The sequence below is a fragment of the Pseudomonas fluorescens genome (genome assembly GCF_041354075.1).
GTDB classification, from domain to species: Bacteria; Pseudomonadota; Gammaproteobacteria; order Pseudomonadales; family Pseudomonadaceae; genus Aquipseudomonas; species Aquipseudomonas fluorescens_CE.
The window spans coordinates 170568-334745 of record NZ_JARZGC010000005.1; the positions used below are offsets into that span (position 1 = coordinate 170568).

Sequence of the window (164178 nt, forward strand, 5' to 3'; positions counted from 1 at the left end):
CCTTCGTGCAGCTGGTGACCTGGCTGGTGCTGGCCAGCGGAATTGCCTTGATCGGGCGGTATCTGAGCACTTGACCGCAGCGTTTCAGGGATTAAGCTGCCGGCCGCCTTCCCACTGTAGGAGCGAGCATGCTCGCGATGGACGCGCGGACACCGCTGTGTGTCAGGCTGCCAGCGTCATCATTGAGCATTTTCGCGAGCATGCTCGCTCCTACACCGGGGAAAATTTTCAGTATTTGCAGCAGGGCTTGCCCCCATGAACTCCCAAAGCATCATCGTCCCGAAAATTTCCACATTGCCGGTGCACGAACCCCGGGCTCGGGCAATCGTGCGCTGGCTGGTGCGCAAGAACATCATCCACGAAGAATTGACCACCTGCGGGCGCACCGGCAACCGCATGGGCCACGCCATCGCCGAGGGCGCCCGTGCCGTGGTGCTGCACCCTGAAGCGCTGCCGTTCGGCGAGCCGGTCAACGGGCTCGAAATCGTCACCAAGCGCTGCATCTATACACCGGCCAAGGGATTCCTGGAGGAGGCGGGCTGCGCCGGGTGCCGCCAGGAAATCGGCGAAGCGCTGTTCGAAAGCCTGGAAGACTGGATGCCGGGGCGCACCGACAACTTCATCTGCCCCGAATGCGGGCATGAAGATGACATCAATGGCTTTCTGTTCCTCCAGGAATGCGGCTTCTCCAACCTCGGTTTCATCTTCAACAACTGGGCCGAGGCCGGCTTCAAGCAGAGCTTTCTCGATGAATTTGCCGACTGGCTGGATCAGCCCGTCAGTTGGGTCAAGGTCGAGCTCTGAACCCGTACATCCGTAATGCTGATAATAGACAGAGTTTTACATTGAACCCGAGGGGGTGTCTGACTATAATGGCGCGCTTCCATTTTCCCGCTCGGGAGCCCCCGCGATGCTGCGTATCAGCCAAGAAGCTCTGACATTCGACGACATTCTCCTCGTGCCCGGTTATTCCGAGGTGCTTCCTAACGAAGTCAGTCTGAAGACCCGCCTTACCCGTGGCATCGAGCTGAACATTCCTCTGGTTTCTGCCGCCATGGACACCGTCACTGAAGCCCGTCTGGCAATCGCCATGGCTCAGGAAGGTGGCATCGGCATCATCCACAAGAACATGACCATCGAGCAGCAAGCTGCCGAAGTGCGCAAGGTCAAGAAGTTCGAAGCCGGCGTGGTCAAGGACCCGATCACCATCGAGGCTGACGCCACGGTGCGCGATCTGTTCGAACTGACCCGTCTGCACAACATTTCCGGCGTCCCGGTCCTGCACGACGGCGACCTGGTCGGCATCGTCACTTCCCGTGACGTGCGTTTCGAAAGCCGCCTGGACGCCAGCGTCCGCGACGTGATGACGCCCAAAGAGCGTCTGGTCACCGTCAAGGAAGGCGCCGACAAGAACGACGTTCGCGAACTGCTGCACAAGCACCGCATCGAACGCGTGCTGATCGTCGACGACAAGTTCGCCCTCAAGGGCATGATGACCGTCAACGACATCGAAAAAGCCAAGGCTTACCCGCTGGCCAGCAAGGACGATCAAGGTCGTCTGCGCGTTGGCGCTGCCGTCGGTACCGGCAAAGACACCGGTGAGCGCGTGGCCGCCCTGGTCAATGCCGGGGTTGACGTGGTGGTGGTCGACACCGCCCACGGTCACTCCAAGGGCGTGATCGACCGCGTTCGCTGGGTCAAGCAGAACTTCCCTGAAGTGCAGGTCATCGGCGGCAACATCGCCACCGGCGCTGCCGCCAAGGCCCTGGCCGAAGCGGGCGCCGACGCCGTCAAGGTCGGTATCGGCCCAGGCTCGATCTGCACCACCCGTATCGTCGCCGGTGTCGGCGTCCCGCAAATCAGTGCCATCGCCAACGTCGCCGCTGCCCTTGAAGGCACCGGCGTTCCGTTGATCGCCGACGGCGGCATCCGTTTCTCCGGTGACCTGTCCAAGGCCATCGTTGCCGGTGCTTCCTGCGTGATGATGGGCTCGATGTTCGCCGGTACCGAAGAGGCGCCGGGCGAGATCGAACTGTTCCAGGGCCGTTCTTACAAGGCTTACCGTGGCATGGGCTCGCTGGGCGCCATGTCCCAGGCTCAAGGCTCTTCCGACCGTTACTTCCAGGATTCCTCGGCCGGCGCCGAGAAACTGGTTCCGGAAGGCATCGAAGGGCGTGTCCCGTACAAGGGCAGCCTGAGCGCGATCATCCACCAGTTGATGGGTGGCCTGCGTTCCTCGATGGGCTACACCGGCAGCGCCGACATCGAACAGATGCGCACCATCCCCGAGTTCGTGCGGATCACCGGCGCAGGCATGGCCGAGTCCCACGTACACGACGTACAGATCACCAAGGAAGCGCCAAACTACCGCGTAGGTTGAGCCTTCAAGCAAAAAGTTTACGACCGGGGCTGTTTTATTCAGCCCCGAGTTGTTTCTGAATCACGACTGTTTCTGAATGACTTAGACGAGACTGAATCATGGCCCTCGATATTCACGCTCACCGCATCCTGATCCTCGATTTCGGTTCCCAGTACACCCAGCTGATCGCCCGCCGCGTGCGTGAAATTGGTGTGTACTGCGAACTGCATCCGTTCGACATGGACGACGAAGCGATTCGCGAATTCGCGCCAAAGGGGATCATCCTCGCGGGTGGCCCGGAGTCGGTACACGTGGCGGACAGCCCGCGCGCGCCACAGGCAGTCTGGGACCTGGGCGTACCGGTGTTCGGCATCTGCTACGGCATGCAGACCATGGCCGAGCAGTTGGGCGGCAAGGTGGAAGGCTCCGAGCTGCGTGAGTTCGGTTACGCCCGTGTCGATGTGGTCGGCAAGAGCCGCCTGCTGGACGGTATCGAAGACCACGTCGACGCCGACGGCCTGTTCGGCCTCGACGTGTGGATGAGCCACGGTGACAAGGTCACCAAGATGCCGGGCGACTTCCACGTCCTGGCCAGCACCCCGAGCTGCCCGATCGCCGGCATGTTCAGCGACGAGCGCGCCTACTACGGCGTGCAGTTCCACCCGGAAGTGACCCACACCAAACAGGGCGGTCGCATCCTGTCGCGCTTCGTCCTCGACATCTGTGGCTGCGAAGCGCTGTGGACCCCGTCGAAGATCGCCGAAGACGCCATCGCCCAGGTGCGCGCCCAGGTCGGCACCGACAACGTGCTGCTGGGCCTGTCCGGCGGTGTCGACTCCTCGGTGGTTGCCGCGCTGCTGCACAAGGCAATCGGCGACCAACTGACCTGCGTCTTCGTCGACAACGGCCTGCTGCGCCTGCACGAAGGCGAGCAAGTGATGGCCATGTTCGCCGAGAACATGGGCGTCAAGGTGATCCGCGCCAACGCCGAAGAGCAGTTCCTCAACAACCTGGCCGGCGAAGCCGACCCGGAGAAGAAGCGCAAGATCATCGGCCGTACCTTCATCGACGTGTTCGATGCCGAATCCTGCAAGCTGGACAACATCAAGTACCTGGCCCAGGGCACCATCTACCCGGACGTGATCGAGTCGGCTGGCGCGAAAAGCGGCAAGGCCCACGTGATCAAGTCGCACCACAACGTGGGCGGCCTGCCGGAAGAGATGAACCTGAAGCTGGTCGAGCCACTGCGCGAACTGTTCAAGGACGAAGTCCGCCGTCTGGGCCTGGAACTGGGTCTGCCGTACGACATGGTCTACCGCCACCCGTTCCCGGGCCCGGGCCTGGGCGTGCGGATCCTCGGTGAAGTGAAGAAGGAATACGCCGACCTGCTGCGTCGCGCCGACCACATCTTCATCGAAGAACTGCGCAAGGCCGACTGGTACCACAAGGTCAGCCAGGCCTTCGTGGTGTTCCAGCCGGTGAAATCGGTAGGTGTGGTGGGCGATGGCCGTCGTTACGCCTGGGTCGTGGCCCTGCGTGCCGTGGAAACCATCGACTTCATGACCGCCCGTTGGGCGCACCTGCCGTACGAACTGCTGGAAACCGTCAGCGGCCGTATCATCAATGAAATCGAAGGCATCTCCCGCGTCACCTACGACGTGTCGAGCAAGCCGCCTGCGACGATTGAGTGGGAATAAGCTGAAACCAACAAGGGCGCCAAAAGGCGCCCTTGTCGTATCTGGATCACTCGCAATTCTCAGCGCACAACCGCCGCTACAGCCGAGCCTTGATGACTCTGCCCCTTCACCGCCAACACCACCACCAACATCCCCAACCCACACACCGCCGCCGAGATGATGAAGGCCACGTTGTAGCCGCCGCCGTATTGAACGACCAGCCCGGTCAGCGTGGGCGCGATGATCCCGGCGATGTTGGCCAGCAGGTGAACGAAGCCACCGGTGCCGCCGACGCGGTTTTTCGGCACGATGTCCTGGATCAGCGCCCAGCAGATCTGTGGGGTGACGAACAGGAACACGCTGGAGACGGTGATGCAGGCCACCGCCATGCCCAGCGAGGTCACCTGGGTGGTGATCAGCACGCAGGTCGCCGCAACGCCCAGGCCCAGGGTGAGCATGATTTTGCGGGCAAGGATGACGTTACCGAGCCGTTTGGTCAGGGCATCGGTCAGGAAGCCGCCACCGAGGAATCCCACTGCCGCGCCGAGCCAGGGGATGACGCCGATGATGCTCATGCTCTTGATGTCCAGGTGCTGGTAGTCCATCAGGTAGCTGGGGAGCCAGGTGAGGAAGAAGTACAGCACGTAGTTGAAGCAGAAGAACGCGGTCGCGACCGCCAGCACCGGGATGGAGAAGATGTAGCTGAACAGGCTGCGGCCTTCTTCAACGTTTTCCACCAGCACTTCCTCGCGGCCCGCGCGAATGAAGTCGCGCTCGGCCTGGGAAACGCTCGCATGCTGATCCGGGGTGTCCTTGAAGATCATCAGCCAGGCCAGCAACCACAGGGCGCCCAGCACGGCGATGACGACGAAGGAAATGCGCCAGCCGAAGTTGAACGCCACCAGTCCGACCACCGGGCCGGCCAGGGCCGCGCCCAAGGGTTGCCCGCAGTTGGTGAAGCCCAGCGCCCGTCCCGCTTCCTGGCGCGGAAACCAGTTGGTGATCGACTTGTTGGTGGTGGTGCCCATCGGCCCCTCACCCATGCCGAACAACACCCGGAAGATCAGCAGTTGCAGGTAACCGGTGATGACCGCAGTCAGGCCGCAGAACACCGACCAGCTGCCGGCGGCCCAGGCGAACACCTTTTTCGGCCCGTATTTGTCCGCCGCCCAGCCGCCGATGAAGCACAGGGCGCAGTAGCCGAAGAAAAACGAGCTGAAGATGAAACCCATTTGCGCATCGTCGATGTGCAGTTCGGTCTTGAGCAGTGGCGCGACCACCGAGAGCGCCGCGCGGTCCAGGTAATTGAGCATGCCGGCGAAGAACAGCAGCCCGGCAATGTTCCAACGGTAATAGCCTTTCATTCTTTTATGGCCTTTATTATTGACAGAAAACAGCGGGGGCTCAATCGATCAAAGTCCGTTCCAGGCAGTAGTCTTCGATCACTTGCAGATCCGGTTTGAAACCCAGGCCGGCGTCAGTCGGCAGTTCCATGCGGGGCTTGAAGGCCAGGGCGGGGTAGAGCAGGCGTTCGAATTCAATGAACGGCACCTCCACCGCCACTTCCTGGGGCAGCAACGTGCACAGGTGCGCCACGGCCAACAGGCCAGGGCCGAAATAGAAGCAGTGCGGTACGACTTTCACGCCGTGTTGGCGCGCCAGGGCAAACACCTGGAGCATGGCGCCGATGCCGCCGATTTTCGCCACGCTGGGTTGCACGACGTCAATCGCCTGCTGTTCCAGCAGGGTCTTGATGCCTTGCACGCCGGCAGCGTTCTCCCCGGCGGACAGCGGCACGCCGTTGCGACGTACCAGCGCCAGCCCGGCGGCATCGTCAGGTGGCCAGACCGGTTCCTCCAGCCAGGTCAGTTCCAGCGCGCGCAAGCGCTCGGCGACTTCGCTGGCTTCAGCCACCGACCATGGGCAATTCACATCCACCATCAACTCGCCGGCCGCTACAGGCAGTGCCCGGCGGGCAGCGGCTATCGCGTCGACGTGGGTTTCGTGCAGTTTGATCTTGCGAAAGCCCAGGTCGCGGGCACGGCTGACTTGTCGATAGACTTCGTCAGGATCGTTGCCATAGCTGACCAGGCTCGCATACAGCTCGAGCGTACGCGCGGTGCCACCCAGCAGTTGGTACAGGGGAACGCCAGCGACCTGGGCCGCGAGGTCCCACAGGGCGATGTCGATGCCCGAAAGGGCGTAGACCATCGCGCCGGTCGAGCCAAAGCCATGCAAGGCGCGACGCGCCTTTTCCAGGGTCTTCTCGCGATCTGCCAGCGACGTGCCGATGAACATCGGGCCGACGACCGCCGACAACGCCTGGTACGTCACCGGATTGGAGCCGTGCCCGAAGGCTTCACCCCAGCCCACCAATCCGGTGTCCGTGGTGATTTTCAGCATCAGGCTCTGCATGCGCTGATGGCTCGGCGAGGCGGCATTGAAAGCGTCGTCGTCCTTGGCCTGGCCGTGATTCTGCCGTTGGCTGGCGCCGGTACTGAACGGGATGCTGATGCGAATAACTTCGATGCTGCTGATGATCACAGGTCGATCTTCCCCATTTTTTATGAATTGTGGGTCTGCCCTGTACAGGTACGTCATCGTACAACATCAAAAGTGGCTGGGAAACATTTTGTCACATGGAGGGGCGCAGGCGTCGGTTTGCACCCGGTCTCGCCCCGGATCGGGGCATTCGGGACGAGACAGGGTGGTATCATTCGATCAGCTGGCCAGGGTCATGCCTCGCTCATCCAGTGCCTTGAACAGGGCCTGCATGCTGTCGAAGCGTTTCTGGTGCAACGTCGGCCAGGCCGGACGCTCGATGAAATAGCGACCGGATTCAAAGCGAACGGGTGTCCTGGCAATGGCACCGTCTCGCCCCCGATGAATCAGCGAAGTGCTTTCGAGCTCCTTTTGCAGGCTGTACATCCCCGGACGGGGCAATAACTGTTCGATCTCCTGTGCCGACTGTGCGTGGAACGGGGTGGGGAATTGCAGACGCAGATCGCTCCTGACGTGAGCGGCGGGCCTGCCTTCATTGTCGACGAAGGTTTGTCCGGGATCCGGCTCGTAGCCGCGCGACGGCCCTTTGGTCACATCCTCGATGCGCAGCCCGATAGCCTTGTCCAGTTCACTGACTCCGGCGACACCTTCATAGGTGTTCGCATGTGAATTGCCCATCAGCGCCACCCATTTGTGTGACCCGCGCACGGCCTGATCGGCGTCGATCACGGTATGGGCGTAGTAATTCATCATCTGTTGCCGGGTCGTCTTGCCCAGGCCCGACAGGCCTTCAAGGCGATAACTGGTCATGCAGTCGATGGCCTGGATCCGTATGCCGTGGCGGTTGGCTTCTTTCACCAGCTCGAGGAAGTTGAAACGTTGCAGGGGGTCCGTCCCATGGCCCTGATCAAGGCTTTGCAGGTACAACTCCAGATCCCTGGGCATGACCGAGGTCTTGGCGAAGTTGTCCAACGCGGCCTGATGGAAGTCGGTGAGCAGATGCTCCATGTACAGGGTTTTCACGCCCTTGCGAGAGAGCATCGGCATCTGTTCGATCAACCATTGCTTGCTGCCGATTTCGGCATGACTTTCACCGATGACCAGCCCGTCGAAATGTTCGATCCACCAGTCGATGAATGACTCGGCGCTGGAAGCCGGGTCGAGGGGCGGCATCGCCGGACGCGGTGCAAGGTTCAATTCGGCATAGAAGCGCGTGGCCGCGTCGCGCAGGTTTTTGCGTAGGGCCTTGAACACTTCCAGGGGGGAGTCGCCACTGATGCTCACGATGTGATCCCCCAGTGATCGGCCGCCCGGTGCAGAGGCGGCCTGTTTCAGTCTTGCGCGATACGGGTGGGGAATTTCATAGGGCGAACGGAACAGCGCGGTGTCGGGCAGCGTCGATTGCGCTGTGGTCTGGTCGCGAGTGACGGACGTGGAGGGCGACGGCTCGCGCACTGGCGATTCGCCCGCCAGAGGGTCAATGCGCACACGCGTCAGCGACAAGCCTTCATCCTCAATCCCCAGGGCCAGTTCATGGACGCTGTCGAAGTGCCGTCCACTGACCATGCCCCATCGCGGGCGCACGACAAAAAAGCCGCCGGCATCGTGCTGGATCGGTGTCTGCACCAGTGAACCGTCGCTGCTGCGATGGATGAGCGTGTCGTTGTCCTGGATCATGAACATGCCGCCCCTGGGCAAGGCATTTTCGACGCTGTTGGCGGTGATCGTCGGCGGCGGGCCGTCCAGTTGCAGGCGCAGATCGCTCTTGAGCAAATCAATGGGGTTGCCCAGCAGGTCCCGCACCTTTTTCCCTGGATCGGCCCCCAGGCCATTCGCCCTGCCGACGGGCAATTCTTCCACGCGAAGGGAGACGGCACCTTGCAGTTCGCTGACGCCGGCGACGCGTTTGAAGGTGCTGGCACGCACTTCGTCCACCAATGCCACCCAGCGGTTGGCCCCGTGAGCGGCCTGGTCTGCGCGGATCGCGGTGTCGGAAAAGTAATTCATCATCTTGCGGCTGCTGGCCTCCGTGGTCCGCTCCATGTGCGGGAAGCGGCGGCTGGCCATGCAGTCGATGGCTTGTACGCGAAGATGGTTTTTCTGCGCCGCCTTGACCAGCGCCGTGTAGCTGTGGGGGCCGGTCGGGTCGCTGCCGAAGCGGACATCCAGCGCCTGCAGCGATTCCTCGAGCGCGGACGGCATCTTCCCGGTGCGATGGAACAGGTCGAGATCCGCCTGGTGGAAATCGGTCAGCAGATGATCCAGGTACAGGGTTCTGACCTTCTGCTTGTTCAGCACTTTGAAGTTGTCGATCAGCACTTGCCGGGGGCCCGTGGCGGCGGTGTCCTGACCGATCACCAGGCCGGGCGCCTCCTTGAACAGGCGCTTGCTCATGTCGGCAAACGGGGTCGAGGGTTTGAAGGCCGGCACCGTCGGGCGCGGCGGCACGCTCGGGGCGCTGTAGAAGTCGATGGCGTCGTCATACAGGCTGCGGCGCAGGCTCTTGAAGTCCTGATAGAGGCTGTCGCTGCCGTGCACCGGGTCCAGCGGGAAATCCTCGACTCGGCTTTGCGCCAATGCCCGCAGCGCCGGTGTCGACGTGGGCGGAACGTCATACGGCATCGGGGGCGTCGCCGTCTCTGGCAGCGCGCTGGCGGTGTGGCCCCAGGGCCATTCGCCGAAAATCTTCATGCCGCCCCGCAGGCCGGGACGCGCGACCGGTTGCCATTTCAGCGCCTCGTTCAGGCGCACTGGCACATTGCGATAAAACGAATGCGGATGAAGCGGATCGACGATGACCCAGCCGCGGATCTGCTCGACGTAACGCACCGCATAGAACCCATCGCTGCCAGCGCGACGCATGTAGATGTAATGCTTGCCGGACGCAGTGGTGATGATCTCCTGGAATTTCGGGCTATCGGTCTGGACCATCGTGGCTTCGCCGACCGTGGTCTTGAAGGCCGCGAGAAAGTCTTCCGGCGCGGCGGGGAGCACCTGTTTCGGGGCGATCTCCTGCAGTGTCGGCAGTGGCGTCCGGGCCTGCTCGGCAAACAGCAGATGCTCTTCTTCCTCGATCAGCATCGAGGTTTCGGCGATTTCCGGAAGCTCCGGGCCCTTGAGGAACGTGGCGTTGAACAGCGTGTCGATGGCGGTGAAAATCGCTGCGGTCACCGCCGATTTGCGCGCGCCCGGGGTTTTGCCGTTGACCGCCTGGTCGATCTGCAGGCCAACGTTGGCGATACCCGCGCCGACGACCGCCAGAGCGACCGGCCAGCCCACGGCGGCCATGGGACCGAACATTTTGTTGAAGGCGTTGAGGTAGCCGATCCACAGTTTTTTACGCAGCTCGCCATTGGAGTGCAGCATGAACTCGGCGTCGCTGATCATGCGCGCATGGGTGGCGCTCGCCAGAAAGGTGAAGGCATCGCCGTCCAGGGCTTCGGCGCTGTGTTCCACCAGTTGGTGATCGTTGCTGTCCCAGGTGCTGACCAGCAGGTCCAGCACGTGATTGAGCCCGACGTTCTCGATGTGCGGCTCACGGAACAACAGGGCGACGAGGTTCACGCCTGGATTCTCCAGAGAGAGCCAACTGCGCTTGGCACTCTGGCGCGAGGACGTGTCTTGCATGATGTCGTGGTCGGCGACCTGGAAGTGCGCCATTAAACGTTTGCGGTCCGATGGCTTGCCGATTTTCGACAGGACCCACCAGTGCACATGACGATCGGACTGCAAGGCGTGCACGCCCCAGATTTCGCCAGGGGTGTAGATCATTTTCCGGCCCTGGGCATCGACGATGCACAGGATGTCGGTGGCCACGAACCCGCCGATCTTCAGCAGGCTGACACGCACGCCCTTGGCTGGCGGTGCTTCGTCTTCGAGCATCTGTCGCGTCACCGGCCAACGGATGTTTCCCGCGACGGCGCTGACCACCGTCTTGAAGTTTTGATCGGATAGCCGGCCGCTTTCACGGTCTTCCATGGCCTTGGCGAGGAAGGTGCACTTGGCCAGCGCGCGGAAGGTTTTGCTGTGCTTGTTCCAGAACGACTTGATCTTTTGCCGGTAGTGATCGGCGAAGTCGATCTCCCAGAAAGCCTTCAACACGACCTTGGCGTGCAGCCGGACTTCATTGCTTTCGTCATAGTTTTGCGCGTCCGGCCCGGCGGTGTAGAAACCGGCGTCGGCGTCCAGCAGGTCGGCGTTGTCCTGGTCATGCACGTTGAAGCGCTGGATCACCAGTTGCGGCAGGGTCATCGATTCGCGCGGGGTTTCGAGCCGGTGTTCCCAGCCGGTAAAGGTGCGCGGGCTGCTTTGGGCGGCGCGAAAGCGGTGGAAATAAACCTGTTCGGGCTCCAGGTGGGCAAGGTCATGTCTGACAAGAATGTCCCGGGCGATGGCGCAGGCCATTTCATACAGGTCGGGGCAGGCTTCGACCATGGTCGGAACCAGCGCCTTGAGTGCCTCTCTGTCAGCGGCGTTGGGCAGTGCGGGGTCTTTTTGAGTGTCCACAGGCTTTCCTTGATCGTGGGTGGGTGAAAACAGCCGCGATCATTTCAGGCCGGAGGGCGATGGGTCTGTCAGACGTCAGGGCACCGTGATGTCGGATCAAGGATGGGGTGCATAGGAAAACGTCGCGCCAGACGAGCGAATCCTGAACCCGCACAGGCCGAACACGGCCCGGCGGGTCATTGAACATCGAGCAGGCTGATCAACTCGGGATACGGTTCTGCAGCACCAGCCCCATGCCATTGAGTGCGTGCGACAGCTGATCGATGCTGGCGAACGGCTTGCCGCTGACCTGGGTCCACGCCGGGCGATTGATGCAGACGTTGCCATCGGCCATGGGCTCCACGGCGGTTCGCATAAGGGAGCCACTGGTACCGCGATGGACGAGGGTGTACGCATCCCCGGCCTTCTCGAACAGGTACATCCCCTTGCGATACAGCAAGCGCTGGAGATACTCGTCGGTGCGTGTCAGCTGAGGCACTTCCACTTGCAGGCGCAAGTCCGCCTGCAGCGTATCGGCGGTTCCGCGCGTGTTGTCGTCGGTGAAAAAGGGCCCGCGATCGACGTCGATACCAGGATCGATCTCCAGGCGCTGCCCTTGCCCCGGGTTGACGTCTTCGATCCGCACACCGATGCCACCTTCCAGCTCAGCGAGCCCTGCCAGGCCTCTGAAGGTGTTGGTGCTCTCGGCACCGGTCAGTATCAGCCACTTGCCTTGACCGTTCAGTAACTTGTCGGTGAACATGATTTCGTTGGTCAGGTGATTGGCCATCATCTGTTCGTCCACGGCGGTTTGCGGGACCGGTCTGCGATAGTTCGCCGCGCAATCCAGGGCCTGGACGCGCACCCCATTGGCCTGCGCGCTCTTGACCAGTTCCAGCTGGTTGAATCGGCCGGTGGGGTCGGTGCCCAGACGTCGCAGATAGCTCAGCAGGTCCTCGGACATGACACCGCTGGTGAAGTAGTCGTTGAGATCTGCCTGGGCAAAGTCGGCCAGCAATCGACGCATGTAAATGGTTTTCAGCCCTTGGGCCGCCATAGAGGGCATGTTCTCGATCACCAGACGCATGCTGGTGAGCCGGTCAAGGGTTTCACCGATGACCAGGCCGGGCGCTTCGATGAACACACGTTCCACCAACGCACTGAACGATGTCGAAGGCTCCAGGGTGGGGATTGTCGGGCGCACAGGCAGGCTTTGCCACTGCAGGTTTGCATAGAAGCGCCTGCTCGACAGCAGCAGTGCCCGCGCTTTCTCGGCAAAGTTCGGGGCATAGCGGTCGGGCACGACCAGTGCGCCGCCGGGGCCGATCTGCACTCGAACGTGGGTTTCGGGAATGCCCAGTGCCCAGCGTTTCAGACGGGGCAAGGCGTGCCTGTCGACATCGTAGGCGGTCGTCACCATCCGCGGGGCCGAAGCGTCGGATAACTCTGTTTCTTCAGTGCGGGACGGCAGGGTTTCCAGCGAGTTTTCCGTCTGCGAACCTTCCAGCGATGAGTCCAGTTCGAGCACACAGCCTTTGCCAAAGCATTGCCCGCCCGCCGGCAAACGCAGCCTGGGCATCCGTTCCCATTGGCCTTCGGCGTTCAGGTGCACGGGCAGTGAGTGGATGAACTGGTTGGGCCTGGCGGGATCGACGATGGCCCAGTACCCGCCGCCCCGGGCGTCGGGAAAGTAGCGCACGTAGTAGGCGCTGTCGTCGATCAGGATGGCGTGAGGCGGATCGCCGTCGAGCGTGTAGATGCCCTGGAATTTTCCGGGCTCGCTGATCGGGGTTTTGCCATCCAGCAGTTCGTTGGTTTGAAATTTTTGCGGTATGTCGCGGGGGCGAACCGGTTCTGCGGGCGCGCGGGGGATTTCCCCCGGAGTCGGCAAAGCCCCCTCGGTCTGTACCTCAGGCTTGCTGGGAGGCGCGGGTTCTTCCGGGGGGCGCAGCGCTTCGGAATACTCATCCCATTCCGCCGCTTCGGCCGCGTCGACCTCGACGCCGACCTCGGCCATTGGCCCGACACCTTTGAGAAACGGCAAGTTGAACAGCACGTCGATGGCATTGAAGATCGCCCCGATCACGCCGTCCTTGCGCTCGGCGGCCGTCTTGCCATTCACCGCCTGATCGATGTTCAGGCCCATGCTCGCCACCCCGGCGCCAATCACCGGCAGCGCCACCGGCCAGCCGACGGCGGCCATCGGGCCGAACACCTTCAGGCCGGCACTCAGGTAGCCGATCCAGAGCTTTTTGCGCAGATCGCCATTGGAGGTCAGTGCCAGATCGGCTTCATGGGCCATCGTGCGGCGAGTCGAATCGCGCAACCAAGCGAAGGCGTCCCCGCTGATGGACTGGTCTTTCTGATTGATCAGATGGTGATCGGCCTGACCCCAGGTGCTCACCAGGCGATTCATCAGGTCGGCCAGGTGATCGTCGATGGCCTGGCGTTCGGACAGCGGGAAGTGGTTCATGAAGGCGCGGCGAAGCGCTTCATCGTTCATTTGCGTGAGGATCCAGCCGTGCAGGTCCGAGGGCGTTTCGAACACATGGAATGCCTGGCGTTCACCTGGCAGGTAGAGGATCTGCCGGCCCTTGGCATCGAGGATGCGCAGGATATTGCTGGCACCATGCCCGGCGATATCCAGTGCCGCGACGCGCAGGTTCGGGCCGGGTGCGAACTCGGTTCGCAACAGCCTCAAGGTGACGGGCCAGGTGAGTGAGCCGATCACGGCATCGAGTGCGGTTTGCCAATCATCGTCGCTCAACTGCCCATTGTCGCGGGCTTCGACGGCGCGGCCGAGGAAGGTGCATTTGGCCAGCGTGCGGAAATCGCCGGACCAGGCGTCCCAGAACGTGTGCAGTTGCTGGCGGTACAACCGGCTGAAGTCGATGTCCCAGAAGGCCTTCAGCACCTCGTTGCCGTGCAGAGGCACTTCATTGCTGGCATCGAAATTTTGCGCCTCGGGGCCTGCGGTGTAGAACCCGCCGTACAGGTCCAGCAGGTCGGCGTTGTCCTGGTCGGTGGCGCGGAAACGGTGGATCACCAGTTGCGTCAGGGTCAGGGATTCATAAGGCTTTTCGCCGTAATGCTGCCAACCGGTGAACGACGTTTCCAGGCTTTGCGCGGACTTGAAACGATGGAAATACACCTGGTCGGGGTCCAGATGGCTGAGACCATGCTGGACCAGCAGGTGGGCGGCCACTTCGTGGGCCGCATCGTGCAGGCTTGGACAGGCCCTGACGACGTGGGCGGCGAGAATCTTCAGGGCCGCCTTGTCGGCGGCATTGGGCAAGGGACGCGGTTGTTTCGGGTTCATTGGCTCGATTCCTTGAGAACGGGGACGGCGAGGGTGAACCATTCGATCCGGGGCGGTGCGCTACATATGTACCGCACCCGCGCCTGCGTCCATCCGCCGCGCCGCCCTTACTGTTTCGCAACCGCAGGTGTATCGTATTCGCCTTTTGCAGGCCTGCGGGTTTGCGCTGGAAACGTAAGGTGGTTGAGTTCATGTCCTTTACCCGTCGCCAAATCCTCGGTGGCCTGGCCGGTCTTGTTGTCGTTGGCGTCGGTGCGGGCGGCGCGTCGCGCTACTGGCTGGGCAAGCGGGCCGATGCCGAGGCGGGCCACGACTACGAGCTGATCGCCGCGCCGCTGGACGTCGAACTGGTGGCCGGGCACAAGACTCAAGCCTGGGCATTCGGGCCGTCGGCGCCGGGCACCGAGTTGCGCGTGCGTCAGGGCGAATGGCTGCGGGTGCGGTTCATCAACCATTTGCCGGTGGCGACCACCATTCACTGGCACGGCATCCGCCTGCCGCTGGAAATGGACGGCGTGCCCTACGTCTCGCAGCTTCCGGTGTTGCCGGGGGAATATTTCGATTACAAATTCCGCGTACCGGACGCCGGCAGCTACTGGTATCACCCCCACGTGAACAGCAGCGAGGAACTGGGGCGCGGGCTGGTCGGGCCGTTGATAGTCGAGGAACGCGAACCCACCGGTTTCAAATACGAACAGACCCTCAGCCTGAAAAACTGGCACGTCGATGAGCAAGGCAACTTCGTCGAGTTCAGCATCCCCCGGGACGCCGCCAGGGGCGGTACCGCCGGGCGCCTGTCGACGATCAACGGGGTCCCCACGCCGGTCATCGACCTGCCTGCCGGGCAGATTACCCGGGTGCGCCTGCTCAACCTCGACAACACCCTGACGTACCGCATCAACATCCCCGGTGTCGAAGCGCAGATCTATGCACTGGACGGCAACCCCGTCGAACCTCGGCCGCTGGGCAAGGAATACTGGCTGGGTCCGGGCATGCGCATTTGTCTGGCGATCAAGGCGCCGCCGGCCGGCGAGGAGTTGTCCTTGCGCAACGGTCCCGTGCGCCTGGGCACCTTGCGCTCGGTGCCCAACAACGATGCGCCGACCACCTGGCCAGCGGCGCTGCCGGCCAACCCGGTGGCCGAGCCGGACCTGGCCAATGCCGAGAAACTCAACTTCAATTTCGAATGGGTCGGCTCGGTGTCGGTCAACGTCGAAAATGGCAAGCCGCCGAGCCTGTGGCAGATCAACGGCAAGGCCTGGGACATCACCGACAAGACCTGCGCCGACCGGCCGATTGCCACGCTGAAAAAGGGTCAGAGCTACATTTTCGAATTGAAGAACCTGACCCAGTACCAGCACCCGATCCACCTGCACGGCATGAGCTTCAAGGTGATCGCCTCGAACCGGCACAAGGTGATTCCGTATTTCACCGACACCTACCTGCTGGGCAAGAACGAGCGCGCGCAGGTGGCGCTGGTGGCGGATAACCCCGGCGTGTGGATGTTCCATTGCCATGTGATCGACCACATGGAAACCGGCCTGATGGCCGCCATCGAGGTGGCGTGATGCGCCAGATTCGACCCGCTGCGATCATCGACCGCAGCCGTGATCGCGATTTCATGCGCGAGGCGCTGGCACTGGCGGCGCAAGGCGCGGCGCTGGGTGAAGTGCCGGTGGGCGCGGTGCTGGTGCAGGACGGCGAGATCATCGGCCGCGGTTTCAATTGCCCGATCAGCGGCAATGACCCCAGCGCCCACGCCGAGATGGTGGCGATCCGCGCCGCCGCGTTGGCCGCGAGCAATTATCGTCTGCCCGGCAGTACCCTCTACGTGACGCTTGAGCCGTGCAGCATGTGCGCCGGGCTGATCGTGCATTCGCGGATCGCCCGGGTGGTGTATGGCGCGCTGGAGCCCAAGGCCGGGATCGTGCAGAGCCAGGGGCAGTTTTTTACCCAGGGCTTTTTGAATCACCGGGTACTGTTTGAAGGCGGGGTGCTGGCCGAGGAGTGTGGGGCGGTGTTGAGCGAGTTCTTCAGGGCGCGCAGGGCGAAGCCCACAGACTGAACATCGATCAAAGTGTGGGAGCGGGCTTGCTCGCGAATGCGGTGTATCAGCAACCTTCTTGTGGGCTGACACACCGCATTCGCGAGCAAGCCCGCTCCCACAGTTGATCTCCATGGGCGGGAAGATTGATTTACTTCTTCGCCACAACCACCGCCCGCATCGGCGCCGGCAACCCTTCGATCGTCTTGCTGTGATCCTCGGGGTCGAGGAAGTCGCTGAGCGACTGGTACTTCATCCACTCGGTGCCGCGTTGTTCCTCGACCGTGGTCACGCTCACGTCTACGCACTTCACGTCGCTGAACCCGGCACGCCGCAGCCACAATTCCAGCGCCGGCACGGACGGCAGGAACCACACGTTGCGCATCTGTGCGTAGCGATCTTCCGGCACCAGCACCTGTTGCTGATCGCCTTCGATCACCAGCGTCTCCAGCACCAGTTCGCCGCCCTTGACCAGCGTGTCCTTGAGCGCCAGCAAATGCTCGATCGGCGAACGGCGGTGGTAGAACACGCCCATGGAAAACACCGTGTCGAAACCTTCCAGGTTAGGCGGCAGGTCTTCGAACGGAAACGGCAGGTGCCAGGCATTCGGTTCGGACAGATAGCGCTGCACCGCCTGGAACTGGCAGAAGAACAGCCAGTTCGGATCGACGCCGATCACGCTGTCGGCGCCGGCACCGAGCATGCGCCACATGTAGTAGCCGTTGCCGCAGCCGACGTCGAGGATGCGTTTGCCCTTGAGGTCCAGGTGTGGCGCCACCCGCGACCATTTCCAGTCCGAACGCCACTCGGTGTCGACATGCACGCCAAACAGGTCGAACGGTCCCTTGCGCCACGGCGACAGGCCCATCAGTGCGGTGCGCATCTGCGCGCGGGTGGCCTCGTCGCAATCGGTGTCCAGGGTCAGGCCATCGAGCAGATCGACCTGGCTCGGTTGCAGCTTCGGCAGGGCATCGAGCGCACTCTGCCAGCGCTCGAGGTCGCCGTGACCCTTTTCCATTTTCTTGTCGAGCTGGGCTTGCAGGGTATTGGCCCAATCGGCCAGCGGTGTGCCGGCCAGGCGGCGGGCGAGGGGGGACAGATCAATCATGGCAAGGCAATCAAGGAAGCAAAGTTAAGGCACTGGAACCACGGCACGACCTTGGAGAACCCGGCGGCCAGCAGGCGCTCGCGGTGTTCTTCGAGGCTGTCGGGCTTCATGACGTTTTCGATGGCGCTGCGCTTCTGGGCGATTTCCAGTTCGCTGTAGCCGTTGGCGCGTTTGAACGCGACGTGCAGGTCGGTGAGCAGCGCGTGTTCCTGCGGGTCTTCGAAGCGCAGTTTTTCCGAGAGGATCAAGGCGCCACCGGGCAGCAACGACTGGCGAATGCGCGAGAGCAGTGCGGTACGCTGCGCCGGAGCGATGAATTGCAGGGTGAAGTTCAGCGCCACCACCGAGGCCGGCTGGAATTCCAGGGCGAGGATATCGCCCTCGATCACTTCGACCGGCAGCAATTCCTGAAACATCGAATTCTGGCCGTTGAGGTATTCGCGGCAACGCTCGACCATCGCCGCCGAGTTATCCACAGCGATGACACGGCAGCCATCGGTGCGCACATGTCGACGCAACGCCTGGGTCACGGCGCCAAGGGACGAGCCGAGGTCGTAGAGCACGCTATTGGGCTGGGCGAACTGCGCCGCGAGCACACCGAGGTTTTCCACGATGGTCGGATAACCTGGCACCGAGCGCTTGATCATGTCCGGGAACACCCGCACCACGTCTTCGTTGAAGGCGAAGTCAGGCACCTGGGCCAAAGGCTGGGCGAAAAGGCGATCGGGTTCTTTGCTCACGGCAGTTCCGGCGGTGTCGATGAAAAGGCCGGCATTTTAGCCAAGTTGGCGCGCGGATGCGCGGGTTGTCTGATAAACCGGCGGGCTGACCTCAGCGGTCTATTTTCTCAGTGAGACCGCTTTCGCGAGCAAGCCCGCTCCCACGGTGGTTCTGAGCTGGCTACAAGAACTGTGTTCTGCCGGGATCAACTGTGGGAGCGGGCTTGCTCGCGATGGATTCAGCGCGATTTCCGACCGAACGCCGACGCCGCAATCCCCCATTGCCCCAGCCAGTAGCTGAGGATGATCACATAAGGCGCGGCATGAAACGGCGCGACGAAGCGGTTGATGCCGATCACGCTGTCGGAAAACACGAACGCCAGGGCACCGGCCGCCGCCAGCCAGGCCGAGCGCTGGGGCACGTCGGAGACCAGGCGGGCCAGCGCCCGCCAGAGCATGGCGCTGATGGCCAGGCCATAGACAATCACCGGCACCAGCAGCGGGCCCAGGCCATGGGCGATCAGAATCCCCAGCAGGACCGCGCCCACCGCCAGCGCGATCAGCAATGGCAGCGGCGCCAGTCGCCGACAATCACTCAGATAAGCCTTCAGGTACGCCAGATGAGCGAGCAGGAACGCCCCAAGGCCGAACACGAACAAGTCTCCCGGCCAGGCCAGGAGCACATCCCCGATCAGGGAAAAAATCAGGCCCAGGCTGATCCAGCGCCTGTAGTCGCTGGGGGGCGCGTCGTGCAGCCAGCCGAGCAGGGCCAGCACCGGTAGCGGCTTGACCAGCAGGCACAGCAGCGCTGCGTGCACGGTGAGCCCGTAGAGGAAGGTCGCTGCGCCCATCAGCGCCAGGATCAGCCAACCCATGGTCAGTTGACCGAGATCGCGCAGTCGAAGCTGTCCACCGGCAGCACTTCAGGTGCCCAGGGTTGTTGCGAGGTCAGGCGCAGACGCCCGCTGCCGGTGGCGAAGGCCTGGAAGCGCCAGGTCGAGACCCCAGCCGCGCCGACGACGCCGGCGTCCTCAGGGTTGCGATACACCTCCGGTCCCAGCGCGCGCAGCACGCCACCGGCCGAATCCTGGATCGCCCAGCGGTAGCCCGTGGTCGGGTTGCTCGGCAGGGTGAGGATCAGGTTTTGCCCGCTGCTCATCTTCACCGGGCATTCGCTTTGTTTTTCCACCGTCACGTTGTGCGCAGGTTGCGAGGCGCACGCGGCCAGCAAGGAAAGGACGAGGGGAATCAACAGGCGGGTGGGGGACATGGGGACAGGGGCTCCGGCATTTACGACGAACGGCGAGCATAACCGAGATGAGACAAGATGTGACAGCCAAGGAATCAGGTTGTCGGGGCTGACGCCTTCGCGAGCAGGCTCGCTCCCACAAGGGACTGGGTTGGCACAAAATGTCTGTGTCTCCTCAGATCCCTGTGGGAGCGAGCCTGCTCGCGATGCCGGTGGTGCGGACCTACAGAATCACTTGAACAACACCTTAGCCACATCCGCAAACCGCTTGGCGAAGTGCACGGTGATGCCTTCCTTCAGATAATCCGGCAATTCATCGAAGCTCCCGCGATTGGCCTCCGGCAGGATCAGTTCGAAGATTTTCTGCCGTCGCGCCGCGATCACCTTTTCGCGCACACCGCCGATCGGCAGCACATGCCCGGTCAGGGTCAGTTCGCCGGTCATGGCCACGCCTTTTTTCGGCGGCTGGTTGCGGGCGAGCGAGAGCAGGGCGCTGGCCATGGTCACGCCTGCGCTCGGGCCGTCTTTCGGGGTGGCGCCTTCCGGTACGTGCAGGTGGACGAACGCCTCGTCGAAGAACTTCGGATCGCCGCCAAACGACTTCAGGTTCGAGCTGACGTAGCTGTAGGCAATTTCTGCGGACTCTTTCATCACGTCACCCAGTTGCCCGGTGAGCTTGAAGCCACGGTTCAGCGTATGGATGCGCGTGGCCTCGATGGGCAAGGTGGCGCCGCCCATGCTGGTCCAGGCCAGGCCGGTGATCACCCCGGTGCCGGACAGTACCTGTTCATTACGGAACACCGGATGGCCAAGTGAGGCTTCGAGGTCTTTCGGGCCGAGCTTGATCACCGCTTTCGGCTCGTCGATCAACTTCACCACGGCTTTGCGCACCAGTTTGCCCAGTTGTTTTTCCAGCTGACGCACACCCGCTTCACGGGCGTAGCCGTCGATCAGGGCCTTCAAGGCGCTGTCGCTGATGGACAGGCTGCCCTTGGACACGCCGGCCTTCTCCAGCAACTTGGGCCACAGGTGGCGCTTGGCGATGGCGACTTTTTCCTCGGTGATGTAACCCGACAGGCGGATCACTTCCATGCGGTCCAGCAACGGGCCGGGAATCGAATCCAGAGTGTTGGCGGTGCAGACGAACAGCACCTTAGACAGGTCCATTCGCAGGTCGAGGTAGTGGTCGAGGAATTCGACGTTCTGTTCCGGGTCCAGCGTTTCCAGCAACGCCGAGGCCGGGTCGCCCTGGTAGCTTTGGCCCATCTTGTCGATTTCGTCGAGCATGATCACCGGGTTCATCACTTCGACGTCTTTCAGGGCCTGGACCAGCTTGCCCGGTTGCGCGCCGATGTAAGTGCGGCGATGCCCCTTGATCTCGGCTTCGTCGCGCATGCCGCCGAGGCTGAAGCGGTAGAACGGCCGGCCCAGGGTTTCGGCGATGGATTTGCCGACGCTGGTCTTGCCCACGCCTGGCGGGCCGACCAACAGGACGATGGAGCCGCTGATCTCGCCCTTGTAGGCGCCGACTGCGAGGAATTCGAGGATGCGGTCCTTGATGTCATCGAGCCCGGCGTGGTGTTGGTCCAGCACTTTGCGCGCGTGCTTGAGGTCGAGTTTGTCTTCGCCATACACGCCCCACGGCACCGATGTGGCCCAATCGAGGTAGTTGCGGGTGACCGCATACTCCGGCGAGCCGGTCTCGAGGATCGACAGCTTGTTCATTTCCTCTTCGATGCGTTTTTGCACCTGGGTCGACAGGGTCTTACCTTGCAGGCGCTGCTCGAACTGCTCGATGTCGGCGCTGCGGTCGTCCTTGGTCAGCCCCAGTTCCTGCTGGATGACCTTGAGTTGTTCCTTGAGGAAGAACTCGCGCTGATGCTCGCCGATCTTGCGGTTCACTTCAGCGGAAATTTCCTTTTGCAGGCGCGCGACCTCGACTTCCTTGCGCAGCATCGGCAGGACTTTTTCCATGCGCTTGAGCATCGGTACGCAGTCGAGCACTTCCTGCAACTCGCTGCCGGTGGCCGAGGTGAGGGCGGCGGCGAAGTCGGTCAGGGGCGACGGGTCGTTAGGGCTGAAGCGGTTGAGGTAGTTCTTCAGCTCCTCGCTGTACAGCGGGTTGAGCGGCAGCAGTTCCTTGATCGCGTTGATCAGCGCCATGCCGTAGGCCTTGACCTCGTCGGTCGGCTCGCTCGGCTGGTGCGGGTATTCGACCTCCACCAGGTACGGCGGACGGTGGTGCTTGAGCCAGGTCTTGAGGCGTACACGGGTCAGACCCTGGGCGACGAACTGCAGCTTGCCGTTTTCGCGGCTGGCGTGATGCACCTTGACCAGCGTGCCGTACAGCGGCAGCGCCGAGGTGTCGAAATGACGCGGGTCTTCCTGGGGCGTGTCCATGTAGAACAGGGCCAGGGAGTGATGATCGGATTTGCTCACCAGATCCAGGGTTTCGGCCCAGGGCTCTTCGTTGACGATGACCGGCAGCACCTGGGCCGGGAAGAACGGGCGATTGTGGATCGGGATGATGTAGACCTTGTCCGGCAGGTTCTGGCCGGGCAACGCCAGGCCTTTGCCGGCAGAACGGCTCGGGGCGTTTTCCGGATCGGCGTAGTCGCTCAGGTCTTCGGGAAAATTTTGCTGGTCGCTCATTGGGACACCTGCGCAATGGGTATGGGTCTTAGATGGGGCAGGTTGGCGGTGGTTTCAATGATACTTGAGTGTTAATTCAGGCCCCTGTAGGAGCGAGCATGCTCGCGAAGATCTTGAGTGCGCTGCGGGGTGTCAGGCTTCCAGTGTTATCGTTGACGACCATCGCGAGCATGCTCGCTCCTACAGGGAGCGGGGTGACAATAAAAAGGCGACACCCTCACAGGTGTCGCCTTCATTTACTTGGCGCTAAGACTTACTCTGCCAATTTGTAGGCAATCACATAGTCACCCTGCTTGGTGCCCAGCGAGCCGTGACCGCCGGCCACGACCAGCACGTATTGCTTGCCGTCCTTGCCGGTGTAGGTCATCGGTGTGGTCTGCGCGCCGGCTGGCAGGCGGCCTTCCCAGAGTTGCTTGCCGTTTTTCACGTCATAGGCGCGCAGGTACTGGTCGAGGGTGCCACTCAGGAAGCCCACGCCACCGGCGGTGGTGAAGGTGCCGCCCAGGCTTGGCACGCCCATGGTCAACGGGATCGGTACCGGCGAGCTGTCGCGCACGGTGCCGTTCTTGTGTTTCCACAGGACCTTGGCCGTGGTCAGGTCGATGGCCGCCACATACCCCCAGGCCGGTGCCTGGCACGGCAGGCCCATCGGCGACAGCAGCGCTTCGAGCACCACGCCGTAGGGCGCGCCCTTGTTCGGCTGCACGCCTTCGGTTTCGCTTTTGCGCGGGCCCTGGGCGGCAATTTCGGCGGCCGGGATCATCTTCGATTTGAACGCCATGTAGCTCGGGTTCACGAAGGCAATCTGGCGTACCGGGTCGACCGAGATACCGCCCCAGTCGAACACCCCGAAGTTGCCGGGATAAACGATCGAACCCTGCAGCGACGGCGGCGTGAACGGACCGTCGTAGCGCATGGATTTGAACTCGATCCGGCAGATCAGCTGGTCGAACGGCGTCACGCCCCACATGTCACGCTCCTGCAGCGGCGGTGGCATGAGGTTGAGGTCGGATTTCGGCTGGGTTGGCGAGGTATGGTCGCCTTCGACCGCGCCTTGTGGCACCGGCACTTCGTTGATCGGCACGATGGCCTGGCCGGTGCTGCGGTCCAGTACGTAGATGCTGCCTTGCTTGGTGGAGGCCAGGACGGCCGGCTTCACGCCGTCGGCGGTCTTGAGGTCCATCAGGGTCGGCTGGCCGCCAACGTCCATGTCCCACAGGTCATGGTGAGTGAACTGGAAGTGCCAGCGCACTTGACCGGTGGCGATGTCGAGGGCGGTCAGGCCGGCGGCATGCAGCTCCGATTCCGGGGTGCGGGCGCCACCGAACTGGTCCGGGGTCTGGTTGCCCATCGGCAGGTAGAGCATGCCGAGTTTTTCATCGACGGCGAACATCGACCACATGTTCGGCGAGTTGCGGGTGTAGGTCTTGCCCTCGGCAATCGGCGTCGTATCGTCCGGGTTGCCGCTGTCCCAGTTCCACACCAGTTTGCCGGTGTGCACGTCGAACGCGCGGATCACGCCGCTCGGCTCGTCGGTGGAAACGTTGTCGGTGACGTGGCCGCCAATCACCACCAGGTCCTTGGTCACTGCCGGTGGCGAGGTGGAGTAGTAACCGCCGGCGTTGAAGCCGCCGATGTTGGCGCTCAGGTCGACCTGGCCCTTGTCGCCGAAGTCTTCGCACATCTTGCCGGTGTCGGCGTTGAGGGCGATCAGGCGGGTGTCGGCGGTCGGCAGGAAGATCCGGCGTGGGCAGGCATTGCTGGCCGGTGCAGGGCTGGCGGCGCCGGTCGGGCTTTGCTCGGAGGCATAGACGGCGTCATCGTGATAGGTCACGCCACGGCAGGTCATGTGCGCCCAACCCTTGAAGTTCGCCGCGTTCTGCGTCGACAGCTTCGGATCGAAACGCCAGATTTCCTTGCCGGTGTCCGGGTCCAGGGCGATCACCTGGCTGTGCGGCGTGCACACGTAGAGCATGCCGTTGACTTTCAGCGGGGTGTTTTCGGCCGTGGTCTCGCCCGGGTCGTTCGGGCCAGGAATGTCACCGGTGCGATAGGTCCAGGCCGGGACCAGCTTGCTGACATTCTGTGGGGTCATCTGCGCCAGCGGCGAGTAACGGTCTCCGTGGGCGCTGCGGCCGTAGGAATTCCAGTCACCGTCGGGCATCGCCGGGGCGGTGTTGGTCATGCCGGGGACGCTGTCGCGGTCCAGTTGGCCCTTGATTTCACCAGGGTTGGTGAATTGGCTGGCCAGGGCGGCAACGCCCGCCAGCACCACGGCCACGCTCAACGCGCCGGTGCCCATCGGCGCCGCGCCTTCGCGCAGCAGCGGACGACGCAACCACGGCAACAGCATGACGATGCCCAGGGCAAACAGCAGTGCCAGGCGCGGCACCAGTTGCCACCAGTCCAGGCCGACTTCCCACAAGGCCCACAGGGTGCTGGCGAACAGCACCACGGCGTACAGGCCCAACGCTGCGCGACGGGCCATGATCAGCAGCACCCCGGTCAGGGCCAGGCCGAGACCGGCCAGCAGGTAATACAGCGAGCCGCCGAGCATGCTCAACTTGATTCCCCCGGCCAGCATGGCCAGGCCCATTAGCAGAAGCAGCAGGCCGAGCAGTGTCGGCAACACTCGGCTTCGACTCAAAGCACCTTCAGTGCTCATAGTGTGGTTCTCCGTGACGTTTCAAATTGTTTCGCGCAAGTTCACTGTAGATGACGATCCGGCGCGGGCATGGTTCAGTTAAAGGTCAGGGGCTGCGACCGCAGCCCCTTGTGGGAGCTGGCTTGCCAGCGATTGCGGTGTGTCAGGCGAGATCAGTGCTTGCTGATGAACCATTATCGCCGGCAAGCCAGCTCCTACAGGTTTTTCTGCTGCGGGTTAGAAAGAAGACTGGATCTTGATCCCGCCGATCAGCGCGTCATCGACCTTGTCCACGCCACCGGGGTGGCGGATGTATTGCAGGTTCGGGCGCACGGTCAGCCAGTTCGTGACGTGCACGCCGTAATAGAGTTCGGCGCTGTATTCGGTGTCCTGGGGCGGCAGGAAGGTCGGGTCGTCGAAGTCGTAAACCGCGCGGGCCTGGTTCTGTGCCTCGGCGTTCTTGCGATAGGCCGGGTTGACGTGAACCCGGGCCATGGCGAAGCCGATGTCGTCCTTGGCGCGTGCATCGAACAGGCCTTTGTAGACCACGCCCGCCTGGACGTAGTTGTCGATGGCGTTGGTCTTCTTGTCGTGCATCGTGCCGTTGGCGAATACGCTCAGGCCGCGTGACTGATCGCTGGCGCGGCTGGTGAGTTGCTGCTGCACGCCCACCCATACGCCGTGCTTGCTCGACGCGCTGCGGTACGCCTCGCCACTCAGGGCGGCCGGCTGGCCATTGCGATCCTTGTAGGCGTCGCTGGCGTTGGCGTTGCTGTAGTAGTAACCGGCGCGATATTCGCCCGGCAGGCCGTTGAGTCTGGGCGTCCACACCAGTTCCACCGGCAGGACCGCACCCTGGGTCCCGCTGCCACTGAGCTTGAAGCCATTGCCGCGATCGAGGTTCGAAGGGTTCTGCTCGTACGCGCCGACTTGTGCGTAAAGCTCGGGCGTCAGGTGATATTTGACCCGCATCGCCCACTGGCTGACCGGCCAGTTGTACCAGATGCCACCGACCCAGTTGCCGACCTGGGAGCCGCAGAACGCCAGGTTCTGGAAGTCGCAGGGGAAGCTGTTGAAGTCCTCGCCTTCACCGAAGCGGCCGACCTTGATGTCGAGCTTGCGGTCGAAGAATTTCTGCTGGTACCACATCTGCGTCAGCCGCCAGGTCTGGCCACGGCCCCAGACTTCCTGGGCCGAAGTGAAACCGCCGACCCGTGGATCATTGATCCGGTCGTTGCTGATGTTGTTGCCGCTGCGTTCGGTGACGGTCAGTTGGAATTCGGCAGCGTCCCAGCCGAGGATTTTCTGCAGATCCAGGTGCGCGCCCAGGCCGAACTGATCGCTATAGCGTGCGGTGCGATCGTGATCGTAGCCGCCATGCAGATTGCTGCCCATTTCACCGGTGTAATCGATTTTGAAGTCGTAGCCTTGTTCCGACAGTTCGCTGCGGGTGCCATTCCAGTCGCCCAGCATCCAGGGCGATTCGCTGTCGAACGCCGGTGCGGCTTGAGCACAGGTCACCAAACCCAGCACGCAGAGTCCGCCGATGAGGCGCCAGGGGTTTCGCGGATTGACAGGTGTAGAGACAGCGCTGTCTCGCAATGATCGAAAATGAGGCATGGGGAAAATTCGGTTTCTTTTTCTGGGGAATGAGCTGCACGACAGCAGGGGTAACGCAGAGGGGCGAAGCGTTTCAGCGTGTTCGGGCGCAAGGATAATGTTCTGTTACAAATAGAGAAAGACCTTTTCCCGACATGAATTCTTTCGAAAACGGTAACAGTGTCGCGCGGCGATATGTCGCGCTTCGCCTACATTTAACGGATGGCGCCACTGCAGCCCTTCCACCCGACCAGTCCCTCGGCTAAGGTGCGCGCCTTCTCTTTCACCCATCGCTCGAAGGCCCGGCATGACCGAACAGAACAACAACCCGCTGCATGGCGTGACGCTGGAGCAGATCCTCAACGTGCTGGTTGAACATTACGAGTGGCCGGGGTTGGCTGAGCGCATCGACATCCGTTGTTTCAAGAGCGATCCGAGCATCAAGTCGAGCCTGACGTTCCTGCGCAAGACCCCGTGGGCCCGGGAGAAGGTCGAACGCCTGTACGTGAAGTTGATGCGTACCAAGCGACCGCTCTGAACATGTTCAGCCGGCCGGGTTTCGTGAGGATCGCCGCCGTTCTCGGGTGGGCTGGTTTGAGCATCCAGATGTATCTGATTTTTCACTCGCGCTGGACCCTGGGGGCCAGTCTGCTCGGTGGGCTGCTGAGCTTTTTCAGCTACTTCACCGTGATCACCAACACGCTGGTGGCGACGGTGTTGACCTGCCAGCTGACGTCTCGCGAATCAGCCGCCCGGCGCTGGTTCCTGCAACCCTGGGTGAGCAGCGGGATTGCCGTGAGCATCGCCCTGGTCAGCCTGGCGTACAACTTGTTGTTGCGTCACCTGTGGGACCCCGAAGGCTGGCAATGGCTGGCCGATGAGCTGATGCACGACGTCATGCCGCTGCTGTTCCTGGCCTGGTGGTGGATGTACGTGCCCAAGGGCACTTTGCGCCCGCGCCATATGGCGCTGTGGTTGCTGTATCCGCTGCTGTATTTCGCCTACGCACTGTTGCGTGGGCATGTGCTGGCGGCTTATCCGTATCCCTTCATCGATGTGGATAAGTTGGGTTATCCACAGGTGTTGCTGAATGCCGGGGGATTGCTGGTGGGGTTCGTGACGATTGCACTGGTGGTGATGGGGTTGGATCGGTGGCGGGGGAGAACATAAGCGTTGGGGTGAGGCTCAAACAACAATCGCGAGCAGGCTCGCTCCCACAGAAAAAGGGTGACCCCATGTGGGAGCGAGCCTGCTCGCGATGAGGTCCTGAAGGCCTCACTCGTCGTCGCTGTCGTCCTGTTTCCAGTAACCCACCGCTTTCACGAACTGCTCGTTCAAACCGTGCTCATCCAGCAGCACCCGGCGGATCTGCCGCGACACTTTGCTTTCGGTGGCGACCCACGCATACAGGCTCCCGCCCGGCAACTGCAGTTGTTTAACGGTGGTCAGCAGGTTGTTTTTGCCACCCTCGCGCAACACCCAGATCACGTTGACCTGCGCCGGGCTTTCAAGCTTCTGCTGTTCCGCGCCGTTTTCCACTTCGATCACCACCAATGCCCGGCGATTGGCCGCCAGACCTTCCAGGCGGCGGGCAATGGCAGGGATCGCAGTCTCGTCGCCGATCAGCAGGTAGCTATCGAACATGTCCGGCACGATCATCGAGCCCCGTGGCCCGCCGATGTGCAGAAACTGACCCGGTTGAGCCTGTTCCGCCCAGGTCGAGGCAGGGCCATCGCCGTGCAGCACGAAGTCGATGTCCAGTTCCAGGGCGTCGAGGTCGTAGCGACGCGGGGTGTAATCGCGCATGGCCGGCATCGGGCCGTCATTCTTGCCGGCACCCAGCACCAGAGTGTCCAGCGCGGCCTGTTCAGCGGCGTTCTGAGGGAACAACAATTTGACGTGGTCGTCGCTGCCCAGGCTGACAAAACCTGCCAGCTCGGGGCCGCCCAGGGTGATGCGGCGCATGCGTGGCGTCAGGTCGACCACGCGCAGGACTTGCAGGCGCCGACGTTTGATTTCATGCATGACGCGGTGAATGGATTGCTCGATCACTTCAGTCATTCGGTTTCTCCTGTGCGGTCGAAACGGCGGGGCCGTCGACGATGGCTTTGGCAGTGTCATTGAGCAACGCGGCAACTCGCAGGATTTCTGCCGGACTCCAGCGCCCGTGATGCAGCTGCAAGGCGTGTCGCAGGTTATGCACAGCCTCGTGGATCTCGGCGGGCCGATCATGGCCGCGCAGCGAACGCTTGCTGACGTCGATGCGCATGCGCACACCGTCCAATGCAACGGCCTGCTCGCTTAAAGACAAACGTCCGGCGTCGGTCACGCTGTAACGTTTTTTTCCGCCTTCGGCGTCGCCCTGGATCATTTCGCTTTCTTCCAGAAACGTCAGCGTCGGGTAGATGACGCCTGGACTGGGGCTGTAGGCGCCGTCGAACATGCCTTCGATCTGGCGGATCAGGTCGTAGCCGTGGCACGGCTGCTCGGCGATCAGGGCCAGCAGCAGCAGTTTGAGATCGCCGGGGGCGAACACCCTTGGGCCGCGACCGCCGCGCTCACGGCCCGGGCGTTTTTCGAAGCCATCGCGACCGTCGCCGTGCTCGCGGTGGGGGGAATGATGGTCTCTCATTGTCTCTTCTCTCTGTCGTCTTTAGATACAACTTAAGATATATCTTAATGCGAAACAAGGCGTTTTTCTCAGACCTCGACGGCTCGCGACGAGCGGCGCGGCGTCGGCGAAGGGCAGTGCACGGCATCGATCAACGCGCTGGAACAGGGCTGCAACGCTTGGACCCGCTGTCGCCGTTGACGGCTTGCGATTAATGACACGGCATTAATCCAGTGCGGATGATCAGCACTGGCGGCCTTGTCTGTTAATAAGTATTGCGTGTAGGACAAGTTCTACAGAGATAAGCGGTTATTTATTGTTTCATGTTTTCATCGGTTTAAATGCTGCTTATTTCTACAGGCTGCGATGAATCTTCCTACATACATTTCAGTTTGAATGGCTGAACATGCTTCGCGTTGAAAGTTGATCTCTGTGGCTGCAGGCCAATTGCCGTTAATTGATCAGGCTTTTGATTAATCTTTTTTCTATCAAAAAGGTATTGAGTAATGTTGAAAAAAATTGCAATCGCAGCTCCCATGGCCATTCTGGCGCTGACTTCTTCCATGGCGTTTGCCATTGGTGAAGCGCGCCATGCCATCAACCTGCTCGCGACAATTCCAAGCGATGTTTTCTACGTATTGCCGGTCGACCCCGATCTGATCGTCAAGGATCAACGTCTCATCTACGACCCGTTCAGTTCGCAATTGAGCACCTTGCGCGCGCAGTTCGATACCAAGAACTCCAACGGCTCGATCGCCGCGATGCTGGAAAATGCTGCGTATCTGTCCAATGGGGTGCCCGCCGAGAATATTCAACTGGCCGTGACATTCAACGGCAGGGCCCTCAATCACACCGCGCCGGTTGAAGTGTTGAATGACGCCGATTCCACGCCAGGCAAGCGCGTCGAACTGACGGTTGTACCGACCAGACCGACAAATGGCTATGTCGCTGGTGATTACACTGGCGTAGTTGCATTGCGCTTTGATGCAGTACTTCCTGTAACTCCTTGATATTTGATTGATGCCTGGTGTGAGCAAGTTTGAATCAGGTAGTTTTACCGGTCGACAGGTCATCGGACCTGTCGATCCGCAGGTTGACCGTATCGATCGTTAATACTACGAGTAACCCGTTCATGTTCCCGATGACTCCCATCGCGACTGCGCTCGCACTTTTTTTCTGTGCAAGTGCATTGGCTGTGCCCACCAACCCTGGCACGACACCCCGCAGTCTTCTGGCCCAGGCCAAAGGTTTGCCAGCGGACTTTGAAGAACACTTCTTCGATGTACCGCTGGCCGTTCGCGTGGAACTCGATCAACAACTTGTGGGTGAGGCCATGATCGTGTTGTCCCGCGATGATCGCGTCACCCTGCTGGAATTTTCCGATGTCGTCGACAGTCGTGTTTCTGCCAGTGAGCGGGAAACCTGGGCCACTTATCTCAAGCAAGGCGTTGCCCTGGGCGCTTGCGCCGGCAGTTGCCCGGAGCAGATGCTGGCGGTGCATTACAACCTGAACAATTCATTGCTTTCGATTGCCACGGCCAACGCCGAGCGTGATACCCAGGCCAAGCGCTACTACGAACTGCCGGAAGGCGGCAGCAGTGGCTTGATCGTGCGCAACCAATTGAACCTCAACGGCGGCCAGGCGCAAGACCTTGGCGGGCGATTTGGCCTGGAGGCCAGCAGCAGCCTGGGCAACTGGACCCAGAGCGTGAATCTGCAGTTGGCCCGGTTGGGCGGCCCGGACGACAAGCTCTACCACGCGGTGCACGAACTCCACAGTCAGCGTGAACTGGAAGGCAGTTTTCTGCGGTTGGGTTATTTCACCCCTAATTCCCAGGGCCTGAGCCGCCAGATCCGCACATTCGGTGCCAGCCCCGACACGGCCGCCGGCCTGATGTTCGGCAGCTCCGACAGCCTGGTCATCAACAGCCCGAAACCCAGCCTCTATCCCATCTATGTCACCGCCAACCGCCAGGCCTCGGTGGAAATTGTCCGCAACGGGCTGTTGATCAACACCCAATCGGTGGATGCCGGCCTGCAAACCCTGGATACCCGTTCCTTGCCGGGGGGCATCTATGAAGTGGAGGTGCGCCTGGTTGAAGACGGCCATATCACGTCCACCACCCGGGAGCTGGTGTACAAACCCGTCAACTGGCGCAATCCGGACAGTCGTTGGCGCTACAACCTGTTCGCCGGTCGGGAAAGCAAATTGCTGAGCAACTGGGACGAGCAGGACTCCGGCGACCTGACCTCCGGCGCGGCCGTCAACTTCCTGCTGCACCCACGGGTCATTCTGGGGGTGTCGGGGCGGCAGGTGCGGGACACCATGCAATATGGCTCGTCGGTCGACTGGACGGTGACCAACGACATCAATCTGTTCGCCAATGTCTATCAAACCGAGAATCACGGCACCGGCCTCGACCTGCAAACCATGTACAACTACGGTGAGGGCAGTGTTTTTGTCACCCATACCCGCAGTTGGCTCGACACCACCCGGACCTATGAAACCCTGCCCGATGGCACGCGGGTCCGTCAGCGCAAGGTCTTCATCGGCCAGACGAGCAACTCGTCGCTCTCGCTCAATCATCGGGTCAGCAGCAAAAGCTCGGTCAATGCGCGGGTGTCGCACAGCACCGGCAATGTCGAAGGCACCGGCGTGGACATGGGATGGACCCAGCGCGGTTCCCTGTTTGGCAGCGACGCCAACTGGCGCTTCTCGGTTTTCGACCGGCCCGGCAGTTTCAGCAGCGGCGACAAACGCAATCGGGGTGTCGACCTGAGTGTGAGCCTGGCGCTGGGTGGCCCGGGGGAGCAGTGGTCCGCGAGTCTCGGCACCCGCACCTCCCGCGGCGGGGGGCGTGACAACAACGGCACCCTCACTTACCGCAAGGAGTTGCAGGACCACGTGCTGCAAAGCGTGTCGGCCACGGCGCTCGCCGACACCTACGGCGTTGGTTTTTCCGGTACCGCGAACTTCGCCAATGATGCCGTCAATGGCGATGTGTTCGTTCAGCGGTCGTCCTTCAATGACAAGTTCGCCGGTGGCTTGAACCTGGACAGCACCGTGGCCGTGGGCGGCGAGAAAGTCGTCATGACCAGCCAGCACCACGGGACGGGCGCGGGGATGATCGTCGACGTCGAGTCAGACGTCGATGACATCGCCCTGCGCGCCGACGATGCCAGCGGCGGCAGCGCGAGCCTGCGACCGGGGCGCAACTTCATCCCGATCACCGCCTACCAGAACAGCGTCGTGAGCTTCGACTTCGAAGGCAACCATCCTCCGGCCGCGAGCATCCAGCCGGCGCGCAGCCGCTATCACCTGAACAAGGGCGGCGTGGGCTACCGCAAGATCACCGTGAGCAAGACGCTTACCGTTCTCGGGCGCCTGGTCGATCCCCAGGGCAGGCCGCTCAAGGGACACCACGTGATCAACCACGCCAGTCGCGGTGTCAGCGAGGTCGATGGCTTCTTCTCGATGGAAATGCAGGCGGGCTCACCGACGCTGGAAGTGCGTCAGGGCAATCAGTTGTTGTGCCAGTTCCGGCTCGATACGGCCAATGCACGCCATGAAGACAACGTGTTGATGATCGGTGATTTGCGCTGCTCGCCGGACACGTTGGCGGAGGCCACTTACAACACTGAAAGTGCGGGTTGAACGACTCGCGAAACACCCTTCGATGAATCTCATTTTTCAGGTTGAACATGATGAAACGCTTATTGGCAGTCCTTGGCTTTTCCCTGGTGCCGCAGATCGTGCTGGCGGGCCCGCAAATCAATGTCGGCGTGGTCTTCGACTATCTGGACGGTGATAAAACCACCTTTCTGAAACGGGTTTTCAACGGCGGTGACAGTACGGCATTCGTCAAGATCGACATTCTTGAAATTCTCTACAACGCCGACGGCACCTCGCAGGAAGTGCCGCTTGCCAACCAGGCCGACGCCAGCGCCCGGAATGGCCTGATGGCCAGCCCGGCGCGACTGATCGTACCGGCCAATGGCATGCAGGGCACGCGTCTGCTGTACCTCGGCGAGCGGGATAAAGAGCGTTACTTCCGCGTCCGTTTCGTGCCCGTGGTACCCGAGAAGGAAGACGAATTTGCGGTGTCTGCCGACGAGCGCGAAGACTACAAAAAAGGTCTGTCCGCCGGGGTCAACGTACTGGCGGGCTACGGCACGATCTTTTTCGTCCGGCCCAGCCAGACGCGTTATGAGAGTGCAATCACCGACGGTGCGCAGAAGTACGAAATCCGCAATAACGGCAACAGTGTCGTGGTCATCGACGAGTTCAAGGATTGTTCGGTGAACAGTGAAAACGACTGCCAGCCCACCACCAAACATCACATTCTGGCGGGTCGAGCGTTCCAGTTCGACAAGCGGGCCGGCCGTGAATACCGGTTCACCCTGATTGAAGGTTCAGCGACGAAAAAGCTCGAGACAAAGGGCTGAAACCAGGCGCGAGTGAACGACATGATCAAAGCGATGAAAGCAGTCACTGCCACCCTGTTGCTGACCCTGGTCAGTACCAGCGCGGTTGCCCTGCGTATCAGCGAGACCTTCGAGGTCTCGGTCACCCTTCCTTCCGCCGCATTTCACGTGATACCGGCGGACCCGGGGTGGATTCACCTGGAGCAGCGGCTCAACTGGAACCCCTACACCAGCGAACTCAGCCGCCTGCGCAAACAGTTTGATGTGAAGAACGAAAATGGAGCGATATCGGCACGGCTGTCGTTCGAGCCGTACCTGAACAACGGCAGGGACACCGACGATATCCCGCTCGTGGTCACGTTCAACAACACACGTCTGACCCTTGATGCCCAGGAAGTGATTTCCGAGGTGGACGCAAGAACCGGCAAGCGTGTCGCCCTGGAAATCGCGGCGGTAAAGCCGGGTGACGGTTACCGGCCCGGTGACTACTACGGCAACGTGCACATGCTGTTCGAGGCCATCGTTCCCTGACGCCGGGCAGCTTTATTCAAGGTAACGCAAGTTCGATCAGACAGAGGTAGAAGTGAACGTGATCAACAGGATTCAACGCAGCACCCGGTGGTTGCTGACAGGGGCATTGCTCGGCGGTGGGGCTGTATCGCCGGCCCATGCCGCTGTGCAGGAAATCACCGCGGTTTTTCGACCGGATCCGTCCAATCCGTTAAGCAACAAGTTCATCAACACCACCCCGGAAAGCGGCGTCTGCCCGTGGCATATCCCTGACAGGTGCAAAGAGTTGGGGATCTTCAGTATCCGCACCAACGACATCAACTTCACGGCCAACAAAGCCATAGTCGCCGGGCATGCCAGTGAACGGGACGGCGCCATGTTCAAAGTGCCGTCAGCTTGGCGTAGTGTCGAAGTGATGCATAGGGACACCGGGGAGCGGCAGACGGTGGAAATGCGCATTGCCGGCATCGGTAACCGCTGGGACATCCGTTCTCCGGCAATACCGTCAACCCACGCCTGGGGCAATGTCTACAGCATGTGGCAATCGGCGCCCAGTCCTTGTCTCCCGACGGGGTACATTGCCAATGCTCCCTATCATTACACCCTCTGGTTCTGGCGGGTGCCCGAGAACGCCGGCACCTGCAGTCGCCGGGCGGTCGCCGATATCAGTGCACTCAGGTACGCGATCTTCGAATACGCCTATGAACTGAAAACGCCCAACCCCCTGACCATGTCCAGCGGCCAATACACCGGTTCGCTGAGTTACTCGCTCGGGCCCCACCAGGACTTCGATTTTGGCGACGTCATGATCCCGAATGACAGCCTCCTCACGTTCAACATGACGTTGAACGTCGAACATACCTTGAAGGTGGAGATCCCGCCGGGCGGCCATCGGGTGGAATTGCTGCCGCAAGGCGGCTGGCAAGCCTGGCTGAATCAGGGACGTAAACCGACGCGGCTGTTTCGTGACCAGACCTTCAATGTCTCGGCGTCGTCGCGCTTCAAGATGAAGCTCGAATGCCAGATCCCGCACGGTGGCAACACTTGCGCACTGCGCGAGCCGAACTCGGGACATTCCGTACCACTGAACGTAAGTGTCAGTTTGCCCAACGGCTTGGTGGATGCCGTCGGGCAACCGGTCAATCGCCGTCCCCTGTTGCTGGATGGCAGCGGCACCGAGTTGTTCCAGCCCGGTTTTTACGTCGACCGAAAACCCGCGAAGCTGCATTTCGAGATTGTCCGGGAGCATGTCGAGACGATGCTGACCGGCGATGAGAAAACCTACTCGGGCAACGTCACGGTGGTCTGGGACTCGGAAGTGTAACGGGCGAGGTCTCCCGCCGCATGGCTGGACGCTCATCGTTGTGCCGTCTGAACGGGCAGGCATTGCGTATGAGCGCCCGGTTGAAGGTAGGGCGTCAGAATCGGCGCCATGCCCTTGAGCACCTGAACGGGCAATGCCGACGTGAACTTGAAGGTTTCCGCCGAGTTGCCCGGTACGAAGGCGGTGAGCGTGCCGAAGTGATTGTCACCGATATAGAACACGAAGGTGGCCGTGCGGTTGATCGACTTCGAACTGAGGATGCGTCCACCCGAACCGAACGTCTCGATGCGGTTGTCCCCCGTGCCGGTTTTGCCACCCATCGCCAGGGATTTTCCATCGGCCGTGACGAAACTGCCGGACACTCGTTTGGCGGTGCCGGCGTCCACCACCTGGGACAAGGCTTCGCGCATGGCCGTCGCCACTTCCGAAGGCATGACCCGTTTGCCCGCGTCCGGATCGTTGATCAGCTTGGTTTCATAGGGTGTATTCGCCGCGAAGTGCAGACTGTCGATGCGCAGCGTCGGCATGCGCACACCGTCGTTAAGGATGGTGCCGATCAGCTCGGCCAGCGCGGCCGGTCGGTCACCGGAACTGCCAATGGCGGTGGCCAGTGACGGCACCAGGTGATCGAACGGATAGCCGACTTTCTGCCAGCGCTGATGGATGTCGAGGAACGCCTCGATCTCCAGCATGGTGCGGATGCGGCTGTCGCGCGCGCCCTTGTGCCGGCTCTTGAACAGCCAGCTGTAGACTTCCTGGCGCTCGAACTGACTGGCCTTGACCACCTCGCTCCACTTGGCATCCGGGTGGTTCAGCAGATAGCCCATCAGCCACAGGTCCAGGGGGTGGACCTTGGCGATGAAGCCCTGATCCGGCAGGTCGTAGAGGCCGGGGCTGTAGTTTTCGTAAAGCCGTTGCAGGCGTTCGTCGGTCAGTTTTTCGGTGAGCTTGGCGCCGCTGAGGTGCGAACGCACGAAGCTGTTGAAACTTTCCTGGCTGGCCTGGGGCAACAGGTAGCGATGCACCGCCGCCATGCGAATCGGCGTTGGCCGCATGCCATCGAGGAAGGTTTCGAGGCGTTCCTGAGTGTCCTTGTTCTTGTACTTTTTCCAGAACCGCAGCAGGAACGACGTGCCCTCGCGGTCAGCGAACGAGGCCAGGTATTCCTGCCGGCGGGGGTCGCGGTCGTCACCCAGCAACTGGGCGGTAGCGCTGGGGCCGGAGTAGGTGGTGTAGCGCACCACATCGCGCATCAGGCGAATGAAGGGCAGGTTGATCGACTCGCGCAGGGCATCGCGCAGGGTCGGGTTGCGGCCGTTGTCTTCCTTGCGAAAGTTGACGAAGGAGTGCAACCCGCCACCGGTGAAAAAAGCTTCGCCGGGGCTGGCGGAATACTTGCGGTCCAGCGCTGCGCCGAGCATGGCGGGCAGGTTGCGGTCCTTGTTCTGGATCAGGTAGTCGACGGCCCAGCGGCTCAGGCGGTCCTGATCCGGAACGTCGACTTTCTTCAGGTCGGCAATGCTCATGCCGGCGTATTTCTCGTGCAGTTCGGCGATGATTTGCAGGTAGGTGGTGAGCACGCGCATCTTGGCGGTGGAGCCCAGTTCCAGCTTGCTGCCTTCGTTGATGTCGAAGGGCTGGTCGGTGCTGTCGGTCTGGATCCGCACACGTGAGCCGTCCGGGGTCAGCTCGAACAGAGTGAAGCTGTAGCGCACCTGCGTGGTGCTGGTGGGGGTGAGCAGGCGTTCGCCGATCAGGCCGATCTGCGCGGCGAAGGCGGGGTCGGAAAGGTGCTTGAGGTACTCGGTGGTCTGAGCCTGGAGATCGCCCTGCAGGGTGCTGGTGGCCGAGAGATCGAGGCGATCGAGGTCGTACAGCGGTCGATTGAGCAACCCGCCCAGGCGACTGCGCGCCACGCTGATGCCCTTGTTGGTTTCGATCGGCTGAATCGTCGGCTGGGTCAGCCAGTCGCGGTAGGTCACCTTGGCGGCCAGCGCGGCCGCCGCAAACGGTGCGTCGATGACATGGTTCAGCGCCAGCAGGCGGATATGGCTGTCGGTCAGGTCGGCCAGCTCGTCGCGTCCCTTGGTCAGGTAATGGGAGGGGCGGCGCTGGGCGATCATCAACGACAGCATTTCACGCAGGGCCAGGCCTTTTTCGGCCATGGTTTTCGGGTCCGTGTCGGGGCTGGCGAGCCGTTCGTTGGCCTGGTTGAAATCGGCGCCGTACCAGACGCGCAGTCCTTCGGCCATGCCATGCACCTCGCCGTGGCCCGGTACGGCAGACAATGGCACGCTGTTGAGGTAATCGCGCACCACGTTCTTGCGTGCCTCGAGGGTTTCCGGTCCGGCCTGATAGGCGCGGATGCTGGCGGAAATCATTTGTCGGATCTTTTCCCCGCCCGATACCGTCAGCCCATCGGGCGAATGCCGGTACTTCTCGAGTTGGGTCGCCAGGGTACTGCCGCCCGCCGACTGGCCAGGCATGTGCAGCAACTTGGCCACCTGCGACCACGCGGCCATGCCGAATCGCGGCCAGTCCACGGCCGGGTTGGCCCTGGGCAGGTCAGGGTCGAGCAGGAAACGGTTCTCGATGAACAGCAGGCTGTTGACCACCACGGGCGGGATGGCGTCGAAGCTCGCGTAGAGCTGTTGTGGATACTTGTACTGATACAGGGGGCTCGCCCGGCAATCGGTAATCAGCAACCCGGCCTGGATTTTCTCCTGATAAGGCACGAACAGGCCTTTGTCGCTGTAGTCCATCAGCGCCTGGGAAAAGCGCGTCTGGGCCGAAATGACGTAGTCGCGCTTGATCAGTCGCGGCAGGAACTCCCCCAGTGAGCTGTAACCCAGCCGCAGGTCGAAAGGCCCGGCGCCGGGATAGCGAATGGCGTCGCTGGGGCCCGGTTGCAGTTCATAGGTCAGGGTGGCAGCGAGTTTGCTGGCTTCCCGGGATTGAAACTTCGACGTGCGCATTTCCCTGACGGCGGCCAGCCCCAGCGCGATCAGGATAATCAACAGCAGCAGGAAAAACGCCTTCCATCCGTGTCTGATACGGCTGCGACGAGGTTTTTCAGGTAAAGGCGCTTCATCCACACGTTCAGTCGGAACCACATTTTTACTCGAATCGGTTTGCCACAGCGCGCCCATAGTCGATTGATCCATTCACGCAGATTGATCGGACTTGTCTGAAGCTTAGTCGGTGGTTGGCGATGACGAGGAAATTGTGGGGAGGAGAGGGATAGGGGGGTAAGAGATTTTTGGAATGGAGGTCTCTTTGGTGCCCGGGCGGCCCTCATCGCGGGCAAGCCCGCTCCCACAGGATCTGGAGTGTTCTCGAATCTTGTTCAATACCAACGCTGTGGGAGCGGGCTTGCCCGCGATGAGGCCCGTCCAGGCGCCTCAAAACATTCAGGGGTACTTGCGCTTGTCCGGGGCCGGCGGGAAGTATTGATACAGCCAGGTTTCGCTCAGCGTCCGCTCGTTGGTGCGGATGAACAGGCGCATTTCCACCGGCTCGACACTGTCGTTGGTCGGGTACCAGTCGAAGAGAATCCGATAGCCCTTGATGTCATCGAGTACCAGCACGCTGAAATCCTTGACCTCGCCATTGGAGCAGGTCACCACCGGCTCGATGCCCGTACCGTCAGGCAGGCGCTCCAGCCCGCCGCCGGTGAAGTCCACGGCAAAGCGGCGTGCCCAGACGGGCGGGTAATGCTCGCCCGGCGCCCAGCCCTCGGTGAAACCGCCCATGCCCGAGCGTGTCGCGTGCACCCGCGCCAGCGGTGTGCCGACGGGCGGCAGCGCGCTCCAGTACAGCTTGTAGCCGTAATTCAGTGAATCACCGGCCGCGACAGGCTTTTTCGGGGTCCAGAAGGCGACGATATTGTCCATGGTCTCGCCGGTCGTGGGAATTTCCAGCAAATCGATGGAGCCTTCGCCCCAGGCGGTCGTCGGTTCGACCCACAGGCTCGGTCGCTTGCTGTACCAGTCCACGGTGTCCTGGTAGCTGGCAAACTCATGGTCGGTCTGCACCAGGCCGAAACCCTTCGGATCGGTGTCCGTGAAGGCGTTGAATTGCAAGGTGGCCGGGTTGTTCAGCGGACGGCAGATCCATTCGCCGTTGCCGCGCCACATCGCCAGGCGATCCGAGTCATGGATCTGCGGGTGAATGGTGTCGCACATGCGGCGCTCGTGGGTCCCGCAGCTGAACATGCTGGTCATCGGGGCGATGCCCAGTTGATCGATGTTGGTGCGTGCGTTGATGTGGGCATCGACTTCCATCACCACGCGCTCGGCCTGGCAATCGATGTCGAAGCGGTAGGCACCGGTGGCGCTCGGCGAGTCGAGCAGGGCGTAGACCACAAAGCGGGTGCTGTTCTTGTCCGGGGTTTCGAACCAGAACTTGGTGAAGTCGGGGAACTCCTCGCGTTTTTTTGCGTAGGTGTCGACCGCCAGGCCGCGGGCCGACAGCCCATACTGGCCGGTGGCATCGACCGCGCGGAAGTAACTGGCACCCAGGAACGACACTACGTCGTGGCGGTCCAGCTCCGGCGCCTTGAACAGCTTGAACCCGGAAAAACCCAGGTCGCCCTTGAGCTGCTGGGTGTCGACCGAGGTGTTCTCATAGTTGAACAGCGAAGGGCGGAAGTGCACTTCGCGCGCCTGACGCGTCTTCGGGTCGACGCTGTACATGCGCACCGGCTGTTTGAACCCCATGCCCACGTGGAAAAACTGCACATCCAGCTGACCTTTCAGATCCTTCCACAGGGAATGATTGGCGTCGTAGCGGATGGCGTTGAAGTTTTGCGGCGTCATGGTCGCCAGGGTCGGCGGCAGCACCTGCTTGGTGTCCTGATAGCCCTTGCCGGCCAGCTGTTTGGCCTGGCTTTTGAGCGTATCGAAGTCGAAGGCCTGGGCCTCCCCATCGGCGGTGTTGTTACTCGCCCAGGCCCTGGCGGCCAGCAGGCCGGAGGCAGACAAACCGGTGTAGGCAGCGATGGCCATGGACGCTTTGAGCAAATTCCTGCGGTGCATAAATACAACCTGTCGTGAGCAATCCCGTGCCGTTCCTGGCAGGTACTGGATCAAAAATGGGGTTCGGACATGCCTTCGGCCAAACGCAACGGACTTAGAACAGATGCCAAATAGCTTAAACGGTTCGCCATCAGAGCAAAAATGGTTGATGTCAGGGCAATGGCGCAGCAATGAAACAAGACATTTCCGGTTAACGTTTCCCACAGAGACTTCTGAATTAGAGGGCATTTCTGCTTTTTTCGACTAATTACTCTAAAAACCACTTTTCAGCGCCGGGATAGTTTCTATTCTATGGGCATGACCGGTTTCTGCCCTCAGGCCGGTGGGATTCAGTTGGCACGAGGAGGCGGCTGAAAAAGGGAAGGGCGATGCAGTAGTTGCAGTTTTCTTTGACGTTAGAGAAGGACATCGTCCATGTCGAAAGTACAAGGCATCACCGAAATGTTGGGAATCTTTCCCTGCCTGGGCCTCGGGCGGCGAAGGCGTCGTCTCAATTCCGAGGAATTGAAGCTGGTGGAGCGTTATCGCGAGTTGTCGGAGAACGACCGGATAGCGATGCGGTATCTGGTGGATGCGATGCGCAGTGTGTCGCGGTTTTGACGAAGTCCCGGCGTTCGGCTGCGGCATTGATGCCGCAGTTGGCGTCGTTGATTACCTCTGACTTGACCTGTCTGAAGGTTGGTGGAGCACGCGCAAAATTTGAATACGGCCATGTATCAATCGATAGGAGGCGATAAATGGATACCGGCCAATGATGAGCTCTCGTACATCCGGTGTGGCCGACGGCCGCCCGGATCCGGGAAACTGCCCGAGCTGACGAAAGGATTGGAGGAACACGGAGATGACCGCTCTCTTGGAGGTGTATACGTAGTAGACATTGTAGACAACTTAGGTTTGCTGGCCTGTTCGTCAACCCAACGGATCAGGAGGAAAGATTTCGGATGGCCGAAGCAGTGGAGGGACAAGGATGGCGCCGCCAGGATCGGCGGTTATTGCGGTGGGTGTTGCTGTAAAACCGGTGGTGCCTGATGCCGGCTTCCACCTTGAAACCGAGGTGAGGCCATGCTGGCAAGCCAGCTCCCACAGGGACTGCACAGATCCTGTAGGAGCTGGCTTGCCAGCGATGCAGTTCTTAATGCTTGAACATCACATGGCGAACGACGGTGTAGTCCTCCAACCCGTACATCGACATGTCCTTGCCATAGCCGGACAGTTTCTGCCCGCCATGGGGCATTTCGCTGACCAGCATGAAGTGGGTGTTGACCCAGGTGCAGCCGTACTGCAAACGGGCAGACAGGCGATGGGCGCGGCCGACATCGGCGGTCCACACCGACGAGGCCAGGCCGTAGTCCGAATCGTTGGCCCAACCCAGCACCTGCGCTTCGTCGTTGAATCTGGTCACCGACACCACCGGCCCGAACACCTCGCGACGCACGATTTCGTCGTCCTGCTGCGCATCCGCCAGCACGGTGGGTTCGAAGAAGAAACCATTGCCTTCCACGGCTTTGCCGCCGGTGACCAGGCGAATGTGCGACTGTGCCACGGCGCGTTCGACGAACCCGGCCACGCGGTCGCGGTGTTGCGCGGTGATCAGCGGGCCCAGTTCGGTGGAGGGGTCATCCTGCACGCCGTACTTGATGCTGCTGACGGCCGCGCCGAGCTTCTCGACGAACTTTTCGTAGATGCCGGCCTGCGCATAGATGCGGCACGCGGCGGTGCAGTCCTGGCCGGCGTTGTAGAAACCGAAGGTGCGGATGCCTTCCACGGCGGCGTCGATGTCGGCGTCGTCGAAGATGATCACCGGCGCCTTGCCGCCCAGTTCCATGTGCATGCGTTTGACGCTGTCGGCGGTGCTGGAAATGATGTTCGAACCGGTGGCAATGGAGCCGGTCAGCGACACCATGCGCACTTTCGGGTGGGTCACCAGTGGGTGGCCTACGGTGGGGCCGCGACCGAACACCAGGTTGAGCACGCCGGCCGGGAAAATTTCCGACGCCAATTGCGCCAGGCGCAGCGCGGTCAGCGGGGTTTGTTCCGACGGCTTGAGCACCACGGTGTTGCCGGCGGCCAGGGCCGGGGCGATTTTCCAGGCGACCATCATCAGTGGGTAGTTCCACGGTGCGATGGAGGCGATCACACCCACCGGGTCGCGCCGGATCATCGAGGTGTGGCCGGGCAGGTATTCGCCGCCGGCCGAACCGCTCATGCAGCGACTGGCACCGGCGAAGAAGCGAAACACGTCGGCAATGGCCGGGATCTCGTCGTTCAATGCCGCGCTGTAGGGCTTGCCGCAGTTGTCCGATTCCAGCTTGGCCAGCTCTTCGCCGTGGGCTTCGATGGCCTCGGCAAGTTTGAGCAGCAGCAGCGAACGGTCTTTGGGCGGAGTCTGCGACCAGCTGTCGAACGCCGCGTCGGCGGCGCGCACGGCGGCGTCTACCTGGGCTTCACTGGCTTCGTTGATTTCCACCAGCACGCGGCCCAGCGCCGGGTTGAATACCGGCTGGGCAGGGCCTTCGCCGTTGACGAGCTGGCCGTTGATCAGGAGTTGGGTTTGCATGGCATTGTCCTCTTCACAATTTTTATTTTCCTGAAGAACCATGGCCCCTGTGGGAGCGGGCTTGCTCGCGAATGCGGTTAAACATTCAGCATCAGTGTTGGCTGACACACCGCATTCGCGAGCAAGCCCGCTGCCACATCTGGATCCGGTTCCTCCAGTTGAAATCGAGTTACTTCCCGCCACTCCCCGCCACGCTTTCCCCGCCACGGGTCAGGTAATAGGCGCCGAGAATCGGCAGCATGGTCACGATCATCACCAGCATCGCCACGACGTTGGTCACCGGCACGTCACGTGGCCGGCTGAGCTGGTTGAGCAGCCACAGCGGCAGGGTGCGTTCATGGCCGGCGGTGAAGGTGGTGACGATGATTTCGTCGAACGACAGCGCGAACGCCAGCATGCCGCCCGCCAGCAGGGCCGAGCCGAGATTGGGCAGCATGATGTAGCGGAAGGTCTGCCAGCCGTCGGCGCCCAGGTCCATCGAAGCCTCGATCAGGCTGTGCGAAGTGCGGCGCAGCCGGGCGATGACGTTGTTGTAGACGATCACCACGCAGAAGGTCGCGTGGCCGACGATGATGGTGAACATCCCGGGCTCGATCCCCAGTGACTTGAAGGTCGCCAGCAGGGCGATCCCGGTAATGATCCCCGGCAGCGCAATCGGCAGGATCAACATCAGCGAGATGCCTTGCTTGCCGAAGAAGTCCCGGCGGTACAACGCGGCGGACGCGAGAGTGCCGAGAACCATGGCAATCAGGGTGGCGATGGCGGCGATCTGCAGCGACAGCTTGATCGCCTCCAGCACGTCCGGGCGCGAGAACGCGATGCCGATCCACTTCAGGGTGAAACCCTTGGGCGGAAAGCTGAACGCCGCGTCTTCGGTGTTGAAGGCGTAGAGGAAGATGATCAGGATCGGGAAGTGCAGGAACACCAACCCGCCCCAGGCGGCGATGCGCAGACCCAGGGAAGCTCGTTCAGAGTGCATCGAAGGCCCCCAGTCGTTTGACAATGGTCAGGTAGATGGCGATCAGCACGATCGGCACCAGGGTGAAGGCGGCGGCCATGGGCATGTTGCCGATCGCGCCTTGCTGGGCGTACACCATGCTGCCGACGAAATAGCCGGGCGGTCCCACCAGTTGCGGCACGATGAAGTCGCCCAGGGTCAGGGAAAAGGTGAAGATCGAACCGGCGGCGATGCCCGGGATCGACAGCGGCAGAATCACCTGCATGAAGGTCTGGCGCGGCTTGGCCCCGAGGTCGGCGGAGGCTTGCAGCAGCGACGGCGGCAAGCGTTCCAGCGACGCCTGGATCGGCAGGATCATGAACGGCAGCCAGATGTAGACGAACACCATGAAGCGTCCCAGGTGCGAGGTCGACAGGGTGCTGCCGCCCACGCCGGGAATGCCCAGCACGAACTGCAACAGCGGCTCCAGTCCCAGGTGCTGGACGAACCACTGCGCCACGCCGCCCTTGGCCAGCAGCAACGTCCAGGCGTAGGCCTTGACGATGTAGCTGGCCCACATCGGCATCATCACCGCAATGTAGAAAAACGCCTTGGTCTTGCCGGTGGTGTAGCGCGCCATGTAGTAGGCGATCGGGAACGCGACAATGGCGCTGGCGATCGACACCACGATGGCCATGCTCAGGGTGCGCAGGATGATGTCGAAGTTCGACGGCTGGAACAGTGCGGCGAGGTTGGCCAGGGTCAGGTCGGGGGTGACCGCCATGGTGAAGTCGTCGAAGGTGTAGAAGCCTTGCCACAGCAGCACCAACAGCGAACCCAGGTAGATCGCGCCAAACCACAGCAGCGGGGGCACCAGCAACAGCGACAGGTAAAAGTTCGGGCGCCGGTACAGCAGGTTGGAGAACCTGCGCAACGGCGAGCCGCTGACCGGGGTCGGGGTGATTGCCACGCTGTTCATGTCAAACCCCGCCTACGGTGTCGTGCAGCGCGATCATCGCTTCCCGTGCCCAGCGGGCGCTGAGGCGTTGCCCGGTCTGGTGCTGGGCGCTGACGTCCAGCCACTGATTGTTGGCCTGGCTGATGTTCAGGGTCTGGCCGTTTTCCAGCTTCAGTTCATAGCGGGTGGCGCTGCCCTGGTACTGGATGTCGTGGAGCAGGCCGCTGACTTCGATTTCATGGCTGGCCAGCGGGCCTTCGGCAAAGCGCACGTGTTCCGGCCGAATCGAAAACGGTTGCGGGTTGCCGCTGAGCTGCTTCGCCAGATCGCCGCGGATCACGTTGGAGGTGCCGACGAATTCCGCGACAAAGGTGGTGGCCGGTTTCATGTAGAGGTTGCGCGGGGTGTCCACTTGCTCGATGCGACCCTTGTTGAACACGGCGACCCGGTCGGACATCGACAGCGCCTCGGTCTGGTCGTGGGTGACGAAGATGAAGGTGATGCCGAGCTGGCGTTGCAGTTTCTTCAGCTCGCTTTGCATCTGCTCGCGCAGCTTCAGATCGAGCGCACCCAGCGGCTCGTCGAGCAGCAGCACCCGGGGACGGTTGACCAGGGCGCGGGCCAGGGCCACGCGCTGGCGTTGACCGCCGGAAAGCTGCACCGGTTTGCGCTCGCCGTAGCCACCGAGGGCGACCATGTCGAGGGCTTCTTCGGCGCGGCTGCGGCGTTCGTTTTTGCCCACGCCTTTGACTTTCAGGCCGTAGGCCACGTTGTCGAGCACGTTCATGTGCGGGAACAGGGCGTAGTCCTGAAACACGGTGTTGACGTCACGCTCGTACGGCGGCAGCCCGGCGGCTTCTTCGCCGTGAATACGGATGGACCCGGCGCTCGGCTGTTCGAAACCGGCGATCAGGCGCAAACAGGTGGTTTTGCCGGAGCCGGAAGGGCCCAGCATGGAAAAGAACTCGCCGTCCTGGATGTCGATGGAAACCCGGTCTACGGCTTTCACATCGCCGAACAGACGGGAAACGTTGGTGAATTGGACTGCAAGCGTCATGGTGCGGTGCTCCAAAAAAGGCGGCAGCCGTCGCAGCGGCCGTGCCTGGACTTCTGAAAATGCGTTGTTACGTGCTGTGCGTTGATTGGGTAAAGTCGTTTTGGGCGCGTAGCGCGCGGCGATCAGCCGTGTCCGGCCAGCGCACAGCCCCCGGAGCGTACGTCAGTACATGAGGAGGCGAGCACTGCCCGGGCGCGGCTGGTCGACGCGCCGTAGCGACCGGAATGACTTTTAACGGCCGCCCATGATCGCGATGTAGTCCTGGGTCCAGCGGCTGTACGGCACGAACTTGCCGCCCTCGGCCTGCGGGGTTTTCCAGAAGGCAATCTTGTCGAATTGATCGAAACCGTTGGTTTTGCAGCCCTCGGCGCCGAGCAGTTCGCTCTCCTTGCACGCCGCCGGGACTGCCGGCAACGAACCGAACCAGGCCGCTACGTCACCCTGGACCTTGGGTTGCAGCGACCAGTCCATCCACTTGTAGGCACAGTTCGGGTGCTTGGCCTCGGTATGCAGCATGGTGGTGTCGGCCCAACCGGTGGCGCCTTCTTTCGGAATGGTCGACGCGATCGGCTGCTTCTCGTTCACCAGGCCGTTGACCTGATACGGCCAGGCGCCGGAAGCGACCACGCCTTCGTTCTTGAAGTCGCTCATTTGCACGGTGGTGTCGTGCCAGTAGCGGTGGATCAGCGGCTGCTGGGCGCGCAACAGGTCGAGCACGGCCTTGTACTGCGCTTCGGTCAGTTCGTAAGGGCTCTGGATGCCCAGTTCCGGCTTGGCGGTTTTCAGGTACAGCGCTGCATCGGCGATGTAGATCGGGCCGTCATAGGCTTGTACGCGACCCTTGTTCGGCTTGCCGTCCGGCAGGTTTTGCGCATTGAACAGCACGCCCCAGCTATCCGGCGCGGTCTTGAACACGTTGGTGTTGTACATCAGCACGTTCGGGCCCCACTGGTACGGGGTGCCGTAGGTCTGCTTGTTGACCACGTACCATGGCGCATCGTTGAGGCGTGGGTCGAGGTTCTTCCAGTTCGGGATCAACGCGGTGTTGATCGGTTGCACACGCTTGCCGACGATCAGTCGCAGGGAGGCATCCCCGGATGCCGTGACCAGGTCATAGCCGCCCTTGGCCATCAGGCTGACCATTTCGTCGGAGGTGGCGGCGGTCTTCACGTTGACCTTGCAGCCGGTTTCCTTCTCGAAACCGCTCACCCAGTCATAGGCCTTGTCGCTTTCGCCCCGTTCGATGTAACCGGGCCACGCCACGATATCCAGCTGGCCTTCGCCAGCGCCGACGGACTTCAGCGGCTCGGCAGCCTGGACGCTGGCGCTGGCCAGCAGCGCGGTAGTGATTGCACTGAGCAGTGCGGTCTTGTGCACGAACATTGGGTTTCCCTCTTCTTTAATTATGGTCGGGGCAGTGTTGAACGTGGTGAAGCCAATGCCTTTACGGCTAATTGTCAGCGTAGTGCGCTTTTTATAAATGCTGTCCGTGGCGGGCCATGATGTGCCGCACCACGCTGTAGTCCTGAAGCGAATCGCTGGACAGGTCCTTGCCGTAGCCCGAGCGTTTCAGGCCGCCGTGGGGCATTTCGCTGACCAGCATGAAATGGCTGTTGATCCAGGTGCAGCCGTACTGCAGGCGCGCCGCGACCTGCATCGCCTTGTCCAGGTTCTGGGTCCAGACCGAGGACGCCAGGCCGTATTCCGAATCGTTGGCCCAGTCCACCGCTTGCTCGAGCCCTTCGAAACGGGTCACGGTGACCACCGGGCCGAATACCTCCCGCTGGACGATTTCATCGCTCTGCTTGCAGCCGGCCAGCAGGGTCGGCTGGTAATAGAAGCCGGCACCGGAATGCACCGCGGCCCCGGTGACCCGTTCGATATGGGGTTGGCCGAGGGCGCGTTCGACGAAACTGGCCACCCGGTCGCGCTGGCGGGTGCTGATCAGCGGGCCGATTTCGTTGTCGGCGTCACGTTTGCCGGCAAAGCGCAGGCTGCCGACCGCCGCGCCGAGTTCGGCCACCAGCCGGTCGTGGATCCCGGCCTGTGCATAGAGGCGGCACGCCGCCGTGCAGTCCTGGCCGGCGTTGTAGTACCCGTAGGTGCGTATGCCTTCGACCACTGCCTGAATATCGGCATCGTTACAGACGATCACCGGCGCCTTGCCGCCGAGTTCGAGGTGCGTGCGCTTCAGGGTTTTCGCCGCGGCCTGCAAGATTTTCTGCCCGGTGACGATGTCGCCGGTCAGCGACACCATGCGGATTTTCGGGTGACTGACCAGGTGGCTGCCCACGCCTTCGCCGCCGCCACAAATGATGTTGATCACCCCGCGCGGCAGGATCTCGGCCAGGGCGGGCGCCAAGGCCAGAATCGACAACGGCGTGTGCTCGGAGGGCTTGAACACCAGCGTGTTGCCAGCGGCCAGGGCCGGGGCGATTTTCCACGCGGCCATCATGATCGGGTAGTTCCAGGGCGCGATGGACGCGACCACGCCGATGGGATCGCGGCGCACCATACTGGTGTAGCCAGGCACGTATTCGCCGCTGAGCTGCCCGGTCTGGCAACGCACGGCGCCAGCGAAGAAGCGGAACACATCGACCGTCGCGTTCAGGTCGTCCTGTCGAGCCAGGTGCAATGGCTTGCCGCAGTTCAGGGACTCCAGGCGAGCCAGCAGGTCGGCTTGTTTCTCGATGGCGTTGGCGATTTCCAGCAGCAGGTTGGAGCGTTGCTGGGGCGTGGTTCGGGACCAACTGGCGAAGGCGTGGTGAGCAGCCAGGATCGCGGCTTCGACTTGTTCGGTGCTGGCCTCCGCGATGTGCGTCAACACTTCACCGGTGGCCGGATTGAGGATCGGCTCGACAAAACCCTGACCCGCGACCAGTTCGCCATCGATCAACAACGCGGTGAACAACGGAGTCTGCGCGCCAGCCATTTTTCGGGTTCTCTTTTCTTGTGTGGCCATGGTGCTCCCTGTGACTGGGACCGGCCGTCTTATAGATGAACCAAGACTAGTGCCCGGAACCGAGGTCGACAAATACTAAATATTGAAGGTAACGTTCGATTAAATAGATGGCTTGCGTCCGCCGTGCGGTTGTTCCCGGGCGACGGTCAGGAAGGGGTCCACCAGCGCCGGGCGGGCCGTGCCCCGGCGCCAGGCCAGGCCGACGTCGAGGGTCTGGCTCAGGTCGGCGATGGGGCGAGCCTCGATGATGTCGCCCTCCAGCGACCAGGGGCGGTAGGTCATGTCCGGTTGGATCGACACCCCCAGGCCGGCGGCCACCAGGCTACGCACCGCTTCGGTCGAAGCGGTCTTCAGGGTGATGCGCGGTTGCAGCGACGCCGCCGACCACATGCGCTGGGCGTTGCGGTCCATTTCGTCGACGTTCAGTTGAATCAGTGGTTCGCGGGCCACGTCGGCGAGGTTGATGCTGTCGTGCTCCAGCAGCGGATGCTGCGCCGGCAGCCACAGGCGATGGGGTGAGTGGGTCAGCACTTCGGTCTGCAGGGCATGGCGGTCCTCGAGGTTGGACAGGATCAACACGCCGACGTCGATTTCGCCGCTGACCAGCAAATGCTCGATGTAGGGGCGCTCATCCTCCATCACGCGGATTTCCACATTCGGGTAGGCGCGCTGGAAGCGAGTGAGCAAATCGGCGAGGTAATAACCGGCCACGAGGCTGGTCACTCCGATGATCAACTGCCCGGCCACCTGGTCGGTGCTCTGCTGCAGGCTGCGCTTGGCGTTGTCCACTGTCGCCAGGATCAGGTGCGCCTGACGCAGGAACTGGTGGCCCTGGTGGGTGAGGGTCATGCCCTTGGCGTGGCGGTTGAACAGGCCGACACCGATTTCCTGCTCCAGTTGCTGGATGGCCAGGGTCAATGTCGACTGGGAAATGAAAGCGGTCTGTGCGGCGGCGGAGATCGAGCCGGTCTCGGCCACGGCGATGAAATGACGGATCTGACGCAGGGTCATCATGAGCAGGCACCCGGTGGGCGGTTTTTATCGATTCACTGGAGTGTATATCTTTTTAATCGAATGGCTTGGGTAGGGTTTTTCAGACCGGGCAACATCCGGAAGCACTCTCGTCGGCCGCCGCCGTCGCGTTTCGATCTAGGCTGGTGGCCTAGAAAAGTCCTTAGCTGGAGACGACAGACATGAATACCCGTGGATTGCTCGATCAGTTGCTCAAGTCCGGTCAGGACCTGCTGCAGAACAAGGCCGGTGGCTCGCAGAACAAGGGTTCCGGCGGCGCACTGGGTGGGCTGCTCGGCGGTAACGGTGGATCAAACGGCCTTGGCGGCTTGTTGTCGGGCGCCGGTGGTGGCGCGCTGGCGGCGGGTGCCATGGGCCTGTTGATGGGCAACAAGAAGGTGCGCAAGGTCGGCGGCAAAGTGGCCATTTACGGTGGCCTGGCGGCATTGGGCGTCATTGCCTACAAGGCCTACGGCAACTGGCAGGCGCAGCAAGGCGCGGCGCCGGCCCGTGAACCGCAAACCGTGGACCGTCTGCCGGCGGCCCAGGCCGAGCAGCACAGCCAGGCCATTCTCACCGCGCTGGTGGCGGCAGCCAAGGCGGACGGGCATGTCGATGAGCGCGAACGCACGCTGATCGAGGGCGAGTTCACCCGGCTCGACAGCGACCGGGAACTGCAACACTGGCTGCACGCCGAATTGAACAAGCCACTGGACCCAGCCGACGTGGCGCGCACTGCCAGCACTCCGGAAATGGCCGCCGAGATGTACATCGCCAGCGTGATGATGGTGGACGAGGAGAGCTTCATGGAGAAATCCTACCTGGAGGAACTCGCCCGCCAGTTGAACCTGGCGCCGGGCCTGAAGGCCGAGCTGGAGAAACAGGTGCGCCAGGCCTCCGTGTAACGCAATCCACTGTGGGAGCGGGCTCGCTCCCACCTCGGTTTTCGGGAATGGCCACTACCTATGCCCACTCCACATCCCCCTTGTGCGAGCGGGCTTGCCCGCGAAGGCGTCATCACCCACTGCGCATCATCCAAGGCAGATCCATGTCCCTTTGCGCCAGGATGAGAAGTGCTGCGCAACTGTCTTATAAATGACACACCGCCCTCGGCTATACTCCCCGCATTTGAAACGGCCCCGAGGACTGACTGTGAAGAACTGGACGTTGCGCCAACGCATCTTGGCGAGCTTTGCGGTAATCATCGCCATCATGCTGCTGATGGTGGTCGTCTCGTATTCGCGGCTGCTGAAGATCGAAGACAGCGAAGCCAGCGTCCGTGAAGACGCGCTTCCCGGGGTCTATTACAGTTCGACGATCCGTGGCGCTTGGGTCGACAGTTATCTGCGGATTCAGGAAATGCTGGGCCTGAAAGAGGGGCAGGGCATCAGTGGCGAAGATGTCGCCGACTTCAAGGGCTATGAAGCGCGTGTTCAGGCAGCCATGGCCGACTATCGCGCCACTGTCACGACGGAAGAAGACAAGGTCGAATACGCGGCTTTCGAAAAACTCCATGCCGAATACGTCGAGATCCTCGGCGCCGTGCTCGATTTGCACAAGCGCAGTCAGGAGGCGCAAGCCATCGCGTTGTTCAACGAGCAACTGACGCCGGCGTGGACCGCCGGTCGCATGAAACTCAATGACATCCTGCGCCAGAACAAGGCGGTGGCCGACAAGGATATCGAGATCATCGACAACGCCGTGGTCTCGGCGAAAATCGTCATGGGCATCTCACTGCTGGTGGCCGTGCTGGCTGCAGCCCTGTGTGGCCTGTTGCTGATGCGCGCGATCATGGCGCCGATGAACCGCATCGTGCAGATTCTTGAAGTCATGCGCACTGGCGATCTCAGCGGCCGCTTGAACCTGGAGCGCAAGGACGAGTTCGGTGCGGTGGAAACCGGCTTCAACGACATGATGGTCGAACTCACGTCACTGGTGTCCCAGGCCCAGCGCTCTTCGGTGCAGGTCACCACCTCGGTGACCGAGATTGCCGCCACCTCCAAGCAACAGCAGGCCACTGCCACGGAAACGGCGGCCACGACCACGGAAATCGGGGCGACGTCCCGGGAAATCGCCGCCACCTCCCGCGACCTGGTGCGCACCATGACCGAGGTTTCTACCGCTGCCGACCAGGCCTCGGTGGCCGCCGGCTCAGGGCAGCAGGGCCTGGCGCGCATGGAAGAAACCATGCATTCGGTGATGGGGGCTGCGGATCTGGTCAACGCCAAGCTGGCGATCCTCAACGAGAAGGCCGGCAACATCAATCAGGTGGTCGTGACCATCGTCAAGGTGGCCGACCAGACCAACCTGCTGTCGTTGAACGCGGCCATCGAGGCGGAAAAGGCCGGGGAATACGGCCGGGGGTTTGCCGTGGTCGCTACCGAGGTCCGTCGCCTGGCGGACCAGACGGCCGTGGCCACCTACGATATCGAGCAGATGGTGCGCGAGATCCAGTCGGCGGTCTCGGCCGGGGTCATGGGCATGGACAAGTTCTCCGAGGAAGTGCGCCGTGGCATGTTCGAGGTGCAGCAGGTCGGCGAGCAACTGTCGCAGATCATTCATCAGGTGCAGGCGCTGGCGCCACGGGTGCTGATGGTCAATGAGGGCATGCAGGCCCAGGCCACCGGCGCCGAGCAGATCAACCATGCATTGGTGCAGTTGGGGGATGCCAGCAGCCAGACCGTCGAATCCTTGCGCCAGGCCAGCTTTGCCATCGACGAACTGAGCCAAGTGGCCGTCGGGCTGCGCAGCGGCGTTTCGCGATTCAAAGTCTGATGAGCGAACTCACGGCCAGACGCAGCGCTGTGAAGCCGGCGGCGCAGGCGTTGTTCCTGGTGTTTCGCATCGGCAGCGAACGCTACGCCCTGCGTGCGACCGACGTCGCCGAAGTGCTGCCACGCCTGCCCTTGAAGCCGATTCCACAGGTGCCGGCCTGGGTGGCCGGGGTGTTCGCCTACCGTGGCGCGGTGGTGCCGGTCATCGACCTCAGTGCATTGGCCTTCGGTGTCGCGGCCCAGGCCCGCACCAGCACCCGGCTGGTGCTGGTCAATTACCAAGCGGACGAAAACGCCGATGCGCAGTTGCTCGGGCTGATCCTGGAGCAGGCCACCGACACCTTGCGTTGCGATCCGACGGATTTCCAGCCCTACGGCCTCGACAACCGCCAGGCGCCGTACCTCGGGCCCGTGCGTGAGGATGCGCAAGGGTTGCTGCAGTGGGTGCGTGTCGCCGATCTGCTGGATGCGCGGGTTCGCGCGCTGTTATTCCCGTCGCCGCCACGGGACCCGGCACTGCTTGAGGAGCCGGCATGAACAGCGATCAACGGTTTTTCGATTTTCTCAAGGAGCGCATCGGCCTCGACGTGACGTCGGTGGGCCCGGCGATCATCGAGCGCGCGGTGCGCCAGCGCAGCACCGCGTCCCGTTCAGAAACCGCCGATGCGTACTGGCAGACCCTGCAGGGGTCGCGGGAGGAGCAGCAAGCGCTGATCGAAGCGGTGATCGTGCCCGAGACCTGGTTCTTCCGTTACCCGGAATCCTTTGCCACCCTGGCCAGGCTGGCGATCAGGCGGCTGGACGAACTCAACAACCTGCGTGCACTGCGCATTCTCAGCCTGCCGTGCTCGACCGGTGAAGAGCCCTATTCCATTGCCATGGCCTTGTTGGACGCGGGCCTCAAACCGCATCAGTTTCGCGTCGAAGGCATGGACGTCAGCCCGCTGTCGGTGGAAAAGGCCAGGCGCGCGCGGTATGGCAAGAATTCGTTTCGCGGCCAGGACCTGGCGTTTCGCGAACGGCATTTCGTCCCTGAAGACGACAGCTATCGCCTCGAGGCGCGAGTGCTGGAGCAAGTGCATTTGCAGGTCGGCAATCTGCTGGATCCGGCGTTGCTGGCCAACGAAGCGCCCTATGACTTCGTTTTCTGTCGCAACCTGCTGATCTATTTCGATCAACCTACCCAGCAGCAAGTGTTCGAAGTGCTCAAGCGCCTGACCCACGTCGACGGCGTGCTGTTCATCGGTCCGGCAGAGGGCAGCCTGCTCGGACGATTCGGCATGCGCTCGATCGGCATCCCGCAGTCGTTTGCATTCAGTCGCCAGGCGGCCCCCGCGCCTGAACCGGCGCCGGCTTTCGCGCCGACCCCGCTGCCGGTGCGTCAACCGCTGCGCAATGTGGCGCCACCGCCCGTGCGCAACCGGCCCTTCGCTATCCCGACGCCGCTGCCGGTGACGGGTAAAGCCGTCAATACGGAGGCGGCGGCGCTGTTGGCCAGCATCGCCAACCTGGCCAACGAAGGCAAAGGTGCCGAGGCCCGAGCGGTGTGCGAGCAATATTTGCGCAACCATGAACCGGTGGCGCAGGTGTTCTACTGGCTGGGGTTGCTCAGCGATGTCGCTGGCAGCGCCCTCGAAGCCCAGGGGTTTTATCGCAAGGCCTTGTACCTCGACCCGCAACATCCCGACGCCTTGATGCACCTGGCCGCCTTGTTGCAATCCCAGGGCGACACCGCCGGTGCCCGACGATTGCAGGCCCGTGCCGCCCGCAGCGAGCGCGTAGACAGTGAGCGCAAACGATGAATGCCACCGACGGCTTTAGCCTGACCCATGACGACGCCCAGGCCATCGACGACTGCTGGAACCGTATCGGTATCCATGGCGACAAGTCCTGCCCGCTGCTGATCGAACACATTCACTGCCGCAACTGTGCGGTGTATTCGGCGGCGGCCACGCGCCTGCTGGACCGCTACGCGTTACAGCAGGAAGATCGCGGACACGTCAGTACCCTGGTCGAAAGCGAAGTCAGGACCCGCTCGCTGCTGATGTTCCGGCTCGGCGAGGAGTGGCTGGGGCTGGCCACGCGCAGCCTGGTGGAAGTGGCACCGTTGCAGGCCATTCATTCACTGCCGCACCAGCGCTCACGGGCCTTGCTCGGCGTGGCGAACGTGCGCGGTGCATTGGTGGCGTGCCTGTCGCTGGTCGAGTTGCTGGGGCTGGATGGCACGAGCAGCGTGGCAAGCGGCGCGCGTGTGATGCCGCGCATGCTGATCATCGCCGCCCACGGCGGGCCGGTGGTGGTGCCGGTGGACGAAGTCGACGGCATCCATGCCATCGACGAACGCACCCTCGAAGCCGCGTCCCGTTCAGAGGCTCATGCCAATGCCAGGTACACCCGTGGCGTGTTGCAGTACAAAGGTCGCAGCCTGCGATGGCTGGATGAAGAACAGCTGCTGTCCGCCGTGACCCGGAGCCTGACATGACCCCCGAGCAGATGCGCGACGCCTCGTTGCTGGAACTGTTCGGCCTGGAAGCCGAAGCCCAGACCCAGGTGCTGAGCGCCGGCCTGCTGGCGCTCGAGCGCGATCCGACCCAGGCCGATCAGCTTGAGTCGTGCATGCGCGCCGCCCACTCACTCAAGGGTGCGGCCCGCATCGTCGGCGTCGATGCGGGGGTCAGCGTTGCCCACGTGATGGAAGACTGCCTGGTCAGCGCACAGGAAGGTCACCTGTACCTGCGCCCCGAACACATTGACGCACTGCTGCAAGGCACCGATTTGCTGATGCGCATCGCCACGCCGAACCATGCGCCGGCGCCCGCCGATATCGACGGGTATGTGGCGCTGATGGCGCGGTTGCTCGATCCACTGGCCGCCTTCGCGCCCCTCGGCACGCCAGCTGTACCGCCCATGGCCGAACCGCAGAGGCCCGTCGCCGAGCCGGTCGAGCCGGTCGTGCCGGAGGTCGAGCCGGTCAGCGCCACGCCGACCGAGCCCGTTCCCGCACCGCGTAAAAGCAAGCGCACCACTGAAAACGGTGAGCGGGTCCTGCGGGTCACGGCCGAACGCCTGAACAGCCTGCTCGATCTGTCGAGTAAATCCCTGGTGGAAACCCTGCGTCTCAAGCCGCACCTGGCCACCATGCAGCGCGTCAAGCGCATCCAGAACAACGGCCTGCGCGCGCTGGATAACCTCAATGTTCACCTCAAGGACCAGGACCTGAGCCTGGAGGCCCGAGAAGCGCTTGAGGATGCCCGCCGCCTGTTGGCTGAGTCCCAGCAGTTGCTGGTGGAGAAAAATGCCGAGCTGGACGAGTTTGCCTGGCAAGCCAGTCAACGGGCACAAGTGTTGTACGACACGGCGCTGGCCTGCCGCATGCGTCCGTTCGCCGATGTGTTGAGCGGTCAGGCGCGCATGGTCCGCGACCTCGGTCGCAGTCTTGGCAAGCAAGTGCGGCTGGAGATCGAAGGCGAGAAAACCCAGGTCGACCGCGATGTGCTGGAAAAGCTCGAGGCGCCGCTGACGCACCTGCTGCGCAACGCCGTCGATCACGGCATCGAAACCCCGGAACAACGGCGGTTGTCAGGCAAGCCGGAAGAAGGCCTGATCCGTCTGCGCGCGTCCCATCAGGCCGGGTTGCTGGTGCTGGAACTGAGCGATGACGGTCACGGCGTCGACCTGGAAAAGGTTCGTCGCAGCGTCATCGAGCGTCAATTGTCGCCGGCCGACACTGCGGCGCAACTGAGCGAAGAAGAGTTGCTGACGTTCCTGTTCCTGCCGGGTTTCAGCCTGAGGGACAAGGTGACCGAAGTGTCCGGGCGCGGCGTCGGCCTGGACGCGGTCCAGCACATGGTCCGCCAGTTGCGAGGCGCGGTGGTGCTGGAGCAGACGGCGGGCGAGGGCAGCCGCTTCCACCTTGAAGTGCCGCTGACGCTGTCGGTGGTGCGCAGCCTGGTGGTGGAAGTCGGCGACGAGGCCTACGCGTTTCCGCTGGCCCACATCGAGCGCATGTGCGACCTGGAGCCTTCGGACATCGTGCAGGTCGAGGGGCGCCAGCATTTCTGGCATGAAGGCCGGCATGTCGGTCTGGTGGCGGCCAGCCAGTTGCTCCAGCGTCCGGCGAGCCAGCACAGCCAGCAGACGCTCAAGGTCGTGGTGATCCGCGAGCGCGATGCGGTCTATGGCGTGGCAGTCGAGCGTTTCATCGGCGAGCGCACCCTGGTGGTCCTGCCCCTGGACGAGCGGCTGGGCAAGGTGCAGGACATTTCCGCCGGCGCCCTGCTCGACGACGGGTCGGTGGTGCTGATCGTCGATGTCGAGGACATGCTGCGTTCGGTGGACAAGCTGCTCAATACCGGGCGCCTGGAACGGATTGCCCGTCAAGGCGGCCAGGCAGTGGAGGCGGCGCGCAAGCGAATCCTGGTGGTCGACGACTCGCTGACGGTGCGCGAGCTGCAGCGCAAGTTGCTGATCAATCGCGGCTACGACGTGGCCGTGGCGGTAGATGGGATGGATGGCTGGAACGCCCTGCGCTCGGAAGCCTTCGACCTGTTGATCACCGACATCGACATGCCGCGCATGGACGGCATCGAGCTGGTGTCTTTGCTGCGCCGGGACAATCGATTGCAATCGCTGCCGGTCATGGTGGTGTCCTACAAGGATCGAGAGGAAGATCGACGTCGTGGACTGGATGCTGGAGCCGACTATTATCTAGCCAAAGCCAGTTTTCATGATGATGCCCTGCTCGACGCAGTGGTTGAGCTCATCGGAGGAGCAAGGGCATGAGGATCGCAATCGTCAACGATATGCCCATGGCGGTTGAGGCGCTGCGCCGTGCCCTGGCGTTCGAGCCTGGGCATGAAGTGGTCTGGGTGGCGGCCAATGGTGCCGAAGCGGTGCAGCGTTGCGCGGAAAATACCCCGGACCTGATTCTGATGGACCTGATCATGCCGGTGATGGACGGTGTCGAGGCGACCCGGCGCATCATGGCCGAGACGCCGTGCGCCATCGTGATTGTCACCGTCGATCGCCAGCAGAACGTGCACCGGGTGTTCGAAGCCATGGGCCATGGCGCCCTGGATGTGGTGGACACCCCCGCGCTCGGCGCCGGCAATCCCCAGGACGCGGCCGCACCGTTGCTGCGCAAGATCATGAACATCGGCTGGCTGATTGGCGATCGCGGCCACCGCGAGCGCCAGGCACCGAGCCCGTTGCGTAGCAGTGCCCCGCGCCAGCGCCTGATTGCCATCGGCTCCTCGGCGGGCGGGCCGGCGGCCCTGGAAGTGCTGCTCAAGGGCTTGCCGCGGGATTTTCCGGTGGCCATCGTGCTCGTCCAGCACGTGGATCAGGTGTTCGCCGCCGGCATGGCCGAATGGCTGGCCAGCGCCAGCGGCCTGAACGTGCGCCTGGCCTGCGAAGGCGAGCCGCCGCAGCCCGGCACGGTGCTGCTGGCAGGCACCAACCATCACATCCGCTTGTTGAAAAACGGCACGCTGGCGTACACCGCCGAGCCGGTCAACGAGATCTATCGACCGTCGATCGATGTTTTTTTCGAGAGCGTGGCCAGTTACTGGAATGGCGACGCCGTCGGGGTTTTATTGACCGGTATGGGGCGCGATGGCGCCCAGGGGCTTAAACTCATGCGTCAACAGGGTTACCTGACCATCGCTCAGGACCAACAAAGCAGCGCGGTGTATGGCATGCCCAAAGCGGCGGCGGCTATCGATGCCGCCACAGAGATTCGCGCTTTGGACAAGATAGCGCCACGATTGCTGGAGATTTTTGCCAAATGACTAGGTTTCGCTGCAATTCCGGTCCAGGTGATCAGGTGACCGCACATGAATGACCTACAGCTCGACGACTTCAAGACCGACGAGGAAAAGGGCGCGATGGTCCTGCTGGTGGACGATCAGGCCATGATCGGCGAAGCCGTGCGCCGCGGCTTGGCGAGCGAAGAGAACATCGATTTCCACTTTTGCGCCGACCCGCACCAGGCCATTGCCCAAGCGGTGCGCATCAAGCCGACCGTGATACTCCAGGACCTGGTCATGCCCGGTCTCGATGGCCTGAGCCTGGTGCGCGAATATCGCAACCACCCGGCCACCCGGGACATCCCGATCATTGTCCTGTCGACCAAGGAAGACCCGCTGATCAAGAGCGCGGCGTTCGCGGCGGGGGCCAACGATTACCTGGTCAAGCTGCCGGACAACATCGAGCTGGTGGCACGCATACGTTATCACTCGCGTTCCTACCTGACCCTGTTGCAGCGGGACGCCGCCTACCGGGCGCTGCGGGTCAGTCAGCAGCAATTGCTCGACACCAACCTGGTGCTGCAACGCCTGATGAACTCGGACGGCCTGACCGGCCTGTCGAACCGCCGTCACTTCGATGAATACCTGGAGCTGGAGTGGCGCCGTTCACTGCGTGACCAGAGCCAGTTGTCGCTGCTGATGATCGATGTGGATTACTTCAAGTCCTACAACGACAGCTTCGGTCACCTGGAGGGCGACGAAGCCCTGCGCAAGGTCGCCACGGCCATCCGTGACGCCAGCGCCCGACCTTCGGACCTGCCGGCCCGTTATGGCGGCGAAGAGTTTGCACTGGTGCTGCCCAACACCTCGCAGGGCGGTGCCCGCCTGGTGGCGGAAAAACTGCGCCAGACCGTCGCCGCGCTGAAGATCCCGCACATTGCACCGGCCGAAGGCTCGAGCCTGACCATCAGCGTCGGCCTGTCGACCATCACCCCGCAACCGGGCAGCGATTGCCGGCAGCTGATCCTGGCGGCGGACAAGGGGCTGTACCTGGCGAAGAACAACGGGCGTAACCAGGTGGGGATCGCCTGACCCCGGCGGCTCCTGCCGCCTGCCCGCAGGAGCGAAGGTCGTCGGCGATGACGTCGGTAACTGGACGCCCCGTGGTGCGCTGTCGACTCTCGGGAGCAAGCTCGCTCCTGCCGGCTGCGATTCAGTATCGGCATGGCTTTTCAGCCAGGCGGGCTGCCGTGACAGTCTGATTACGTTATACTCGCCGGCTTTCAAAAGTTCGCCTACGAGTGCTGCCCGCCATGGAAATCAATCCGATCCTGAACACTATCAAGGACTTGTCCGAGCGCTCCGAAACCATTCGGGGGTATCTTTGACTACGATCAAAAGCATGAGCGTCTGACCGAGGTCAATCGCGAGCTTGAAGATCCGAGTGTCTGGAACAAGCCTGAATACGCCCAGGAGCTGGGCCGCGAACGCTCTGCGCTGGCGCAGATCGTCGACACCCTGGACGAATTGTCCGGTGGCCTGGCCGATTGCCGGGACCTGCTGGACATGGCCGTCGAAGAGAACGACGAAGGTGCCGTGAGCGACGTGGTCGCCGAGCTGGCCCGCCTGGAAGAAAACCTCGCCAAGCTGGAATTCCGTCGCATGTTCAGCGGCGAGATGGACCCGAACAACGCTTACCTGGACATCCAGGCCGGCTCCGGGGGCACCGAAGCCCAGGACTGGGCCAACATCCTGCTGCGCATGTACCTGCGCTGGGCGGACAAGCGCGGCTTCGACGCGACCATCATGGAGCTGTCGGCCGGTGAAGTCGCCGGTATCAAAGGTGCGACCGTGCACATCAAAGGCGAGTACGCCTTTGGTTGGTTGCGCACCGAGATCGGCGTGCACCGTCTGGTGCGCAAGAGCCCGTTCGACTCCGGCAACCGTCGCCACACCTCGTTCTCTGCGGTGTTCGTCTCCCCGGAAATCGACGACAAGGTCGAAATCGAGATCAACCCGTCGGACTTGCGCATCGATACCTATCGTTCGTCCGGTGCCGGTGGTCAGCACGTCAACACCACTGACTCGGCCGTACGTATCACTCACGTACCGACCAACACCGTGGTCAGTTGCCAGAACGAACGGTCCCAGCACGCCAACAAGGACACCGCCATGAAAATGCTGCGGGCCCGGTTGTACGAGCAGGAGATCCAGAAACGCAACGCGGCTTCCCAGGCCCTGGAAGACAGCAAGTCGGACATCGGCTGGGGTCACCAGATCCGTTCGTATGTACTGGATGCCTCGCGGATCAAGGATCTGCGCACTAACATCGAACGCAGCGACTGCGACAAGGTGCTCGACGGCGACATCGACGAATACCTGGAAGCCAGCCTGAAGTCCGGGCTGTAAGACATTGTAGGAGCCGGCTTGCCGGCGATCCCCGGCCGCAGGCCGGGGGCAACGAACCTGATGGAATATTTGAAGACATGAGCGACCTAGAACTCGACCCGCAAGCCCTGCAACAGGAAGAAAACTCCCTGATCGCCCTGCGCAAGGAAAAGCTGGCTGCCGAGCGCGCCAAGGGCAACGCCTTCCCGAACGACTTCCGCCGTGACAACTACTGCGAAGACTTGCAGAAACGGTACGCGGACAAGACCAAGGAAGAGCTGGCAGAGGCTGCAATTCCGGTCAAGGTTGCCGGTCGCATCATGCTCAACCGTGGCTCGTTCATGGTCATCCAGGACATGTCCGGTCGCATCCAGGTCTACGTCAACCGCAAGACCCTGTCTGAAGAAACCCTGGCGGCGGTGAAGACCTGGGACCTGGGCGACATCATTGCTGCCGAAGGCACTCTGGCGCGTTCCGGCAAGGGCGACCTGTACGTCGAAATGACCAGCGTGCGTCTGCTGACCAAATCCCTGCGCCCGCTGCCGGACAAGCACCACGGCCTGTCGGACACCGAGCAGCGCTATCGCCAGCGTTACGTTGACCTGATCGTCAACGAAGACGTGCGCCAGACCTTCCGCGTGCGCTCGCAAGTGATCGCGCACATCCGCAGCTTCCTGATGAAACGCGACTTCCTCGAAGTCGAGACGCCGATGCTGCAGACCATTCCCGGCGGTGCCGCGGCCAAGCCGTTCGAAACCCACCACAACGCGCTGGACATGGAAATGTTCCTGCGTATCGCCCCGGAGCTGTACCTCAAGCGCCTGGTGGTCGGTGGTTTTGAAAAGGTCTTCGAGATCAACCGCAACTTCCGCAACGAAGGCGTTTCGACGCGTCACAACCCTGAATTCACCATGTTGGAGTTCTACCAGGCGTACGCCGACTACGAAGACAACATGGACCTGACGGAAGAACTGTTCCGCGAGCTGGCGCAGCTGGTGCTCGGGACGACCGACGTGCCGTACGGCGACAAGGTCTTCCACTTCGGCGAGCCGTTTGCGCGTCTGTCGGTGTTCGACTCGATCCTCAAGTACAACCCCGAGCTGACCGCTGACGACCTCAACGACATCGACAAGGCCCGTGCCATCGCCAAGAAAGCCGGTGCCAAGGTGCTGGGCTTCGAAGGCCTGGGCAAGCTGCAGGTGATGATTTTCGAAGAGCTGGTCGAGCACAAGCTGGAGCAGCCGCACTTCATTACCCAGTACCCGTTCGAAGTGTCGCCGCTGGCCCGTCGCAACGACGACAACCCGAACGTCACCGACCGTTTCGAGCTGTTCATCGGTGGCCGTGAAATCGCCAACGCCTACTCCGAGTTGAACGACGCGGAAGACCAGGCCGAACGTTTCATGGCGCAGGTGGCGGACAAGGACGCCGGCGACGACGAAGCCATGCACTACGACGCCGACTTCGTTCGCGCGCTGGAGTACGGCATGCCGCCAACGGCCGGCGAAGGCATCGGCATCGACCGTCTGGTGATGCTGCTGACCAACTCCCCGTCGATCCGCGACGTCATCCTGTTCCCGCACATGCGGCCGCAAGCGTAAATGTTTCAACTAAAAAGCCGCCTGAAATGGGCGGCTTTTTATTGCCTGTCTGGTACAAACGTATCAATTGGTTACTTTTGAAGTAGAGAGGAATTCCGGTTGTGAATGGCGCAAGGGCTCAAGAAGGTGCAGCGGATATCGCCACTGCCGTCGCTGAAAGTGTTCAGTACCAGGGGCGCAAGGCCAGTCGCCAGGGCAGCGAGCAGCGTCGGCAGGAGATTCTCGATGCGGCCATGCGCATTGTCGTGCGCGAGGGCGTACGGGCCGTGCGCCACCGTGCGGTCGCTGCCGAGGCCGGTGTGCCGCTGTCGGCCACCACCTACTATTTCAAGGACATCGACGACCTGCTCACCGACACGTTCGCCCAGTACGTGGAGCGCAGCGCGGCGTTCATGGCCAAGTTGTGGGTGAACAACGAAGGTCTGTTGCGCGAGATGGTGGTCGGTGGCGACGGCAGCCCTGAATCACGTTCGCAACTGGCGGACGATATCGCGCGGTTGATGGCCGACTATGTTCACCGTCAGTTGATCAACCGTCGCGAGCACCTGATGGCCGAGCAGGCGTTCCGCCAGGAGGCGCTGCTGAACCCGCGCCTCGCCGAGCTGGTGCGCTCGCACCAGCAGATTCTCCTGCAGGGTTCGTGTCAGTTGTTCCAGGTGCTGGGCTCCCGTGAGCCCCTGCAGGATGCCAAAGTGTTGACGGCGATTATCGGACGGATGGAATATCAGGGCCTGCTCAACGACGCCGGGCCTGAGGCCGAAACCGAGATGCTCGGCATACTTACACGTTATATGCATTTGGTGCTGGCTTCGGTTTAATCCCGGATCCATGTGGGAGCGAGCCTGCTCGCGATAGCGTTCTCATGTTCGACTATCGTTGCCTGACACTCATCGCGAGCAGGCTCCCTCCCACAGGTGCTCGATGTTCGCTTGGGCGAAAAGGGTTTTATAGGGAGTATTGGATGAAAGCCTGGCGTGTGGTCGTGATTGCCTTGTCGTTCCTGCTGCTCAGTGGCTGCCTGGTGACTTTCAAGCAGCCGCTGCCCACGAACGACCCCGCGCCCAAGGGTTTGCTCGGCCAGTGGACCAGCACCAATGCCTGGGGCGAGCCGATGAGCCTGGAACTGACGCGCACGGGCGACAATCGCTACCAGGCCGTCAGCTACTTCAAGGCCCGGCCCAGGGAGCGCGAAGCCTATCCCTTCACCGTTTCGCGCCACGGCAGCCGCTGGTACCTGTCGGCGAAGGTGCCGGCGCAGTTCGGCGGGCATTTCACCATTGCCGGGTTCGAGATTACCGACAAGCATGAGCTGGTGGTGTACAACCTCGACCTCGAACAGATCAAGCAGGCCATGGGGCAGAAGGTCCTCAGCGGCGAAGGGTTCCAGACCGACGATGGCGACGGGGTGCTGATCGATACCGGCATGGACCAGGTCTTCGCCTACCTCGACGATCCGGCCAACAGCGATGTGTTCGTCGAGGCGGTGCGCTACCAGCGTCAGGCCAAGACCCATTAAACCCAGCACGCAACGGTTTTTCTACAGGAGTTTCGGGTGGACGATTACCAGCAGACGATCCGTGTTTTGTCCGATCGCATAGTCCTGGCACAGACGCCGATCCGCGTCCTCGATGCGGTGAAGTGGGACGAAAACATTCGCAAGGGTTTCCTGAAGGCCAAGGGCAAGGAAATGCCGGCGGTGGACCGCGATTACTACCTCAATCGGCCGCTGTCCTTCGATTCCAGCAAGGTGAAACTGGAATTCCAGAACATCGAGCGCGACATCACCCGTCAGCTCGGCCAGTTCAACCCGGTCGGCCAGATCATGCGGCGCATGTGCAAGGAATACCGCATGGTCGTGCGCATGCTCGAGGCCCGGGGCACCGAGGATTTCGGCCTGATTTCCCAGGAGCTGTACGGTGCGGCGTCCGATGCGTTTCACGCCGGCGACCCGACCCTGTCCGACCTGGGCCTGATGCTTTCCGATTACCTCAACAACATCGATGGCCGGGGCGACCTCAAGGACGAACCGAAGATCCTCACCGCCAAGGATGCCGTGCATCTGTTGCAAACCCGCCTGAGCAAGGTGTTTGGCGAGGCCGAGGAAACCATCCGGGTATTCGAATCCGACGGGATTGTCGCGGATGCGGCGGCGGGTGCGGACTACATCAAGATCCGCACCGACGCGATGTTCAACGAACGTGACGTGCGCGCCCTGGAAGTCCACGAAGGGTTGGTGCACGTCGGGACGACCCTCAACGGCTTGAACCAGCCGATCTGCACCTTCCTGTCCAAGGGCCCGCCCTCGTCGACGGTGACCCAGGAAGGTCTGGCGATCCTCATGGAAATCATCACCTTCGCCTCCTACCCCAGTCGCCTACGCAAGCTGACCAATCGCACCCGGGCGATTCACATGGTGGAGGAGGGCGCGGACTTCCTGCAGATCTTCGATTTCTTCCGCGAGCAGGGCTTCGAAATGGCGGAAAGCTACGGCAACGCCAGTCGGGTGTTCCGTGGCTCGGTGCCCAACGGCCTGCCATTTACCAAAGACTTGTCCTACCTCAAGGGCTTCATCATGGTTTACAACTACATTCAGTTGGCCGTGCGCAAGGGCAAGCTCGAGCAGGTGCCGCTGCTGTTCTGCGGCAAGACCACCCTGGAGGACATGCGCACCTTGCGCCAGTTGGTCGATGAAGGCCTGGTGGTGCCGCCCAAGTATTTGCCGGAACAGTTTCGCGACATGAACGCGCTGTCGGCCTGGATGTGCTTCTCCAACTTCCTCAACCACCTGAGCCTGGACCGGATCGAGGCGGATTACTCCAACATCCTTTGAGTGAAACACCACACCCCGTGGGAGCGGGCTTGCCCGCGAAGGCGGTATGTCAGTTACAGCAATGTCCACTGACACTCCGCCATCGCGGGCAAGCCCGCTCCCACAGGATCCCATCGTTCCAATGCGAGGTTCCAAACGGATGAGAATCCTCGGCATCATCTGCCTCCTCCTGACCCTGAACGGTTGCAGCTCACTGCTGTTCTACCCTGAGCCCGGCCAGTTGTTCACCCCGGAAAAGGCCCATCTCGAATACCGCGATGTCACGCTCACCACCGCCGACGGCCTGAAGCTGCATGGCTGGTGGCTGCCGGCAAAAAAAGGCGTCGAGGTCAAAGGCACGGTGCTGCACCTGCACGGCAACGGCGGCAATCTACCCATGCACCTGGGTGGCAGCTGGTGGTTGCCGGAGGAGGGCTATCAGGTATTGCTGATCGACTATCGCGGTTATGGCTTGTCGGAAGGCGAACCGAGCCTGCCGGCGATCTACCAGGACATCGATGCCGCGTTCAAGTGGCTGGACCAGGCGCCTGAGGTTCAGGGCAAACCATTGATCCTGCTCGGTCAGAGCCTGGGTGGCTCGATGGCAGTGCACTACCTGGTCCAGCACCCGGAACGGCAGAAACAGCTCAAGGCGTTTGTCCTCGACGGCGTGCCTGCCAGCTACCGCAGCGTCGGTCAGTTTGCCCTGAGTCATTCGTGGTTGACCTGGGCCTTCCAGGTGCCTTTGTCGTGGCTGGTGCCCGACGGCGACAGCGCGATCAACTCCATGGCCCTACTCGACGGCGTGCCCAAACTGATCTACCACAGCATCGACGATCCGATCGTGCCTCTTTCCAACGGCATCCGACTGTATCAAGCTGCGCCGCCGCCACGGGTGCTGCAGCTGACGCGAGGCGGTCACGTACAGACCTTCGCCGACCCGGTGTGGCGCACCGTCATGCTGCGTTACCTGGATGACCCACGGCATTTCAACGGCCTGCGCCGCCTGGGTGAAATCCCCAACTACCCAGCACCCCCGAATTCAAAAGATGAACCACCAGAGAGCCCGCAATGAGTGAAGAACGTAACGCCATCCCGCTGATCATCACCGGTATCTGCACCATCCTCGGCACTGTCGGGGCGCTGTGGTGGTACGGCTACCTGCATTTCGCCAAGCCTGAGGACGCGCTGCTGCTCAACGATTTCACGATGCTCAAGACCGTGCCGGGGGAAGACTACAAGATATCGCTGCAACCGGCCGCGCAAGTGGCGCAGTGCATCGATGGCGTGCTGGTGATGTTCGACACCGAACAGAAAGGCTTGACCGGCGTACTGGTCAACAACAAGAAACAGGCCGTGCGCTGCATGGGCCAGGAAACGCCGCAGAAACTGGAACCTTGAAAGTCTTCTTCCAACACAGATAAAAAATGTGGGAGCGGGCTTGCTCGCGAAGGCGATGTGTCAGAAACATGAATGCTGACTGACACTACGTATTCGCGAGCAAGCCCGCTCCCACAGGGTGTTGTGTTACCGATTAGAGCTTAGTTCGCACTCACCGCCGAACGCGGCATCACCGGCTGGTTGTCGTTGGAAATGGTCACTTCCACCCGACGATTCATTGCCCGGCCCGACACCGTGGAGTTCTCCGCTACCGGGTATTCCTTGCCGTAGCCCTGGGCGACGATACGGGTTGGATCAACGCCCATCTTCACCAGCGCCGTGCGCACGGAACCGGCGCGACGCTCGGACAGCGACTGGTTGTGTGCCGCCGTGCCGGTGCTGTCGGTGTAGCCTTCGACGATCACCTTGCGATCAGGGTTTTCCTGAAGGTACTGCGCCAGCTTGTTGATGTTCACAAGGCCGCTGGATTTCAGGTCAGCCCGGTCGGTGGCGAACAGCACGTCGCCGAACGTTACCAGCGTCCCGCGATCGGTCTGCTTGGCGTTCAGGCTGTCCTGCAACTGCTTGATCTGCGCATCGCGAGCATCCAGGCGGGCCTGGGCGCGTTGTGCGGCGGCGTTTTTCAGATTGGCCTCAGCGGTGCGCAGGGCGATGGTCTGTTTCGCCACTTCGACACGCTGGTTGGTCAGGTAGGCCAACTGGTCGACCTTGCTTTCGTCTTCGCGGTCCAGATAGGCCTTGTCGGCCTTGTCGAGATAATCGCTGGCGTCCTTGGTTTCCAGCGCGGCGACTTTGCTCGCCTGCGGGTTGGCCTGCAGGCCGCTGTAGTTGGTACGGGCCTGTTCAAGGTTGGCGTTAGGCGGCGTGGAGCAGGCCGCCAGTGCAACGCTCGCAGCCAGCAGGGCAGGGATCATCAATTGATTGCGCTTCATGGTTTCGTCCTTTTAAGTCGAGTAAGAAATACGTCGCAGCGGCGCTTATTGCACGGTGCGCTGGCTTTCCTGACGCAGTTCCTGAACCCCTTTCTGAGAGTCCTTCACCGCCTGTTCGGCCTTGACGGCCTGGGCCTTGCGTTCGGCGACACGAGCGTCCCACTCGGCCTGTTCGGCCAGCATGCGGGCCTGGTCATATTTTTTGTCATGCATGGCGATCTCGGCTTGTTTGAGCTTGTCCTGCGCCGCCTTCATCTCAACCGCAGCGAACTCGGTGCCACCTGCGCTGACGGCATTGTTCACTGCCGACTCGGTCACGGCGTATTGCTCGGTAGGCGGGTTACCGGCGCAACCGGCCAGGATCACGCTGCTGCCGATGGCCAGCGCGGCCAGCTTGAGGCTGCGCAGATGATTGAACGAGGACTTGGCGGTGCGGGTTTTCATGGTCTTCAACTCCATTGGAATAACTCCTGAACAACTGGAAATCCATCCTGGGCAAGGAGCCGCCACTTACGAGTTTCGAGGCATTTTCAAAGGGCCGTCCCAGGCGTGGTTACTGGTTACGACCGAAGGCATTTTTTAAAAGTTCAGAGAAGATGGCCTTTCGCCCGAAAAAAATTTTGACCGGATGGACAAGGCTCTAACGCGGGAACTTTGGCGGTGTGGCGGGGTATTGCACGCCAGCTGTCGGCACGAGGAAACTGCATTGCGATGGCTTTCAGGTACCCCTGTGGAAGCGAGCTTGCTCGCGAAAGCGGTGTTCCATTCAGCGAATGCGCTGACTGTGAAAATCGCTTTCGCGAGCAAGCCCGCTCCCACAGGTCATGCAGAAAAATCAATGCTTCTGCTTGTCTTCACCCGAGGACAGATCATGCAGATGCCGACGGGACAGGGCGAGAAAACGCGGAGTCGGGCCGACGTCTTCGTACAAGGGGTCGCCCTCTTCGTCAGTGGCGACGACGGTCGAGCCCTTGACGTACGGGAAGCTTTTTTCCAGCTCCTCGAGGGCGGCGCCGATCAGCTCGCCGAGCAATTCTTCGGGGTGGCGTTTGGGGTACATGTCGATGATCGCCGCCAGGCGTGCGGCGGATTCCACGTCCAGATGAATCGAGTAACCGGTATCGGTCAGGTGGCCCTTGGCGGTTTCTTCCCAATGCTGGGCAAGCTCGCGGATTTTCATAAAAACCTCATTGCGTGCCTGCTCGTGGCAGGCCGGTAAGTGTCCGGTCGTGACCGGCGTAAGCCGCTGTACGGCTTACTCTTGAGACTAGCTTCTGCGCTGAAGGTTTGATGTCCCTTCGTCGTCTGCTTGTCAGAAGTGTCTGGCGGCGGCACTCTTTGCTGACAAGAAGTGTTCACAACACAGCTCATTCCAGGCCCCCTGGACTTTCCACCGGAGAACGGCTGATGACCGATATCGATGCACGCTTGCGCGAGGACGTTCACCTGTTGGGTGAACTGTTGGGCAACACCATTCGTGAGCAGTACGGGGATGGTTTTCTCGACAAGATCGAGCAGATCCGCAAGGGCGCCAAGGCCGACCGTCGCGGCTCCATGGACGAGGAGTTGAGCGCCAGCCTCAACCAGTTGAGCGAAGACGAGTTGCTGCCGGTGGCGAGGGCATTCAACCAGTTTCTCAACCTGGCCAATATCGCCGAGCAGTATCAGCTTATTCATCGTCGCGAAGAGTCGCAGCCGGCCCCCTTCGAAGCGCGGGTGCTGCCCGAGCTGCTCTCTCGGCTGCTCGCCGAAGGCCACTCAAAGGAGTCCCTGGCGCGACAATTGGGACGACTGGAAATCGAGCTGGTGCTCACCGCGCACCCGACCGAAGTCGCGCGCCGCACCTTGATCCAGAAGTACGACGCCATCGCCGCGCAACTCGCGGCCCAGGATCACCGCGACCTGACCAGCGCCGAGCGTGAACAGATTCAGTCGAAGCTGCAGCGACTGATCGCCGAAGCGTGGCACACCGAAGAAATCCGCCGCACCCGGCCGACACCGGTGGACGAAGCCAAATGGGGCTTCGCGGTGATCGAGCACTCGTTGTGGCACGCCATCCCGAATTATCTGCGCAAGGCCGACAAGGCCCTGCAGGACGCCACCGGCCTGCGTCTGCCGCTGGAGGCCGCTCCGATTCGCTTTGCTTCGTGGATGGGCGGCGACCGTGACGGCAACCCCAACGTGACCGCCGCCGTGACCCGTGAAGTGTTGCTGCTGGCACGCTGGATGGCCGCTGACCTGTACGTGCGCGACATCGACCAGCTCGCCGCCGAACTGTCGATGCAGCAGGCCAGCGACGCGCTGCGGGCCAAGGCCGGCGACAGCGCCGAGCCTTATCGCGCGGTGCTCAAGCAACTGCGCGAACGCCTGCGCGCCACCCGCAACTGGGCGCATGCCGCGCTGACCGCCGCGACCCCGGCACCCGCCGATGTGTTGCAGAACAACCGTGACCTGCTCGAACCGCTGGAGCTTTGCTACCAGTCGCTGCATGAATGCGGCATGGGCGTGATTGCCGATGGTCCGCTGCTCGATTGCCTGCGGCGTGCGGTGACGTTCGGGCTGTTCCTGGTGCGCCTGGATGTGCGCCAGGACTCGTCCCGACACTCGGCGGCGATGACCGAAATCACCGATTACCTGGGCCTCGGCCGCTATGAAGACTGGAGCGAGGAGGAGCGCATCGCCTTCCTGATGCGCGAGCTGAGCAACCGTCGGCCGTTGCTGCCGGCGCATTTTAAACCCTCGGCCGACACCGCCGAAGTGCTCGCCACTTGCCGGGAAGTCGCGGCGGCGCCGGGTGCTTCGCTGGGTTCCTACGTAATCTCCATGGCGGGGGCCGCCTCCGACGTGCTGGCCGTGCAGTTGCTGCTCAAAGAGGCCGGCGTGCTGCGGCCGATGCGCGTGGTGCCATTGTTCGAAACCCTGGCTGACCTGGACAACGCCGGCCCGGTGATTGAAAAACTGTTGCTGCTGCCGGGTTACCGGGCGCGTTTGCAGGGGCCGCAGGAAGTGATGATCGGCTACTCCGACTCGGCCAAGGACGCCGGCACCACTGCGGCGGCGTGGGCGCAATACCGGGCGCAGGAGCGCCTGGTCGACATCTGCCGCGAGCAGCAGGTCGAGTTGCTGTTGTTCCACGGTCGCGGTGGCACCGTGGGCCGTGGCGGTGGTCCGGCGCACGCGGCGATTCTGTCGCAGCCCCCCGGGTCGGTTGCCGGACGTTTCCGTACCACCGAGCAGGGCGAAATGATTCGTTTCAAATTCGGGCTGCCGGACATCGCCGAACAGAACCTCAACCTCTACCTCGCGGCGGTGCTCGAGGCGACCTTGCTGCCACCCCCGCCGCCGCAGCCAGCGTGGCGGCATCTGATGGACGAATTGGCGGCAGACGGTGTCAGCGCCTACCGCGCCGTGGTGCGGGAAAACCCGCAGTTCGTCGAGTATTTCCGCCAGTCCACCCCCGAGCAGGAGTTGGGGCGCCTGCCGCTGGGCAGTCGTCCGGCCAAGCGTCGCGCCGGGGGGATCGAAAGCCTGCGGGCGATCCCGTGGATCTTCGGCTGGACCCAGACCCGCTTGATGCTGCCGGCCTGGCTGGGCTGGGAAGCAGCACTCAGCAAGGCGCTGGAGCGCGGCGAAGGCGAACTCCTGGGGCAGATGCGTGAGCAATGGCCGTTCTTCCGCACGCGCATCGACATGCTGGAGATGGTGCTGGCCAAGGCCGATACCGACATTGCCCGCTCTTATGACGAGCGTCTGGTCGAGCCGGATCTCCTCCCTTTGGGTGCGCACTTACGCGACCTATTGTCGCAGGCCTGCAGCGTGGTGCTCGGATTGACCGGTCAGTCGCAGTTGCTGGCACATAGCCCAGACACCTTGGAATTCATCCGGTTGCGCAACACCTACCTCGACCCGCTTCATCTATTGCAGGCCGAGTTGCTGGCCCGTTCGCGACGCCAGGAAGTGGCGCAGGACAGCCCGGTGGAGCAGGCGTTGCTGGTGTCTGTGGCGGGGATTGCCGCCGGTTTGCGTAATACCGGCTAAAGTTTTTGCCGTGGGGGCAGGCATCCGGTGCAGAGACTGGATGCCGTTGTCGGGCGCGTCAAAAAGTGCTGCCAGGCGACAGTTAATGATGGGGTTGCGACTTGGGGAACCGCGCCAAAAGGACGCAGGAGACGGCGGTTTCTCCGACTTTTGGCGGCTTGTGTGGGCGCAGCCTGCTGTGTATCTTGATCAGCCTTTGGCCGTTTGGGCGGTCACGACCCTATTTTTGAGATTGGCCCCACGAGGCGAATCCGACGTTATCCATATAAAAAATTGAGGAGCACATCGATGCGCGTCATTCTGCTGGGAGCTCCCGGGGCCGGTAAAGGTACTCAGGCTAAGTTCATCACCGAGAAATTCGGCATTCCGCAAATCTCCACCGGCGACATGCTGCGTGCTGCGGTCAAGGCCGGCACCGAGCTGGGCATCAAGGCCAAGAGCATCATGGATGCCGGTGGCCTGGTGTCCGATGACCTGATCATTGCACTGGTCAAGGACCGCATCGCTCAGGCCGACTGCGCCAAGGGTTTCCTGTTCGACGGTTTCCCGCGCACCATTCCTCAGGCCGAAGCCCTGGTCACGGCCGGTGTGGAACTGGATGCGGTGGTGGAAATCGCCGTTGAAGACGAAGAGATCGTTCAGCGTATTGCCGGTCGTCGCGTACACGAGGCCAGCGGCCGCGTTTACCACGTCGTCTACAACCCGCCGAAAGTGGCCGGCAAGGACGACATCACCGGTGAAGAGCTGGTGCAGCGCAAGGACGACACTGAAGAAACCGTGCGTCACCGCCTGTCGGTCTACCATTCGCAGACCAAGCCGCTGGTGGACTTCTACCAGAAACTGTCCGCTGCCAATGGCAAGCCGAAGTACAGCCACATCGAAGGTGTCGGTTCGGTTGAAGCGATCACCGCCAAGGTGCTGGCAGCCCTTAGCTGAAAAGCCTGATCCGCTGCATCATCCACGGCCCGCTTGCGGGCCGTAGTTGTTTATACTGGCGCACTTTTTTCTGACTCTATTTTTACGGACACATCGATGAGTACCTTGCTGGCCCTGGACACCGCGACCGAAGCTTGCTCCGTTGCCTTGCTGCATGACGGCAAAGTGACGAGCCATTACGAGGTGATCCCGCGCCTGCATGCGCAGAAACTGTTGCCGATGATCCAGCAACTGCTCGCCGACGCCGGGACCACGCTGCAAGCGGTGGATGCCATTGCGTTCGGGCGTGGGCCGGGCGCCTTTACCGGCGTGCGCATCGCCATCGGCGTGGTACAGGGCTTGGCGTTTGCCCTGGATCGCCCGGTGTTGCCGGTGTCGAATCTGGCGGTGCTGGCGCAGCGCGCCTATCGCGAGCACGGCGCAAGCCAGGTGGCCGCCGCCATCGATGCACGGATGGATGAAGTGTATTGGGGTTGCTACCGCGAAACGGCGGGGGAAATGCGACTGGTCGGCAATGAAGCCGTGTTGCCGCCGGAGGTGGCGGCGTTGCCGGCCGATGCCAGCGGTGACTGGTTCGGTGCCGGCACCGGTTGGGGTTACGCCGAGCGCATCGCCGTCAACCTCAGCGGCCAGGATGCGGGCATGCTGCCCCACGCCGAAGACCTGCTGGCCCTGGCTCGTTTTGCCTGGGAGCGGGGCGAGGCGATCGTCGCGGACGAGGCGCAGCCGGTTTATCTGCGTGACAAGGTGGCGACGCCCAAGGCGCGGTGAGCTGAGAGCACTCCGACGACGACTTTCATTCAGATGTAACCAATCGTCGCTTTATAGCCCCCACTTTTAAACCTTTTGGCTTTTCTGTGTTCTAGTTATCACTCGGCCGTTTGCGAAGTGCACTAAGTGCCACTAGACTGCCATCATTGATCCCGAGCATGACATTATGCGCATAGACGGCCTTTCCTCGCAGTCCTACCCCATCAAGCGCAAGCCTCGCAAAGGCCGTGTGGTGGAGGATGAATTCGTCGATATCGACGGTGAGCTGGAAATCCCGTCCGAGGAGCAACTGGCTGCCCGTGCCGCCAAAGCTTCCGCGCAACGCCTGAGCAATCTGCCGGCTCGTCAGCAGGACATGATCTACCACCGCGCCATGAAAAAAAGCGTCGCAATGGCTCTGGCCAGCTACCTCAGCACGGCAGGTTTCGTTGATTGGGATGCGGATGTGTTGGGCCTCGACCTGTACATCTGATGCAACTGCCTTACTTCCTCGGCTGCCCGTCCTGGAGTGAAAACGCCTGGCGCGATGACCTTTATCCGCAGGACGCGAAACCCTCCGACTTTCTCGACCTCTATTCCCGTGTCTTCAATGCCGTGGAAGGCAACACGACCTTCTACGCGAGCCCGTCTGCCGGCACCGTGCAGCGCTGGGCCGAGATCATGCCCGAGCACTTCCGCTTCACCGCCAAGTTTCCCCGCGAGATCAGCCATGGCGGTGACCTGCGCGAGCAGTTGAGCGCCACCGAAACCTTCCTGCAACTGCTTGCACCCTTGGGCCAGCGCGTGTCGCCGCTGTGGTTGCAGTTGTCGAAAAGCTTCACGCCGCAGCGCTTGCATGAGCTGGCGGGTTTTATCGATGCGCTGGACCGGCCGTTGGCCATCGAGGTGCGGCACGATGACTTCTTCGCCAAGGGCGAGGCCGAGCGCAGCCTCAACCGCTTGTTGCTGGACCGAGGCGTGGAGCGCATCTGCCTCGATCCGCGTGCGCTGTTCAGTTGCACCTCGAGCGAGCCGTCGGTCCTGCATGCCCAATCGAAAAAGCCCAGGGTCCCGCCCCGTCCGGCGGCATTCACCCAGTGGCCTCAGGTGCGCTTCATCGGCCATCCGCAACTGGAAGCCAACGATCCATTCCTGCTGCCCTGGGTGGAAAAAATCGCCCTGTGGATCGAAGAGGGCCGCACGCCCTACATCTTTCTGCACACCGCCGACAACCTGCTGGCGGCGAAGCTGGCACAGCGTTTTCATGCACAGCTGATGCTGCGTTTGCCTGGCCTGCCGCCGCTGCCTGAGCTATACAGAGAGCCCGCCGTCGAGCAACTCGGCCTGCTCTGAGGCGGATTCTTTCCCCCTTTCAGGAGCCTGCCAATGGATGCGCAAACCCTTCGAGCCCAGGCGTTCAAAGCGCTGCACGAACGCCCCGGGGCTTTTGTCATTCCCAACCCGTGGGACGCCGGCTCGGCGAAAATGCTCGCCAGCCTGGGTTTCGAAGCGCTGGCCACCACCAGTGCCGGGTACGCTTTTTCCCGGGCGCGCCCCGATGGCGGACTGACCCTGGAGGACACCCTGGAAAACGTTCGGGCCATCGTTGCCGCGACCGACCTGCCGGTGGCGGTCGATCTGGAAAACGGTTTTGCCGACGACCCGGCCGAATGCGCGCAAAGCATTCTGCGGGCCGCCGCCGCAGGGGCTGTCGGTGGCTCGATCGAAGATGCGACAGGCCGTGAAGACTCGCCGATCTACTGCTTCGACCATGCGGTGGCCCGGATCGAGGCCGCTGTGGCCGCCGCCCGCAGCTTGCCATTCCCGTTCATGCTGACGGCGCGAGCCGAGAACTTCCTGCACGGCAATCCCGATCTGAATGACACCCTTCGCCGCTTGCAGGCCTTTGCCGAAGCGGGCGCCGACGTGCTCTACGCGCCGGGGCTGCGCAATGCCGCAGACGTGTTGGCGGTGGTGCGCGCCGTAGCGCCCAAACCGGTCAACGTGCTGATGTCCGGCGGCTTGAAACTGACGGTCGAGCAACTGAGCGAGATGGGCGTCAAGCGCATCAGTGTCGGCTCGGCCCTGGCGTTGGCGGCGCTGGGCGAGTTCTATCGTGCGGCGCAAGAGATCAAGACCTCGGGCACGTTCACCTTCACTTCGCGGTCCATGCCGTATACACAGGCCAATCAATTGTTCAAAGGCTGAGGATGGGGTTCTTGCGCGGGTTGCTGGTACTGGTGCTGATAATCGCTGCGGCGGGCGTGGGCGTGGGCGTGTGGCGTGGCTGGATTGCGCTGCCGCCGCAGTGGAATCCATGGGCGCCGCTGGACGTCAGGGCCGAGCCGAACCTGTTGACGCGCTACAAGCTGACGCGACTGCGGGATGAGCCGCAGCTGTGCGCCCAGGCGCTGAGCAGTTCCGGCCTGCGTGTGGCGCCCCAGGCCGACAGCCCCGACGCCAAGTGCCCGCTGATCGACGCCTGGCGTGTTCAGGGTGGCGAGGTGGCGCTGAGCAGCAGCTTTCTGGCCAGTTGCCGGCTGGCGGTATCCTTTGCCCTGTTCGAACGTCACGCATTGCAACCGGCGGCCCAGGCTGTCTACGGGCAGGCGGTCAGCCGGGTCGACCATCTGGGCAGTTTTGCCTGTCGCAACGTCTACGGTCGCGAGAGTGGCCGGCTCAGCCAGCATGCCTCGGCGAACGCTTTGGACATCGCCGGTTTTCGTCTGGCCGACGGTCGCTCGATCAGCGTGCTCAAGGACTGGCCGAAGGATAATCAGGATGCACGTTTTCTACGCCAGGTTCGCGACGCGGCCTGCGACATGTTCAGTGTGGTGTTGAGCCCCGACTACAACGCCGCCCATCGCAATCACTTCCACCTGGATGTGGGTGGCTGGTCGCTGTGTCGCTGAGGTTCAGGCCGCGATGCGCAGGTTCTGCAGGACGATCGGGCGAGCCCAGCCGATATCGAAGTCGAAGTTTTTCTGCTGTTCGGCCAGCTCTTCAGGAGGGTAGGGCGGGAAGGGCTTGTCCAGCAGGTCCAGTTCGAACTCGGCAATCGGCAAGTGCAATGGGCGCGGTTGCGGCGCCGCGCCGGGTACCGGCAGCGCCTGACCGTTGGCCAGCACGATAGGACGAACCCAGCCGCTTTCGAAATTCTGCTGTTTCTGCTGAGCGACGATTTCGTCGGCCGGGAACGGTGGGAACGGTTTGTCGGCCAGGTCCATTTCGAACTCGGCGATCGGCAGGAACAAAGGCTCGGGTGGCTTCACCTCGGTGTCCTTCACATCGCATTCGCGCTGGGAAATGATGTGCGCCAGCAGTTCGCTGCCAACCGTGGGCTCAACCGGGCTTTCAAGATCGACCGGTGGAAAATCCAGAGAAGCCGGCACCACATCGCCCGACTGATCGGCCAGCGCCTGGGCAAAAAAATCTTGCCACAGGTGACTGACGCCGCTCAGCGCCTGGGAGTTTCGCAGGCCAAAATCGCCGTAGGGCGAGATGTAACCTATCGATGTGGGTTGAATGTCTGACATTTCTCTCGGTCCAGGCTCAGCTCTGGCAAAATGCTCGTTAGTTTTGTTATCGGCCGTTTTTGCCGATCATTAATTTTTTGAGCGTGTTTTCCCATGATTGAGCAACCGGCGGCTTGCCGCATCCATGTCGAGGCCCTGGAAACGGCGTTTCAGCCCGAGGCCGAGCAATGGGCCGAGCGCCTGGGCCTGCCCTTGCAGGTGATTGACGCAGAGTTTGCCTTGCAGATCGGCGCGCAGGGGTTGCAGTTGCAGCAACTGGGCCCGGAGGCGCCGGGGCCGGTGCGGGTGGACTTCGTCGAGGGTGGTGCGGCCCATCGCCGGTTGTTCGGTGGCGGCACCGGGCAGATGATCGCCAAGGCGGTGGGCATCGCCCAGGGCGTGCGTCCGCGGGTGCTGGACGCCACGGCCGGGCTGGGCAAGGATGCGTTCGTGCTGGCGAGCCTGGGTTGCGAGATGAGCCTGATCGAGCGCCAGCCATTGATCGGTGCCTTGCTGGAAGATGGCCTGGCCCGGGGCGCTGAAGATTTCGACGTGGCGCCGATCGTGGCGCGCATGCGTCTGCTCAAGGGCAACTCGATCGAGGTCATGCGCAACTGGCAGGGCGAGCCGCCGCAGGTCATCTACCTCGACCCGATGTTCCCCCACCGCGAGAAAACCGCGCTGGTGAAAAAGGAAATGCGCCTGTTCCGCCCGCTGGTGGGTGACGATCCGGATGCGCCGGCCTTGCTCGAAGCCGCGTTGGCCCTGGCCAGCCACCGCGTGGTGGTCAAGCGCCCGCGCAAGGCCCCGTGCATTGCCGGGCCCAAACCCAGTCATGCGCTGGACGGCAAATCCAGCCGATATGACATTTATCCGAAGAAGGCGCTCAAGCCTTAAGACCGTGTCGCCACCCTTCGCGAGCAAGCCCGCTCCCACAGGATCTGTGGGAGCGGGTTTGCTCGCGCGGCGCCAGGCCAGACACCAGAAATCCGTCAGGCAGGCTCAGGCCGGTAAGCCCGCATGAACAACCCCACCACTTCCCGTACATGGGCCTCGGCGGCCTCTCCGGTGAGCGGCTCGCCACAGCCATACAACAAGCGAAAATTCCCCGCGCCCTTCAACAGGCAAAAGAAGTGCTCGGCGGCGTTGCGCGGTTTGTCGATGCTCAACACGCCGCTCTGATCGACCTTCGCCAGCAGGCGCTCCATGCCCAGCAGCATGCGCTCGGGACCTGCCTCGAAGAAGATCTGCGAGAGTTTCGGGTCCTGGCTGCCCAGGGCCATCATCAGGCGATGCAGGTTCACCGACTCATTGCTGTTGATCAGGTGGTGAAACCCGCGGGCGATGTTCAACAGCACGGAGTCCACGGCGATTCCGTCAGGCAGTTCGAAAAACAGCGGTGGCAGCTGTTCTTCACACGTGGCGACCACCGCAGCGGAGAACAGCGTCTCCTTGTCGTTGAAATGGCTGTAGACGGTCAACTTCGACACGCCCGCTTCGGCCGCTACCGCATCCATGCTGGTATTCGCATATCCATTGCTCAGAAACAGGGTTTTCGCTGCCTCGAGGATGGCCTGGCGCTTTGCCAGATCCTTGGGGCGGCCCGGACCATTGGATGCTGAGGGATTGTTCGACATTCTTCGCTTTTATTACTGGACTGGTGAGTTTGCTATTAATAACATACTGGCCAGTATAATTATTCCAAGCACCATTAGCGAAAGGTCAATCACCATGTTCCGCTATGCCTCGTCCCTCGCACTGCCAGTCAGCCTGGCGCTTTTCCTGTCTGCGTGTGGTCACGAAGAGGCACCGCAGGTCACGGTCCGGCCGGCCATGGTGGTTCAGCCAGAGCCTTCGGCGCAGGCGCTGGAGAGTTATCCCGGCGAGGTCCGTGCCCGTTACGAGCCCGATCTGGCGTTCCGCATCGGTGGCAAAGTCAGCCGACGACTGGTCGAGGAGGGGCAGCGGGTCAAGGCTGATCAGCCACTGGCGGAGCTCGATCCCCAGGACGTGCGCCTGCAACTGGAAGCCACCCGTGCCCAGGTGGCGGCGGCCGAGGCCAACCTGAACATGGTGCGTGCCGAACGTGACCGGTACAAAACGCTGATGGACCGGCAGTTGGTCAGCCGTTCGCAGTACGACAATGCCGAAAACCTCTACCGCTCCGGTGAGGCGCGCCTGAAGCAGATCAAGGCCGAATTCAACGTCTCCAACAACCAGGCCAGCTACGCGGTGCTGCGCGCCCCCCAGGATGGCGTCGTGGCCAAGCGGGCGGTCGAAGTCGGGCAGGTGGTTGCCGCCGGCCAGACCGTTTTCACCCTCGCCACCGATGGCGAGCGCGAGGTATTGATCAGCCTGCCGGAGCAGAATTTCGGACGCTACAAGGTCGGCCAGCCGGTGTCGGTGGAACTCTGGACCCAGAAGGACCAACGCTTCAGCGGGCGTATCCGCGAACTCTCACCGGCGGCCGATCCGAAATCCCGCACCTTCGCCGCGCGCATCGCCTTCACAGCCGGCAAGGTCCCGGCCGAGCTGGGCCAGAGTGCCCGCGTCTTCATCCAGACCGCCGACGTGATCGCGCTGTCCGTGCCGCTCTCGGCCCTCACCGCCGAAAACGGTGCTACCTACGTGTGGGTGCTCGGGGCGAACAACACCCTGAAGAAAACCCCGGTTCGGGTGGGGGCCTTCGGCGAGAAAGGCGTGCCGGTGCTCGAAGGCTTGAGCGCCAGTGACTGGGTGGTGGCGGCCGGTGTCCATGTGCTTCACGACGGGCAGCAGGTGCGTCCGGTGGATCGCTCCAACCGCGTGGTCAATCTGGCGGACAAGGAGTAATTCCCGATGGGTTTCAATCTCTCCGAATGGGCGCTGCGCAATCGCCAGATCGTACTGTTCCTGATGCTGTTGCTGGCGGTGGTCGGCGCGCTCTCCTACACCAAGCTGGGCCAGAGCGAAGACCCGCCGTTCACCTTCAAGGCGATGGTCATCCGCACCAACTGGCCGGGCGCCACCGCCGAGGAAGTGTCGCGGCAGGTCAGCGAACGCATTGAAAAGAAGCTGATGGAAACCGGCGAGTATGATCGCATCGTGTCGTTCTCCCGACCGGGTGAATCGATGGTGACCTTCATCGCCCGCGACTCCATGCACTCGGTCGAAATCCCGGACCTCTGGTATCAGGTTCGCAAGAAGATCAGCGATATCCGCCACACCCTGCCACCGGGTATTCAGGGGCCGTTTTTCAACGATGAATTCGGCACCACCTTCGGCAACATCTATGCGCTGACCGGCGAGGGCTTCGACTACGCGGTCCTCAAGGATTACGCCGACCGCATCCAGATCCAGTTGCAGCGGGTCAAGGACGTGGGCAAGGTCGAGCTGCTCGGCTTGCAGGACGAGAAGATCTGGATCGAACTCTCCAACGTCAAGCTCGCCACCCTCGGGTTGCCGTTGGCGGCAGTGCAACAGGCGCTCGAAGAACAGAACGCGGTGTCCACCGCCGGTTTCTTCGAAACGTCCAGTGAGCGATTGCAGCTACGGGTTTCAGGGAATTTTCAGACGGTCGACGAGATCAGGAACTTCCCGATCCGGGTCGGTGACCGGACGTTCCGTATTTCCGATGTCGCCAACGTTCACCGTGGTTTCAACGATCCTCCGGCGCCGCGCATGCGCTTCATGTCGCAGGACGCCATCGGTCTGGCCGTGGCGATGAAAGACGGTGGCGACATCCTGGTGCTGGGCAAGGCACTGGAAGTCGAGTTCGCACGCATCCAGAAAAACCTGCCGGCCGGCATGCAATTGCAAAAGGTCTCCGACCAGCCTGCTGCGGTGAAAACCGGTGTGGGTGAGTTTGTCCGTGTCCTGGTCGAAGCCCTGATCATCGTGCTGTTGGTCAGCTTCTTCTCGCTCGGCGTACGCACCGGCATGGTGGTCGCGCTGGCGATTCCGCTGGTGTTGGCGATGACGTTCGCCTGCATGTATTACCTGGGCATCGGCCTGCACAAGATTTCCCTCGGCGCGCTGGTGTTGGCGCTGGGATTGCTGGTGGACGACGCGATCATCGCCGTGGAGATGATGGCGATCAAGATGGAGCAGGGCTTCGACCGGGTCAAGGCGGCCAGTTACGCCTGGACCAGCACTGCGTTCCCGATGCTCACCGGTACGCTGATCACGGCCGCCGGGTTCCTGCCTATCGCCACTGCGCAATCGGGGACGGGCGAGTACACCCGTTCGATTTTCCAGGTGGTGACCATCGCCTTGCTGGCGTCCTGGATCGCGGCCGTGGTGTTCGTGCCCTACCTGGGTGAGAAACTGCTGCCGGACCTGGCGAAGATTCACGCGGCAAAACACGGCGCAGGTCAACCCGATCCTTACGCCACGCCGTTTTACCAGCGTGTGCGGCGTCTGGTGGAGTGGTGCGTGCGCTGGCGCAAAACAGTGATCGCGTTGACCGTGGTGCTGTTCATCGCCTCCATCGTGCTGTTCCGTTTCGTGCCGCAACAATTCTTCCCGGCTTCCGGACGCCTGGAGTTGATGGTCGACCTGAAACTGGCCGAAGGCGCGTCGCTGAGCAACACCGCCGACGAGGTCAAACGCCTTGAAGACCTGCTCAAGGATCACGCCGGCATCGACAACTATGTGGCGTACGTCGGCACCGGCTCGCCACGCTTCTACCTGCCGCTGGACCAGCAGTTGCCGGCGGCGAGCTTCGCCCAGTTTGTGGTGCTGGCCAAATCCATCGAAGAGCGCGAGGCCCTGCGGACCTGGCTGATCCAAACCCTCAACGAACAATTCCCGACCCTGCGCTCGCGGGTGACACGCCTGGAAAACGGTCCTCCCGTGGGTTACCCGGTGCAGTTCCGCGTCACGGGCGAGCACATCGAGCAAGTCCGCGCCCTGGCCCGCAAAGTCGCGGCCAAGGTGCGCGAGAATCCCCATGTGGCCAACGTCCACCTGGACTGGGAAGAACCCAGCAAAGTCGTTTACCTGAACATCGACCAGGACCGTGCCCGTGCGCTGGGCGTCAGCACCGCGAACCTGTCGAAGTTCCTGCAGAGCTCGTTGACCGGCTCCAGCGTCAGCCAGTACCGCGAAGACAACGAGTTGATCGAGATCCTCCTGCGCGGCACCATGCACGAGCGCACCGAACTGTCGTTGCTGCCGAGCCTGGCGGTGCCCACCGACAACGGCCGCAGCGTGACCCTCTCGCAGATCGCCACGCTGGAATACGGCTTCGAAGAAGGCATCATCTGGCACCGCAACCGCTTGCCGAATGTCACCGTTCGCGCCGACATCTATGGCAAGGAACAGCCGGTGACCCTGGTGCAACAGATCATGCCGACGCTTGACCCGATTCGCGCCGAATTACCCGACGGCTACCTGCTGGATGTCGGCGGCACGGTGGAAGACTCTGCCCGGGGACAGAACTCGGTGAAGGCCGGCGTGCCGCTGTTCATCGTCGTCGTGCTGACATTGCTGATGCTGCAACTGCGCAGCTTCTCACGCACGGTGATGGTGTTTCTGACAGCACCCCTGGGCTTGATCGGCGTGACCCTGTTCCTGATGGTGTTCCGCCAGCCGTTCGGGTTCGTCGCCATGCTCGGGACCATTGCCCTGTCGGGCATGATCATGCGCAACTCGGTGATCCTGGTCGACCAGATCGAGCAGGACATTGCCGCCGGACTCAAACCCTGGCAGGCAATCATCGAAGCCACCGTGCGCCGCTTCCGCCCGATCGTGCTGACCGCGCTCGCCGCGGTGCTGGCGATGATTCCGTTGTCACGCAGCGTGTTCTTCGGGCCGATGGCCGTGGCCATCATGGGCGGCCTGATCGTCGCCACGGCACTGACGCTGCTGTTTCTGCCAGCGCTGTATGCCGCGTGGTTCCGCATCAAAAAAGAACCGGCCTGACACCTGTAGGAGCGAGCATGCTCGCTCCTACAGCATCCATGAAAAAACCACCGCTGTTGAAAGGCCGAACCGATCCGGTGTTCGACCTGCTGGGACAGTCGCCCCACCTTCATCCGCTGATCAAGGGCATCACTCTGCATTTTACGTCGGGCTACGAACACCCTTACGCGATGGCAATGGTCGGGTCGCGAGGGCGCTGTTCTATCGGTTCATGTTCAAGAACGATTTTCAGCCCCCTTCAGAGCGTACCGAACACCTTCTTCGCCAGGCTGGTGGCCGCTGCCGCCGGGTTTTTACGGATGGTTTCTTCCTGCTTGCCGATCATCTCGAACAACCCGTTGAGGGCCTGCTCGGTGACGTAGCTTTCAATGTTGGCGCTCTTGGCGTCTACCACGCCCAGCGTCGCGGCTTGCCCTGCGAACGAGTTGTATTGCTTGGCCAGGCCGACCTGGTCGGTGGCTTGCTTGACGATGGGCAGGAACTTGGCGCGGATCTGTTCGCGGCTGGTCTTGTTCAGGTACTGAGTGGCCGAATCATTGCCGCCGCTGAGGATGCCCTTGGCGTCTTCGACGGTCATTTTCTTCACCGCGTCGACGAGGATCGGCTGGGCCTGGACCACGGCGGTTTCGGCCGCCTTGTTCATGCTGGTTTCCAGTTGATCGACCTGCTCGCCCATGCCGAACTGTTTCATCTTGCTGGCGACCTTGCCCAGCTTGCCCGGCAATTCGATCTTCACCTCCGGGTTATTGCTGAACCCGCCCGGCGTGCCGAGTTGTTTCACAGCCACCTGCGCACCTTGCGTCAGTGCATCCTTGAGGCCGCCGCTGGCGTCCTTTTGCGAAAGATCGCCGAGCGACAGCGCCATGGCGCTGGCACTGATCATCAAGCCTGCGCACAGGCCGGCAAAGCGAAGGGTAGGGCGGAGCATGGCAATTTCCTTTATCGAAAAAATCTTAGCGGGCCGCATCAACGCGGACCTTCAGAGGCTGTGGATCCGAGCCGTCCAGGCGCACGGCATGGTTCTCGGTGGTGATGAACAGCAGTTTGCCATCGACTTCGATGCGCGCGTTGATCGAATAACGGTGATTGGGCTCGATCTTCAGCGGGTCGTAGCTCAGGTGAAAGGGCAGCGGCACCTGGCCCTTGACCGGCCCGCGCTGTTCGTCGATGACCTTGGCCGGCGCGTCGGCGAGCGAGATGTCCTGCAGGCTGACACTGAGGATTGCCGTCGGTGGCAGGGCGATGCGTTGCAGGTAAAAGACTTCGCCTTTCAGGGAAGCCTTGGGGGCCGGGGTTGGGTGCTGGCAGGCGGTCAGCAAAAAGATCATGCCTATTAGTGACAGTTTTTTCATGGATATCTCTGATCAATGTGGGAGCGGGCTTGCTCGCGAAAGCGGTGTGTCTGTCGACGTAAATGTAGACTGGCACACCGCTTTCGCGAACAAGCCCGCTCCCACAGGTTTACATCAAGCCTCAGGTATCAGCGGTTGGTCCGCTGCATCTTCGCTGCGATGCAGCGCCACCTGGCGGATCGACAGGCGAATCTCCGCCGGCAGCACGCGCTTGGCCGCGCCCTCGGCCAGTTCGCCGAGCAGTTCGTGGTAGCTCAGTTTGCCCGCCTCGTCGCGCCTGAGCACGTCCAGGTCGAGCATCGTCTGGATAAAGTGGCGGAACAGGCTCTTGTCGAAAAACTCCGGCGCGTTCAGGCCATGCAGGATCGACAGCCGTTGGGCCATCACGGTGCACAAGTCTTCCAGCTCTTCGGCGCTGATGCTGTTCTGGCCGCTGTTGAGCAGCAGGGAAACCGTCATGTAGAAGCGCTGCAAGGTCTGGGCGATGCTTTTCGACAGCAGGGTCAACAGCACGAAGTGCCGCGAGCTCGGGGCGGGGCGCAGATAGACGCCGTTCTCGAAGCGCAGCAGGCCTTGCTCGACGAATGCTTCGAGCCATTGATCGATCACCGCATCCAGTTCCTCCAGCGACCAGCGAATGAACAATTCCGATTGCAGGTAGGGATACAGGGCGCGGGTGTAGCGCAGGATCTGCTCGCGGCTCATGCGCGAGGCGCTCTGGAAGAAACTCGCCAGCAACGACGGCAACGCGAAAATGTGCAGCACGTTGTTGCGGTAGTAGGTCATCAGGACCGCGTTCTGCTCGTCCAGGTACAGGATCTTGCCGAGTGCATCGCTCTGCTCGGACAGCAGGTCCATGTCCTTGACGTGCTCGATCAGCGCCCGGCCATCGCCTTCCGGCAAGGTGGTGTGCGGTGAATACGGGACTTTGCGCAGCAGCGCCAGGTACAGGTCCAGCACCCGCGCCATGGCATTGTCGTCCAGCGCCAGGCGGCTGGTGGACAGCAACGCCAGCGCCACCAGGTTGACCGGGTTGATCGCCGCTGCCTCGTTCAGGTGCTGCGCGACTTTCTCGCCCAGGCGGTTGGTGGTTTCGTTGAGCCAGGCCGGCTTGAACTGCGGGCCGAGTTCCTGCTGGCGCCAGTCCGGCTGTTCGCTGTCGAGGAATTCCGCGAGTTTGATCGGCTCGCCGAAGTTCACGGCCACTTGGCCGAAGCGCTGCTTGAGGGCACCGATGACTTTGAAGATGTCGAAAATCGACTCCTTCTTCTTGCTCGCCCCGCGCAATTCGCCGAGGTAGGTACGGCCCTCCAGCACTCGCTCGTAGCCGATGTACACCGGCACGAAGACGATCGGCATGCGCGAGGAGCGCAGGAAGCTGCGCAGGGTGATCGCCAGCATCCCGGTTTTCGGTTGCAGCATGCGCCCGGTGCGCGAGCGCCCGCCCTCGACGAAGTACTCGACCGGGAAGCCCTTGGTGAACAGGGTGTGCAGGTATTCGTTGAACACCGAGGTGTACAGCGGGTTGCCCTTGAAGGTGCGGCGCATGAAGAACGCGCCGCCCCGACGCAGCAGGCTCCCGATGACCGGCATGTTGAGGTTGATGCCAGCGGCGATGTGCGGCGGGGTCAGGCCGTTGCGGAACAGCAGGTACGACAGCAGCAGGTAGTCGATGTGGCTGCGATGGCACGGCACGTAGATCACTTCGTGACCCGGGGCGACCTCCTGCACGCCTTCGATGTGATTGACCTTGATCCCGTCGTAGATCTTGTTCCAGAACCAGCTCAGCACCACTTCCAGAAAGCGGATTGCGGTGTAGGTGTAGTCCGAGGCAATCTCGTTGCCGTAGCGCAGGGCCTGGGCCTTGGCTTTTTCCGCCGAGATGTTTTCGCGCTCGGCTTCGTCGAGGATCGCCTGCTTGACCAGGGGCTGGTTGAGCAGGCCCTTGACCAGGTTGCGGCGGTGGGAAATGTCGGGGCCGATCACCGCCGCTTTCAGGTTGCGGAAGTGCACCCGCAGGACCCGCTGCGCCATGCGCACGGTGCGCTCGTGGCCCTTGTTGTGCTCGATCAGTTCACGCAGGTGGATCGGTGCCGAGAACTGCACGCGGGTCTTGCGCCCCAGCACGATGATGCTGAGCAGGCGCCGCAGGCGCCCGGTGACCGCCCAGCTGTCGGCGAAGAGCAACTTCCACGGGCTCGATTCGCTGTCCGGCGACTGGCCCCAGAACACGCTGACCGGAATGATCTGCGCGTCTTCGGCGGCGTTCTGGCTCAGCGCGCTGACCAGCCGGGTCAGGGTCGGCGGCGCACCGCGTTTGTCCTGGCGGCCGAGCCAGTCGGGGTCCGGGGTCAGGTAGAAGAACGCGGCGGGCTCCATCAGGTTGCCCACCGAGACCGGCAATACCGGGCGGGGCAGACCGGCCTTGCTGCATTCGGCGTCGACCACCGCCAGGTCGGTCAGCGAGGGGTTTTGCAGGACGTAGAACACGGGGCGACTGCGGTCGAGGTTGAGGGTGAACGACGACTGATTGATGGTCTCGGAGCGAACCCAGAGGTAGAGCAGTCGGCGCAGGGTGCCAAACACAAGACGGCGGAACGGGGAGCGGGTCATACGGCATCTGCATGAGTGAATAAAACCGAGCGTTTGCTCGGGAGCGAGGCGGGCCTAGTTTGCCGTATTCACCGAAAATCGGCAAAAAAGCGGCGAAGTAAACTCCTGTTGAGAGTTTCAACCTGTGTCATATACTCGGCGCTCTGTCGCGCTGCCTTCATTAGGCCAGCATGCGCGATTGATGTTCCCGAGGCTTTCCTGCGAAAAGCCAGACCGATAATAAAAAAGGAGTATGAACAGATGGCAACACGTGAAACCGGCAGCGTGAAGTGGTTCAACGATGCCAAAGGCTACGGCTTCATTCAGCGTGAAAACGGGGTGGATGTGTTCGTGCACTACCGCGCGATTCGCGGCGAAGGTCACCGCTCGCTGACAGAAGGCCAGCAGGTCGAGTATGGGGTGGTGGAAGGGCAGAAGGGGTTGCAGGCTGAGGATGTTGTAGGTCTGTAAATGTTGCACGCCTCACCCTGTAGGAGCGAGCATGTCGAGGCGTCGAACCGTCGCGATGGTCGTCAACGATAACGCTGGCATCCTTATAGCCCGCGGTGTCAGATCTGCCATCGCGAGCATGCTCGCTCCTACAGGGGATTGGCGAGGGTCTTAAGCCGTCTTCCAGGTAATCTCTTCTTCCCCATCGGCGCTGATGCGAATCCAGCGGTCGGCCGTCTCTTCACCTTCCTCTTCGACCCAACTGCCCGGCGCGCAGCGTACTTCGACGTTCAGCGCGGCGAACGCGGCGCGGGCGCAGGCGATGTCGTCGTCCCACGGGGTCTGGTCGCTTTCCAGGTACAGGCTGTTCCATTTGCCAACGGCCTTGGGCAGCCAGGTGACCGGCACGCTGCCGGCCTTGCACTTGTAGGTCTGACCTTTCTGGACCCAGTCGCTGCAGGTGCCCAGTGCCTGGCTGAGCCACGCGGCAATGGCCTTGTGGTCGACGTCGGCGTCTTTCAGGTAAATCTCGATATCGGGTTGGCGCATGGATGTCCTCACTGCGGGTCTGAAAATCCATTCGCGGATTCAGGCGGTCTCAAGGCGTTGCTCAAGACCCAATGTTATTGAAGTACAAAGTAATCGTAACGCATCGACACGGTGACCTCGAACGGTTCAGCCTGTTCGATGACCGCTGCCCGGCGCTCGGCACTGGCGCGCCAGCCGTGGGGTGTCATGGCCAGCAGGTTGGCGCGGTCCTGGCCGCTGGTCAGCGTCAGCTTGAACTCCAGGGTTTCGCTGTGGGCGAGTGCCATGCCTTCGGGCACCAGGGCCAGGTGCTTGTCGTCAGTGTACTCGCGCACTTCATCGTACAGGCGCTCGCGCAATTCCATCAGGTGGCCGCTGGTGGGGCCGACCTTCATCAGACTGCCGCCGGGGCTGAGCAGGCGTTTGGCTTCTTCCCAGTCCAGCGGGCTGAAGACACTGGCGAGAAACTGGCAACTGCCCGACGCCAGCGGCACCCGCGCCATGCTGGCGATCAACCAGGTCAGGGTCGGGTTACGCTTGCAGGCCCGTTTCACCGCTTCGCGGGAAATGTCCAGGGCATAACCGTCGGCATCGGGCAGGGCCTGGGCGATCTGCGCGGTGTAGTAACCCTCGCCACACCCGATGTCCAGCCAGCGTTGCGGTGCGTACTGCGCGGCCAGCTCAGCCAGGCGTCTGGCCACCGGCGCGTAATGGCCGGCATTGAGAAAGTCGCGACGGGCTTCGACCATCGCCAGGTTGTCCCCAGGGTCGCGGCTGTTCTTGTGCTGCACCGGCAACAGGTTCAGGTAACCCTGGCGCGCACGGTCGAAACGATGCCCGGCGGGGCAGGCCACGCCGTTGTCTACCGCGTTCAGCGGCTCGCTGCAAATCGGACAGGCGAGCATCAGGCGAGCAACTTGACGAGGGTCTGGTAGTAGATTTCGGTCAGCACATCGAGGTCGGCGGCCAGCACGCGCTCGTTGACCTGGTGGATCGTCGCGTTGACCGGTCCCAGTTCGACCACTTGCGTGCCCATGGTCGCGATGAAGCGCCCGTCGGAGGTACCACCGCTGGTGGACGCCTGGGTGTCGCGCCCGGTGATGTCCTTGATGCTCGACGAAACCGCATCCAGCAGAGCGCCGGGTTCGGTCAGGAACGGCAGGCCCGACAGCGCCCAGTCGATGTGCCAGTCCAGGCCATGCTTGTCGAGGATGTCGGCGACGCGCTTCTGCAGGCCTTCGACAGTGGATTCGGTGGAGAAGCGGAAGTTGAACACCGCCACCAGGTCACCCGGGATCACGTTGGTCGCGCCGGTGCCGGAATTGAGGTTGGAAATCTGGAAGCTGGTCGGCGGGAAGAAGTCGTTGCCGTGGTCCCAGTGCTCGGCGGCCAGTTCGGCCAAGGCCGGGGCGGCCAGGTGGATCGGGTTTTTCGCCAGGTGCGGGTAGGCCACATGGCCTTGCACGCCGCGCACCGTCAGTTTGGCGCCGAGGGAACCGCGACGGCCGTTCTTGACCACGTCACCGACCAGAGTGGTGCTCGACGGTTCGCCGACGATGCACCAGTCCAGGCGTTCCTGGCGGGCCACCAGGCGTTCAACCACGGCTTTGGTGCCATGGTGTGCCGGGCCTTCCTCGTCGCTGGTGATCAGGAAGGCGACCTTGCCCTTGTGGTCCGGGTAGTCGGCGACGAAACGCTCGGCGGCCACGGTCATGGAGGCCAGGCTGCCTTTCATGTCGGCCGCGCCACGGCCGCAGAGCATGCCGTGCTCGTCGATGACGGCGTTGAACGGCTCGATCTGCCAGGCGGCCACCGGGCCGGTCGGCACCACGTCGGTGTGACCGGCGAAGCACAGGACCGGACCGTCGTGCCGGCCGTGGGTGGCCCAGAAGTTATCCACATCTTCGATGCGCATCGGTTCCAGTTGGAAACCGGCATCGCCCAAGCGCTGCATCATCTGCTTCTGGCAGTCGGCGTCGACCGGCGTCACGGACGGGCGGCGGATCAGGTCGATGGCGAGTTGAAGGGTCGGCGAAAGGTCGGCGTGGGCCGTCATGGAAAACTCCGGAAGCTTGAATTTGGGCAAGATTACTGTGGGAGCGGGCTTGCCCGCGAAGGCGGTGTAACTATCAACAAATCTGTTGGCTGACACACCGCTTTCGCGGGCAAGCCCGCTCCCACAGGTTTTGAGTCGGTCAGTCCGCCCCGCAAAATGGCGGTTATCTTAAAGCAAAACGGCGGCCATTGGCCGCCGTTTAGCCCGCAGGCACAGATTTAGACTGCCGGTGCCGCCTCGACCTCGGCCGCCGGTTTCGGCAGCGAGGACAGGAACGCCATGATCAGCGCCGCCACATAAGGCAGCGACTGCACCAGCAGCATGGTCACCCAGAAGCGCATGTCGTTGCTCGGCAGCCCGTTCACCAGGAAGATCCCCAGCGCCGCGCCCCACAACAGCAGCATGATGAACACCTCTTCCCGGGCTTCCGAAATCGCCACCCAGAAGCCGTGGTTGTCGGCATTCTTGGGCGTACGGAAGAACGGAATGCTGCTGGTGAAGAACCCGTACAGCACCGCCTTGGCGATGGTGTGGGACAGCGCCAGCCCGGCCAGCGCGGCGCAGAACGCATCCTTGAGGTTCACACCCACGGCGCGACGGTACAGGAAGATGATCTTGCCGACCTTGAACACGAACAGCGCCAGGGGCGGGATCGCGAAAATCAGCAACGGCGGGTCGACCCGCTGCGGCACGATGATCATCGCCGCCGACCACAACAGTGCGCCCACGGTGAAGAAGATGTTCATGCCGTCCGCTACCCACGGCAACCAGCCGGCGAGGAAGTGATAACGCTGGCCACGGGTCAGCTCGGTGTCCTTGCCGCGCAGCAGGCTGGCGGTGTGACGCTTGATGATCTGGATCGCGCCATAGGCCCAGCGGAACCGCTGTTTCTTGAAGTCGATGAAGGTGTCGGGCATCAGGCCCTTGCCGTAGCTGGTGTGGTAGTACGCCGCCGACAGGCCTTTTTCGAACACCCGCAGGCCCAGCTCCGCGTCCTCGCAGATGCACCAGTCGGCCCAGCCCAGTTCTTCGAGCACCGAGCGCCGGGTCATGGTCATGGTGCCGTGCTGGATGATCGCGTCCCGGTCGTTGCGGGTGACCATGCCGATGTGGAAGAAACCTTTGTATTCGGCGTAGCAGAGCTTCTTGAAGGTGCTTTCGTTCTGATCGCGATAATCCTGCGGCGACTGCACCACGGCGATTTTCGGGTCGGCGAAGTGCGGCACCATGTGTTTGAGCCAGTTCGGATCGACGCAGTAATCCGAGTCGATGACCGCAATCACTTCGGCGTCCTTGGCGGTGTGCGGAATCAGGTAGTTGAGAGCGCCGCCCTTGAAGCCGGCCAATGGCGCCACGTGGAAGAACTTGAAGCGTGGGCCAAGGGTCTCGCAATAGTCGCGCACCGGTTCCCAGACCGCCGGGTCCTTGGTGTTGTTGTCGATGATCAGGACTTCGAAGTCCGGATAGTCGAGGTTGGCCAGGGCGTTGAGCGTCTGTTTCACCATCTCCGGCGGTTCGTTGTAGCAAGGGACGTGGATCGACACTTTCGGCCGGTAACTCGAATCACCTTCCACCGGCAGGAATTCCCGGCGCCGTTTGTGAATCCACACCGCCTCGGCCAGTTCGTGGGCCTCGGTCAGCAACACGATGAACACCCCGAATGCGCCGAGGGCCAGCAGGAACCCCACCGTCAGGCTGAACCACGTGCTGTATTGCAGGCTGTAGTCGTAACCGATCCAGACCAGCACCGAGCCGCACAGAAACGCGATGAAGGTCAGGAAGATGCGGCCACGTTGGCGCAGGGCCGAGCCGTCGATCATCAGCAGGGTCAGCGATAACAGCGCCAGCACCACGGAACCGACCGCCAGCGCGCGCCATTGCGGGATCGCGACGACCGGGCCTTCGAAGTTGAATTTCTGCTGACGGGCGGCGTTGTACACGCCCCAATAAGCGCCCACAGAACCTTCGTCACTGGCTTTCCACGGCTGATCGAAGGCTTCGATCACGAAGTAGTTGAAGCCCTGGCGGTTGAGTTTGTTGACCAGGGTGCGCAAATAGATCGCCTGGTCTGCGGGCGATGCATCGGCGCCGCCGCGCATGCGGCCATTGCTCGGCCAGCCGACTTCGGACAGCAGCAGCGGTTTTTTCGGGAACATCTTTTTCAAGTCGCGGGCGCGGTCGAGGACGAACTGGCCGGCCTTGTCCACGGGAATGAACTCCCAGTAGGGCAGGACGTGGGCGGCGATCAGGTCCACGTGTTTGGCCAGTTCCGGGTGCTCCTCCCACACGTGCCATTGCTCGGAGGTGGTGACCGGCACTTTTACGGCGGCGCGTACGCGATCGAGCAGTACGCTGAGTTCTGCCGCAGTGATTTCCTTGCGGAAGATGGCCTCGTTGCCTACCACCACGCGCACGACGCTGCGGGACGTGTTGGCGATCTCGATGGCACGGGTGATTTCCCGTTCGTTGCGTTCCTGATCCGGGCTGATCCAGATGCCAAGGGTCACCCGCAGGCCAAACTCCTCGGCCAGCTTGGGGATGTCTTGCAGAGTGCCATCGACCGAGTAAGTACGGATGTTGTCCGTCAGCTTGCTCATGATTTCCAGGTCGCGACGCATCTGCTCGTCGTCAGGGTATTGTTCTTTCTGCGGGTACTGGCCTTGCTGAAACGGCGAGTAGGAAAAGCCGGAGATCTGTTCAGGCCAGTTGGGGGCGCTGACCGGGCGGTTGACCAGCGCCCAGAAGCCTGTGAACAAGGCTGCGATGGCGAGCACCACGACCAGGTTGAGTCCAAATTTACGCGATGACATAGCTTTTTCGGGTTCCAAAGGCTGTGGAACGAGGAGTCGAACGGGTCGCACCCAGAGGGCGCGCATCCTACAACGAGCTTTCCCAAGGCGTACAGCAGACAGGGAAATACCCGACATTGGGCAATCGCCTTTCGCATTAGTTCTAACACTTGTCGCTTGCCGCTTAAAACTTGCCGCCGCGAAGCCCTATAATGCGCGCCGGTTTTTGGGGTAAAGGTCATGAGCACAGAAGATCCACGGTTTGCAGGCATCGCCCGTTTGTACGGCATCGAAGGCCTTGAGCGTTTGCGCGCGGCCCACGTGGCGATCGTTGGCGTCGGTGGCGTCGGTTCCTGGGCGGCGGAAGCCATGGCCCGGTGCGGGGTGGGCGAAATCTCGCTGTTCGACCTCGACGACGTCTGTGTCAGCAACGCCAACCGGCAACTGCACGCGCTCGACAGTACCGTCGGCAAACCCAAGGTCGAAGTCATGGCCGAGCGCCTGCGCGGGATCAACCCGGACTGCAGGGTGCACGCGGTGGCGGATTTCGTCACCCGCGAAACCATGGCCGACTACATCACGCCGCACATCGATTGCGTGATCGACTGCATCGACAGCGTCAACGCCAAGGCGGCGCTGATCGCCTGGTGCAAGCGCCGCAAGATTCAGATCATCACCACGGGCGGGGCCGGCGGGCAGATCGACCCGACGCTGATCCAGGTCTGCGACCTGAACCGCACGTTCAACGATCCGCTGGCCTCCAAAGTGCGCTCGACCTTGCGACGTGATTACGGCTTCTCGCGCACCGTGACCCGTCACTACAGCGTGCCGTGCGTGTTCTCGACCGAGCAACTGCGCTACCCCAAACCCGATGGCAGCATATGCCTGCAGAAGAGTTTTGTCGGCGATGGCGTGAAGCTCGACTGCGCGGGTGGCTTTGGCGCGGTGATGATGGTCACGGCGACGTTCGGCATGGTCGCGGCGACCAAGGCGGTGGACAAGATCGTGGCGGGGGTGCGGCGGCCGGCGGATCGGGTGAAACCTGAGGTCTAGCGCTTGCCGTGGGTGCCTACATCGCGAGCAGGCTCGCTCCCACCTTTGGAATGCGGGCTCCTGTGGCAGCGAGCCTGCTCGCGATAGCGGTTAACGGGCCAACTCATTCATCCGCTGAAGCACCGCGGTCAATCCGTTAGTGCGCGAAGGCGACAACTGCCGGCTCAGCCCCAGTTGATTGAACCAGTCGGGTAGATTCACTTGCTGCAATTCAGTCGCCGACAACCCGTTGACCCGCGCCAGCAACAGCGCCACCAACCCACGGATCAAACGCGCATCGCTGCTCGCCGCAAACTGCCAGTGACCGTCGTGCAACGCACCCACCAGCCACACCTGGCTTTCACAACCGTGCACGCGATTGGCGTCGATCCTCTGCGCCTCGCTCAGTGGCGGCAAGCGCTCGCCCCATTGCATCAGCAGGCGCGCCCGCTGTTCCCATCCGGCGGCGTTGTGGAAAGTTTCCAGCGCCATCACGGCATCCGCAGGCAGGTTCATCGCAGCAGTTCCAGTGCCTGATCCAGTGCCTGGAAAAAGCGCTCCAGGTCCTCGGAATCGTTGTAAAGGGCCAGGGACACACGGATGGCGCCAGCCAGTTCGAAGCTTTTGAGCAACGGCATGGCGCAATGGTGACCGGCGCGCACGGCGATTCCCTGTTCCGTCAGCAAGTGGGCGAGGTCCGCGTTATGCACGCCCTCGACCACAAAACTCGCCAGCGCCAGTTGCGGTTTGCCCAGCAGACGAACCCCGGCACGCGCTTCGAGGCCTTTCAGCAGGCGGTCGTGCAGCGCCGCTTCGTGGGCCGAGACGGCGTGTGGATCAAGGCCGGCCAGGTAATCCAGGGTCGCGCCCAGACCGATCACGCTCGAGACTGCCGGCGTACCCGCTTCGAATCCCAGTGGCGCCGGGCGAAAACGGGCGTGCTGGTAGTCGGCATCGAGCACCATTTCACCGCCGAACTGCCAGTGACGCAGTTGACCGAGCGCGTCATCGCGAGCGAACAGCACGCCCAGGCCATCGGGGCCGTAGAGCTTGTGGCTGGAAAACACGTAGAAATCGCAAGCCATGGCCTGCACGTCGTGCCGGCCATGGACCACGCCTTGAGCGCCATCCACCACCGTCAGTGCGCCCTGTGCCCTGGCCATCGCCAGCAAGGTGGGCAACGGCTGCCAGGCGCCGAGCACGTTGGACAGCTGACTGACCGCCAGTAAGCGGGTCCGCGGACCGATCAGCGAGCCGGCGGCCTCCAGGTCGATCAAGCCGTCGTCATCCAGCGGCAGGATCACCAGCTTCACCTCGCGACGCCGGGCCAGTTGCTGCCAGGGCAGCAGATTGGCGTGATGCTCCAGGGCGCTGACGACGATTTCATCGCCCGGATTGAACAGGTGCTCCAGGCCATAGGCCAGGAGGTTCAGCGCGGAGGTCGCGCCGTGGGTAAAGATGATCTGCCCGACATCACCGGCATTGAGCCACTGGGTGACCTTGCGGCGGCTGTCTTCGAAGGCCTGGGTCGCATGCGCGCCGGGCAAATGCTGCGCGCGGTGCACGTTGGCGGCGCCATTGGCGTAGTAGTGCGCCAGGGCATCCATCAGGGCTTGGGGTTTTTGCGTGGTGGCGGCGTTGTCCAGGTAGGTCTGGCCTTGCCGTTGCAGCGCGGCGATAGCCGGAAAATCGGCGCGCCAGGGGGAGAGAATCATCATGCTATCGGGCCCTTACGGGTATGCCCCCTGTAGGAGCGAGCATGCTCGCGATGGTCGTCAACGATGACGCGGGGTACCAGATCACCCGCGTCATCTGTGCCACCTTCGCGAGCATGCTCACTCCTACAGAGATCAAAAGCGATCGCGCGTCGCTTAGTTGTGAGCGTGCAGCGCTTCGTTCAGCTCGATCGCCGATTTGTGGGTCTTGCATTCCACTGCACCGGTTTCCGAGTTGCGGCGGAACAACAGGTCGGTCTGACCGGCCAGCTCGCGCGCCTTGACCACCTTGACCAGATTGTTGTGCTCGTCCAGCAGCGCCACCTTGGTTCCAGCGGTCACGTACAGGCCCGATTCCACGGTGTTGCGGTCGCCCAGCGGGATACCGATACCGGCATTGGCGCCGATCAGGCAGCCTTCGCCGACCTTGATCACGATGTTGCCGCCGCCCGACAGGGTGCCCATGGTCGAGCAGCCGCCGCCCAGGTCCGAACCCTTGCCGACGAACACGCCAGCGGAGACGCGGCCTTCGATCATGCCCGGGCCTTCGGTGCCGGCATTGAAGTTGATGAAACCTTCGTGCATCACGGTGGTGCCTTCGCCCACGTAGGCACCCAGGCGCAGACGTGCCGCGTCAGCGATACGCACACCGGCCGGCACCACGTAGTCGGTCATTTTCGGGAACTTGTCCACCGAGAACACTTCCAGCAGTTCGCCGCGCAGGCGAGCTTCCAGTTGACGCTCGGCCAGCTCGGCGAGGTCGATGGCGCCCTGGCTGGTCCACGCGACGTTAGGCAGCAACGGGAATACGCCCGCCAGGCTCAGGCCGTGCGGCTTGACCAGGCGATGGGACAGCAGGTGCAGCTTGAGGTAAGCCTCGGGCGTGGAGGTCAGCGCAGCGTCTTCGGCCAGAATGGTCGCGACCAGCGGCTTGTGACTCTCGGCCAGACGGGTCAGCAAGGCTGCCTGGGTCGCATCCACGGCCTTGACGGCTTCAGCCAGTTGCGAAGCTTGAGTGTTGGTGAACGCGATCGCCTGGTTGCCGCCGGTGTAGCCCAGAACCGGGGCGATGGCGGCAATCAGATCGGCCGAAGGGTTGAGCAGTGGCTGCGCGTAAAACACTTCCAGCCAGGCGCCCTGACGGTTTTGAGTGCCGACACCAAAGGCCAGGCTGAAGGGGGTAGTGGACATGTAAATACCTCTAAAAAGGAACGGGCGGGCTTACTTGAGCGCTGCCGCGTAGATATCTGGCTTGAAGCCAATCAGGGTTCGGTCACCGAGATCGAGCACCGGGCGCTTGATCATCGAGGGTTGAGCGAGCATCAGTTCGATGGCTTTCGACTGGTCGAGATCGGCTTTGCGTTCGTCGTCGAGCTTGCGAAAGGTCGTGCCTGCACGGTTCAACACCACTTGCCAGCCGTGCTCATCGCACCATCGGCTCAGGTGTTCACGGTCGATTCCGGCCGTTTTGTAATCATGGAAGTCATAGCTGACAGCGTGTTCATCAAGCCAGGTGCGCGCCTTTTTCATGGTGTCGCAGGCTTTGATGCCGAAAAGGTGCAACGTTTTACTTGAAACGGTCAAGGAATTGCCCCCTTTACAGGTGCTGGAGAAAAAGGTGAAAGATTATGCCATGACTGGACGGTTTCGCGGCGTTCGTGGTGGGTCTGGACGTGTTTTAGTCATGCAGCAAATAAACCTGCGACATTGGTGTAACGGTCAGACCTTAGTCTAAGCCGCTAATATGGCGCTTCAATGCTGTCGATTGTCCGGGAATTCCGCTTTATGCAAACCGCTTACACCGTCCTGATCCTGCTGATGCTGGTCAGCGTTTCCCGCCTGGTCGGACGGGTGATTCCGTTACCCCTGCCGCTGGTGCAGATCACCGCCGGCGCCTTGCTGGCGTGGCCGACCCTGGGGCTGCACGTGGCGCTGGACCCGGAATTGTTTCTTTTCCTGTTCCTGCCGCCGCTGCTGTTCTCCGATGGCTGGCGCATGCCCAAGCGAGAGTTCTGGCGTCTCAGGGGCCCGATCCTGACCCTGGCCGTTGGCCTGGTGCTGTTTACCGTGGTGGGTGCCGGATACTTCATTCATTGGCTGTTGCCGACGATTCCGCTGCCGGTCGCCTTCGCCCTGGCGGCGGTGTTGTCACCCACCGATGCCGTGGCCGTGTCGGCGATAGCCCAGAACCGCTTGCCGACGCCTTTGATGCATATGCTGCAGGGCGAGGCCTTGATGAACGACGCCTCAGGCCTGGTGACGTTCAAGTTCGCCCTGGTAGCGGCGCTGACCGGGGTGTTCTCGCTGGCCGACGCCAGTGTCACGTTCGTGCTGGTGGCCGTCGGCGGTCTCGCCGTTGGAGTGGCGCTGAGCTGGTTGGTCGGCCGCTTGCGCTCGTGGATGATCGCCCGTGGCTGGGATGATCCGGCGACTCACGTGGTGTTCATGCTGATCCTGCCGTTCGCCGCCTACGTGCTGGCCGAGCGATTGGGCGCGTCGGGCATTCTGTCGGCGGTCGCGGCGGGGATGATGCAGAGCTGGCTCGACCTGTTGCCGCGCCAGACCAGCACCCGGTTGCTCAACCGCAGCGTCTGGTCGTTGCTGGAGTTTGCCTTCAACGGCCTGATCTTCCTGCTGCTCGGCCTGCAACTGCCGGACATCATCAAGGCGGTGGTCACTGATGAAGCCTCGGTGTGGCCGACCCTTCTCTTCCGCTGCTTCGACGTTGTCGCGATTTTCCTGGTGCTGCTGGTGTTGCGCTTCGTCTGGGTGCAGAGCATCTGGCGCTTGTCCGGTTGGCTGAGGCGCTGGCGCGGCAAAAGCGAGATGGTCAGCGTGCCCACTGCGCGTTCGTGCTGGTTGCTGACGGTCGGCGGCGTGCGCGGTGCGGTGACGCTGGCGGGTGTGTTGTCCGTGCCCATGCTGATGGCGGGCGCGGCATTCCCCGAGCGCGACCTGCTGATCTTCATTGCGGCCGGGGTCATCCTGCTGTCATTGATCGCCGCCTGTATCGCCTTGCCCTTGTTGCTGCGCGGCATCGAAAAGAGCCCGGATGACCAGCGTCGCAACGAAGTCCGCGACGCCTGGCGCAAAACCGCCGAAGCGGCGATTCATGCGCTCGAAGGCGAAGAGGCCAAGCCCCAGGACGCAGCCGAAGCAGCCTTGGCGGCTGAACTGAAGGCGCGGATCATGTCCGAGTATCGGCATCAACTGGACGTGTTCAACGATTCGGCGGAAGCCCAGGCGCTGGCGTTTCAGATGGACTTGCTGGAGCGGCGCCTGCGCTTGAATGCGCTGCGGGCGCAGCGTCTGGAGTTGTACCGGCTGAGTCGTCATCACCAGATCGGTGATGACGTATTGCGTGAGGTACTGGCGGAACTGGACCTGAGCGAGGCCAAGCTGGGGCAGGTCAAATAACCCGGCCCCAACACGGGGGGCGTGTTACTTGCGACGCTGGATAAAATCGCGAATGCGCTCCGCCGCTTCGACGCACTCGGCCAGCGGTGCAACCAGCGCCATGCGCACGCGCCCGGCGCCCGGGTTGACGCCGTCGACATCCCGCGACAGGTAGGAACCCGGCACAACGGTGACGTGCTCCTGTTCGAACAGGTCGCGGCAGAAGGCGGCATCGTCCCCGGCGACATTCGGCCACAGGTAGAAGCTGCCGTCCGGGCGCTGCACGTCCAGCACCGGGCTGAGGATGTTGAGTACGGCGTCGAACTTTTCGCGGTACAGCGCACGGTTGGCGCGCACGTGCACCTCGTCGTTCCAGGCGGCCACGCTGGCCAGCTGTGTCTGCACCGGCATCGCGCAGCCGTGGTAGGTGCGATACAACAGGAAACCCTTGAGCACCTCGGCATCGCCCGCCACGAACCCGGAACGCAGGCCGGGCAGGTTGGAGCGCTTGGACAGGCTGTGGAACACCACGCAGCGCTTGAAGTCCTGGCGACCCAGTTCCGCGCAGGCGCTGAGCAGGCCGGGTGGCGGGGTCTGTTCGTCGAAATACAGCTCGCTGTAGCACTCATCCGCAGCAATCACGAAGTCGTGTTCATCGGCCAGGGCGATCAGTTTTTTCAGGGTGTCGAGCGGGATCAGTGCGCCGGTCGGGTTGCCCGGCGAGCACAGGAACAGGATCTGGCAGCGCTTCCAGATGTCCGCCGGTACCGCGTCGAAATCCGGGTTGAAGCCGTTCTCGTCCAGGCAGGGCAGGTAATGCGGTTTCGCGCCCGCGAGGAACGCGGCCCCTTCGTAGATCTGATAGAAGGGGTTGGGGCTGACCACCAGCGCGTCGTCGCCACGATTGACCACGGTCTGGGTGAAGGCGAACAACGCCTCGCGGGTGCCATTGACCGGCAGCACGTTGCGCGCCGGGTCGAGCCAGCCAGCAGGCACGTTGAAGCGGCGCTCGCACCAGGCGGCGATGGCTTCACGCAACTCGGGGATGCCGAGAGTGGTCGGGTACACCGCCATTTTTTCCAGGTTGCTGGCCAGGGCTTCCGCGACGAAGCTCGGTGAACGGTGCTTCGGCTCGCCGATGGACAGGGCGATCGGCCGCTTGTCCGGGTTGGGCGTGACGCTGCCGAGCAGGGCGCGGAGCTTCTCGAAGGGGTAGGGCTGCAGCTGGGACAAGGCGTTGTTCATCGGTAGATCTCGTTCTATGGCATGGCCCCCTTTCCTGGAGGAGCGAGCATGCTCGCGATGCTGGTTCAGGCAACGGGGGCTATCAGATGCCCCGCATTATCGTTAACGACCATCGCGAGCATGCTCGCTCCTACAGGATGGAGCTGGGCGGTCTTAAAGTCAGATGCTGATACGCGACAACTTGATATCGGGTTCCTGATTGACACTCAGTTGCTCGACAATCGCGTCCTGCAGGCGGCTGCACAGCAATGGATCGGACAGCGGCTGGTTGTGGGCGTCGGTGATGAAGAACACGTCTTCCACCCGTTCGCCGAGGGTCGCAATCTTGGCGTTCTGCAGCGACAGGTCGAACTCGAGGAAAATCGTGCCGATCCGCGCCAGCAGACCAGGGCGATCCGGGGCGCTGAGTTCCAGTACGGTGACGGGTCGCTGGGCGTCGTTGTGGATCGTGACCTGGGGCGCGAAGGCAAAATGCTTGAGCTGGCGGGGCACCCGGCGCTGGATGATGGTGGGGTAATCGTCCGGATTGCGCAGGGCTTCGGTCAAGCCGTCGCGAATCTGCTGGACCCGCGCCGGATTGTTGCCGATCGAGTCGCCGTCGGTGTCGAGCACGATGTAGGTGTCGAGGGTGAACTGGCTGGACGAGGTGATGACCCGGGCGTCGTGGATGTTCAGGTTCAACTGGTCCATCGCGGCCACGGTCACGGCGAAGAAGTCGTGCTGGTCCGGCGCGTAGATGAAGATCTGGGTGCCACCCTCGAACTCGCGCTGGGTGGTTTCCTTGATCAGCACCAGCGGACCGCCGTCGGCCGGCTGCTGCAGGATCGCATCGGTGTGCCAGGCAACATCGCCCGCTGTGTGGCGCAGGAAATAGTCGTCACCCAACTGCGCCCACAACTGCTCGACGTCGTCCGGGTCGGTGCCGCCGCGTACGAGGATGTCGAGGGCGGCGCTCTGGGTCTGGCGGATCTGCTCTTCGCGATCCACCGGGTTTTCCAGGCCGCGACGCAAGGCGCGCTTGGTCTCGGTGTAGAGCTGGCGCAACAGGCTCGCGCGCCAGGAGTTCCACAGCGTCGGGTTGGTGGCGTTGATGTCGGCAACGGTCAGCACGTACAGGTAGTCGAGGTGGGTTTCGTCACCGACGGCCTGGGCGAAGTCGTGGATCACCTGCGGGTCGGACAGGTCCTTGCGCTGGGCGGTGGTCGACATCACCAGGTGGTTTTGCACCAGCCAGACGATCAGGCGACTGTCCCAGACCGGCAGTTGGTGGCGCTGGCAAAAGGCCTCGGCGTCCACCGCGCCGATTTCCGAGTGGTCGCCGTGCCGGCCCTTGCCGATGTCGTGGTACAGGCCGGCGAGGTAGATCAGCTCGGGCTTGGGCAGCTTGCCCATGAGCTTGCTGGCCAGCGGGAATTTTTCCGACACCTGGGTGTACTGCAATTTGCGCAGGTGTTTGATCAGGTTCAGGGTGTGGGCGTCGACCGTGTAGATGTGGAACAGGTCGTGCTGCATCTGCCCGACGATGAAGCCGAACTCCGGCAGATAACGCCCGAGAATGCCGTAGCGGTTCATCCGCCGCAGGTTGCGGTGGATACCGATCTTGCACTTGAAGAGCTCGATGAACAGGCTGGTGTTGCGAATGTCGTTGCGGAAATCATCGTCGATCAGGTGACGGTTTTCCCGCAGCAGGCGAATGGTATCGGCGCGCACGCCCTTGATCTCGGGCTGCTGGGCCATCAATACGAAGATTTCCAGCATGGCGAACGGCGTGCGCCGGAACACGTTGTCGTTGCGTGCCTCGATGTAGCCGTCGTGCAGTTGGAATCGCGAGTTGATCGGCTGTGGCGGTGTCTCGTCTTCCGGCGCGAGGATCACTTCCTCGAAGTGCTGGATGATCAGGTCGCTGAGCTGGGCGATGCTCATCACCACCCGGTAATACTGCTGCATGAAGTTTTCGATGGCCTGCTTGGCGTCGTCGCCTTCGAACCCCAGCAGCTTGGCGATGGTGCGCTGGTGATCGAACAGCAGGCGGTCTTCGGCGCGGCCGGCGAGCATGTGCAGCGCGTAGCGCACTTTCCACAGGAATTCCTGGGAGGAGGCCAGCAAGGCGTTTTCGCTTTCCACCAGGAAACCTTCGCCGGCCAGTGCCCGCAGGTTCAGGGTGCCGTATTGGCGCCGGGCCACCCACAGGATGGTCTGGATGTCCCGCAGCCCGCCAGGCGAGCCTTTGACGTTGGGTTCAAGGTTGTATTCGGTGTCGAAGTACTTGTGGTGGCGGGCCTTCTGTTCGGCGTGCTTGGCCAGGAAGAACTCCTTGCTCGGCCACATGTGTTCGGTGCTGGTGACGTCCAGCATGCGCTGGCGCAGGCGCTCGGGGCCTGCGATGGTGCGGCTTTCCATCAGGTTGGTGATCACCGTCAGGTCGGCACGGGCCTCCACGGCGCACTCGTCGACGGAGCGAACGCTCTGACCGACTTCCAGGCCAATGTCCCACAGCAGCGTCAGGAAGCGCTCGATGGAATCGCGGAAAACTTCGTGATCGGCACTGTCCAGCAGGATCAGCAGATCGATGTCGGAATAGGGGTGCAGCTCGCCGCGACCGTAGCCGCCCACCGCGACCAGCGCGATATCGGCATCTTCACTCCAGTCGAACTGTTCCCAGGCCTTTTGCAGGATGTTGTCGACGAACCAGGCGCGATCCTCGATCAGCCGACGTATCTCCCGGCCTGCGCGAAAGCGCCCGTCGAGCACTTCCCGGGCCTGGCGGATGGCCTTCTTGAAGGCCGCGATAGGGCTGGCCTTCAGGGCCAGTTCTGCCTGGAACTGGCCACGGTCGAAGAGTTCGGGGTCCACCTGCGGCATCGATTGGCTTTCCTTTCTATAAAAGCTTTCTATAAAGGCTGTCTATTGAAGCTGCGCGCCGTGGGTGCAGATCAGGCCGAGACGCGAGGGATGGTGTCATCGCTGCGCAGGGTGAAGATCTCGTAGCCGGTTTCGGTCACCACCAGGGTGTGTTCCCACTGCGCCGAGAGCTTGCGGTCCTTGGTGATCGCGGTCCAGCCATCGCCCAGCACCTTGGTGTCGGCCTTGCCCTGGTTGATCATCGGCTCGATGGTGAACGTCATGCCGGCTTGCAGTTCCATGCCGGTGCCGGCACGGCCGTAATGCAGGATCTGCGGCTCTTCGTGGAACACCTTGCCAATGCCGTGGCCGCAGAACTCGCGGACCACCGAGAAGCCGTTCTTTTCCGCGTGCTTCTGGATGACTTCACCGATGTCGCCCAGGCGGCAGCCGGGCTTGACGATCTCGATGGCCTTGTACATGCATTCCTGGGTGACTTGCGACAGACGCTCGGCCCACACGGGCACGGTGCCCACGTGGAACATGCGGCTGGTATCGCCGTGGTAGCCGTCCTTGATGACGGTCACGTCGATGTTCAGCGTGTCGCCATCCTTCAACGGCTTCTCGTTGGGGATGCCATGGCAGACCACGTGGTTGATCGAGGTGCAGATCGACTTCGGGTAGCCCTTGTAGTTGAGCGGGGCGGGAATGGCTTGCTGCACATTGACGATGTAGTCGTGGCAGATGCGGTCCAGTTCTTCGGTGGTCACGCCCGGCTTGACATGTTCGGCAATCATTTCCAGCACATCGGCGGCCAGTTTGCCGGCGACACGCATTTTTGCGATGTCCTCGGGGGTTTTGAGGGTGACGGTCATACAGGCTCTCTCTGCGCTCGATGGCGCTTGCTAACACGGAATGGGCAGTGTGCGATGATGTTCGCCGCCCTGAAAAACGCGATTCTAACAGACGATCGGCGCAAACCTGAGCGTCTGTGCATCGCTTCTCTCTATAGATAGGCGCATTCCTGCGCGTTTCCAAGGGCTTGCGAGAGGCAGTGTGTCAGGAATCGACAATCCGGGTTCCGTTTTGGCAAGCCTTGTGATATAAAATGCGCCGCTTTCCGGGGATACCCCGAAAGGCTTAAATCCACACACGTGTCGACACGATGACCTGGGTGCCTTCAGCTGATGCTGCTGGTTGGTCATTGGGATACGTGGAGGCCAAACCCGACTTATTAAGGAACTATCATGTCCCAAGTCAACATGCGCGATATGCTGAAGGCCGGTGTGCACTTCGGTCACCAGACCCGTTACTGGAACCCGAAAATGGGTAAATACATTTTCGGCGCGCGCAACAAGATCCACATCATCAACCTTGAAAAAACCCTGCCGATGTTCAACGAAGCACTGACCTTCGTAGAGCGCCTGGCCCAGGGCAAAAACAAGATTCTGTTCGTCGGCACCAAGCGTTCCGCTGGCAAGATCGTTGCTGAAGAAGCAGCACGTTGCGGTTCGCCGTACGTCGATCACCGCTGGTTGGGCGGCATGCTGACCAACTTCAAGACCATCCGTGCTTCCATCAAGCGTCTGCGTGACCTTGAAGTACAAGCCGAAGACGGTACTTTCGCCAAGCTGACCAAGAAAGAAGCGCTGATGCGCACTCGCGATCTTGAGAAGCTGGATCGTTCGCTGGGCGGTATCAAGGACATGGGCGGTCTGCCAGACGCTCTGTTCGTTATCGACGTTGACCACGAGCGCATCGCGATCACCGAAGCCAACAAGCTGGGCATCCCGGTTATCGGCGTTGTCGATACCAACAGCAGCCCGGAAGGCGTTGACTACATCATCCCAGGCAACGATGACGCCATTCGCGCCATCCAGCTGTACATGGGTTCGATGGCTGACGCTGTCATCCGTGGTCGCAACAACGTTTCTGGCGGCACCGAAGTTTTCGTTGAAGAAGCTCCGGCCGCTGCAGCTGAGTAATTGACGCCCCTGGCGTTGACTCAGTAAGCAAAAAGGGGGCTTGGCCCCCTTTTTGCCACCTCGAAAACCGTTTGTCCGCGCCCGCTGTCCTGTTTGTCATGTGTGGCAGCTATCAACGGTGGTTCGGGAAGAATTGAACGCCCGTTCGATCGGGTGGAATGGTTGAAAACCTATCCAAGAGGAATTTGAAATGGCAGCAATTACTGCAGCGTTGGTTAAAGAACTGCGCGAACGTACCGGCGAAGGCATGATGGATTGCAAAAAGGCCTTGGAAAAGGCTGGCGGCGACATCGAAAAAGCCATTGATGACATGCGCGCTTCGGGCGCCATCAAGGCTGCTAAAAAGGCTGGCAACGTTGCCGCTGAAGGCGCTATCGCCATCAAGGCCGACGACAAGGCAGCCGTGCTGCTGGAAGTCAACTCGCAGACCGACTTCCTGGCCCTGCAAGACGACTTCAAGAACTTCGTTGCTGCCAGCGTGGAAAAAGCCTTCGCTGACAAACTGACCGACGCAGCTCCGCTGATCGCCGCTCAGGAATCGGCTCGTGAAGCCCTCGTGGCCAAAGTTGGCGAAAACGTCAACATCCGTCGCCTGGTTCGCGTTGAAGGTGACGTGGTCGGCACCTACCTGCACGGTAACAAGATCGGTGTTGCTGTTGTCCTGAAGGGCGGCGACGTCCAACTGGCCAAGGAAATCGCCATGCACGTGGCGGCCAGCAACCCTGAGTTCCTGCTGCCTTCGCAGGTTTCGCCAGAAGCCATCGAGCGCGAGAAGGGCGTCTTCCTGCAACTGAACGAAGACAAGATGAAAGGCAAGCCAGCCGAAATCGTCGAGAAGATGATCGCTGGTCGTATCACCAAGTTCCTGGCCGAAGCCAGTCTGGTTGAGCAAGCCTTCGTAATGAACCCTGAGCTGACTGTTGGTGCTCTGGCCAAGAAAGCCGGTGCTGAAATCGTTTCCTTCACCTACTTCAAGGTTGGCGAAGGCATCGAGAAGCCAGTTGACAACTTCGCTGAAGAAGTTGCCGCACAACTGGCTGCTGCCAAGCAGTAAGACGGTTTTTCAACTGTCGCCCAGAAGAGGCTGCCCGCTTACGCGCGCAGCCTCTTTTCAGATGGGGAGCCAAATTTTAATTGGTTTCCCTTTGGAACTGGCTTACAAAGCCATGTTCCGATGGCGCTGAAGCAGCGCCAACAAGTGTAAACAGCCAGCTGAAAACAGCTCGCAAAGAATTTTCAATACGCCGCAGGAGAGATTCGCAATGGCTCAGCAGGGCAGTGGTTATCAGGCTCGCTATAAACGCATTCTACTCAAGCTTAGCGGCGAGGCCCTGATGGGCTCGGAAGAGTTCGGGATCGATCCGAAAGTTCTGGATCGCATGGCGCTGGAAGTCGGCCAACTGGTCGGCATCGGCGTTCAGGTCGGTCTGGTGATCGGTGGCGGCAACCTGTTCCGTGGCGCTGCACTGAGCGCAGCGGGCATGGATCGGGTAACAGGCGACCACATGGGCATGCTGGCCACTGTGATGAACGCCCTGGCCATGCGCGACGCGCTGGAACGTGCCAATATCTCGGCCATCGTGATGTCGGCCATTTCAATGGTTGGCGTGACCGACCATTACGACCGTCGCAAGGCCATGCGCCACCTCAATTCCAAGGAAGTCGTGATCTTCGCGGCTGGTACCGGCAATCCGTTCTTTACCACGGATTCCGCAGCCTGCCTGCGTGCGATCGAAATCGATGCCGACGTGGTGTTGAAGGCGACCAAGGTCGATGGCGTCTACACTGCCGATCCATTCAAGGACCCGCATGCCGAGAAGTTCGATCATCTGACCTACGATGAAGTACTGGATCGCAAGCTGGGCGTGATGGATCTGACGGCTATTTGCCTGTGCCGCGACCACAAGATGCCGTTGCGCGTATTTAACATGAACAAACCCGGCGCCCTGCTGAACATCGTGCATGGCGGCGCTGAAGGCACCCTGATCGAGGAAGTTCAACAATGATCAACGAAATCAAGAAAGACGCTCAAGAGCGCATGCAGAAGTCCGTGGAATCGCTGTCGCACAACTTCGGCCGCATCCGTACCGGCCAGGCGCACCCGAGCATCCTGGAGGGCGTGATGGTGCCTTACTACGGTACCGATACCCCGATCAAGCAAGTGGCGAACATCACCGTCAAGGACGCCCGTACCCTGCAAGTCGTCGCCTTCGAGCGCAACATGCTCGGTGCTGTCGACAAGGCGATCGGTAGCGCAGGCTTGAACCTCAACCCGACCAACCTGGGCGAGTTGCTACTGATTTCCATGCCGGCCCTGACCGAGGAGACCCGCAAGGGCTTCACCAAGCAGGCTCGTGATGTGGCCGAAGATGCTCGCGTGGCCGTTCGCAACATTCGTCGCGACGCCAACAGCCAGCTCAAGGACCTGGTCAAGGAAAAGGAAATCAGCGAGGACGAAGAGCGTCGCGCCACGGGCGAGATCGACGAGCTGACCAAGAAGTTCGTGGCCACCATTGACGCCAACCTGGCGCAGAAAGAAAAAGACCTGATGGCCGTTTAAGGGTCGCTTTTTCATGGAAAAGAACAAGCAGGTTGCGCCGCCCACGGTGCCGCGCCATGTCGCGATCATCATGGATGGTAATAATCGCTGGGCGAAAAAACGCTTTATGCCGGGTGTCGCCGGGCATAAGGCGGGTGTGGATGCCGTGCGTGCGGTCATCGAGGTGTGTGCCGAGGCCAAGGTCGAGGTACTGACGCTGTTCGCATTCTCGAGCGAGAACTGGCAGCGTCCGGCCGATGAAGTCAGTGCGTTGATGGACCTGTTCTTCAAGGCCCTGCGTCGTGAGGCCAAGCGCCTCAACGAAAACAACATCAGCCTGCGCATCATCGGCGACCGCTCGCGCTTTCACCCGGAGCTGCAGGCCGCCATGCGCGAGGCTGAAGCCATGACGGCGGGCGCCAACCGCTTTGTTCTGCAGATCGCCGCCAACTACGGCGGCCAGTGGGATATCGCCCAGGCCGCGCAGCGTCTGGCCCGGGAAGTCCAGGCCGGACACCTGCGTCCGGACGACATCACTCCAGACTTGTTGCAGGCGTGCCTGGCGACCGGTGACCTGCCGCTGCCGGACCTGTGCATCCGCACGGGCGGCGAGCACCGCATCAGCAACTTTCTGCTGTGGCAGCTGGCTTACGCCGAGCTGTACTTCTCCGACCTGTTCTGGCCGGACTTCAAACACGACGCCATGCGCAACGCGCTGGCCGATTTCGCCTCTCGCCAGCGTCGCTTCGGTAAAACGAGCGAGCAGGTCGAGGCTGGGGCCCGGGTTTAATGCTTAAACAACGAATCATCACTGCGCTGATCCTGCTGCCGATCGCCTTGTGCGGGTTTTTCCTGCTTCAGGGCGCGAGCTTCGCGCTGTTCATCGGGCTGGTCGTGACGCTGGGTGCCTGGGAATGGGCGCGTCTGGCAGGTTTTGCCGCTCAAACGATGCGCGTCGCCTACGCCGCCGTGGTCGCGCTGATGTTGTTCGTCATGTACATCCTGCCGGGGCTGGCGCCCTGGGTACTGGGGGCCTCGGTGCTGTGGTGGGGCGTGGCGACCTATCTGGTGCTGACTTACCCGCGTTCCAGCGAGCACTGGTCCAGTGCCGCCTGCAAGCTGGTGATCGGCCTGCTGATCCTGCTGCCGGCCTGGCAAGGCCTGGTGCAGATCAAGCAGCAGCCTCTGGGCAACTGGTTGATCATGGCGGTGATGGTGCTGGTCTGGGGAGCCGATATCGGCGCCTATTTTTCCGGCCGGGCCTTCGGCAAGCGCAAGCTCGCGCCCCAGGTCAGTCCGGGCAAGAGCTGGGAAGGTGTGTATGGAGGCCTGGCGTTGAGTCTGGTCATCACCGCCATCGTCGGTTTTGTGCGTGACTGGAGCTTCGCCCAGATGCTGATCGGTCTGGTCGGCGCTGCGGTGATCGTCTTTATCTCGGTGGTGGGTGATCTCACCGAAAGCATGTTCAAACGTCAGTCCGGGATCAAGGACAGCAGCAATCTGCTGCCGGGTCACGGTGGCGTGCTCGATCGCATCGACAGCCTGACGGCTGCGATCCCTGTCTTCGCCGTTCTGTTGTGGATGACCGCGCCATGAGCCGCCCTCAGCAAATCACTGTTCTGGGTGCGACCGGTTCGATCGGCCTGAGCACGCTGGACGTTATTGCCCGACATCCCGAGCGTTATCAGGTTTTTGCCTTGAGCGGCTTCGCGCGTCTGAGCGAGTTGCAGGCACTGTGCGTTCGTCACTCTCCTCGGTTCGCCGTGGTGCCGCAGCAGAGCGCTGCCCAGGTGCTGCAGGAAAACTTGCGTGCGGCGGGGCTGGCCACGCGAGTGCTGGTAGGAGAGGAGGGCCTGTGCCAGGTCGCTGCCGATCCTGAAGTCGATACCGTCATGGCGGCCATCGTCGGTGCGGCGGGCCTGCGCCCGACCCTGGCGGCGGTGGAGGCGGGCAAGAAGATCCTCCTGGCCAACAAGGAAGCGCTGGTCATGTCCGGCGCGCTGTTCATGCATGCCGTGCGCAAAAGCGGTTCGGTGCTGTTGCCGATCGATAGCGAGCACAACGCCATCTTCCAGTGCATGCCGCAGGATTTTTCCCGTGGCCTGGGTCAGGTGGGCGTGCGTCGCATCTTGCTGACCGCTTCCGGCGGACCGTTCCGGCAGACACCGTTAGCGCAATTGTCCGATGTCTCGCCTGATCAGGCCTGCGCCCATCCGACCTGGTCGATGGGGCGCAAGATCTCGGTGGATTCGGCGAGCATGATGAACAAGGGGCTGGAGCTGATCGAGGCCTGCTGGCTGTTCGATGCCAAGCCTTCTCAGGTCGAAGTGGTGATTCACCCGCAGAGCGTGATTCATTCGCTGGTCGATTATGTCGACGGCTCGGTACTGGCCCAGTTGGGCAACCCTGACATGCGCACACCGATCGCCAACGCCCTGGCCTGGCCGGAGCGTATCGATTCGGGGGTCGCGCCACTGGACCTGTTTGCCGTCGCACGCCTGGATTTCGAGGCGCCCGATGAGGATCGTTTCCCGTGCCTGCGCCTGGCGCGTCAGGCGGCCGAGGCCGGCAACAGTGCGCCGGCCATGCTGAACGCTGCCAACGAAGTGGCGGTGGCGGCGTTTCTCGACGGGCGGGTTCGTTATCTGGAAATCGCGAGTATCATCGAGGAAGTGTTGAATCTCGAGCCTGTGGTTGCGGTGGACGATCTCGAGGCGGTGTTTACGGCCGACGCGAAAGCGCGGGTTCTGGCCGACCAGTGGTTGAGTCGTCACGGGCGGTAGATGCCCCGGCGGCGCAGGATAGGAATGCGGAGAAAATAGATGAGCGCGCTCTACATGATTGTCGGCACCCTGGTAGCCCTGGGCGTGCTGGTTACCTTCCACGAGTTCGGCCATTTCTGGGTCGCGCGTCGCTGTGGGGTCAAGGTGCTGCGCTTTTCCGTAGGCTTCGGCATGCCGTTGCTGCGTTGGCACGACAAGCAGGGCACCGAGTTCGTCGTCGCCGCGATTCCGCTGGGCGGCTACGTCAAGATGCTCGACGAGCGCGAAGGCGAGGTGCCGCTCGATCAGCTCGATCAGTCTTTCAATCGCAAATCGGTCCGTCAGCGCATTGCCATCGTTTCCGCAGGGCCCATCGCCAACTTCCTGCTGGCCCTGGTGTTTTTCTGGGTGCTGGCGATGCTGGGCAGCGAGCAGGTGCGCCCGGTCATCGGTGCCGTCGAGTCCGGCAGTATTGCCGCCAAGGCGGGTTTGAGCGCGGGTCAGGAAATCGTAGCCATCGATGGGGAACCCACGTCGGGCTGGGGCGCCGTGAACCTGCAATTGGTGCGTCGCCTCGGTGAGAGCGGCACACTTCAGGTGCTGGTGCGCGAGCAGGGTTCAACGGCGGATTCGCCGCGTGAGCTGGCACTGGACAGCTGGCTCAAGGGGGCTGACGAGCCCGATCCCATCCGCTCGCTGGGTATCCGCCCATGGCGTCCGGCCCTGCCGCCCGTATTGGCGGAAATCGACCCGAAAGGCCCGGCACAGGCGTCCGGCCTGAAAACCGGCGATCGTTTGCTGGCGCTCGATGGCAAGTCCGTCGATGACTGGCAGCAGGTGGTCGACACCGTTCGTATGCATCCTGATACCAAAATTCTGCTGCGCGTCGAGCGCGACGGTGCTCAAATCGACGTCCCTGTGACCCTGGCGGCTCGCGGCGAGAGCAAGGCGCCGAGTGGATACCTGGGCGCCGGGGTGAAAGCCGTGGACTGGCCGCCGGAAATGATCCGCGAGGTCAGCTTCGGGCCTCTGGCCGCGATCGGCGAGGGTGCTCGACGCACTTGGACCATGAGCATCCTCACGCTCGATTCGCTGAAGAAAATGTTGTTCGGCGAGCTCTCGGTAAAAAACTTGAGTGGACCGATAACCATTGCTAAAGTGGCGGGCGCTTCTGCCCAGTCGGGCGTCGCTGATTTCCTGAATTTCCTTGCTTATCTGAGTATTAGCCTGGGGGTTCTGAATTTGTTGCCCATTCCTGTACTGGATGGGGGGCATTTGTTGTTCTATCTGATCGAGTGGGCGCGTGGTCGTCCCTTGTCGGATCGGGTGCAGGGTTGGGGGATACAGATCGGCATCAGTTTGGTGGTCGGGGTGATGTTGCTTGCTCTGGTCAATGATTTGGGTCGTCTGTAACACTTCGCTGAATTGCGAATCTGCCGCATTTTGCGGCAGTTTGTTTATTGCCAGTTGGAATAAGAAAGGACTTCATGAAACGTCTGCTGCTAACTGCGGTTTTCTCCGTATTGATGATCGCCGAAGTTCACGCCGAGTCCTTCACCATCTCTGATATTCGCGTCAACGGCCTCCAGCGGGTCTCCGCGGGTAGCGTCTTTGGTGCGTTGCCGTTGAACGTCGGTGAACAGGCAGACGATCGTCGCCTGGTGGAATCCACTCGTGCGCTGTTCAAAACCGGGTTCTTTCAAGATATCCAGCTGGGCCGCGACGGCAACGTCCTGGTCATCACGGTAGTCGAGCGCCCGTCGGTCGCCAGTATCGAGATCGAAGGCAACAAGGCGATCTCGACTGAAGACCTGATGAAAGGCCTCAAGCAATCCGGTCTGGCCGAAGGTGAAATCTTCCAGCGTGCGACCCTCGAAGGCGTGCGTAACGAGCTGCAGCGTCAATATGTCGCTCAGGGCCGTTACTCGGCGACCGTCGACACCGAAGTGGTGCCGCAGCCGCGCAACCGCGTCGGTCTCAAGGTCAACATCAACGAAGGCACCGTGGCCGCTATCCAGCACATCAACGTGGTGGGTAATACCGTCTTCCCGGATGAAGACCTGATCGACCTGTTCGAACTCAAGACCACCAACTGGCTGTCGTTCTTCAAGAACGATGACAAGTACGCCCGTGAAAAACTCTCCGGTGACCTGGAGCGCCTGCGTTCCTACTACCTGGACCGTGGCTATATCAACATGGATATCGCTTCGACCCAGGTGTCCATCACCCCGGACAAGAAACACGTCTACATCACGGTCAACGTGACCGAAGGCGAGAAGTACACCGTTCGTGACGTCAAGCTGAGCGGCGACCTGAAGGTGCCTGAAGACCAGGTCAAGTCGCTGCTGCTGGTTCAGAAAGGCCAGGTGTTCTCGCGCAAGCTGATGACTACCACGTCCGAGCTGATCACCCGCCGCCTGGGTAACGAGGGTTATACCTTCGCCAACGTCAACGGCGTCCCTCAGCCACACGATGACGATCACACCGTGGACATCACCTTTGCTGTCGACCCGGGCAAGCGCGCCTACGTCAACCGCATCAATTTCCGTGGCAACACCAAGTCCGAAGACGAAGTGCTGCGCCGTGAAATGCGTCAGATGGAAGGAGGTTGGGCTTCGACCTACCTGATCGACCAGTCCAAGACGCGCCTTGAACGCCTGGGCTTCTTCAAGGAAGTCAACGTCGAAACCCCGGCCGTTCCGGGCGTGGATGACCAGGTTGATGTGAACTACAGCGTGGAAGAGCAAGCCTCCGGTTCGATCACCGCCAGCGTCGGTTTCGCCCAGAGCGCCGGTCTGATCCTCGGTGGCTCGATCACCCAGAACAACTTCCTGGGTACGGGTAACAAGGTCAGCATCGGCTTGACCCGCAGTGAATACCAGAGCCGCTATAACTTCGGTTATGTCGACCCCTACTGGACAGCCGATGGCGTGAGCCTGGGTTACAACGCCTTCTATCGCACCACTGACTACAAAGACCTCGACGTCGATGTGGCCAGCTACGCCGTGGACAGCCTGGGTGCCGGTGCGAGCGTCGGTTACCCGATCAGCGAAACCTCGCGCCTGACGTTCGGTCTGACCGTGCAGCAGGACAAGATCAAGACCGGCCTGTACACCGTTGACGAGATCTTCGACTTCGTGAACAAGGAAGGCGACAACTACCTGAACTTCAAGGCGTCCGCCGGCTGGTCCGAGTCGACCCTGAACAAAGGCGTGCTGGCGACCCGTGGTCATTCCCAAAGCCTCGTGCTGGAAACCACCACGCCGGGCAGCGACCTGTCGTTCTTCAAGCTCGACTACCGCGGCCAGTTGTTCCAGCCGCTGAGCGAAAACTACACCATGCGCCTGCACACCGAATTGGGGTATGGCGACGGTTATGGATCGACCGACGGCTTGCCGTTCTATGAAAACTACTATGCTGGTGGTTTCAACTCGGTTCGTGGCTTCAAGGACAGCACCCTGGGTCCTCGCAGTACGCCGAGCCGGGGCACCAACCCGGGTACGGCACTTGACCCGGACCAGGATCCGCTGCCGTTCGGTGGTAACGTCCTGATCCAGGGCGGCGTGGAGGTGTTGTTCCCTCTGCCGTTCGTCAAGGATCAGCGTTCCCTGCGGACCTCGGTATTCTGGGACGTGGGTAACGTTTTCGACTCGCAGTGCAAGGACACCACCAACGCCAACGGTACGTCGTCCAACACCAAGTGCAACGACATCAGCTTGAGCAACATGGCCAGCTCTGTCGGTGTAGGTGTGACCTGGGTCACCGCACTGGGTCCTCTGAGTTTCGCGTTGGCCATGCCGATCAAGAAGCCGGATGAAGCTGAAACTCAAGTGTTCCAATTCTCTCTCGGTCAGACGTTCTAAGCGTCTGCCCCATGACAACGACAACGGATTTGTAGGAGTGCATCGTGCGTAAGTTGACTCAACTGGTTCTACTGGCTTCCGTACTGGTAGCAGGCCCGGCTTTTGCCGACATGAAGATCGCCGTTCTGAACTATCAGATGGCGCTGCTGGAATCCGATGCGGCCAAGAAGTATGCCGTGGATGCCGAGAAGAAGTTCGGTCCGCAACTGACCAAGCTCAAGACCCTGGAAAGCAGTGCCAAGGGCATCCAGGACCGCCTGGTGGCGGGTGGCGACAAGATGCAGCAAGGCGAGCGTGAGCGTCTCGAGCTGGAATTCAAACAGAAGGCCCGTGACTTCCAGTTCCAGTCCAAGGAACTGAACGAAGCCAAAGCCGTTGCCGACCGTGAAATGCTCAAGCAGCTCAAGCCGAAACTGGACAGCGCAGTGGAAGAAGTCATCAAGAAAGGTGCCTTTGACCTGGTCTTCGAGCGTGGCGCAGTGATTGATGTCAAACCTCAATATGACATCACTCGCCAGGTCATCGAGCGCATGAATCAGCTGAAGTAATCATGACAGTGACCCTAAAACTCGGCCAGTTGGCCGAGTTCCTCGGCGCCACCCTGCGTGGCGACGCAGAGAAGCAAATTACTGGGCTAGCCACTTTGCAAGAGGCTGGCCCAGCTCAGTTGAGCTTTCTGGCAAATCCCCAGTACCGAAAATACCTGGCAGGCAGCCGGGCCGCAGCGCTGTTGCTGAAGGCCGCTGATGCAGAGGGTTTTGCCGGTGATGCGCTGGTCGTGCCCGATCCTTACCTGGCCTATGCGCGTATTTCCCATCTGTTCGATCCCAAGCCCAAGGCGGTTGCCGGTGTTCACCCGACAGCGGTCGTGGCACCGGATGCGGTGGTGGATCCGACGGCAAGCATCGGTGCCTTCGCCGTGATCGAAAGCGCCGCGCGTATTGGTGCCGGCGTGACCGTTGGCGCGCACTGCTTCATCGGTGCGCGTAGCGAAGTGGGCGAGGGTGGCTGGCTGGCTCCGAAAGTCACCCTTTACCACGACGTGCGCATCGGCAAGCGCGTGGTGATCCAGTCGGGCGCGGTATTGGGGGGCGAAGGTTTCGGTTTCGCCAACGAAAAGGGCATCTGGCACAAAATCGCCCAGATTGGTGGCGTTCTGGTGGGCGACGACGTGGAGATTGGCGTCAATACCGCCATCGACCGTGGCGCTCTGGCGGATACGCTCATCGGTAATGGCGTCAAGCTCGACAATCAGATTCAGATTGCCCATAACGTGCAGATCGGCGATCACACCGCCATGGCGGCGTGCGTGGGCATTTCGGGCAGTACCAAGATCGGCAAGCATTGCATGCTCGCCGGCGGTGTAGGCCTGGTTGGGCATATCGAAATTTGCGACAAGGTTTTCATCACCGGGATGACCATGGTGACCCACTCGATCACCGAGCCTGGGTCCTATTCTTCCGGTACGGCCATGCAACCGGCTGCCGAATGGCGCAAAAGCGCGGCACGCATCCGCCAGCTCGATGACATCGCGCGTCGGCTGCGACAACTGGAAAAGCGAACAGGGGAAGTGACCCCTGACGGTAATGCTTCATCAGATGGCTGATACCATTTCCACATCAAGTGTGTACGGCCGCTAGACTGCCTCCTTGATTTGCTAGAGGAATGCGCGTCGATCGCGCGTTCCCAATCTTTACATAGGCTTCCCCCCGATATGATGGACATCAACGAGATTCGCGAATACCTGCCTCACCGTTACCCGTTCCTGCTGGTGGACCGGGTCGTGGATCTGGATGTGGAAGAGAAGCGCATTCGCGCCTACAAGAATGTCAGCATCAACGAGCCATTCTTCAACGGCCACTTCCCGGCGCATCCAATCATGCCGGGCGTGCTGATCATCGAGGCGATGGCCCAGGCTGCCGGGATTCTTGGTTTCAAGATGCTCGACGTGAAGCCGGCTGATGGCACCCTCTACTACTTCGTCGGTTCCGACAAGCTGCGCTTTCGCCAGCCCGTGTTGCCGGGCGATCAGTTGATCCTGGAAGCCAAGTTCATCAGTTGCAAGCGTCAGATCTGGAAATTCGAGTGCCAGGCTTCGGTCGATGGCAAGCCGGTCTGCTCCGCTGAAATCATCTGCGCGGAACGCAAGCTATGAGTTTGATTGACCCTCGTGCAATCATCGATCCGACGGCCGTTCTGGCCGACGGCGTCGAGGTTGGCCCTTGGTCGATCATCGGCGCAGGTGTGGAAATCGGCGAGGGGACAGTGATCGGGCCGCACGTGATTCTCAAGGGCCCAACCCGAATCGGTAAACACAATCGCATCTACCAGTTTTCGTCGGTGGGCGAAGACACACCCGATCTGAAATACAAGGGCGAGGAAACCCGCCTGGTGATCGGTGACCACAACGTCATTCGCGAAGGCGTGACCATTCACCGCGGGACCATTCAGGACCGTTCGGAAACCACCCTGGGCGATCACAACCTGATCATGGCCTATGCCCACATCGGTCACGACAGCGTCATCGGCAATCACTGCATCCTGGTCAACAACACCGCACTGGCGGGCCATGTGCACGTCGAAGACTGGGCGATCCTGTCGGGCTTCACCCTGGTCCACCAGTATTGCCACATCGGCGCCCACAGCTTTTCCGGCATGGGCACCGCCATTGGCAAGGACGTTCCGGCGTACGTCACCGTGTTCGGCAACCCGGCTGAAGCCCGCAGCATGAACTTCGAGGGCATGCGCCGTCGTGGTTTCAGCGAGGAGGCCATCCACGCCCTGCGTCGCGCCTACAAAGTGGTGTATCGCCAGGGCCTGACGGTTGAACAGGCGCTTGCCGAACTGTCCGAGCCTTCGACACAGTTTCCGGAAGTCGCCGTGTTCCGCGATTCGATCCAGTCTTCGACCCGCGGCATCACCCGTTAATCATGGCCAATCTGCGTATAGCGCTGGTGGCCGGTGAGGCTTCCGGTGACATTCTGGGCGCCGGTCTCATGCGTGCGCTCAAGGCCCGGCACCCGGCGGTCGAGTTCATCGGGGTCGGCGGTCCGCTGATGCAGGCCGAAGGCCTGACTTCGTACTTTCCGATGGAGCGCCTGTCGGTCATGGGTCTGGTCGAAGTGCTCGGCCGGCTGCGCGAACTGCTCAAGCGTCGCAAGCAACTGATTGCCGACTTGATCGCCGCCAGGCCGGACGTGTTCATCGGCATCGATGCGCCGGACTTCAACCTCAACATCGAGCTCAAACTGCGCCAGGCCGGGATCAAGACCGTGCATTACGTCAGCCCGTCGGTCTGGGCGTGGCGGCAGAAGCGCGTGCTGAAGATTCGCGAAGGTTGCGACCTGATGTTGACGCTGTTCCCGTTCGAAGCGAAGTTCTATGAAGAGAAGGGGGTGCCGGTGCGGTTTGTCGGGCACTCGCTGGCCGATGCAATCCCCCTCGAAGCCGATCGTGGCGCTGCGCGGGCCGAGCTGGGGTTGCCTGACGGCCCCTTGGTTGCGCTGATGCCGGGCAGTCGCGGGGGTGAAGTGGGTCGTCTGGGCGCGTTGTTCCTCGACACGGCCCAGCGCCTGCGTGCCATGCGCCCGGGTGTGCGGTTCGTCATGCCCTGCGCCAGCCCCGAGCGGCGCAAGCAGCTGGAAGAGTTGCTGGCCGGCCGCGATCTGCCCCTGACGCTGCTGGATGGCAAGTCCCACCTGGCATTGGCCGCCTGCGACGCGGTGTTGATCGCGTCCGGCACGGCTACCCTTGAAGCGTTGCTGTACAAGCGCCCGATGGTCGTCGCCTATCGTCTGGCGCCCCTGACGTTCTGGATTCTCAAGCGCATGGTCAAGAGCCCCTACGTCTCGCTGCCCAACCTGCTGGCCCAGCGACTGCTGGTGCCGGAGCTGTTGCAGGACGATGCGACGGTCGAGGCGCTGGCCCAGACGCTGTCGCCGTTGATCGACGGCGGGGAAGAGCAGACGCGCGGTTTTGACCAGATTCACCGGACCTTGCGTCTGGATGCCTCCAACCAGGCTGCGGATGCAGTGCTGAAGCTGATCGGTCAGGAAAAATGAGCAAGACAAGCATGCAGATGGGCCTGGATTTCACCTTGGTTGCAGAAGTCGAGGACCTGGTGGCCGGTGTTGATGAAGTCGGTCGCGGCCCGTTGTGCGGTGCTGTGGTCACGGCGGCGGTGATTCTCGATCCGAACCGTCCCATTCTCGGTCTGAACGATTCGAAGAAACTCACCGAAGCGCGCCGTGAAAAACTCTTCGATGAAATCTGCGAGAAGGCCCTGAGCTGGTGCATCGCCCGCGCCGAAGTCGAAGAAATCGACGAGCTGAACATCCTCCACGCCACCATGCTGGCCATGCAGCGTGCGGTCGAAGGCCTGCACATTCAGCCAAAACTGGCGATGATCGACGGCAACCGCTGCCCCAGACTGCCCATGCGCGCCGAAGCGGTGGTGCAGGGCGATGCCAAGGTGCCCGCTATTGCGGCAGCGTCGATCCTGGCCAAGGTTAGCCGCGACCGTGAAATGGCAGCGTTCGAGCTGATTTACCCCGGGTACGGCATCGGTGGCCACAAGGGCTACCCCACCCCCGTTCATCTGGAAGCGCTGGCTCGCCTGGGGCCTACGCCGATTCACCGTCGTTCGTTTGCGCCGGTGCGGTTGGCGTATGAAGCGCGCGTGGGCCTGGTTGAGGTTTAGTTGCGTTTGCGTTTGGCATGATTGTCCGTTGCTGCGGTAACGGATATTCACCCCATTCCATTGCCAAACCAACCAAATCAACCCACCACCTCTGGCCAACCTCATTACGGTACAATCCGCGCCTTGTTGTTTTTACGCTTACAGACAGGATCACTATGCCGGCTTCATTCGTTCACCTGCGCCTGCACACTGAATTTTCCCTCGTCGACGGTCTGGTGCGGATCAAGCCGCTGGTCAAGGCACTGGTCGGCATGGGTATGCCTGCCGTCGCGGTCACCGACCAGAACAACATGTGTTCCCTGGTCAAATTCTATAAAAACACCATGGGTGCCGGGATCAAGCCGATCTGCGGCGCCGACCTGTGGCTGTCGAACAAGGATCCGGATGGTCCGCTGAGCCGGATCAGCCTGCTGGTGATGAACCCGCTGGGTTATCGCAACCTGACCGAGCTGATCTCCCGTGGTTTTCTCCATGGCCAGCGCAACGGTTCGATCATCATCGAGCGCGAGTGGGTGGCCGAAGCCAATGCAGGCCTGATCATGCTCTCGGCGGCGAAAGAGGGCGAGATCGGCCAGGCCATGCTCGGTGGCAACCCGGACGAGGCCGAAACCCTCGCACGCGAGTGGATGGCGGTGTTCGAAGACCGCTTCTACCTGGAAATCCAGCGCACCAACCGCCCTAACGATGAAGAGCAAGTGCACGGTGCCGTGGCCCTGGCCGACAAGCTCGGCGCGCCCTTGGTGGCGACCAATGACGTGCGCTTCCTCAAGCAGGGTGACTTCGAAGCGCACGAAACCCGAGTCTGCATCGGCGAAGGACGTGCGCTCGACGACCCGCGGCGCTCGAAGAATTACAGCGACCAGCAATACCTCAAAAGCGCCGAGGAAATGGCCGAGTTGTTCAGCGACATTCCCGAGGCGCTGGAAAATACCGTCGAGATTGCCAAGCGTTGCAATATCGAAGTGAAGCTGGGCAAGCACTTCCTGCCGGATTTTCCTACGCCTAACGGCATGGGGATCGACGACTACCTGCGTCACGTTTCCCACGAGGGCCTGGAGGAGCGTCTGGCGGTGTTGTGGCCGAAAGACACGACGCCCAACTACGAAGAAAAGCGCCAGGTCTACCTCGATCGCCTGAAGTTCGAACTGGATATCATCATCCAGATGGGGTTCCCCGGTTACTTCCTGATCGTTATGGACTTCATCAAGTGGGCCAAGAACAACGGCGTACCGGTTGGCCCGGGCCGGGGGTCGGGCGCCGGTTCGCTGGTGGCCTATGTGCTGAAGATTACCGACCTCGATCCGCTGGCGTATGACCTGCTGTTCGAACGTTTCCTCAACCCGGAACGGGTTTCCATGCCCGACTTCGACGTCGACTTCTGCATGGACGGCCGCGACCGGGTCATCGAGTACGTGGCCGATGCCTACGGCCGCGACGCGGTGAGCCAGATCATCACCTTCGGCACCATGGCCGCCAAGGCGGTGGTGCGCGACGTGGCACGGGTGCAAGGCAAGTCCTACGGCCTGGCCGATCGTCTGTCGAAAATGATTCCCTTTGAAGTCGGCATGACCCTGGAGAAAGCCTACGAGCAGGAAGAAGTCCTTCGCGACTTCCTCAAGGTCGATGAGGACGCCAAGGAAATCTGGGACATGGCGCTCAAGCTCGAGGGCGTGTGCCGGGGTACCGGCAAGCACGCCGGTGGTGTGGTGATCGCGCCGACCAAGCTCACCGACTTCTCGCCGATCGCCTGTGACGAAGAGGGCGGCGGCCTGGTGACCCAGTTCGACAAGGATGACGTCGAGGCTGCGGGCCTGGTGAAGTTCGACTTCCTCGGCCTGCGAACCCTGACCATCATCAAGTGGGCGATGGAAACCATCAACCGCGAGCAGGCCAAGCAAGGCCTGGATGACCTGAACATCGATTTCATCCCGCTGGATGACAAGAAAACCTACGAGCTGCTGCAGAAAGCCGAAACCACGGCGGTGTTCCAGCTTGAATCGCGAGGCATGAAGGAGCTGATCAAAAAGCTCAAGCCCGACTGCCTGGAAGACCTGATCGCACTGGTGGCACTGTTCCGTCCCGGCCCGCTGCAATCGGGCATGGTGGACGACTTCATCAACCGCAAGCACGGGCGGGCCGAGTTGGCCTACCCGCACTCGGACTACCAGTACGAAGGCCTCAAGCCGGTATTGGCGCCGACCTACGGCATCATCCTGTATCAGGAACAGGTGATGCAGATTGCCCAGGTCATGGCCGGTTACACCCTGGGCGGTGCGGACATGCTGCGTCGGGCCATGGGTAAGAAAAAACCCGAGGAAATGGCCAAGCAGCGTGGCGGTTTCATTGAAGGTTGCGCCAGCAACAACATCGATCCTGATCTCGCCGGCAACATTTTCGACCTGGTAGAAAAGTTCGCCGGTTACGGCTTCAACAAATCCCACTCCGCCGCTTATGGCCTGGTCTCGTACCAGACCGCGTGGTTGAAGACGCACTACCCGGCGCCGTTCATGGCGGCGGTACTCTCGGCGGATATGCACAACACCGACAAGGTTGTGACCTTGATCGAAGAAGTGCGCAGCATGAAGCTGCGCCTCGATGCGCCGGACGTGAATGCGTCGGAGTTCAAGTTCACCGTGAATGACGACGGCCGGATCATCTATGGCCTGGGCGCGATCAAGGGGGTGGGTGAGGGCCCGGTCGAGGCGATCACTGAAGCGCGGGTGGATGGCCCGTTCAAGGATCTCTTCGATTTCTGCGCCCGTGTCGACCTCAAGCGCATCAATAAACGTACCCTTGACGGTCTGATCCGCAGCGGCGCGCTGGATCGACTGGGCCCGTACTTCCACGATGAAGCCAAAGCCTATCAGGCCAATATCGACCGCAACCGCGCCGTCCTGCTGACGGCGATGGAAGAGGCGATCAAGGCGGCCGAGCAGACCGCGCGGACCCACGACAGCGGCCATGCCGACCTGTTCGGCGGGGTGTTCGTCGAAGAAGATGCCGACGTCTACGCCAATCATCGCAAGGCCAAGGAACTGACCCTCAAGGAGCGGCTCAAAGGCGAGAAGGACACGCTGGGCCTGTACCTGACCGGGCACCCGATCGATGAATACGAAGGCGAGATCCGCCGTTTCGCCCGCCAGCGCATCATTGACCTGAAGCCGGCACGCGACACCCAGACCGTTGCCGGCATGATCATCGCCTTGCGGGTGATGAAGAACAAGAAGGGCGACAAGATGGGGTTCATCACCCTGGACGACCGCTCGGGGCGCATCGAGGCGTCGCTGTTTGCCGATGCATTCCACTCCGCCCAGGCGCTGCTGCAGACCGATGCGATGGTGGTGGTCGAAGGCGAGGTCAGCAACGACGACTTCTCCGGTGGCCTGCGGCTGCGGGTCAAGCGGGTGATGAGCATGGAAGATGCCCGCACCAACCTGGCCGAAAGCCTGCGCCTGAAAGTCCAGACCCAGGACCTCAAGGGTGATCAGCTACGCTGGTTGGGCGACCTGTTCAAGCGTCACCGCGGTGCGTGCCCGATCACCATGGAATACACCAGCCCGGATGCGAAGGCGTTGTTGCAGTTCGGCGAAGGCTGGCGGATCGATCCGGCGGATGCGTTGATTCAAGCCCTGCGTGACCAGTTCGGGCGAGACAACGTCTTCCTCCAATACCGTTGACGGGCAGTGCCATCAGTTCGCCCTGACACAAGACCGAATTTTTAATCTCGACCTTAACGCGCCTCTCCCTTAAGGTAGGGCGCGAATAGACAACCGGCCGGCCCAAGCTCCTTTGGTGGTCGACCCAAGACGGACGCCTATGAACCCGAATTTTCTAGATTTCGAACAGCCGATCGCCGACCTGCAAGCCAAGATCGAAGAGTTGCGCTTGGTCGGTAACGACAATTCGCTGAATATCGGCGATGAGATCTCCCGCCTGCAGGACAAAAGCAAGACCTTGACCGAAGACATCTTCGGCAAGCTGACCAGCTGGCAGATCGCGCGTCTGGCGCGTCACCCGAAGCGTCCATACACCCTGGACTACATCGAACACATCTTCACCGAGTTCGATGAGCTGCACGGCGACCGTCACTTCTCCGACGACGCTGCCATCGTCGGCGGTGTTGCCCGTCTGGATGACCAGCCGGTGATGATCATCGGCCACCAGAAAGGCCGCGAAGTGCGCGAGAAGGTGCGTCGCAACTTCGGCATGCCGCGTCCTGAAGGCTACCGCAAGGCGTGCCGCCTGATGGAAATGGCCGAACGGTTTAAGATGCCGATCCTGACCTTCATCGACACCCCGGGCGCTTACCCTGGTATCGACGCTGAAGAGCGCAACCAGAGCGAAGCAATTGCCTGGAACCTGCGTGTCATGGCTCGCCTGAAAACCCCGATCATCGCTACCGTGATCGGTGAGGGTGGTTCCGGTGGTGCGCTGGCCATCGGCGTCTGCGATCAGTTGAACATGTTGCAGTACTCGACCTACGCGGTGATTTCGCCGGAAGGTTGCGCGTCGATTCTGTGGAAAACCGCAGAAAAGGCACCGGATGCCGCTGAAGCCATGGGCATCACCGCCGAGCGCCTCAAAGGTCTGGGCATCGTCGACAAGGTGATCGGCGAGCCATTGGGTGGCGCACACCGTGACCCGGCTGCGGCGGCTGCCTCGATCCGTGCCGAACTGAGCTCGCAACTGGCGATGCTCAAGAAGTTCGATAACGAAGCGCTGCTGGCCCGTCGTTACGAGCGCCTGATGAGCTACGGTCTGTAACCAGGCTTCGCTTCATCCCTGTGGGAGCGGGCTTGCTCGCGAAGGCGGTGTGTCATACAACATCTGTGTTGATTGATACACCGCCTTCGCGAGCAAGCCCGCTCCCACATTTGTTTGGTATGCCCAGATTGATATGAGCCAGCCCATGTCTGATCTAGCCGCCAGGCTGGTGCGCGATCTCGCCCCCTGGGGCAACGCCACAACCTGGCACGTCGCTTTCTCCGGTGGTCTCGACTCCACGGTCCTGCTGCACCTTCTCGCCACATTGACCAAACACACCACCGTGCCGGCGCTCAACGCCATTCATGTCCATCACGGGCTGCAATCGGCAGCCGATGCATGGCCGCAACACTGCCAGTCGGTCTGCGATGCGCTGGGCGTACCGCTGCAGGTGTTCCAGGTTCAGGTTCAACCGGGCGCCAGCCTCGAGCGCGCCGCGCGGGAGGCACGCTATGCAGCGTTCAGCCAGGTCATCCGGCCCAACGACGTACTGCTGACGGCCCAGCACCGTGACGATCAGGCCGAAACCTTGTTGTTCCGTCTGTTGCGTGGGGCGGGGGTGAAGGGATTGTCCGGGATGCCGCGACAGCGCGCATTGGGCCAGGGTCAACTGCTACGGCCACTGCTCGATGTCACGCGCGCCGAGCTGGAGGCGTATGCGCTCGATCAGCGGCTGAGCTGGATCGAGGACCCTTCCAACGACGACCGGCGTTTCTCCCGCAACTACCTGCGTCATCAAGTGTTGCCCGTCATGGCCCAGCGTTGGCCGCAGGCGCTGGCCAGTATGGCCCGCAGCGCCGCGCACCTGAACGAAGCCCAGGGGCTGCTCGATGATCTGGCACAGCTCGATCTGACACAGGCCCGTGTAGCGGGTCAGTTCGATTGGATGGGGGTGCCATCGCTTGAGCTGGCCTGTTTGACCTCGCTGTCCGACGCTCGCCAGCGCAATGCCGTCAGTCATTGGCTCGCACCGTTGACGCGGCTGCCGGACAGCGACCATTGGTCGGGTTGGATCGATCTGCGCGATGCCACTGGCGATGCACGGCCAGTCTGGCGCCTGGCCAACGGTGAGCTGCATCGGTCCGCCGGACGTATCTGGTGGTTGTCGGGTGCCTGGTTGCGCTCGCCATCGGCTGTCGATCACTGGGCTGATCCCTACAAGCCCTTGGCGCTGCCGGATAACGGGGTGCTGAGGTTCACGGGGCAAGCCCCCGATGGGCCACTGCAGATCCGCTATCGTGAGGGAGGCGAGGTCATGCATCTGCCGGATCGCGGTCATCGCGATCTCAAGCGTTTGCTCAACGAGCGGGCTGTTCCGGCTTTCGTGCGTGGCAGATTGCCGCTGCTCTATCGCGATGGGCAATTGCTGGCGGTGGCCAACCTGCGAGGTTTGAACGACGGCGCCCAGGCCGGCTGGCATTTGCAATGGCAGCCGCCGAGCGAAGATCAAGGTTTGAGCTGAAAGGGGCTTTCCGGTAGACTACGCTCCCTTCTTGATACAACTTCTGTGGATTCGCCTGAATTGCAGGAGTTGCCGATTACCAAGCAGTCTTTGCTGGGCGATTCCAAAAAATGTGTAGCGAGCAACGAACCGGAGTTTCATCTCACGGTCTGTCCCAACGCGGCGGTTTTTTTGAAAGGTGCACTGTGATTAATGCAGGTGATCGGGGGCTTCGGCCTTCCTTCGCTTTCCCCGGCGGCTCGGACCGCTTTAACGCAGACTTCTAGGGTTTTTCATGACGCGCTACATATTCGTCACGGGCGGTGTTGTTTCTTCTTTGGGGAAAGGCATTGCATCGGCATCATTGGCGGCCATCCTGGAGGCGCGGGGGCTTAAGGTCACCATGCTCAAGCTGGACCCGTACATCAACGTCGACCCGGGCACCATGAGCCCGTTCCAGCACGGCGAAGTGTTCGTCACCCACGACGGCGCCGAGACCGACCTGGACCTGGGCCACTACGAGCGGTTCATCCGCACGACCATGACCCAGAACAACAACTTCACCACCGGCCGTGTCTACGAGCACGTGCTGCGCAAAGAGCGCCGTGGTGACTACCTGGGTGCGACCATCCAGGTCATTCCGCACATCACCGACGAAATCAAGCGCCGCATCATCAAGGGTGCCGGCGATGCCGACGTGGCGATGGTCGAGATCGGTGGCACCGTGGGTGACATCGAATCCCAACCGTTCCTCGAAGCCATCCGTCAGCTGCGTTTCGAAGTCGGCGCCAAGCGCGCGATGCTGATGCACCTGACCCTGGTGCCGTACATCGCCACCGCCGGCGAAACCAAAACCAAGCCTACCCAGCATTCGGTCAAGGAACTGCGCTCCATCGGCCTGCAACCTGACGTGCTGGTGTGCCGCTCCGATCACCCGATCGATATCTCCTCGCGCCGCAAGATCGCGCAGTTCACCAACGTTGAAGAACGTGCGGTGATCGGTCTGGAAGACGCTGACACCATCTACAAGATTCCGGGCATCCTGCACTCCCAGGGCCTTGACGATTTCGTCGTCGAGCGTTTTGGCCTGCAGTGTGGCGGTGCCGACCTGTCCGAGTGGGACGCCGTGGTCGACGCCAAGCTCAACCCTGAGCATGAAGTCACCATCGCGATGGTCGGCAAGTACATGGAGTTGCTGGACGCCTACAAGTCGTTGATCGAAGCGATGAGTCACGCCGGCATCAGCAACCGCACCAAGGTCAACCTGCGCTACATCGATTCCGAAGACATCGAGAACCAGGGCACCGCGCTGCTCGAAGGCGTCGATGCGATCCTCGTGCCAGGCGGCTTCGGTCTGCGTGGCGTGGAAGGCAAGATCACCGCCGTGCAATACGCTCGCGAGAACAAGGTGCCGTACCTGGGCATCTGCCTGGGCATGCAAGTGGCGGTCATCGAGTTCGCCCGTAACGTCATGGGCTGGAAAGACGCCAACTCCACCGAATTCGATCGTAACAGCGGTCATCCGGTCGTGGGCCTGATCACCGAGTGGGAAGATGCCACCGGCGCCGTCGAAACCCGCACCGAATCGTCCGACCTGGGTGGCACCATGCGCCTCGGCGCACAGGACTGCCTGCTCGAAGCCGGCTCCAAGGTTCACGACTGCTACGGCAAGGACGTGATCGTTGAACGTCACCGTCACCGCTACGAAGTGAACAACAACCTGCTGCCGCAGATCATTGAAGCCGGCCTGAAGATTTCCGGTCGCTCTGCCGATGCTGCGCTGGTCGAAGTGGTCGAAGCACCGGATCATCCATGGTTCGTCGCTTGCCAGTTCCACCCCGAGTTCACCTCGACGCCACGCGACGGTCACCCGTTGTTCAGCGGTTTCGTCAAGGCAGCGTTGGCTCAACACCAGAAGAAGGCGTAACCCCGATGGCACAGAAGATCATCCGCGTCGGCGACATCGAGATTGCCAACGACAAACCCATGGTGCTGTTCGGTGGCATGAACGTGCTGGAAAGCCGTGACATGGCCATGCAGGTTTGCGAAGAGTATGTGAAGGTCACCGAGAAACTCGGTATCCCTTACGTGTTCAAGGCCAGTTTCGACAAGGCCAACCGTTCTTCTGTGACCTCGTATCGCGGTCCAGGCCTGGAAGAAGGCATGCGCATCTTCCAGGACATCAAACAAGCTTTCGGCGTGCCGATCATCACCGATGTCCACGAGCCTGATCAGGCCGCGGTCGTCGCCGAGGTTTGCGACATCATCCAGTTGCCGGCCTTCCTGTCACGCCAGACCGATCTGGTGGTGGCGATGGCAAAGACCAACGCTGTGATCAACATCAAGAAAGCTCAGTTCCTCGCGCCTCAGGAAATGAAACACATCCTGAACAAGTGCGTGGAAGCCGGTAACGATCAGTTGATCCTCTGCGAGCGTGGTTCGAGCTTCGGCTACAACAACCTGGTGGTCGACATGCTCGGCTTCGGCATCATGAAGCAGTTCGAATACCCGGTGTTCTTCGATGTGACCCATTCGCTGCAAATGCCTGGCGGTCGTTCCGACTCCGCCGGCGGTCGCCGCGCGCAGGTTCTGGATCTGGCGAAGGCTGGCATGAGCCAGAATCTGGCCGGCCTGTTCCTCGAAGCGCATCCGGACCCGGACAACGCCAAATGCGACGGCCCTTGCGCCTTGCGTCTGGACAAACTGGAGCCATTCCTGGCCCAGCTCAAAGCACTGGACGAACTGGTGAAGAGTTTTCCGACGGTAGAAACCGCGTAAACCTGATTTCTCCGTGTAGGAGCCGAGCTTGCTCGCGATGGCGTCCGTCTGAACGCCATCAGCTTGCCGGTCCTATGCGTTAGTGTGACGTGCAAAATATAAATCGAGCGGTACACAGCTTTTTCGTCAACTTTGGAGTAGTTACAACAATGGCTAAAATCGTCGACATCAAAGGTCGTGAAGTTCTCGACTCCCGTGGCAACCCCACCGTCGAAGCGGACGTGCTTCTCGACAACGGCATCATCGGCAGCGCTTGCGCGCCGTCCGGTGCTTCCACTGGCTCGCGTGAAGCGCTCGAGCTGCGTGATGGCGACAAGAGCCGTTACCTGGGCAAAGGCGTTCTGAAAGCCGTTGCCAACATCAACGGTCCGATCCGCGACCTGTTGAAAGGCACTGATCCAAGCGACCAGAAAGCGCTCGACCTGGCGATGATCAAGCTCGACGGTACCGAAAACAAAGGCTCCCTGGGTGCCAACGCAATCCTCGCCGTGTCCCTGGCCGCCGCCAAGGCTGCCGCACAGGACCAGGATCTGCCTCTGTACGCGCACATTGCCAACCTGAACGGAACTCCGGGCGTTTACTCGATGCCGGTTCCGATGATGAACATCATCAACGGTGGCGAGCACGCCGATAACAACGTCGACATCCAGGAATTCATGGTTCAGCCGGTGGGCGCCAAGTCCTTCTCGGAAGGCCTGCGCATGGGCACCGAGATTTTCCACCACCTCAAAGCCGTGCTGAAGGCCCGTGGCCTGAGCACTGCCGTGGGTGACGAAGGTGGTTTCGCGCCGAACCTGGCGTCCAACGAAGATGCGTTGAAAGTGATCTCCGAGGCCGTGGCCAACGCCGGTTACACCCTGGGCACCGACGTAACCCTGGCCCTGGACTGCGCCGCCAGCGAATTCTACGAAGACGGCAAGTACAACCTGTCCGGCGAAGGCCAGGTGTTCACCGCTGAAGGTTTCGCCGACTACCTCAAGGGCCTGACCGAGCGTTACCCGATCATTTCCATCGAAGACGGCCTGGACGAGTCCGACTGGGCTGGCTGGAAGATCCTCACCGACAAGATCGGCGAGAAGACCCAGCTGGTGGGGGACGACCTGTTCGTGACCAATACCAAGATCCTGAAAGAAGGCATCGACAAGAAGATCGCCAACTCGATCCTGATCAAGTTCAACCAGATCGGCACCCTGACCGAAACCCTGGAAGCCATCCAGATGGCCAAGGCCGCTGGTTACACTGCCGTGATCTCGCACCGCTCCGGCGAAACCGAAGATTCGACCATTGCCGACCTGGCCGTGGGCACTTCGGCTGGCCAGATCAAGACCGGTTCGCTGTGCCGTTCCGATCGCGTTTCCAAGTACAACCAACTGCTGCGTATCGAAGAGCAGTTGAATGGCAAGGCCAAGTACAACGGCCGCGGCGAATTCCGCGGTTGATGCAAAAAGACAGCGGATTTGTGTGGAAAAATTAGCGACAGCGACGTTTTTGCCACTAATCTGATGCCTTATAAGCACAAGCCTGGGTCATCCAGGCTTCGTGCTGTCAGTGGTTTTGTTTTGCGATGGCTGTCTTTTTTCACTGGATACCCGATATTCGATGCGCAGTCCCAATTGGTTGTTCCTCGTCCTGCTTTTGCTGCTGGCTGGCCTGCAATACCGCCTGTGGGTGGGTAATGGCAGCCTGGCGCAAGTGGCCGAGCTGACTCAGCAGATCGCGGATCAGCACGCTGAGAACGAAGGATTGCTGGAGCGCAATCGGGTGATGGACGCCGAAGTCAGTGAGTTGAAAAAGGGCATGGAGACCGTTGAAGAGCGGGCTCGCCATGAGCTGGGCATGGTCAAGGACGGTGAAACCCTTTACCAGTTGGCCCAATGAACACCGCGTTGCCGGCCTTCTGGGCCGTGATTCCTGCCGCGGGCGTCGGTGCCCGTATGGCCGCAGACCGTCCCAAGCAATATCTGCAATTGGGCGGGCGCACCATTCTCGAACACAGCCTCGGCTGTTTTCTCGATCACCCCGCCCTAAAGGGCCTGGTGGTCAGTCTTGCGGTTGACGATCCTTATTGGCCTGACCTTGCCTGTGCCGGCGATTCGCGTATTCAGCGTGTCGATGGCGGGGCCGAGCGTTCCGGGTCAGTGCTCAATGCTTTGTTGCATCTGCATGCACTGGGCGCCGATGATGAGGACTGGGTGCTGGTGCACGATGCGGCGCGGCCCAACCTGAGTCGGGACGATCTCGATAAGTTGTTGGTCGAGCTGGCGGATGATCCCGTCGGCGGGCTGCTGGCGGTGCCTGCCCGCGATACGCTCAAGCGCGTCGACAAGCACGGGCGCGTGGTCGAAACCGTTGATCGCAGCGTGATCTGGCAAGCCTATACGCCGCAGATGTTTCGCCTCGGTGCGTTGCATCGGGCACTGGCCGACAGTTTGGTGGCGGACGCGCTGATCACCGATGAGGCATCGGCCATGGAATGGGCGGGGCAGGCGCCGCGCCTGATCGAGGGGCGTTCCGACAACCTCAAGGTCACTCGCCCCGAGGACCTGGAGTGGTTGCGCCAGCGTTGGGCCAATCGCCGCTGATGACTCCGGCGTCTGTCAGATTGCTTTCGCGAGCAAGCCCGCTCCCACATTGGATCTTTGTCATATACACAATCTGTATTACTGAAGATTCCCTGTGGGAGCGGGCTTGCTTGCGAAAGCGGCAGGCCAGACAGCCGATACTTTGCTGACACTCCGCTAATTCCTGTACTCCGGCCGCTCAGCCAATCCCTCCTTCAAATAATCCACCAGCTTGCGCACCTTCGGCGACAAATGCCGTTGCTGCGGGTACAGCGCCCACACCGCCGTATTGGGCGGCTGATGCGCTTCAAGCAGCGAAATCAGGGCGCCGCTCTTGAGGTGTTCGAGCACGTAATAGTCCGGCAACTGACACAACCCTACACCTTGCAAAGCCGCATCCAGCACCGCTTGCCCACTGTTGCAGCGCCAGTTTCCCTGAACGCGCTGGGAAAACTCTCGGCCGTTCTGCTCCAGTTGCCACAGGTCCGAACTGCCGATCAGACAGTTATGTCGGCTCAATTCCGACAGGCTGTGGGGACGGCCGTAGCGTTCAACGTAGGACGGTGAGGCACACAGGTACATGCGCCGCGGTGCCAGTCGCGTCGCCACCAGCCGCGAGTCCTGCAATCGACCAAGGCGGATCGCCAGGTCCAGGCCCTCATGGACGAGGTCGAGCGGGCGATTGCTCAGCTCGATGTCGATGCGCAGTTGCGGATAGAGCCCCATGAACCGTGTGACCAGCGGCACGATAAAGCGCTCGCCATAGGCCACGGCGCAGGTCATGCGCAACATGCCCTTCGGCTCGCTCGTCAGGTCGCCAACCGCGCGCAGCGCTTCTTCGCGCCCATCCTGCAAGCGCTGGCAGTGCTGCAGGAAGGTTTGTCCGGCCTCGGTCAGCGTCACCCGGCGGGTGCTTCGATACAGCAGGCGGGTTTGCAGGCGTTCTTCGAGGCGTACGATCTGGCGGCTGATATGCGAGGAAGACACGCCCAGCCGTTGCGCCGCCGCCGTGAACTGGCTGCATTCGGCAACCGCCACGAACTCGTCTATGCCTTCCCAGCGGTTATCAGACATAAAGGATTGTCCCTGTGTGGCAATAATGTTTTGCTTTTGCCCTGATTATTCACTGTGATGCGCTGTATTACACTCCCTATCTCGTTTTTATTCGTTGGAGAATTCCCATGATCAAGTCGCGCGCCGCTGTTGCCTTCGAGGCCAAGAAGCCCCTTGAAATCGTTGAAGTCGATGTCGCCCTGCCCAAGGCCGGTGAGGTGTTGCTGCGTGTCGTGGCCTCCGGTGTCTGCCATACCGATGCCTACACCCTGTCCGGTGCTGATCCTGAAGGCATCTTCCCGTCGATTCTCGGCCATGAAGGTGGTGCGGTGGTCGAGGCCATTGGCGAGGGCGTGACCTCCGTCGCCGTTGGCGACCATGTGATTCCGCTGTACACCCCGGAATGCCGCCAATGCAAATTCTGCCTGTCGGGCAAAACCAACCTCTGCCAGGCCATTCGTTCCACCCAGGGCAAAGGCTTGATGCCGGATGGCACTTCGCGTTTTTCCTACAAGGGTGAAACGATTTTCCATTACATGGGCACTTCGACCTTCTCCGAATACACCGTGCTGCCGGAAATTTCCGTGGCCAAGATTGCCAAGGAAGCGCCCCTGGAAAAGGTCTGCCTGCTGGGCTGCGGCGTCACTACCGGCATCGGTGCGGTATTGAACACCGCCAAGGTGAAACCCGGTGACACCGTGGCCATTTTCGGTCTCGGCGGCATCGGTCTGTCGGCCGTGATCGGCGCGGTCAAGGCCAAGGCGGCGCGGATCATCGCCATCGACATCAACCCCGCCAAATTCGAAATCGCCAAGCAACTGGGTGCAACCGATTGTGTGAACCCCAAGGACTTCGACCGTCCCATCCAGGAAGTCATCGTCGACATGACTGACGGCGGCGTCGACTTTTCCTTCGAATGCATCGGCAATGTCCAATTGATGCGCGCCGCGCTCGAGTGCTGCCACAAGGGTTGGGGCGAGTCGGTGATCATCGGCGTGGCCGGTGCTGGCCAGGAAATTGCCACCCGTCCGTTCCAACTGGTCACCGGTCGCGTCTGGCGCGGTTCGGCGTTCGGCGGCGTGCGTGGCCGTACCGAATTGCCTAGCTACGTGGAGATGGCCGAAACCGGCGAGATCCCGTTGGATACCTTCATTACCCACACCATGGGCCTGGAAGATATCAACAAGGCGTTCGATCTGATGCACGAAGGAAAAAGCATCCGTACCGTCATCCATTTCTGAGGTCTGCCATGAGCCTGGAAAATATCTCCTGCCAGAAAAGCTTCGGCGGCTGGCACAAGCGTTATCGCCATCGCTCGGAAACCCTCGGCTGCGACATGGTGTTTGCCGTGTACCTGCCTCCGCAGGCGGAGCAGGGCGGCAAGCTGCCAGTGCTGTACTGGCTGTCCGGCCTGACCTGCACCGACGAAAACTTCATGCACAAGGCCGGCGCCCTGCGCATGGCGGCCGAACTGGGCCTGATCATCGTTGCGCCCGACACCAGCCCGCGTGGCGCCGATGTGCCGGGTGATCCGGACGGTGCCTGGGACTTTGGCCTGGGCGCCGGGTTCTACCTCAATGCCACGCAGGAACCCTGGTCGCGCCACTATCGGATGCACGATTATGTCGTGCAGGAACTGCCGGCATTGGTCGAAGCTCATTTCCCGGCATCCGACAAGCGCGGGATCAGCGGCCACTCCATGGGCGGCCACGGCGCGTTGGTCTGTGCATTGCGCAATCCGGGGCGTTACCGGTCGGTGTCGGCGTTCTCGCCGATCAATAATCCAATGGATTGCCCCTGGGGCCAGAAGGCCTTTGCCCGCTACCTGGGTGAAGACCGTTCGAAGTGGCGTGAGTGGGATGCCTGCGCGTTGATTGCCGAAGCCGACGAGAAGCTGCCATTGCTGGTCGACCAGGGTGATCGCGACGATTTCCTGGCCACCCAGCTCAAGCCTGAAGCCCTGCAACAGGCGGCGAAGCTGGCCGGACATCCACTGACCTTGCGCATGCAACCGGGCTATGACCACAGCTATTTCTTCATCGCCAGTTTCATCGACGACCACTTGCAACATCATGGGCGCGCTCTAGGCGCCTAATGTCTGACAAAGCAGGTAGAATCACGCCCTGACAAAAATCGGGGCGTTTTTTTTATGCGTATTGGCCACGGCTATGATGTGCACCGTTTCGCTGAAGGCGATTTCATTACGCTGGGCGGCGTGCGTATCGCACACGGCTTCGGTCTGCTCGCTCACTCCGACGGTGACGTCCTGCTGCACGCCTTGAGCGATGCCTTGCTAGGCGCTGCGGCGCTGGGCGATATCGGCAAGCATTTCCCCGACACCGATCCGACCTTCAAGGGCGCGGACAGCCGCGTGCTGTTGCGGCACGTTGTCGCATTGGTCCAGGCCAAGGGCTGGAAAGTGGGCAACGTCGACAACACCATCGTCGCCCAGGCGCCGAAGATGGCCCCGCATATCGAATCGATGCGCGCGCTGATTGCGGCAGACCTTCAGGTCGAGCTGGATCAAGTGAATGTAAAGGCGACCACCACTGAAAAACTCGGCTTCGTCGGTCGTGAGGAGGGCATTGCCGTGCACTCCGTTGCTTTGTTGCTGCGCGCATGAACGAACTGCAATTGCTCGGCCCGCGGGCCTATGGCGACGCCCTGGGCACCGCGGTGTTGAAAGCCATCGCCGAGGATTTCCAGGTCGATGAAGTCCTCGACATTCCCCTCAGCGGTGACGGTGAACACCTGTGGATCTGGGTGGAAAAACGCGGTTTGAACACTGAAGAGGCGGCGCGGCGCATTGCCAAGGCAGCCGGCGTGCCCTTGCGCACCGTCAGTTATGCAGGGCTCAAGGACCGTCAGGCGCTGACGCGTCAATGGTTCAGCGTGCAGTTGCCGGGCAAGGCCGATCCCGATCTGTCGTCAGCCGAAAACGATACGTTGAAGATCCTCAAGACCGGTCGGCACAAGCGCAAGTTGCAGCGTGGCGCTCACTCGGCCAACGGTTTCACTTTGCGCCTGACTCAATTCGCGGGCGACAAGGCGGCCATCGAAGACCGCCTGCAGCGGATCGCCAAACAAGGTATCCCCAATTATTTTGGTGCCCAGCGGTTTGGCTTCGACGGCGGCAACGTTGTCGACGCCCGTGCCTGGGCGGCGCGCAGGGCCTTGCCGGAGCAGCGCAACGTGCGTTCGCGCCTGCTCTCGGCCGGTCGCAGCTTTCTGTTCAACCAGGTGCTGGCGGCGCGTGTGGCCGATGGTACCTGGCAGCAAGCGCAGGTCGGCGACCTGCTGGCGTTCACCGACAGTCGCAGTTTTTTCCCGGCCGGTGAAGCCGAGTGCAGCGACCCGCGACTGGCCATTCTCGACCTGCACCCGACCGGCCCCCAATGGGGCGAAGGTGACTCGCCGGCGCTGGGCGTTGTCCATGAACTGGAACAGGCCATTGCTGCGCGTGAATCGGATCTGCGCGATTGGTTGATTAACGCCGGTATGAGCCACGAACGTCGCATCCTGCGGCTGCCCATTGGCGGGTTGACGTGGCATTATCCCGAGCCTGACATTCTGCAACTGGAATTCGTCCTGCCGGCCGGATGCTTCGCCACCGTATTGGTGCGCGAACTCGTCGATCTGGTGCCAGCAGGGCAGACGGACAGCCCATGCGTATTCTGATTTCTAACGATGATGGGGTAACCGCACCCGGTCTCGCCGCGCTTTATGCTGCGCTGGCGGATTACACCGAGTGCGTGGTTATCGCCCCGGACCAGGACAAAAGCGGCGCCAGCAGTTCGCTGACGCTGGACCGACCGTTGCACCCGCAAACGTTGGCCAACGGTTTTATCAGCCTCAATGGCACCCCGACCGACTGCGTGCACCTGGGGCTCAACGGCCTGCTGGAGTGCGAACCTGACATGGTGGTGTCGGGCATCAACCTGGGCGCCAACCTGGGGGATGACGTGTTGTACTCCGGCACGGTTGCCGCGGCTCTGGAAGGCCGGTTCCTGGAGCGGCCCTCGTTCGCCTTTTCGCTGGTTTCGCGCCAGGTCGAGAATCTCCCTACCGCCGCCTACTTTGCGCGCAAACTGGTGCAGGCCCACGCCGACCTTGAACTGCCGCCGCGCACGGTGCTGAACGTGAACATTCCCAATCTGCCTCTGGATCACATCCGTGGCATCCAGCTGACCCGGCTCGGTCATCGCGCCCGTGCGGCCGCTCCGATGAAAGTCGTCGATCCGCGTGGCAAGTCCGGCTACTGGATCGCTGCGGCCGGCGACGCCGAGGATGGGGGTGCCGGTACCGATTTCCATGCGGTGATGCAGGGCTATGTCTCCATCACGCCATTGCAACTGGATCGCACCTTCAACGATGCCTTCCGAAGCCTCGATGGCTGGCTGGAGGGACTGCACTGATGGCCCGTGAACAAGACCCGATGCATCGCGGTATCGGGATGACTTCGCAACGCACCCGCGAGCGTCTGATCCAGCGGCTGTACGAGGAGGGGATCAGCAACGCCAAGGTGCTGGAGGTGATCCGCCGCACGCCGCGTCACCTGTTCGTCGACGAGGCCCTGGCGCACCGTGCCTATGAAGACACGGCGTTACCGATCGGCAACAACCAGACGATCTCCCAGCCTTACATGGTGGCCCGCATGAGCGAGCTGTTGCTGGAGGCCGGGCCGCTGGACAAGGTCATGGAGATCGGTACCGGTTCGGGTTATCAGACAGCGATCCTGTCGCAACTGGTCGAGCGGGTCTTTTCCGTCGAGCGCATCAAGGTGTTGCAGGATCGCGCCAAGGAGCGCCTGCTGGATCTGAACCTGCGCAATGTGGTGTTTCGATGGGGCGATGGCTGGGAAGGCTGGCCGGCGCTGGCACCGTACAACGGCATCATCGTGACTGCCGTGGCCACCGATGTGCCGCAGGCGTTGCTCGACCAACTGGCGCCTGGCGGGCGTCTGGTGATCCCGGTCGGGTCCGGCGAAGTTCAGCAGCTGATGCTGATCATCCGCGAGGAACACGGGTTTTCCCGGCGGGTTCTGGGGGCGGTACGCTTCGTTCCATTGCTCAACGGGCCACTGGCCTGAGCATTTGTGCAGGCGTGCTGAATTCTCGCCGATCGCCTGTGTCTTACAGCGGCAGCGGTCGGTTAAACGGGGTTCAACGTCTGGCAGCAAACGTGTGCGCCAGGCCATTGCGCTTCATTGAAGGTAAACGCTGCTCGGCCCGTTATACTTGCGACACTTCATGCCGGAGCACGGCAATCCAACATTTCAGCCACCACAAAGGGAGCGGCGGGTGAGTCTCACAGTCATTGCGCAGCGTATGGGTAAAACGAGCTTTCAGCGCCTGGTGACTGGCCTTGTCTTGAGCACCTTGCTGGTCGGTTGTTCCAGCAACAAATCGAGTGATGTCCGCGTCGTCGATCGCAACAATGCCGTGGCCCAGCGTCCGGCGGTGACCACCGGGCAGTATGTGGTTCGACCGAAAGACACCCTGTTCTCCATCGCTTTTCGTTACGGCTGGGACTACAAGGCCCTGGCTGCGCGCAACAACATTCCGGCGCCTTACACGATTCATCCGGGCCAGACGATTCGCTTCGACGGACGCACCGGATCGACGCCCGCGCCGGTCGTTGCGACGACCGGTTCGGCACCATCTTCGTCCAGTAAAACCACGGTGATCCGGCGCCAGCCGAATGGCGCTACCACGACCACGACTGTGGTTGCGCCGTCCGTCGCCAACAAACCTGCCCCCGCTCCGACCCCGCCTGCGGGCCCGGCCCCGACGGGCTGGGGGTGGCCTTCTAATGGCATTTTGATTGGAAAATTCTCTTCAAACGGTAGTTTGAATAAAGGAATTGATATCGCCGGAGATTTGGGACAGCCTGTTTTAGCTGCGTCTGATGGGACGGTGGTATACGCCGGGAGTGGCTTAAGGGGCTACGGCGAATTGGTCATCATCAAACACAGCGACACCTACGTCAGTGCCTACGGTCATAACCGCAGGCTGTTGGTTCGGGAGGGGCAGCAGGTCAAGGTCGGACAGACAATTGCCGAAATGGGGTCAACGGGTACGGACCGGGTGAAACTGCATTTTGAGATTCGCCGACAGGGTAAACCAGTAGATCCGCTGCAGTTCCTGCCACGCCGTTGATTTGTTGCCAGCCTGTTCCTTCACGTAGAGGGGAACAGGCTCCAGCGTTGCCAAGGATAAAGGCGCCGCTTGAGCTTGAGGTCGAACTCACCAAAGGACTATAACAATGGCTCTCAGTAAAGAAGTGCCGGAGTTTGACATCGACGATGAGGTTCTCCTGATGGAGACCGGCATCGGTATGGATTCGATGTCGAATGATGAAGGGGCGGCTCCACCTTCCGTTCGTGCCAAATCCAAACACTCCGCTTCGCTAAAGCAACACAAGTACATTGATTACACGCGGGCGCTCGATGCAACGCAGCTGTATCTCAATGAAATCGGTTTTTCTCCTCTCCTGTCCCCCGAAGAAGAAGTCCATTTTGCGCGTCTGTCGCAGAGTGGTGATCCGGCGGGGCGCAAACGCATGATTGAAAGCAACCTGCGGCTGGTGGTGAAAATCGCCCGTCGTTACGTCAATCGTGGCTTGTCGCTGCTGGACCTGATCGAAGAGGGCAACCTCGGACTGATCCGGGCGGTGGAGAAGTTCGACCCCGAACGTGGCTTCCGCTTTTCGACCTACGCAACCTGGTGGATTCGTCAGACCATCGAGCGCGCGATCATGAATCAGACCCGGACAATCCGGTTGCCGATCCATGTGGTCAAGGAACTCAACGTGTACCTGCGGGCCGCACGGGAGCTGACGCAAAAACTCGATCACGAACCCTCACCCGAAGAAATCGCCAACCTGCTGGAAAAACCGGTAGGAGAGGTCAAGCGCATGCTCGGCTTGAACGAGCGGGTTTCTTCGGTCGACGTCTCGCTGGGTCCTGATTCGGATAAAACCCTGCTGGACACGCTCACAGATGACCGTCCGACCGATCCATGTGAACTGTTGCAGGATGACGACCTGTCCCAGAGCATTGATCAATGGCTCTCGGAGTTGACCGACAAGCAACGCGAAGTGGTGATACGCCGCTTCGGGTTGCGCGGCCACGAGAGCAGCACGCTTGAAGACGTGGGCCTGGAAATTGGCTTGACCCGTGAACGGGTCCGGCAAATCCAGGTTGAAGGCCTGAAACGTCTTCGGGAGATCCTGGAGAAAAATGGCCTGTCGAGTGAGTCGCTGTTTCAGTAAGCGGCTTGCTTGATCAGTCAGACAGAAAAGCCCCGACTGGTTCGGGGTTTTTTTATGCTGCTGGCCAAAACCTCGGCCCTCTGTAGGAGCGAGCATGCTCGCGATGGTCGCCAGGGCACCACGAGGAATCGGATACCCATCGTCATCGTTGAATTCCATCGTCGGAACGCCGGGTACCGCAGGTTTTGAGCGTCGCCTTGTACGCCTTTGCTTACTCTCTCGTAAGTGTTCGTTAGATTTACACCCTGTCGGTAGGGCTTTTGGATCCACATTCAAAATCTATCTAGTTGAATGTAGGGGATATTTTCAAAGAGAGCCGAACACCGTCCCGTCCCGTGTAGCCTTTGAGACCCATTTGCACACGTCGGGGAACGCTCTAGTATCACCCCTGTGTCGACGGACTGACACGCCCTTCAAGGATGGGGGGAATGGACATTGCGGGATGCAATTCATCAGGATGATGAAAAGGAACACAGGGAATAGGGAAAAAATGTGGGCGGGTCAAACCGCCCCTTTTTTTGCCTGCAGAAAAGCAAAAAGGCCCGCTAGGGGCCTTTTCGGGAACGCGGGGGTGATCAGCGTTCGAGGTCTTTGATCTTGCCTTTGACGCCATCCCACTCTTCGGCATCGGGCAACGAATCCTTTTTCTCGGTGATGTTCGGCCAGACTTCGGCCAGCTCAACGTTCAACGCAATGAATTCCTGCATGTCTTCAGGGACTTCATCTTCGGAGAAGATGGCCACGGCAGGGCATTCAGGCTCGCACAGTGCGCAGTCGATGCACTCATCCGGGTGAATCACCAGGAAATTCGGGCCTTCGTAAAAGCAGTCCACCGGACAGACTTCTACGCAGTCGGTGTACTTGCACTTGATGCAGTTGTCGGTGACGACGAAGGTCATTTCTAATTTTCTCCTCAGGCGGCGGCAGCGGAGCCCCTTCACGGTGGGGTCGCCAGGTTCGGGAGCGATAGTCTGCAGACCAGGCTATTAACCTGCAGCATCCCGAACCGCGCGAGATTCTAACAGCTTGGAGGCAAATTGCGTTAGATCCGTGTCTTCAGTGTATAGAGCATTTCGAGTGCGCGACGGGGTGTCAGGTCGTCCAGGTCCAGCTTGGCCAGCTCATCCAGTACCGGATGCGGCAGGCTGGCGAACAGGTCGCTCTGCTGCGGAGCAGCCTGTTTGCCCTTGGCTGGCTTGGGTACTTCATGGGGCAGCGCGGTGGCCTCCAGACGGCCCAGATGTTCGCGAGCACGCACGATCACTTCGCTCGGGACCCCGGCCAGCTGGGCTACGGCCAGTCCGTAGCTCTGGCTGGCAGGGCCGGGCAGCACGTGGTGCAGGAAGACGATGCGTTCGTTGTGCTCGGTGGCATTGAGGTGCACGTTGGCCACCAGGGGCTGAGCTTCCGGCAATACGGTCAGTTCGAAATAATGGGTGGCGAACAGGGTGTAGGCCCGCAGATGGGCGAGACGTTCTGCCGCAGCCCAGGCCAGGGACAGGCCGTCAAAAGTGCTGGTGCCGCGACCGACTTCGTCCATCAACACCAGGCTGCGCTCGGTGGCGTTGTGCAGGATGTTCGCGGTTTCGCTCATTTCGACCATGAAGGTCGAGCGCCCGCCCGCGAGGTCGTCGCTGGAACCGATCCGGGTGAAGATCCGGTCCACCAGTGACAATTCGCAGCTGGCCGCCGGCACGAAACTGCCGATATGGGCCAGCAGCACGATCAATGCGGTCTGGCGCATGTAGGTGGATTTACCGCCCATGTTGGGACCGGTGATCACCAGCATGCGCGTGTTGTCGTCCAGACTGAGGTCGTTGGCCACGAACGGCGTGGTCAGCACCTGCTCGACCACCGGGTGGCGGCCCTGGCTGATGCGCATGCAGGGTTCGTCGACGAAACGCGGGCAGTTGAGGTCAAGGTTGAGCGCACGTTCGGCCAGGTTGCTCAGCACGTCCAGCTCGGCCAGAGCGGCGGCGGTGTCCTGCAGCGGCGGCAACTGGGCGATCAGGTCTTCGAGCAGTGCTTCGTAGAGCATTTTCTCCCGGGCCAGGGCGCGGCTCTTGGCTGACAGCGCCTTGTCTTCGAAAGCCTTGAGTTCCGGCGTGATGAAGCGCTCGGCACCTTTGAGTGTCTGCCGGCGGATGTAGTCAGCCGGTGCCGACTCGGCTTGCTTGCTCGGCAGTTCGATGAAGTAGCCGTGAATGCGGTTATAGCCGACTTTCAGGTGCGACAGGCCGGTGCGCGCCTTTTCCCGGGCTTCCAGGTCGATCAGGAATTGTCCGGCGTTCTCACTGAGCGATTGCAGTTCGTCGAGTTCGCTGTCGTAGCCGGTTTTCAACACGCCGCCGTCACGGATGACCGCAGGCGGGTTGTCGATGATGGCTTTTTCCAGCAATGCCGCCAGTTCCGGGTAGGTACTGGTGGTCTTCGCCAGTTCAATGATGTGCGGCGTTTCCAGCTCGGCCATCGCCCGCTGCAGTTCGGGCAGGGCGCCGAGGGCATCACGCAGTCGGGCCAGGTCGCGAGGGCGGGCATTGCGCAAGCCGATGCGGGCGAGGATCCGCTCGATGTCTCCGATTTCCTTGAGCTGTGGCTGCAGCTTTTCGAAGCGGTAGCCGTCGAGCAGGCAGGTGATCGAGCTCTGGCGCGCCAGCAGCACGCTCAGGTCGCGCAACGGGCGATTCAACCAGCGAGTCAGCAAGCGGCTGCCCATGGCGGTCTGGCAGCGATCGACCACCGATTGCAGCGTGTTGTCGCGACCGCCGGCCAGGTTGGTGTCCAGTTCCAGATTGCGACGGCTCGCGCCATCCAGCACCACGGTGTCGTCCAGGCGTTCGTGGCGCAGGGTGCGCAAGTGGGGCAGGGCGGTGCGCTGGGTTTCCTTGGCATAGCTGAGCAGGCAACCTGCCGCGCCGATGGCCAGCGTCAGGTTCTCGCACCCAAAGCCCTTGAGGTCCTGGGTGGAAAACTGCTGGCAAAGGCTTTTCAGCGCCGAATCGCGCTCGAAATCCCACGGTGCACGGCGACGAACCCCACGACGTTTCTCCGCAGGCAGGTCCTTGGGCCAATCATCCGGAATCATCAGCTCGACTGGATTGATCCGCTCCAGTTCCGCGAGCAGGTTTTCCCAGCCCTTGATCTCCAGCACCGTGAAGTTGCCGCTGGTGATGTCCAGCACTGCCAGCCCAAACAGGCGCTCGTCACCCAGCACGGCGGCGATCAGGTTATCCCGACGCTCGTCGAGCAGCGCCTCGTCACTGACCGTACCCGGCGTAATGATGCGCACCACCTGGCGTTCGACCGGCCCCTTGCTGGTCGCCGGGTCGCCGACCTGCTCACAGATCACCACCGATTCGCCAAGCTTCACCAGTTTCGCCAGGTAGCCCTCGGCGGCGTGGTAAGGAATCCCGCACATCGGAATCGCCTGACCCGCCGACTGCCCACGGGCGGTCAGGGTGATGTCCAGCAGCTTGGCGGCCTTCTTCGCGTCTTCATAGAAGATCTCGTAGAAGTCACCCATGCGGTAGAACATCAACTGGTCTGGGTGCTGGTTCTTCAGGCGCCAGTATTGCTGCATCATGGGTGTGTGCGAGGACAGGTCGGACAGTGCTTTATTCATCGGATATCAGGCAGATTCGTTGAAAGGTGTAGGGCAAAGGAGGGGCATTGGCCCGGCTTTTCCGCGATGGGCGCAAGGTTACCATGGGCGGTCCGCCTGACGCAGGCATGAAAGCCCCGGGAAACATTTCCACTGTCCATGCACGGTTTATGCAAAACAGCATTTGTCTTCGCAAAAAAGATCAAGCACTATGCGTGATATGCAAAAACGCAATGTTTCTACCGTCCTCAGAGCGCTGCTCGATCAGCACGGGATCTCCCCCACGGAGCTTCACCGTCGCACCGGCGTGCCTCAATCCACCCTCTCGCGAATCCTCAGCGGCAAGATTGTCGACCCTTCGGACAAACACATCTCGAAGATCGCCGAGTACTTCGCCGTGAGCACCGACCAGTTGCGCGGCCGCGCCGGCGTGGCATCCGCCGCCGGTGCCGGGCGCGATCAGGTGCACGCCGAACTCAAGGACATCAGTCTGTGGGACGACGATACGCCCGTCGATGACGACGAGGTGTCGGTCCCCTTTCTTCGCGAGGTTGAATTGGCGGCGGGATCAGGAAGATTCGTCATTGAAGAGAGCGAGCGCGCCAGCCTGCGCTTTGGCAAGCGCAGCCTGCGGCACAACGGCGTGCAGTTCGATCAGGCCAAATGCGTCACGGTACGTGGCAACAGCATGTTGCCGGTGCTGCGTGACGGCGCCACCGTCGGGGTCAACGCCGGCAAGAGTGGCATCGGCGATATCGTCGACGGCGACCTCTATGCCATCAACCACAATGGGCAATTGCGGGTGAAACAGTTGTATCGCCTGCCAACCGGCATTCGCCTGCGCAGTTTCAATCGCGATGAGCACCCGGACGAGGACTACAGCTTCCAGGAAATGCAGGAAGAGCAAATTGTCATCCTCGGTCACGTCTTCTGGTGGGGCATGTACGCCCGTTAGGCCATCCTTCGTCAGATAAAACCCGCCACCTGGCGGGTTTTTTTCGCTTGTCGCAAACCGCCAAGGCCTTTGTCCGTGGGGATTCCATGCATTTGCGCGAACTTTCCACATAGTTGAATGCATTTATGCATTGACTATATATGCATAAATGCATATTCTTCGTCTCAAGCCGCTCAAAAATAGCAGCTCGCAACGAAAGGGCGTTTTCGACCTACCTTTCTTTTCATCCTTTCAAGCCAAGGAGGCGTGACATGACAATCGAACAACAAGCGTTGCTGGACACGCCAATCTGGCTGGTCATCGCACTCGCCTTGATGGGTGGAGTGTCTGGCGAAATGTGGCGCGCCGACAAGGAGGGCGCCCGCGGCTGGTCTTTGCTGCGCCGCCTGGCCTTGCGCTCCGGGGCCTGCATGATCTGCGGGGTGTCGGCGTTGATGTTGTTATACGCCTCTGGCCTGTCGATCTGGGTTGCCGGGGCCTTTGGTGGTCTCACTGCAATGGCCGGTGCCGACGTCGCCATCGGACTCTACGAGCGTTGGGCGGCCAAGCGCATCGGCGTGTGCGATTCACCGCCTAAGGATTCCCGTCCGGATTGATAACCTGGCGCACCAAGACTCGACATCGACCAGCCGCCGCACCTGCTGGCACTTGTCCGCTAACATCTTGAGCAACCCTGCCACTTGCAAGCGCGATGCGCTCGTGTACGTTAGGTCCATAGCGCCCGATCAGGAGATGCCCGTGAAAGTGATCACCCAACTGGCCGCCGACCTCGGCAGGCAATTGCAGATGCTCAACGCCCATGTCTCCACCGCCGAGTCCTGTACCGGTGGCGGCATCGCCGAGGCCATTACCCGCATTCCCGGCAGTTCGGCGTGGTTCGAGGCCGGTTACGTCACGTACTCCAACCTGCAGAAAAACCTGCAATTGGGGGTGCCGGTGGAGCTGTTCACCTCGGTGGGGGCGGTCAGTCGCGAGGTGGTCGAGGCCATGGCCAGGGGCGCGCAGGAGCGCAGCCGGGCATTTTTCTCCGTGGCGGTCAGCGGCGTGGCCGGGCCGGATGGCGGTTCGCCGAACAAACCGGTAGGCACGGTGTGGCTGGCCTGGGGCGTCGGCGAGCGGGTGTTCAGCGAACTGCAGCACTTCCCCGGTGACCGCGATGAAGTCCGCCGACAAACGGTGAAGGCCGCGCTAGAGGGGCTGCTGCGCCATGCCTCGGCAGAAATCTCAAATCAGGGGTAGGCGATCCTGAATCCCTGTGGAATAATACTGGCTACTTATACAGGTGTTGGCCGTCAGGCCTTATTGATTACGTGAGGACTTTAATGGACGACAACAAGAAGAAAGCCTTGGCTGCGGCCCTGGGTCAGATCGAACGTCAATTCGGCAAGGGTGCCGTAATGCGTATGGGCGATCAGGACCGTCAGGCGATCCCGGCCATCTCCACGGGCTCTCTGGGGCTGGACATCGCGCTCGGCATCGGCGGCCTGCCAAAAGGCCGTATTGTTGAAATCTACGGTCCTGAATCTTCCGGTAAAACCACGCTGACATTGTCGGTGATCGCCCAGGCTCAAAAAGCCGGTGCGACCTGCGCATTCGTCGACGCCGAACATGCCCTGGACCCTGAGTACGCCGGCAAACTGGGCGTCAACGTCGACGACCTGCTGGTTTCCCAGCCGGACACCGGTGAGCAGGCCCTGGAAATCACCGACATGCTGGTGCGTTCCAACGCGGTTGACGTGATCATCGTCGACTCCGTGGCGGCCCTGGTGCCGAAGGCTGAAATCGAAGGCGAAATGGGTGACATGCACGTGGGCCTGCAAGCCCGCCTGATGTCCCAGGCGCTGCGTAAAATCACCGGTAACATCAAGAACGCCAACTGCCTGGTGATCTTCATCAACCAGATCCGCATGAAAATCGGCGTGATGTTCGGCAGCCCGGAAACCACCACCGGTGGTAACGCGCTGAAGTTCTACGCCTCGGTTCGTCTGGACATCCGCCGTACTGGCGCGGTGAAAGAAGGTGATGAGGTCGTCGGCAGCGAAACCCGCGTCAAGGTTGTGAAGAACAAGGTGGCTTCGCCGTTCCGTCAGGCCGAGTTCCAGATCCTTTACGGCAAGGGCATCTACCTCAATGGTGAGATGATCGACCTGGGTGTGCTGCACGGTTTCGTCGAGAAGTCCGGTGCCTGGTATGCCTACAACGGCACCAAGATCGGTCAGGGCAAGGCCAACTCGGCCAAGTTCCTCGCGGATAACCCTGAGGTTGCCGCAGCCCTTGAGAAGCAACTGCGTGACAAGTTGCTGTCTCCAGCCGTCATCGCGGACTCCAAGGCCTCTGCAGTCAAAGAGACTGAAGACGACATGGCTGACGCTGATATCTGATTGATCTGATGACCGCCGTACTCGATACACTCGTCGCGGTGCGGCGAACCGCAATGGACCTGCTTGCGCGACGCGAGCACGGTCGGGTCGAGCTGACGCGTAAACTGCGTCAGCGCGGCGCCCTCCCTGAAATGATCGACACAGCGCTCGACCGTTTGACGGAAGAGGGGTTGTTGTCCGAATCCCGCTACCTCGAAAGCTTCGTCTCCTATCGTGCCCGATCGGGCTATGGTCCTTTGCGTATTCGCGAAGAATTGAGCCAGCGTGGCCTGCAGCGCAGTGACATCGAACTCGCGTTGCGCGAGAGCGGAATCAACTGGCAGGAACAGCTGGAGGATACCTGGCGGCGCAAGTTCTCCGGGCATCTACCGATAGACGCCCGGGAGCGCGCCAAACAAGGCCGGTTCCTGAGTTACCGGGGTTATTCGATGGAAATGGTCAGCCGCTTGTTAAGCGGCCGAGGGATGGATGATTGACTGAAAACGGCTCGCTATTTGATAGCGGGCCGTTTTTTTACCTCACGTGACCTTCAAGGGTTCCGGCGTGCGTTGTGCTGCCGCTGGCCTGGAGTGCGCCCAGTTCTCCGGCAGGTTGATGTAGTCCACAAGTTCCCGCAGGCGTCCGTGATCACGGGCGTTGAAGGTGAAGGCCAGCCGTGCCAGGTGACTGAACTGCGGGTCGTCCTGTTCTTCGCCGCTGTAGGCATGTTGATGGAAGTGATCGCTCAGGCACAGGTCGGCGAAAGTATGCTGCATGTGTTCCAGCGCATCCTCGCTGAGCTTGTGGTTCATGCGGATAACGAACTGATGCTTGAGCCAGCGGCTGGAGTGGAAGTTGCTGTAGAACCGGTTGATCTGCTCCACCGCCTCTTCGACGCTGTAGACCAGGCTTACCAGTTTCAGGTCGGTCGGCAGGATATAGCGATTTTCCTCCAGTTGATTGCGGATGAAGTCCAGCGCGCCGTGCCAGAACTGGCCGCCCGGGGCATCCAGCAGCACCACCGGCACCAGCGGGCTTTTGCCGGTCTGGATCAGTGTCAGCACTTCCAGCGCCTCGTCCAGTGTGCCGAAACCGCCAGGGCACAGCACCAGCGCATCGGCTTCCTTGACGAAGAACAGCTTGCGGGTAAAGAAGAAATGGAACGGCAGCAGGTTGGTGGTGCCGTTCACGGTCGGATTGGCATGCTGCTCGAAGGGCAGGGTGATGTTGAATCCCAGGCTGTGATCCAGGCCGGCGCCTTCGTGGGCAGCGGCCATGATGCCGCCGCCGGCACCAGTGATCACCATCAGGTCCGAGCGTGCCAACGCGGCGCCAAGTTCGCGGGCCATGCCATACAGCGGGTGTTCGATGGGGGTGCGGGCCGAGCCGAAAACCGTGACTTTGCGCCGGCCCCGGAACTGTTCGAGTACACGGAAGGCCTGTTCGAGTTCGCGCAGTGCTTGCAGGGTGATTTTCGCGTTCCAGCGGTTGTGATCTTCCTGGGCCATGCGCAGCACGGTCAGGATCATGTCGCGGAAGATCGGGATGTTCGGGCTGTTGGGTGAGACCAGGTTGAGTTGTTCTTCGACCTTGCTGATGAGGTCGTGGCCGCTTTCCGCGAAATGACGGTTGAGGAGGTCATTCGGTTGGTAAGGCATCAATTTCTCCTTCCATATCAGGCAGTGTTCCCTAGGGTAAATGCGCATCGCAAGGCGTCAGTCAGACAGCCCCCTCCTGCCTGAGAAATGAATGTGAATACTGTGAATCTAGCCCCTCGCAGTGATTTGCGCTGATTTGATCATTGCGCCGCAAAGTCTTTCCTGGCAACCGCTTGTTGACGATTTGCAAGGTGATTTCGCCGCTCGTCTGAACGCACGGCAAGTGGCCAGCACTCTGATTTACTAAATTACAGGTGCGACACGACAACTTTGCGTCAAAGGCAGGGCGCGCGGTACGAGCGGTTCAAGGATTTTTTGCTCAACCAAGAGCGAAGTGCAGGGAGGCGGTAGCCATGGCCAGAATCATTCTGGAGATCGATACGCAACTGTATCGATTATTGAAGTCATCGGCCGAGACCCATCATTTGAGTCTCGAGGAGGAGTGTCGCCGACGTCTGGAGGGTGGCGAACGACGTTCGCGCTACTTGCAGGCGCTGGTCGCCGAATTGCGCGCCGAGGATGAACAGCGGCGCGCCAACTCCCGTTGAATCACTTTTTCTTCGCAGGCGTGGCTTTCGGGCAATCCGATTCCTGGAAGCTGGCCGAGCCGACCGCACGATTGGTCTTCACTTCGGTGAAGTCGTAACGCATGATCGCGCCCTTCGCCATCAGCTTGCGGAAACCCGGGTTGTTGCACACCGAGGAGCCCAGCTGGAAATACACCGCCTTGGGTTCTGCGCGCATCTTCTGGGCGTGGCTGCTTTGCACGCTCAGGTGATTGATCAGTACGTTGCCTTCGACGGTGTAGCCCTGATCAAGAATGTCCTCGTTGATCGCCCGAGGCGTGCCGACGCTGCTCTGGGCGGCGACGTTGCGCAGCTCGCGGTTGAGATTCTGCTCACTCAAGGACGCAGCCTGAGCGTTGAAGGACGACGCCAGCAGAATGGCAGCGGTGGGGACGATAAGGCGCAACATGAAACTCTCCTGTTCAGTGACTGGTGGTTCGACCTGTCACATGACTGTGCGTTCAGTGGGCGCGAATTATAGGGGAGGTGGTCCGGACGGTACAGGCTTGCGCAGACGGCTCTGATAAACTGCGGCCTTTATTGCTCCGAGTGTCGTTCGTGTCGATTTTTCCTGCTTGCCGGTACAGCCCACGATGAACCATGCCCCCAACGCCGTAGCCCGCTTGCGTGACCAGCGCGAGGAGGAGGGCATCAAGCCACTTCAGGCCCGTGGCTGGCGAGCGCCCCGTTGCCATGACTGCCGGGTGATCGTCAGTCATTGCCTGTGTGCCTGGCGCCCGCAGGTCGAGACACGCTCCGGGGTGTGCCTGATCATGACCAACAAGGAAGTGTTCAAACCGAGCAACACCGGATGGCTGATTGCGGATGTGGTGCGTGACAACCATGCGTTCATCTGGTCGCGCACGGAACCCGATCCGCAACTGCTGGCATTGCTCGCCGACCCGCAATGGCAGCCCTACCTGGTCTTTCCGGGCGAGTACGTGGAGCCCGAGCGAGTGACCAACACGGTCGCGCTCGACAGCGACCGGCGGCCGTTATTCATTCTCCTGGATGCGACCTGGACCGAGGCGCGGAAGATTTTCCGCAAGAGCCCGTATTTCGATGCACTGCCGATCCTCAGCCTGCTGCCCGAGAAACTGTCGCGTTATCGCCTGCGCCGCTCCACCCGCAGCGAGCATTTGTGCACGGCAGAAGTGGCGGCGCTGTGCCTCGATCTGGCGGGCGATGTCGAGGCCGCCTCGGCGCTGGATGCTTATTTCGATGTGTTCAGCCAGCATTACCTGGATGCCAAGCACCAGCTGGAAATGAACGTCAGTACCCCGGCACATGCCGAGCTGCAGCCCTTTGTGCGCAACGGCACCCCGGTCGCCGGCTGATTGTCGCCCATACTGCAAAGAACTGTAGCGGCCAGGCACCTTGACCACCCCGGTTTCGCTGGGCATGCTTGGCGCCGATTGGGGCGCGGCCGAGATTTGATACGCTGCATTTTTACGTGAAACGCTGCCTGAACAGTCACGTAACTGGCGTTGAACGCGCCCTGTTGGTGCCGCTCCGTGGCTGCACCTTGCGCTGGATAGAAGAACAGGATCATTTGAAAAATGGCCACATACGAAATCCTGATTGCCGATGACCACCCACTTTTTCGCAGCGCCCTGCACCAGGCGTTGACGCTGGGCCTTGGCCCGGACGTGCGTCTGGTGGAAGTGGCGAGCATTGCCGAACTGGAAACCCGACTCGACGAAAAGTCCGACTGGGACCTGGTGCTGCTGGACCTGAACATGCCGGGTGCCTACGGATTTTCCGGGCTGGTGCTGTTGCGCGGACAGTATCCGCAGATTCCGGTGGTGATGGTCTCGGCCCAGGAAGAGGCCACGATCATGGTCAAATCCCGTGAGTTCGGCGCCAGTGGCTTCATTCCCAAATCCAGTGACCTGAGCGTGATCCAGAAAGCCGTGCGCGCGGTGCTTGAGGGTGATGTGTTCTGGCCGCCCCAGGCCTTTGAAGCGGTCAGTGTTTCCGACGAAGCCAAGGCTGCCAGCGAAGGCCTGGCCAGCCTGACACCCCAACAGTTCCGGGTGCTGACCATGGTCTGCGAAGGGTTGCTGAACAAGCAGATTGCCTATGAGCTCAGCGTGTCGGAAGCAACGATCAAGGCTCATGTCACGGCGATTTTCCGTAAGCTGAATGTGCGCACCCGGACTCAGGCAGCCTTGCTTCTGCAACAACTTGAGTCAATTTCAAGCCAGTAAGCGCGGGCGTCTTCACGCTTTTTTGACCTGGGTTGAACTAGCTTTCCCACTCCTTTTTTGGTCAGTTGCCACGCTTATGTCCCCTTTCAAAGGCCAGACCGGCCTTAAACGCATCCTCAACGCCTCCGGCTATTCGCTGGACGGCCTGCGCGCCGCCTTCACCGGGGAAGCGGCCTTCCGCCAACTGGTGTTGCTCAACGTCATCCTGATTCCGCTTTCATTCTTCCTGAATGTCAGTCGTGTCGAGCAGGCCGTGTTGATTGCCGTGTGTTTGCTGGCGTTGATCGTCGAGTTGCTCAATTCGGCGGTGGAGGCAGCCATCGACCGTATTTCCCTGGAGCTGCATCCACTGTCCAAGAACGCCAAGGACATGGGCAGCGCCGCTCAACTGGTGGCGTTGACCATGATCGGACTGGTCTGGGCGATCATCCTGCTTTAAGCAACGGGCGGCAGCACGATCTCGTCGCTGCGCTGGACCCCGGCGGTGAAGGCGCGGCACAGTTCGAGGAATTCGCGCATCGCCGACGTCTGATATTTCTGCTTGTGCCAGATGAAGTAGAACTGCCGCGCCAGGTCCAGGTCGGGTGTTTCCACCGGCACCAAGCTGCCGCGCCGGAACGCATCGCGCAGGGCCAGGCGTGAGATGCAACCAATCCCCAACCCCGATTCCACCGCGCGCTTGATGGCTTCGGTGTGTTCGAGCTCCAGGCGGATGTTCAGCGCGCTGCGATGATGCCGCATGGCCTGGTCAAACGTCAGCCGTGTGCCAGAGCCCTGTTCACGCAGAATCCAGGCCTCCTGGCTCAGCGCATCCATGGTTGCGGTGCCTCGGATCGCCAACGGATGCTGCGGGGCGCAGAACACCACCAGTTCATCCTCGACCCAACTTTGCACCTCGATATCCGGATGGCTGCAGTCACCTTCGATTAGACCCAGATCAATTTCATAGTGCGCGACCTGTTGCACAATGTTGGCAGTGTTCTGCACATGCAGCTTCACCTGGCTTTCCGGATGGCGCTGCATGAAGCCACCGATCAGCAGCGTGGCCAGGTAGTTGCCGATGGTCAGGGTCGCGCCGACCGCCAGCGAGCCGAAACCGGACTTGCCATTGAGCAGGTCTTCGATCTCCTTGGCCTGGTCCAGCAGTGCGACCGCCTGTGGCAGCAGTTGTTTACCCAGCGCGTTGAGGCTCAGTCGTTTGCCCGCGCGGTCGAACAGCTGGCAGCTGGACTGGCGCTCCAGTTCGGTGATGGAGGTGCTCGCCGCCGATTGCGAGAGATTGAGCAGCCCGGCAGCGCGTGAAACGCTCTCCTGCTGGGCGACGGCGACGAAGACTTGAAGTTGACGGAGAGTAAATCGCATATCTATATAACCGATAACCCTTATCTTAATAATCCAGTTAACAGATATTGTCGTCGCGATTAGAATACGTTGCAATTGCGCAGAGCACTTTGATCAACGCACAGGCGCAGACAAATCTCCAGGAGTCCCACGTACATGAGCAACATGAACCACGAGCGTGTCCTCAGTGTTCACCACTGGAACGACACCCTGTTCAGCTTCAAGTGCACCCGCGATCCGGGCCTGCGCTTCGAGAACGGTCAGTTCGTGATGATCGGCCTGCAACAGCCCAACGGCCGCCCGCTTATGCGCGCTTACTCGATTGCCAGCCCGAACTGGGAAGAGCATCTCGAGTTCTTCAGCATCAAGGTGCCTGATGGTCCGCTGACTTCCCAGTTGCAGCATCTGAAGGAAGGCGACGAGATCATCATCAGCAAGAAGCCTACCGGCACGCTGGTACTGGACGACCTGAAGCCTGGCAAACATTTGTACCTGCTCAGCACCGGCACCGGTCTGGCGCCTTTCATGAGCGTCATCCAGGACCCGGAAACCTACGAGCGTTTCGAAAAAGTGATCCTGTGCCACGGCGTACGTTACGTCAACGAAGTCGCCTACCGCGAATTCATCACCGAGCACCTGCCGCAGAACGAGTTCTTCGGCGAGGCCCTGCGTGACAAGTTGATCTACTACCCGACCGTTACCCGCGAGCCATTCGAAAACGAAGGCCGCCTGACCGACCTGATGCGCAGCGGCAAGCTGTTCAGCGACATCGGTCTGCCACCGATCAACCCGCAGGACGACCGCGCCATGCTGTGCGGCAGCCCAAGCATGCTCGACGAAACCAGCGAAGTGTTGAACAGCTTCGGCCTGACCGTTTCGCCGCGGATGCGCGAGCCGGGTGATTACCTGATCGAGCGTGCGTTCGTCGAGAAGTAATAACCGCTGCACCGCTGTCCCTGTGGGAGCGGGCTTGCCCGCGAAAGCAATCTATCAGTCGACATCAACGTTGATTGACACGGTGCCTTCGCGAACAAGCCCGCTCCCACAGTTGTTTGTGGCGCTCAAACTTTCGCTGGAACTACCTCCAGCACCCGAATCAGCTCCGGCGTCGGGTAATGCCAGCGCACATCCACATCCCAGAACTGGGCCCCGTACTCGCGCTCGGGCGCGGGCGTCTGGTACGCCGGCCGTGGATCCTGGGCCAGGCATTGCTCGATCAGCTCGACCAGAGGCTCCGACAGGCGCTGCGCATGCCCGTGGGCCTGTCGCAGCGCGCTGTCCGCCCACTGCACGGCAATCGGCTGCGGCGCCGCGCTGGCGATGTCGTTGGTGGCACTGTCGATGATGTCGGCGTAAGGCACATAGGGCTTGATGTCGAGAATCGGCGTGCCGTCCAGCAGATCGATGCCGGATATCCACAGGCGGCCGGATTCGACCTTGTCCAGTTTCACCACGGATTGGCCAATGCCATTGGGTCGATGCGTGGCGCGGGTGGCGAACACGCCCATGGATTTGTTACCGCCGAGGCGAGGAGGCCGGACTTTGAGCCGTGGCTTTTCTTCCAATGCCTGATGAAACAGGAACAGCAGCCACACATGGCTGACCTGTTCCAGCCCCTGCACCGCATCGCCCTGATCGAACGGCGCCACCAGTTCCAGCACGCCACGGGCGGCGGGGGCCAGTTGCGGCTGGCGCGGGATGGCGAACTTTTCCTTGAAACAGGAACGCACGAAGCCGATGGGGGAAACGCTGTAGGTCATGGGATTGCGGTCGGTGGGAGTGAGGTGGGCATGATAACTCACATGGTCTCAGGTTCCATGTTGCCGGATAGGGCCTCTTTTTCGGAACGCCGCCCGGAGCAAGCCCGCTCCCACAGGGGATCATCTGAACACTGGAGATGCCTGTGGGAGCGGGCTTGCTCGCGAAGGGCGCACCACCAATCTCAGAGACTGAACCCCCCATCCAACGGAATAATATTCCCGGTCATATAGGCACCCGCCGTACTCGCCAGGCTGATCGCCAAGGCGGCCATCTCTTCCTCGCGGCCCCAGCGCTTCATCGGAATCAGCGCGGTATCCTCGGCCAGCGCCTGTTCGTCATTGCCGATGTGCTGGGTCATCTTGCTCGGGAAGCGCCCGGGGGCGATCACGTTGACGTTGATGTGCTGGCTTACCAGTTCCCGCGCCAGAATCCGCGATAACTGGTGCAGGGCCGCTTTACTTGGCCCATAAGCATAAGCCTGTTCGCCAAATGACGAGATTCCGGCCACCGAGCCGATGTTGATGATCCGCGCAGGATTGGCCTCGGACCCGCCTTTGCGCAACAGCGGCAACAGCTGCTGGATGCAGTTGAACACCGAAGTCACGTTGAGCTGCATGACCTTTTCCCAGCCCTTGACCGGGTAGGTCTCCAGCGGCGCGCCCCAGGTGGTGCCGGCGTTGTTCACCAGGATGTCCAGGTGGGTCAGGCGCTCGCCCAGGTGCGTTGCCAGCTGCTGCACACCTTCTTCGCTGGCGAGGTTGGCGGCCACGCCATGGCACTTGCCGAAGGCGCTCAATTCGTCAGCGGTTTGCTGGCAGGCCTCGGCGTCCCGCGCGCAGACGTACACCGTGGCGCCCGCCTCGACGTAGGCCTTGGCGATCATCTTGCCGATACCACGGGTGCCGCCGGTCACCAGTGCGGTGCGGCCTTGCAGGGAAAAGTACGGGTGCATGGCGAATCCTGAGAGCTGAGGGTCACTACACCCTAGTCGTCAGCCGCTTGCAGCGGAGCCACTATTTTCACGAAGAATGAAAGATTATTCGCCTATCTGTAGGAGCTAGCTTGCTAGCGAAGGTCGTTAACGATAACGCCTGGAACCTGACACGGCGCGGCGTTCTGAGGTCCTTCGTCGGAACGCCGCCCGGAGCAAGCTCGCTCCTACAGTTGGAGGCGGTTACTGCGGGCGAACGCGCAGCGTCAGACCCTTGAGGAAGTTGCGCAGCAACTGGTCGCCGCACGGACGGTAATTGGTATGGCCGAACTTGCGAAACAATGCGCTCAGTTCCGGCTTGGACACCGGGAACTCGGCAGCCTTGAGGATCGCGTGCATGTCATCTTCCTTCAGCTCGAACGCCACGCGCAGCTTTTTCAGGATGATGTTGTTGGTGACCGGCACTTCGATGGGCTGTGGCGGGCGACTGTCATCCTTGCCGCGCTTGAAGATCACCAGGCCATCGAGGAAATGTGCCATGACTTCGTCGGGGCAGCGCACGAAGCCTTCTTCGTCTTCTTCTTTTTTGTCCAGGTAGGCCTTCAGGTCATCGAGGGCGACGTCCATGCCGCCGAGCTTGATGATCTCGATGACTTTCTTGTCGCTGATGTCGAGCATGTAGCGCACGCTGCGCAAAACGTCGTTATGAATCATGGTGTGCAATCCTGATATTCGGCAGTGGGCGCCGCGCAGGCGGCGGCGCCAGAAGGTGTGGCGGCGTGAGAAGCGTCAGAACTTCTCTTTGCCGGACAGGTAGCGCCATTGGCCCAACGGCACTTTGCCGATGGACACGCCGCCGATACGAATGCGGCGGATGGCAACGGCCTTCAGGCCGACGGCCTGGCAGAACAGGGCGATCACGCCCGGTTGTGGATTCTTCATCGCAAAGCGCAGGCGGTTTTCGTTCTGCCAGCTGGCCTTGACCGGCGGCAACTCCTTGCCCTTGTACGTGAGGCCGTGCTGCAGACGGTTCAGGCCATGCTCGACCATCTCGCCTTCGACGTCGACCACGTATTCCTGCTCGATCTTGCCGGCATCGGCCGTGAGCTTGCGCAGGATTTTCCAGTCCTGGGTGAACACCAGCAGGCCGCTGGCGTTCGGTTGCAGGTCGGTGCTGGCGGACAGGCGCAGGAAATGCCCTTTGAGCGGACGTTTGCCGAAGCGATGTTCTTCGCTGAGGGTCTCGCCATTGAGGGTGGCCATGGCGCTCTCTGCATCCATGCCGGCCGGTACGTTGAGCAGCAGCGTCACCGGCTCCGGTGCGGTGGCCTTGGCGTCCTTGTCGAGCTCGACCTTCTGCTGGTCGACCTTGAACTGCGGCTCGTCGATGACTTCGCCGTCCACGGTGACCCAGCCGCCCTCGATGAACAGCTCAGCCTCCCGACGGGAGCAGCCGACCAGTTCGATGAGGCGTTTGGAGAGGCGGATCGGGTCAGTCATGACAGGGCCGTAATAATAAATGGGACGATATTGTACCTGCATGGCTCCAGTTAATCGCGATCCCATTTCGTCGCAGGTTTTCCTTGTGGGAGCGGGCTTGCCCGCGAAAGCGGTGGATCAGTCGACGAATTCGTTGAATGACACACCACTTTCGCAAGCAAGCCCGCTCCCACTGGGACATGCAGGTGTGTCAGGCCTTGCGGCTCAGTGGTTCGGCTCGGCGCAAGCGCATGTGCAATAACGGATAAGGCTGGCCCATGCCGTCGTGTTCGGTGCGGCCGATCACCTCGAAGCCCTGCTTGAAGTAGAACCCCAGCGCCTGCGGGTTCTGTTCGTTGACGTCCAGCTCATCGGCGTTCATGTGCTCCATGGCGTAGCGCAGCAGTTGCTTGCCCAGGCCCTGGCCCCGGTGCGCCGGGTCGATGAAGAGCATTTCGATCTTGCCCGCCGCGACCCCGGCGAACCCGGTGATGCGCTGGCGCGAGTCCTTGGTGCAGATCAGCATGACCGCGTCCAGATAACGGGTCAGCACCAGGTTTTTCAACAGCTCGATGTAGCTGTCAGGCAGGAAGTCGTGGGTGGCGCGGACCGAGTCTTCCCAGACCCGGGTCAGTTCCGGATAGTCACTCTGTTTCGGTGTGTGGATGACCGCATGTTGGCGCATGGCCAGGGGCCCCTTTGGCAGTGAATGGTGCGTGTCCTTTCTACCCATACGATAGCCGTAAAAAAGCCCCGCATCTCGTCGAGAGAGCGGGGCTTTTGGCGTTTTTTGCGTTTAGATCTGTTCGGCCCAGAGGTCGTATTCGTCGGCGTCGGTCACCTTGCACCAGACCTTGTCGCCTGGCTTGAGGTTGCTGCCGTTATCGATGAACACGTTACCGTCGATTTCCGGGGCATCGAAGAAGCAGCGGCCGACCGCGCCTTGCTCGTCGACTTCATCGACCAGCACTTCGATTTCACGGCCGACGCGCATCTGCAGGCGCGCCGAGCTGATTTCCTGCTGGTGCGCCATGAAGCGCTCCCAGCGGTCCTGCTTGACGTCGTCCGGGACGATGTCCAGGTCAAGGTCGTTGGCTGGGGCGCCGTCGACCGGCGAGTACTGGAAGCAGCCAACGCGGTCGAGCTGGGCTTCGGTCAGCCAGTCCAGCAGGTACTGGAAGTCTTCTTCGGTTTCGCCGGGGAAGCCGACGATGAAGGTCGAGCGGATGATCAGGTCCGGGCAGATTTCGCGCCAGTTCTTGATCCGGGCCAGGGTCTTGTCCTCGAACGCCGGGCGTTTCATCGACTTCAAGACTTTCGGGCTGGCGTGCTGGAACGGGATGTCCAGGTACGGCAGGATCTTGCCGGCGGCCATCAGCGGGATCAGCTCGTCGACGTGCGGGTACGGGTAGACATAGTGCAGGCGTACCCAGACGCCGAGGGTGCTCAAAGCTTCGCAGAGTTCGGTCATGCGGGTTTTCACCGGCGCGCCGTTCCAGAAACCGGTGCGGTATTTCACGTCCACGCCGTAGGCGCTGGTGTCCTGGGAGATCACCAGCAGTTCCTTGACACCGGACTTGACCAGGCGCTGAGCCTCGTCGAGCACGTCACCCACCGGGCGGCTGACCAGTTTGCCGCGCATCGAGGGGATGATGCAGAAGCTGCAGCTGTGGTTGCAGCCTTCGGAAATCTTCAGGTAGGCGTAGTGGCGCGGGGTCAGCTTGATGCCCTGTGGTGGCACCAGGTCGATCAGCGGGTTGTGATCCTGTTTCGGCGGCACCACTTCGTGCACCGCGTTGACCACTTGCTCGTACTGCTGCGGACCGGTCACGGCCAGCACGCTCGGGTGTACGTCGCGGATGTTGCCTTCTTCAACGCCCATGCAGCCGGTGACGATCACCTTGCCGTTTTCCTTGATGGCTTCGCCGATCACTTCCAGGGATTCAGCCTTGGCCGAGTCGATGAAGCCGCAGGTGTTGACCACCACGACGTCGGCGTCCTGATAGGTGGACACCACGTCGTAACCTTCCATGCGCAACTGGGTGAGGATGCGCTCGGAGTCTACGAGTGCCTTCGGGCAACCCAGGGATACGAAGCCAACTTTTGGATTGGCTGGCGCAGGAGTGGTGGACATGTCTAACCTCGGTATGGGTGCTGCCCGACCTTGAGGTGGGGCGACAGACGGACGCTTAGGCGCCTCTGATCAAAAAGTGCGCAATTCTAGCGATGGGGAGCGCACTTGACCAGCTTTAAGAAGGGAAAAACGACGAGTGCTGCGCTATGCTTCGCGCCTTTATGCTTTACCGATTTCTAGAGTCAAGAAAACGACTGTAACAACAAGTAAGACGGCGCATGCCTTCATAAAGTAGTGGGAGTGGTGGATGGGTCAGGCAAGTAGTCACGCGGCGGGCGCCGAGCATTCGGCGACGAAGCCGATCGGCATGTTGGTCGCGGCGGTCGGGGTGGTTTATGGCGATATCGGCACGAGCCCGTTGTACACCCTCAAGGAAGTGTTTTCCGGGGGATATGGCGTACCGGTCAACCACGACGGCGTGCTGGGCATCCTGGCCCTGATCTTCTGGTCGCTGATCTGGGTGGTGTCGATCAAGTACATGATGTTCGTCCTGCGCGCCGACAACCAGGGCGAGGGCGGAATCATGGCCCTGACCGCCCTGGCGCGTCGGGCGGCTGCCGGGCATGCGAAGCTGCGCACCTTGCTGGTGGTCTGCGGGCTGATCGGTGCGGCGCTGTTTTATGGCGACAGCATGATCACGCCGGCGATTTCCGTGCTCTCGGCCATCGAAGGGCTGGGACTCGCCTTTGATGGTATCGACCATTGGGTGGTGCCGCTGTCGCTGATCGTGCTGGTGGCGCTGTTTTTGATCCAGCGCCACGGCACGGCGCGCATCGGCATTCTGTTCGGGCCGATCATGGTCACCTGGTTCGTCGTGCTCGGGGCGCTGGGCGTCTACGGCATCCTGCAACACCCGGAAGTGCTCAAGGCGCTGAACCCGGTGTGGGGCGTGCGTTTCTTCATCGTCCACCCAGGCATGGGCGTCGCGATCCTTGGCGCGGTGGTGCTGGCGCTGACCGGTGCCGAAGCGCTGTACGCCGACATGGGCCACTTCGGGCGCAAGCCAATCGCCCGCGCCTGGTTCATCCTCGTATTGCCCGCGCTGGTGCTGAACTACTTCGGCCAGGGCGCCTTGCTGCTGGGTGACCCGGAAGCAGCGCGCAACCCGTTCTACCTGCTGGCGCCGAGCTGGGCGCTGATCCCCCTGGTCGGCCTGTCGACCCTGGCGACGGTGATTGCCTCGCAAGCGGTGATTTCCGGTGCGTTCTCGCTGACCCGCCAGGCGATCCAGCTGGGCTACATTCCTCGGATGCACATTCAGCACACCTCCAGCGCCGAACAGGGCCAGATCTACATCGGTGCGGTGAACTGGTCGCTGATGGTCGGCGTGGTCCTGCTGGTGCTCGGCTTCGAATCCTCCGGCGCCCTGGCCTCGGCCTACGGCGTGGCGGTGACCGGGACCATGCTGATGACCAGCATCCTGGTGTCGGCGGTCATTCTGTTGCTGTGGAAATGGCCACCCGTGTTGGCGGTGCCGGTCTTGTTGGGTTTCCTGCTGGTGGATGGTGTGTACTTCGCTGCCAACGTGCCGAAAATCATCCAGGGCGGGGCGTTTCCGGTGGTGGCCGGTATCGCGCTGTTTGTCCTGATGACCACCTGGAAGCGCGGCAAGCAGTTGCTGGTGGAGCGCATGGATGAAGGCGGGTTGCCGCTGCCGATCTTCATCAGCAGCATCCGCGTTCAGCCGCCGCACCGGGTTCAGGGCACCGCCGTGTTCCTCACTGCCCGCCCGGACGCCGTGCCCCACGCGCTGTTGCACAACCTGTTGCACAACCAGGTGCTCCACGAACAGGTGGTGCTGCTGACCGTGGTCTACGAAGACATCCCGCGTGTCCCGCCAACCCGCCGCTTCGAGGTCGAATCCCATGGCGAAGGCTTCTTCCGGGTGATCCTGCACTTTGGCTTCGTCGACGAGCCGGATGTGCCGGAGGCGCTGAAACTGTGCCATCTGGACGACCTCGACTTCAGCCCGATGCGCACCACCTACTTCCTCAGCCGCGAAACCGTCATCGCCTCCAAACTCGAAGGCATGGCCCGCTGGCGCGAGGCGTTGTTCGCCTTCATGCTGAAGAACGCCAACGGCAACCTGCGGTTCTTCAACCTGCCGTTGAATCGGGTGATCGAGTTGGGGACGCAGGTGGAGATGTAAGCCCGCCACTTCAAAAAGCCCCCGCCAGCCTTGCGCCAGCGGGGTTTTTTTGTATCTGACGAAGGTCCCTGCGGGAGTGGGCTCGCTCGCGAAGGCATCCTGTCAGCCACTCTTGATAAGTCTGATACACCGCTTCCGCGAACAGGCACGCTCCCACGAGGGGGGCGGTATGGCACTGGGATAAAAAAGCCCCCGCTACCATGAGGTAGCGGGGGCTTTTTGTCAGGCGGGGCTCAGATCACTCCTGCGCCGTCTCGTCTTTCACCTGCCGCTTCTCGATCACTTCCACCAGCCGCTGGGCCAGTTTCGGGTAGTTCTCGTCGAAGTGGTGGCCGCCGGGGAGTTTGATCGCTTCGCCCACGGCGGTCTTGTCGGTGCAGCCGCTTTCGTCGGTTTCTTCTTCGCCGTAGATGCACACCACTTTGTCCGCTGGCAGCTTGGCCATTTCCGGGCCGGTGGCGGCTTCCTTGCCGGCGTTGCCGAGCCAGCCTTCGACTTCGATTTCGAAGCTGCCGGTGCGGGCGAAGGCGAGGAGGATGATGGCGTCGACGCGCTGTTGCTCCGACTCGGGCAGGCGGTTGTAGATGGCGGGCAGCACGTCGGCACCGAACGAGTAGCCGGTGAGGATGAAGCGTTTGGTGCCCCATTTCTGCCGGTAGTGCTGCATCAGTTCAGTCAGATCCAGGGCGCTTTGTTCGGGGCTCTTGTGCTGCCAGTAGTAGCGCAGGGTGTCGATGCCGACCACTGGGTAGCCGATCTTGGCCATTTCACCGGCGACGTCGCGGTCGAGATCGCGCCAGCCGCCGTCGCCCGAGAGGAACAAGGTGACGGTGTCCCGGGCCTGACCGGCCGGCACTTCAACCACGGGGATCTGCAGGCCGCCGGCCGCCTTGTCGCCGCCGACGAGCAGCTTGCGCAGTTCGTTGTTCAGCACTTGCGGCAGGTTGATGTCGTAGTCGCTGATGCTGGTTTCGGCGTTGGGTTGGTCGCGCACGAAACCGGCGCTGGTGTCGTCCGGGTTGTCGTTCCACGCTACCAGCCAGTGGCCATGGGCGGCGCTTTTGGGCAACAGGTGCGTGCAGCCGGGTTTCTCCAGGGCCAGGTCCACCGATACGGCCTGGGCCTTGTCGTCCTTCTGTTCCGACAACCAGCGCCAGGCAAGCACGGCGCCGGGGCCGATGCCGCTGACCAGAGTCGCCGGGCCTTTGAGTTCCCTCAGCCCGGTTTGCAGGGCGCGGCTTTGCAGCAGGCATTCCTTGGGCAGGATGACCTGAACGATCTGCGCCGAGCCGCTGCGGCTGAGGGTCGTCAGTTGTTTGTCGTTGAGTTTTTGTTCGTCGGTGACCGCCACCAGCACCTGGGCGCGAGGTGTGTTGCCGGGGATGACGCGGGTCAGGACGGTGCCGTCGGCCGCAGTCAGTTGTTCGAGGGTCGGTTCTGGTGCCGGGCGCTTGAGGTACCAGTAACCGCCACCAAGGATCAGGGCCAGCACGATCAGTGTGCCCAAAACGTAGCGCAAGGAGCGTTGAATCATCAGCGTTTCACCAATCCAGTCAAGCCGCCTGCAATCAGGGCGGCAGTGTCGGCCAAGGCCACCAGAGGATCGAGTCCGGCGGGCACGGCCATGTAACGGGGTTCCCAGTCAGGCTGGAACTTGTCTTTGAAGCGGCGCAAGCCTTGGAAATTGTAGAGCTGCTCACCACGGCGGAAGACCATCGAGCCCAGGCGCTGGGTCAGGGGTGCACCGCGGCGGGGTTGCAACCCCGACAGTGGCACCATGCCCAGGCTGAAGCGCGCGTATCCGTGACTCTTATAGTGTTGAATCAGGCCGACCATCATGAATTCCATGGTCAGCTTGGGGGCGTCGGGGTGCGCGCGCATCAGGTCGAGGCTGGCCAGGTCGTGGCCGTAGGTCTCGAGCAGGTTGGCGAACGCCACCGGGCGCCCTTCGAAACGAATCACCGCAATACGGAAATGCTTGAGGTAATCGTCGCTGAAACGGCCGAGGGAGAAGCCTTTCTCGCGCACGTTCTTGCCGGTGAGCCAGGCATCGGAAATCACCTTCAGCTCTTCCATCGGCGCCTGACCCGGTTCATGGATCTCCAGCGACAGGCCGTCGCGGGTGCCACGGTTCCAGGTGTAGCGCAGGTCCTTCATCTCCTTGCCCTTGGCTTCGAGATCAAAGCGCTGCAGGTCGACCCGCGCTTCTTCGCCCAGCTTGATCGCGGTCAGGCCGATGTCCATGTAGTACGGCAGGTTCTCGGCGCGGACCTGATAGAACACCGGGCGCGCATGGTGGATGTCGCACAGGTCGCGGAACTGCCAGATCATTTCCGCACGCTGCTGCGCCGGGCCGATCGGGTCATACAACGCCACCAGGCTGCGTCCACGGCGGGCGTACATCAGGAACGCCTCGTCGTTGGGGTGGAACAGCAGCGCCTTGTCGCCGGTCAGCGCCAGGCCGCCGTCCGGCTGGGCCGAGGCCATGAGGATTTTGTGCGCGCGCTCCAGTTCGTCGGGGGTTGGCAGGTGGATCACCGGGCGCGCGGTGCGCAGCAGCCAGGTCAGGGACACGATCACCAGCAGCACGGCGGCGCCGAGCAGGGAGCGCAGACCGCGCGGGGCGTCGGCGTCGAGGGTGAACTGCCACCAGAGTTGATGGCTGTAAGGAACGTCCTGGTAGGCGAACAGCAGCAGCCAGATCGATGCGCCCAGCACACACAGGCTCGCTACCAGAAACAGCGGCGAGAAGGGCAATTCGGTCAGTCGGCTCGGGCGATAGAAGGAGCGCCGGAACACGCCGAGCAGGGCGGCGGTCAGGGTCATCAGGCTCGCTTCTTCCCAGTCGAAGCCCTTGAGCAGCGACAGCACCGCGCCGACCAGCAACAGAATGGTGGTCAGCATCCAGGCAGCGGACAACCGCCGACGCAGGCCCTGGGCGAGCAACAGGCAGAGCACGCCGACCAGGCTGGCACCAAAGTGCGAGGCGTCGACCAGGCGATGGGGGATCAGGAAGCCGATGTGTTCCAGGCGGGTGTCGATTTCCGGGGTCACGCCGGAGAACAGCAGCACCACCCCCGAGAGGAACACCAGTACCGCCAGGATCGGCGCGGCCAGGCCCGAGGCGGCGCGCAACGATTGGCGGGTCTGGAAGAGCCGCTGGCCTTCGTTGATCAGCAACAGCAGGCTCGCCACCAGCAGTGGCAGCACCACGTAGATCAGGCGATAGAGCAGCAGGGCGGCGGCCAGCGGCGCGGCGCCGAGTTTGTCGGCGAAGGCGGCCAGCAGGATTGCCTCGAACACCCCGACCCCGCCCGGCACATGACTGAGCACGCCGGCGGCCAGGGCCAGCAGGTACACCAGCAGGAACGCACCGAAGGGCGGTGCCTCGGGCAACAACAGATACAGCACGGTCGCGGCGGCGGCCACGTCCAGGGCGGTGATCACCAGTTGCAGGAAAGTCAGGCGACGCCCCGGGAGGCGCAAGGTACGACGGCCGATCCTGACCAGCAGGTTGTCCCGATAAGGTTGCTCCGGCAGACGGCGACGGTAAAGGCCAACGACCAGAACGCAGAACAGCAACAATACCGCAGCGGCAACCGTGCCCAGCAAGGTTTGGGACAGGCCCAGGGCGAGGGAGGCCGCTGGCAGGTTGCTGAGTGTCGCCAGCGCCGCCAGTGGGGGCAGGGCGCAGCCGAGCGAGAGGCTGGCGAACAAGGTCATGCGAGCAACTTCCGCCGCCCCCAGGCCGTGGCGTGCATACAGGCGGTAACGAACCGAGCCGCCCGAGAGCATGGACAGGCCGATCGCATTGCCGATGGCGAATGCCGTGAACCCGCCGAGGGCAAGGGTGCGCGGTGCGAGGGTGGCGCCAGCATAGCGGCTGGCCGACCACTCATAACCCAGCAAGATGATGAAACCGACCACGGTCGCTGCAAATGCGCCGAACAAGGCGGGTTTCGGTACTTCCATGATCGAGTCATGCAGAGCGTACAGATCGAGCTCGCTCAGCAGATGGCGACAGGCAATCAGCGCGATTGCGAACAGCAGCAGGGTGACCGCCAGGCCGATGGGCTGACGGTATTTGCTGACCAGATCAAGGATGCGCAAACGCTCGGCCTTGATCGGTTGGGTCGCGGTGACGGGGTCTTGTGGATCAGACGAGTTGGCGCGCATCAATCACCTCTTGGATTGTGCGCGACAGGATGGGGGTATCCAGCCAAGTAACCAATCCCTGTAGAAAAAAATAATCACAAATTTTAACGCTTCTCACCGAGGGCCGGCGATGGCCTGTCACGTTCGATCTGCCAATCAGCATAGCCTGATCAAGGCGCGTTGTGGCCGGCGAACGCTTCATATCAGAATGACAGGTCATTGTTGCGAAAGGACTTTTTCAACAGACACAAAAAAGGCCACTCTTTCGAGTGGCCTTTCTTGATGTTGGTTGCGGGAGCCGGATTTGAACCGACGACCTTCGGGTTATGAGCCCGACGAGCTACCAGGCTGCTCCATCCCGCGTCTGTGGGTCGGCATTCTACAGGCGAACGGCGGGGTGTCAACCGTTAAAACGGCATGGGGTCAAATAAGTGCTGAAACGCGGCAAACGGTCGCAGGGCAGGCCTAAGGTTTGGAATCACAACGATTTCTCATTCGGCCTACATAATCGACGCGCACAAAAAAGGCCACTCTTTCGAGTGGCCTTTTTTGATGTTGGTTGCGGGAGCCGGATTTGAACCGACGACCTTCGGGTTATGAGCCCGACGAGCTACCAGGCTGCTCCA

Annotated in this window: 139 protein-coding genes, 1 tRNA gene and 3 pseudogenes (1 of these 143 cut by a window edge); 86 read left to right on the forward strand and 57 right to left on the reverse strand. The window is 61.6% G+C overall.

The genetic code is table 11. From position 1 onward, the window contains the following. From QIW53_RS08695 to guaA, 4 genes are all read left to right on the forward strand, one after another. Nucleotides 1–74: the 3' end of a sulfite exporter TauE/SafE family protein gene (locus QIW53_RS08695; RefSeq protein WP_371049224.1), read on the forward strand. The gene continues 694 nt to the left of window position 1, outside the view; 74 of the gene's 768 nt are visible here — the last part of the coding sequence; its start codon lies off the left edge, out of view; it ends in the stop codon at nt 72–74. 181 nt (nt 75–255) lie between these two features. After that, entirely contained in the window at nt 256–804 is a 549-nt protein-coding gene (locus QIW53_RS08700) for a sugar ABC transporter ATPase (protein WP_371049226.1), read from the forward strand. Nucleotides 805–910: 106 nt separating this feature from the next. Next, nucleotides 911–2380: an IMP dehydrogenase gene (guaB, locus tag QIW53_RS08705; protein WP_192302600.1), complete on the forward strand. Its 1470-nt coding sequence runs from the start codon at nt 911–913 to the stop codon at nt 2378–2380. Between the two features lie 98 nt (nt 2381–2478). Continuing rightward, nucleotides 2479–4056 (forward strand): glutamine-hydrolyzing GMP synthase, encoded by a 1578-nt coding sequence (guaA, locus tag QIW53_RS08710; protein WP_371049227.1) that lies wholly within the window; start codon nt 2479–2481, stop codon nt 4054–4056. 59 nt (nt 4057–4115) lie between these two features. Here the strand turns inward: guaA and QIW53_RS08715 are convergent, their stop codons facing one another. From QIW53_RS08715 to QIW53_RS08730, 4 genes are all read right to left on the reverse strand, one after another. Then, nucleotides 4116–5399, reverse strand: coding sequence for an MFS transporter (locus QIW53_RS08715; RefSeq protein WP_371049228.1), 1284 nt, complete (start codon nt 5397–5399; stop codon nt 4116–4118). Between the two features lie 40 nt (nt 5400–5439). Beyond that, complete coding sequence (locus QIW53_RS08720; protein WP_371049229.1) at nt 5440–6579, reverse strand: mandelate racemase/muconate lactonizing enzyme family protein; 1140 nt, start codon at nt 6577–6579, stop codon at nt 5440–5442. 177 nt (nt 6580–6756) lie between these two features. Beyond that, entirely contained in the window at nt 6757–11043 is a 4287-nt protein-coding gene (locus QIW53_RS08725; protein ID WP_371049230.1) for a membrane-targeted effector domain-containing toxin, read from the reverse strand. Between the two features lie 199 nt (nt 11044–11242). Beyond that, nucleotides 11243–14341 (reverse strand): dermonecrotic toxin domain-containing protein, encoded by a 3099-nt coding sequence (locus QIW53_RS08730; RefSeq protein ID WP_371049231.1) that lies wholly within the window; start codon nt 14339–14341, stop codon nt 11243–11245. Nucleotides 14342–14532: 191 nt separating this feature from the next. On the opposite strand from QIW53_RS08730, the gene QIW53_RS08735 reads away from it, so the two are divergent. Further along, on the forward strand, nt 14533–15909 hold the full coding sequence (locus QIW53_RS08735; protein WP_371049232.1) for a multicopper oxidase family protein: 1377 nt from the start codon (nt 14533–14535) through the stop codon (nt 15907–15909). Beyond that, on the forward strand, nt 15909–16406 hold the full coding sequence (gene tadA / locus QIW53_RS08740; RefSeq protein WP_371049233.1) for a tRNA adenosine(34) deaminase TadA: 498 nt from the start codon (nt 15909–15911) through the stop codon (nt 16404–16406). Before QIW53_RS08735 ends, tadA begins: the two co-directional genes overlap by 1 nt. Nucleotides 16407–16536: 130 nt before the next feature. On the opposite strand, the gene cmoB is transcribed toward tadA, so the two are convergent. From cmoB to QIW53_RS08775, 7 genes are all read right to left on the reverse strand, one after another. After that, a complete protein-coding gene (gene cmoB / locus QIW53_RS08745) occupies nt 16537–17493 on the reverse strand; it encodes a tRNA 5-methoxyuridine(34)/uridine 5-oxyacetic acid(34) synthase CmoB (RefSeq protein ID WP_371049234.1) in 957 nt (318 codons plus the stop codon). Then, nucleotides 17490–18233 carry a carboxy-S-adenosyl-L-methionine synthase CmoA gene (cmoA, locus tag QIW53_RS08750; RefSeq protein WP_371049235.1) on the reverse strand — a complete coding sequence of 248 codons (744 nt, stop codon included), beginning with the start codon at nt 18231–18233 and terminating at the stop codon, nt 17490–17492. The genes cmoB and cmoA overlap by 4 nt, the downstream gene beginning before the upstream one ends. 218 nt (nt 18234–18451) lie before the next feature. After that, the gene (locus QIW53_RS08755; RefSeq protein ID WP_371049236.1) at nt 18452–19087 is read right to left on the reverse strand and encodes a lysoplasmalogenase; all 636 of its coding nucleotides are present in this window, start codon (nt 19085–19087) and stop codon (nt 18452–18454) included. Between the two features lie 2 nt (nt 19088–19089). Beyond that, nucleotides 19090–19482 (reverse strand): protease inhibitor I42 family protein, encoded by a 393-nt coding sequence (locus tag QIW53_RS08760; protein ID WP_371049237.1) that lies wholly within the window; start codon nt 19480–19482, stop codon nt 19090–19092. A 210-nt stretch (nt 19483–19692) separates the two neighbouring features. Beyond that, nucleotides 19693–22113 carry an endopeptidase La gene (gene lon / locus QIW53_RS08765; protein WP_371049239.1) on the reverse strand — a complete coding sequence of 807 codons (2421 nt, stop codon included), beginning with the start codon at nt 22111–22113 and terminating at the stop codon, nt 19693–19695. A gap of 253 nt (nt 22114–22366) precedes the next feature. Further along, nucleotides 22367–24778, reverse strand: coding sequence for a glucose/quinate/shikimate family membrane-bound PQQ-dependent dehydrogenase (locus tag QIW53_RS08770; RefSeq protein ID WP_371049240.1), 2412 nt, complete (start codon nt 24776–24778; stop codon nt 22367–22369). 216 nt (nt 24779–24994) lie between these two features. Next, nucleotides 24995–26377 (reverse strand): carbohydrate porin, encoded by a 1383-nt coding sequence (locus tag QIW53_RS08775; protein ID WP_371049241.1) that lies wholly within the window; start codon nt 26375–26377, stop codon nt 24995–24997. Between the two features lie 286 nt (nt 26378–26663). On the opposite strand from QIW53_RS08775, the gene QIW53_RS08780 reads away from it, so the two are divergent. Together QIW53_RS08780 and QIW53_RS08785 are read left to right on the forward strand one after the other, a co-directional pair. Next, entirely contained in the window at nt 26664–26894 is a 231-nt protein-coding gene (locus QIW53_RS08780; RefSeq protein WP_371049242.1) for a VF530 family DNA-binding protein, read from the forward strand. Between the two features lie 2 nt (nt 26895–26896). Further along, the gene (locus QIW53_RS08785; protein WP_371049243.1) at nt 26897–27526 is read left to right on the forward strand and encodes a Pr6Pr family membrane protein; all 630 of its coding nucleotides are present in this window, start codon (nt 26897–26899) and stop codon (nt 27524–27526) included. A 105-nt stretch (nt 27527–27631) separates the two neighbouring features. Here the strand turns inward: QIW53_RS08785 and QIW53_RS08790 are convergent, their stop codons facing one another. Further along, a complete protein-coding gene (locus QIW53_RS08790) occupies nt 27632–28417 on the reverse strand; it encodes a siderophore-interacting protein (RefSeq protein WP_371049244.1) in 786 nt (261 codons plus the stop codon). Further along, complete coding sequence (locus QIW53_RS08795) at nt 28410–28988, reverse strand: PadR family transcriptional regulator (RefSeq protein ID WP_371049245.1); 579 nt, start codon at nt 28986–28988, stop codon at nt 28410–28412. The genes QIW53_RS08790 and QIW53_RS08795 overlap by 8 nt, the downstream gene beginning before the upstream one ends. Nucleotides 28989–29473: 485 nt before the next feature. On the opposite strand from QIW53_RS08795, the gene QIW53_RS08800 reads away from it, so the two are divergent. The 5 genes from QIW53_RS08800 (at nt 29474) to QIW53_RS08820 (ending at nt 35226) form a co-directional block, all read left to right on the forward strand. After that, entirely contained in the window at nt 29474–29977 is a 504-nt protein-coding gene (locus QIW53_RS08800) for a CS1 type fimbrial major subunit (RefSeq protein WP_371049246.1), read from the forward strand. A gap of 122 nt (nt 29978–30099) precedes the next feature. Further along, nucleotides 30100–32622, forward strand: a complete 2523-nt coding sequence (locus tag QIW53_RS08805; RefSeq protein WP_371049247.1) for a CS1-pili formation C-terminal domain-containing protein — start codon at nt 30100–30102, stop codon at nt 32620–32622. A 50-nt stretch (nt 32623–32672) separates the two neighbouring features. Continuing rightward, nucleotides 32673–33413: a molecular chaperone gene (locus QIW53_RS08810; protein WP_371049248.1), complete on the forward strand. Its 741-nt coding sequence runs from the start codon at nt 32673–32675 to the stop codon at nt 33411–33413. A 33-nt stretch (nt 33414–33446) separates the two neighbouring features. Beyond that, nucleotides 33447–33923 (forward strand): CS1 type fimbrial major subunit, encoded by a 477-nt coding sequence (locus QIW53_RS08815; RefSeq protein WP_371049249.1) that lies wholly within the window; start codon nt 33447–33449, stop codon nt 33921–33923. Nucleotides 33924–33975: 52 nt separating this feature from the next. Next, the gene (locus QIW53_RS08820) at nt 33976–35226 is read left to right on the forward strand and encodes a hypothetical protein (protein ID WP_371049250.1); all 1251 of its coding nucleotides are present in this window, start codon (nt 33976–33978) and stop codon (nt 35224–35226) included. A gap of 32 nt (nt 35227–35258) precedes the next feature. On the opposite strand, the gene QIW53_RS08825 is transcribed toward QIW53_RS08820, so the two are convergent. After that, nucleotides 35259–38375: a transglycosylase domain-containing protein gene (locus tag QIW53_RS08825; protein WP_371049374.1), complete on the reverse strand. Its 3117-nt coding sequence runs from the start codon at nt 38373–38375 to the stop codon at nt 35259–35261. Between the two features lie 261 nt (nt 38376–38636). Further along, nucleotides 38637–40262, reverse strand: a complete 1626-nt coding sequence (locus tag QIW53_RS08830; RefSeq protein WP_371049251.1) for a glucan biosynthesis protein D — start codon at nt 40260–40262, stop codon at nt 38637–38639. Between the two features lie 414 nt (nt 40263–40676). On the opposite strand from QIW53_RS08830, the gene QIW53_RS08835 reads away from it, so the two are divergent. Continuing rightward, nucleotides 40677–40862 (forward strand): hypothetical protein, encoded by a 186-nt coding sequence (locus tag QIW53_RS08835; protein ID WP_262167374.1) that lies wholly within the window; start codon nt 40677–40679, stop codon nt 40860–40862. Nucleotides 40863–40913: 51 nt separating this feature from the next. Here QIW53_RS08835 and QIW53_RS08840 read toward each other — a convergent pair whose 3' ends face one another. The 8 genes from QIW53_RS08840 to QIW53_RS08875 all read right to left on the reverse strand — a co-directional run bounded on the left by QIW53_RS08840 (nt 40914) and on the right by QIW53_RS08875 (nt 49747). Further along, entirely contained in the window at nt 40914–41105 is a 192-nt protein-coding gene (locus tag QIW53_RS08840; protein WP_371049376.1) for a type II toxin-antitoxin system RelE/ParE family toxin, read from the reverse strand. 289 nt (nt 41106–41394) lie between these two features. Further along, on the reverse strand, nt 41395–42819 hold the full coding sequence (locus QIW53_RS08845; RefSeq protein ID WP_371049252.1) for a gamma-aminobutyraldehyde dehydrogenase: 1425 nt from the start codon (nt 42817–42819) through the stop codon (nt 41395–41397). Between the two features lie 169 nt (nt 42820–42988). After that, a complete protein-coding gene (locus QIW53_RS08850) occupies nt 42989–43798 on the reverse strand; it encodes an ABC transporter permease (RefSeq protein WP_371049254.1) in 810 nt (269 codons plus the stop codon). Continuing rightward, nucleotides 43788–44735: an ABC transporter permease gene (locus QIW53_RS08855; protein WP_192302574.1), complete on the reverse strand. Its 948-nt coding sequence runs from the start codon at nt 44733–44735 to the stop codon at nt 43788–43790. Before QIW53_RS08855 ends, QIW53_RS08850 begins: the two co-directional genes overlap by 11 nt. Before the next feature lies 1 nt (nt 44736). Further along, a complete protein-coding gene (locus tag QIW53_RS08860; protein WP_371049255.1) occupies nt 44737–45771 on the reverse strand; it encodes an ABC transporter ATP-binding protein in 1035 nt (344 codons plus the stop codon). A 231-nt stretch (nt 45772–46002) separates the two neighbouring features. Then, complete coding sequence (gene ydcS, locus QIW53_RS08865; protein WP_192302572.1) at nt 46003–47154, reverse strand: putative ABC transporter substrate-binding protein YdcS; 1152 nt, start codon at nt 47152–47154, stop codon at nt 46003–46005. A 91-nt stretch (nt 47155–47245) separates the two neighbouring features. After that, nucleotides 47246–48733: a gamma-aminobutyraldehyde dehydrogenase gene (locus QIW53_RS08870; protein ID WP_192302571.1), complete on the reverse strand. Its 1488-nt coding sequence runs from the start codon at nt 48731–48733 to the stop codon at nt 47246–47248. 99 nt (nt 48734–48832) lie between these two features. After that, a complete protein-coding gene (locus tag QIW53_RS08875) occupies nt 48833–49747 on the reverse strand; it encodes a LysR family transcriptional regulator (protein WP_192228470.1) in 915 nt (304 codons plus the stop codon). 179 nt (nt 49748–49926) lie between these two features. Here QIW53_RS08875 and QIW53_RS08880 point away from each other — a divergent pair, with 179 nt between their 5' ends. The 16 genes and pseudogenes from QIW53_RS08880 (at nt 49927) to QIW53_RS08950 (ending at nt 66464) form a co-directional block, all read left to right on the forward strand. Next, nucleotides 49927–50649 carry a tellurite resistance TerB family protein gene (locus tag QIW53_RS08880; RefSeq protein ID WP_371049256.1) on the forward strand — a complete coding sequence of 241 codons (723 nt, stop codon included), beginning with the start codon at nt 49927–49929 and terminating at the stop codon, nt 50647–50649. A 307-nt stretch (nt 50650–50956) separates the two neighbouring features. Further along, nucleotides 50957–51364: pseudogene (locus tag QIW53_RS27280) on the forward strand (MCP four helix bundle domain-containing protein); the annotation flags it as partial. Further along, a pseudogene (locus QIW53_RS08885) lies at nt 51344–52519 on the forward strand (methyl-accepting chemotaxis protein); the annotation flags it as partial. The pseudogenes QIW53_RS27280 and QIW53_RS08885, both read left to right, overlap by 21 nt. Further along, complete coding sequence (locus tag QIW53_RS08890) at nt 52519–53055, forward strand: chemotaxis protein CheW (protein WP_371049258.1); 537 nt, start codon at nt 52519–52521, stop codon at nt 53053–53055. The pseudogene QIW53_RS08885 and the gene QIW53_RS08890, both read left to right, overlap by 1 nt. Next, nucleotides 53052–54320: a CheR family methyltransferase gene (locus tag QIW53_RS08895; protein WP_371049259.1), complete on the forward strand. Its 1269-nt coding sequence runs from the start codon at nt 53052–53054 to the stop codon at nt 54318–54320. The genes QIW53_RS08890 and QIW53_RS08895 overlap by 4 nt, the downstream gene beginning before the upstream one ends. Continuing rightward, complete coding sequence (locus QIW53_RS08900) at nt 54317–55000, forward strand: chemotaxis protein CheW (RefSeq protein ID WP_192302565.1); 684 nt, start codon at nt 54317–54319, stop codon at nt 54998–55000. The genes QIW53_RS08895 and QIW53_RS08900 overlap by 4 nt, the downstream gene beginning before the upstream one ends. Next, entirely contained in the window at nt 54997–57300 is a 2304-nt protein-coding gene (locus QIW53_RS08905; protein ID WP_371049260.1) for a hybrid sensor histidine kinase/response regulator, read from the forward strand. Before QIW53_RS08900 ends, QIW53_RS08905 begins: the two co-directional genes overlap by 4 nt. Further along, nucleotides 57297–58307, forward strand: coding sequence for a chemotaxis response regulator protein-glutamate methylesterase (locus QIW53_RS08910; RefSeq protein ID WP_371049261.1), 1011 nt, complete (start codon nt 57297–57299; stop codon nt 58305–58307). The genes QIW53_RS08905 and QIW53_RS08910 overlap by 4 nt, the downstream gene beginning before the upstream one ends. A 45-nt stretch (nt 58308–58352) precedes the next feature. Continuing rightward, entirely contained in the window at nt 58353–59357 is a 1005-nt protein-coding gene (locus tag QIW53_RS08915) for a diguanylate cyclase domain-containing protein (protein ID WP_371049262.1), read from the forward strand. Between the two features lie 221 nt (nt 59358–59578). Next, a protein-coding gene (prfB, locus tag QIW53_RS08920; RefSeq protein WP_371049263.1) for a peptide chain release factor 2 occupies nt 59579–60674 on the forward strand; the annotation gives its coding sequence in 2 pieces (ribosomal slippage) (nt 59579–59650 and nt 59652–60674; 1095 coding nt in all). A 77-nt stretch (nt 60675–60751) separates the two neighbouring features. Beyond that, the gene (gene lysS, locus QIW53_RS08925) at nt 60752–62254 is read left to right on the forward strand and encodes a lysine--tRNA ligase (RefSeq protein WP_371049264.1); all 1503 of its coding nucleotides are present in this window, start codon (nt 60752–60754) and stop codon (nt 62252–62254) included. 101 nt (nt 62255–62355) lie between these two features. Then, nucleotides 62356–63072, forward strand: a complete 717-nt coding sequence (locus QIW53_RS08930) for a TetR/AcrR family transcriptional regulator (protein WP_371049265.1) — start codon at nt 62356–62358, stop codon at nt 63070–63072. 143 nt (nt 63073–63215) lie between these two features. Further along, nucleotides 63216–63770: a hypothetical protein gene (locus QIW53_RS08935; RefSeq protein ID WP_192302558.1), complete on the forward strand. Its 555-nt coding sequence runs from the start codon at nt 63216–63218 to the stop codon at nt 63768–63770. A gap of 36 nt (nt 63771–63806) precedes the next feature. Next, the gene (locus tag QIW53_RS08940; RefSeq protein WP_371049267.1) at nt 63807–65084 is read left to right on the forward strand and encodes a flavohemoglobin expression-modulating QEGLA motif protein; all 1278 of its coding nucleotides are present in this window, start codon (nt 63807–63809) and stop codon (nt 65082–65084) included. A gap of 139 nt (nt 65085–65223) precedes the next feature. Continuing rightward, on the forward strand, nt 65224–66138 hold the full coding sequence (locus QIW53_RS08945) for an alpha/beta hydrolase (RefSeq protein WP_371049268.1): 915 nt from the start codon (nt 65224–65226) through the stop codon (nt 66136–66138). Beyond that, nucleotides 66135–66464: a hypothetical protein gene (locus QIW53_RS08950; protein WP_368557277.1), complete on the forward strand. Its 330-nt coding sequence runs from the start codon at nt 66135–66137 to the stop codon at nt 66462–66464. The genes QIW53_RS08945 and QIW53_RS08950 overlap by 4 nt, the downstream gene beginning before the upstream one ends. A gap of 140 nt (nt 66465–66604) precedes the next feature. Here the strand turns inward: QIW53_RS08950 and QIW53_RS08955 are convergent, their stop codons facing one another. The 3 genes from QIW53_RS08955 to QIW53_RS08965 all read right to left on the reverse strand — a co-directional run bounded on the left by QIW53_RS08955 (nt 66605) and on the right by QIW53_RS08965 (nt 68576). After that, nucleotides 66605–67396: an OmpA family protein gene (locus tag QIW53_RS08955; protein ID WP_371049270.1), complete on the reverse strand. Its 792-nt coding sequence runs from the start codon at nt 67394–67396 to the stop codon at nt 66605–66607. A 45-nt stretch (nt 67397–67441) separates the two neighbouring features. Continuing rightward, the gene (locus tag QIW53_RS08960; RefSeq protein ID WP_371049272.1) at nt 67442–67855 is read right to left on the reverse strand and encodes a DUF4398 domain-containing protein; all 414 of its coding nucleotides are present in this window, start codon (nt 67853–67855) and stop codon (nt 67442–67444) included. A 376-nt stretch (nt 67856–68231) separates the two neighbouring features. Then, nucleotides 68232–68576 carry a pilin assembly protein gene (locus QIW53_RS08965; protein ID WP_192302552.1) on the reverse strand — a complete coding sequence of 115 codons (345 nt, stop codon included), beginning with the start codon at nt 68574–68576 and terminating at the stop codon, nt 68232–68234. A 227-nt stretch (nt 68577–68803) separates the two neighbouring features. On the opposite strand from QIW53_RS08965, the gene ppc reads away from it, so the two are divergent. From ppc to QIW53_RS09000, 7 genes are all read left to right on the forward strand, one after another. Then, nucleotides 68804–71434 carry a phosphoenolpyruvate carboxylase gene (ppc, locus tag QIW53_RS08970; RefSeq protein ID WP_371049273.1) on the forward strand — a complete coding sequence of 877 codons (2631 nt, stop codon included), beginning with the start codon at nt 68804–68806 and terminating at the stop codon, nt 71432–71434. A gap of 288 nt (nt 71435–71722) precedes the next feature. Then, nucleotides 71723–72370 carry an adenylate kinase gene (gene adk / locus QIW53_RS08975; RefSeq protein WP_192302550.1) on the forward strand — a complete coding sequence of 216 codons (648 nt, stop codon included), beginning with the start codon at nt 71723–71725 and terminating at the stop codon, nt 72368–72370. A 96-nt stretch (nt 72371–72466) separates the two neighbouring features. Then, nucleotides 72467–73141 carry a tRNA (adenosine(37)-N6)-threonylcarbamoyltransferase complex dimerization subunit type 1 TsaB gene (tsaB, locus tag QIW53_RS08980; RefSeq protein ID WP_371049274.1) on the forward strand — a complete coding sequence of 225 codons (675 nt, stop codon included), beginning with the start codon at nt 72467–72469 and terminating at the stop codon, nt 73139–73141. 166 nt (nt 73142–73307) lie between these two features. Then, on the forward strand, nt 73308–73613 hold the full coding sequence (locus QIW53_RS08985; protein WP_371049276.1) for a hypothetical protein: 306 nt from the start codon (nt 73308–73310) through the stop codon (nt 73611–73613). Further along, on the forward strand, nt 73613–74473 hold the full coding sequence (locus QIW53_RS08990) for a DUF72 domain-containing protein (RefSeq protein WP_371049277.1): 861 nt from the start codon (nt 73613–73615) through the stop codon (nt 74471–74473). The genes QIW53_RS08985 and QIW53_RS08990 overlap by 1 nt, the downstream gene beginning before the upstream one ends. A 33-nt stretch (nt 74474–74506) precedes the next feature. Next, on the forward strand, nt 74507–75328 hold the full coding sequence (locus tag QIW53_RS08995) for an isocitrate lyase/PEP mutase family protein (protein ID WP_371049278.1): 822 nt from the start codon (nt 74507–74509) through the stop codon (nt 75326–75328). Between the two features lie 2 nt (nt 75329–75330). Continuing rightward, the gene (locus QIW53_RS09000) at nt 75331–76032 is read left to right on the forward strand and encodes an extensin-like domain-containing protein (protein WP_371049279.1); all 702 of its coding nucleotides are present in this window, start codon (nt 75331–75333) and stop codon (nt 76030–76032) included. 3 nt (nt 76033–76035) lie between these two features. Here the strand turns inward: QIW53_RS09000 and QIW53_RS09005 are convergent, their stop codons facing one another. Continuing rightward, a complete protein-coding gene (locus QIW53_RS09005) occupies nt 76036–76656 on the reverse strand; it encodes an energy transducer TonB (protein WP_371049280.1) in 621 nt (206 codons plus the stop codon). A 93-nt stretch (nt 76657–76749) separates the two neighbouring features. Here QIW53_RS09005 and QIW53_RS09010 point away from each other — a divergent pair, with 93 nt between their 5' ends. Next, nucleotides 76750–77532, forward strand: a complete 783-nt coding sequence (locus QIW53_RS09010; protein WP_371049281.1) for a class I SAM-dependent methyltransferase — start codon at nt 76750–76752, stop codon at nt 77530–77532. A 95-nt stretch (nt 77533–77627) separates the two neighbouring features. Here QIW53_RS09010 and QIW53_RS09015 read toward each other — a convergent pair whose 3' ends face one another. Then, nucleotides 77628–78272 carry a TetR/AcrR family transcriptional regulator gene (locus QIW53_RS09015; RefSeq protein ID WP_371049283.1) on the reverse strand — a complete coding sequence of 215 codons (645 nt, stop codon included), beginning with the start codon at nt 78270–78272 and terminating at the stop codon, nt 77628–77630. 94 nt (nt 78273–78366) lie between these two features. Between QIW53_RS09015 and QIW53_RS09020 the strand changes: the two genes are divergently transcribed. From QIW53_RS09020 to QIW53_RS09030, 3 genes and pseudogenes are all read left to right on the forward strand, one after another. Next, nucleotides 78367–79467 carry an efflux RND transporter periplasmic adaptor subunit gene (locus QIW53_RS09020; protein WP_371049285.1) on the forward strand — a complete coding sequence of 367 codons (1101 nt, stop codon included), beginning with the start codon at nt 78367–78369 and terminating at the stop codon, nt 79465–79467. Between the two features lie 6 nt (nt 79468–79473). Continuing rightward, complete coding sequence (locus tag QIW53_RS09025) at nt 79474–82539, forward strand: efflux RND transporter permease subunit (RefSeq protein ID WP_371049287.1); 3066 nt, start codon at nt 79474–79476, stop codon at nt 82537–82539. 104 nt (nt 82540–82643) lie between these two features. Then, a pseudogene (locus QIW53_RS09030) lies at nt 82644–82768 on the forward strand (Fic family protein); the annotation flags it as partial. A gap of 9 nt (nt 82769–82777) precedes the next feature. On the opposite strand, the gene QIW53_RS09035 reads toward QIW53_RS09030, so the two are convergent. The 3 genes from QIW53_RS09035 to plsB form a co-directional block, all read right to left on the reverse strand. Continuing rightward, nucleotides 82778–83467 (reverse strand): DUF4197 domain-containing protein, encoded by a 690-nt coding sequence (locus QIW53_RS09035; protein ID WP_371049289.1) that lies wholly within the window; start codon nt 83465–83467, stop codon nt 82778–82780. A 25-nt stretch (nt 83468–83492) separates the two neighbouring features. Further along, nucleotides 83493–83891 carry a YbaY family lipoprotein gene (locus QIW53_RS09040; protein WP_371049291.1) on the reverse strand — a complete coding sequence of 133 codons (399 nt, stop codon included), beginning with the start codon at nt 83889–83891 and terminating at the stop codon, nt 83493–83495. 114 nt (nt 83892–84005) lie between these two features. Then, entirely contained in the window at nt 84006–86504 is a 2499-nt protein-coding gene (plsB, locus tag QIW53_RS09045) for a glycerol-3-phosphate 1-O-acyltransferase PlsB (RefSeq protein WP_371049293.1), read from the reverse strand. A gap of 240 nt (nt 86505–86744) precedes the next feature. Between plsB and QIW53_RS09050 the strand changes: the two genes are divergently transcribed. Further along, nucleotides 86745–86954, forward strand: coding sequence for a cold-shock protein (locus QIW53_RS09050; RefSeq protein ID WP_371049294.1), 210 nt, complete (start codon nt 86745–86747; stop codon nt 86952–86954). Between the two features lie 150 nt (nt 86955–87104). Here QIW53_RS09050 and QIW53_RS09055 read toward each other — a convergent pair whose 3' ends face one another. The 4 genes from QIW53_RS09055 to QIW53_RS09070 all read right to left on the reverse strand — a co-directional run bounded on the left by QIW53_RS09055 (nt 87105) and on the right by QIW53_RS09070 (nt 92327). Beyond that, complete coding sequence (locus QIW53_RS09055) at nt 87105–87482, reverse strand: hypothetical protein (RefSeq protein ID WP_371049296.1); 378 nt, start codon at nt 87480–87482, stop codon at nt 87105–87107. Between the two features lie 74 nt (nt 87483–87556). After that, a complete protein-coding gene (locus QIW53_RS09060) occupies nt 87557–88366 on the reverse strand; it encodes a putative RNA methyltransferase (protein ID WP_371049297.1) in 810 nt (269 codons plus the stop codon). Beyond that, a complete protein-coding gene (dapE, locus tag QIW53_RS09065; RefSeq protein WP_371049299.1) occupies nt 88366–89517 on the reverse strand; it encodes a succinyl-diaminopimelate desuccinylase in 1152 nt (383 codons plus the stop codon). The genes QIW53_RS09060 and dapE overlap by 1 nt, the downstream gene beginning before the upstream one ends. A 218-nt stretch (nt 89518–89735) precedes the next feature. Beyond that, a complete protein-coding gene (locus tag QIW53_RS09070; RefSeq protein ID WP_371049300.1) occupies nt 89736–92327 on the reverse strand; it encodes a glycosyltransferase in 2592 nt (863 codons plus the stop codon). A gap of 219 nt (nt 92328–92546) precedes the next feature. Here QIW53_RS09070 and tcdA point away from each other — a divergent pair, with 219 nt between their 5' ends. After that, nucleotides 92547–93359, forward strand: a complete 813-nt coding sequence (gene tcdA / locus QIW53_RS09075; RefSeq protein ID WP_371049301.1) for a tRNA cyclic N6-threonylcarbamoyladenosine(37) synthase TcdA — start codon at nt 92547–92549, stop codon at nt 93357–93359. 90 nt (nt 93360–93449) lie between these two features. Here tcdA and QIW53_RS09080 read toward each other — a convergent pair whose 3' ends face one another. The 4 genes from QIW53_RS09080 to QIW53_RS09095 form a co-directional block, all read right to left on the reverse strand. Next, complete coding sequence (locus QIW53_RS09080) at nt 93450–93854, reverse strand: SufE family protein (RefSeq protein WP_371049302.1); 405 nt, start codon at nt 93852–93854, stop codon at nt 93450–93452. Then, nucleotides 93851–95056 carry an aminotransferase class V-fold PLP-dependent enzyme gene (locus QIW53_RS09085; RefSeq protein ID WP_371049303.1) on the reverse strand — a complete coding sequence of 402 codons (1206 nt, stop codon included), beginning with the start codon at nt 95054–95056 and terminating at the stop codon, nt 93851–93853. The genes QIW53_RS09080 and QIW53_RS09085 overlap by 4 nt, the downstream gene beginning before the upstream one ends. Before the next feature lie 153 nt (nt 95057–95209). Next, complete coding sequence (gene dapD, locus QIW53_RS09090) at nt 95210–96244, reverse strand: 2,3,4,5-tetrahydropyridine-2,6-dicarboxylate N-succinyltransferase (RefSeq protein WP_371049304.1); 1035 nt, start codon at nt 96242–96244, stop codon at nt 95210–95212. 30 nt (nt 96245–96274) lie between these two features. Further along, nucleotides 96275–96583: an arsenate reductase gene (locus QIW53_RS09095; RefSeq protein WP_371049378.1), complete on the reverse strand. Its 309-nt coding sequence runs from the start codon at nt 96581–96583 to the stop codon at nt 96275–96277. Between the two features lie 255 nt (nt 96584–96838). Between QIW53_RS09095 and QIW53_RS09100 the strand changes: the two genes are divergently transcribed. After that, entirely contained in the window at nt 96839–98470 is a 1632-nt protein-coding gene (locus QIW53_RS09100; protein WP_371049306.1) for a Na+/H+ antiporter, read from the forward strand. 24 nt (nt 98471–98494) lie between these two features. Here the strand turns inward: QIW53_RS09100 and dapC are convergent, their stop codons facing one another. From dapC to map, 3 genes are all read right to left on the reverse strand, one after another. Beyond that, nucleotides 98495–99694, reverse strand: coding sequence for a succinyldiaminopimelate transaminase (gene dapC / locus QIW53_RS09105; RefSeq protein ID WP_371049307.1), 1200 nt, complete (start codon nt 99692–99694; stop codon nt 98495–98497). A 159-nt stretch (nt 99695–99853) separates the two neighbouring features. Beyond that, the gene (locus tag QIW53_RS09110) at nt 99854–102556 is read right to left on the reverse strand and encodes a [protein-PII] uridylyltransferase (RefSeq protein ID WP_371049308.1); all 2703 of its coding nucleotides are present in this window, start codon (nt 102554–102556) and stop codon (nt 99854–99856) included. A 71-nt stretch (nt 102557–102627) separates the two neighbouring features. Next, nucleotides 102628–103410: a type I methionyl aminopeptidase gene (gene map / locus QIW53_RS09115; protein WP_371049309.1), complete on the reverse strand. Its 783-nt coding sequence runs from the start codon at nt 103408–103410 to the stop codon at nt 102628–102630. Nucleotides 103411–103782: 372 nt separating this feature from the next. Between map and rpsB the strand changes: the two genes are divergently transcribed. From rpsB to ispD, 23 genes are all read left to right on the forward strand, one after another. Continuing rightward, on the forward strand, nt 103783–104520 hold the full coding sequence (gene rpsB / locus QIW53_RS09120) for a 30S ribosomal protein S2 (RefSeq protein ID WP_371049310.1): 738 nt from the start codon (nt 103783–103785) through the stop codon (nt 104518–104520). Nucleotides 104521–104710: 190 nt separating this feature from the next. After that, nucleotides 104711–105574: a translation elongation factor Ts gene (tsf, locus tag QIW53_RS09125; RefSeq protein WP_371049311.1), complete on the forward strand. Its 864-nt coding sequence runs from the start codon at nt 104711–104713 to the stop codon at nt 105572–105574. Between the two features lie 208 nt (nt 105575–105782). Then, entirely contained in the window at nt 105783–106526 is a 744-nt protein-coding gene (gene pyrH, locus QIW53_RS09130; RefSeq protein ID WP_003198235.1) for a UMP kinase, read from the forward strand. Then, entirely contained in the window at nt 106523–107080 is a 558-nt protein-coding gene (gene frr, locus QIW53_RS09135) for a ribosome recycling factor (protein ID WP_371049312.1), read from the forward strand. Before pyrH ends, frr begins: the two co-directional genes overlap by 4 nt. Nucleotides 107081–107093: 13 nt before the next feature. Then, nucleotides 107094–107849 carry a polyprenyl diphosphate synthase gene (gene uppS / locus QIW53_RS09140; RefSeq protein ID WP_371049313.1) on the forward strand — a complete coding sequence of 252 codons (756 nt, stop codon included), beginning with the start codon at nt 107094–107096 and terminating at the stop codon, nt 107847–107849. Then, the gene (locus QIW53_RS09145) at nt 107849–108655 is read left to right on the forward strand and encodes a phosphatidate cytidylyltransferase (RefSeq protein WP_371049314.1); all 807 of its coding nucleotides are present in this window, start codon (nt 107849–107851) and stop codon (nt 108653–108655) included. The genes uppS and QIW53_RS09145 overlap by 1 nt, the downstream gene beginning before the upstream one ends. Then, on the forward strand, nt 108652–109842 hold the full coding sequence (gene ispC / locus QIW53_RS09150; RefSeq protein WP_371049316.1) for a 1-deoxy-D-xylulose-5-phosphate reductoisomerase: 1191 nt from the start codon (nt 108652–108654) through the stop codon (nt 109840–109842). The genes QIW53_RS09145 and ispC overlap by 4 nt, the downstream gene beginning before the upstream one ends. A 39-nt stretch (nt 109843–109881) precedes the next feature. After that, entirely contained in the window at nt 109882–111234 is a 1353-nt protein-coding gene (rseP, locus tag QIW53_RS09155) for a sigma E protease regulator RseP (protein WP_371049317.1), read from the forward strand. Nucleotides 111235–111308: 74 nt separating this feature from the next. Beyond that, on the forward strand, nt 111309–113684 hold the full coding sequence (gene bamA / locus QIW53_RS09160; RefSeq protein ID WP_371049318.1) for an outer membrane protein assembly factor BamA: 2376 nt from the start codon (nt 111309–111311) through the stop codon (nt 113682–113684). A 44-nt stretch (nt 113685–113728) separates the two neighbouring features. Continuing rightward, complete coding sequence (locus QIW53_RS09165; RefSeq protein ID WP_060541035.1) at nt 113729–114232, forward strand: OmpH family outer membrane protein; 504 nt, start codon at nt 113729–113731, stop codon at nt 114230–114232. Nucleotides 114233–114234: 2 nt separating this feature from the next. Further along, nucleotides 114235–115290 carry a UDP-3-O-(3-hydroxymyristoyl)glucosamine N-acyltransferase gene (lpxD, locus tag QIW53_RS09170; protein WP_371049319.1) on the forward strand — a complete coding sequence of 352 codons (1056 nt, stop codon included), beginning with the start codon at nt 114235–114237 and terminating at the stop codon, nt 115288–115290. 108 nt (nt 115291–115398) lie between these two features. Then, nucleotides 115399–115839, forward strand: coding sequence for a 3-hydroxyacyl-ACP dehydratase FabZ (gene fabZ / locus QIW53_RS09175; protein WP_110966659.1), 441 nt, complete (start codon nt 115399–115401; stop codon nt 115837–115839). After that, on the forward strand, nt 115836–116612 hold the full coding sequence (lpxA, locus tag QIW53_RS09180) for an acyl-ACP--UDP-N-acetylglucosamine O-acyltransferase (RefSeq protein ID WP_371049320.1): 777 nt from the start codon (nt 115836–115838) through the stop codon (nt 116610–116612). Before fabZ ends, lpxA begins: the two co-directional genes overlap by 4 nt. A 2-nt stretch (nt 116613–116614) precedes the next feature. Continuing rightward, on the forward strand, nt 116615–117745 hold the full coding sequence (gene lpxB / locus QIW53_RS09185) for a lipid-A-disaccharide synthase (protein WP_371049321.1): 1131 nt from the start codon (nt 116615–116617) through the stop codon (nt 117743–117745). 11 nt (nt 117746–117756) lie between these two features. Beyond that, on the forward strand, nt 117757–118383 hold the full coding sequence (rnhB, locus tag QIW53_RS09190) for a ribonuclease HII (RefSeq protein WP_201195515.1): 627 nt from the start codon (nt 117757–117759) through the stop codon (nt 118381–118383). A 155-nt stretch (nt 118384–118538) separates the two neighbouring features. After that, complete coding sequence (gene dnaE, locus QIW53_RS09195) at nt 118539–122060, forward strand: DNA polymerase III subunit alpha (RefSeq protein WP_371049322.1); 3522 nt, start codon at nt 118539–118541, stop codon at nt 122058–122060. A 139-nt stretch (nt 122061–122199) separates the two neighbouring features. Further along, complete coding sequence (locus QIW53_RS09200; RefSeq protein WP_368557323.1) at nt 122200–123147, forward strand: acetyl-CoA carboxylase carboxyltransferase subunit alpha; 948 nt, start codon at nt 122200–122202, stop codon at nt 123145–123147. A 133-nt stretch (nt 123148–123280) separates the two neighbouring features. Next, nucleotides 123281–124609 carry a tRNA lysidine(34) synthetase TilS gene (tilS, locus tag QIW53_RS09205; protein WP_371049323.1) on the forward strand — a complete coding sequence of 443 codons (1329 nt, stop codon included), beginning with the start codon at nt 123281–123283 and terminating at the stop codon, nt 124607–124609. A gap of 274 nt (nt 124610–124883) precedes the next feature. Continuing rightward, a complete protein-coding gene (locus QIW53_RS09210; protein ID WP_371049324.1) occupies nt 124884–126515 on the forward strand; it encodes a CTP synthase in 1632 nt (543 codons plus the stop codon). Between the two features lie 5 nt (nt 126516–126520). Continuing rightward, nucleotides 126521–127366, forward strand: coding sequence for a 3-deoxy-8-phosphooctulonate synthase (gene kdsA / locus QIW53_RS09215; protein ID WP_371049325.1), 846 nt, complete (start codon nt 126521–126523; stop codon nt 127364–127366). A gap of 149 nt (nt 127367–127515) precedes the next feature. Next, nucleotides 127516–128805, forward strand: coding sequence for a phosphopyruvate hydratase (eno, locus tag QIW53_RS09220; RefSeq protein WP_371049326.1), 1290 nt, complete (start codon nt 127516–127518; stop codon nt 128803–128805). Between the two features lie 160 nt (nt 128806–128965). Then, complete coding sequence (gene ftsB, locus QIW53_RS09225; RefSeq protein WP_008028992.1) at nt 128966–129244, forward strand: cell division protein FtsB; 279 nt, start codon at nt 128966–128968, stop codon at nt 129242–129244. Beyond that, nucleotides 129241–129948, forward strand: a complete 708-nt coding sequence (ispD, locus tag QIW53_RS09230) for a 2-C-methyl-D-erythritol 4-phosphate cytidylyltransferase (RefSeq protein WP_371049327.1) — start codon at nt 129241–129243, stop codon at nt 129946–129948. The genes ftsB and ispD overlap by 4 nt, the downstream gene beginning before the upstream one ends. A 156-nt stretch (nt 129949–130104) precedes the next feature. On the opposite strand, the gene QIW53_RS09235 is transcribed toward ispD, so the two are convergent. Beyond that, nucleotides 130105–131001 (reverse strand): LysR substrate-binding domain-containing protein, encoded by an 897-nt coding sequence (locus tag QIW53_RS09235; protein WP_371049328.1) that lies wholly within the window; start codon nt 130999–131001, stop codon nt 130105–130107. A 107-nt stretch (nt 131002–131108) separates the two neighbouring features. Between QIW53_RS09235 and QIW53_RS09240 the strand changes: the two genes are divergently transcribed. From QIW53_RS09240 to rpoS, 8 genes are all read left to right on the forward strand, one after another. After that, nucleotides 131109–132221 carry an S-(hydroxymethyl)glutathione dehydrogenase/class III alcohol dehydrogenase gene (locus QIW53_RS09240; RefSeq protein ID WP_371049329.1) on the forward strand — a complete coding sequence of 371 codons (1113 nt, stop codon included), beginning with the start codon at nt 131109–131111 and terminating at the stop codon, nt 132219–132221. Between the two features lie 8 nt (nt 132222–132229). After that, nucleotides 132230–133075, forward strand: a complete 846-nt coding sequence (gene fghA, locus QIW53_RS09245; protein WP_371049330.1) for an S-formylglutathione hydrolase — start codon at nt 132230–132232, stop codon at nt 133073–133075. 54 nt (nt 133076–133129) lie between these two features. Further along, a complete protein-coding gene (gene ispF, locus QIW53_RS09250) occupies nt 133130–133603 on the forward strand; it encodes a 2-C-methyl-D-erythritol 2,4-cyclodiphosphate synthase (RefSeq protein WP_192302501.1) in 474 nt (157 codons plus the stop codon). Then, the gene (truD, locus tag QIW53_RS09255; RefSeq protein ID WP_371049331.1) at nt 133600–134658 is read left to right on the forward strand and encodes a tRNA pseudouridine(13) synthase TruD; all 1059 of its coding nucleotides are present in this window, start codon (nt 133600–133602) and stop codon (nt 134656–134658) included. The genes ispF and truD overlap by 4 nt, the downstream gene beginning before the upstream one ends. Beyond that, nucleotides 134646–135395 (forward strand): 5'/3'-nucleotidase SurE, encoded by a 750-nt coding sequence (gene surE / locus QIW53_RS09260; RefSeq protein ID WP_371049333.1) that lies wholly within the window; start codon nt 134646–134648, stop codon nt 135393–135395. Before truD ends, surE begins: the two co-directional genes overlap by 13 nt. Before the next feature lie 38 nt (nt 135396–135433). Next, nucleotides 135434–136069 carry a protein-L-isoaspartate(D-aspartate) O-methyltransferase gene (locus tag QIW53_RS09265; protein ID WP_371049381.1) on the forward strand — a complete coding sequence of 212 codons (636 nt, stop codon included), beginning with the start codon at nt 135434–135436 and terminating at the stop codon, nt 136067–136069. Nucleotides 136070–136280: 211 nt separating this feature from the next. Further along, nucleotides 136281–137138 (forward strand): peptidoglycan DD-metalloendopeptidase family protein, encoded by an 858-nt coding sequence (locus QIW53_RS09270; RefSeq protein WP_371049334.1) that lies wholly within the window; start codon nt 136281–136283, stop codon nt 137136–137138. A 106-nt stretch (nt 137139–137244) separates the two neighbouring features. Further along, the gene (gene rpoS, locus QIW53_RS09275) at nt 137245–138252 is read left to right on the forward strand and encodes an RNA polymerase sigma factor RpoS (RefSeq protein WP_368557335.1); all 1008 of its coding nucleotides are present in this window, start codon (nt 137245–137247) and stop codon (nt 138250–138252) included. A gap of 575 nt (nt 138253–138827) precedes the next feature. Here rpoS and fdxA read toward each other — a convergent pair. Beyond that, a complete protein-coding gene (fdxA, locus tag QIW53_RS09280) occupies nt 138828–139151 on the reverse strand; it encodes a ferredoxin FdxA (protein ID WP_371049335.1) in 324 nt (107 codons plus the stop codon). Between the two features lie 143 nt (nt 139152–139294). Further along, entirely contained in the window at nt 139295–141862 is a 2568-nt protein-coding gene (mutS, locus tag QIW53_RS09285; protein ID WP_371049383.1) for a DNA mismatch repair protein MutS, read from the reverse strand. 211 nt (nt 141863–142073) lie between these two features. On the opposite strand from mutS, the gene QIW53_RS09290 reads away from it, so the two are divergent. The 5 genes from QIW53_RS09290 to recX all read left to right on the forward strand — a co-directional run bounded on the left by QIW53_RS09290 (nt 142074) and on the right by recX (nt 145665). Further along, on the forward strand, nt 142074–142808 hold the full coding sequence (locus tag QIW53_RS09290; protein ID WP_371049385.1) for a LexA family transcriptional regulator: 735 nt from the start codon (nt 142074–142076) through the stop codon (nt 142806–142808). A gap of 251 nt (nt 142809–143059) precedes the next feature. After that, on the forward strand, nt 143060–143404 hold the full coding sequence (locus QIW53_RS09295; protein ID WP_371049336.1) for a phage holin family protein: 345 nt from the start codon (nt 143060–143062) through the stop codon (nt 143402–143404). 142 nt (nt 143405–143546) lie between these two features. Then, nucleotides 143547–144047: a CinA family protein gene (locus tag QIW53_RS09300; RefSeq protein WP_371049337.1), complete on the forward strand. Its 501-nt coding sequence runs from the start codon at nt 143547–143549 to the stop codon at nt 144045–144047. 83 nt (nt 144048–144130) lie between these two features. Next, nucleotides 144131–145189 carry a recombinase RecA gene (recA, locus tag QIW53_RS09305; RefSeq protein ID WP_192302478.1) on the forward strand — a complete coding sequence of 353 codons (1059 nt, stop codon included), beginning with the start codon at nt 144131–144133 and terminating at the stop codon, nt 145187–145189. Nucleotides 145190–145197: 8 nt separating this feature from the next. After that, nucleotides 145198–145665, forward strand: a complete 468-nt coding sequence (gene recX, locus QIW53_RS09310; protein WP_371049338.1) for a recombination regulator RecX — start codon at nt 145198–145200, stop codon at nt 145663–145665. Between the two features lie 42 nt (nt 145666–145707). Here the strand turns inward: recX and QIW53_RS09315 are convergent, their stop codons facing one another. After that, complete coding sequence (locus QIW53_RS09315; protein WP_371049340.1) at nt 145708–146826, reverse strand: TIGR00730 family Rossman fold protein; 1119 nt, start codon at nt 146824–146826, stop codon at nt 145708–145710. Between the two features lie 353 nt (nt 146827–147179). Here QIW53_RS09315 and QIW53_RS09320 point away from each other — a divergent pair, with 353 nt between their 5' ends. Then, the gene (locus tag QIW53_RS09320) at nt 147180–147374 is read left to right on the forward strand and encodes a hypothetical protein (protein ID WP_371049341.1); all 195 of its coding nucleotides are present in this window, start codon (nt 147180–147182) and stop codon (nt 147372–147374) included. A gap of 1 nt (nt 147375) precedes the next feature. Here the strand turns inward: QIW53_RS09320 and QIW53_RS09325 are convergent, their stop codons facing one another. Then, nucleotides 147376–147801, reverse strand: a complete 426-nt coding sequence (locus tag QIW53_RS09325; RefSeq protein WP_192302474.1) for a PA3611 family quorum-sensing-regulated virulence factor — start codon at nt 147799–147801, stop codon at nt 147376–147378. 184 nt (nt 147802–147985) lie between these two features. On the opposite strand from QIW53_RS09325, the gene QIW53_RS09330 reads away from it, so the two are divergent. From QIW53_RS09330 to QIW53_RS09340, 3 genes are all read left to right on the forward strand, one after another. Beyond that, nucleotides 147986–148729 carry a tRNA-uridine aminocarboxypropyltransferase gene (locus tag QIW53_RS09330; RefSeq protein WP_371049343.1) on the forward strand — a complete coding sequence of 248 codons (744 nt, stop codon included), beginning with the start codon at nt 147986–147988 and terminating at the stop codon, nt 148727–148729. A 222-nt stretch (nt 148730–148951) separates the two neighbouring features. Next, on the forward strand, nt 148952–149602 hold the full coding sequence (erdR, locus tag QIW53_RS09335; RefSeq protein WP_371049345.1) for a response regulator transcription factor ErdR: 651 nt from the start codon (nt 148952–148954) through the stop codon (nt 149600–149602). A gap of 76 nt (nt 149603–149678) precedes the next feature. Further along, entirely contained in the window at nt 149679–150041 is a 363-nt protein-coding gene (locus tag QIW53_RS09340; protein ID WP_371049346.1) for a diacylglycerol kinase, read from the forward strand. Here QIW53_RS09340 and QIW53_RS09345 read toward each other — a convergent pair. Next, a complete protein-coding gene (locus QIW53_RS09345) occupies nt 150038–150964 on the reverse strand; it encodes a LysR family transcriptional regulator (protein WP_371049348.1) in 927 nt (308 codons plus the stop codon). The genes QIW53_RS09340 and QIW53_RS09345 overlap by 4 nt on opposite strands. Before the next feature lie 135 nt (nt 150965–151099). Here QIW53_RS09345 and fpr point away from each other — a divergent pair, with 135 nt between their 5' ends. Further along, the gene (fpr, locus tag QIW53_RS09350; RefSeq protein WP_002554680.1) at nt 151100–151879 is read left to right on the forward strand and encodes a ferredoxin-NADP reductase; all 780 of its coding nucleotides are present in this window, start codon (nt 151100–151102) and stop codon (nt 151877–151879) included. A 125-nt stretch (nt 151880–152004) separates the two neighbouring features. On the opposite strand, the gene tsaA is transcribed toward fpr, so the two are convergent. The 6 genes from tsaA to rimO all read right to left on the reverse strand — a co-directional run bounded on the left by tsaA (nt 152005) and on the right by rimO (nt 157248). Further along, nucleotides 152005–152703: a tRNA (N6-threonylcarbamoyladenosine(37)-N6)-methyltransferase TrmO gene (gene tsaA, locus QIW53_RS09355; RefSeq protein ID WP_371049387.1), complete on the reverse strand. Its 699-nt coding sequence runs from the start codon at nt 152701–152703 to the stop codon at nt 152005–152007. Between the two features lie 182 nt (nt 152704–152885). Then, a complete protein-coding gene (locus QIW53_RS09360; protein WP_371049354.1) occupies nt 152886–153656 on the reverse strand; it encodes an SDR family oxidoreductase in 771 nt (256 codons plus the stop codon). Between the two features lie 222 nt (nt 153657–153878). Next, nucleotides 153879–154349, reverse strand: coding sequence for a DUF1456 family protein (locus QIW53_RS09365; protein ID WP_192302467.1), 471 nt, complete (start codon nt 154347–154349; stop codon nt 153879–153881). A 75-nt stretch (nt 154350–154424) separates the two neighbouring features. Continuing rightward, nucleotides 154425–155135 carry an rRNA pseudouridine synthase gene (locus tag QIW53_RS09370; protein WP_371049356.1) on the reverse strand — a complete coding sequence of 237 codons (711 nt, stop codon included), beginning with the start codon at nt 155133–155135 and terminating at the stop codon, nt 154425–154427. Nucleotides 155136–155325: 190 nt separating this feature from the next. After that, nucleotides 155326–155799, reverse strand: coding sequence for a GNAT family N-acetyltransferase (locus tag QIW53_RS09375; RefSeq protein ID WP_371049358.1), 474 nt, complete (start codon nt 155797–155799; stop codon nt 155326–155328). Between the two features lie 111 nt (nt 155800–155910). After that, on the reverse strand, nt 155911–157248 hold the full coding sequence (gene rimO / locus QIW53_RS09380; RefSeq protein WP_371049360.1) for a 30S ribosomal protein S12 methylthiotransferase RimO: 1338 nt from the start codon (nt 157246–157248) through the stop codon (nt 155911–155913). 247 nt (nt 157249–157495) lie between these two features. Between rimO and QIW53_RS09385 the strand changes: the two genes are divergently transcribed. Then, complete coding sequence (locus QIW53_RS09385; RefSeq protein WP_371049362.1) at nt 157496–159397, forward strand: potassium transporter Kup; 1902 nt, start codon at nt 157496–157498, stop codon at nt 159395–159397. 238 nt (nt 159398–159635) lie between these two features. Here QIW53_RS09385 and QIW53_RS09390 read toward each other — a convergent pair whose 3' ends face one another. From QIW53_RS09390 to QIW53_RS09400, 3 genes are all read right to left on the reverse strand, one after another. Then, the gene (locus tag QIW53_RS09390) at nt 159636–160931 is read right to left on the reverse strand and encodes a virulence factor family protein (protein ID WP_371049364.1); all 1296 of its coding nucleotides are present in this window, start codon (nt 160929–160931) and stop codon (nt 159636–159638) included. Continuing rightward, nucleotides 160931–163573, reverse strand: coding sequence for a bifunctional lysylphosphatidylglycerol flippase/synthetase MprF (gene mprF / locus QIW53_RS09395; RefSeq protein ID WP_371049366.1), 2643 nt, complete (start codon nt 163571–163573; stop codon nt 160931–160933). The genes QIW53_RS09390 and mprF overlap by 1 nt, the downstream gene beginning before the upstream one ends. Before the next feature lie 265 nt (nt 163574–163838). Next, nucleotides 163839–163915 (reverse strand) — tRNA-Met (locus tag QIW53_RS09400). Nucleotides 163916–164178: the final 263 nt, after the last annotated feature.

Bases quoted from the DNA above. Each gene is read 5' to 3' on its own strand.
- QIW53_RS08700 (WP_371049226.1), top strand. From the start codon at position 256: ATGAACTCCCAAAGCATCATCGTCCCGAAAATTTCCACATTGCCGGTG.
- guaB (WP_192302600.1), top strand. From the start codon at position 911: ATGCTGCGTATCAGCCAAGAAGCTCTGACATTCGACGACATTCTCCTC.
- guaA (WP_371049227.1), top strand. From the start codon at position 2,479: ATGGCCCTCGATATTCACGCTCACCGCATCCTGATCCTCGATTTCGGT.
- QIW53_RS08715 (WP_371049228.1), bottom strand. From the start codon at position 5,399: ATGAAAGGCTATTACCGTTGGAACATTGCCGGGCTGCTGTTCTTCGCC.
- QIW53_RS08730 (WP_371049231.1), bottom strand. From the start codon at position 14,341: ATGAACCCGAAACAACCGCGTCCCTTGCCCAATGCCGCCGACAAGGCG.
- QIW53_RS08735 (WP_371049232.1), top strand. From the start codon at position 14,533: ATGTCCTTTACCCGTCGCCAAATCCTCGGTGGCCTGGCCGGTCTTGTT.
- tadA (WP_371049233.1), top strand. From the start codon at position 15,909: ATGCGCCAGATTCGACCCGCTGCGATCATCGACCGCAGCCGTGATCGC.
- cmoB (WP_371049234.1), bottom strand. From the start codon at position 17,493: ATGATTGATCTGTCCCCCCTCGCCCGCCGCCTGGCCGGCACACCGCTG.
- QIW53_RS08755 (WP_371049236.1), bottom strand. From the start codon at position 19,087: ATGGGTTGGCTGATCCTGGCGCTGATGGGCGCAGCGACCTTCCTCTAC.
- QIW53_RS08760 (WP_371049237.1), bottom strand. From the start codon at position 19,482: ATGTCCCCCACCCGCCTGTTGATTCCCCTCGTCCTTTCCTTGCTGGCC.
- lon (WP_371049239.1), bottom strand. From the start codon at position 22,113: ATGAGCGACCAGCAAAATTTTCCCGAAGACCTGAGCGACTACGCCGAT.
- QIW53_RS08770 (WP_371049240.1), bottom strand. From the start codon at position 24,778: ATGAGCACTGAAGGTGCTTTGAGTCGAAGCCGAGTGTTGCCGACACTG.
- QIW53_RS08775 (WP_371049241.1), bottom strand. From the start codon at position 26,377: ATGCCTCATTTTCGATCATTGCGAGACAGCGCTGTCTCTACACCTGTC.
- QIW53_RS08780 (WP_371049242.1), top strand. From the start codon at position 26,664: ATGACCGAACAGAACAACAACCCGCTGCATGGCGTGACGCTGGAGCAG.
- QIW53_RS08785 (WP_371049243.1), top strand. From the start codon at position 26,897: ATGTTCAGCCGGCCGGGTTTCGTGAGGATCGCCGCCGTTCTCGGGTGG.
- QIW53_RS08790 (WP_371049244.1), bottom strand. From the start codon at position 28,417: ATGACTGAAGTGATCGAGCAATCCATTCACCGCGTCATGCATGAAATC.
- QIW53_RS08795 (WP_371049245.1), bottom strand. From the start codon at position 28,988: ATGAGAGACCATCATTCCCCCCACCGCGAGCACGGCGACGGTCGCGAT.
- QIW53_RS08800 (WP_371049246.1), top strand. From the start codon at position 29,474: ATGTTGAAAAAAATTGCAATCGCAGCTCCCATGGCCATTCTGGCGCTG.
- QIW53_RS08805 (WP_371049247.1), top strand. From the start codon at position 30,100: ATGTTCCCGATGACTCCCATCGCGACTGCGCTCGCACTTTTTTTCTGT.
- QIW53_RS08810 (WP_371049248.1), top strand. From the start codon at position 32,673: ATGAAACGCTTATTGGCAGTCCTTGGCTTTTCCCTGGTGCCGCAGATC.
- QIW53_RS08815 (WP_371049249.1), top strand. From the start codon at position 33,447: ATGAAAGCAGTCACTGCCACCCTGTTGCTGACCCTGGTCAGTACCAGC.
- QIW53_RS08825 (WP_371049374.1), bottom strand. From the start codon at position 38,375: ATGGGCGCGCTGTGGCAAACCGATTCGAGTAAAAATGTGGTTCCGACT.
- QIW53_RS08830 (WP_371049251.1), bottom strand. From the start codon at position 40,262: ATGCACCGCAGGAATTTGCTCAAAGCGTCCATGGCCATCGCTGCCTAC.
- QIW53_RS08835 (WP_262167374.1), top strand. From the start codon at position 40,677: ATGTCGAAAGTACAAGGCATCACCGAAATGTTGGGAATCTTTCCCTGC.
- QIW53_RS08845 (WP_371049252.1), bottom strand. From the start codon at position 42,819: ATGCAAACCCAACTCCTGATCAACGGCCAGCTCGTCAACGGCGAAGGC.
- QIW53_RS08850 (WP_371049254.1), bottom strand. From the start codon at position 43,798: ATGCACTCTGAACGAGCTTCCCTGGGTCTGCGCATCGCCGCCTGGGGC.
- QIW53_RS08855 (WP_192302574.1), bottom strand. From the start codon at position 44,735: ATGAACAGCGTGGCAATCACCCCGACCCCGGTCAGCGGCTCGCCGTTG.
- QIW53_RS08860 (WP_371049255.1), bottom strand. From the start codon at position 45,771: ATGACGCTTGCAGTCCAATTCACCAACGTTTCCCGTCTGTTCGGCGAT.
- ydcS (WP_192302572.1), bottom strand. From the start codon at position 47,154: ATGTTCGTGCACAAGACCGCACTGCTCAGTGCAATCACTACCGCGCTG.
- QIW53_RS08870 (WP_192302571.1), bottom strand. From the start codon at position 48,733: ATGGCCACACAAGAAAAGAGAACCCGAAAAATGGCTGGCGCGCAGACT.
- QIW53_RS08875 (WP_192228470.1), bottom strand. From the start codon at position 49,747: ATGATGACCCTGCGTCAGATCCGTCATTTCATCGCCGTGGCCGAGACC.
- QIW53_RS08880 (WP_371049256.1), top strand. From the start codon at position 49,927: ATGAATACCCGTGGATTGCTCGATCAGTTGCTCAAGTCCGGTCAGGAC.
- QIW53_RS08890 (WP_371049258.1), top strand. From the start codon at position 52,519: ATGAGCGAACTCACGGCCAGACGCAGCGCTGTGAAGCCGGCGGCGCAG.
- QIW53_RS08895 (WP_371049259.1), top strand. From the start codon at position 53,052: ATGAACAGCGATCAACGGTTTTTCGATTTTCTCAAGGAGCGCATCGGC.
- QIW53_RS08900 (WP_192302565.1), top strand. From the start codon at position 54,317: ATGAATGCCACCGACGGCTTTAGCCTGACCCATGACGACGCCCAGGCC.
- QIW53_RS08905 (WP_371049260.1), top strand. From the start codon at position 54,997: ATGACCCCCGAGCAGATGCGCGACGCCTCGTTGCTGGAACTGTTCGGC.
- QIW53_RS08910 (WP_371049261.1), top strand. From the start codon at position 57,297: ATGAGGATCGCAATCGTCAACGATATGCCCATGGCGGTTGAGGCGCTG.
- QIW53_RS08915 (WP_371049262.1), top strand. From the start codon at position 58,353: ATGAATGACCTACAGCTCGACGACTTCAAGACCGACGAGGAAAAGGGC.
- lysS (WP_371049264.1), top strand. From the start codon at position 60,752: ATGAGCGACCTAGAACTCGACCCGCAAGCCCTGCAACAGGAAGAAAAC.
- QIW53_RS08935 (WP_192302558.1), top strand. From the start codon at position 63,216: ATGAAAGCCTGGCGTGTGGTCGTGATTGCCTTGTCGTTCCTGCTGCTC.
- QIW53_RS08945 (WP_371049268.1), top strand. From the start codon at position 65,224: ATGAGAATCCTCGGCATCATCTGCCTCCTCCTGACCCTGAACGGTTGC.
- QIW53_RS08950 (WP_368557277.1), top strand. From the start codon at position 66,135: ATGAGTGAAGAACGTAACGCCATCCCGCTGATCATCACCGGTATCTGC.
- QIW53_RS08955 (WP_371049270.1), bottom strand. From the start codon at position 67,396: ATGAAGCGCAATCAATTGATGATCCCTGCCCTGCTGGCTGCGAGCGTT.
- QIW53_RS08960 (WP_371049272.1), bottom strand. From the start codon at position 67,855: ATGGAGTTGAAGACCATGAAAACCCGCACCGCCAAGTCCTCGTTCAAT.
- QIW53_RS08965 (WP_192302552.1), bottom strand. From the start codon at position 68,576: ATGAAAATCCGCGAGCTTGCCCAGCATTGGGAAGAAACCGCCAAGGGC.
- ppc (WP_371049273.1), top strand. From the start codon at position 68,804: ATGACCGATATCGATGCACGCTTGCGCGAGGACGTTCACCTGTTGGGT.
- adk (WP_192302550.1), top strand. From the start codon at position 71,723: ATGCGCGTCATTCTGCTGGGAGCTCCCGGGGCCGGTAAAGGTACTCAG.
- tsaB (WP_371049274.1), top strand. From the start codon at position 72,467: ATGAGTACCTTGCTGGCCCTGGACACCGCGACCGAAGCTTGCTCCGTT.
- QIW53_RS08985 (WP_371049276.1), top strand. From the start codon at position 73,308: ATGCGCATAGACGGCCTTTCCTCGCAGTCCTACCCCATCAAGCGCAAG.
- QIW53_RS08990 (WP_371049277.1), top strand. From the start codon at position 73,613: ATGCAACTGCCTTACTTCCTCGGCTGCCCGTCCTGGAGTGAAAACGCC.
- QIW53_RS08995 (WP_371049278.1), top strand. From the start codon at position 74,507: ATGGATGCGCAAACCCTTCGAGCCCAGGCGTTCAAAGCGCTGCACGAA.
- QIW53_RS09000 (WP_371049279.1), top strand. From the start codon at position 75,331: ATGGGGTTCTTGCGCGGGTTGCTGGTACTGGTGCTGATAATCGCTGCG.
- QIW53_RS09005 (WP_371049280.1), bottom strand. From the start codon at position 76,656: ATGTCAGACATTCAACCCACATCGATAGGTTACATCTCGCCCTACGGC.
- QIW53_RS09010 (WP_371049281.1), top strand. From the start codon at position 76,750: ATGATTGAGCAACCGGCGGCTTGCCGCATCCATGTCGAGGCCCTGGAA.
- QIW53_RS09015 (WP_371049283.1), bottom strand. From the start codon at position 78,272: ATGTCGAACAATCCCTCAGCATCCAATGGTCCGGGCCGCCCCAAGGAT.
- QIW53_RS09020 (WP_371049285.1), top strand. From the start codon at position 78,367: ATGTTCCGCTATGCCTCGTCCCTCGCACTGCCAGTCAGCCTGGCGCTT.
- QIW53_RS09025 (WP_371049287.1), top strand. From the start codon at position 79,474: ATGGGTTTCAATCTCTCCGAATGGGCGCTGCGCAATCGCCAGATCGTA.
- QIW53_RS09035 (WP_371049289.1), bottom strand. From the start codon at position 83,467: ATGCTCCGCCCTACCCTTCGCTTTGCCGGCCTGTGCGCAGGCTTGATG.
- QIW53_RS09040 (WP_371049291.1), bottom strand. From the start codon at position 83,891: ATGAAAAAACTGTCACTAATAGGCATGATCTTTTTGCTGACCGCCTGC.
- plsB (WP_371049293.1), bottom strand. From the start codon at position 86,504: ATGACCCGCTCCCCGTTCCGCCGTCTTGTGTTTGGCACCCTGCGCCGA.
- QIW53_RS09050 (WP_371049294.1), top strand. From the start codon at position 86,745: ATGGCAACACGTGAAACCGGCAGCGTGAAGTGGTTCAACGATGCCAAA.
- QIW53_RS09055 (WP_371049296.1), bottom strand. From the start codon at position 87,482: ATGCGCCAACCCGATATCGAGATTTACCTGAAAGACGCCGACGTCGAC.
- QIW53_RS09060 (WP_371049297.1), bottom strand. From the start codon at position 88,366: ATGCTCGCCTGTCCGATTTGCAGCGAGCCGCTGAACGCGGTAGACAAC.
- dapE (WP_371049299.1), bottom strand. From the start codon at position 89,517: ATGACGGCCCACGCCGACCTTTCGCCGACCCTTCAACTCGCCATCGAC.
- QIW53_RS09070 (WP_371049300.1), bottom strand. From the start codon at position 92,327: ATGTCATCGCGTAAATTTGGACTCAACCTGGTCGTGGTGCTCGCCATC.
- tcdA (WP_371049301.1), top strand. From the start codon at position 92,547: ATGAGCACAGAAGATCCACGGTTTGCAGGCATCGCCCGTTTGTACGGC.
- QIW53_RS09080 (WP_371049302.1), bottom strand. From the start codon at position 93,854: ATGAACCTGCCTGCGGATGCCGTGATGGCGCTGGAAACTTTCCACAAC.
- QIW53_RS09085 (WP_371049303.1), bottom strand. From the start codon at position 95,056: ATGATGATTCTCTCCCCCTGGCGCGCCGATTTTCCGGCTATCGCCGCG.
- dapD (WP_371049304.1), bottom strand. From the start codon at position 96,244: ATGTCCACTACCCCCTTCAGCCTGGCCTTTGGTGTCGGCACTCAAAAC.
- QIW53_RS09095 (WP_371049378.1), bottom strand. From the start codon at position 96,583: ATGAAAAAGGCGCGCACCTGGCTTGATGAACACGCTGTCAGCTATGAC.
- QIW53_RS09100 (WP_371049306.1), top strand. From the start codon at position 96,839: ATGCAAACCGCTTACACCGTCCTGATCCTGCTGATGCTGGTCAGCGTT.
- dapC (WP_371049307.1), bottom strand. From the start codon at position 99,694: ATGAACAACGCCTTGTCCCAGCTGCAGCCCTACCCCTTCGAGAAGCTC.
- QIW53_RS09110 (WP_371049308.1), bottom strand. From the start codon at position 102,556: ATGCCGCAGGTGGACCCCGAACTCTTCGACCGTGGCCAGTTCCAGGCA.
- map (WP_371049309.1), bottom strand. From the start codon at position 103,410: ATGACCGTCACCCTCAAAACCCCCGAGGACATCGCAAAAATGCGTGTC.
- rpsB (WP_371049310.1), top strand. From the start codon at position 103,783: ATGTCCCAAGTCAACATGCGCGATATGCTGAAGGCCGGTGTGCACTTC.
- tsf (WP_371049311.1), top strand. From the start codon at position 104,711: ATGGCAGCAATTACTGCAGCGTTGGTTAAAGAACTGCGCGAACGTACC.
- pyrH (WP_003198235.1), top strand. From the start codon at position 105,783: ATGGCTCAGCAGGGCAGTGGTTATCAGGCTCGCTATAAACGCATTCTA.
- frr (WP_371049312.1), top strand. From the start codon at position 106,523: ATGATCAACGAAATCAAGAAAGACGCTCAAGAGCGCATGCAGAAGTCC.
- uppS (WP_371049313.1), top strand. From the start codon at position 107,094: ATGGAAAAGAACAAGCAGGTTGCGCCGCCCACGGTGCCGCGCCATGTC.
- QIW53_RS09145 (WP_371049314.1), top strand. From the start codon at position 107,849: ATGCTTAAACAACGAATCATCACTGCGCTGATCCTGCTGCCGATCGCC.
- ispC (WP_371049316.1), top strand. From the start codon at position 108,652: ATGAGCCGCCCTCAGCAAATCACTGTTCTGGGTGCGACCGGTTCGATC.
- rseP (WP_371049317.1), top strand. From the start codon at position 109,882: ATGAGCGCGCTCTACATGATTGTCGGCACCCTGGTAGCCCTGGGCGTG.
- bamA (WP_371049318.1), top strand. From the start codon at position 111,309: ATGAAACGTCTGCTGCTAACTGCGGTTTTCTCCGTATTGATGATCGCC.
- lpxD (WP_371049319.1), top strand. From the start codon at position 114,235: ATGACAGTGACCCTAAAACTCGGCCAGTTGGCCGAGTTCCTCGGCGCC.
- fabZ (WP_110966659.1), top strand. From the start codon at position 115,399: ATGATGGACATCAACGAGATTCGCGAATACCTGCCTCACCGTTACCCG.
- lpxA (WP_371049320.1), top strand. From the start codon at position 115,836: ATGAGTTTGATTGACCCTCGTGCAATCATCGATCCGACGGCCGTTCTG.
- lpxB (WP_371049321.1), top strand. From the start codon at position 116,615: ATGGCCAATCTGCGTATAGCGCTGGTGGCCGGTGAGGCTTCCGGTGAC.
- rnhB (WP_201195515.1), top strand. From the start codon at position 117,757: ATGCAGATGGGCCTGGATTTCACCTTGGTTGCAGAAGTCGAGGACCTG.
- dnaE (WP_371049322.1), top strand. From the start codon at position 118,539: ATGCCGGCTTCATTCGTTCACCTGCGCCTGCACACTGAATTTTCCCTC.
- QIW53_RS09200 (WP_368557323.1), top strand. From the start codon at position 122,200: ATGAACCCGAATTTTCTAGATTTCGAACAGCCGATCGCCGACCTGCAA.
- tilS (WP_371049323.1), top strand. From the start codon at position 123,281: ATGAGCCAGCCCATGTCTGATCTAGCCGCCAGGCTGGTGCGCGATCTC.
- QIW53_RS09210 (WP_371049324.1), top strand. From the start codon at position 124,884: ATGACGCGCTACATATTCGTCACGGGCGGTGTTGTTTCTTCTTTGGGG.
- kdsA (WP_371049325.1), top strand. From the start codon at position 126,521: ATGGCACAGAAGATCATCCGCGTCGGCGACATCGAGATTGCCAACGAC.
- eno (WP_371049326.1), top strand. From the start codon at position 127,516: ATGGCTAAAATCGTCGACATCAAAGGTCGTGAAGTTCTCGACTCCCGT.
- ftsB (WP_008028992.1), top strand. From the start codon at position 128,966: ATGCGCAGTCCCAATTGGTTGTTCCTCGTCCTGCTTTTGCTGCTGGCT.
- ispD (WP_371049327.1), top strand. From the start codon at position 129,241: ATGAACACCGCGTTGCCGGCCTTCTGGGCCGTGATTCCTGCCGCGGGC.
- QIW53_RS09235 (WP_371049328.1), bottom strand. From the start codon at position 131,001: ATGTCTGATAACCGCTGGGAAGGCATAGACGAGTTCGTGGCGGTTGCC.
- QIW53_RS09240 (WP_371049329.1), top strand. From the start codon at position 131,109: ATGATCAAGTCGCGCGCCGCTGTTGCCTTCGAGGCCAAGAAGCCCCTT.
- fghA (WP_371049330.1), top strand. From the start codon at position 132,230: ATGAGCCTGGAAAATATCTCCTGCCAGAAAAGCTTCGGCGGCTGGCAC.
- ispF (WP_192302501.1), top strand. From the start codon at position 133,130: ATGCGTATTGGCCACGGCTATGATGTGCACCGTTTCGCTGAAGGCGAT.
- truD (WP_371049331.1), top strand. From the start codon at position 133,600: ATGAACGAACTGCAATTGCTCGGCCCGCGGGCCTATGGCGACGCCCTG.
- surE (WP_371049333.1), top strand. From the start codon at position 134,646: ATGCGTATTCTGATTTCTAACGATGATGGGGTAACCGCACCCGGTCTC.
- QIW53_RS09265 (WP_371049381.1), top strand. From the start codon at position 135,434: ATGACTTCGCAACGCACCCGCGAGCGTCTGATCCAGCGGCTGTACGAG.
- rpoS (WP_368557335.1), top strand. From the start codon at position 137,245: ATGGCTCTCAGTAAAGAAGTGCCGGAGTTTGACATCGACGATGAGGTT.
- fdxA (WP_371049335.1), bottom strand. From the start codon at position 139,151: ATGACCTTCGTCGTCACCGACAACTGCATCAAGTGCAAGTACACCGAC.
- QIW53_RS09290 (WP_371049385.1), top strand. From the start codon at position 142,074: ATGCAAAAACGCAATGTTTCTACCGTCCTCAGAGCGCTGCTCGATCAG.
- QIW53_RS09295 (WP_371049336.1), top strand. From the start codon at position 143,060: ATGACAATCGAACAACAAGCGTTGCTGGACACGCCAATCTGGCTGGTC.
- recA (WP_192302478.1), top strand. From the start codon at position 144,131: ATGGACGACAACAAGAAGAAAGCCTTGGCTGCGGCCCTGGGTCAGATC.
- recX (WP_371049338.1), top strand. From the start codon at position 145,198: ATGACCGCCGTACTCGATACACTCGTCGCGGTGCGGCGAACCGCAATG.
- QIW53_RS09315 (WP_371049340.1), bottom strand. From the start codon at position 146,826: ATGCCTTACCAACCGAATGACCTCCTCAACCGTCATTTCGCGGAAAGC.
- QIW53_RS09320 (WP_371049341.1), top strand. From the start codon at position 147,180: ATGGCCAGAATCATTCTGGAGATCGATACGCAACTGTATCGATTATTG.
- QIW53_RS09325 (WP_192302474.1), bottom strand. From the start codon at position 147,801: ATGTTGCGCCTTATCGTCCCCACCGCTGCCATTCTGCTGGCGTCGTCC.
- QIW53_RS09330 (WP_371049343.1), top strand. From the start codon at position 147,986: ATGAACCATGCCCCCAACGCCGTAGCCCGCTTGCGTGACCAGCGCGAG.
- erdR (WP_371049345.1), top strand. From the start codon at position 148,952: ATGGCCACATACGAAATCCTGATTGCCGATGACCACCCACTTTTTCGC.
- QIW53_RS09340 (WP_371049346.1), top strand. From the start codon at position 149,679: ATGTCCCCTTTCAAAGGCCAGACCGGCCTTAAACGCATCCTCAACGCC.
- QIW53_RS09345 (WP_371049348.1), bottom strand. From the start codon at position 150,964: ATGCGATTTACTCTCCGTCAACTTCAAGTCTTCGTCGCCGTCGCCCAG.
- fpr (WP_002554680.1), top strand. From the start codon at position 151,100: ATGAGCAACATGAACCACGAGCGTGTCCTCAGTGTTCACCACTGGAAC.
- tsaA (WP_371049387.1), bottom strand. From the start codon at position 152,703: ATGACCTACAGCGTTTCCCCCATCGGCTTCGTGCGTTCCTGTTTCAAG.
- QIW53_RS09360 (WP_371049354.1), bottom strand. From the start codon at position 153,656: ATGCACCCGTACTTTTCCCTGCAAGGCCGCACCGCACTGGTGACCGGC.
- QIW53_RS09365 (WP_192302467.1), bottom strand. From the start codon at position 154,349: ATGATTCATAACGACGTTTTGCGCAGCGTGCGCTACATGCTCGACATC.
- QIW53_RS09370 (WP_371049356.1), bottom strand. From the start codon at position 155,135: ATGACTGACCCGATCCGCCTCTCCAAACGCCTCATCGAACTGGTCGGC.
- QIW53_RS09375 (WP_371049358.1), bottom strand. From the start codon at position 155,799: ATGCGCCAACATGCGGTCATCCACACACCGAAACAGAGTGACTATCCG.
- rimO (WP_371049360.1), bottom strand. From the start codon at position 157,248: ATGTCCACCACTCCTGCGCCAGCCAATCCAAAAGTTGGCTTCGTATCC.
- QIW53_RS09385 (WP_371049362.1), top strand. From the start codon at position 157,496: ATGGGTCAGGCAAGTAGTCACGCGGCGGGCGCCGAGCATTCGGCGACG.
- QIW53_RS09390 (WP_371049364.1), bottom strand. From the start codon at position 160,931: ATGATTCAACGCTCCTTGCGCTACGTTTTGGGCACACTGATCGTGCTG.
- mprF (WP_371049366.1), bottom strand. From the start codon at position 163,573: ATGCGCGCCAACTCGTCTGATCCACAAGACCCCGTCACCGCGACCCAA.